The 230,686-nt window shown below is 48.2% G+C and carries 184 protein-coding genes and 1 pseudogene (1 of these 185 cut by a window edge); 122 read left to right on the top strand and 63 right to left on the bottom strand.

Annotated features, from left to right (window positions below; translation table 11 throughout):
- A partial coding sequence (locus ACFTRD_RS22260) for a tail fiber protein (protein WP_379383825.1) occupies positions 1–1,838 on the bottom strand: 1,838 nt, incomplete at its 3' end.
- Positions 1,839–2,375: 537 nt separating this feature from the next.
- Between ACFTRD_RS22260 and trhO the strand changes: the two genes are divergently transcribed.
- The 11 genes from trhO to ACFTRD_RS22315 all read left to right on the top strand — a co-directional run bounded on the left by trhO (position 2,376) and on the right by ACFTRD_RS22315 (position 12,075).
- Positions 2,376–3,263, top strand: coding sequence for an oxygen-dependent tRNA uridine(34) hydroxylase TrhO (gene trhO, locus ACFTRD_RS22265; RefSeq protein WP_379383827.1), 888 nt, complete (start codon positions 2,376–2,378; stop codon positions 3,261–3,263).
- A gap of 21 nt (positions 3,264–3,284) precedes the next feature.
- Positions 3,285–3,923 (top strand): helix-turn-helix transcriptional regulator, encoded by a 639-nt coding sequence (locus tag ACFTRD_RS22270; RefSeq protein ID WP_379383829.1) that lies wholly within the window; start codon positions 3,285–3,287, stop codon positions 3,921–3,923.
- A 77-nt stretch (positions 3,924–4,000) separates the two neighbouring features.
- Positions 4,001–4,252: a PD-(D/E)XK nuclease family transposase gene (locus ACFTRD_RS22275; protein ID WP_379383831.1), complete on the top strand. Its 252-nt coding sequence runs from the start codon at positions 4,001–4,003 to the stop codon at positions 4,250–4,252.
- A 122-nt stretch (positions 4,253–4,374) separates the two neighbouring features.
- The gene (locus tag ACFTRD_RS22280; protein WP_379383833.1) at positions 4,375–4,500 is read left to right on the top strand and encodes a hypothetical protein; all 126 of its coding nucleotides are present in this window, start codon (positions 4,375–4,377) and stop codon (positions 4,498–4,500) included.
- A gap of 188 nt (positions 4,501–4,688) precedes the next feature.
- On the top strand, positions 4,689–5,261 hold the full coding sequence (locus ACFTRD_RS22285; protein ID WP_379383835.1) for a TetR/AcrR family transcriptional regulator: 573 nt from the start codon (positions 4,689–4,691) through the stop codon (positions 5,259–5,261).
- Positions 5,262–5,283: 22 nt separating this feature from the next.
- Positions 5,284–6,138 carry a phosphotransferase family protein gene (locus tag ACFTRD_RS22290; protein ID WP_379383837.1) on the top strand — a complete coding sequence of 285 codons (855 nt, stop codon included), beginning with the start codon at positions 5,284–5,286 and terminating at the stop codon, positions 6,136–6,138.
- Positions 6,139–6,478: 340 nt separating this feature from the next.
- On the top strand, positions 6,479–7,528 hold the full coding sequence (locus tag ACFTRD_RS22295; protein WP_379383839.1) for an ABC transporter substrate-binding protein: 1,050 nt from the start codon (positions 6,479–6,481) through the stop codon (positions 7,526–7,528).
- Between the two features lie 90 nt (positions 7,529–7,618).
- Entirely contained in the window at positions 7,619–8,539 is a 921-nt protein-coding gene (locus ACFTRD_RS22300; RefSeq protein WP_192271609.1) for an ABC transporter permease, read from the top strand.
- Between the two features lie 2 nt (positions 8,540–8,541).
- Entirely contained in the window at positions 8,542–9,336 is a 795-nt protein-coding gene (locus ACFTRD_RS22305) for an ABC transporter ATP-binding protein (protein WP_379383841.1), read from the top strand.
- 143 nt (positions 9,337–9,479) lie between these two features.
- Positions 9,480–10,658, top strand: a complete 1,179-nt coding sequence (locus ACFTRD_RS22310; RefSeq protein ID WP_379383843.1) for a winged helix-turn-helix domain-containing protein — start codon at positions 9,480–9,482, stop codon at positions 10,656–10,658.
- 70 nt (positions 10,659–10,728) lie between these two features.
- Positions 10,729–12,075, top strand: coding sequence for an MFS transporter (locus ACFTRD_RS22315; RefSeq protein WP_379383845.1), 1,347 nt, complete (start codon positions 10,729–10,731; stop codon positions 12,073–12,075).
- 174 nt (positions 12,076–12,249) lie between these two features.
- Here the strand turns inward: ACFTRD_RS22315 and ACFTRD_RS22320 are convergent, their stop codons facing one another.
- The 4 genes from ACFTRD_RS22320 to ACFTRD_RS22335 are packed head-to-tail and all read right to left on the bottom strand — an operon-like array spanning position 12,250 to position 16,640.
- Complete coding sequence (locus ACFTRD_RS22320; RefSeq protein ID WP_379383847.1) at positions 12,250–12,921, bottom strand: class I SAM-dependent methyltransferase; 672 nt, start codon at positions 12,919–12,921, stop codon at positions 12,250–12,252.
- Entirely contained in the window at positions 12,918–14,351 is a 1,434-nt protein-coding gene (locus ACFTRD_RS22325; protein WP_379383849.1) for a glycosyltransferase family 4 protein, read from the bottom strand. Before ACFTRD_RS22325 ends, ACFTRD_RS22320 begins: the two co-directional genes overlap by 4 nt.
- Before the next feature lies 1 nt (position 14,352).
- Positions 14,353–15,345, bottom strand: a complete 993-nt coding sequence (locus ACFTRD_RS22330; protein WP_379383851.1) for a glycosyltransferase — start codon at positions 15,343–15,345, stop codon at positions 14,353–14,355.
- A complete protein-coding gene (locus ACFTRD_RS22335; RefSeq protein ID WP_379383853.1) occupies positions 15,342–16,640 on the bottom strand; it encodes a hypothetical protein in 1,299 nt (432 codons plus the stop codon). The genes ACFTRD_RS22330 and ACFTRD_RS22335 overlap by 4 nt, the downstream gene beginning before the upstream one ends.
- Before the next feature lie 356 nt (positions 16,641–16,996).
- On the opposite strand from ACFTRD_RS22335, the gene ACFTRD_RS22340 reads away from it, so the two are divergent.
- Genes ACFTRD_RS22340 through cydC form a run of 4 tightly spaced genes read left to right on the top strand, consistent with a single transcriptional unit; the run spans position 16,997 to position 23,239 of the window.
- Complete coding sequence (locus ACFTRD_RS22340) at positions 16,997–18,412, top strand: cytochrome ubiquinol oxidase subunit I (protein ID WP_192271597.1); 1,416 nt, start codon at positions 16,997–16,999, stop codon at positions 18,410–18,412.
- Complete coding sequence (gene cydB / locus ACFTRD_RS22345; protein ID WP_379384439.1) at positions 18,396–19,412, top strand: cytochrome d ubiquinol oxidase subunit II; 1,017 nt, start codon at positions 18,396–18,398, stop codon at positions 19,410–19,412. Before ACFTRD_RS22340 ends, cydB begins: the two co-directional genes overlap by 17 nt.
- Position 19,413: 1 nt before the next feature.
- On the top strand, positions 19,414–21,288 hold the full coding sequence (gene cydD, locus ACFTRD_RS22350) for a thiol reductant ABC exporter subunit CydD (protein ID WP_379383856.1): 1,875 nt from the start codon (positions 19,414–19,416) through the stop codon (positions 21,286–21,288).
- Between the two features lies 1 nt (position 21,289).
- Complete coding sequence (gene cydC, locus ACFTRD_RS22355; protein WP_379383858.1) at positions 21,290–23,239, top strand: thiol reductant ABC exporter subunit CydC; 1,950 nt, start codon at positions 21,290–21,292, stop codon at positions 23,237–23,239.
- Between the two features lie 114 nt (positions 23,240–23,353).
- Here the strand turns inward: cydC and ACFTRD_RS22360 are convergent, their stop codons facing one another.
- Positions 23,354–24,385 carry a LacI family DNA-binding transcriptional regulator gene (locus ACFTRD_RS22360; protein ID WP_379383861.1) on the bottom strand — a complete coding sequence of 344 codons (1,032 nt, stop codon included), beginning with the start codon at positions 24,383–24,385 and terminating at the stop codon, positions 23,354–23,356.
- Positions 24,386–24,855: 470 nt separating this feature from the next.
- On the opposite strand from ACFTRD_RS22360, the gene ACFTRD_RS22365 reads away from it, so the two are divergent.
- The 3 genes from ACFTRD_RS22365 to ACFTRD_RS22375 all read left to right on the top strand — a co-directional run bounded on the left by ACFTRD_RS22365 (position 24,856) and on the right by ACFTRD_RS22375 (position 28,041).
- Complete coding sequence (locus ACFTRD_RS22365) at positions 24,856–26,199, top strand: ABC transporter substrate-binding protein (protein WP_379383863.1); 1,344 nt, start codon at positions 24,856–24,858, stop codon at positions 26,197–26,199.
- Between the two features lie 130 nt (positions 26,200–26,329).
- Positions 26,330–27,223: a carbohydrate ABC transporter permease gene (locus ACFTRD_RS22370; RefSeq protein ID WP_379383865.1), complete on the top strand. Its 894-nt coding sequence runs from the start codon at positions 26,330–26,332 to the stop codon at positions 27,221–27,223.
- A complete protein-coding gene (locus ACFTRD_RS22375) occupies positions 27,223–28,041 on the top strand; it encodes a carbohydrate ABC transporter permease (RefSeq protein WP_192271586.1) in 819 nt (272 codons plus the stop codon). Before ACFTRD_RS22370 ends, ACFTRD_RS22375 begins: the two co-directional genes overlap by 1 nt.
- Before the next feature lie 100 nt (positions 28,042–28,141).
- On the opposite strand, the gene ACFTRD_RS22380 is transcribed toward ACFTRD_RS22375, so the two are convergent.
- The 3 genes from ACFTRD_RS22380 to ACFTRD_RS22390 all read right to left on the bottom strand — a co-directional run bounded on the left by ACFTRD_RS22380 (position 28,142) and on the right by ACFTRD_RS22390 (position 30,455).
- The gene (locus ACFTRD_RS22380) at positions 28,142–29,101 is read right to left on the bottom strand and encodes an MraY family glycosyltransferase (RefSeq protein WP_379384441.1); all 960 of its coding nucleotides are present in this window, start codon (positions 29,099–29,101) and stop codon (positions 28,142–28,144) included.
- 123 nt (positions 29,102–29,224) lie between these two features.
- On the bottom strand, positions 29,225–30,040 hold the full coding sequence (locus ACFTRD_RS22385; protein ID WP_379383868.1) for a hypothetical protein: 816 nt from the start codon (positions 30,038–30,040) through the stop codon (positions 29,225–29,227).
- Positions 30,041–30,101: 61 nt separating this feature from the next.
- The gene (locus tag ACFTRD_RS22390; RefSeq protein ID WP_379383870.1) at positions 30,102–30,455 is read right to left on the bottom strand and encodes an ArsR/SmtB family transcription factor; all 354 of its coding nucleotides are present in this window, start codon (positions 30,453–30,455) and stop codon (positions 30,102–30,104) included.
- A gap of 133 nt (positions 30,456–30,588) precedes the next feature.
- Here ACFTRD_RS22390 and ACFTRD_RS22395 point away from each other — a divergent pair, with 133 nt between their 5' ends.
- The gene (locus tag ACFTRD_RS22395; protein WP_379383872.1) at positions 30,589–30,978 is read left to right on the top strand and encodes a nuclear transport factor 2 family protein; all 390 of its coding nucleotides are present in this window, start codon (positions 30,589–30,591) and stop codon (positions 30,976–30,978) included.
- A gap of 540 nt (positions 30,979–31,518) precedes the next feature.
- Here ACFTRD_RS22395 and gntK read toward each other — a convergent pair.
- From gntK to ACFTRD_RS22415, 4 genes are all read right to left on the bottom strand, one after another.
- The gene (gntK, locus tag ACFTRD_RS22400) at positions 31,519–33,069 is read right to left on the bottom strand and encodes a gluconokinase (protein ID WP_379383874.1); all 1,551 of its coding nucleotides are present in this window, start codon (positions 33,067–33,069) and stop codon (positions 31,519–31,521) included.
- A 176-nt stretch (positions 33,070–33,245) separates the two neighbouring features.
- Positions 33,246–34,073 (bottom strand): carbohydrate ABC transporter permease, encoded by an 828-nt coding sequence (locus ACFTRD_RS22405; RefSeq protein ID WP_062321352.1) that lies wholly within the window; start codon positions 34,071–34,073, stop codon positions 33,246–33,248.
- Positions 34,074–34,094: 21 nt separating this feature from the next.
- On the bottom strand, positions 34,095–34,961 hold the full coding sequence (locus ACFTRD_RS22410; protein ID WP_076287712.1) for a carbohydrate ABC transporter permease: 867 nt from the start codon (positions 34,959–34,961) through the stop codon (positions 34,095–34,097).
- A gap of 129 nt (positions 34,962–35,090) precedes the next feature.
- Positions 35,091–36,365, bottom strand: a complete 1,275-nt coding sequence (locus ACFTRD_RS22415; RefSeq protein ID WP_379383876.1) for an ABC transporter substrate-binding protein — start codon at positions 36,363–36,365, stop codon at positions 35,091–35,093.
- Between the two features lie 245 nt (positions 36,366–36,610).
- Between ACFTRD_RS22415 and ACFTRD_RS32580 the strand changes: the two genes are divergently transcribed.
- The 6 genes from ACFTRD_RS32580 (at position 36,611) to ACFTRD_RS22440 (ending at position 43,350) form a co-directional block, all read left to right on the top strand.
- Entirely contained in the window at positions 36,611–36,685 is a 75-nt protein-coding gene (locus ACFTRD_RS32580) for a zinc ribbon domain-containing protein (protein ID WP_483875047.1), read from the top strand.
- A gap of 423 nt (positions 36,686–37,108) precedes the next feature.
- Entirely contained in the window at positions 37,109–37,876 is a 768-nt protein-coding gene (locus ACFTRD_RS22420) for a GTP cyclohydrolase II (protein WP_379383878.1), read from the top strand.
- Between the two features lie 252 nt (positions 37,877–38,128).
- Positions 38,129–38,701 carry a glycerol-3-phosphate responsive antiterminator gene (locus ACFTRD_RS22425; protein WP_379383880.1) on the top strand — a complete coding sequence of 191 codons (573 nt, stop codon included), beginning with the start codon at positions 38,129–38,131 and terminating at the stop codon, positions 38,699–38,701.
- 30 nt (positions 38,702–38,731) lie between these two features.
- Complete coding sequence (gene glpK, locus ACFTRD_RS22430; protein ID WP_379383882.1) at positions 38,732–40,219, top strand: glycerol kinase GlpK; 1,488 nt, start codon at positions 38,732–38,734, stop codon at positions 40,217–40,219.
- A 392-nt stretch (positions 40,220–40,611) separates the two neighbouring features.
- On the top strand, positions 40,612–42,276 hold the full coding sequence (locus tag ACFTRD_RS22435) for a glycerol-3-phosphate dehydrogenase/oxidase (RefSeq protein ID WP_379383884.1): 1,665 nt from the start codon (positions 40,612–40,614) through the stop codon (positions 42,274–42,276).
- A gap of 69 nt (positions 42,277–42,345) precedes the next feature.
- Positions 42,346–43,350 carry a Gfo/Idh/MocA family protein gene (locus ACFTRD_RS22440; protein ID WP_379383886.1) on the top strand — a complete coding sequence of 335 codons (1,005 nt, stop codon included), beginning with the start codon at positions 42,346–42,348 and terminating at the stop codon, positions 43,348–43,350.
- Positions 43,351–43,466: 116 nt separating this feature from the next.
- Here ACFTRD_RS22440 and ACFTRD_RS22445 read toward each other — a convergent pair whose 3' ends face one another.
- Positions 43,467–43,766: a winged helix-turn-helix transcriptional regulator gene (locus ACFTRD_RS22445; RefSeq protein WP_192272957.1), complete on the bottom strand. Its 300-nt coding sequence runs from the start codon at positions 43,764–43,766 to the stop codon at positions 43,467–43,469.
- 404 nt (positions 43,767–44,170) lie between these two features.
- Between ACFTRD_RS22445 and ACFTRD_RS22450 the strand changes: the two genes are divergently transcribed.
- Positions 44,171–44,557 carry a DoxX family protein gene (locus ACFTRD_RS22450; RefSeq protein WP_192271573.1) on the top strand — a complete coding sequence of 129 codons (387 nt, stop codon included), beginning with the start codon at positions 44,171–44,173 and terminating at the stop codon, positions 44,555–44,557.
- A gap of 179 nt (positions 44,558–44,736) precedes the next feature.
- Here ACFTRD_RS22450 and ACFTRD_RS22455 read toward each other — a convergent pair whose 3' ends face one another.
- The 3 genes from ACFTRD_RS22455 to ACFTRD_RS22465 form a co-directional block, all read right to left on the bottom strand.
- Positions 44,737–45,255, bottom strand: coding sequence for an AbrB/MazE/SpoVT family DNA-binding domain-containing protein (locus ACFTRD_RS22455; RefSeq protein ID WP_379383889.1), 519 nt, complete (start codon positions 45,253–45,255; stop codon positions 44,737–44,739).
- 105 nt (positions 45,256–45,360) lie between these two features.
- Positions 45,361–46,041, bottom strand: coding sequence for a CidB/LrgB family autolysis modulator (locus tag ACFTRD_RS22460; protein ID WP_192271567.1), 681 nt, complete (start codon positions 46,039–46,041; stop codon positions 45,361–45,363).
- Positions 46,038–46,409 carry a CidA/LrgA family protein gene (locus ACFTRD_RS22465; protein ID WP_379383893.1) on the bottom strand — a complete coding sequence of 124 codons (372 nt, stop codon included), beginning with the start codon at positions 46,407–46,409 and terminating at the stop codon, positions 46,038–46,040. Before ACFTRD_RS22465 ends, ACFTRD_RS22460 begins: the two co-directional genes overlap by 4 nt.
- A 165-nt stretch (positions 46,410–46,574) precedes the next feature.
- Between ACFTRD_RS22465 and cidR the strand changes: the two genes are divergently transcribed.
- Positions 46,575–47,459 (top strand): cidABC operon transcriptional activator CidR, encoded by an 885-nt coding sequence (gene cidR, locus ACFTRD_RS22470; protein ID WP_379383895.1) that lies wholly within the window; start codon positions 46,575–46,577, stop codon positions 47,457–47,459.
- 167 nt (positions 47,460–47,626) lie between these two features.
- Here cidR and gcvPB read toward each other — a convergent pair whose 3' ends face one another.
- From gcvPB to ACFTRD_RS22530, 12 genes are all read right to left on the bottom strand, one after another.
- Positions 47,627–49,204: an aminomethyl-transferring glycine dehydrogenase subunit GcvPB gene (gene gcvPB, locus ACFTRD_RS22475; RefSeq protein WP_379383897.1), complete on the bottom strand. Its 1,578-nt coding sequence runs from the start codon at positions 49,202–49,204 to the stop codon at positions 47,627–47,629.
- A gap of 26 nt (positions 49,205–49,230) precedes the next feature.
- Positions 49,231–50,631: an aminomethyl-transferring glycine dehydrogenase subunit GcvPA gene (gene gcvPA, locus ACFTRD_RS22480; RefSeq protein WP_379383899.1), complete on the bottom strand. Its 1,401-nt coding sequence runs from the start codon at positions 50,629–50,631 to the stop codon at positions 49,231–49,233.
- Between the two features lie 49 nt (positions 50,632–50,680).
- The gene (locus ACFTRD_RS22485; protein ID WP_379383901.1) at positions 50,681–51,463 is read right to left on the bottom strand and encodes an SDR family NAD(P)-dependent oxidoreductase; all 783 of its coding nucleotides are present in this window, start codon (positions 51,461–51,463) and stop codon (positions 50,681–50,683) included.
- The gene (gene ebgA / locus ACFTRD_RS22490; RefSeq protein WP_379383903.1) at positions 51,456–54,587 is read right to left on the bottom strand and encodes a beta-galactosidase subunit alpha; all 3,132 of its coding nucleotides are present in this window, start codon (positions 54,585–54,587) and stop codon (positions 51,456–51,458) included. The genes ACFTRD_RS22485 and ebgA overlap by 8 nt, the downstream gene beginning before the upstream one ends.
- 31 nt (positions 54,588–54,618) lie before the next feature.
- Positions 54,619–55,431 carry a carbohydrate ABC transporter permease gene (locus ACFTRD_RS22495; protein WP_379383905.1) on the bottom strand — a complete coding sequence of 271 codons (813 nt, stop codon included), beginning with the start codon at positions 55,429–55,431 and terminating at the stop codon, positions 54,619–54,621.
- Complete coding sequence (locus ACFTRD_RS22500) at positions 55,431–56,417, bottom strand: carbohydrate ABC transporter permease (RefSeq protein ID WP_379383907.1); 987 nt, start codon at positions 56,415–56,417, stop codon at positions 55,431–55,433. The genes ACFTRD_RS22495 and ACFTRD_RS22500 overlap by 1 nt, the downstream gene beginning before the upstream one ends.
- Positions 56,418–56,441: 24 nt before the next feature.
- Positions 56,442–57,704 carry an ABC transporter substrate-binding protein gene (locus tag ACFTRD_RS22505; protein ID WP_379383909.1) on the bottom strand — a complete coding sequence of 421 codons (1,263 nt, stop codon included), beginning with the start codon at positions 57,702–57,704 and terminating at the stop codon, positions 56,442–56,444.
- Between the two features lie 129 nt (positions 57,705–57,833).
- On the bottom strand, positions 57,834–59,018 hold the full coding sequence (locus tag ACFTRD_RS22510; protein ID WP_379383911.1) for a response regulator transcription factor: 1,185 nt from the start codon (positions 59,016–59,018) through the stop codon (positions 57,834–57,836).
- The gene (locus tag ACFTRD_RS22515; RefSeq protein ID WP_379383913.1) at positions 58,996–60,744 is read right to left on the bottom strand and encodes a sensor histidine kinase; all 1,749 of its coding nucleotides are present in this window, start codon (positions 60,742–60,744) and stop codon (positions 58,996–58,998) included. The genes ACFTRD_RS22510 and ACFTRD_RS22515 overlap by 23 nt, the downstream gene beginning before the upstream one ends.
- A gap of 193 nt (positions 60,745–60,937) precedes the next feature.
- Entirely contained in the window at positions 60,938–62,644 is a 1,707-nt protein-coding gene (locus ACFTRD_RS22520; protein ID WP_379383915.1) for an amylo-alpha-1,6-glucosidase, read from the bottom strand.
- Between the two features lie 277 nt (positions 62,645–62,921).
- Positions 62,922–64,769: an LTA synthase family protein gene (locus tag ACFTRD_RS22525; RefSeq protein WP_379384444.1), complete on the bottom strand. Its 1,848-nt coding sequence runs from the start codon at positions 64,767–64,769 to the stop codon at positions 62,922–62,924.
- Between the two features lie 310 nt (positions 64,770–65,079).
- Positions 65,080–65,577 carry an antibiotic biosynthesis monooxygenase family protein gene (locus tag ACFTRD_RS22530; protein WP_379383917.1) on the bottom strand — a complete coding sequence of 166 codons (498 nt, stop codon included), beginning with the start codon at positions 65,575–65,577 and terminating at the stop codon, positions 65,080–65,082.
- A gap of 139 nt (positions 65,578–65,716) precedes the next feature.
- Between ACFTRD_RS22530 and ACFTRD_RS22535 the strand changes: the two genes are divergently transcribed.
- Together ACFTRD_RS22535 and ACFTRD_RS22540 are read left to right on the top strand one after the other, a co-directional pair.
- Positions 65,717–68,038 carry a helicase C-terminal domain-containing protein gene (locus ACFTRD_RS22535; protein WP_379383919.1) on the top strand — a complete coding sequence of 774 codons (2,322 nt, stop codon included), beginning with the start codon at positions 65,717–65,719 and terminating at the stop codon, positions 68,036–68,038.
- 399 nt (positions 68,039–68,437) lie between these two features.
- Complete coding sequence (locus ACFTRD_RS22540; RefSeq protein WP_379383921.1) at positions 68,438–69,910, top strand: alpha-amylase; 1,473 nt, start codon at positions 68,438–68,440, stop codon at positions 69,908–69,910.
- A gap of 126 nt (positions 69,911–70,036) precedes the next feature.
- Here ACFTRD_RS22540 and ACFTRD_RS22545 read toward each other — a convergent pair whose 3' ends face one another.
- On the bottom strand, positions 70,037–70,783 hold the full coding sequence (locus ACFTRD_RS22545) for an MBL fold metallo-hydrolase (protein ID WP_379383923.1): 747 nt from the start codon (positions 70,781–70,783) through the stop codon (positions 70,037–70,039).
- Between the two features lie 205 nt (positions 70,784–70,988).
- Here ACFTRD_RS22545 and uxaC point away from each other — a divergent pair, with 205 nt between their 5' ends.
- Positions 70,989–72,431 (top strand): glucuronate isomerase, encoded by a 1,443-nt coding sequence (gene uxaC, locus ACFTRD_RS22550; RefSeq protein ID WP_379383925.1) that lies wholly within the window; start codon positions 70,989–70,991, stop codon positions 72,429–72,431.
- A 150-nt stretch (positions 72,432–72,581) separates the two neighbouring features.
- Here the strand turns inward: uxaC and ACFTRD_RS22555 are convergent, their stop codons facing one another.
- A complete protein-coding gene (locus ACFTRD_RS22555) occupies positions 72,582–73,154 on the bottom strand; it encodes an AfsR/SARP family transcriptional regulator (protein WP_379383927.1) in 573 nt (190 codons plus the stop codon).
- 20 nt (positions 73,155–73,174) lie between these two features.
- A complete protein-coding gene (locus ACFTRD_RS22560) occupies positions 73,175–73,699 on the bottom strand; it encodes a hypothetical protein (protein ID WP_379383929.1) in 525 nt (174 codons plus the stop codon).
- A 280-nt stretch (positions 73,700–73,979) separates the two neighbouring features.
- Between ACFTRD_RS22560 and ACFTRD_RS22565 the strand changes: the two genes are divergently transcribed.
- The 3 genes from ACFTRD_RS22565 to ACFTRD_RS22575 are packed head-to-tail and all read left to right on the top strand — an operon-like array spanning position 73,980 to position 78,123.
- Positions 73,980–74,522 carry a MarR family winged helix-turn-helix transcriptional regulator gene (locus ACFTRD_RS22565; protein WP_379383931.1) on the top strand — a complete coding sequence of 181 codons (543 nt, stop codon included), beginning with the start codon at positions 73,980–73,982 and terminating at the stop codon, positions 74,520–74,522.
- The gene (locus tag ACFTRD_RS22570) at positions 74,519–76,246 is read left to right on the top strand and encodes an ABC transporter ATP-binding protein (RefSeq protein ID WP_379383933.1); all 1,728 of its coding nucleotides are present in this window, start codon (positions 74,519–74,521) and stop codon (positions 76,244–76,246) included. Before ACFTRD_RS22565 ends, ACFTRD_RS22570 begins: the two co-directional genes overlap by 4 nt.
- On the top strand, positions 76,243–78,123 hold the full coding sequence (locus ACFTRD_RS22575) for an ABC transporter ATP-binding protein (RefSeq protein ID WP_192271523.1): 1,881 nt from the start codon (positions 76,243–76,245) through the stop codon (positions 78,121–78,123). Before ACFTRD_RS22570 ends, ACFTRD_RS22575 begins: the two co-directional genes overlap by 4 nt.
- Before the next feature lie 665 nt (positions 78,124–78,788).
- Here the strand turns inward: ACFTRD_RS22575 and ACFTRD_RS22580 are convergent.
- Positions 78,789–79,391, bottom strand: a complete 603-nt coding sequence (locus ACFTRD_RS22580) for a hypothetical protein (protein WP_379383936.1) — start codon at positions 79,389–79,391, stop codon at positions 78,789–78,791.
- A gap of 288 nt (positions 79,392–79,679) precedes the next feature.
- On the opposite strand from ACFTRD_RS22580, the gene ACFTRD_RS22585 reads away from it, so the two are divergent.
- Positions 79,680–80,891 carry a serpin family protein gene (locus tag ACFTRD_RS22585; protein ID WP_379383938.1) on the top strand — a complete coding sequence of 404 codons (1,212 nt, stop codon included), beginning with the start codon at positions 79,680–79,682 and terminating at the stop codon, positions 80,889–80,891.
- A gap of 154 nt (positions 80,892–81,045) precedes the next feature.
- Here ACFTRD_RS22585 and ACFTRD_RS22590 read toward each other — a convergent pair whose 3' ends face one another.
- Positions 81,046–81,636 carry a GNAT family N-acetyltransferase gene (locus ACFTRD_RS22590; protein ID WP_379383940.1) on the bottom strand — a complete coding sequence of 197 codons (591 nt, stop codon included), beginning with the start codon at positions 81,634–81,636 and terminating at the stop codon, positions 81,046–81,048.
- A 111-nt stretch (positions 81,637–81,747) separates the two neighbouring features.
- Between ACFTRD_RS22590 and pdxR the strand changes: the two genes are divergently transcribed.
- Positions 81,748–83,229, top strand: coding sequence for a MocR-like pyridoxine biosynthesis transcription factor PdxR (pdxR, locus tag ACFTRD_RS22595; protein WP_379383942.1), 1,482 nt, complete (start codon positions 81,748–81,750; stop codon positions 83,227–83,229).
- Here pdxR and ACFTRD_RS22600 read toward each other — a convergent pair.
- Entirely contained in the window at positions 83,217–83,840 is a 624-nt protein-coding gene (locus ACFTRD_RS22600; protein WP_379383944.1) for a TetR/AcrR family transcriptional regulator, read from the bottom strand. The genes pdxR and ACFTRD_RS22600 overlap by 13 nt on opposite strands.
- Before the next feature lie 178 nt (positions 83,841–84,018).
- Here ACFTRD_RS22600 and ACFTRD_RS22605 point away from each other — a divergent pair, with 178 nt between their 5' ends.
- Positions 84,019–86,250 carry an MMPL family transporter gene (locus ACFTRD_RS22605; RefSeq protein WP_379383946.1) on the top strand — a complete coding sequence of 744 codons (2,232 nt, stop codon included), beginning with the start codon at positions 84,019–84,021 and terminating at the stop codon, positions 86,248–86,250.
- A gap of 274 nt (positions 86,251–86,524) precedes the next feature.
- Entirely contained in the window at positions 86,525–87,478 is a 954-nt protein-coding gene (locus ACFTRD_RS22610; RefSeq protein ID WP_192271511.1) for a nucleoside hydrolase, read from the top strand.
- 190 nt (positions 87,479–87,668) lie between these two features.
- Here ACFTRD_RS22610 and ACFTRD_RS22615 read toward each other — a convergent pair whose 3' ends face one another.
- The gene (locus ACFTRD_RS22615) at positions 87,669–88,436 is read right to left on the bottom strand and encodes a DUF3105 domain-containing protein (protein ID WP_379383948.1); all 768 of its coding nucleotides are present in this window, start codon (positions 88,434–88,436) and stop codon (positions 87,669–87,671) included.
- A 271-nt stretch (positions 88,437–88,707) separates the two neighbouring features.
- On the bottom strand, positions 88,708–89,622 hold the full coding sequence (locus ACFTRD_RS22620) for a hypothetical protein (protein ID WP_379383950.1): 915 nt from the start codon (positions 89,620–89,622) through the stop codon (positions 88,708–88,710).
- 303 nt (positions 89,623–89,925) lie between these two features.
- On the opposite strand from ACFTRD_RS22620, the gene efeO reads away from it, so the two are divergent.
- From efeO to ACFTRD_RS22635, 3 genes are read left to right on the top strand one after another with little or no spacing between them, the layout of a single operon-like run.
- Positions 89,926–90,822: an iron uptake system protein EfeO gene (efeO, locus tag ACFTRD_RS22625; RefSeq protein WP_379383952.1), complete on the top strand. Its 897-nt coding sequence runs from the start codon at positions 89,926–89,928 to the stop codon at positions 90,820–90,822.
- A gap of 4 nt (positions 90,823–90,826) precedes the next feature.
- The gene (efeB, locus tag ACFTRD_RS22630; protein WP_379383954.1) at positions 90,827–92,101 is read left to right on the top strand and encodes an iron uptake transporter deferrochelatase/peroxidase subunit; all 1,275 of its coding nucleotides are present in this window, start codon (positions 90,827–90,829) and stop codon (positions 92,099–92,101) included.
- A gap of 53 nt (positions 92,102–92,154) precedes the next feature.
- On the top strand, positions 92,155–94,047 hold the full coding sequence (locus ACFTRD_RS22635; protein ID WP_379383956.1) for an FTR1 family iron permease: 1,893 nt from the start codon (positions 92,155–92,157) through the stop codon (positions 94,045–94,047).
- Between the two features lie 86 nt (positions 94,048–94,133).
- Here ACFTRD_RS22635 and ACFTRD_RS22640 read toward each other — a convergent pair whose 3' ends face one another.
- Positions 94,134–95,195 carry a LacI family DNA-binding transcriptional regulator gene (locus tag ACFTRD_RS22640; protein ID WP_379383958.1) on the bottom strand — a complete coding sequence of 354 codons (1,062 nt, stop codon included), beginning with the start codon at positions 95,193–95,195 and terminating at the stop codon, positions 94,134–94,136.
- 422 nt (positions 95,196–95,617) lie between these two features.
- On the opposite strand from ACFTRD_RS22640, the gene ACFTRD_RS22645 reads away from it, so the two are divergent.
- The 15 genes from ACFTRD_RS22645 to ACFTRD_RS22715 all read left to right on the top strand — a co-directional run bounded on the left by ACFTRD_RS22645 (position 95,618) and on the right by ACFTRD_RS22715 (position 115,165).
- On the top strand, positions 95,618–96,601 hold the full coding sequence (locus ACFTRD_RS22645; RefSeq protein ID WP_379383960.1) for an ABC transporter permease: 984 nt from the start codon (positions 95,618–95,620) through the stop codon (positions 96,599–96,601).
- A gap of 17 nt (positions 96,602–96,618) precedes the next feature.
- Positions 96,619–97,500: a carbohydrate ABC transporter permease gene (locus ACFTRD_RS22650; protein ID WP_192271497.1), complete on the top strand. Its 882-nt coding sequence runs from the start codon at positions 96,619–96,621 to the stop codon at positions 97,498–97,500.
- 63 nt (positions 97,501–97,563) lie between these two features.
- Entirely contained in the window at positions 97,564–99,177 is a 1,614-nt protein-coding gene (locus ACFTRD_RS22655) for an ABC transporter substrate-binding protein (protein WP_379383962.1), read from the top strand.
- Between the two features lie 90 nt (positions 99,178–99,267).
- Positions 99,268–100,740, top strand: a complete 1,473-nt coding sequence (locus ACFTRD_RS22660) for a glycoside hydrolase family 32 protein (RefSeq protein ID WP_379383964.1) — start codon at positions 99,268–99,270, stop codon at positions 100,738–100,740.
- Positions 100,741–100,768: 28 nt separating this feature from the next.
- Positions 100,769–101,662 (top strand): ROK family protein, encoded by an 894-nt coding sequence (locus ACFTRD_RS22665; RefSeq protein ID WP_379383966.1) that lies wholly within the window; start codon positions 100,769–100,771, stop codon positions 101,660–101,662.
- Positions 101,663–101,824: 162 nt separating this feature from the next.
- Positions 101,825–105,664 (top strand): GH32 C-terminal domain-containing protein, encoded by a 3,840-nt coding sequence (locus ACFTRD_RS22670; protein WP_379383968.1) that lies wholly within the window; start codon positions 101,825–101,827, stop codon positions 105,662–105,664.
- Positions 105,665–105,867: 203 nt separating this feature from the next.
- Positions 105,868–106,212, top strand: coding sequence for a DUF2294 domain-containing protein (locus tag ACFTRD_RS22675; RefSeq protein ID WP_379383970.1), 345 nt, complete (start codon positions 105,868–105,870; stop codon positions 106,210–106,212).
- A gap of 439 nt (positions 106,213–106,651) precedes the next feature.
- Positions 106,652–107,722, top strand: coding sequence for an ABC transporter substrate-binding protein (locus tag ACFTRD_RS22680; protein ID WP_379384446.1), 1,071 nt, complete (start codon positions 106,652–106,654; stop codon positions 107,720–107,722).
- Between the two features lie 109 nt (positions 107,723–107,831).
- On the top strand, positions 107,832–108,770 hold the full coding sequence (locus tag ACFTRD_RS22685) for a nucleoside hydrolase (RefSeq protein WP_379383972.1): 939 nt from the start codon (positions 107,832–107,834) through the stop codon (positions 108,768–108,770).
- Between the two features lie 280 nt (positions 108,771–109,050).
- A complete protein-coding gene (locus tag ACFTRD_RS22690) occupies positions 109,051–109,872 on the top strand; it encodes an ABC transporter permease (RefSeq protein ID WP_379383974.1) in 822 nt (273 codons plus the stop codon).
- A gap of 4 nt (positions 109,873–109,876) precedes the next feature.
- On the top strand, positions 109,877–110,668 hold the full coding sequence (locus tag ACFTRD_RS22695; RefSeq protein ID WP_192271485.1) for an ABC transporter permease: 792 nt from the start codon (positions 109,877–109,879) through the stop codon (positions 110,666–110,668).
- A gap of 18 nt (positions 110,669–110,686) precedes the next feature.
- On the top strand, positions 110,687–111,745 hold the full coding sequence (locus ACFTRD_RS22700; RefSeq protein WP_379383977.1) for an ABC transporter ATP-binding protein: 1,059 nt from the start codon (positions 110,687–110,689) through the stop codon (positions 111,743–111,745).
- 189 nt (positions 111,746–111,934) lie between these two features.
- Complete coding sequence (locus tag ACFTRD_RS22705) at positions 111,935–113,701, top strand: adenine deaminase C-terminal domain-containing protein (protein WP_379383979.1); 1,767 nt, start codon at positions 111,935–111,937, stop codon at positions 113,699–113,701.
- Between the two features lie 513 nt (positions 113,702–114,214).
- The gene (locus ACFTRD_RS22710; RefSeq protein WP_379383981.1) at positions 114,215–114,955 is read left to right on the top strand and encodes a hypothetical protein; all 741 of its coding nucleotides are present in this window, start codon (positions 114,215–114,217) and stop codon (positions 114,953–114,955) included.
- 9 nt (positions 114,956–114,964) lie between these two features.
- Entirely contained in the window at positions 114,965–115,165 is a 201-nt protein-coding gene (locus ACFTRD_RS22715; RefSeq protein ID WP_379383983.1) for a hypothetical protein, read from the top strand.
- 158 nt (positions 115,166–115,323) lie between these two features.
- On the opposite strand, the gene ACFTRD_RS22720 is transcribed toward ACFTRD_RS22715, so the two are convergent.
- Positions 115,324–115,632 (bottom strand): hypothetical protein, encoded by a 309-nt coding sequence (locus tag ACFTRD_RS22720; protein WP_379383985.1) that lies wholly within the window; start codon positions 115,630–115,632, stop codon positions 115,324–115,326.
- 149 nt (positions 115,633–115,781) lie between these two features.
- Between ACFTRD_RS22720 and ACFTRD_RS22725 the strand changes: the two genes are divergently transcribed.
- The 4 genes from ACFTRD_RS22725 to ACFTRD_RS22740 all read left to right on the top strand — a co-directional run bounded on the left by ACFTRD_RS22725 (position 115,782) and on the right by ACFTRD_RS22740 (position 119,308).
- Entirely contained in the window at positions 115,782–116,519 is a 738-nt protein-coding gene (locus tag ACFTRD_RS22725; RefSeq protein WP_379383986.1) for an HAD family hydrolase, read from the top strand.
- Positions 116,520–116,879: 360 nt separating this feature from the next.
- On the top strand, positions 116,880–117,359 hold the full coding sequence (locus ACFTRD_RS22730; RefSeq protein WP_379383988.1) for a Dps family protein: 480 nt from the start codon (positions 116,880–116,882) through the stop codon (positions 117,357–117,359).
- Positions 117,360–117,486: 127 nt separating this feature from the next.
- On the top strand, positions 117,487–118,695 hold the full coding sequence (locus ACFTRD_RS22735; protein WP_379383990.1) for a nitric oxide synthase oxygenase: 1,209 nt from the start codon (positions 117,487–117,489) through the stop codon (positions 118,693–118,695).
- Between the two features lie 142 nt (positions 118,696–118,837).
- Positions 118,838–119,308, top strand: coding sequence for an NUDIX hydrolase (locus ACFTRD_RS22740; RefSeq protein ID WP_379383992.1), 471 nt, complete (start codon positions 118,838–118,840; stop codon positions 119,306–119,308).
- Positions 119,309–119,345: 37 nt separating this feature from the next.
- On the opposite strand, the gene ACFTRD_RS22745 is transcribed toward ACFTRD_RS22740, so the two are convergent.
- Complete coding sequence (locus ACFTRD_RS22745; RefSeq protein WP_379383994.1) at positions 119,346–120,623, bottom strand: MFS transporter; 1,278 nt, start codon at positions 120,621–120,623, stop codon at positions 119,346–119,348.
- Positions 120,624–120,882: 259 nt separating this feature from the next.
- Here ACFTRD_RS22745 and ACFTRD_RS22750 point away from each other — a divergent pair, with 259 nt between their 5' ends.
- The 4 genes from ACFTRD_RS22750 to ACFTRD_RS22765 are packed head-to-tail and all read left to right on the top strand — an operon-like array spanning position 120,883 to position 124,669.
- On the top strand, positions 120,883–121,992 hold the full coding sequence (locus tag ACFTRD_RS22750; RefSeq protein ID WP_379383996.1) for an ABC transporter ATP-binding protein: 1,110 nt from the start codon (positions 120,883–120,885) through the stop codon (positions 121,990–121,992).
- The gene (locus ACFTRD_RS22755; RefSeq protein ID WP_192271465.1) at positions 121,982–122,815 is read left to right on the top strand and encodes an ABC transporter permease; all 834 of its coding nucleotides are present in this window, start codon (positions 121,982–121,984) and stop codon (positions 122,813–122,815) included. The genes ACFTRD_RS22750 and ACFTRD_RS22755 overlap by 11 nt, the downstream gene beginning before the upstream one ends.
- Positions 122,790–123,599, top strand: a complete 810-nt coding sequence (locus tag ACFTRD_RS22760; protein WP_024632840.1) for an ABC transporter permease — start codon at positions 122,790–122,792, stop codon at positions 123,597–123,599. Before ACFTRD_RS22755 ends, ACFTRD_RS22760 begins: the two co-directional genes overlap by 26 nt.
- A complete protein-coding gene (locus tag ACFTRD_RS22765; RefSeq protein ID WP_379383999.1) occupies positions 123,596–124,669 on the top strand; it encodes an ABC transporter substrate-binding protein in 1,074 nt (357 codons plus the stop codon). The genes ACFTRD_RS22760 and ACFTRD_RS22765 overlap by 4 nt, the downstream gene beginning before the upstream one ends.
- 530 nt (positions 124,670–125,199) lie before the next feature.
- On the opposite strand, the gene ACFTRD_RS22770 is transcribed toward ACFTRD_RS22765, so the two are convergent.
- Positions 125,200–125,700: a hypothetical protein gene (locus ACFTRD_RS22770; RefSeq protein WP_379384001.1), complete on the bottom strand. Its 501-nt coding sequence runs from the start codon at positions 125,698–125,700 to the stop codon at positions 125,200–125,202.
- A 187-nt stretch (positions 125,701–125,887) separates the two neighbouring features.
- Positions 125,888–126,934, bottom strand: coding sequence for an AraC family transcriptional regulator (locus ACFTRD_RS22775; RefSeq protein WP_379384003.1), 1,047 nt, complete (start codon positions 126,932–126,934; stop codon positions 125,888–125,890).
- 134 nt (positions 126,935–127,068) lie between these two features.
- Between ACFTRD_RS22775 and ACFTRD_RS22780 the strand changes: the two genes are divergently transcribed.
- The gene (locus tag ACFTRD_RS22780) at positions 127,069–127,701 is read left to right on the top strand and encodes an NAD(P)H-dependent oxidoreductase (RefSeq protein WP_379384005.1); all 633 of its coding nucleotides are present in this window, start codon (positions 127,069–127,071) and stop codon (positions 127,699–127,701) included.
- 108 nt (positions 127,702–127,809) lie between these two features.
- On the opposite strand, the gene ACFTRD_RS22785 is transcribed toward ACFTRD_RS22780, so the two are convergent.
- From ACFTRD_RS22785 to ACFTRD_RS22795, 3 genes are all read right to left on the bottom strand, one after another.
- Positions 127,810–128,811, bottom strand: a complete 1,002-nt coding sequence (locus tag ACFTRD_RS22785) for a cation diffusion facilitator family transporter (RefSeq protein WP_379384007.1) — start codon at positions 128,809–128,811, stop codon at positions 127,810–127,812.
- Positions 128,812–129,010: 199 nt separating this feature from the next.
- The gene (locus ACFTRD_RS22790) at positions 129,011–129,781 is read right to left on the bottom strand and encodes a DODA-type extradiol aromatic ring-opening family dioxygenase (RefSeq protein WP_379384009.1); all 771 of its coding nucleotides are present in this window, start codon (positions 129,779–129,781) and stop codon (positions 129,011–129,013) included.
- Entirely contained in the window at positions 129,781–130,455 is a 675-nt protein-coding gene (locus tag ACFTRD_RS22795; RefSeq protein ID WP_379384011.1) for an alpha/beta hydrolase, read from the bottom strand. The genes ACFTRD_RS22790 and ACFTRD_RS22795 overlap by 1 nt, the downstream gene beginning before the upstream one ends.
- A gap of 225 nt (positions 130,456–130,680) precedes the next feature.
- On the opposite strand from ACFTRD_RS22795, the gene ACFTRD_RS22800 reads away from it, so the two are divergent.
- Entirely contained in the window at positions 130,681–131,046 is a 366-nt protein-coding gene (locus ACFTRD_RS22800) for a glyoxalase superfamily protein (RefSeq protein ID WP_379384013.1), read from the top strand.
- A 43-nt stretch (positions 131,047–131,089) separates the two neighbouring features.
- Positions 131,090–131,638, top strand: a complete 549-nt coding sequence (locus tag ACFTRD_RS22805) for a helix-turn-helix domain-containing protein (protein WP_379384015.1) — start codon at positions 131,090–131,092, stop codon at positions 131,636–131,638.
- A 161-nt stretch (positions 131,639–131,799) separates the two neighbouring features.
- Here ACFTRD_RS22805 and ACFTRD_RS22810 read toward each other — a convergent pair whose 3' ends face one another.
- From ACFTRD_RS22810 to ACFTRD_RS22830, 5 genes are all read right to left on the bottom strand, one after another.
- Entirely contained in the window at positions 131,800–132,519 is a 720-nt protein-coding gene (locus ACFTRD_RS22810) for a 3-ketoacyl-ACP reductase (RefSeq protein WP_379384017.1), read from the bottom strand.
- An 87-nt stretch (positions 132,520–132,606) separates the two neighbouring features.
- Positions 132,607–133,506 carry a DUF4097 family beta strand repeat-containing protein gene (locus tag ACFTRD_RS22815; RefSeq protein ID WP_379384019.1) on the bottom strand — a complete coding sequence of 300 codons (900 nt, stop codon included), beginning with the start codon at positions 133,504–133,506 and terminating at the stop codon, positions 132,607–132,609.
- A gap of 2 nt (positions 133,507–133,508) precedes the next feature.
- Complete coding sequence (locus ACFTRD_RS22820) at positions 133,509–134,096, bottom strand: HAAS signaling domain-containing protein (protein ID WP_379384021.1); 588 nt, start codon at positions 134,094–134,096, stop codon at positions 133,509–133,511.
- Positions 134,089–134,418 (bottom strand): PadR family transcriptional regulator, encoded by a 330-nt coding sequence (locus ACFTRD_RS22825; protein WP_379384023.1) that lies wholly within the window; start codon positions 134,416–134,418, stop codon positions 134,089–134,091. Before ACFTRD_RS22825 ends, ACFTRD_RS22820 begins: the two co-directional genes overlap by 8 nt.
- A 275-nt stretch (positions 134,419–134,693) precedes the next feature.
- On the bottom strand, positions 134,694–136,238 hold the full coding sequence (locus ACFTRD_RS22830) for an FAD-dependent oxidoreductase (RefSeq protein WP_379384025.1): 1,545 nt from the start codon (positions 136,236–136,238) through the stop codon (positions 134,694–134,696).
- Between the two features lie 372 nt (positions 136,239–136,610).
- On the opposite strand from ACFTRD_RS22830, the gene ACFTRD_RS22835 reads away from it, so the two are divergent.
- Positions 136,611–139,430: a glycoside hydrolase family 3 C-terminal domain-containing protein gene (locus tag ACFTRD_RS22835; RefSeq protein WP_379384027.1), complete on the top strand. Its 2,820-nt coding sequence runs from the start codon at positions 136,611–136,613 to the stop codon at positions 139,428–139,430.
- Positions 139,431–139,520: 90 nt separating this feature from the next.
- On the opposite strand, the gene nrdG is transcribed toward ACFTRD_RS22835, so the two are convergent.
- A complete protein-coding gene (gene nrdG, locus ACFTRD_RS22840; RefSeq protein ID WP_379384029.1) occupies positions 139,521–140,018 on the bottom strand; it encodes an anaerobic ribonucleoside-triphosphate reductase activating protein in 498 nt (165 codons plus the stop codon).
- Positions 140,015–141,976: an anaerobic ribonucleoside triphosphate reductase gene (locus ACFTRD_RS22845; protein ID WP_379384031.1), complete on the bottom strand. Its 1,962-nt coding sequence runs from the start codon at positions 141,974–141,976 to the stop codon at positions 140,015–140,017. The genes nrdG and ACFTRD_RS22845 overlap by 4 nt, the downstream gene beginning before the upstream one ends.
- A gap of 480 nt (positions 141,977–142,456) precedes the next feature.
- On the opposite strand from ACFTRD_RS22845, the gene ACFTRD_RS22850 reads away from it, so the two are divergent.
- Positions 142,457–144,094: a histidine kinase dimerization/phospho-acceptor domain-containing protein gene (locus ACFTRD_RS22850; protein WP_379384033.1), complete on the top strand. Its 1,638-nt coding sequence runs from the start codon at positions 142,457–142,459 to the stop codon at positions 144,092–144,094.
- 49 nt (positions 144,095–144,143) lie between these two features.
- Here ACFTRD_RS22850 and ACFTRD_RS22855 read toward each other — a convergent pair whose 3' ends face one another.
- The gene (locus ACFTRD_RS22855) at positions 144,144–145,157 is read right to left on the bottom strand and encodes a LacI family DNA-binding transcriptional regulator (protein WP_379384035.1); all 1,014 of its coding nucleotides are present in this window, start codon (positions 145,155–145,157) and stop codon (positions 144,144–144,146) included.
- 263 nt (positions 145,158–145,420) lie between these two features.
- Between ACFTRD_RS22855 and ACFTRD_RS22860 the strand changes: the two genes are divergently transcribed.
- Entirely contained in the window at positions 145,421–146,359 is a 939-nt protein-coding gene (locus ACFTRD_RS22860) for an aldo/keto reductase family protein (RefSeq protein ID WP_379384037.1), read from the top strand.
- 120 nt (positions 146,360–146,479) lie between these two features.
- Here the strand turns inward: ACFTRD_RS22860 and ACFTRD_RS22865 are convergent, their stop codons facing one another.
- Complete coding sequence (locus ACFTRD_RS22865; RefSeq protein WP_379384039.1) at positions 146,480–147,604, bottom strand: GGDEF domain-containing protein; 1,125 nt, start codon at positions 147,602–147,604, stop codon at positions 146,480–146,482.
- Between the two features lie 328 nt (positions 147,605–147,932).
- Between ACFTRD_RS22865 and ACFTRD_RS22870 the strand changes: the two genes are divergently transcribed.
- The 25 genes and pseudogenes from ACFTRD_RS22870 to ACFTRD_RS22990 all read left to right on the top strand — a co-directional run bounded on the left by ACFTRD_RS22870 (position 147,933) and on the right by ACFTRD_RS22990 (position 174,368).
- Positions 147,933–148,328, top strand: a complete 396-nt coding sequence (locus ACFTRD_RS22870; protein ID WP_379384041.1) for a Fur family transcriptional regulator — start codon at positions 147,933–147,935, stop codon at positions 148,326–148,328.
- Positions 148,304–149,110 carry a winged helix-turn-helix domain-containing protein gene (locus tag ACFTRD_RS22875; RefSeq protein WP_379384043.1) on the top strand — a complete coding sequence of 269 codons (807 nt, stop codon included), beginning with the start codon at positions 148,304–148,306 and terminating at the stop codon, positions 149,108–149,110. The genes ACFTRD_RS22870 and ACFTRD_RS22875 overlap by 25 nt, the downstream gene beginning before the upstream one ends.
- A gap of 249 nt (positions 149,111–149,359) precedes the next feature.
- Positions 149,360–150,823, top strand: coding sequence for a catalase (locus ACFTRD_RS22880; protein ID WP_379384045.1), 1,464 nt, complete (start codon positions 149,360–149,362; stop codon positions 150,821–150,823).
- A 245-nt stretch (positions 150,824–151,068) separates the two neighbouring features.
- Positions 151,069–151,485, top strand: coding sequence for a BlaI/MecI/CopY family transcriptional regulator (locus ACFTRD_RS22885; protein ID WP_379384047.1), 417 nt, complete (start codon positions 151,069–151,071; stop codon positions 151,483–151,485).
- A 1-nt stretch (position 151,486) separates the two neighbouring features.
- Positions 151,487–152,347 carry a M56 family metallopeptidase gene (locus tag ACFTRD_RS22890; RefSeq protein WP_379384049.1) on the top strand — a complete coding sequence of 287 codons (861 nt, stop codon included), beginning with the start codon at positions 151,487–151,489 and terminating at the stop codon, positions 152,345–152,347.
- A gap of 42 nt (positions 152,348–152,389) precedes the next feature.
- Positions 152,390–152,800 carry a DoxX family protein gene (locus ACFTRD_RS22895; protein ID WP_247899713.1) on the top strand — a complete coding sequence of 137 codons (411 nt, stop codon included), beginning with the start codon at positions 152,390–152,392 and terminating at the stop codon, positions 152,798–152,800.
- 279 nt (positions 152,801–153,079) lie between these two features.
- A complete protein-coding gene (locus ACFTRD_RS22900; RefSeq protein ID WP_379384051.1) occupies positions 153,080–153,781 on the top strand; it encodes a pirin family protein in 702 nt (233 codons plus the stop codon).
- A gap of 47 nt (positions 153,782–153,828) precedes the next feature.
- A complete protein-coding gene (locus tag ACFTRD_RS22905; RefSeq protein WP_379384053.1) occupies positions 153,829–154,164 on the top strand; it encodes a hypothetical protein in 336 nt (111 codons plus the stop codon).
- Positions 154,165–154,338: 174 nt separating this feature from the next.
- Positions 154,339–154,485: a huazacin family RiPP peptide gene (locus tag ACFTRD_RS22910; RefSeq protein WP_379384055.1), complete on the top strand. Its 147-nt coding sequence runs from the start codon at positions 154,339–154,341 to the stop codon at positions 154,483–154,485.
- Between the two features lie 67 nt (positions 154,486–154,552).
- Positions 154,553–155,029: a hypothetical protein gene (locus ACFTRD_RS22915; protein WP_379384057.1), complete on the top strand. Its 477-nt coding sequence runs from the start codon at positions 154,553–154,555 to the stop codon at positions 155,027–155,029.
- Between the two features lie 12 nt (positions 155,030–155,041).
- Positions 155,042–156,007 (top strand): annotated as a pseudogene (locus ACFTRD_RS22920) (radical SAM protein); the annotation flags it as partial.
- 19 nt (positions 156,008–156,026) lie between these two features.
- Positions 156,027–157,268 carry a radical SAM/SPASM domain-containing protein gene (locus ACFTRD_RS22925; RefSeq protein ID WP_379384059.1) on the top strand — a complete coding sequence of 414 codons (1,242 nt, stop codon included), beginning with the start codon at positions 156,027–156,029 and terminating at the stop codon, positions 157,266–157,268.
- Positions 157,269–157,278: 10 nt separating this feature from the next.
- Entirely contained in the window at positions 157,279–158,937 is a 1,659-nt protein-coding gene (locus ACFTRD_RS22930; RefSeq protein WP_379384061.1) for an ABC transporter ATP-binding protein, read from the top strand.
- A gap of 145 nt (positions 158,938–159,082) precedes the next feature.
- Positions 159,083–160,443, top strand: a protein-coding gene (locus tag ACFTRD_RS22935) for an IS1182 family transposase (RefSeq protein WP_379384063.1) whose coding sequence is annotated in 2 segments (ribosomal slippage) — positions 159,083–159,650 and positions 159,650–160,443 — 1,362 coding nt in all. Because the reading frame shifts where the segments join, the coding sequence is not laid out codon by codon here.
- 399 nt (positions 160,444–160,842) lie between these two features.
- Positions 160,843–162,303, top strand: coding sequence for a spore germination protein (locus ACFTRD_RS22940; RefSeq protein WP_379384448.1), 1,461 nt, complete (start codon positions 160,843–160,845; stop codon positions 162,301–162,303).
- Positions 162,304–162,307: 4 nt separating this feature from the next.
- On the top strand, positions 162,308–163,507 hold the full coding sequence (locus tag ACFTRD_RS22945) for a Ger(x)C family spore germination protein (protein WP_379384065.1): 1,200 nt from the start codon (positions 162,308–162,310) through the stop codon (positions 163,505–163,507).
- Positions 163,500–163,721 (top strand): hypothetical protein, encoded by a 222-nt coding sequence (locus tag ACFTRD_RS22950; protein ID WP_379384067.1) that lies wholly within the window; start codon positions 163,500–163,502, stop codon positions 163,719–163,721. Before ACFTRD_RS22945 ends, ACFTRD_RS22950 begins: the two co-directional genes overlap by 8 nt.
- A 54-nt stretch (positions 163,722–163,775) precedes the next feature.
- The gene (locus tag ACFTRD_RS22955; RefSeq protein ID WP_379384069.1) at positions 163,776–164,975 is read left to right on the top strand and encodes a GerAB/ArcD/ProY family transporter; all 1,200 of its coding nucleotides are present in this window, start codon (positions 163,776–163,778) and stop codon (positions 164,973–164,975) included.
- A 129-nt stretch (positions 164,976–165,104) separates the two neighbouring features.
- Positions 165,105–165,941 carry a uroporphyrinogen-III synthase gene (locus ACFTRD_RS22960; RefSeq protein WP_379384071.1) on the top strand — a complete coding sequence of 279 codons (837 nt, stop codon included), beginning with the start codon at positions 165,105–165,107 and terminating at the stop codon, positions 165,939–165,941.
- 348 nt (positions 165,942–166,289) lie between these two features.
- Complete coding sequence (locus ACFTRD_RS22965) at positions 166,290–167,009, top strand: SDR family oxidoreductase (protein WP_379384073.1); 720 nt, start codon at positions 166,290–166,292, stop codon at positions 167,007–167,009.
- Positions 167,010–167,044: 35 nt separating this feature from the next.
- The gene (locus ACFTRD_RS22970) at positions 167,045–167,683 is read left to right on the top strand and encodes a ThuA domain-containing protein (protein ID WP_192272946.1); all 639 of its coding nucleotides are present in this window, start codon (positions 167,045–167,047) and stop codon (positions 167,681–167,683) included.
- A 72-nt stretch (positions 167,684–167,755) separates the two neighbouring features.
- Positions 167,756–168,133 (top strand): phasin family protein, encoded by a 378-nt coding sequence (locus tag ACFTRD_RS22975; RefSeq protein ID WP_379384075.1) that lies wholly within the window; start codon positions 167,756–167,758, stop codon positions 168,131–168,133.
- Complete coding sequence (locus tag ACFTRD_RS22980; protein ID WP_379384077.1) at positions 168,134–169,804, top strand: ABC1 kinase family protein; 1,671 nt, start codon at positions 168,134–168,136, stop codon at positions 169,802–169,804.
- 617 nt (positions 169,805–170,421) lie between these two features.
- Positions 170,422–171,873, top strand: a complete 1,452-nt coding sequence (locus ACFTRD_RS22985) for a SulP family inorganic anion transporter (protein WP_379384079.1) — start codon at positions 170,422–170,424, stop codon at positions 171,871–171,873.
- Between the two features lie 926 nt (positions 171,874–172,799).
- Positions 172,800–174,368, top strand: a complete 1,569-nt coding sequence (locus ACFTRD_RS22990; RefSeq protein WP_379384081.1) for a DEAD/DEAH box helicase — start codon at positions 172,800–172,802, stop codon at positions 174,366–174,368.
- Positions 174,369–174,601: 233 nt separating this feature from the next.
- Here ACFTRD_RS22990 and ACFTRD_RS22995 read toward each other — a convergent pair whose 3' ends face one another.
- Positions 174,602–175,534 (bottom strand): hypothetical protein, encoded by a 933-nt coding sequence (locus tag ACFTRD_RS22995; RefSeq protein WP_379384083.1) that lies wholly within the window; start codon positions 175,532–175,534, stop codon positions 174,602–174,604.
- Positions 175,535–175,942: 408 nt separating this feature from the next.
- Between ACFTRD_RS22995 and ACFTRD_RS23000 the strand changes: the two genes are divergently transcribed.
- The 16 genes from ACFTRD_RS23000 to ACFTRD_RS23075 all read left to right on the top strand — a co-directional run bounded on the left by ACFTRD_RS23000 (position 175,943) and on the right by ACFTRD_RS23075 (position 203,598).
- Entirely contained in the window at positions 175,943–177,736 is a 1,794-nt protein-coding gene (locus ACFTRD_RS23000; protein WP_379384085.1) for a vWA domain-containing protein, read from the top strand.
- 18 nt (positions 177,737–177,754) lie between these two features.
- Positions 177,755–181,144: a tubulin-like doman-containing protein gene (locus ACFTRD_RS23005; protein ID WP_379384087.1), complete on the top strand. Its 3,390-nt coding sequence runs from the start codon at positions 177,755–177,757 to the stop codon at positions 181,142–181,144.
- Between the two features lies 1 nt (position 181,145).
- Positions 181,146–183,710 (top strand): transcription initiation factor TFIID, encoded by a 2,565-nt coding sequence (locus ACFTRD_RS23010; RefSeq protein WP_379384089.1) that lies wholly within the window; start codon positions 181,146–181,148, stop codon positions 183,708–183,710.
- Between the two features lie 229 nt (positions 183,711–183,939).
- Positions 183,940–185,223, top strand: coding sequence for a vWA domain-containing protein (locus ACFTRD_RS23015; protein WP_379384091.1), 1,284 nt, complete (start codon positions 183,940–183,942; stop codon positions 185,221–185,223).
- A gap of 21 nt (positions 185,224–185,244) precedes the next feature.
- Positions 185,245–185,892 carry a beta-mannanase gene (locus ACFTRD_RS23020; protein WP_379384093.1) on the top strand — a complete coding sequence of 216 codons (648 nt, stop codon included), beginning with the start codon at positions 185,245–185,247 and terminating at the stop codon, positions 185,890–185,892.
- A 116-nt stretch (positions 185,893–186,008) separates the two neighbouring features.
- Positions 186,009–187,268, top strand: a complete 1,260-nt coding sequence (locus ACFTRD_RS23025) for a TRAFAC clade GTPase domain-containing protein (protein WP_024632789.1) — start codon at positions 186,009–186,011, stop codon at positions 187,266–187,268.
- Positions 187,265–190,507: a GAP1-N2 domain-containing protein gene (locus ACFTRD_RS23030; RefSeq protein ID WP_379384096.1), complete on the top strand. Its 3,243-nt coding sequence runs from the start codon at positions 187,265–187,267 to the stop codon at positions 190,505–190,507. Before ACFTRD_RS23025 ends, ACFTRD_RS23030 begins: the two co-directional genes overlap by 4 nt.
- A gap of 437 nt (positions 190,508–190,944) precedes the next feature.
- Positions 190,945–191,826 carry an ABC transporter ATP-binding protein gene (locus ACFTRD_RS23035; protein WP_379384098.1) on the top strand — a complete coding sequence of 294 codons (882 nt, stop codon included), beginning with the start codon at positions 190,945–190,947 and terminating at the stop codon, positions 191,824–191,826.
- A gap of 96 nt (positions 191,827–191,922) precedes the next feature.
- The gene (locus ACFTRD_RS23040) at positions 191,923–192,738 is read left to right on the top strand and encodes a ferric iron reductase (RefSeq protein ID WP_379384100.1); all 816 of its coding nucleotides are present in this window, start codon (positions 191,923–191,925) and stop codon (positions 192,736–192,738) included.
- A 187-nt stretch (positions 192,739–192,925) separates the two neighbouring features.
- Positions 192,926–193,408 carry a glutathione peroxidase gene (locus ACFTRD_RS23045; RefSeq protein ID WP_379384102.1) on the top strand — a complete coding sequence of 161 codons (483 nt, stop codon included), beginning with the start codon at positions 192,926–192,928 and terminating at the stop codon, positions 193,406–193,408.
- Positions 193,409–193,779: 371 nt separating this feature from the next.
- Complete coding sequence (locus ACFTRD_RS23050; protein ID WP_379384104.1) at positions 193,780–195,141, top strand: FAD-dependent oxidoreductase; 1,362 nt, start codon at positions 193,780–193,782, stop codon at positions 195,139–195,141.
- A gap of 212 nt (positions 195,142–195,353) precedes the next feature.
- The gene (locus ACFTRD_RS23055) at positions 195,354–196,208 is read left to right on the top strand and encodes a formate/nitrite transporter family protein (RefSeq protein WP_379384106.1); all 855 of its coding nucleotides are present in this window, start codon (positions 195,354–195,356) and stop codon (positions 196,206–196,208) included.
- A 468-nt stretch (positions 196,209–196,676) separates the two neighbouring features.
- The gene (locus ACFTRD_RS23060; RefSeq protein WP_379384108.1) at positions 196,677–198,740 is read left to right on the top strand and encodes a molybdopterin-containing oxidoreductase family protein; all 2,064 of its coding nucleotides are present in this window, start codon (positions 196,677–196,679) and stop codon (positions 198,738–198,740) included.
- Positions 198,741–198,942: 202 nt separating this feature from the next.
- Positions 198,943–200,166, top strand: coding sequence for an MFS transporter (locus ACFTRD_RS23065; RefSeq protein WP_379384450.1), 1,224 nt, complete (start codon positions 198,943–198,945; stop codon positions 200,164–200,166).
- 260 nt (positions 200,167–200,426) lie between these two features.
- Entirely contained in the window at positions 200,427–202,484 is a 2,058-nt protein-coding gene (locus ACFTRD_RS23070) for a serine hydrolase domain-containing protein (RefSeq protein ID WP_379384110.1), read from the top strand.
- A 199-nt stretch (positions 202,485–202,683) separates the two neighbouring features.
- Positions 202,684–203,598: a class I SAM-dependent methyltransferase gene (locus tag ACFTRD_RS23075; protein WP_379384112.1), complete on the top strand. Its 915-nt coding sequence runs from the start codon at positions 202,684–202,686 to the stop codon at positions 203,596–203,598.
- 367 nt (positions 203,599–203,965) lie between these two features.
- On the opposite strand, the gene ACFTRD_RS23080 is transcribed toward ACFTRD_RS23075, so the two are convergent.
- The 3 genes from ACFTRD_RS23080 to ACFTRD_RS23090 form a co-directional block, all read right to left on the bottom strand.
- Complete coding sequence (locus ACFTRD_RS23080) at positions 203,966–205,678, bottom strand: ABC transporter ATP-binding protein (RefSeq protein ID WP_379384114.1); 1,713 nt, start codon at positions 205,676–205,678, stop codon at positions 203,966–203,968.
- A gap of 101 nt (positions 205,679–205,779) precedes the next feature.
- Positions 205,780–206,805, bottom strand: a complete 1,026-nt coding sequence (locus tag ACFTRD_RS23085) for an ABC transporter substrate-binding protein (protein WP_379384116.1) — start codon at positions 206,803–206,805, stop codon at positions 205,780–205,782.
- 95 nt (positions 206,806–206,900) lie between these two features.
- On the bottom strand, positions 206,901–208,550 hold the full coding sequence (locus ACFTRD_RS23090) for an ABC transporter substrate-binding protein (RefSeq protein WP_379384118.1): 1,650 nt from the start codon (positions 208,548–208,550) through the stop codon (positions 206,901–206,903).
- A gap of 458 nt (positions 208,551–209,008) precedes the next feature.
- Between ACFTRD_RS23090 and ACFTRD_RS23095 the strand changes: the two genes are divergently transcribed.
- The 4 genes from ACFTRD_RS23095 (at position 209,009) to ACFTRD_RS23110 (ending at position 215,983) form a co-directional block, all read left to right on the top strand.
- A complete protein-coding gene (locus ACFTRD_RS23095; RefSeq protein ID WP_379384120.1) occupies positions 209,009–210,016 on the top strand; it encodes a LacI family DNA-binding transcriptional regulator in 1,008 nt (335 codons plus the stop codon).
- A 199-nt stretch (positions 210,017–210,215) separates the two neighbouring features.
- Positions 210,216–213,617 (top strand): GH36-type glycosyl hydrolase domain-containing protein, encoded by a 3,402-nt coding sequence (locus ACFTRD_RS23100; RefSeq protein WP_379384122.1) that lies wholly within the window; start codon positions 210,216–210,218, stop codon positions 213,615–213,617.
- Positions 213,618–213,896: 279 nt separating this feature from the next.
- Complete coding sequence (locus ACFTRD_RS23105) at positions 213,897–215,270, top strand: AAA family ATPase (RefSeq protein WP_379384124.1); 1,374 nt, start codon at positions 213,897–213,899, stop codon at positions 215,268–215,270.
- Positions 215,270–215,983, top strand: a complete 714-nt coding sequence (locus ACFTRD_RS23110; protein ID WP_379384126.1) for an RloB family protein — start codon at positions 215,270–215,272, stop codon at positions 215,981–215,983. The genes ACFTRD_RS23105 and ACFTRD_RS23110 overlap by 1 nt, the downstream gene beginning before the upstream one ends.
- A gap of 99 nt (positions 215,984–216,082) precedes the next feature.
- On the opposite strand, the gene ACFTRD_RS23115 is transcribed toward ACFTRD_RS23110, so the two are convergent.
- The gene (locus ACFTRD_RS23115; protein ID WP_379384128.1) at positions 216,083–217,372 is read right to left on the bottom strand and encodes a methyltransferase domain-containing protein; all 1,290 of its coding nucleotides are present in this window, start codon (positions 217,370–217,372) and stop codon (positions 216,083–216,085) included.
- 258 nt (positions 217,373–217,630) lie between these two features.
- Here ACFTRD_RS23115 and ACFTRD_RS23120 point away from each other — a divergent pair, with 258 nt between their 5' ends.
- Both ACFTRD_RS23120 and ACFTRD_RS23125 read left to right on the top strand, forming a co-directional pair.
- Positions 217,631–218,134, top strand: a complete 504-nt coding sequence (locus ACFTRD_RS23120; protein ID WP_379384130.1) for a GNAT family N-acetyltransferase — start codon at positions 217,631–217,633, stop codon at positions 218,132–218,134.
- A 26-nt stretch (positions 218,135–218,160) separates the two neighbouring features.
- A complete protein-coding gene (locus tag ACFTRD_RS23125) occupies positions 218,161–218,949 on the top strand; it encodes an SDR family oxidoreductase (RefSeq protein WP_379384132.1) in 789 nt (262 codons plus the stop codon).
- Between the two features lie 219 nt (positions 218,950–219,168).
- On the opposite strand, the gene ACFTRD_RS23130 is transcribed toward ACFTRD_RS23125, so the two are convergent.
- Both ACFTRD_RS23130 and ACFTRD_RS23135 read right to left on the bottom strand, forming a co-directional pair.
- Positions 219,169–219,717 carry a GNAT family N-acetyltransferase gene (locus tag ACFTRD_RS23130; protein WP_062321589.1) on the bottom strand — a complete coding sequence of 183 codons (549 nt, stop codon included), beginning with the start codon at positions 219,715–219,717 and terminating at the stop codon, positions 219,169–219,171.
- A 31-nt stretch (positions 219,718–219,748) separates the two neighbouring features.
- Complete coding sequence (locus ACFTRD_RS23135; protein WP_379384135.1) at positions 219,749–220,006, bottom strand: DUF2164 domain-containing protein; 258 nt, start codon at positions 220,004–220,006, stop codon at positions 219,749–219,751.
- Between the two features lie 189 nt (positions 220,007–220,195).
- Between ACFTRD_RS23135 and ACFTRD_RS23140 the strand changes: the two genes are divergently transcribed.
- The gene (locus ACFTRD_RS23140) at positions 220,196–221,929 is read left to right on the top strand and encodes a glutamine--tRNA ligase/YqeY domain fusion protein (RefSeq protein WP_379384452.1); all 1,734 of its coding nucleotides are present in this window, start codon (positions 220,196–220,198) and stop codon (positions 221,927–221,929) included.
- 379 nt (positions 221,930–222,308) lie between these two features.
- Here ACFTRD_RS23140 and ACFTRD_RS23145 read toward each other — a convergent pair whose 3' ends face one another.
- A complete protein-coding gene (locus ACFTRD_RS23145; protein WP_379384454.1) occupies positions 222,309–223,535 on the bottom strand; it encodes an MFS transporter in 1,227 nt (408 codons plus the stop codon).
- Positions 223,536–223,631: 96 nt separating this feature from the next.
- On the opposite strand from ACFTRD_RS23145, the gene mobA reads away from it, so the two are divergent.
- Positions 223,632–224,246 carry a molybdenum cofactor guanylyltransferase gene (gene mobA / locus ACFTRD_RS23150; RefSeq protein ID WP_379384456.1) on the top strand — a complete coding sequence of 205 codons (615 nt, stop codon included), beginning with the start codon at positions 223,632–223,634 and terminating at the stop codon, positions 224,244–224,246.
- On the opposite strand, the gene ACFTRD_RS23155 is transcribed toward mobA, so the two are convergent.
- Entirely contained in the window at positions 224,243–225,166 is a 924-nt protein-coding gene (locus ACFTRD_RS23155) for an AraC family transcriptional regulator (protein WP_379384137.1), read from the bottom strand. The two genes, mobA and ACFTRD_RS23155, sit on opposite strands and share 4 nt — an antisense overlap.
- A gap of 249 nt (positions 225,167–225,415) precedes the next feature.
- Here ACFTRD_RS23155 and ACFTRD_RS23160 point away from each other — a divergent pair, with 249 nt between their 5' ends.
- The 4 genes from ACFTRD_RS23160 to ACFTRD_RS23175 form a co-directional block, all read left to right on the top strand.
- A complete protein-coding gene (locus ACFTRD_RS23160; protein ID WP_379384139.1) occupies positions 225,416–227,419 on the top strand; it encodes a beta-galactosidase in 2,004 nt (667 codons plus the stop codon).
- Positions 227,420–227,550: 131 nt separating this feature from the next.
- Positions 227,551–229,341 (top strand): sensor histidine kinase, encoded by a 1,791-nt coding sequence (locus ACFTRD_RS23165; protein ID WP_379384141.1) that lies wholly within the window; start codon positions 227,551–227,553, stop codon positions 229,339–229,341.
- Positions 229,338–230,438 carry a response regulator transcription factor gene (locus ACFTRD_RS23170; RefSeq protein WP_379384143.1) on the top strand — a complete coding sequence of 367 codons (1,101 nt, stop codon included), beginning with the start codon at positions 229,338–229,340 and terminating at the stop codon, positions 230,436–230,438. Before ACFTRD_RS23165 ends, ACFTRD_RS23170 begins: the two co-directional genes overlap by 4 nt.
- A 144-nt stretch (positions 230,439–230,582) precedes the next feature.
- Positions 230,583–230,686 carry the start of an ABC transporter substrate-binding protein gene (locus ACFTRD_RS23175; protein WP_379384145.1) on the top strand. The gene runs 1,177 nt beyond the window's last position, so the window shows 104 of its 1,281 coding nt (coding positions 1–104); its start codon is at positions 230,583–230,585; its stop codon lies beyond the right edge, outside the window.

Genomic DNA, 230,686 nt, shown 5'->3' on the forward strand with positions numbered 1-230,686 from the left:
CCTAAAGTGTGTCCTGCTTTGGTTGGAATGTCAGGTGCAGCCGCCAAGTCACCATGTTGAATAGATTGATCAGCAACGACTGAACCACCATTAGATGCGAAGTGAACCGTATAGGAGTTGACCGTCCATTTTGCATACAGAGTGATATCGTTGGTTACAGTTGTATTGTCGAAATCAAAAGCCTGACTCAGACCTGAATCGGTATACCATCCAGCAAAGGTGTATCCTGCTTTAGTTGGAACTGCTGGAACAATAACCTTGTCACCGTAAGACACCGTTTGTTCGTTTACTTCAGAACCGCCGTTACTGTTAAAGTTGATCGTTCGAGGCGTATAAAAGCTGAAATGCAGGGTTGTGGTATTGCCCGCACTATCGGTAACAATCAGTGCATATTCTCCTTCAGATTGAACCGTTTCTCCGCTGCTGAAGGGTGAACCGTTCAGAGTGGCTGTTCCTTCATTAAAAGTGATTGTTGGGCTTTCATTGTATTTTCCATTATCAGTGACACCAATTACAACAGGAGCTGCTGTATCAATGGAAAAATTCAACGTTGTACTGCCAATACTGTTGGTTACCACCAATGTATAAACCCCGTCAGCCGTAACTGTAGTGCCATTTGCGAATGCAGCACCATTCAGAAATGCGGTACCACTATTAAATGTAGGTGTTACCGTTTGATTATATATTCCACCGTCAGATATGCCGTTGACTATAGGAGGAGTGGTTTGCTCAATCGTTATGGTCACTGACACCGGAATACTTGTACCCCATGGATTGCTGGCACTATAGGTAAAGCTGTCACTTCCCACATAATTGGCGTTCGGAGTATAAGTAAATGCGCCGTTAGCATTCATTACCAATGTTCCGTTCATCGGCCCACTTTTCAAAATAGCGGTAGAACCGTCGCTATCATTGGAAAGCACGCCTGGTGCAGACTCAGCCAAAGTGGAGTTTTGGTTCGTGGTATAGGTGTCTTCGATTGCTTCCGGAAGCTGCCCACCGTCCAAGCTGGGGAACGCTCCTGCGTTAGCAACATAATAAACCAGGTCGGATTGGCTGCTGTTCAAATTAGGTACTTTAAATTCGGTCGAACCATTGCCGCCAAACTTGGTGCCCAATAGGCTGAATAAGGGTTGGTTATCGTTGGTGGGGAGTGTCGTACCATTAGCTAATATCCAATTGTTCGTCGAGAGATTAACGAGCATGGGAATGATTTCGCCTATATATTCGTTACCTGTACCATTCTCGGCATGGTTGGCTGGGTTCGTAAATATAGCGTAATGTACACCATTAATCTCTGGGAAGTTAGGCAACTTGAATTCATCAGGTGTGTCTGATCCGTAGGTTGTACCAATCATTTCATATAGATCCGAATATACGGAGGTATTAACGCTCTGCCCTTCAGCAGTTAACCAACCCGTGGGAGAGAAGACATATGGAAATAGGCGAACCTCGCCTAACACAGCATTTCGGGTGTATAAAACATCTGGGTCTCGGGAAGGGAATATACCCTTCATAGCTATGTAATAGCCCATCCCTTCTGGTGCAGCATTGGTAAGGTTAGGTAAGGCAAATGTTGATTTTCCGTCACCGCCATAGTTACTGCCTAGCAACGAGTAGAGGGCTGTATTTTGGGTTAAAGAGAGCGTCTGTCCTCTGGCGGGCATCCATCCTGTGGGCACCGCTCTGTAAGGGAATAATCTGATCTCACCGAGGTAGGGATCTGCGGCTGCGGCATGGGCTTGCTGTACAATGCTGATATTATTCCATAGACCACTTAGTCCGATCAGGAATACCAACCATATGATGCTTACTTTCCTGAATAGTGTTAAACTCACGATCTCATCCCCATTTTCCATTTAAATATGTTACGTTATGCTTATTCCTGATCCACCTTATCTTTCTAATTCACAGGGGGAAGCCATATAATGATGAGCATAGTTTAATGGATATGAAAGCAAAAATGAATACGATTTTAGTTCAGATTTAAAATATTTTTTTGAATTTTCCAAAGATACATCATTAATGGTTGAAATGTTCCATAACTTTCATCCCTTTCTATACATTTATATTGACTAAGCTGTTCCGCTTCCGATAAACTAGAATGCAGGAATAAAAGTCGAATGTTCAAAGCAGCAGTTCGAGACCATGTTTCGGGCGGCTGTTTATTTTCTTTTTTAGCATATTGCATAATTCGATTAATCGCTCCCGTGTACAAAATGTAGACGAATAGAATCATTTCGATCTATATCTTGCTGATTGGAAGTCGCTCATTGGATTTATGCAAATTGCCTTTTAATGAGCAAGGTTGCAATGCTGTAGTCTTGCCGGATGATCCGGCCAATAACAACATGGAATAGGAACAGGTGATACACATGTGTAACAGCGCGTACCGCGTGCTTTTATATTATAAGTTCGTGAAGATTGAAGACCCTGAGACGTTTACGCAAGAGCATCTGCAATACTGCAAGGACCTGGGTGTGAAAGGCCGTATTCTGATTGCATCAGAAGGCATTAACGGTACCGTATCCGGTACACCGGAGCAGACAGAGCAGTACATGAAGGATATGCACGCCAATCCGCTGTTCAGCGATATGGTATTCAAGATCGATGATGTGGAGGAGCATGCGTTCAAAAAAATATTTGTTCGTCACAAAGCCGAGCTGGTTACGTTCCGCGTGGACGACGATTTGGATCCTAACGTAGTTAGCGGTAAACGGTTGTCCCCGAAAGAATTTTACGAGCATCTTCAACAGGAGGATGTCATTGTGATTGACGGGCGTAATGACTACGAGTACGAGATTGGTCATTTCAGGGGAGCGATCCGTCCTGACGTGGAATCGTTCCGTGAATTCCCAGAGTGGATTCGGGAGAACCTGGGTGACATGAAGGACAAAAAGATCATTACCTACTGTACTGGCGGCATCCGTTGTGAGAAGTTGACCGGGTTCATGATTAACGAAGGTTTCCAGGACGTGGCACAACTTGAGGGCGGAATCGTGACCTACGGCAAGGATGATGAAGTACAAGGTCGTTTGTTTGATGGCAAATGTTATGTGTTTGACGAGCGTATTTCCGTGCCAATTAACCGGACGGATGAAGATATCGTAATTGCCAGCTGTTATCACTGTGGCACGACGCATGACCGTTATATTAACTGTCCAACCTGCAACCTGCAGCATGTATGCTGTGAGGATTGCGAAGAGACGCATAACCGCTTTTGCTCGGATGCCTGCCGGGAGGCAGCACCGGTACACGCATAAGCAGGAGAGCAGGTGCTGCATGTGAAGCGTGAAGATGAAATGACGACGCGTGAACGGATTTTGTTCATGCTAAAGCGGCAGGGCACAATGACCGCAAGGGAAGTGACAGCCGAGCTTGGTCTGACCGGCATGGCGATTCGTCGTCACCTGACGGCACTGGAGCAGGATGGATGGATTGAGGTTCGGGAAGCCAGAGCTACAGCTGGACGTCCGTCCTCCGTATACCATTTGACGGTACGTGGAGATAGCTTTTTCCCAAAATCATATTCGTCACTGACCCTGGAACTGCTGGAAGAACTATCGGATTCAGCGGGCAGCGGTGTTGTGGATGCTTTGTTTGAGAGTCGCCGGGACAAGCTGCTTCGCAGCGGACTGCCACAGATGGAAGGTCAGGATCTGGCCGGACGTGTCGAGGAACTTGCACGCATTCAGAATGCAAATGGATATATGGCCGATGCCTCCAAGGAAGTGGATGGTTCATATGTGCTTACTGAGCTGAACTGCCCCATTGTGCAAGTAGCGAGTGTTTACAAGCAAGCTTGCCGCTGTGAACTGGAGCTGTTCCGTTCATTACTGCAGGCCGATGTGGAGCGCACTGAGTGTTACGCCGACGGCGGCAAAAAATGCACGTACCAGATCCGTGAAGCGGCTGGGAACTAGTGAAGTTATGGAGATTGTTTCGATCACTCGAAACAGTCTCTTTTTTTGTCATAGAATGACGTAAAAGCGTCTGATAAATGAACTGCTTGATCCCAAAGAACGATTATGTGTTCAAACGAATCTTTGAAAGTGAAGAAAATACGGTTGTGCTGCTGGCCTTTCTTAATCACACATTCAAAAATGCAGGTGAATCCCTGCTGACAGATGATATAGAAATCCATTTTATGGAGATCCCTAAGTTAAAAGACAACAACATCCGAATGGATGATGGATTGGTGCGATGGCTGTTATTTTTGAAGGGGATTCCAAGTCTAACTGGGAGGCGTTAATGATGCACGAACCGGAACCGGCTTTGAAAAAGGCGATGAGTGTATTGGAGTTTCTAAGCCAGGATGAGTAGGCGCGACAACAATACGAGGCACGTCAGAAATCATTACGGGATGAAGCATCCATGATCGAAGGGGCAAGAGAAGAGGGACTAAAGAAAGGCCTTGAAGAAGGAATTAAGGAAGGAATTAAGGAAGGTGAAGCTGAGAGCAAACGGAGAATTGCCCTCAATATGCTCGCTTTGGGTTGAGCTTGAGATCATCGTCAAAGCTACCGGGTTAACATCATCTGGAACTAGAAGCATTGCAAAAGGAAAAGGAATAAAGTCTTACGTTATTTACGAGGGAATCTTATCGTATATGCAGACTTGACACATGTATCTTGTTACAATAACATACGTTATATAACATGTGTTATTTTTAAGGAAGGGAGAAAGAAATGCCACCAAGATCTGAGATTACGCAAGAAAAAGTGTTATCCGCCGCTTTCGAGCTTGTGCGGGAGCAAGGGTTTGAGGCGATCACTGCGCGAAACGTTGCTCAGACGCTCCATTGCTCCACCCAACCGATCTATAGCCTCTATAACAACATTGAAGAGTTGAAAGCAAGCGTGTATGACAAAGCTGCCGAATTTGCTCGCCATAGCATGATGGAGTATAAGGACAGCGCCAATTCCCCTGCCCTGAACCTGACCATCGGTTTCTTGTACTTTGCAAAAAACGAGAAACAGCTATTTAGAGCCTTGTATCTATCAGGTTACCGACAATACAACCCGCACACCGATCAGTTTCTGGGCGAAGAACTGACCACGTATTATATGCGATACAGCAAGCGATTGCAGGACGTTTCCTACGAGCAACTCAAGCGCATTTTCTTAAAACTAACGATCTATTTAATCGGTATTGGAACGTTACTGAACTCCCATACCCTTGAGTTGGACATGAACGAAGCGATTGAAATGATCCGGGAAATGTATGAGATGTTGTTGCATAAGGAAGGTCTCACTTATTGAATCCGAAGAGGGAGTGAGCATAATGGTCCATGGGCTCGGTAACAAAATTGGAGAAGGCGGATGTGCGGAAGTGTTTGAATGGGAGGATGGAAGCAAAATCATTAAGTTGGCTAAGCCTAACACCATCCCGGCTGCTATACAAGCTGAACTACACCATTGTCGAATTGCTTGGGCATGCGGGCTGCCAGTTCCAAGACCCTATGACCTGGTGAACGTTGAAGGCCGGTCAGGTGTTGTATTTGAACGGATTTATGGTGAGCCCATTATAAAGCGATTTGTAGACAGAGCAGTAGAGCAGTCCAGACTGCAGCAACCCATAGATATAATGGATGATTACGTTAACGCCGAGATTACAGCACAACTTTTTCATCAAATTCATTCCCATTCAGTGGCCAATATGCCGAGCCAGCGGGAAAATATCAGGAATGATATTCATAGAGCGCAATATTTGACGGAAGCGGAGAAGGCAGCCGTGATCGCCGAATTGGACCGATTACCTATTAAGCAGCAGTTATGTCACGGAGATCCAAATCCAGGTAATATTTTGCTCAGGGATGATGATGCGGTTATTATCGACTGGAACAATGCCTCGACCGGAAATCCGGAAGCTGACTTGGCTGAATATGTCATTATGATTCGATATGCGATCTTGCCCCCGCATCTGCCAAATGAAGCTAGTGTTGCCCTCGATGCTACGAGGGAGACCAGCATTCGCTTGTTTATGGAGAAGTACGAGAAATTGTCTGGCATCAGTTATGCAGATATTGAACCCTGGATTGCTCCTGTTGCAGCACGCAAACTGGTTGCCGACGGGATATCCGAAGAGGAAAAGATTTTGCTTATAAACGAGATTAGAAGAAGACTCCATATTCGTTAGCAAAATTCAATATATAAAAAATGTTTAAGGCGCCATCGGCACAATGTTGTGGATGGCTTTTTTTGTTTTATGTAAAGTTTTCTCTCACGTATCTGCAATGAATACAATTTGGAAGCGGTTCAACCATTGACGGGAAACAGGTCGCACTTTAATATTAGGGAAACAATAAAATACCAACACGGGTCATGGACTTCAGTCGCATGAGAAAAGTCTGTATTTGTCTACTTTTGTCGATCAAAGCAACAATGCGTTGAAGCGTTTGTTTTGTCCCGCCCTATCGTGTCAGTTGAATAGCGATAAGGGTACCAATATTTTATAAGATGGAGAGGGGTTCTCACACATGAAAAAGAAATTCGTAATGTCTCTGATGATGGTTGCATCCATGATCGTAGCGGCTGGTTGCGGTAATAACAGCGGTAGTAACACAACGTCCGAGGGATCAGGCAGCACAACAGGAGAAGGCACTGCAGAAAAATCGTATCGCATCGCCATCTCGCAGATCGTCGAACATCCGTCGCTGGATGCCACACGTGAAGGGTTTATTGCGGCTCTGAAAGATGCTGGTCTTGAGGAGAACAAGAACCTGACGATTGACTACAATAACGCGCAAGGTGATTCAACGAATAACTTGTCCATTGCCCAGAAGATTGCCGGGGATTCCAAAAATGATCTGGTCCTGGGGATTGCAACACCATCCGCACTGGCTTTGGCTCAACAAGTAAAGGACAAGCCTTTGCTGTTCGCAGCGGTGACGGACCCGCTCGGTGCCAAACTGGTGAGCGACATGGACAAGCCAGGTGGAAACGTAACAGGTGCGTCGGATACAAACCCGGAGGCGATTGTGCAATTGGCTGATTTTATCGCCAAATATTTGCCGGATGTGAAGACGGTAGGTCTTGTTATTAACGAGGGCGAACCGAATGCGGTTGTAATGGCAAACAATGCGGAGAAAGCGCTGGCCACACATAATATCAAGCTGGTCAAAGCACCTGTTACCAATACATCGGAAGTAAAACAGGCAACCGATTCTCTGGTTGGCAAAGTGGATGCCTTCTATATCACGCTGGATAACTCGGTCGTTAGTGCAGTGGATACAATCATCCAGACCGCGAATAAAAATAAAATTCCGTTCTTCTCCAGTGACCGGGACACCGTGGAAAAAGGTGCTTTTGCAACCGTAGGTTTCAAATATTACGATCACGGATACCAGGTTGGTGAGATGGCTGCGGACATTTTGAAAAATGGGACCAAACCGGGTGACATGAAAGTCACCGTGCCGGACAAGCTGGATCTGATTCTGAACCTGAAAGCTGCTGAAGCTCAAGGCATCACCGTTACCGATGAGATGAAGGCAGAAGTGAAGGATCAGGACAACAACATTATTCAATAACCTGACCGGAAGATCCTCCGGCAGTATGGATGCGAGGCGGACAAGCAACGGGTTCGCCTCATTCTTTTCGATAGACAGGGAGGAAGCAATGTGAATTTGACTTGGGGTTCAATTGAAGGGGCAATCGAGCTTGGATTGTTGTATGCACTGATGGCACTGGGTGTATATATCACATTCCGCATACTGGATTTCCCCGATCTCACCGTAGACGGAAGTTTTACAACAGGAGGCGCAATCGCGGCGGTCATGATATCCAACGACTTCTCTCCTTGGCTCGCTTGCTTGGCAGCAATGGCTGGAGGCATGTTGGCTGGAGCCTGTACAGGTCTGCTGCACACTAAAGGTAAAATTAACGGGCTGTTATCCGGTATTCTGATGATGATCGCTCTGTATTCGATTAATATGCGTATTCTCGGTGCACCGAACAAATCCATTATGGGCATGGACAATCCCTTCTCGGGTGAGCATGTCATGATCATCATTATCGTGGTCGTGCTGGTATTCAAAATCATGCTGGATCTGTTCATGAAAACAGATATCGGTCTGGCACTGCGTGCAACAGGGGACAACAAACGCATGATCCGCAGCTTCGGCGCTAATACGGATGTAACCACCATTGTTGGTGTCAGTCTGTCCAACGGACTTGTCGCCCTGTCTGGAGCATTTATCGCGCAGCAATCCGGCTTTGCAGATATCACGATGGGCATTGGGATGATCGTTATCGGACTTGCTTCCGTTATTATCGGGGAAGCCATTCTGGGTGCAAGAACCGTATTCTGGGCTACACTTGCGGCCGTTGTCGGTTCAATTATTTACCGGATTGTGGTCGCTTTGGCACTTCAGGTTGAATGGTTCGACACATCTGATCTGAAGCTGATCACTGCGGTGATTGTTATTATCGCACTGGTTTTCCCAACCATGCAGCGTTCCATGAAGCAGAAAAGTCTCGCTCGCAAACGGACCGAAGAGCTTATGCGTTCGTCGGGCCAACAGGCGAAGGGAGGCATGTGATCATGCTTGAGATTACACAAGTAACCAAACTGTTTAATCCGGGAACAACCGATGAGAAGACTGCTCTGGTCGGCGTAAACCTGACGATGAATCCGGGAGATTTTGTGACGGTGATTGGCAGTAACGGCGCGGGCAAATCAACGTTGATGAACATTATCTCAGGTGTTATGAAGCCCGATATGGGTGATGTGCTGATCAATGACCGTTCCATCAAAAACCTGCCTGAGCATAAGCGAAGCAGCTGGATTGGCCGCGTCTTTCAGGACCCGATGGCGGGTACGGCACCGCATATGTCCATTGAGGAGAATATGGCGATGGCGTACAAACGCGGCAAGGGCCGTGGACTGGGCTTTGGAGTTACCCGTGCAAGACGGGAGATTTTCAACGCCCAGTTGGAGAAGCTGGGCATTGGACTTGATAAGCGCCCCAATGCCAAAGTAGGCCTTCTGTCCGGTGGTGAGCGCCAGGCGCTCAGTCTACTGATGGCGACATTCACCCAGCCGCAAATTTTGCTGCTGGATGAGCATACGGCTGCACTTGATCCTTCTCGTGCTGAGCTGATCACGGAACTGACGGAGTCGCTTGTACGGGAGATGAGACTCACTACCCTGATGGTCACGCACAACATGGAGCAGGCCATTCGTCTGGGTAATCGTCTAATTATGATGGACAAGGGCCGGATTATTCTGGACGTCAGTGAAGAGCGCAAGCGCACGTTGACTGTATCCGAACTGCTTGGTGAATTTGAACGCATCAGTGGTAAAAAAATGGCCGATGATCGCGTGGTGCTGGGTTAAATCCGGGGGGTGCCTAGCGCTCAGCAAAAAAGACCAAGTCCCCCTTTCTCACAAAACCTTTTGCGTTCTCGCAAAGGGTTTTTGTGGTATGTTGGACAGGATAAGGACCACAAATTAGCAAGCATACAAAGGAGGGGCCAAGCATGTCGTTACAATTTGATGAAGGGACATACACCGTAACCCGGCGTGCAGATTGCATTCGCCTGCTGGCGAAGGAATTTGCTTTGCTGCATTTTCTGTATAAGAACAAGGAAAAAGCCTTCACTCGCAGCCAGCTGCTGGATCGGGTGTGGCTCCTGGAGTATCCGGTAGAACGGACTGTGGATGATCATATATACCGTTTGCGAAAGAAACTGAGACATTGGGAGGAAATTGTGCTGGATACCGTACGTGGTTATGGGTACCGGCTTACCATTAGCTCCAATATGGCGTTAATGCCCTCTAACCCTTCCGCTCAAGATCAGGAGATGCGAGATGCGATTCATGGATTGTTTCGCAAATATCATCTGTATGGGCAGGGGAAATCGATGCTCACACTGCTCGATCAGCAAGAAGCGCTGGGCATTGAGATTGATCCATTTTATCAGTTATATATCCACTTTATTCAGGGAGATCTGAAATGGCTGATTACAACGACGGAAATTCCTTTCGAGGAACGATTGTATTGGCTGCTGATTTTTACACATCCCCTGACTGAACCAGCGGAGAGCTTGCAGTTATACGAAAAGGCGTTGAATTCATCGGCGTTGTCTGCGGATCAGCATCGTGAACTTCGTATTCTGAATATTGTTGAAGTCTACGCAGAGGTGGGCCAGTATGAACGAGCCAAACTGCAGCTCTTGGAGACGTATGAAATCATGGAGTCGGATAAGCTGATCAATTTTAAAATTCCGGTAAAGCTCTCAGAGTTGTATGTGGAACTGTGGGGTGGCAGCGGCGAAGCGGTAGAGGACCAGATGGCTGTCCTGCGCTCCGGGTTGAGAGATGCGCCTTATCTGCGAGAAATCGGACGCTTTCAGGTGATGGAGGGACTATGGCTGCTCAGACAGGGCCGAACACGTGAGGCAGAGCCGAGGATGGACGATGGTCTGGATGTATTGAAAATGACACTGAACGCCCCGCTATATTTGAATTCTGCATACCAGATATTGCTGTTCATGGCACACCATCGGATAGAAGGGCGCCTGCAAAGGAAATACCGCCAATTGTATGCGGAAATCTCCAAAAATTACGGTGTGCCTGCTTATGGACAGCGAATCGTGAGTGAAATCCGCACATTTTTATCTCCTTTTACCCCGTCCTCTGATCTTCCTCTGATATAACGCCCTTATGATTACAGCCAAGGAATATATATAAGCCAACAAGGCTGTAATCTGGGGAGGAACCGCAAAAATGAACACCGTCTCTAATGAATCCACGCTCTATTCGAATTCGTCCAATGGTTCATCCAAAAGCCTGTGGACCAACAACCGCTTCATGCGGATGTTTATTGCATATGCACTTGCGACCTTTGGAGATTGGTTTGATGCGCTTGCCATCCAGGTGATGGTCGCTTATCGTTGGGGGGCTGATCCGCTGATCATTGCCCTTATTCCGGTATGTATGGCTGTTCCGGGTATCGTACTTGGCTCGGTAGCAGGTGCATTGGCGGATCGTTTGCATAAGGTCAAAATTATGATGATATGTGATGTGGTCACCGTTTTGTTAACGATTGCCGTTCTGTTCGCGCCGAGTGCGGCATGGCTGCTTCCGCTGCTTGCTTTACGAGCCATGATGGGGGTATTCCACGTACCGGCACAACAAGCGCTGACACGTCAGGTGGTACCAGAGGAGCACCTGTTTCAGGCATCGTCACTGAACGGTTTTGTGAGCCAATGCTCCAAAGTTGCGGGACCGCTGCTAGGTGCAGTCACTCTGGCCGTATTTTCTCCGCAAGTCTGCATTCTCATTAACGCTTGCACACGCCTGTTATCCGGAGCCGTGTTGTGGCCTTTACGGCGTTTGACAGAGAAGAAGGAACCTTCTGAATCCTTTACCCTGGAGGGGAGTCCTTTGGGAGCGGAGTCCAAGGAACCCCTATTCACCCAGTGGCAGAAAGGCTGGCGCTTTATTCTAAGCAGCCGTACTCTACTGAGTACGATCTTGTTCGGCTGCGTTGGTTTAATGGCTATTCTCATGATTGATTACCAGTTTACGACGTTGTTTCGGGAGATTAAGCCGGGTAATGAGGCCCTGATCGGCTGGATGGGATCATCGGCAGGAGCTGGTGCAGTTGTAATTATTCTTCTATTAAATCGGCTGCCGCGAATCGGGTATGGCTGGGGGCTGGGCGGAGGGTATCTGCTGATCGGTGTGGGAATTGCTGCACTGGGCTGGATCGGTCCTCAAACGTCCGAGATTTGGGTTATAATCTGGGGCTTGTGTATTGGACTTGGCAATGGCCTGTTTATGGTGACGTTGAATTATCTGCTGCAAAAAGAAACCCCTCCTGCCTATGTAGGCCGTGTATTCGGTATTCAAAATTCGCTTTCCAGTGTCGTGCTGGTCGTTGCTCCACTTGCAGGCGGAGCGTTGATTCGGGCGACAGGAGCCAGTCTTACTTTTCAATATATCGGCATGGCAACACTGACTATTGGTTTGGCAGGCATCATACTGCAGCGAATCTTATGGGAGGGAAAACAACCCCGGCGGCTAGAGCCGACAGGAGAACTTGGGCAGGAATCGGTCAGACAACCATGATTAGCATGGTTATGGTCTAAACAGAATAGAAGCAAGCAACAGCCGCTTTCGGTCATGATTCGAAAGCGGCTGTTTTTATGCGAAATGATTGTGGAAGTACGCTTCCCACCAGGTAAAGTAGGCAGTGGAGGCCATAGAGTTGATCTTGATCTATGATCCGTTCATCCATCCCAATTACTGTTTACAGATAACCGCACGAAAACAGCGAATTGGCGGGCCGTACATGTCAGACCAGATGGCATCCTCCGGTTCTTTCACGATCAGCTTACCCTCGATCGTCAGTCCGGTAACAGCCATAATCGTCTCCAGCAGGTCAGGACGCATCTCGGGCACATCGAACGTGGCAATCAACCGTCCGTCGGGTTTGAGCACTCTGGCGAATTCGCGAAAGGCCCGCAGCATCGTGCCTGTATCCAGATGTTCCAACACAGAGATGCAGAATACGCTGTCAAACATCTCGGATTCATACGGAAGCTGAGCCAGATTGGCCTGCGCAAGATGCAGTCGATCCAGGCTCGATTCCGGCAGGTCAAGGGCTGCCTGATCACCAAAATCAGACGCGATATCCAGCCGAATCGCTTCTCTGGACAAAATGCGCTCATCCCAATCACAGGCATGAACTTCCCGGCAGTGCTCCGCCAGCCAGAACTTGAAGGGATGGGATATACCGCAGGCCGCATCAAGTACGACGTCTTCCTGGCGTGCAAACTGGCGTGCCCATTCGTATTCGTACGGGCGGCTCCACCACGCAGGATGCAGTGGGAAGACCAACGTATCCGTTCTGGGATCACTTTCCCGAATGTATCTCGATTCCATGAATTCCGTTGCATTAGGCGTATCCATCATCCCCGAATTCCCTCCTTTAGTCCTGCTTCTGCCAGAAAAGATTCCAATACCTTGCTCCATCTGTGCCGCCAATGGGATATATCGTAGGACAGTGCCGTCTCGCGGGCATAGATACCCAGCCGCTCCCGTTCGGCCCTGTCCTGAACGAGACGTACCAGCGCGGCGGTCAGCGCTTCTTCGCCTGGAGGTACCAGCAGCCCGTTAAAGCCATCCTGAATCAGATCGTTCAGGCCGCCAACATTGGAAGCTACAACCGGAAGTCCGCAGCTCATCGCTTCCAGACAAGCGTAGGAAGTTCCTTCCGAGAAGACGGTTGGAATCACAGCGATATCTGCCTGATGGTAGGCCTCGCGAATATCCTGAAAATCATACGTGTGCTGCTTGATTCGATCCGCATGGGGATGCGTGCGATGCCAATAACGAAAGGATCGGCCCACCGTGCTGCCTTCGACCAGTTCTCCGGCGAATTCGATCTCCAGATCAGGAAAGGCACCAAGCAGTCGATCGGCAGCCAGCATCATCGGGATAATGCCCCGTTCCATGCTAATGCGGCGCGGATATACAATGCACAGGGGACGCGAAGGGTTCACATGGATCGCAGCTGTTTTGTGATCACCCTGCTCCTTCAATTGATCAACCGTCAGCCCATTTGCCTGCCGATCATCTGGACCCTGTCTGATATCTGCCGAGTCCAGTTCCTCAGCCATTACGGTCACCTCGGATCTGTCCATCCGGAACACCCCGTCTCCATCGATTCTTTCCTTCACGAATGACGCAGCATTTAACCCTGATATGACGGCTTCGGCAGGCTCCTCCTGGCTTGCAAGATCCTTCTTCCATGCAGCGAGCCATTCTTCTTCCTGTTCATGCTCGAATGTTCTTCTGGGTGGAGCAGGCGTAAAGAAAGACGTATCCACTGCATTGGGAATTAGTATGACCTGGCCGGGATCGGTAAACGTGCATGCAGCGCGGCAAAAGGTCTGAAAATGGGAATCCACGGATACGATGCGTACAAGTCCATCCAGTGCCTGCTGAATATGTTCGGCGACTTGCTGCTTGGTCTCCAGCGGCAGCCCGGGACGATCCCAGTTAATGCCGTGGCAGATGCCAAGACTGCCCGGTTTGTAGGCAATGGGCTGCCAGAGGCAGCTGGCATAGATTACGGGTCCACGCGCCGCCGCAGCCATTCGGGCAAAGGCTTCGGGGACATCATTCATATCGTAGACATAGCCAAATACATCAATCTGTTCCGTCCGTGCCTGAAACGCTTCGAAATAGGACAGTTGATGAACCTCCGGAATATGTCCCAAGCTGCGGATCACACTGCACAAGTCAAGGATATAACGCTCCAAACCTCCGCCGAACACCCGGCTGAAATCCCGGTTATAGCCACCGGTGAAGCTGTGTGTCAAAATGCTGACTACGCCCATCTCACCGGTCCTCCTTCCAGGGAATCAGCCGGGGCTCCGGATCAAGAATCGATTCATAGTGCTCTAGGCTGCCCCACTCGCCATGTGGATCAATTCGTTTATAACGCAAATATTTCCGAACCCGATCCTCCAGACTTCCAGCCCAGCCAAGATGCTGAACCTTCAATTCCGTACTGATTCCGGGCAAGACGGTACAGGGCAAGGGGAGACGAGGCACATGATGATTTTGCTGCGGATAAAAATAGGGATAACCCGGCATATAACGGACAAGCGAAGCGGTATGCCGTCTGTGTAGCCCCCAAAGGTTATCTTCCCGATAGTGGGTTCGACCACCCCACATATCGTAGAAGCGAAAAGCGATCCAGTCTGAATGCTCCTGATTAATCAGTGCACGTATGGCGTTCTTGGCCTCTGTGCTGTACAACTCATCGGCATCTACGGAGAGCAGCCAATCCGGATCGGTACCCACGGCTGCTTGCCACAGGGCGTTGCGTAATCGCCATTCCTCAGCAAATAAAGGCTTTTCCAGTACTTCCAGACGAACGACCTTTGGATAGGCTCTGCATATGTCGGGTGTTCCATCTGTGCTGGCGTCGTCCACAATGACGATCTCATCCACGAAATCACTCAGATCGTCCAGTACTTCCTCCAGATATCGCCCGCGCTCGTTACGAACCTGCAGCATCGCGGTCAATTTATTACCCTGACTTTTACGAACACGACGAATGGAGAACGGCTCTCTGCATAGGCCTGTTTTCTGATGATCTGCAGCACCCTGATCTCCTTGCCCGTCTGTTACATATTCTTGATGCGTCTGACTTCGGATGTCCAACGTCCTCTGCTCATGTTCCAGACGGTTATCGGCTGTTTCCGCGTGTTCGGCGTGCAGCGATTCCGACGTTTCAGTTGGCTTATGTGTTGTTTCGGCTCGGATATCCCTATGCATCATCGGTCCATTCACATGTAGTCTGCGTTTCTTCGGATCCAGCATCATGGCATCTCCCCCAGCAGTTGCTGGACAGCATGATCCAGCAGCTCCATCTCGACAATTCGGGCAAGGGCATCTTCATCCTCCAGCGCCGTCTCAAGGAATTGCCTCACTGCACCATGGCGTTCTCCGCGCAGTGCCATCGCCAGACCTGACAATTGCTGATAATCCTTGCGGCTGCCTTTATCCTCTATATCCACTGCGTTTACCAAAGCCAATGCGTCTTCCACACGCCCTGTCTCCTGATAGATGCGGAATTTCCAATGGCGAGCTGTTTCGCCTCCGAGTTCATCCAGGATATGCAATGCATTTCCATAATCATCATTCAGACGCAGCAGTTCTGCCCGGACAAGCTGATCCTCACCGGCCTCCAGCCAGCGGCAGAGCTGTTCATAATGGTGCCGCTCCTGCTCGTTACCTGCACTGATTCCGTAGACTTGCAAAGCGTTCTCAATTTCGCCGGTTCTTGCATGAATTGCAGAGAGGAACCGATAGTGGGAACTCACAGAATCCACTCTCCCGTTCATTACCGCATGGGTGAAAGCTTCCTTCAGCGAAAGGGCTGCTCTTGAATCTTGAAGCAAATATTCATAGGCCGCCAATAAAAAGGAAATCGTCTCATGCGCTCCTGCTTTGGACCGAAGCTGACGATAAAAGTCGGCACGCATACTGCATTGCAGCCGGGTAACCGTATCCTGAACACCCGAGACAGTCTGTCGCAGCGCATGCAGGAATAGCAATTCATAGTCCCGGAGAGGGACTTCAAGGTCTTCCTTTTGCATGAAACCAGCAGGGGTAGCGTCCTCCCCATTCATCCAGATGACACGTACGCCCTGGAACATCAGCTTCATATAGCGAGTTTCCGATGAGGTGCCCACCAGATCGGCGATGCCGACCAGTCTTGAAATACAGCCCTCCCATAAGGGGGACTCTGCTTCTTCGCCAACTGGCTCTGGTAACAGTACAATACAGCGTTCGGGATGAAGCGAAGCGGTTGCGGTCATCCAGTAGGGATGAGCGATCACGGCTACCGTATGGGGCTCCTGCAGCAATTGTTCTGCTTCGGGAAGCGTGATAACGGTGATATTCGCAGGCATTTCCTCGGAGCGCTCCAGACTGCTGACATAGTAGACATGCCCTTCCGCGACCATCAGAGCAGCGATGTCTGGATAGGGAAAAGCAGACCATCCTCCTTTTCGGGGGAAAAGAACGTAACGAAAGGGAGGAGGGGCCTTACTTGACTGTTCTGCATCTATCTCCTGATGAGGCTCCGAATCCGGGATTGGAGACAGCTCTTCCATCGATGATTCACCTCACTTGATTTGCATTTTTGGAGACATCCAATATGTAATGACCTTTCTGTACCTTGCATTTTATGCCTGACACTAACATATGGGCATTCCGTCCCAAACATGAGTATCTTCCGTGAATAGACGAAGCTGACAAGCCGAAAGATTAGACTGAATTTTATCTATTGTGTGACCGTCGTCACTTTTTTTTGCTGTCATGACAGGCTTTGTGATAATTGTCACATGTATAAAATGGTCAATCTGGCACAATACGTTCATCAATACGTGTTTGGCTGACAGAAACTGAAGAAGGGGCTTCAATGCCAAATACGAAAACTGCGATATGAACAGAAAGAAGGGGTGACGGTATGGATCCGATTATGTTATCGCGTATCCAATATGCGCTCACAACGATTTTCCATTTCTTTTTTGTGCCGCTGTCCATCGGTCTTGTGCTGCTGGTAGCCATTATGGAGACGTTGTACGTAGTGAAGGGTAAGGAAGTTTACAAAACGATGGCCAAATTCTGGGGTAAGTTGTTCCTGATTAACTTTGCTGTCGGTGTGGTCACAGGCATTCTGCAAGAATTCCAGTTTGGCATGAACTGGTCGGAGTACTCCCGTTTTGTCGGGGACGTATTTGGTGCGCCACTGGCTGTGGAAGCCTTACTGGCGTTCTTTATGGAGTCTACCTTTATTGGGCTATGGATCTTCGGATGGGATCGCTTGTCCAAAAAAGTGCACTTGGCCTGTATCTGGCTGGTATTTGTCGGCACATTCCTGTCCGCGCTGTGGATTCTGGCAGCCAATTCATTCATGCAGCATCCGGTTGGCTTCGAGATTAATAATGGCCGTGCCGAGATGAATGATTTCTTTGCACTGATTACGAATGGTCAACTGCTGGTGGAGTTCCCCCACACGATCTTTGGTGCCCTGATGACAGGCGCATTTGTAGTGACCGGGATCAGCGCTTTCAAATTGATGAAGAAACAGGATGTGGAGATTTTCCGCAAATCGTTCAACATTGCCATCCTTATTGGTCTGGTTTCCTCGTTGGGGGTTGCCTTCTCGGGTCACTTCCAGGCGCAATATCTGGTGGAGACGCAGCCAATGAAAATGGCAGCCAGTGAAGGAACATGGACGACGACGGAAGACCCTGCGCCATGGACGGTGGTGGCCGCTATCGATCCGGACAAACAGGAGAATTCCGGTGAGATCAAAATCCCCGGATTGCTCAGTTACCTGTCCTACAGCAAATTCTCCGGCAGTGTCAAAGGCATGAAAGAGCTGCAAGCCGAGTATGAGCAAACGTATGGACCAGGGGACTATATTCCACCGGTACGGACGACGTTCTGGAGCTTCCGCATCATGATTGCTGCGGGCGGATTGATGATTTTGCTAGCTCTATACGGTACATTCCTGGCGATGCGCCGGAAGCTGGAGGGAGCAGGCAAATGGTTTATGCGACTGATGGTGTTCGCCATTTCCCTGCCGTTTATCGCCAATACGTCTGGGTGGATTATGACTGAGGTGGGAAGGCAGCCGTGGACGGTATTTGGTTATATGACGACCGCAGCCGGGGTATCCCCGAACGTAAGCGCAGGACAGATTTTGTTCTCCACCATTGCTTTTACAGCAGCTTATACGGTACTCGGAATTGTGATGGTCTATCTGTTCGTTCGTGAAATCAAGGCAGGGCCATATGCAGTCGAAAAGCCGGAGGAGCATGATGAATCGGCCGATCCGTTCGGCGTGGATGGGGGTTATTCTGTTGTCACTAAGTGAGTTGTGGTTTTTGCTGATTGCCGTCTTGTTTGTTGGTTTTTTCTTTCTGGAAGGTTTTGATTTTGGTGTGGGCATGTCCACTGCCATTATTGGCAAAACGGATCGTGAACGTCGTACCCTGATCAACTCGATCGGTCCATTCTGGGATGGCAATGAGGTCTGGCTGATTACGGCGGGGGGTGCCATGTTTGCAGCCTTCCCGCACTGGTATGCCACGCTGTTCAGCGGTTTTTATCTGCCGCTGGTCGTGGTGCTGCTGGCCTTGATCGGTCGCGGAGTTGCCTTTGAGTTCCGCAGCAAGATGAGACAGGGACGCTGGCGCAAAACATGGGATATCATCATCGTAGTATCCAGTGCGTTACTGCCATTCCTGTTCGGGGTTGTTTTCGCTACCTTGATGAAGGGGTTACCTATCGATGCACAGATGCAGCTTCGTCCCGGCTTCCTGGACATCGTCAATCCGTATACGGTGGTAGGTGGGTTGAGCGTTACAATGTTGTGTCTGGTGCATGGTTTGCTGTTTGCTTCATTGCGGACCGTCGGAGATCTTAGAGAACGTGCCCTGAATACGGCCCAAAAACTGATGCTGCCGCTGGCCGCGATCCTCGTGATCTACGCTGTGATGACATACTTCATGACGGATGTGTTCGCCGTACGTGGCTGGGCCCTCTGGATTATGGTTGTCCTGGGCGCTGCTTCATTGGGTTTGGCAGCTTACTTCGTGCGTCAGAAACGTGAAGCCTGGGCTTTCGGCATGACGGGAGCTGTGATTGCAATCGCGTTTGCCTCCGTATTCATCGGCTTGTTCCCAAGGGTCATGGTAAGTTCAATGGGTTCGGCGTTTGACCTGACGGTCTACAATGCTTCATCCGGTGCCTATTCGCTGAAAGTGATGACGATTGTGGCATGTACGCTGCTTCCGTTTGTACTCGGCTATCAGATCTGGAGTTATTATATTTTCCGCAAACGTCTGAACGATCAGCATCACCTGGAGTACTGACATGGGACGGGGGCTGCTGAAGCTGCCGGGCATCCGGCCTGTACTGGCGCTGGCTTCAGCGCTGGTACTGCTGCAGGCGATGACCATTATCATGCATGCCAAATGGCTGGCACAGGCGATTACGGCACTGTTTGAAGGTTCGCCCGTAACGAAGCAGTACCCGGTACTGCTGTTGTTCCTGGCCGCTTTTGCCGCCCGCTATGCCCTATCCTTCTGGTTGCAGCTCATCGCTTCGCGGTACGCGGAGAAGACAGGAAACGATCTGCGCAGACAGATGGTGCAGCAGTGGTTCCGGCTGGGGCCGCGTTTTGCCAAAACTGAAGGAACAGGGCACCTGGTAACCTTGGCACGCGAAGGAACAGCCCAGTATAAGACGTATCTGGAACTGTTTATTCCCCGAATGCTGGGGATGGGGTTCACGCCAATCGTTATTCTGTTCTATGTCTTCAAGCTGGATATGATGTCCGGGGTTATTTTGACGCTGACGCTGCCGATTCTGATCGTGTTTATGATTCTGGTGGGATTGGCTGCACAGCGGAAGATCGATGGACAGTTCAAGTCGTACAAAGCGCTGGCGAACCATTTTGTGGATACGCTGCGGGGACTGGAAACACTCAAAACACTGGGACAGAGCGGCAAACATGCGGAAACGATTATCCGGGTGAGTCAGCGCTATCGAAAGGCTACGATGTCTACCCTTCGCATGGCTTTTCTGTCCTCCTTCGCACTCGATTTCTTCACCATGCTGTCGGTGGCTTCGGTGGCGGTTGGCTTGGGGCTGCGTCTGACGGAAGGGCATATGCTGCTTGGACCAGCGCTAACCGTACTGATTCTCGCGCCGGAATACTTCCTGCCTGTACGAATGGTGGGTGCAGATTACCATGCGACACTGGACGGTAAGGAGGCCGGGGAAGCGATCAGTCAGATGATTGAACGAGGGAAAGCAGCCGAGCTTAAGCAAAAGGAAGCGTATGCGAGTGCTGTTCTACATGGTGTGTCAGAAAAGAACGGGGAATCCTCTTCGACTAAACCTTCTTCTGGCCAAAGTGATGTGTCTCCATCCACGATACGGGTGATATTGGGTGAGCAAAATGCCGGGAGTGGCGTTGTCGTTCCTTCATCGACGTTCTCATGGGAGGCGACGAGCAGATTGGCACTTACCAACGTACAGGTGCGGCATGAGGAAGACGGACCATGCTCGCTGAATGATGTGACGTTTCAGGTTTCGGGACTTGGAAAGGTAGGAATCATCGGAGCTAGCGGAGCAGGGAAATCAACCCTGATTGACGTACTTGCAGGTTTTCAGCCGCTTACTTCAGGTCAGATTTTATATAACGGCCAGCCCTTATCTCCAGAGATGATGGAAAATTGGAGAAAACAAACGGCGGCGATCCCGCAGCATCCATACATCTTCAGTGGAAGTCTGGCGGATAATGTTCGATTCTATATGCCTGAAGCTTCGGATGCGGAGGTGGATGAAGCCATTCACGCAGCCGGTTTGCATAAGCTTGCTTCCTCCTTGCCCAATGGGATGCAGGAGTTTATTGGAGCTGGGGGAAGGCAGCTCAGCGGCGGACAGGAGCAGCGAGTGGCTCTGGCGAGGGCTTTGCTTAGTGCACGGCCAATCCTGCTGCTGGATGAGCCGACTGCGCATCTGGATGTGGAGACGGAGTATGAACTGAAACAGACGATGCTGCCGCTGTTTGAGGGCAAGCTGGTTTTTCTGGCAACACATCGACTGCACTGGATGCCGCATATGGACCGGATTATCGTGATGGATGGCGGCACGGTTGCAGAGACAGGAACACATGAGGAATTGTTGGCCCGACAAGGCATGTACTACCACATGATTCAGGCCCAGATGGAGGCGGTGTAAGATGAAATCCGGATATGAGCAGACAGAAACAGCCCGGAGCGGGAGCAAAAAGAATAGCTGGATCACTCCGTACGTGGCACAGTACCGCTGGAGACTCGTAGCAGTCATTGCGCTGGGGGTTTGCGCTGCGTTATGTGCTGTCCTGCTGCTCTTCACCTCCGGATTTCTGATATCCAAGTCGGCGCTCCGTCCTGAAAATATTTTGATGGTATATGTACCTATCGTGGGTGTTCGTGCATTCGGGATTTTCCGTGCCGTATTCCGGTATGTCGAACGATTGGCCGGACATGATGCAGTGCTGCGTATACTCGCGGATCAGCGCGTGAAGCTGTATCGGATTTTGGAGCCGCAGGCACTGTTCCTGCGCTCCCGCCTGCAGACGGGAGATGTACTCGGTGCGCTCGCAGAGGATGTAGAACGACTGCAGGATATTTACCTGCGCACGGTATTTCCAGCGGTTACGGCACTCGTGATGTATGGTGGAGCAGTTGTGGCCTTTGGCAGCGTTGATACGGGATTTGCACTGTGGATGGGTTTGTATATGCTGTTTCTGGTCGCTGTGCTGCCTGCCATCTCCCTCCGGGTGACGTGGAAGTTGCGGGTACGGCAGAAGCGGGAGAATGCCAGGTTGTACACTCGTCTGACAGATGGTGTGCTTGGTCTTGGGGATTGGATAGCGAGTGGACGAGCTGAAGAATTTGTAAGTCGGCAGGAAGAGGCTGAAGGGCAGGCAGATATGATTCGGCTGTGCTTGCGGCAATGGACCCGCTGGCGTGATCTGGCTGCCCAGTGCGTGATTGGGCTGATGGTGGTATCCATGACCTTGTGGGCGGGAAGTGCGGCTTCTGCCGGGCAGCTGCCTGCGGTCATGATTGCTGCATTTGTGCTGGTGCTGTTTCCACTCACGGAAGCACTGCTGCCCGTAGGAGATGCCGTGGAGCATATCCCGCAGTATCGTGAATCGATGGAACGATTGCAGCACTTGGAAGGTGAAGAGCACAAGCCAGGCCCGTCTGGAACCGAAGAAGCGGATGCAGCAGCCAGAGCCAAAGAGGATAAGACCTCAGGCGTATCAGGCAGCAATCTAGTAGTTGGAGAGCAACTGGGTTCCCCGGAGCGTGCGGAAAGAGCTTTAGCCCAACGTATCCGCTTGCGCATTCCGCCCAGGCTGCGAGCCGACATTCAGATTGATCAGGTGAGTTATCGTTATATGTCAGATGCTCCATTTGCTGTGCAGGAGGTGTCTCTTCATCTTCCTCAGGGCAAACGTTTGGCTATTCTCGGTCGCAGTGGTGGTGGGAAATCAACCCTTCTGAAGCTCATTCAGGGTGCGTTGCTCCCATCCGCCGGGAACGTAATCATCAATGATCTTCCAGTGCAAACGATGGGCGAAAATATAACGGATGTCATTGCGGTGCTGAACCAAAGTCCGCATCTATTTGATACAACAGTAGCCAACAATCTGCGGATCGGCCGTCCGCATGCAACAGACGAAGAAATCCAGCGAGTCGCTGCGCAAGTAGGCTTATCCGATCTCATTGAATCTTTGCCGCAGGGTTATCATACCCCGATGCTGGAGACAGGACTTCGTTTCTCTGGTGGAGAAAGACAGCGGATTGCATTGGCCCGGGTACTTCTTCGTGAAACGCCTGTCGTTATTTTCGATGAACCGACGGTAGGTCTTGATCCTGTAACGGAGCGAGCGCTCATGCGGACGATTCTGGACAGCATGCAGGGCAAAACAATGATCTGGGTCACCCATCACCTGATGGGAGCGGAACGAATGGACGAACTTGTTTTTATGGAAAATGGACAGATTACGATGCAAGGTTCTCACGAACAATTGCTGGCTCGGGAAGAGCGTTACCGCCGTCTCGTTGAACTTGATCGACCGGGGTGGTCTGATTTGCTGACAGCGGAGTTGAAGCTGCCTCCTGTCGCTTCCAGATAGCAGGACTCCCGGTATAACAACATTCTAGAGGGAATGCCGGTTCTTTCTAAACGCCAAACGAGCCATGGAAGTCATTCCAAGGCTCGTTTTTGTCATGCCACACAACTACATCGTTCAAATCTCTTGTCCCAGCAGCATCGCTGTGCCGCAGGATTGACGCAGAACCAGTTCCGGCTCTACTTTAATGCAGCGGTTATCCATCTGTTTGTTCATCAGATCGAACAGAATCATGGCAGCAAGGCGTCCAATTTTGTCGGTATCCTGCTTGACGGTGGTTAGCGGCGGATCGGTATAACGGCAGGCCTCGATATCGTCGCAACCGGCAACGGCAATATCCTCCGGAATGCGCAGCCCGGCTTCCTTAAAGGCGCGGATAGCTCCGAATGCGAGCAGATCCGTGGCTGCAAATACAGCGCGTGGCAGGACTTCGCAGGTGAGCATTTTTTTTGCGGCTTCGTATCCGTCCACCGCGGCATAATCTTTGCTGTATACCACCCATTCGGGGTTCTCCTCAAGACTAAACTGCTTTAGGGAACGTTTGAAAGCCTCCTCCCTCTGTTGCATCACTAGAGAGGCCCGCTCTAGTCCGATAAAACCAATTTGCCGGTATCCGTTCATATAAAATTGCTCTACAACCTTGGTTGAGATCTTCTCGTTATCCGACATGATGTAACAGGAGCTCTGTCCTGTAAGCTCGATGTCAATTCCGATACAAGGAATGGGGCTTGCATCAAGGTCGAATACACTGCTCTCCACTTCATCCCCTGCAATAATAATGCAGCCATCTACTTGAAAATACTTCGATCGCGCCAAGTAGTCCTCGCCCTGATCCAGAAATTTCTCATTGGAGAAGAAGAGCAGATCATATCCAAGCAAGCCAATCTGTTTTTTAAAAGCATTGATGACTTCTACAAAGAAAGGGTGGCTGAAATCGACGTTCAGTTTCCCTGCAAATACAACGCCAACAAGGTTGGATTTTTTGGTCGCGAGCGTTTTGGCTGAAGAAGAAGGACGATAGCCGGTCTCTTCCATAATCTTGAGCACTCGTTGGCGAGTCTCCTCGCCGATATCTGGATAGTTGTTGATGATCTTGGATACCGTTGCTACAGACACGCCGGCTAAACGGGCTATCGTTTTGATATTCATTTACATCCCTCGGATTCTAAACTAGTTTCGCAAACTGCAGCTGTGTCATTTTTGTTTTCTTGCAAGTATTTTATGCTACAACGACCCGAGAGTCAACAGAACAGGGGTGTTTCCAAGCTGAAATAATATGCATCAATAGAATTTAGTTGTTCAGAAATAAATATTGCGAAAATTCTATCACATTTTAGCTGAGTCACCTTACCATTTTAGAAATTTCATGCCATTTTTAAAAGGGGAATTAGTATATATTTTGCATCAAAACGTATTGTGTGCATCCGGGTTTCGTAAAAGTGAGTGCGGTTATAAATGAAAAAAAGATGCAAAAACCCTTGTCCAGGGCGATTTCTATCTAATAAATTGAAAAAAAGTAAATAAACTATTTACAAATTTATCAGGTAGAGTCATAATGAGGTTGTAAATTAACGAAACTGATTTCGTAAATCGATCTTAAATGGTTGGGGGAAAGCGATATGAAGAAAAAGATTTTATCCATTTCACTTGTAACCGCTTTACTGTTCGTACTTGCCGCTTGTGGCAGCAGCTCTACTGAGTCGGAAGGTAGCCAGACTGCAGATGGCAGCAAAAAAGTGACTTTGAAGATCATTCATTGGCAGCAAGAGAATATTAACAACTACATCAAAGAGTTCAATAAGAAATTTGAAGAAAAATATCCGGATGTAAAGGTGGAATATACAACAGTTCCGGCAGACGCAACTTACGATCAGTTGATGCAAACACGGATGAATGCTGGTAATAACGGAGACGTGGATATCATTCCGCTCAAATCAAGCTTTGTAGGCGCTCCGCAGGAATGGTCCAAAGGTGCTGCTGATCCGATGTGGAAGCAGTGGATTGATGCAGGGCTGGTCAGTGATCTGTCTGATCAATCATTTATCAAAAACTACAATGAAGCTGACATAAAGAACGCAATGACGTACAACGACAAAGTGTACGGTGTAAACATGGGCAAGGTGGCTTTCACGGGACTGTTCTACAACAAGGATCTCTTCGCAAAATACAATCTGGACATACCTGAAACCTGGGATGAATTGCAAAATGCAATCAAAGTGTTTAAAGACAATGGCGTCGAAGCACTTGGTCTGGCGGGTAAGGATGTATGGCCAATAGGCCTTGCGGTACAAGGGCTTCAGGCTTCTATTCATGATGATCAGCTTGGTTATATCCAAGGTCTGTGGACTGGAGATACCAAACTGACTGATCCGGTCCAAATTGAAGTCTTGCAAAAATCTCAGGTTTTGATGAACAGCGCAATGCCTGGCTTCATGGGTGTTGACTATGGAACATTGCCAAGTTTGTTTGCCACAGGCAAGGTTGCCATGATTGCTGACGGCACTTGGGATGCAACGACGATTCAAACGGCAAACCCTGATCTGAAGTTCGGGTATTTCCCAATTCCGGGTAGCAACGATGCTGCCAAAAACAAAAATCTGGCTGGTAAATACGATATGACCTGGATGGTGGTGGATAAATCACCGAACAAGGATTACGCAATGAAATGGCTCGAAATGTTAGCAGAGAAAGAGAACTACACGGACTTTGTGAATGCAGCCGGTTTCCTGCCGACACAGCCTGATGTGGAAATGACGAGTGAGTTTATCAAAGGGATTCAGCCCTATTTGGAAGACTTCAAGCTTTCCTGGGATCAGTTGTTCATTAACCGTCAGAATGTAGGACAGTACATTGCTGAGGCCAGCGTTCACGCGGAGATGCTCAAGCCTGCCGGACCGATTGCAACACCGGAAGAGCTTGCCGGCAAGTCACAAGCGGACTGGGACGCTGCTGCTCCAAAGTAAATTAACGTTCATGGCACAAGATGTGCCGCATGCGCCGGAATAGCGCTCGGGTCAGAGCCTTCAGGCCCGACCAGGCTGTTATTCCGGTTTTCCTTTGTCTTAGTTTTACCCCATGAAAGGTGTGAGGACGATGTATCCGTTTGGAAAAGGTAAGGCACGGCTGATTCCTTATCTGTATTTGAGCATTCCATTGCTGCTTTATGTCGTGTTTGGCTTCGGTCCATCACTTGTGACGGTACTGTTTTCGTTTACGGATGCTACTGGCGTTCGGGGCCAGGAATGGAGCTTTATCGGCTTTGAAAATTATAAAACATTTTTTGGTGCATCCAATGCGGGAGACCGAATGGATGCTATTGGGCGATCCCTATATTTTGCGTTTGCTGTCGTGATCATACAAAATGCAGTGGGCTTGTTCATGGCGATCTTGATCAATAAGAAGCTTAAAGGCGATAAATTGTATCGTGCGGTATTCTTTTTACCGGTGGTGCTGGGTGTAACGGTATCCGGACTCATTTGGCAACTTGTTGCGAATCCGCTGGGTGGACCCGCCCAGTCGCTTCTGAATTTCTTTGGCACCAGTTCCAACTTTTTTGGTGATTATAATATTGCCTTTGAATTGATTATTTTTGTTCAGATCTGGATGTATATGGGCTACTCCATGACGATTTTTCTGGCCGGTCTGCAATCCATTCCAAGCGATCTGTATGAGGCGGGTTACATGGATGGTGCTTCAGGGTGGAAAGCATTCACAAACATTACATTCCCGATGATCGCTCCTTCATTCACGGTCAACATGTTGTTATCCATCATCGGAGCTTTGCAAACCTTTGATATTATTTATGTACTCACGGGTGGTAAGTTCAATACAACGACGCTTGCATTTGATGTATATGCTACGGCGTTTGGCACCGGAACGGCAGATTACGGATTGGCTTCGGCCGTCGCGATGATTCAGTTCCTCTTTGTATTTACGATATCGATGGTCGCACTATTTTATCTTCGCAGAAGAGAGGTGGAAGCGTAATGAAGCAGAGCCAAACGTCGAGAGTTGTCAGCTACGTCATCGTCCTGCTTATGCTTGCGTTGTACGTTTTCCCTCTGTTCTATCTGTTCAATGTATCCATGAAGACACAGACAGAGTATTTGCTTGATCCTGTAGCCCTTACCGAAGGAATCCGGCTTGAGAACTTTTCCGAAGCTTGGAATAAAGGAAACTTCTCTCAGTATATGTGGAACAGTGTGCTCTATACAGGGATGTCCACCCTGCTGACGTTGATTTTGTCTGTATTTGCTGCATTCCCGCTCGCACGCAGATACGTGAAGTTCAGCACATTCATTTATATTTTCTTTCTGATCTCCATGTATCTTCCCAACCCGCTCATTCCGCAGTTTTCCCTGATCAATAATCTGGGTCTCTACAACACCCAAATTGGGTACATCTTACTGAAGACGACGGGTACGGGCATTGCGTTTCTCATGTTTGTGGGTTATATCAAATCAATATCGCGTGAACTGGATGAGGCGGCCGCCATGGACGGGTGCGGATATACAAGGTATCTGTTCACCATCCTTGTTCCATTAATGAAGCCTATACTGGCAACAGGCATTATTCTTACGGCGATTGGCGTATGGAATGATATTATTGGACCTACCATTTATTTGTCTGATCCGAATTATCAGCCTGTAACCAAAGGACTCTTCACATTCTATGGACAATACATGAACAACTGGCCGCTGCTCGCCTGTGGCATTCTGATCGTTACATTGCCGTTGGCTATCCTGTACGTTTCTTTGCAACGCTTCATTGTTGGAGGCGCTATGGCCGGGGCTGTTAAATCTTAATTTTGGTGCACGAGCTATTGATTAATGAGCATGGATTCATCGCAAACAAGGAAGCAACCCTCATGGTAGTGAAGGTTGCTTCCTTGTTTGTTTATACTATTTACAGCTCCACCAGCATCAGAATGATGGAGGACAGACAGAGGCAGGTACTGACGAGGTATAGCACACCAACCACCTGATTTTGCTTCAGACCAGCACGCAATAGTCGATAATGAGCCTGACTTGCATCGGCTTGGTAGATCGCTTTGCCTTGGATAAAACGTTTGATGACCACAAAAATGTTGTCGAAGATTGGCACACCGAGCGCCAGAATCGGGATGAAGATAGATAGCATGGTCGCTTGTTTGAAAGCACCATCCAGGGCGATGACCGCCAGGATGAAGCCGAGAAACGTAGCCCCTGCGTCGCCCATGAACACTTTGGCTGGAGCTTTGTTATATTTCAGATAACCAAGGGTTACACCGACCAGCGTAATGGCCATGAGGGCAGAATCGGTTTGGCCTTTGGTCATTGCCACGATAAACAGTGTAATGGCTGAGATGGCAGACAAACCGCCTGCCAGTCCGTCCATGCCGTCCGTGAAGTTAATGACTGTTGTCACACCGAAGATCCACAGGATCGTCAGAATAAATTGCAGCCAGATCGGAAGCATAATGTATTCCGCGTTGAAGGGATTCACGAACCCGGTGAACGCAATACCGGAAGCAAATACGAGCACTGCGGCAGAGATCTGTACGAGCATCTTGGGCAAGGCAGGAAAATCTTTGCCTTTGGTTTTGTACCAGTCATCGACTGTACCAATTGTTAATAGAAGCATTCCACCAGCGACCAAAGCCGCCGTTTCCCATGAAATTTCTTTCGTAAGAACAATGTATGTCAGGAAGAATCCAGTAAATATCGCGTAACTCGCCGTCAGTGGAATGGGCTGTCTGTGCAGCTTGCGCTCCACATCTTCTCGGGGCTTGTCCACAAAATCGAGCCGATGTGCCAGTCGACCAAGCGGCGGAATAAGCAGAACCACGACAGCAAAAGACAGCATAAAAGCCAGTATGTATACCATAAATTCGCTTGATTCACTCCTATCTACCCATTTCCCCCTATTATACGAGCTAAACAGGAAATCTGTCGATGTCATTATTGTAACCAAAGCCGGATTCAAACTTGTACGTGAGCCAAATTTAGCTTAGAGTTTCTGGGGCAAATAGGAGCCGAAGATGGAAATCGCCGCATCTGCGCTATAACCGTCATCGCCTTGCCAGGTTGCGGCAAAGTGGAAGTCGCTGTACCCGCCTCTGCCTTTTCGTGGCGTATCCTGCGGAACAAGCAGACCGGATGCACCCCAGATTTCGAGAATTGCGTCGCGTTCCTGCTTACTGGATGGAAATAAGCCCTTCCACCGTTTCTCCAGCCCGCGTGCGCTATCATGGGGTTCACAGGTTTGTGCGGCTTCAAGCATGCTTACAAGTATAGCGATGTCTGCGTCAGTCACTTCGTAGATGGATTCCTTGCTAGCCAGCAGCAGTTCCAGATCCATGAGGCAGTATAACAGGTTATTGTGCCGGACCCCGCCCCATTTCACCCGTTCAAAGTTCAAAACGTTCAGATCGACGTCCGTGTACGTCTTGTCCGATTGCAGGCGAAGGAAGTTGCAATCCCCGCAAGAACTGGTGTTGGCATGCAGGGCGCGGCGTTCCTCGTAGGTATGCAAAGGCAGTTGCGATGTCAAAGCCCAGCTGGAAAGCGCGCTGCGCAGATATACTTTTTTGGTAGATAAACTGTGTAAAAATGCCGATACCACCCGTCGCTTAATGGAGTTGTCCTGATGAATCTCATGTAAACGGGTGACGATCTCATCATGGGTAATGGTCAGTGGATCGAACATCAGACCTCTGCTTTTGGCATATTCAAAGTCTTCTCCTGAGAAGGGAAGAGATACCGTTTTCCAGCCGCCGCTTCCCCAGAAGGTGCCGAGCAAAATTTTTGCCGCTTTTTTATCCAAAAAATCATCCCCCTATACAATTCATAAGATGATGTATCGCATGATTCAAGCTTCGTTTTCCTTAATGTACATATTCCTCGTTTGTATTCAGAATCAGTTCAACAAGGCCGGGAAAACGGGTGTTTAAATCGTCATTCCGCAGAGAATAAAAGTGTTGTTTGCCTTCAATGCGAGGCCGGATAAGGCCTGCTTCACGCAAAATTTTGATGTGATGGGACAACGTTGATTTGGAAATATGGTCTACTTCGAAGGCAGAACAGTTTTTCTCGCCAGAGCTGGCCAGACAGTGTGCAATTTTCATCCGTATCGGATCACCGAGTGCGTTGCAGACCGTGGTCAGATTCAATTCCGAAGCCATAGGGATCGTTGGAGTTTTCATATCTATGACGGTAGCATATTCGACAATCCCTTTCAATGTTTGATTTTTTTCGAACTGATGGTTGTTCCGGGGATGGAAAGTGTGGTACATTTCATCTCAGTTATTTAGTTTGAATTTTTTCGAACTATAAAATGAAAAACCGGATTGTATACGTTTAGGAGGAATATGAATGAGCACAACCAGCACTACAACAATGTTAAACAACTATTTCCGTTTATTTGACGCTTCCCGTACAGACGAACGCGCGATGCAAGATTTGTTGTCCCTGTTTACACCGGATGCCGAGATTGTGCTGAATGGCAACAGCAGAACAGGATTCGATAGTTTTATGAAGGCTTTCTATGAATACAATAGCGATGTGAAACACATGTGGGACGAGTGGAGGCTTCAGCCGGACGGCAGTTACCAAACGAACTGGGCAGTATGCGGACAAGCTGCGGACGGAAAGGTGTATGCCAAAACAGGCATCGATATCGCTCGTGTGAATGAGGCGGGGCAGATTGTATATTTGGAAAATGTGCAGGCGGATCAGGATGCATTCAGCAAATATAAGCAGTAATTTTCAGGTGTCTGTAGACAACCTATAACTCCACAGCAGCTTTATGCTGTGGAGTTTTGTTATGCCCGTATGTGAAGGGTGCGGAGGCGTAACGTGGATCATTCTTATTCTATTTTGTGAAAAAAAGCCTGCATGAAAAAGACCGTCCCCCATTGCACTCGGGGACGGCCCTGCCTCAGACTGGTCATCAGGATGTCATATGTTATTACGAACCGGGCGCAGCCCCCAGCGGCCATCCATAGCATGTATAGGATGAAAGGCTACTTCCAACGAACCTCACACACGCTATTGGAGGATATTCGGCAGAATCAAGTTTTTAACGAATCTCAGGCAAGCTATTGCCCTGTATTTTAAATTTATAGGCAGATATATGCTGCAATCAGCCGATATAAGGTGGCTGAAGTTCGTTAGAATACTAAACCAAGCTTTAAACCTCTAATAAGGTGCGTACGGTTCGTTAGCGTACGGCGTTTGGCAGAAGGAAGACGCGGCCTGTGATGAACTCGCCCACTTGCCTACTCACTCACCCACCCAATCCACTCACTTCTGCATCGTTTTATTCTGAAAAGCGGCAATATCGGCATATTCCTCTTCAAACTTGCGGGAGATGCGGATGAAGATTGGCAGCAATTCGCGATAGATGCGAACGCTATCCGGGTCTGGCTGATGCCGATGGGTCGATCCAATCATGCCGGAGACGGCACTGAGGGAATCGATACGGCCAAGGGCATACAGCCCCAGTACGGCTGCCCCGAGGCAGGAGCTCTCGATACTTTCGGGAATGATGACATCCTGGTCGAAAATATCAGCCATCATTTGGCGCCATAGCTCAGAGCGGGCGAATCCGCCTGTGGCCTGAATCTTTTTGGGACGCCCAATCTTCTCTTCAATCGCCAGCATGACGGTGTACAGGTTAAACAAGACACCCTCGAGAGCAGCGCGAATCATATGCTCCTTCTTATGATGCAGCGTCAGGCCGAAGAATGAACCGCGTGCATTCGGGTTCCAGAGTGGAGCCCGCTCACCTGTCATGTACGGATGGAACAGCAGGCCTTCCGAGCCTGGCGGTACATTTTCGGCGACACGGGTCAATACTTCATACGGATCAATCCCCAGCCGTTTCGCTGTTTCTACCTCGGACGCTGCAAATTCATCCCGTATCCAGCGGAAAATGACTCCGCCATTATTGACTGGGCCACCAATCACCCACGCATCCTCCGTGAGCGCATAACAGAAGAAACGTCCTTTTGGATCGGTGACCGGCTTGTCCACGACGGTGCGAATCGCTCCGCTGGTCCCGATGGTAACCGCCACGACTCCAGGATCAATGGCGTTTACGCCCAGATTGGAGAGCACGCCGTCACTTGCCCCGATGACAAATGGCGTCGTATCCGCAATGCCCATCTCCTTGGCATACTCCGGATTCAATCCTTTCTTGAGAAGATGCGTCGTTGGCACAAGACGGGACAGATGATCCGGAGTGATGCCTGCGACATGGAGAGCTTCCTCGTCCCAGTCGAGTTTTTCGAGATTCATCATTCCCGTGGCAGAGGCCATGGAGTGGTCAATCACATACTCGGAAAACAATTTATAAAATACGTATTCTTTCATTGAAATAAATTTATGCGTCTGTTTGAACAGTTCCGGTTGATCTCGCGTTAGCCACATGATTTTGGTCAGGGGTGACATCGGATGAATCGGCGTACCTGTTCTCAAATAAATTTCGTGACCGTTCATTTCGGTCTTGAGTGCTTCCGTCCACTCGGCACTACGATTGTCTGCCCATGTCATCGCCCGCATCAGCGGTTTGCCGTGTTCGTCAACAGGCAGAATGCTGTGCATGGCTGAACTGAACGAGACAAACAGAATTTCATCCGGTTTGATACCCGCCTTGGAGGTCGCTAGTTTAACCGATTCCACGACGGCTTTAAAAATATTTTCCGCATCCTGCTCTGCAATTGCAGGGGTAGGGGTATACAGCGGGTAATCGGCACCGCCCTGAGCCACGATGGTTCCGTTCTCTTCAAACAGGACGGCTTTGGTGGAGGTGGTGCCGATGTCTACGCCGATCATATAGGGTGAAGAAGCCATTTTGTCATCCCTCTTTCTTGAATATATAAGTTAAATGAATGCTGTTACACGTTTACACTCCAGGTACAAAAAGCCCTCCGTCCACGTGGCGCTATTCATCCAGCTTATATGGCATCTGGTATTTATCTATAGATAAGAATATCAGACTTGAGGGATGGATCAAAATGCGGCTATCCTTAATCCTTCACAGCTCCTGCGGCAATATCGGAGATAAACTGGCGGCTGATGAACAGGAACATGACGATCAACGGAATAACAGCCAGCAGTGTACCCGCGATAACCATCGCATAATCTGTATTGTACAGCCCGTTTAACTGGGACAATGCAATCTGCAGCGTATACTTTCGTGCATCTGTCAGGACGATCAGGGGCCAGAGGTAATCATTCCATACGCCAATAAACGTGAACGCGCCGAGGAAGGCAAACGCAGGCCGCAGAATTGGCAACGCCACGTTCCAGTACAGCCTGAAGAAATTACACCCGTCGATGCGTCCGGCATCAAGTAAATCATTTGGAATGGACTCCGTGGCATACTGGCGAATCCAGAAGATGCCGAAGGCATTCACCATGCCCGGAATAATGAGGGCTTTGAAGGAACCGACCCAACCGAACGTCGCCATAAGCACGAAGGAAGGGACCAGCGACAGCTGGGAAGGCACCATCATGGTGGCAAGCAGCAGGACGAAGAGCCACTTTTTACCCGGAAATTCAAACTTCGCAAACGCAAACCCTGCCAGTGAATCAAAAAACAGCACTAGTACCGTCACCAAGCCCGACACAAATAACGTATTCATGAATGCGCCCCAGAAATCAATCTGCTGAAGCACCCGACTGATATTGTTCCACAGTTCGCCCCCGAACCAGAGCTGAGGCGGGAACTTATAAATGTCGGACGTCGTCCGGGTAGACATTACAATCAGCCAATAGAACGGGAACATGGAAATGAGCATGCCCCCGATAAGACCGGTATACAACACCAGCGATTTGAGAGATTTGGACGTCATGAGCGCTCCCCCCTTGTCACATCAGGATGACTTGCCTTGAACGAGCTTCCAGTTCACAATCGAGAACAGAGCAATAATGAGGAACATGCCCCAGCCAACCGCAGCACCATAGCCGAAGTAGTTGTTAATGAACGATTCACGGTAAAGGTACAGTACAATGGTCATCCCGGCAGCACCTGCACCGCCATCGTTACCCACGAGAATTTGTGGCTCGGTGAACAGCTGCATGCCGCCGATCGTTGATGTAATAACGGTGAACAGAATGACAGGACGCAGCATCGGAATCGTAATTCGGAAAAAGGACTGTATCCCGGATGCGCCGTCAATCTTGGCAGCCTCGTACAAGGTCTGCGGGATGCTCTGAAGTCCGGCCAGATAGATGACCGCATTGTATCCCGTCCAGCGCCAGACCACCATGGAGGAGATCGCCACTTTGATGCCCCATGGTGCGTTCAGCCACTCCACCACTGGTAGCCCGACGGACTGGAGCAGATAGTTGAGAAACCCGTAGTTGTTGGCAAACAGGGCACCGAAGATAATGGCGACGGCCACGATGGACGTCACGTTTGGCAGGAAATACCCCACGCGAAACAGCGTACGGAACTTCACAAAAGGTGCATGCAGCAGAAACGCAATTATTAGGGCAAAGAACAACATGGGGATGGTGGAATAAATCCAGATCATGAACGTGTTGCCCACCGCTTGCCAGAATTCAGCATCAGTCAGCATATATTTAAAGTTGTTTAGTCCGTTATAGGTCATCACACCAATGCCATCCCATTTGTGGAAGGCCAGATATAAGGAAAAACCGATCGGAAACAGTCCAAACACGGCAAACAGAATGTAAAACGGGGAGATCGCCACATAGAGTGCACGATGTTCCCACATCCGGGACAAGAGTGATTTCTGCCGATCCAAATCCGGGCTTACCTTCCCCGGATCTGGAGTGAGGCGAGGTTCGGTTACAGCCATATGAATTCCTCCTTTGCGGATTTCCATCTCATTAGAGTGTCTGAATTAACGCTGTAACTCCCGCTCAACACGGTGAACCGTATCAGGCCAGACCTGCTCCGGGTTGGCATTTTGCTTCGCAATATCATTCAGCCGTCGAGTAATGATGTTGTTCACCGAAGGGTATCGTTCGCCAAAGAAAGCCTCTGGCACATGCTTTGCCGATTCGGCAAATACAGGCCCTGTTGCCTGTCCGCCGAAGAAGGGTTCTTCTTCTTTCATCGCCGGTGTATCGAACACACTCGGTGCCGAAGGAAACAGGTTCAACGTCTTATATTGTTCAAGCTGGTTATCCGGGCTTTGCAGCCACTGGATGACTTCGAACGCTTCTTTAGGGTGTTTGCTTGACTTCAAAATGGACAGGAACGATCCACCGTTATTGCCATCTCCACCAGGAGCGCGAGTGACCCGCCATTTGCCAGATGTATCCGGTGCGGCTTCCTGCAAGACCTGCTTCATCCAAACCGCTCCCACAAAGGAAGCAATCTCACCATTATTCATCGCTGCGTTCCAGCCGGGGGTCCAGCCGTCTGCATTGGCGAGCAGCCCTTTTTGCTTGAAGGATACGGCGGTATCCCAGCTCTGCTTGACGAGTGGTGAATCCATGCCGATAAACGAGCCGTCAGGACGGAAATACCGTTCGGTTCCTTGCGACAACACCTGATTGTAAACGGTTCCAATGTTGTCGGTCAGAAACACCTTGCCTCCGAACTTCTCCTTGATCTGTTCTCCGGCAGCAGAATAGGCATCCCAGTTGTTGATCTGACGAGCCACTTCTTCAGGCTCGGAAGGCAATCCGGCCTCCTTAAACAGATCTGCACGGTAAAAGAGGGCTGTTGGTCCCGTATCCATGGGGAACCCGATCATCTGCCCGTCCGGTGTAACGCCTTGCTTCCATTTCCAATCCAGATATTGGTCTTCGACGTCACCTGCGCCAAGATCATACAGATTATAGAAACGGTCCTCGCTGGGAAAGAGCTCCATGATCCAATCGTTCAATGCGACAATGTCCGGCTCACCTGAGCGCGCAGCGAGTGTCGTTTTGAGTTTTGCCTTGAAATCACCACCAATTTTCTGGGCAGTCAGTTCAATATTGGGGAACTTTTCCTTGGCTTTGGCAATCAGCTTATCATCGATGGAACGATTCCAGTACCATAATGTAAGCGCTACCTTTTTGTTGCTCGATGAATCGTTCTGTCCCGGCCAGATGGAGCATCCGCTCACCAGCATGACACAGACTAGCAGAATGGCTGTCCAGCATGTTCTTTTTCGGCGGATCATGTGATAACCCCCTCATCGTTAAGTTCGAGGCATGAAGTGCGATGGACTACAACATAAGTGTATGAGCAGTTTATAAACTCATACCCAATATTCCTGAAATGAAACACAAATTTGTGTCGGTTACGTATCATGAATTTATTATATGAAGGAGAGAAGACCCTTTCCTCAAAGGCTTCAGCTTTAGGCGGGGATAAATTGCTATCTTTTTGTATTCGGAACCGAACGTATGTGCTATAATTACTGCAATGTGCCCATCCTGTCAGACCCTCCATGATCGGGATGTAAATGCAGCCCGAAACATTAAGGATGTTGCCATATAGATCGTAATAACTTCGAGAACTGTGGGAACCACAGGAATAGCTTGGTCCACTTCGAACCAAGAGGTTCGATTACCCAAGAATCCCCCACTTCAAGTGAAGGCTAAGTGGCGGGAGTGTTCAATAGTTACTTTAAAAACAAAAGTTACTTGACACAACAAAATTTTTATTTTAAACTTGCTTACATAAAGTAACTAATGACGATGACAATGATATAGAAAAAAATTTGCATAATTTGATTTCCAACGCTAACGGGTACAAGATATAGAAGAATAGGATCGCTTTGATCTAATCTTGCTGATTGGAAGTCGTTTTAAGGATTTATGCAAAATGCTCCGATATGTATAATATGCCGTTCAGTGATCCGTTTTTCGTCGGGGTACGAATCAATCAACATATAAGATGGCTTAACAGGAGGAACTACTAATGATTAATTCACATATTATTCAACTGCTTGCCCCCAAAATTCAGACTTTTCCGAGTGGAAAAGAATTCATATACCTCGTTGGGCCGATTAAACTTCCGGTGAACCTGGATGGAGAGACACATACCTTCCAATGGTATAGCTGGATGAAATCGGAGAAAGTGATGGAAAGCGGCGAGCTGATTGAATCCCTGGCAACTGCCGAACTGGCAGAACGCCAGCAATCCAGCGTATTGGTTTACGGCGACTTTGCCGAAGCCCAGGAAGCGCTGATTCGGATGCACAGCATCTGTCATACAGGCGACATCTTTGGCAGCAAACGTTGTGACTGCGGCTTCCAACTGGAGCAATCGATGAAGATGATTGCTGCCCATGGAGCAGGCGCACTGTTCTACCTGGCGAACCATGAGGGCCGCGGCATCGGCCTGTTCAGCAAAGCGATGGCGTACCTGCTGCAAGAGGAAGGTCTGGATACCGTAGATGCCAATCTGCAACTTGGATTCACAGACGATGCGCGTAATTACGATGATGCGATTGCCGTATTGCGCGCATTGCGTTCAGCACCCGTTACATTGATCACCAACAATCCACGCAAGCTCGCTGCTTTGCAGGAAGCGGGACTGAATGTCGGTGGACGTGTTCCGCTGTGGGGCGATCGTTCGGCCTTCAATGAAAAATATTTGCAGACCAAAGTGAGCCGTTCCGGTCACTTGGCAGAAAATGATGGCTGGGCTGGAGGAGAACCCTTGCTTCCGCAAGCCCAAGCTTAAAAGGTTGATCCTGAGAGATCACTCAGCATGATTTTGCCAAAAGTCTGTCTGTCATGCTGTTCAACAGACGGGTTAAGCTGTTCGCGTATGCTCCTTCCGGAGGGTATGCGAACAGCTTTTTTTGATTTCGGAGAACGGGGCGGAACGGAACGGTCTACGCCAAGAATTAATCTTGCTATCCTGACTTCGCTTGCCGTTCACACCATACGGACTATACAATATAGGCATCTGATTTATGCGGGAGGAACGAAGGTGCCATTTGAGGGACAGTATGTGTTACCGGCTGCCAAGAGCATGAAGCAGTTCGAAGCAATGATTGAAGGCCCTTACACCTATGGGGTTTTGCTGGATACGCACATTGCCCAGCTTCACAGTGTGCTGGAGGAAGCGCGGCGGCGTGACAAGAAAATATTACTGCATGCCGATCTGGTGCAGGGGCTGAAGAACGATGAATATGCCGCAGAGTATTTATGTCAGCATATTCGCCCGGCAGGACTGATCTCGACGCGAGCCAGCGTAATTCAGAAGGCGAAACAGAAAGGGATCACAGCCATTCAGCGCGTTTTTCTGCTGGATACGAATGCACTGGAGAAAAGTTATCTTTTGCTGTCCAAGACCCAGCCGGATTATATTGAAGTACTGCCTGGTGTTATCCCGCATATTATTGCAGAAGTATCCATACGGACAGGTATACCCATTATTGCAGGTGGGCTGATCCGCTCACCGGAAGAGGTTGAACTGGCGCTGAAGGCTGGAGCTACCGCAGTAACCACTTCCAACGTGGACCTGATTCGACACTACAAGAAATCGCATACAGAAATATAAGCAGTAATCCCACAACAGGAGGTTGTCTGTATGGAAAAATATATGTTGGCTCTTGATCAGGGGACGACGAGTTCCCGGGCTATTCTGTTTAACCGGAGCGGGGAGATTGTGCATATTGCACAGCAGGAATTTCCGCAGTACTTTCCCAAGCCGGGCTGGGTGGAGCAGAACGCCAATGAAATCTGGAGCTCTATTCTGGCGGTAATGGCTTCGTGCCTTGCGGAAAGTGGAATCAAGCCGGTCCAGATTGCCGGCATCGGCATTACGAATCAGCGGGAAACGGTTGTGGTATGGGACAAGGAAACGGGCCGGCCCATCTACAATGCAGTTGTCTGGCAGTCCAGACAAACGGCTGGAATTTGTGATGAGTTGAAGACGAAGGGACTGGGTGACCTTTTTCATCGCAAAACAGGCCTGCTCATTGACCCCTACTTCTCGGGAACCAAGGTAAAGTGGATTCTGGATCATGTGCCTGATGCCCGGGAGCGTGCAGAAAAAGGTGAACTTCTGTTTGGCACAATCGATAGTTGGCTGATCTGGAAGCTGAGCGGTGGGACTCATGTCACCGATGTATCTAATGCTTCTCGCACCTTAATGTACAACATCTATGATCTGCAATGGGATGATGAATTGTTGCAGATTCTGGACATTCCCAAAGCGATGCTGCCAGAGGTGCGCGGTTCTTCCGAGGTGTATGCACATACAGTTGACTATCACTTCTTCGGTCATCGGATTCCGATTGCCGGAGCAGCAGGAGATCAGCAGTCGGCATTATTCGGTCAGGGCTGTTATACGAAGGGCAGCATGAAAAATACGTATGGCACCGGATGTTTTATGCTCATGAATACCGGAGAAAAGCCGGTGCAGTCCGAGCAAGGGCTGATTACAACCATTGCCTGGGGCATGAATGGCAAGATCGAGTATGCGCTGGAAGGCAGCATTTTTGTCGCAGGTTCGGCGGTACAGTGGCTGCGTGACGGTTTAAGAATGCTTCGATCCTCAAAGGACAGCGAGGATTACGCGGCACGTGTACCCTCTACAGAGGGCGTATATATGGTGCCTGCATTCGTTGGCCTGGGAAGCCCTTACTGGGACAGTGAGGTTAAGGGAGCGGTCTTTGGTTTAACGCGAGGAACGACCAAAGAGCACTTTATTCGTGCAACCCTGGAGGCGCTGGCGTATCAGACCCGGGATGTGCTGGAGGCCATGGAATCTGATTCAGGTATTCCGGTGAATGCCTTGCGTGTGGATGGGGGAGCGGCGGCCAATGATTTTCTGATGCAGTTCCAGAGTGACATTCTGAATATCCCTGTGGAGCGTCCCAATGTGAACGAAACGACTGCATTGGGTGCGGCTTATCTGGCAGGACTTGCAGTAGGCTATTGGAATAGTGCAGATGAATTGGCGAATCACGAGAATACGGAACGTGTCTTCCATCCGGTTATGACTGAGGAAGAGCGTACAGAACTGTATTCAGGGTGGCAACGTGCGGTAAAGGCAGCAATGGTCTTCAAATGAATGAATAATACTTGAAATGGGCATTTGTACTTTTTCGTTAAACATATACAATAAATGATATTTATTGGTGGAAAATGATGCATAACTTACAGGGTTTATTTTCCTAGAGGAGTGAAAACATATATCCACTTTAAGGAAAAATAAATGATTAGTGGATCAGTTTGAAATTCCATCCGCAGGCAGAACAACTTTTTGAAATTTTTTTGAATAATGTGTCATTTCAGGCCTTCACGCCGCCGGAAATGTGTGATAGGATTAAGTCACAAGTTAAAAAATGATGTCTGGAGATCGGGAGAGACCACGTGCCGCTCAGCAATTGCTGAAGCGAATGACGTGGTCTTTTTTTTGTGCTCTTAGGGGCAATACAAAGGTAATGAATGGGAGGAATCGGGATGACAGCATCGTTCTCGGCGGCAAACCGTACGGAATATCTGGATCGGATGGCGAATGCACACTTTGACATATTGATTATTGGTGGGGGAATCACGGGTGCCGGGATTGCGCTGGATGCAACATCCCGCGGATTGAAGACAGCACTGGTCGAAATGCAGGATTTTGCAGCGGGAACATCCAGTCGTTCTACCAAATTGGTGCATGGGGGCTTACGGTATCTGAAGCAGTTTGAAGTGAAAATGGTAGCTGAGGTGGGACGGGAGCGAGCGGTGGTGTACGAGAATGGGCCGCATGTAACGACACCCGAACCGATGCTGCTCCCCATCTATACGGCAGGTACCTTTGGCCGATTCAGCACGTCCATTGGCCTGATGGTGTATGACCGGCTTGCAGGTGTGAAGCGCAGTGAGCGGCGCCATATGTTAAATGCCGGAGCCGTCTTAGACAGTGAGCCCTTGCTGCGCAAGAACGGGTTGCTGGGTGGTGGACGCTATGTGGAATACCGAACGGACGATGCCAGGCTTACGATTGAGGTGTTGAAGGAAGCGGTACAGCGCGGTGCACAGGCCGTGAACTATGTAAAAGCAGCAGGATTCCTGAAGGAGAAGGGGAACGGGGGTATTACAGGTATCCAGGCTGTGGATCAGATTAGCGGCCAATCTTATAAGCTGCGGGCAACCAAGGTGATTAATGCGTCCGGTCCATGGGTGGATGAGCTGCGGAAGATCGATGGTTCACGCCATGGGAAAACGTTGCAGATGACCAAGGGCGTTCATCTCGTATTTGATGGTACACGTTTCCCGTTAAGGCAGGCTGTATATTTTGATACACCGGATGGACGAATGGTCTTTGCTGTCCCACGTGATGGTAAAACTTATGTAGGAACCACGGATACCGTCTTCGAAGATGATCCTGCACACCCGTTAATCTCCGAGGCGGATCGGGATTATGTCATCGATGCTGTCAACGGGATGTTCCCGGACGTACGAATTCGTGCCGAGGATGTGGAGTCCGGTTGGGCGGGCGTTCGTCCGCTCATTCACGAGGAAGGCAAAGGGCCTTCTGAAATTTCACGTAAGGATGAAGTATGGGTAGCCCCTTCGGGATTGATCACGATTGCCGGGGGCAAATTAACCGGATACCGTAAAATGGCCGAGATGGTAGTTGATCTGGCTGCACGCCAATTGGAGCAGGAAACGGGTAAAACCGTTGGTCCCTGCATAACAAAAGAGATGCCGATCTCCGGGGGAGATGTCGGCGGTTCCGTTAATTTTGGCGCATATACTGAACGCAAGATCAAGGATGGGGTCGCACTGGGACTCGACCGATCTGCTGCAGAGCGATTGTCCCGCAGATATGGTTCCAATGTGGATGCGGTGTACGAGCGAATGCCTGATCCGCGGGCCAAAGCTGAACTGTACGGCATGCCACAGGAACTGTTATTAATGCTGCGTTATGCCATAGACGAGGAGATGGCCGTAACACCTTCAGACTTTTTTGTGAGACGAACCGGTGACTTGTTTTTTCGCATTGACGAAGTACGTCAACATAAGGTGGCAGTTATTCAGTACATGGCTGAACGCCTGACTTGGTCTGGGGAGCAGGCGAAACGGTTTGCGAACGAACTGGATCAGTTGCTTATGGAAGCATCGGGCCGAATCTAATTGCAGGATTTCGCAAATGGGGGTCGAATGGAACATGTAAGCGTGTAACAAGGAGAGGGGATTACATCTATGACGTTACAGATCGGAATCATTGGAACAGGTTGGTTCAGCAAGGTACATGCAGATATTCTGGCACGAATGGAGGGCGTTCGTGTAGCAGCTGTCTGTGGAACAACGCTGGAGAAGGCGGAGGCTATGGCTTCCGTCTATGATGCTGTTGGCTACGGTGAACTTGAACATATGCTGGATAGTGAAAAGCTGGATGCGGTCTATATCTGTGTGCCTCCGATGTCTCACGGATCGATTGAAGCAGAGTTGATTCGCCGGGGTATCCCGTTCCTGGTGGAAAAACCGCTGAGTACAGGCATGGATATTCCTCGTCAGGTGCTGGATCAGGTACAGAAGTCCGGATTATTGACATCGGTAGGGTACCATTTCCGTTATCAAGAGGCTGCACAGGTTCTGCGACAAGCGATGAAGGAACAGACCGTGGGCATGGCGCTTGGACGCTGGATGGGCGGAATGCCGGGAGTTGACTGGTGGCGTCGCCAGGAAGGCTCCGGGGGACAATTTGTGGAACAGACGACCCATATCGTGGATTTGCTGCGGTATTGTGCAGGTGAAGTGACAGAGGTATACGCTGTAGCGGCTCAGCGCAGCATGCATGAGAAGCATGAACATGTCACGGTAGCTGATGTGGCGAATGTAACACTTAAGCTGGAGAGTGGTGCTATCGCGAGCATTGCCAACACCTGCCTGCTGCCAGATGGTGAAGGCGGCGCAGGGCTCCAGTTCTACACGGATGCTGGAGTCTGGGACTGGACACCTGAACGTCTTCTTCTGCCAAGTACTGCCCCTCATGCGATGGCAGGTCTGGAGATACCAGCAGGGCATAACCCGTATGAGCGGGAAAATGAAGCGTTCATTCATGCGCTTCGTACCGGGGACCGCTCACGGATCTTGTCTGATTATGCGGATGCGTGCCGCACACAGGAGATTACAACGGCTGCCTTGGTTTCGGCAGATTCCGGACTGCCGGTACAGCTTCAGCCATCCAAACATCTCTCGCATTAATCCTTTTTTATACGTACCGAAGAATGTGAACCTGTAAAAAACAAAGACGCCTGAATCCTAAAACTGATCCACAGATCAGTTCGATTCAGGCGTCTTGGTGTTGAACATGAATCTGGCTACTTAGACTCTTGCTGCTTCAACCAGTCTGAGGACCAATTGTAGATCTGGTTAATGACGGGTTCAATGGCTCTGCCTTTTGGAGTCAATTCATACTCTACGCGAGGCGGAATTTCAGGATACATATGCCGGGTTACGATACCTTCCATTTCCATTTCCTTCAGACGCTCGGATAGCAACCGACCGCTAATCGCCATTTCTGCTTCCAACTCTGTGAATCGTTTGGGTCCGGATAAGAGTTGGTACATGATGAGCAGTACCCACTTCTTACCGATGATATCCATGGCCTGAGTAATCATGCAGGGACTAGGCGATTTTACTTTTCTCAGCTTCAACGTGTTCACCTCGATTCTAGTATTGGTGGATTTGATTTGTTTCGTATATATAAAAGTGCTTGGCTTTCTGCCGCTCTGACCAAAGTAAGGGACAACGAGTCAACATGTTCATACGAATAATGCCCTAACAACCTTTTTAATGTATTATACACTATTCGTCAAAAAATTACTTGAATAAATAATGTTATTATTATATACTCACTTCATAAAAGTAAGTTAATGATTATTAATAGGTATGATATAAACACATACTAATTTCGCAGGTGCAAATGGCTAATTTTAAAATAGAGTTACGTTGTAACTTTTACATAGATTGCTTTTTATACAACAGATGGATATAAAGATTTATTTACAGGAGGATTATACATATGAACAACGGCTTACGAATTTTGGGATATATCGCACTGATTGTGCTTGCAGGTGTATTTGTAATGTCAGGGTTTAACAAGGTCAGTGGATCAGAGATGATGGTGCAGACTTTCAAAGGGTTCTCCTATCCAACCTGGACGATGTATCTGATCGGAGCAGTGGAGCTGCTCAGCGCTGTAGGTTTGCTGATTCCGCGTACGCGTATTCTGGCTTCGGGAGTGCTGACGTTCATTATGATTGGGGCTGTGGGAAGTCATCTGATCTATGGACAATATGCGGCTATTCCTTTCCCGGCAGTGTTGTTGGTTGCCAACATTATCGTTCTGATTATGGGCATGCGTAAACTGGAAGCAGAAGAAATGAATATGGACGCTGTGCAGGTCTAAGGGCCAAACTCTGGAGTACAGATATGAAAAAGGTGACCACTGTGATTGAGCGGTAGTCTTCTTTTTTTAATGATTTATCTCAAAAAAAAGAAGAACCCACGGAGTTCAACGGGTTCTCTTGCAACGGGACTTCTTTAAACGGAAGGTCTCCTGAATATAAATAAGCGACTAAATTCCTATTATAGTAGTTTTTTAAGTTGGGAGACGCGTCCTTGGCTAATGCCAAGCTTTTCCGCAATCTGCTGTTGAGCCAAGCCAGGGTTCTGTTCAACAATTTCCTTCATCTGTTGCAGCATACGTGCCGTCTTGGGTCGCAAGTCCGGGTACTCATGATTGGCAGCTGTAGTCCCTTCTTCTGTTGATGGAGATGAGACTGTGGCGGATTCGGTAGCAGGACGCTCCACGGGTGCAGGAGCCTGTTTGTTCTGAGGAACGAAAAATTCGGGAGTGTCATCCGGGTGTTTTAATTGAATTGCACAAGTCCGGCAGATGAATTGCTCTTTGAAATACATTTCCGTATCCACATCACCGCAAAAAATACACAACGTTGATTTGTACTTTCTCAAAATCAACTCTTTCCCTTCAATGAAAAACTCAAGCGGATCGCCGATATGGATTTCCATCGTATCCCGCATTTCTTTGGGAAGGACAATTCGTCCAAGGCGGTCCAGAGATCTCTTCATTCCGGTTCTTTTCATCGCATCTCCCCCGCAATATTCACAATTAAAACCTGTCCTTATTGTAAGGAAGAAAGGGCTTTAATACAACAATAATATTTCAAAAAATAGGGTTAATTCTATCTTTTATGGGAAAATAAGTTTGGATAGCACGGGTGCAACCGCCAATGTGAACAATGCGGCCAGTACCATGGAGATACTGGAGATGGTGCCTGTCAGTGAACTGAGCTCGAATGCCTTGGATGTTCCTGTTCCGTGGGCACCGGTTCCAAGCAGCGTCCCACGTGCAATCTCGCCATCGATGCGCAGCATTTTCACAATGGATGGACCCATAATCGCCCCGAGCAGACCGGTCATAATGACAAAGACTGCCGTAACGGCCGGAATGCCGCCAATGGTAGCCGATACGTTCATGGCAATTGGAGTCGTAATGGATCTCGGGATCAGACTATGAATGAGTCCTGAATCCAGACGCAGCCATTTGGCGAGCAGGGCAGAAGAGAGGACTGCCACCACGGAGCCTGTCATGACACTGAAGACGATCTCGGAGATATGCTTTTTGAGTACATGGAAAAACGTATAGAGCGGTACGGCAAAGGCCACCGTTGCAGGTTGAAGCAGCAGACTTAACCATTTACCGCCGTTACTGTAGGCAGCATAATCCGTACCTGTTGCGAGCAGCACGCCGACGACAAGAAGTGGCGTAATCAGCAGCGGAGACAGATAAACCTTGGGCAGATTGCGATACATGCGTTTGGCTACCCAGTAAATACCGACGGTTAACAACAGGCAGAGGAATCCAATCATCCGGTGTGACGCTCCTTTCGTTTGGCAATCCGGGTGGCAACCAGGCCTGTGCAGGCCATGACCAGAAATGTGCTGAGCAGAACAATAAATAAAATTTGCAGTCCGTCATGCTCGAGCATCGGCATGTAGTTCATAATGCCGACGGCTGACGGGATGAAAAAAAGCAATAGCTCACCGAGCAGCCAGGCAGCGCCAATTTCGATCCAGCGCAGCTTCACGACCCGGGTCTGAAGCAAAATGAACAGCACAACCATGCCAAGTATGGAACCTGGTACAGGCAGATGGAGAGCACGGGCCAACTGGTCCATGAGCAGTGAAAAGGCCATCAAGAGCGCAACTTGCAAAATGCCAAGGCCCCATTTCTTCACTTCAATCCCTCCTTGTATAATGAACGTGATGATTTTGATTTATTTATGAAAATGAATGGAAACGTTGTTTGATATCACAAATTTTACATCGCATTCTTTCATGAGTAAAATGCATATTAAGAATGTTTATCATTCCATTTATCTATGAGAGTTGGGGATCAGACAGTGGATATCCGCCATTTGCAATATTTTCTGGAAGTCGCTCGGCAGCAAAGCTTCACCAAAGCAGCCGAAGTGCTGTTCATTACACAACCGACGATTAGCAAAACGGTTAAAAGTCTGGAAGACGAACTGGGTGTAACCCTATTGGATCGTTATGGGAAGAAGGTGGCGTTAACGGATGCTGGGCATGTCTTTTTCCGGCAAGCGCTGGAGATTGAAAAGTCATTTCGCAGCCTGTCGTCCGAGCTGGACGATCTGATGAATCTGAAGAAAGGGCATCTGCGGATCGGTTTGCCTCCGATGGTGGGGTCCAGCTTTTTCCCGATGATTATTGGTGAGTTTCACAAAGCCTATCCACAGGTGACTATTCAGTTGTTCGAGGATGGTGCCAAAAAAGTGGAGGCCGATGTTATCAGTGGTGCACTGGATATTGGGGTTGCCGTATTGCCAACGGTGGATGAACTGGTAGATCATTTTGTTTTTGTGAAAGAGAAGCTGAATCTGCTTGTCCACCCTTCGCACCCGCTTGCGGGTAAAGACTCTGTCGCGCTGCGTGAACTGGAGCATGATGCTTTTGTGCTGTTTCGGGAGGATTTTGCGCTGCACGACCGAATTATCGTCGCCTGTCAGCATGTGGGATTCCAGCCTCGGGTAGTGTATGAGAGCTCCCAATGGGACCTGCTTAGTGCGATGGTAGCGGCCAATCTGGGGGTGGCATTGCTGCCAGAGACGATATGCCGTGAGGTCGATCATATGCGTGTGCGCATTATACCCGTGGTGGAGCCCGTGATTCCCTGGCAGCTTGGCATGATCTGGCGGAAGGATCGCTATCTGTCTTTTGCGACCAGAGAATGGATCGGCTTCACACAGTCCATGCTGAGCGAATAAGAAATCCGGTGTAGACTCCAACTGAAAGCTATAGCGTTATATGAAAGCTATAGAGTGTATATTAAAATGACCCTCAACACGTGTTGAGGGTCATCTTTGTTTATTTATAGAACGAGTAATATTAATGTTCCTCTATATAAACAATAGGAGTATATGCTGCGTACAAGCTAATGTTGTTCCTGAAGTTCTGGCTGTGTTTTCTTCAGATACGCACGCCAGGTAATACACCACTGCTTCGGATCGTCCAAAGATGATTCGTCGTTGCGGTGCACCGTGCTGCTGTGCGGAGCCGATTTGACGATATCTGGCTGTGTATAGGCTTCGTTCGAGATATGCTCCAGCGCATGGATATATTCGTCGAGGTCTTCCTTGGAATAGGATTCAGTTGGCTCCAATGTGAACGGCTGTGGAACAATATATGGGTGATGAGAGGTCCAGTAATGCAGACCGAAGTCACACATTCTCCGCGTAATATCCTCCGTCGTTACTCCAGTCTCATCGGTGAGCTGCTTCCAGCTGTAGCGGACCTGTTCTAAACGACGTCCTTGGACATACGGGGCACTCGCTCCCCGTATTTGAACAATTTTATGATATAAATAGTTGTTATTCAGCACTGCCACCTGGGCGACATCCTTCAGACCGTCCGGTCCGAGACTCATAATCCAGGCGTAGGAGCGGAGTACGGTTTGGGCTACGCCGTGAAAGCTGCGCACTTTACCTATGCTGACTTCAGTTTGATCTTTCAAGATATACCGTCCGCCCGCTTCCTTCTCCACTAATGGCCCAGGCATGAAACTCTTCAGGGCGTCTGTCACCCCGAGAGCTCCCGTTGCAGGACCGCCGCACATATGGGGCGCAGCAAAGGTTTTGTGAAGATTGAAAAAGCACATATCAAAACCCGCTTCCTTCGCTCGTGTAATCCCGAGCAGACCATTGGCATTAGCCTGATCATAATAGCAGACACCACCAGCTTCGTGTACCACATCCGTAAATTCGCGGATACGATGGTTATAGATGCCTGTATCCTCCGGATTAGCTACAACAAATCCGGCTGTCCGCTCGGAGACAACGTTCTTCAGCTTCTCAAGGTCCGGGAACCCATCTTCGTCTGGATGCAATGTAATAATCTTATATCCCTTAACGGCAGCTGTAGCGGCCTGGGAAGGGTGAGAGAAGATCGTTGTAATGATCTCATCACGCTGCTCACCTTCACCGCGTGAATCATGATAGGCGCGGACGATGGAGGCCATAGCCAGAAGTGCCTGGGTTCCGCTGCTCGGTTGAAAGGAGAACGCATCCATACCGGAAATCTCACGCATTGCCAGATCGAGATTATGGAATATTTCGAGCATGCCCTGAACAGAATCCACATCCTGTAGCGGATGAAGCTCGGTCATACTTGGATTGCGGATAAGCATTTCGTTAATCCGGGGAATATATTTCATCGTGCAGGTTCCCTGGCCAATTTCCACATTCATATCCGATCCCAACGTTTCCTGGGATAGTCTCAGATAATGCCGTAGCACCTTGGCTTGCCCGATTTCTGGCAAAGCCGGCGCATTGCGCCGCCACATGGACACCGGTATGCTGTCTTCCGCGCAACCTACTTCAGCAGAAACAGCCGCTTCCGTTCCCGGCGGGATAACGCCCCGCTCTCCGGGTCGATGAAGTTCAAAGATAACGGGCTCATCCCATTTCGCTTGGTGAAACTTACGAACCTTATGGTCTCTGCGAATCCGTTTCATGGCGTTAGTCCTCCTCTATATGATCATTATGATGTGCTGACAATGGAACGAAGAGCATCGACAAGTCGGTCCAAATCCGCCTGAGCATGCGTTTCCGTGACGCAGTAGAGCGCGCATTGACCCCACGCTGGATAAGATAAAGATAAATCCTTACCTCCGAAAATCCCTGTCTCCATTAATCTGTGGTTGATCTCCTCAACGGTTAGCCCCGTGTCATTAAAGTCAACAACAAACTCCTTGAAAAAGGTGCCACTTTCGAAGCGAAGAGACACACCTGGAATTCGTGATATCTGCCTCGCAGCGTAATGCGATTTCTGGATAATCGTGCTACCAACCTCCTGCATTCCGACAGGACCGAGGAGGGCCAGATATACTCCTGCCGTAATGCCCCATAAAGCCGTCTGAGTCCCTACCGATTCCTTGCCTTTCTCCCGAAGAGCGAATGATGTACGTTCGTAGGCAACATCCCCGAAGCCATATTCGCCTTCCACCTCTGTTGGCACGATGCCAAATAGTCGAGAAGGGTATTCCATGACATACTTTTCCTCATCACGTGTTGCGATGAAGCCAGCCTGCCCACCGCCAAAGTTCATATGCATACCTAGCGGCTGTAAATCTCCGCAAATGATATCCGCCCCGTAACGGCCCGGAGGCTCCAGAACTCCAAGTGATATGGGGTCAACACCTACAATAGAAACAGCATTTACCTTATGAGCCAGCTCAGATATCTCAGCTCCCTGATCCTCAATGATTCCAAGGTAACCGGGATTTTCAAAGTATATCGCCGCCGTATCGTCACTTAATTTGTTACGCAGATCATTTAGATCCATTCGTCCTGTCACCTGATCGATGTCAACATACTGGAGATCCATGACCGGGGTGCAGTAATTACGAATAATTGCCGCCTTATCTGGATCTACAGAACGAGGGAGCAGTACGATTTTGCGCCCTGTAATACGTCCCGCCATGCGGATCGCGGTGGAAGCCGCCTGAGCCCAGTCAAAGGTTGGAACATTCACGACATCCATATCCACCAGTTCGGCAAGCAGGCTCTGATACTCGAACAGGGCCTGGAACCGACCATGGTCTTCATAAGGCTCTCCAGCATAGGCTGTCACGAATTCAGAACGTTGATTGATCTCGTCGCATACGGCCGGGATGAAATGCTGCCAGCATCCTGCACCCAGAAAATTAAGATAATCAGCACTGTGCTTGTTCTTCGCCAGCAGTCCATCAATATGTCGGCGCAGTTCATACTCGTTCATGGTTGGCGGTAGGTCCATCTCCCGCTGCAGCTTCAGGCTGTCAGGAATTGCATCATGGAGTTGCTCCATAGATGTTAAACCAATTTCTTTCAGCATCGCGTCCCGGACCTCCGGAACGGTATTTGGAATATAGGGATGGGCATATGTTCTGTTGTCAGCCACAATTAACGCCTCCGTTCATATGTTGGGAAAATAATCTTTCTTATCCGCCCTAAGCTATTCCGCCTCCGTCTACGACCAGCACACTGCCCGTTACCCATGAGGACAAGTCACTCGCCAGGAACAATACAGCATTCGCGATATCATGCGGTGTACCTAGACGCTCCAACGGTCTGCCTCCTGCAGAGGCAATCAGAAATGCTGACTCATCTTGTTGTAGCTGCTTCGCTTCGTCACGCAAGAGCGGTGTATCCGTATCCCCTGGTGAAACACAGTTGACTCGAATGTTCGCTGCGCCATGGTCGATAGCCATGGCACGTGTCAGGTTGACAACGCCAGCCTTGGCTGCGCAATAAGCTGCTGCGCGGTCTCCGCCTTTCAGTCCCCAACCTGAACCTGTGTTAATGATGCTGCCGCCGCCGCTTTGCTCCATAATGGGAATTACATATTTAGAGAGGAGGAAGACGCCTTTGAGTGAGACATCCAGTACAAGATCCCAGTCTCTTTCATCCAACTCGGTAACCGTTTTGCGGCGGATGACCCCGGCGTTATTGAACAGGACATGAATTCCTCCAAGAGCTGATTCAATCTCTGAGGCTGTGCGTTCGCAGTCTGCGGCAGAGGTCACGTTGCAGCAGTAAAAGCTGGCCTGACCGCCCTGTTCACGGATACTGGCGACGGCCTCGTTACCCGCAGCTTCATTGATATCAATCAAGGCAACATGTGCCCCGAAGCTCGCCAGAAGCTCAGCGGTGGCCAGCCCAATGCCTGATGCTCCGCCAGTAACGACGGCTACCTTGCCAGATAAATTCAAAACGTCCTGTGTATTAAGCATGTTGATCTTCCTCCATTTCATATTGCTTCGCTTCTGTACGCATGCGTCGGCTCAGCCGTTCAGGAGAGCTATCCTCTGCCATATACGCCTGAAGCAAGATGCGGAACCGGAACGCTTCTGGCTTAACTGTATTTTCAGGGGACTGTGCTGGGCCACAGCTGTTGCTTCCCAGTCCATTCTGTCGGTAATCCAGATTCAGTGTGATGAAATCTCGAGGTGCCAAATCACTCATATGCTGGGCCTTCTCCAGATCACCATCTGTGTAACGTCTAGCGCTGAAATCTAGCGTTGGGGTTCCTGCTGCCAGCAAACCGATTCCTGCTCCATCAGCTATTGACATCCACCTTACATCTGTCCGATTTCCGTTCTCTTGCGGATAAATATACGAAGTGAACAATCCATCTACACTGCGTTGATATACGCCAAAGCGTCCGGCCTCCCGGCTATCCGAATAGCTCTCACCCGGCCCGCGCCCATACCATTTCACATGGTCCATATCAACGGGCACTTCCATCTGAAGACCGATTTTCGGGAGCATAGCGGGTGGTGTTCCCTCTGGCATTCCCTTCACATCCATCATGATTAGTCCACTTGCAGTTACCGTATAGGACGTTTCACACCGGAAGCCCCAATCGTGGACGGGTGGTGCTATGCGAGAAGTCCAGAAAACACGTACTGTCGTTTCGTCCAGCTGCTCCCAACGAAAATTGTCTATTCGCTCTGTTAGTCGATCAAGGTAAGCTTTGCGCCAATCCGGAAGCACATACATATCGTTATCAATCGGTGCGCGCCAGAAATTGAGTCGGGGTCCATGTTGAATGAGCTCCTTTCCGTTCAGGCGAAGGGACGTAAACCCTGCACGTAGACGGTCAAATGAAATACGGAAACTGTCATTCGCAATGACTAGCTCGCGTCCTTCTTCGGTAACTGACAATTTCTGCTCTACAGACATCTGCGATATGGAAGATGTGGCTGAGCTTGAATGACTCGGCAGTGCAAACTGTGCCCAAGCTACCTCATGCCCTTGCTCCGCCCAAGCGCAGTCTGCTGCCAGCGTAAATCCGACATTCAGCCACATCTCTGTACCCGGCTCAAAATGAATCGACTGTTGATCTGTCAAATCCAAATTTGGAATCAATACGTCCGCGCTATCACCCGGACTAATCTGCGGAAGTACGAGTACACCACTGTTAACGGTTCGTCCATCAGCCGTGACACTGTAGTGGACCTGTAGATGATCCAGTGTCACGAAATCATAACGGTTTGTTACGCGAATCTTTCCTGCATCTATCATTGTGACCCTGACGGGTTCGATGATTTTCTTATATTCAATGAGTCCCGGAGAGGGGGTGCGGTCTGGACGAACCAGCCCGTCAATAACAAAATTACTGTTATTCGGTACATCACCGTAATCGCCGCCGTAAGCATAGTCAACCTTGCCATCGATTAATTTTTTGCTTAGTCCATGATCGATCCATTCCCAGACAAAGCCGCCTTGAAGGCGCCGATAAGTATCAAATGTGTCAAAATACGCCCGTAACCCTCCGGGTCCATTGCCCATTGCATGAGCAAATTCGCATAGAATATGTGGCTTCGGATGATCCGTTAGCTGGCCGAAACCTTCCATCTTCTCCACGGAAGAATACATCGTGCTCACCACATCACATACTTCCGCTTCACGGTCCTCTTCATAATGAATAAGTCGTGTGGAATCATTGGCTTTGCACCACTCAGACATCGCGCGGAAATTGCAGCCGAAGCCCGATTCATTGCCAAGCGACCAGAAAATTACGGAAGGGTGATTCTTGTCGCGTTCCACCATACGGTGGATACGGTCAACATAGGCATCCTTCCAAGCCGGGTCGTCGCTAAGACGTGAAATATTGCCCAGCGGCTCAAAGCCGTGCGTTTCCAGGTCCGTCTCTTCCATAACGTATAATCCATACTCATCACATAGATCATAGAATCGCGGGTCGTTTGGATAATGTGCCGTCCGCACGGCATTGATGTTGTGCTGCTTCATCATTAGGATATCTTCGCGCATGGTGGATACCGTAACAGTTCGTCCCGTATCTGGATGATGGTCATGTCGGTTCACGCCTTTGAGAAGAATCGCTGCGCCATTAACCAAGAACTGTCCATCCCTGACCTCCACACGGCGGAACCCGACTCGTTGGGCAATCGTTTCTATAACTTGATTCTTCGAATCTACCACCGAAATGATCAGATGATATAAATAAGGAGATTCGGCATTCCATAAGGAAGGCTTCGCCACAGGCAGATTGAACTCAACACTTGAAGGATGGTTTACATTTTTCTCAGCAGACAGGATCTGCGCTCCAATTTTATTCAGCAGTTGCAACTGTATTTTGCCCTGAACTTCTTCTCCATTAAGGTCTAAGCGGACCGACAGTACCGCATTCGTAAACTCTGTATCTAGCTCTGTTACGATTCGGTAATCTGTAATGCGTAACGCTGAAGGCTCGGAAACCAGATAGACATCCCGGAAAATGCCACTCATCCACCACATATCCTGATCCTCCAAATAACTACCGTCAGACCACTGGTAAACCCGGACTGCCAATCGGTTAACTCCCACCTGCAGGTAAGGGGTCAGATCAAATTCCGATGTCAGGCGACTGCCTTGACTGTACCCGACAAACGAACCATTCAGCCATACATGAAATGCGCTATCTACACCGTCAAACTTAAGTGAAACAACTCTTCCGTCCCAATGGTCTGGCAGCGTGAATTCCCTTACGTAGCTACCCGTTGGATTATCATTAGGTACATGAGGAGGGTCGACAGGGAATGGGTAGTATAGGTCCGTGTAATGCGGATTTCCGTAGCCTTGCAACTGCCAATGGCCAGGGACAGGGATATCATCCCAACCCGAGGTGTCGTATTCATTTTGATGAAAATCCGGGGGGGCCAGCTCAGGCCCCTCAGCGAATTGGAATTTCCAAATGCCGTTCAACGATTTGAACCACGGAGAGCTTCCTCTGTCATAGCTCAGAGCATCTTCTTTATTGGAGTGAGGAATAAAATAGGAGCGACTCTTCGCGCGGTTTCTCTCCAGCACGCTGAGGTTATCCCAGTCGCGCCCAATGTTCATAACAGTCATGATCGTCATTCCCTTCCTCTATCTGTGTGTCCTATCCTTTAATACCTGTCGTTGCAATTCCGCCGACAATGTAACGCTGGGCGAAGAAGAAAATCGCAAGCGGCGGAATTGAAATTAAGCAGGTGATGGCCATGATGGACTGCATATCAACACCGTACATGCCCTTAAATTGAGATAGGCCAAGCGTCAACGTATATTTTGTCTGATCATTCAGGAAAATGAGCGGTCCCAGATAATCATTCCAACAACTCATGAACTGGAATACGGAAACCAGGATCAGCGAAGGTCCCATTAGCGGCACAATGATTCGGAGCAGAACCGTCATTTTACTAGCGCCGTCAATCGTCGCTGCTTCATCCAGCTCACGGGGCAGGGTCATAATGAACTGCCGTAACAAAAAGATATAATAGGCAGAGCCAAACCACGACGGAATAATCAGCGGTTTAAGAGTGTTGATCCATCCCAAATAGTTGAATTCCATATACTGCGGAATCATGGTTACTTCCCACGGGATCATCATGGTCGCCAGAACGACAAGAAATAGGAAATCACGCCCTTTAAACTGAAATCTGGCGAAGCCGTAAGCGACGAGCGTACAGGATATCAGCTGACCTATGGTGGATAAAACCGTAACGAGCAGTGTGTTTTTTAAAAATAAATTAAAGGGCTGGATGTTCCATGCCTCTGCGAAGTTACTGAATTTCCAGTCGGCCGGAATCCATTTGGGAGGAAACAGATAAAGCTCCTGCGGTGATTTCAGTGCCGTGGTCACCGCCCAGAAGAGTGGGGCGATGAACAGCAGTGAGAATACAATCAGCAACACGTAAGCAAATACTTTTTTCATCAGGCCCGCCCCCTTTTACTGGTTTTAAGCTTCTTCTGCGGATTCTTTTTCATTTCACCTTCATAGAACACCCAGGCTTCCGAAGATTTGAATACCAGAAACGTCAAGGTAAGCACGATCAGAAACATAAACCAGGCGTTGGCGGCAGAGTAACCCATTTTAAAATATTTGAAAGCGTTCTCATACATATACATCGCATAGAAATAGGTTGATTTCATTGGCCCGCCTCCCGTGAGTAGCAGGGCAAGAGTTAACTGCTGGAATGCTGCAATAATCGATGTGATGAGGTTGAACAGAATTGTTGGTGTAATCATCGGAATGGTTACACTCAAGAACTTTCGGATTCTACCTGCTCCGTCGATTGAAGCGGATTCGTACAGGTCCTTGGGAATGCCTTTAAGTCCAGCCAGGAAAATAAGCATCATGGATCCTTGTCCCCAGAGGCTGGCAACGACCATCGCAACAAGCGACCAGTTCGTATCATTCAGCCAATCGGGCCCCTGGATGCCAAGGACAGACAAGAAATAGTTCAGAATTCCATAGTCTCCGCTGTATACCCAGGACCAGATCATAGCAAGCGCCACACCTGAGATGACAGAGGGGAGATAAAATGCCGTACGGAAAATGGCGCTTCCTCTAACCCTTTGGTTTAGCAGCATCGCAAGTCCGAGTGCGACTATAATATTGAGGGGAACGAAGAGGGCTGCAAATTTCAGTGTTACAAATAGAGATTTCCAAAAAAGTGGATCATTCGAAAACATCTCTACGTAGTTGTCTAGCCCGATAAAAGTTACCTTACCGACGATTGGCCAATCAAAAAATGAAATGACCAGTGAGAACAGCAGGGGGCCTAAAGTGAAAACAACAAATCCAAATATCCATGGGAAGATAAAGAGGTAGGGCGCAAGCCCACCCCATTTGCGTTTTTTCAAGGCCTTAAGGGTAGCTGTCGGTTCCGATGTATTCTGCAGGTAGGTCTGAGCCATCTCCTAACCTTCTTTCTACAAGTGTTATTTCAAATATCGCTCGCTGTCCTTAACCGCCTGATTCAGTGCTTCTTGGGCATTGCTGCCGTGCATGACTGCTTCCACCGCAGCCGACAGCTGTCGGTTCACTTCATTCCACTTCGGATTGAGTAGAAACGCAGGTGTATTGTCTGAACGCTCAAGCATGGTGTAATAAGGCTTATAGAGTGGGTCCTGATCCTTCTTGAGTTCGTTTACAACACTTTGTCGTACTGGCAGGTCAGCAACACGCATTTTGATCGATTCATTAGAGACATAAAATTTAACGAATTCCCATGCCAGGTCTTTGTGCTTGGAGTCTTTAGCAATAGACAGGGCGGATTCTGCCAGTACACCTTTAACCGGTTTGCCTGGAAAAGCAGGAATTTCGACCGTACCTACATCAACTCCCGCTTGTTTGAATGATTCGAGCGGCCAGATTCCGCTTTCCCACATGGCGATCTTACCGCCTTTAAAAATATCATCACCGCTTTGCTGGCCTTTACCACCTGTAAGCACGGCGGTACCGTTCTTCACCATATCCCCAAACATTTGGATAGCTTCAGCGGTTTCTTTACTGTTCATGTAGCCTTCGATGGTTTTACCATCCGGGGAAATAAAGGAGCCGCCATTACTCCAGACAAAGCCCTGTAAGTCATACGTATCATTCTCGGCACGGGCACCAAAGCCGTACTGCTTCTTGGAATTGTCCGTCAACTTCTTAGCGATATCCTGGAATTCGCTCCATTCCCATCCGTCTTTAGGATAGGGTACACCGGCAGCATCAAAGAGCTTCTTGTTATAATAGACGACACGAGTCGTGAAGCCTGCCGGAATGCCGTATAGCTTATCGTCGATTTTTCCATAGTTGAACAATCCTTTGTAAAAATCATCTATTTTCAGGTCTTTATCCTTTTCTGCGTAGCTATCCAGTGGTTCAAGAGATTGATGGTAGGTAGGGAAGTCCCACATGTACATGACGTCTGGCGGGTTACCCGCTCCAAAACCTGCGGCAAGCTTCTGGTCAAATCCGTCCGCATAGGCCTCAACCTGCACCTTTGTACCGGGATGTTCTGCTTCAAACTTTTTGGCGATATCCTGCTCAATTTTGAGCGCGTCCCCCGTGTCCCAGGTTGCAAAACGAAGCGTCTTCGTCTGATCCGAACCGCCGTTCTCCGGATTGGCTGTTCCAGCGTTACCGCTGCATGCAGACAGTATAGATACCATCAGCGTCGTTGCAAGCACAATGAGTGAAGTTCTCTTTTTCATATTGTCAGCTCCCTGTCAGTGAGGTTTATAATAATTGAACCGCTTTCATCGTAACTCGAATGAAAGCGGTTCAAAACGTGTATCTATTCGAATGTTGTTGTGATTTTGTTCGAATTATTGAAGCAGGTGTCAATCTGTTCGGGACCTGTCGTCTTTTTGTTGGGCACGGTAATGGCTCGGTGTCTGACCCGTACATCGTTTGAACCATTTGCTAAAATATTTGCTATCGCCAAGTCCTGTCCGCTCCGCAATTTCCTGCATGGTTAGATGTGTATCCTGCAGTAAGCCATAAGCAAGACGCAGTTTCCGTTTATATTGGAAGGCAATGAAACTATCGCCGACAGCCTTCTTAAAGAGAATGGAGAAATGACTGCGGCTGAGCCCAACCTCTTCCGCCAGTTCGCTGGCTGACCAGTCAGCTGCGGGATTAGCATATAGTAAATTCACGGCTTTCCAGATCGAATCTGGCCATTGATTTACGGATATCCCATACAGTTTCTCTAGCTCAGCTTCTTTATGAAGGTTTTGGAACGCCTGCTTCAGATCATCGCTGTGGAACAAGGATTCTTTGCGAGTCCACTTCAGCTGACTGAATTTGCTCTTGCTCTCTACCAAAAGGCTGTCTGCAGACCCTCGCAGCGAATCAGGAACGATCCAATAGCAGTATTCTTCTCCATAAGGAATGATCGTACCCTCGCGCATGCTGCGTTCATTCTTCCCAGCATCTTGTAGTAGCTCGGTCCACATTGCTCCGCATTCTGCCGTTCGAATCAGATATATCAACAGCGGCTGACCATTAAAATGCCATTGACCGCTATGCAGCTTCTCCAGCTCCTCTGGAAATTTACAGCTATGCCCGTTCAGCCATGCAAAGAGCAATGTTTCCATTCGTTCTTCGTCTTTTGGAGAGGCTGGGGCGAAGACAGACAGTTCCTGCTGGAACTTCTTTAACATTTCTTCAAGTTCTTCGTCCTCAAAAGCGGTTTTCAAAAGATATCCGGATGCCCCAAGTTGAATTCCCTGCTGTGCGTATTCAAAATCTCGGTGGCAACTGAGCAGAATTATTTTTGTCTTCGCCGCCATCTCTTTTATCTTCCGAGACAGCTCAATGCCATCCATCTCTGGCATTACAATATCTGTAATTACAATTTCAGGCCTATGCTCCAGAAAAGCTTCCCAGGCTTTTTGTCCATTGGGCGCGTCAGCTACAACTTCCATTCCAAATTTCTCCCAAGGTACGGTCGAACGTAGACCTTTCCGTACAATACTTTCATCATCTGCAATCAGTACCTTAATTCTCTTTGCTGTATCCATCCGGGCGCTCCTCCTCTTTGGGCCAATGAATGACAATCGCTGTACCTTCACCCTTAGTCGAATGTACCGTAAGCCCGTACTGTGAGCCGAAGTGCAGTTTGAATTTCTGGTCTGCATTCTGTACGCCTAATCCTCCGCGCCCACGACGTTTCGGATCTGGAAGAAGCAGACGCTCCCGTTTCTCTTCCGTCATACCCGCTCCATTATCCCTGAGAATCAGCAGAAGCTCATTCCTTTCTACTACGGTGACATCCAGCTTAATTACACCTATCCCATCCGTGAAGCCGTGGAAAAATATATTTTCAAACAGCGGCTGCAGAGTCATACGCGGAATCAGATACTGCTTCAGCGAGTCTTCACAATTCAGCTCATAGCTGAACACATTTCCGTACCTGATTTCCTGAATTTTTAGAAAATGCTCTATCATGCGTAGCTCTCTGCCCAACGTAATCAGTTCCTGCGATATATCCAGGTTTCCTTCTAACACCATCGTTAAGTGATATAACATCTGACGGATATCATCAGCCCCTTCCAGACGGGCCTTCCACTGAATGGAATTCAACGTATTGAACAGAAGGTGGGGGTTAATCTGATAATGGAAAGCCTTCAGTTCCGCTTCCTTCTTGAGTCGTTCGCTCTGTTCCACTTCTTGTACGAGCGATTGGACACCGCTTACCATCCGGTTAAAACTCATATCAAGGCTACCTAGCTCATCTTTACCTTCGATCGGCATCCGTGTATCCAGCTTACCGAAGCTGACCTTCTTCATAGAATCCTTTAGCGTGCGAATACGCGCTGTAAACCTTGATGAAAACAGATAGGCGAGTCCAAAAGCAAGCAGACATGAAATAACGGCCACGACAATGGTATTCGACCGAATAATGCCCGAGGATAGGTAGAAGGCTTTGGCAGGCAATCTTGCTTCTATGGTCCACTGGTTCACGGCAAGGGTCCGAATCCATGTAATATCACTATCCTTCTTCGTAAAAGTGGAGGCGCTCTCATACACAATCCTTCCATCCGAAGCTTTAATGGTCAGATGCGACTTCGTATCTGTTTCAAATAGTTTGAACATATGGATCAGTTCCTGCGCATTCTCCTCTATGAGTATGGTACTTCCGTTTTGCGTCCCGTTGGAGTTATGAATCGGAACAGCGAGCCCAAGGACGGGAAGATTCGAATCACCTGAGCTGCTCATTGCGTGATTTTGCATATAAAAGCCGAGCCAGTATATTCCTTTATAAGAAGCGGGTTTTGTCTTCCATTCTGGAATATTTTTCAGCTTATCAACATTCAAATTGTTCTCTCCATAATAATAACCAGAGGGAGTAATGATATAGATTCCTGCGGTTAGATCTGTCCGCAGCGATTTGAGTAGGGCTTCAAAGTCATTCTTCTCAATGATTTCACTATAGCTTACAGGTGCCTGATTTCTTAGATCTGCATGGGCGGGGTCAAGCAAATACGAGTAAATCGTCTCACTCATTTGTTTCATTCGGCTTAAAGATGAACTTGTTTGTTGCTCCAACTGCGCTACAGCATTTTCACCATATTTGCCAAACTGGGAATTGATAATTTTGGCGGACTGGTAGTATGACAACGCACCAAGCGAGAGCAGAGGAATCAGAGTGACGATGAGAAAACAGAAAAGCAGCTTGGTCCGTATACTGCGATAGGAACCAGAGAAAATGCGTTTATTAAGCTGCCTGATCCATTGGACGTTCATAAACGATTTCCCCTCTCGCTATAACTACATCTACCTGCATTCTAGCATGGACAGATAGCCTATAGAAGAATCCAATCATTTCATGGTAACGCTTTCAAATTGTTGTGTGCAAATAAAATTTCTCGGGGAAACGGGAAAAGCACCTCTCCGTAAGCCGTTTAAAACAGCTTTACGGGGAGGTGCATTATTCGTTTTAGGTTGTGTACTCATGCCCCAGAACCAGGAACACACTCGATGTCCATGTGAACGCCCTGTCACGTAGGCCTTCACCAGTCAGCGCGTCGAAATTCTCTGCCATACCACTCCGGCTAAGCATATTGCAGAAGCGGCGTGATACTTCCCGAGCCAGTTCCAGGTCACCAGCTGCGGCTGCGCCTTCCACGAGAAGCATGGTCGATGGTGCCCAGATCGGTCCGCGCCAATACCCGTCTGGTATATAGTAAGGGCTGCTTATGCTCTCGGTCGCCCAACCGTTTTCCGTAAGGAATCGATTCTCCTCCCGCAGCCCTTCCAGAAGAACATCTCTGATTGATTCAGGCAGGCGTTTACCAAGTAGAATCGGAACGAATAACAGCAGACTGTCTCCCGCTGAGGGCTCATGTGTACCTGAGCGTAAGGAGATAAATTTTCCATCTTTCCAGAAGTGGCTGATCATCTTCTCCAATGTATCATCCGCCAGTTTTCTCCATTCAGAAGATTCCTCGGTAAGCCCAAGCAACCCTGCAATTTCAGCAAGAAGCTCTGTCTGGATAATCAGAAAGGCAGCTAAATCTGGGCTTTCTACAGGTATTCCATTATTAAATGCAGTGCTGTTATCCCAGCCGGAATCATTACCGTGGTTATACTGAGGGATCCCATCACCATCATCATCACGATACCGGAACCACCATTTCGTCCACTTGGACAATGGACCGTACACTTCACGAAGCTGCGACTCGCGGATAGCATCCGTACGTTGCATCATCCAAGCTAGTGTCCATCCATGAATAGGAGGTTTGTTGCAGTTCCACAGTTCATATTTATCGTTCACAAAGTCAGGAATCAAGCCACTTTCATCTTGTCGATCAAAAAAGATCATGAACTGGTCCCATGCAAGTTTTGGATCATGACGAACAAGCGCCATCGCATTGAAACAGTGGTCCCAGCTCCATATATTTGTCATCCAGTTCTTCGACATGTACATGGCAGGACGCGTCAGACATCCCTCCGCCGGAACCAGGCAGGACCAAGTAATGTAAGCCGCCAGTTCCCGCGCATCCTGCCAGCGATCAGGGATCGCAAGACTACTGTCAAGCCACCGGTTAAACTCAGTCCGAACCGCTTCTGCGTCATTATCAAAGGACGCCCATTTTGGCCGAGGCTCCCATACGGTGCGGAACTCCTCAACGGCAAACTCAGCTGTATTCGTGTCCATATCCATACTGAACTCCGCGATTACGCGTGAGCTCTTGATTTTATCCCACGGCACTTCCAGCTTCATGTCGCCTACAAGTCCAGTCAGCATGAATCGGCATTCATGGGTGAAGCTGTTCACTTCCCAGCTGTCCTTATTTACCTCATATGCATAATCATAAGTTGAGGGAATAAAGGTCAACCGGATCCCACCCCCTTTTGAACGGAATCGGACCGTGCGGCTATCCGATATACAGATTTCGGCAAAGATTGCCGACCCTGGTGAATTCAGCCTGACGATTTCTGGAGAAGCTTCTGCCGTGAATGGAATCGTCTGATTCTGCTGATCCAGCAGTTCAATACGGAACGCTTCGCCAAATTTATCATCTCCACCCCGTACAGTTCGAAGGTAGAGGCCCTGCTGTCTATTCTTGCTTTCAGGCAGAAGAGAGACTGCAAGGAACGACTCTCTGCGGCTGAAGGGTACAATGTTCAGGTCAAATTTCATGATCGTCCTCCTTCAACAAGGAATAATACGCTCTCATTGTAAACCGCTGCTCAAGGAACAGGAACGTCCAGGTGTCTTCGCTAAAGAGGGGAATTTGTTGGCAATGGATGAATCGGGTGGTTATAGGTGTCTTTTTGTTAGAGAATTGGGGAGAAAGTGTTAGATATAGAGGGAATAGAAAGAGCCCATGAATCAGGTCGTTATCGGACCTTTCACGGGCTCTTGTCTTTTTTATCATGAATTAAAAGTGAAAGATAGGTTCATTGTGCATGTTGGATCATTTTACTGCATTTCGATTAGGCAACTGAGTTAGATAACTATTGGATAAATGAAGAAGATCCAATGCCCGTCCGTACTGTTCCTTCGTAATATAGCCAGAAGAAGTTGATTGCTCTGCCGAAATTACATCCTGTCTTCCTGCATTCGCAAGAGAGTAATGGGTTCCATCTCCATATCCCGTCGCAGGAACGAACAGTGAAGCATCGTTCAATACGGAACCGGAGGGCAGGTAATAGCGCTCTGGCAGCAGATTATTTCCCTCACGCAGCAAATCCTGCCCAAAATGCAGTTGGTTCTGGAGAGAGGCACCGGTCAACCCGGCGATCGTTGGCAGAATATCCACCTGTCCTCCGATCTGTTCCAGCTTAGCTGCCGGGGTGATGCCAGGAGCGGTGACGATGAGTGGAATATTGATCATGTCCGCGGACGTGTATTCCCGACCGTAGATTTCCTGCATCAACTTCTCGTCAGTCCGATCCAGCGAGTAGATAGGCAGACCCAGATGGTCCCCGTAAACGACCAGCAGGCTATTTTCCCATAGTCCGCGTTCCTTAAGTCCCTCGATAAACTGCCCCACGGCCTGATCGGCATAATGCTGGGATACAAGATAATCCCCTGGCAACGTATTAACATACCGCTCCGGCAACGTCAGACTCTTCTTATCTTCTGGTAAATGGTAAGGATGGTGCGCAGACATGGAAATAATTTGTGCGTAGAAGGGTGATCCTGAATCCTGCATGGCCTCCAGTTTATCCAGTGTCTTGCTGTACAACACTTCATCCGATGCCGAGAAGGCGATGGAATCTTCAGTTCCAAAATAATTAATGTCATAATAATGGTCGAATCCAAGCGCCCTGTACAACTGATCTCGATTCCAGAAGTGCACATCATTCGTATGGAAAGTGGCTGTCTGGTAGCCGTTCGCGGACATCAATCTGGGCAGACTTGGGAGCTCCTTATTGGCATAGACGGTAGCTGCGGCCCCGTTGGGCGGCGTGTAGAACGATGTATTCACCACAAACTCGGCGTCCGACGTATTGCCCTGTCCCACTTGCTGATAAAAGTTGGGGAAGTACAGGCTCTGTGCAGCCAATTGATTCAGATGGGGTGTAACCTCCTGTCCATCCACCTGCAATCCGATCAGGAAGTTCTGGAATGATTCGAGCTGGAGGACAATGACGTTACGTCCTTTGGCTGCGCCCTGCTCTACAACAGCAGGCAATGCTGTCGTTTGTTTAATCTCGTCGATATGGTCCTGATCGATCTTATCGATGGGTACGGGCTTATCAGGGCGGTCAGCCAGAATGGTATACGCTTCATAACCGAGAATTCCCATCTGCTCCGCTTGTGTAATCTCGCTCATGCTCGCCCGGTTAGGGTATATGTTGAGCATGCAGAGCACCATGGACAGCATCAGGATGACCGAGGCAATCCGTCTTCTGGCGCGTCGTTCAAGCGGTATTCTGCCTGAACGTTCGGTCACGCCGAGCTTGACCCGGCGAAGAATGAGTATCCCTGCAATAACCAGAATATCCGCAAAAATAAACAAATAATACGGATCGAGCAAAGAGAACATGCTGCTCTTGACCGAGGTTACCTGATTCACTTGTGCGAGGGCGTGATAATTGACAATGACACCATAATATTTGTAGTACATAATGGCTGCGAAGAAGATACCCGACAGAATCAGATCTAGCCCGAGGTAAAGCCACATCCGGCGTTTCGCTGCGAACCATTCAATCAGACAGAAGCAAATCCAGATCAGCGGCAACTCTGTCAGAAGCGGTTTCCAGACGGGGATGTCATCGAAGATTACAATCCAGGCCAGAGAGCTTTTGATCATCATAATAACGGTGAACACTATAAACGGTCCGCTTAGAAACCGGGTGAGTGAATTGCGTGACAAGTTACCGCCTTCCTTCCTTTCCGAAGTTTCATTTAACAAGTATTATGCTATCTCATGGCATGTTGTGTCAAAAAGTACCCAACTTCATAACCGGCTCGCCATTCATAAGCTCGAATATGCAAACAACCCCTTCCAATGGAAGAAGAGGCGGAAGAGGCTGTTAATTGAAAGTTTAATGATGCTTGCCCAACGTGCAGCATGATATCTGTAAAAATATATATCCAATTAAAAGCCAAAGTTTCCCTTTGGATTATTCAATAGTGAATGTGGTGATGAAAGACGGTCTTGGGAACATGGTAGGCTTCTGTGCTGTCAGCCCTTCACTCGTGCTGCGGTTGCGGTGAGCATGATTGTAGGCTTGTGACTGCTGCCAGTTTTTGAAATGATCTTCGGACTGCCAAAGGGTAAGTACGACATACGTATCGTCCTTTAGCGGACGAAGCACACGAATGCCGACAAAGCCGGGTTCGTCTTCCACTTTGCGTGCACGGTTCTTGAAACGTTCCTCGAAGTCGTTCCGTCCATCTTCTGTTACGGGTATATTGTTCAGAACAGCGTAACCGCCACCTGTCCAGGAGCCTGCGGCATCAAAGGCTTCATACGCCTCTACGTTGTCATCGGACTCGATGTTCATCAGACGTTCTGTCGATTCAATGGCCAAACGAACCTGTTCCTCGCTGCGCAAAGTCAGATGCGGATATGCAGCAATTGCATCCGGAATCGGTGAAGGTACCAAATAGATATACATGGAAGCTGCCTCCTTATTTACGTACATTCTCCCCCCAACATAACATACGGGAAAGGGCGAGTCCAATCCGCTGATTGGCTGGTTTGAGCACTACTTTTCGTGATAAAGTATAAAGACTACAATCAGAACGGGTGATCGCATGACAACCGCAATTCGAATATCAGTCAGGCCTTTGGTGGAATATGTGTACCGCAGCGGCAGCATACGTCCAGGGTTTCGTACGAATGCATCGATGCAGGAGGGAACCCGAATACACCAGCGGGTGCAGAAGGATTACACAGAAGAGGATCTAAAAGAAGTGGTTCTCGAAGTGGAGCTGCAACATGGCGACTTAACCTACGTGGTGGAGGGCCGATGCGACGGGTTGATTCGTCTGGATGGACAGCTGACGGTGGATGAGATCAAATCAACTGCGGGAAACCTGGACGATCTGGGCGATGGGGCCCCTGTACACTGGGCGCAGGCTATGATGTATGCCTATATGTATGCTGTTCAGCATGATGAACCCCGTATGCAGGTACAGCTTACATACGTGCACACCGTGAGTAATGAAGAAAGACGGTTTCGTCGGATGCTGGAACGGCAGGAGCTTGAACAGTTTGCGGCAGAGCTGGTGGCTGGCTACGCGCCATATGCAGAGATGATCGTAGCCTATGAAGAGAAGCGCGATAGAAGCGTTCGAGAGCTGCCCTTTCCTTTTCGCAAATATAGAGAGGGACAGCGCAAGCTGGCAGGAGCGGTATACAAGACGATTCGTGAGGGGCAGGGACTGATGGCGAAGGCGCCAACGGGTATTGGCAAAACGATGTCCGTACTGTTTCCCACGGTCAAGGCCATTGGTGAAGGGGAAGCCAAGCGATTGTTCTATCTGACCGCAAGAACGACGACGCGTGTTGCGGCAGAAGAGGCTTTTGCCCGGATGCAGGCGGAAGGATTGAAGATGCATGTGATCAGTCTGACCGCGAAGGACAAGATCTGTTTTAAGGAAGAAGAAGCCTGTGATACGGGACAATGTGGCATGTGTGAAGGGTATTATGACCGTATTAATGGGGCCGTGCTGGATATGCTGGAACATGAGACGTTAATGACACGCCCGGTTATTGAACAGTACGCACGCAAGCATCGGGTATGTCCATTTGAATTTTCACTGGATGCTGCGTATGCAGCGGATGCAGTGATCTGCGATTATAACTATATTTTCGACCCGCGTATCTCTCTCAAACGCATGCTGGAGGAGCAGAAACGCAAGACGGTTTTACTGGTCGATGAGGCACATAATCTGGTTGATCGGGGCCGAATGATGTTTTCGGCTGAGCTGGAAAAGGCGGTTTTTCTGGATGTCAAAAGGGAGTTCCAAACGCTGGGCAACAGTGTGCCCGCCGCCAAAGCCATCGCTGATCGTACGGGTGCCATCGACAAATACCTGATCACGCTTCGCAAGAACGGTGGAGATGAAGGCAAAATATTGCAGCAGGAAGCACCCGAGGAACTGATTGAACTGCTGGAGCCTTTTGTCATGGTTGCAGAGCAATGCCTTGTAGAAGGGGGTTCGGGTAATGCCGAGACGGATGAATTGCTGCTGGAAGCTTATTTCACCGCACAGAATTTCTTGCGCATTGCCAAGCTGTACGATGAACGCTTCATTACCTATGCAGAATGTGTGCGAAGTGAAGTACGAGTGAAGCTGTTCTGCCTTGATCCATCCGTGCTGCTGCGCCAGACGGCCAAAGGATTCCGTTCCACGATTCATTTCTCTGCGACATTGTCACCACTTGGCTATTACCGGGATATGCTAGGTGCGGAGGAAGAGGATTATACCTTACGTATCCCTTCGCCGTTCCAGCGGGAACAGCTTGATGTGAGATTGCTGCCATTATCGATTCGCTATCGGGATCGTGAAGCTTCGAGGCAGCCTATTGCCAATATGCTGCGCCAGTTGGTTGCCGAGTGGCCCCATAGCAACCTGCTCGTCTTTTTCCCTTCTTATCCGTATATGCGCGAAGTACACGGGACGTATATGGAACAGCCTGGCGAGGCAGAAGTCGTGATGCAGGAGCAGGGCATGAGTGAAGAGGAACGGGAGGCGTTTCTGAACGCGTTCCAGCCACATCCGGAACGAACACGATTGGTATTTGCCGTTATGGGCGGTGTATTTTCGGAAGGTGTGGATCTGCCGGGTGATCGTCTGAACGGCGTTGTGGTGGTCGGGGCGGGACTTCCCCAGATTGGTCTGGAGAACAACGTACTCCGTGATTATTATAGTCGGACAGGGCGCAATGGATTTAATTATGCTTATGTATTCCCCGGCATGAACAAGGTATTGCAGGCAGGTGGCAGGCTGATACGTACGGAAGAGGACAAAGGTGTTCTGGTGCTGGTTGACGATCGATTCACCCAGGAACCGTATCGTTCATTGCTGCCCGAAGAATGGCAGGACTACACACGGATTTCACCCCAATAATTAATGATATTTATATGAATTGAACTAAACACTTACACGGGAACGGAGAGGGCAGAAATAACCTGAAGAAGCGAAGCTACAAGCTTTCTGTAAGAAAGCTACTTCGGAAGCAAAGGCTTCGCCTTTATCCCCGGATTTTCCCGTTTGAAAAAGGGAATCCAAAAAATCTGGGGATAACAGCGATCGGAAGGTTGTTCTGTCATCGGAGTGGCAATTGTAAATATTCTTTAGTTCAATTTATAGCTAAAGAACGATCGTAGACTTTTTCAGCTTTCTTTTCTATGCATGATTGAAGGGTAGGCCGAAAAGGGTATTACTTGGATAGCATACGAACGAACAAGGACGATACACATCCGTACCGTGGTCCGCTTCGAAAGCAATCAAGGAGGTCGGTTGGGAATGAAGAGAAATCATACGATGATGCAGTTTTTTGAATGGCACCTGGCCGCAGACGGAAACCACTGGAAGCGATTGGCCGAAATGGCGCCAGAGCTGAAAGCCAAAGGTATCGACTCCGTGTGGGTGCCTCCGGTGACGAAAGCCATATCTGCGGAGGATACCGGTTACGGCGTATATGACCTGTACGATCTGGGCGAATTTGACCAGAAGGGCAGTGTACGCACCAAATATGGCACCAAACAGGAACTGGTCGAGGCAATTGCCGAGTGCCAGAAGAATGGCGTTGCCGTCTATGTGGATCTGGTAATGAATCATAAGGCAGGTGCGGATGAGACCGAAGTCTTCAAGGTGATTGAGGTCGATCCCAATGATCGGTTGAAGGAAATCTCCAAACCGTTCGAGATTGAGGGCTGGACCAAATTCACATTTCCGGGTCGCGGGGATCAATACTCCTCTTTCAAATGGAACGCCGAACATTTCAACGGCACCGACTTTGATGCCAAAGAAGAACGAAGCGGTGTGTTCCGCATTGCAGGAGAGAACAAGAACTGGAATCAGAATGTCGACGATGAGTTTGGCAACTATGATTACCTGATGTTCGCCAATATTGATTACAATCACCCGGATGTCCGGAAGGAAATGCTGCAATGGGGAAAATGGCTCATCGATACGCTGCAATGCAGCGGTTTCCGACTGGATGCGATCAAGCATATCAACCACGAATTCATCAAGGAATTCGCAGCTGAGATGATCCGCAAACGCGGTCAGGATTTCTACATCGTAGGTGAGTTCTGGAACTCCAACCTGGATGCGTGTCGTGAATTTTTGGACACCGTAGACTATCAGATTGATCTGTTTGATGTGTCCTTGCATTACAAGCTGCATGAGGCCTCGCTGGCGGGCAGAAATTTTGACCTTTCGAAAATTTTCGAGGATACGCTGGTACAGACCCATCCTACCCATGCCGTAACATTCGTCGACAACCATGACTCCCAGCCGCATGAAGCACTGGAATCCTGGGTTGCGGACTGGTTCAAGCCCAGTGCGTATGCACTGACGCTGCTGCGCCGTGACGGATATCCTGTTGTCTTTTATGGAGATTATTACGGTATAGGTGGACCCGAGCCTGTAGATGGCAAAAAGGAGATTCTGGACATTCTGTTGTCAACTCGCTGTCATAAGGCATACGGGGAGCAGGAGGATTACTTCGATCATCCGAATACCATTGGCTGGGTGCGCCGCGGCGTGGAGGAAATCGAAGGCTCTGGCTGTGCGGTTGTGATCTCGAACGGAGAAGATGGCGAGAAACGAATGTTTGTTGGCAAGCACCGTGCTGGCGAAGTCTGGACCGATCTGACGCATAGCTGTGAGGATAGCATTACCATTGGGAAAGACGGCTGGGCCACCTTCCATGTATGTGGCGGGGGCGTCTCCGTATGGGCTCTCCCGGATCAGGGTGAGCAGGGAGAATAATTTAGATATAACAGTAAGCAAAGAGGGTGTCTCGTTGCCATGGAATCGGGCTTCGAAGATACCCTCTTTGGGTTAACTTAGTTTTTAGGAACGGTTCCCCATATTTCGTTCAATTAACTGACTACCTTACACATCCAGTTCAAACGATTCCAGCGTGCCCACCATTTGCAGATCATGCTTTTGGTTGAACTGTGTCCGTTTGTCGGCATCAGCGTATTCATCGTGATAGTGCATCAGCACGGTTTTCTGTCTCACTTCGGCAGGCAGCTGTTGCAGATCTTTCAATGAAGTATGGGATTTGATCACCAGATCATGCATATGACATTCATGGAAAATGAGCTGCACGTCTGCGGCATTCTGTTCCACCCGTTCCTGATCCAGTGTGCTGTCCGCACTATAGTAGAAGTAGGGTTTTGCAAGAAGGCCATTGCTGACCATGCCCGGCACATGCTGTGTTCGAAAAGTTTCAAACGTCACGCCCCCCAGTTCAAATGTGCCTCCATCCGGTAAAGGTACGATATCGTAATAGTCGCTCATCATGCGCTCCCCATCTGTGGTATAGCGCATCCCTGGGGATAAAATATTCCATAACGGATCAATCAACTCTTCGTGGATAAAGAGACGTGGCTTACGATTGCCCACAATCTGTGAATAATATCCGAGCATCTGTACTCCGTTAATATGATCTTCATGCAGATGGGTAATAAACACATTGTGGATTTCCGTCATAGGAAAGCCATATTCCTTTAATGCTTTTGCATTGGATTCAGGAAAATCAATAACCAGATGTGTGTCGCCGAATTCGGCCAGCATACTGTTGTGGTGTTGCTCCACGCTGAACATGTCTCCTGTGCCAAGAAATGTTATTTTCATCCATTCCATCTCCTTCTATCAATCTTCAGATCAGTATCAGTGCGATTAAAATCAGTATACCTTGTTCCAGGAAATATGCCTAAAGCAACCTTTTTTGATAACGCTATCATTTTATATTGAACTTTGTGGGCAAACAGTGTAGCGTAAAGATTGGGAAGTGAACCCATATGAACGTAAACTCACCTAAAGGGAGCGTGTGAGGCGAATGAAGTCTTTTCTGGATGAACAATTTCTGTTGCACAATGAAACGGCGATCAAGTTATATGAGGACTATGCAAAGGACATGCCGATTATGGACTATCACTGCCACCTCAGTCCACAGGAGATCTACGAGAATAAAGCCTTTAGCAATATTACGGAGGCCTGGTTATACGGAGATCACTACAAGTGGCGGCTCATGCGCGCAAACGGAATTGAGGAGCGGTATATTACGGGTGGAGAAGGCGTAACGGATTACGATCGTTTCCTCGCTTATGCCAAAACCGTGCCGATGATGATTGGTAATCCGCTGTATGCATGGTCTCATTTGGAATTGCAGCGTTATTTCGGTGTCTATGAAGTATTGAATGAGACGAGTGCCCCGGCCATCTGGGAAAAGGTAAATGCCAAACTGAACAGTGAAGGTTTCGGTGCACGTGATCTGATTACCAAATCCAATGTCACCGTGGTATGCACAACCGATGATCCATGTGATTCCCTGGAATATCACATGAAGATTCAGGAGATTGAAGGATTCAATACCGCTGTGCTGCCTTCATTCCGTCCGGATAAAGGGCTGGAATTGAACCGCGATACTTTCTCGGAATGGGTAGGCAAGCTGTCCCAGGCAGCCGGAACGGCGATTTCCGATTATGACTCATTCCTTGCTGCCCTAGAATCCCGGGTGGAGTTCTTCCATTCCGTAGGTGGCAGAGTATCGGATCATGCACTGGATTATGTACCTTTCGGTGTGGCTACACCGGAGGAAGCAGGAGCTATATTTGCCAAGGCTCTCGCAGGGCAGAAGGTTAGCCGTGAGGAAGAGGACAAGTACAAGACGGTAACGTTGACTTTCCTCGGCAAACTGTACGCAGATCGCGGCTGGGTGATGCAGTTCCATATTAATGCTGCCCGCAACAATAACAGCCGGATGTTCGCACAGCTTGGTCCGGATACCGGTTATGATTCCGTAAATGATACGCCGCTTTCTTCTGCGGTGATTGGACTGCTGGACGCATTGGAGCAGGAGCAGGCGTTGCCCAAAACGATACTGTATTCCCTGAATCCTCGGGATAATGAAGTGCTCGCTGCGATTATCGGCAGCTTCCAGGGTGGCGGTATTCCAGGCAAAATCCAGTTGGGTGCAGCCTGGTGGTTCAACGATACGAAGGACGGCATGCTCGCTCAAATGAAGGCGCTGGCGAATGTCGGTCTGATCAGCCGTTTTGTCGGCATGCTGACCGATTCCCGCAGTTTCCTCTCGTACACAAGACATGAGTATTTCCGCCGCTTGGTCTGCAATCTCATCGGTGAATGGGCCGAACAGGGCGAGGTACCGCATGATATGGAACTGCTTGGACAGATCGTGCAGGGCATTGCTTACAACAATGCGAAGGCGTATTTCCCTTTTGCATCCACACTGAAAACGGTCTCTTCTTCGCAATCCTGATCCGGTATAATTTAAACGTCTCCTCGATTCAGATCACCTGTCTCTTTTCGAGTAAACCAAATGCTCCCTTCAAGTCGTCAGGCTTAAAGATCAACCTGATGACTTGAAGGGAGCTTCTTCATGTTATAGTTCGTACCGATGGTCCCATATCTACTCAAGTTCAGACAGCAGCCTTGCGTATAGAGCGGATGCTTCGGGAGAAGGGCCTGTACCGATTTCCCGAAGCAACTGACTCGTAAAATGTGCGTACTGCTCGATCAGCGCCTCTTTGTTCTTCTGTATAGTTAACGCCTGCAAGAGCAGCATTAATGATTCCTCGTCTAGTTCGTTACGAGACAGCAGCTTCTTGAGCAAAAGGGTGGCTGAGCTGATGTCGCGTACTCTCAGCAGGGCCAGACATAATCGACGGGTTAACGAGGTATACACGATTGATAAACGCTCGATTTCGCTCCAGGCCCAGGTATAGACATTATCCCCGAATAAATCACCCACATATAATTGCTCCAGTGTCCGCGCCAGCTCAATGTCTTCCTCGGATTGAATAACAGAAAGCATCTTGCAACCCTCTTCAAAACGAAGAAAATCTACCGTGATATCCGTCAAATTCAGGGCGTAATGGTTGTTGTCTGTGTGAAGTACTTGTTTTAATCCGTACGCATCCAGCAGTTTACGCAGTTGATAGACCGTCGTATTGAGATAGACTTCCGCATTTTTCTGTGGCATGCCCCCAAAAATATTTTCAATTAGACGTGCTCTGGACACAAGCCGGCCTTTATGAATGAAGTATCGCTTTTCAAAAAGATTTCGGTCTGACCATCCACAAGATCATCTTGACCGTCATATACGCTAAGTGTAACACTTACGTATCCAGGATGAGAGGCATCCATCTTCGGCGCTTCGGTGAAATCTACACGATGAGCGGACATGGAAGGTTTTGTGTTCGCAATGGCGTCGATATTCAGCTTAATATCTGGATAACTTGAGTCATAGGAATATTCCGGCACCCATGCGATGTCGTTGCTTTCAATATATCCACCGACCGTTAATTTACTAATGTCGAGTGGAACGGTAACGGTGGTATCCGTTTCTGGATTTGGAACGTCAGCTACAGTTCCATCCGCATAACGGATATAAAGCTGTTCGTCTGCATTTGGCTTATCATTCTTAAAAACAACCTTTGCGGAAGAGTAGTTTCCCACGCAACCGCTCAGCAAAGCTGCAAACAAAGCCAGCAGCACCCCTGTTTTTCCTATTGTAAACCTGTTCATTTCGAACCTTCATCTCCTTCAAATTGTGACTAATTGCTTTTAAAACAAGTATATCTACTGCCAATGACGGGAAAATGACAAACCCAACACCCCAAGCCTAAGTAGCCTCTTGGGGTGTTAAATTTACATATAAATTTGTTGTTTGACTTTCAACTTTCACAAGAATATACTTAGTACACCTAATTAATTGAATGGCTATTTAATTGAGATGCTATTTAATAGATATCCTATGGTGTTGGATCTCTATGGAATAATAACGAAAATAAGAGGGGGGACAATAATGACTGGTATAGACCCGGTCGCCCAGAAGCTTTTGTATTCCATTATGCAGTTTAATAAAGGCAAATGGAGGCAGCATAAACCTCATGGGCGCAATCATAATGAAATTATGGTATTGGGCAGTTTACTCCACGGAATGCATCCGGGAGAACGGTTGAACTGGAAGGACAATCCGCCTGATTTCAATGACACAATCCAATCGAATCATCCAGGACTGAAAGTATCGGAAATCAGTACTTTGTTGCGCGTGAAATCACCGACGATTACTCCTGTCATTCGAGGTCTTGAGGATGAGGGACTGGTCAAGCGAACTATGGACCCCGAGGATCGACGGGCAGTTCGCATCACCATTACCGACGCAGGCCGAGAGATTATTCGAGCTGCACATGAGGAGCGAATGCAAACATTCAACCAGCTCGTCGAGCATTTGGGAGAGGAAGACAGTCTTCAATTAGCGGAGTTGTTGACCAAGGTGTACACCTTTTTTGATACATTGGTTTCCCAACAGACGGATACGTCCACACAAGGAGATGATAAGCCATGATGAAATTGTTTCGCATGCTGAAGCCGTACCGAATCCCCATTTTCTTTATTTTGGGTCTGGTGCTGCTGCAGTCGTTGGCTGAGCTGTACTTGCCAACCCTGATGGCGGATATCGTCAATGACGGTATCGTAAAAGGGGATGTTCCTTACATCTGGCAGATTGGCGGCTGGATGCTGGTAATCGCCATTGGAGGCACAGCCTGTTCCGTAACAGCCAGTTATCTGTCCTCCCGTACAGCGGGTGGATTTGCAAAAAAGCTGCGCAGCAGAGTGTTCCGCCATGTGGAGAACTTTTCGTTACAGGAATTCGATAAATTGGGTACAGCTTCGCTGATTACCCGTACGACCAATGATATTACGCAGGTTCAGAACGTATTAACGATGATGCTGCGCATGATGGTTATGGCGCCGATGATGTGTATCGGTGGTATCTTTATGGCCGTATCCCAGGATGCCAAATTATCGACCATCTTCCTGGTGGTCCTGCCTGTGCTGGCGGGAGCCATTGCACTGATTGGTGCGAAGGGTCTGCCATTGTTCAAGCAAATTCAGAAAAAACTCGACCGACTCAATTTGGTATTGCGTGAGCAACTAACAGGGATTCGTGTAGTTCGTTCCTTTAATCGCGGGGAACATGAGCGTGTTCGTTTTAATGGAGCCAATACGGATCTGAGAGACGTTTCCATTAAAGTGAATGTACTCATGGCAACATTAATGCCTGTTATGATGCTGGTTATGAACTTTTCTATGATTGCGATCCTTTATTTTGGTGGACAGCGGATTGACAGCGGCAATATGGATATTGGTTCATTGATTGCCTTTATTCAGTATGCGATGCAAATCATGTTCTCTCTCATTATGGTCTCCATTATCTTTGTCATGATTCCAAGAGCTTCGGCTTCGGCAGAGCGGATCAACGAAGTATTGGATATGCATCCGGATCTCAGCAACCCAGAGCAGCCTCGAAATATGAAATCGCTGCAAGGCACCATTGAATTCGACAACGTGACATTCCGTTATCCGGGTGCAGAGAATGCTGCTTTGTCAGGCATTTCATTTACGGCACGCCCGGGTGAGACTACAGCCATTATTGGCGGTACGGGCTCAGGGAAATCCACATTACTTAGTCTTATTCCACGTTTTTATGATGTAACCGAGGGTACTGTACGGGTGAATGGTACGGATGTGCGTGAGCTTCGGCAGGAAGATTTGCGGGCCAAAATTGGATTTGTACCGCAGAAGGCGGTTCTTTTCACCGGAACAATTGCGGAGAATATCCGGCACGGGAAGGATGACGCCACGATGGAGGAAATTGTGCGAGCCGCTCAAACGGCCCAGGCAGAGAACTTCATTACGGAGATGAAAGACGGTTACGACAGCGTCATTGCGCAGGGAGGTAACAACGTGTCCGGTGGACAGAAGCAGCGTTTGTCCATTGCACGCGCACTTATTCGCCGTCCGGAAGTATATATTTTTGACGACAGCTTCTCGGCTCTCGATTTCAAAACCGATGCCAAACTTCGTGCTGCCCTGAAGACTGAAACGACTGAAGCAGCAGTGCTTATTGTGGCTCAGCGTGTAAGTACGGTGATGGATGCGGATCGTATTCTGGTGATGGATGAGGGACGGATTGTCGGTTCAGGAACACATAAAGAGCTGCTGGAGCACAATGAAGTGTATCGCGAGATTGTATCCTCCCAGCTGACAGAGGAGGAGATCGCATGAGTGAACGTACAGAACGCAAGTCACCTCGTCCCCCTGGCGGGCCGGGTCATCCCGGAGGCGGAATGGGCATGCGGCCTCCCGTGGAGAAAGCAAAGGATTTCAAGGGTACACTGCGGCGCTTGATGCGTTATCTTCAGCCTCATAGCTATCGTTTGCTGGGTGTGCTGGTTGCTGCAATTCTAAGTACCGTGTTCAGCATCATCAGTCCGAAGGTTATGGCGGAAGGGACCGATATTCTCAGTCAAGGCGCTATTGCCATCCTTCAGGGAGTGCAAGGTGCCGGGATTGATTTTCCTGCCTTGATGAAAGTATTGTATCTGCTTGTGGGACTCTATCTGTTTAGTGCAGCTTTCATGTACATTCAGCAATATCTGATGGCTGGTGTCGCTCAGCGAGTTGTGTATGACATGCGTGAGCAGATCAGTGCCAAGGTTGGACGTCTGCCACTGAAATATTTTGACTCCCGTACCCATGGGGAAACCTTAAGCCGCGCGACAAATGATGTGGACAACATCAGTAATACGCTCCAACAAAGTTTGGCACAGTTCATTACGTCTGTAGTCACCATTGTCGGAGTGATCATCATGATGCTGACCATTAGTCCATGGATGACCCTCATTACCATTTTGACACTGCCATTAAGCGTAGTTGTTGTCATGCTGGTGGCATCCCGTTCGCAAAAGCACTTTGCAGGCCAGCAAAAATCACTTGGTGAATTGAACGGGCATGTCGAGGAAATGTACACCGGACACAAGGTGGTCAAAGCATTTGGACGGGAAGAGCATTCGGTAGAACAGTTCGAAAAAGTGAACGAAGAGCTGTATGAATCCGGTTGGAAAGCCCAGTTTATCTCGGGTATTATCATGCCGCTGATGACGTTTGTAGGTAACCTGGGTTATGTGCTGATCTGTGTGGTCGGTGGGATCTTTGTTACGCGTGGTGCCATCTCCATCGGGGATATCCTAGCATTCACACAGTACTCCCGTCAGTTCACGCAGCCGATTAACCAGATTGCCAACATCTCGAATATCATTCAGTCCACCATCGCTTCGGCGGAGCGGGTATTTGAATTGCTGGATGAAGAGGAAGAAGTTCCAGAGTCTTCAAAACCGGTACAATTGCAGCAGCCACAGGGTGCCGTTGCATTTCATGGTGTGAATTTTGGATATAAAGCGGATGAGTTACTCATTCATAATATGAATATTGATGTAAAACCGGGACAGACGGTAGCCATTGTCGGGCCGACTGGAGCGGGGAAAACGACCTTGATCAACCTCCTGATGCGTTTCTACGAAATTCAGGACGGCCAAATTACGATTGACGGCGTGAATATCGTGGACATGGAACGTGGTAAGCTGCGCAGCCTGTTTGGGATGGTGCTTCAGGACACATGGCTGTTCAACGGAACGATCCGTGACAACATTGCCTATGGCCGGGAAGGTGCAACAGAAGAGGAAGTCATCAGAGCGGCCGATGCGGCCCATGCCGATCACTTCATTCGTACCTTGCCTGATGGATATGACACGGTGCTGAATGAAGAAGCATCGAACATTTCCCAAGGACAGAAGCAATTGCTGACCATTGCGAGAGCGATTCTGGCGAATCCGGCCATTCTGATTCTGGATGAAGCGACGAGCAGTGTCGATACGCGGACCGAAGTGTTCATCCAGAAAGCGATGAATGATCTGATGAAGGATCGCACCAGCTTTGTCATTGCCCATAGATTGTCCACCATTCGTGGAGCCGACCTGATTCTTGTCATGGATCATGGTAACGTCATTGAGCAGGGCAATCATGAGGAGTTAATGGCCAAACAGGGCTTCTATGCCGATCTGTACAACAGTCAGTTCACGGAGCAACAGCCGCAGGCGATCTGATAGCTGACAGCGTTAAAAATAGCCGGGCACCCTCTGGGTGATCCCGGCTATTTATCGCGGATGGTGTGATGCAGGGCAAGAAGCAGTGTATCATGCGATGCAGTGTACGATGTCTCATCTCCCAACGCTAACGAATCGAGGGCACCTTATATCGGGGATTAGCGTGGAATGCCAAAGCTAACGAACTGGAGACACGCTAATCCCACGAAATTAGTAAAAAGCGGCGAAAGGGAGCACAGAATGAGGAAATAAAGCGTCTGAGGTTCGTTACACCGCGGAAATGGTGTTATTTGACCCCATAGCGTGTGCTCGGTTCGTTAAACGTTCGTCCACAGATCATCATCATACTGACACCCAGTTTCTTGGTGAAAAGAAGTACAACTTACCATTCGCGAGAGAATGGTGAGCTGTACACGCTTTGGCTATAGATCACGATAAACTCAAGAAGATTATGGTTGCAACAACAGAGCAAAAGATACGATGCAGTCTAAAAGATAGTAACAACGAAAAGGGACGAAGCCATGTGAACCACTGCTGCGTCCCTTTTTGTTGTCTAGGTTCTTCATCTTGTTCTCCATCTTATCCACATACGATGTTCCAAGAGTCTTATAAGATAATCCGATTTGTCATATCGGCACTGTATAACCGAAATTATCACGATTCATTTATTTGCTTTCTTGCTGATCGTCAGGCTCCTTCGCAGGTGCATCTGCGGTGTCGCTGGATGATGTCTTCACTTCCACCTTCGCGTCACCGGTAGCTTCCTCAAGCGCAGAAGGTGCCGGTTCACCCGGTAGTAATTCACGCTGCTCGATCATGCGTTTCACGACCTCATAACAGTCCTCGACATGTTTGTTGCCGACATACCGCATGGCCGTGAAGCTGAGCGCGGCAGCCAGTCCCTGACCTGCAAAAGGGACAAATTTGGCGACCGATTTGGTAGCTACGCGTACCCCGACTTTTTTCAGCACCTGTACCACCAGTTCTTTGGTTACCATACGTCCGATGATTTTACTTCCGATGGACATGACGAACCCGTAGATCATGGATTTGGTCTCAGGGTCCATACCATCGAGCTGCTTTTGCGATAATCCGAATTTATTATTAATGGCAGGCAATAGCTGCATGAGCATCCCCACATCGGCCAGTACGTCTGTGCCGGGAAGAGGAACGAGTGTTGAACCGGCGGAAGCGGTGGCTCTCTTTTTGACCATGGTACGGCATTCCTTGCGAACTTGCTCCAATTGTTCCAACGTTGACGGAATCATAGGGAATCCCTCCATTCGTATATGGTATAGATATAACCGTTTTGACTCGTTTTGAATGGTGTTTTCTACAGTAGAAATTGGTGACCCTGGTATAGAAGTGTAAGTAACCTTTTTTCTCAACCATACGTCTAGTAAAAAAAGGAAATCAGTGAATAGCTTTAACGAGTATCTGAGTATTACGGATGAGGAGGGATTACGATGCATACACGGTTAGGGATACTGCTGTTATTATGCTGTATAAGTGGGCTGATCATTACAAGCTGTTCATCAGAGGAGGACCCGAACAAGATGAAATCCAATTCGAATCAGGAGCTATCCCAGACAGAACGAAATGCTGCTCTCAAAGAAATCGAACCCGAAAGAGTCCAAGCCATGAACGCCATGGGGCTGCGCATCCTTCAACAGATGAGCGCAAAAGAGAAGGCTGGCGGGGATAATCTTCTGATCTCTCCTTACAGCATTGCGGCGGCGATTGGCATGGCATATAACGGTAGCGTAGGTGAGACCAGGCGAGAGATGGCAGAGGTCATGGGCTGGTCGGGGATGGAAATGGACCGAGTGAATGCTTCTCAAGCGGCTTTGCAGCAGTTGTTGACCCATCCGGGAAAAGGCATACAGATCGGTGTAGCGAACTCCATGTGGACGAAGAAAGGAATTCCGGTAGAGGAAGCATACCAAACAACCATACAGCACGCTTATGATGCCGAGATCAGCACGTTGAATGAACAACCGGCACAAGCAAAGGAAGAGATCAACCAATGGGTGAAGCAGCATACCGGAGGGATGATCCCAAATTTGATGCAGGAGCCTCCTGGAGAGGAAGCTCTGATGATTCTGGTGAATGCTATTGCATTTGATGGAAACTGGATGGATGAGTTTAACCCGGAGTACACGACTGACGACGAGTTCAAGCCGGCAAGTGGAAAAGCCCTGTCTGTGCGGATGATGCATCAGTCGAGGCAGTTCCACTACACGGAGAATGAGGATTGGCAGGCGGTTAGACTGCCCTACGGAGAAGGACAGATGTATCTACTCGTCGTTTTGCCGCGAGAGGGGCATACGCTGGAAGAGGCCCATCAGCAGTTGCTGGATGACCCGAAAAGAATCGATACCGGTTCTGAATACAGGCTGGTTGAGCTGTCCTTGCCACGTTTTCGTGCGGAGTATGGCTTGAACCTGAAAGAGGCGTTGCAACGGCTGGGTATGGAAATGGCCTTTGACCCTTATGCCGCCAATTTCACGGGAATGATTTCTCCCGGGCCGAACTTGCAAGCATATATTGGTCAGATACTTCATCATGCAGTGATGGAGGTTAACGAGCAAGGTACTGTAGCTGCTGCTTCAACAATGGTGGGAATGGAGGCCGGAAGTGCTCCGCCAACTGATCCGGTGAAGATGGATGTGAATCGTCCATTTATGGTCGCTGTAGTAGATGAGGCAACAGGTGCATGGGTATTTGCCGGGGACGTAAACCAACTGGAAGAGATTCCTTCCCGGTAGCACGTAGTTTACGTTATCCAAGTCTGCGGACAAGGATGGCGAATTGTAAATGATGAAAACATCCGCTCAGCTGTCAAGCTGGCGGATCATCCGACTTTTCTGACCGCGGACGGTTATTGATCCGCGGTTTTTTCTTTTTAAATGGGCAAATAGACTAATCGTTACCTGTCTGACCGGGGGTATGGCGTTCCCGGAATTCATCCTCCAGTATGCTCATCTGAATGGCATCGTGATATTGATGATTGTAATACAAAGCATCCCGCTTCACGCCTTCGCGCTGAAACCCGAGCTTCTCATATGTATGAATAGCACGTGGATTAAAGGCATATACTTCAAGTTCGATTCGGTGCAGATTGCAGATGCCGAAACCATAATCCAGCATGAGAAGCATAGCCTCGCTTCCATACCCCTTTCCTTGGTGCTCAATGTTATCAATGGCGATCCGAATGTGCGCACTGCGATTCTTGGCGTGCATGTCCATTAGGGCAATATCCCCGATGACCTGGTCATTTTCCTGTAAGGCAATCAGAAGCAGCAAGCGCGAGTCATCCTGTGCAGCGTTTTCAATGTAGCGTTCTACTTGGGTGCGAGTGAAGCTGTTTTGTGTTCCGGTGAGTCTGCGCATCTCGGCGTCAAACAATCCGGGAAAATAGGTATCAATGTCAGTTGGTTCAAACGGACGGAGATAGATGCGCTTCGTTTCCAATAGACGGGGGATTCGTTGGGATGATGTTGGTTGGGACATGGTTTATTCCTCCTGTGGATTCAAGTCGTCATGCCATGAGTATAGCTGAATACTGTATACTTCTAAATATACAGTTTGAACAAGTTTAACAGGACAGATGAGGTGCAAGTCATGATTCAATTGCCGAAACTGATGGGAAACGACAGCATCCCAATCTACGTACAGATCTCGGATCACATCAAAAGGGAAATCATTCAGAGGGAACTGGTGGAACATAGCAAATTGCCTTCTGTACGAAAGTTGGCCGAGATGCTCGGCATAAGTACAACTCCCGTAGAATGGGCATACCAACAATTAATCGCTGAAGGTTATGTATACAGTCAGCCGCGAAGAGGATATCGTGTACGTCCCATAACGGATCGTTATAGTGAAATTCAAATTCCGGTGAGAACCGAGCAAGAGGATATGCAGATTCATGAACACCACCATCATGAACGGAAAATAGAGCGAAATGCGATTCGTCCAACGAAAGTGATCGAATTTGATTTTCATATGTCACGCAATGACTTCAGCCTGTTCCCGTTTGGCAAGTGGCACCAGTATGCGAATCGCATCTGGCGCGAAGAGGCAGAGAAATTATTGTTCTACGGTGATCCCCAGGGCGAGTGGGGTCTAAGATGTGAAATTGCTAATTATCTTGGACAGTTCAGGGGCGTAAACTGTTCTCCAGAGCAGATTGTTATGGGTGCAGAACAGCACTTGTTAATGTGTTTGCTTGTGCAGACGTTAATTCACGCGAATGGAATACAATCTATTGGGGTAGAAAATCCTGGCTACCGGCTGCTGCCGGGCACATTCCGAAATTATGGTTATCAGGTTGTTCCAATCTCCCTAGATGATGAAGGAATAGATATATCAGAACTGGATCGTTTGGGATTGAAAATAATAAGTGTCTCACCTTCGCACCAATTCCCTCTGGGCATGACCATGCCCATTGCCAGAAGATTGGCTTTGCTGGACTGGGCGGAGCGAACGGGGGCTTACATCATTGAAGATGATTATGACGGCGAATTTCGGTATCATGGACGACCTATTCCTTCCATGCAGGGTTTGCGGGAGAGCAGCAGGGTGATTTATATGGGCGGATTTTCCCAAGTTCTCGCGCCTGCTCTGTGTGTTCATTATATGGTACTTCCCAAGGAGCTAATGATATCCTTTCGGGAGATGTACAAGACGATTCTGTTTGAACAGTCCGCCTCCCGTCTTCACCAGCGTACGTTGGAAATGTTTATGCATGAGGGAGAGTTAGGTAAACACATACGTAAAGTGCGTAATGTTTATAAACGTAAACATGACTTGATCGTTCAGGCAATTCGGCAGTATTTTGGGGGAAAGGTTGAGATAAGTGGTCAAAATGCCGGATTTCATCTGGTGCTCAGAACGGGTTCAACACAAACAGCCGCGGAGCTGGTGGCTGCGGCGTTAAGCGCGGGTATACAGATTAGTTCAACAGAATACTTGTGGACGGATGGGAGTGAACCAGCAGATGGCAAAAGGGAGTTCATTATAGGTTTTGCTGGCATTGAAGCGGAACGCATTGGACCGGGTATCGCCGCATTAGCCAATGCCTGGAGAGATCTTTACACCTTCTGAACGGCTCCGTTCAAAAATAAAGCTACCAGCTCGCGTGCCAGATCGGCAATCGTTGCATGCATATCGCGCACGCCTTCACGGTTTGCCAACATCAGCAAAGACGTGAACGCATGGGCAAGCAGCATCGGATTGGCAGATCGCAAATAACCGTTGTCCATCTCCCGCTTGAAGTGGGTGGCAAGGACTTCATAGATGCGGACCTCGGCTTCACGGATTTGGGCCAGCTGATCTGCGTCCAAATAGGTATTGGCTTCACGCATCATGGTCTCGGTATCGACGTGAGATTGTTGCATCCGTCTTTCTGCGACTTTCTCCAGCCGCTCTTGCAATGTCCCTGGTGCATCCATACGGAGTGCGGTCTGCTGCATGCCCATCGCCATCATGCGAGTGATGGCAACGGTGAACAGCTCGGCTTTGCTGGAAAAATGATAATAGATCGACGCTTTGGTCACTCCGCATAGCGAGGCAATTTGCTGGAGGGAGACGGGCTCGTACCCATATTCCATAAAGAGCTGTGAGGCGGTCATCAGTATTTTGGACTGGGCTGATGTCTGTTCGGCACCAGCTTTGGGTCTGCCAGGGGAACGGGGCGGGTTTGTTTGTTTGCTCATGGTTGCATACCTCTTTACTTGTTATGTTGGCTGTGCAAAAGTGTTCACAAAATTAGGGATTGCATAATTAACCTTCTGGTATATATAATTAAAATTATTATAATATGACCCGTGGTTCATTTCTACACTATCATATAAATACGGCTTCATAGAACCAGAATAGGGAGATGAAGAGACAATGCAAGAAGGTTCGGGCTACGGCCGCTGGGTTGCCGGCAAACGAAGCAAATGGATTACACTGTTGGTATGGATCATCATCGCGGTTGTTCTTGGTGTGGTGTGGCCTGCTGTAGGTGACCGTGAAACGAATAACGCGCAGGATCTGAGTGATTCCAAGCCATCGGTGCAGGCGGCAGCAGTTGCTCAAAAAGAATTTCCCGGCGGCGAAGGACTCCCCGCTCTCATCGTATGGCGTCAAGCCGGTGGGCTGACGGATGAACAGATTGAGAAGATTCAGGCATTAACCGAGCGGCTGGATCAGGATCCGGTGGAGCAGCAGCAATCTGTAGTGCCGCTCTATCAGTTGCCGCCACAGGCTCTGAAAGGTCAACTTTCGGAAGATGGAAGCACGTTGGTGATGCCGCTCTTTTTCAATCAGGAAGCGGATTCGTCACAGCTGAAGGAAGGCATTGAAGCGCTGGAGCAGAAAACGAAAGACATCTTTGGCTCAGACCCATTTGACGTGGCCATTGATGATGCCAGCGCACTAAGTGCGCGGGTCACAGGTCCGGTCGGGATATCGATTGATGCGAGCGGATTGTTCTCATCCGCGGATGTATCCTTGCTGATTGCAACCGTTGTGCTCGTTTTGGTGCTGTTACTCCTGATCTACCGTTCGCCTGTACTGGCGATTATCCCGATTATTGCGGTTGGGTTCGCCTATATGGTCACCAGTCCGATTCTCGGATTTATGGCGGATCAGAGCTGGATAACAGTTGACGCGCAGTCCATTTCTATTATGACGGTATTGTTGTTCGGTGCAGGAACGGACTACTGCCTCTTCATGATCTCCAGATTCCGTCAGATCCTCTATCATGAGCCGGATAAAAAGAAGGCACTCTTCCAGGCGATTACTGGATCATCCGGTGCAATTGCCATGAGTGGATTTACAGTTGTTGCAGCACTACTTGTACTGCTGTTCGCGGAATACGGTGCATATCACCGTTTTGCCGTACCATTCAGTTTATCCATCTTCATCATGTTTATTGCGAGCCTGACGCTGGTTCCGGCATTGCTGGCAATCTTTGGTCGGGGTTCATTCTACCCGTTTGTACCGCGTACGCACGATATGGAAGTGGAACGTGCGAAGAAAAAAGGCAAATCAGCGCCTGCTCCGCGCAAAATCAAGGAAAGCTGGATTGGCCGTATAGTGGTAACCAAGCCTTGGACGGTTCTGGCAATTACGCTGGTGCTGTTGGGTGGGCTGGCTGCTTTCTCAAGCCAAATTAAATTTACGTATGATCTGTTATCTTCTTTCCCGGAGGATGTGCCTTCCCGTGAAGGTTTCAAGGTCATTGGAGAACAGTTCTCGGAAGGCGAACTGGCTCCGGCGAAAGTGATTATCGATACAGAAGGCAGCGAGACAGACCTGAAACAGCGTCTGGAATCGCTGGATTACGTAAGCAAAGTGGGCGATGCCCAGCAGGGTGCCGAGAATGCGAACATTACTGCCTACGACGTGGAATTCAATCTGAATCCATATTCGATGGAGGCGATGCAACATATTCCAGATTTGCGGGCAACGGCAGAACAGGCGCTTACAGACGCCGGAGTTACAGGTGTGGATAGTCATGTCTGGATCGACGGTCAGACGGCTGAACAGTATGACATCGAAGTCACCGGAGAACGGGATGCCAGCATCATTATTCCGGTGGTGATCGGGATGATCACATTGCTGCTGCTGTTATACCTGCGTTCCGTGGTTGCGACCGCGTATCTGATCGCGACAGTAGTTCTGTCCTATTTCTCGGCACTGGGCCTGGGCTGGCTCATTATTCACTATGGACTGGGGGCAGACGCCATTCAGGGAGCGATTCCGCTGTATTCCTTCGTATTCCTTGTGGCGCTGGGTGAGGACTATAACATCTTCATGATCTCAAGCATCTGGCAAAAACGCAAAACGATGCCCCTTCGCCAAGCGATCAAGGAAGGTGTAGGTGAAACCGGATCTGTCATTACTTCCGCAGGTCTGATTCTCGCAGGTACGTTTGCCGTACTGGCAACACTGCCGATTCAGGTGCTGGTGCAGTTCGGGATCATCACGGCTGCGGGCGTCTTGCTCGATACGTTCCTTGTTCGTCCGTTCATGGTGCCAGCCATAACAGCTCTGCTGGGCAAATGGGCATTCTGGCCAGGCAAGTACATGCCTGTTGCAGAGAAATCCAAAGAGAAACAAAATCAATCCATGTAATCAATGGATGGATTCAGACAAGGACAGTGGGGCCTCATGCCTGGCTGTCCTTGTCTTTGTACCCTTTTCATTATTAAGCTGGACCGAACAAGGTCTGAGATGGAATGGTTTAACTGTAAAAAGTCCACAGAATGAGGGATGTTTCCTGCTTTGTTTGGAGGTGGAAGGTTTACGTAGCCCGGGGTTATGGGACATAATAGAGAGAACGTCGGCCTTGGGCAGACGGATGGGATGAACATCAATAGGACAACCAGGGGGAAGGATGAAAGCAAGCATGACGAACCAACTTAATGTGTATTTTAACCATGACGGCGGCGTGGATGACCTCGTATCGCTGTTCATGCTTCTGCAAATGGACAATGTACATGTAACCGGCGTATCGGTTATTCCGGCAGACGGATATCTGGAGCCAGCTACAGATGCCAGCCGTAAAATTATCGATCGCTTCGGCACATATTCCGTAGAGGTAGCGAAATCCAACTCCAGAGGGAAAAATCCGTTTCCTGCGGCGTGGAGACTGCATTCCTTCTATGTAGATGCACTTCCGGTACTGAACGAATCAGGCAAAATGGAAGCTCCTCTGTCTGCCGTTCCGGCTCATCAGCATCTGATTGAGAAAGTGCGCAGCACCGAAGGCAAAACGCTGCTCTTGTTCACAGGACCGCTGACTGACCTCGCGCGTGCGCTGGATGAAGCACCAGATATTGAAGAGAAAATCGACAAGCTCGTATGGATGGGCGGTACGTTTGAAAGAGGGAACGTTGAGGAGCCTGAGCATGATGGTACAGCGGAATGGAACGTATTCTGGGACCCGGAAGCGGCTTACCGTGTATGGCAGAGCGGCATCCAGATTGATCTGGTCGCCCTGGAAAGCACGAACAAAGTACCTCTGACCCCTGCTGTACGTAACCGTTGGGCTGCAGAGCGTCGCTTTGAAGGCGTTGATTTCCTGGGTAACTGTTACGCAGGATGTCCGCCACTGGTGTACAGTGAAACGAATTCCACATACTATCTGTGGGATGTGTTGACTACGGCTTCCGTTGGACGTGAGGACATCGTGAAGAAGAAGACGGTGAACTGCATTGTCATCCCGGATGGTCCAAGCCAGGGCCGTACGGTGGAACAAGCAGACGGACGTCCTGTGCAACTCGTGTATGATACCGATCCGGAAGCGTTCTTTACGTACATGACGGATTTGGGCAAAAAAGCTGCTCCGCAGCGCTATTAATTTAGGCAACCTGAAGGGTTGTCCTTCATCACAATCACAACAAAAAACCAAAGCCGCAGGCAGAGAGGCCGGGGATGTCCCCGGTTTCTGTTATGCGGCTTTTATGTTTTCGATGGGCTAATGACCTAGCCCGAGATGTGTTCCATGTCCTATGGAAGGAACCAATCTTGGCTGTTGCTGCAAAGGGGCATTACATCGTTCCGCCACCCTGGCGGATGGAGGCAGGAATCTTTTCAGGTCCTTGATTAATATATGTATTAATAAAGGTGCCTACTTTGGCATCATCGAACGGGTCCAGTTTCATTGTTTTCGTCCACGCCGTCACGACGACCTCACTGCCCTCGGGAATGTCTTTGTTCGGTACAGCGAGAATACCTGCCCCAGCTTTGCGGAACTTGGCAAGGTATTTCAAATGCTCCTTCAGCTCATCACTTGCGTTCTCACGATAATAAATGATGATATCCCCGTGTTCCAGATTATGTACCAGATACGGATAGCCGGGGAAATCGGTGTAAAATCCAAACTTGATATCATGCGGGTTATGAGGTCCCGACGTTGGGATGGTCATCTCATATTGAATCGGTTCTTCTGTATGATCTGCCCCGTAGTATTTATCGTCCGTCACGTCAATTGTTGCATTGGTGCCGAGGTCGGCCACATCGTACTTGGTGAACGCATCCTGCATGAAGAAAAGAGCAATGATGATGATCGACACACCTAGCAGTGAATGTGCAGCCAGGCGGATGGATCGGGTTTTCTTTTTGATGGCTGCCCGTTCATTCTTCTTCATATGTGCCAGTACAGACCTATGGGTGCGTGAAGACCAGATATAAGCTGCGATGGAGAGTAACAGAACGACTGCACCAACGATAAGCCACAGGTAGGTTGCCCCTGCCTCGTGCTCCATTTGCATATGATTCATATTCATATTCATGTTCATGTTCATGTTCATATTCATATCAATTTCCTCTACCCTTCTTAATAAAATGAATTGATCACAACAATACACTACATAATGTAGTGGTAATGACAATGGTACAGGTCCCATATAAACATGGAGGGTTTCTCACCTCATATCCTTACGTAAAAAAGGACATACCTTTTACACTACACATTATAGTGTATGGAACACAACGAGTGCAATCTGCTGACGGTAAATCCCGTGAAAACAGATGAAGACCCTCCTCTATAAACGGGGAGAGCCTTCGTGATTGCTTTGGATATGGATGCTAGAGACGCCCGTATGGAGAAAACATCAGGCCAATCAATCCAATAATCGTAGCGCCCAGCAAGCGATACAGCATATAAAACAATACAACGTTAGCAATCAGCACGCTGTACATGCTGTCAATAACAGCCTTGGTTCGATTCAGCGGATATTGGAACAGCACTGCGTTAAGAGATACAAAGGTAACTACGTATGAGACAACAAGGAAGAAGATGGCGATGGAATACGAGATAACAATAAACAGATTCGCCAGAACAAGCGATGCTACAGCAGGCACGAGTAATGTACCGAACTGGGCAACCAGCGTTTTGGGACGGAACGTTATTTTTTCAATCTTCAGTATGGCATAGATCAATGCGATCGAAACGATCAAGGAGATGGCGGTGAACAACAGCGGTCTGATGAACCCGGCGATGAACAGTCCGTCCACATCCATCCGGCTAAATGTAATCAAAAAGTATGTAGAGGTTAGAATTGCAATCAGAGCCATCGTAATCCAGCCGTTAATTGAATGCTGTTCACCGACGGTCTTCATGGTTTGATAAGGACGGGTGAGTACGCTAAGGAAATAGGATAGATACTGTTTGCTTACTTCTTTGGCTTGCTGAACTTTCTCATTTTGTACAATATTGTTCCATTGATTGGCGGTATTGTCTCCCGAAGAAGAATGGCCAGCTGTGCTGGAAGAGTCTGATCCTTGTTGTACGGGTCTGGAAGCAGAAGGTGTATTGGATGAGCCGGGAACATGAGAAGGTGTCGCCTGGGTGCTGGACCAACGGGTATATTCAGGCTCGTCAGCAGCAGATTGTTGACCCTGAACAGCATCTGAAGTAGGGGAAGAAGGGGTCAGATTAGAGCCGCACCTCTCGCAAAAGCTGGCATTTCCATTTTCATGATTACATACTGGGCATTTCATGACATGAGCCTCCAATGACAAAAATTATAATAATATAGACATTTTGTCTCATTTTAACGGTTGATGGCGAAGTTTGTCTATGATTTCAAGGGAACTAAAGCCCGGTTTCTCCTACCGAGTTAGGGATTGGGCGGTCCTCTTATTTTCATATTGACATAAGTATGTGTCGGAATTATGATGTCATTACCGAAATTGATAATCATTATCATTAAATGGACGTTAATCCAAGGGTTGTACTCATCCGACATGTTCATGTGCAAGGAGTACAAACAAATCAGTTTAACCAATAGGGAGTGTATCGTGTTGAAAAAAATATTGGCATTGCCGGCTGTTGTGCTGGCAACTTCGGTTTTACTCGCCGCTTGCGGCAATAATGATGCGGCTTCGGACAAGCAGGCAGAGACGCCTGTTGCACAAAGCGAAAATCAAACATCCACAGAAACCACGGATGCAGCAGATCAGCAAGCGGCCGGGAGTGATTATACAACCGCAGTGGATGGCTATCGCGCATTTGCAATCGAGCAGATTGATGAATTCGTGAAGCAAACGGAGAAGTTCACGGATGCCGTGAAAGCTGGTGATTTGGAGACTGCCAAATCATTATATGCACCAGCTCGTATGTATTATGAACGAATTGAACCGGTAGCCGAGGCACTTGGTGATCTAGACCCGAATATCGATGCGCGTGACGGAGATGTGGAGGCTGCCGACTGGCGCGGATTCCACCGGATTGAGAAAGCACTCTGGGAAGACAAGACGACCGAAGGCATGACTGAATTTGCGGATACATTGCTAAGTGATGCGAAGCTGCTGCGTGCCAAAGTCGAGACGATGGACATTGATGCGAGCCTGATGGTAACGGGTGCGGTAGAACTGCTGAATGAGGTTTCCTCCAGCAAGGTAACGGGCGAAGAGGAACGTTACTCCCATACGGATCTGTATGATTTTGCGGCGAATGTGGAAGGGGCACGAGAGATCTATAACCTGCTCAAGGATGATCTGGCTGTCAAAGACAAGGATCTGAATCAGCAGATTGCGGACCGTTTCGATGCCCTTGAGAAAGAGCTTGCTCCATTCAAGGATGGTGACGGGTATGTTTCCTATGAGAAGCTGAAGGATGAGGACGTGCGCAAGCTGAGCCAGAACCTGGATGCATTGGCCGAGCCGCTGTCGAACATGGGACAGGTACTGGGGGTATAGAACCGTGACCGAGCAGAAAAAGGATTCGCTGAAAAAGCCGTTGTCACGGCGTGAAATGCTGAAGCTGACCGGTGTGGCCGGTCTGGGTCTGCTGTTAGGCGGAGGCGGTGCCAGCGGTCTGATGGCGCTGGGCCGCAAAAGCAGTCTGGCGGCGATGTCCGAGACTACGCCGGACAAGGCACTGCCCTTCTATGGCAAGCACCAGGCGGGCATTATTACCCCGGCTCAGGATTTCATCTGCTTTGCCGCCTTTGATGTGACGGCAGGAAGTGCGGATGATCTTCGCCGTCTGTTCAAGAACTGGACGGCAGCTTCCGCTGCCATGGCCGCCGGAGAGATGATCGGCGAACATAATACAACGCTGAACACGCCGCCCACCGATACGGGCGAAGCGGCAGGCCTGACACCGTCACGAACGACATTGACGTTTGGTGTGGGGCCCTCTTTGTTTGACGGGCGCTTCGGGCTGCAGGGCCGGAAGCCCAAGGGCCTGCGTGATCTGCCGGCATTCGCCGGAGATGCGCTGGACCCGCAGTGGTGTGGTGGCGACCTGTGCGTGCAAGTCTGCGCAGACGATATGCAGGTCGCCTTCCATGCCATCCGCAATCTCGCGCGCATCGCACGCGGGCATGCGGTATTGCGCTGGACGCAGGAAGGTTTCCAGCGCACAGGCCGAGCTGACCCTGCGGGTGGAACACCGCGCAACTTGCTCGGCTTCAAGGATGGCACCGGCAATCCGGATACAACGGATGCGGTGCTGATGGACCAGACCGTCTGGGCGCAGCCTGCTGACGGTCCGGGGTGGATGGCCGGCGGGAGCTATATGGCCGTCCGCCGGGTTCGCATGCGTGTGGAGGTGTGGGACCGCTCCACACTGAAAGACCAGGAGGCGACTTTTGGACGCCACCGGGACAGCGGAGCGCCGCTCGGCAGCAGCGGCGAGTTTGATCCGGTAGATCTGAAGGCGAAGTCTTCCGACGGACAGCCAATCATTCCTGCAACGTCACATCTTCGTCTAGCGAAGGGGGATGGCAGTCAGCAAATTTTACGCCGTTCCTACTCGTATTCGAGTGGACTCGATGCCAAGACCGGACAGCTGGATGCAGGATTACTGTTCATTAGCTATCAACGGGACTTGGAGAAGCAGTTTATTCCGATCCAGAAACGGCTGGCGAAGAACGACAAGCTGAATGAATACACCGTGCATACGGGCAGTGCTGTGTTTGCCTGTTTCCCTGGGACAACGAACGGCGGATATATCGGGGACACGTTGATCTAATAGAAGGTTAGATGGTACTGAACGGTTTTAGAGGAATGAGGAGGATGACAAAGATGGGCAGGATCGCGGATCGGAAGGCGCAGAAGTGGCGGTACAAAGGAAGGTTGATGCGTCCCGTGCTGATGCTGCTGGTGTTCCTGATGGTGGGGGCCGGGGGAGTTCGTTTACTGGGCATTCAACATGCTTCTGCTGAGGGGTTCCCAAACAGGGAGCAGTCTGTGCAAAAACAATTGGATGGCCTATTGCCGCCTGTGGGCAGCGCCTTGGTTGAAGCGGGACAGGGCAAGCTGGCAGAAGCAACAGAGGACGTCGCCGAATTCCGGCAACTGTGGGATGACGCCAATACGCTGGTGCCCGAGCAGAATGCAGATCAGGTTGCGTTGGCCGCCAGCGTTGTAAGTGATGCCATGACCAAAGCAGAACAGGCACTGTCTGGCAATGATCCTGATGCAGCCAAGAAAGCACTGGCCGATCTGGCCCGTGCGACCAATCAGTATATTGAGGCGTTTCAGGGTGCGGAAGAGAGCAGCGACGCAGGCCGTAAAGCGGCTGAACGGTTGTTGCCGGACGCACGTAAAAGTTTGAGTGCAATGGAACAGGGCGATTGGACCCGGGCAGAGCTTGCCTATAAACGGATCGTTACGGCCTGGAAAGGCACCGAAGCTCCAATTCGTCAGGATCATTTTGGCGTATACAGCCAGTTGGAGAAAGACATTAGCCTGGTTCGCATTTCAATGCAGGCTGAGCCCCGCAAGGAAGAACAGGCAACCGAGCGTATGCAGAACCTGGTCACGCTGCTCGCAGACTACAGTGCAGGGACGCTTAAGGAAGGGGAAATTGAGGACACAGCAGCACCCTCCGACGTTTCTTCATTGTCCGACCTGCTGAAATTACTGGAGCAAATAGAGCAGCAGATTCAGGCGGGGGATACCACTTCTGCCGCAGCGGGATTGGAGCAGTTTATCGTGGCCTGGCCTTTGGTTGAAGGTCAGGTACAGATATCATCTCCGGCTTCGTATACGGCTATTGAGAATGAAATGGCGGAAGCATCCGGTTATGTCGTCTCCAACCCGCCAAATACGGCGAAGGCTACCGAGGTTGTTTCCCGAATGATCAATCGGCTGGAGCCGTTAACGACTACCACCTCATACAATGCATGGGATGCAGCATTGATTCTACTTCGCGAAGGATTGGAAGCCATTCTGGTACTGGCTGCATTGCTCGCTTATGCCAAGAAGAGTGGCGAGACTGCGGCCCGGCGCTGGATCTGGGCTGGTGCCGGTAGTGGTCTGCTGCTTAGTGCGGCGCTGGCCGTTGTACTTTCGCTGACTCTTGCTGTGGCGTCATCGGGCAGCACACGGGAGATGATTGAAGGGTATACAGGGCTTGCTGCCGTTGTACTGATGTTGACGGTTGGACATTGGATGCATAGCAAATCGAATACCCGCTCCTGGAATAGCTATGTACAGCGACAGGTAGGTGGTGCGCTGGCCCGGGGAAGTCTGTGGTCACTCTTCGCTGTGGCGGGTCTCGCCATATTGCGTGAAGGAGCGGAGACCGCAATCTTTTACATCGGCATGGCGCCTGCGATTGCGACCTCGCAACTATTGATCGGTATGGGGGCAGCGTTGCTTATCCTGATGGTATTGGCTGTGGCGATTATTCAGTTCAGTGTACGCCTGCCTGTACGATGGTTTTTCCTGACCGCTACGCTGCTGATATATTATCTGGTATTTCGATTTCTTGGAGAGAGCATTCACTCCCTTCAAGTTTCTTCAGCGCTGGGGGCTCATGTTGCACCGAGTCTACCGACGATTGGCTGGCTTGGCATGTATCCGACATGGGAGACCTTTATTCCACAAATGGTTGTGCTGGTCTTCATGATCATTAATCTGATTCGTACAGAGGTACGTTCAGTCAAAGGAGCATCCAAGGCATCTCTGTAATTCAAGAAAACCGTATCCTTTACGACGAGTGGCTCGTGAAGGATACGGTTATTTGTTTTGCAGAGAAAATACATCTTGATCTTGGGTTAGATGGTCTGTGGATTGGCCCTCATAATCGTAGGCGTGGACTCCCGTATGATCGGTTTGGTCACAATGTGCGCGACCTGATAAGGCTGTGACGGGTTATCAATCCGGGATAACAGCATCTCCGCAGCCTTGATGCCCATCTCATTGCTATGGATATGAACTGTCGTTAATTGTGGTTCGATAATTCGCGATTCGGGTGCATTATCGAATCCGCATACAACAATATCCTTCGGAACCGTAACATTTCTAGCTCTCAACGCCCGGATCAGATCCACCGCGATGAAGTCATTGGCGCATACATAAGCGGAAGGTAACGACGCCAGCTCTGCAACCCGCTGTTTTATCCATCCCGGCTTGGAGAAGAACAGGCGATCATTATCCAAGATGCATTGGGATAGATCGACCTGCAACCCCGATTCAAGCACCGCCCGGTTATATCCAACCCATCGTTCATTAAAGCTCTTGCAGTGATTGTAATCCCCTGCAAATCCGATACTTTTGTAGCCGCTCTCAATTAACTTTTTGGTTAACTGGTATGTGCTGTGTTCATTCTCCATCAGCAGCAGATCCGCATGAAAATCCGGATAACATACGTTGGAGGCGCAATCAATAAAGATCGTGGGAATCCCCAGATCGGTGATAAGACGGGTATATTCCAGATCAAATAGTTCAATGCAAATGATCCCGTCCACGTTGGATATATCAAAATTGTTGGGAAGTGTAAGTGAATCCTGATCCACATCACGCACGATATGAATGGAGAGATTGTATCCCTCCGCACTGATTCTTTTCTCCAACCCGCTAATCAACAACGAGCCGAAGTGAGATGTATTGGGCAGGTTTTCGGTTAACAGGGCGATATTGCTTGGAGCCTTGGTTAGAACATGCTCACTGTCCATATAGGCGAATTGTTTATATTTAAGTTCAATTGCTTTTTTGATTACACGAGTTCGTGTCTCTTCCGGGATATTTCCGCTGTCATTCAATGCTTTGGAAGCCGTATTCCTAGAGATGCCCAAAGCATCCGCGATGTCCTGTATCGTGACTTTTTCTTTTGCCATCTAGCATTTCACCTCTAATGATCAAATGGTCGTCCATATTAGTATCTAAGTCAAATGTATAATAGATCGAGGCAAATAGCAATTTAATTTTACATATGCACAATTTTGTTTACATTTTAAATTTGATAATATCGCTTTTTGTATGTATTTAGGAGTCCTGTTACAAATGATGTTGTAATCAATTTTTCCTATTTTCTTACTGCTATTAAGGGTAGGGACAATTTCAGGGAATTTGATAAACGTTATATATGAAATTTTATGGACATTCAGTACAAAAACATACGAATATATCATCAAATGCACAATTATTTTTTTACAAAATGTATTGACGAACGCCTGCATTTCCTGTTAAATTGTAAATTATCAAATGAGCAATTGTAAATATTGAAAGCCCTTACTACAAACAATTGTCAACTTAAGTAATGAACGGAGGTAACACGTTGGATAACGCAGTGGACAACAAAAAGGGTACGGGAAGGGTGCTGAAAGAGAGGACATCAACCAGCTACAAGTTGCAGCAGCTCAAGAAGAATTACTTTTTATATTTGTTGCTTGCACCAGCTCTGATCCTGACTCTTGTCTTCAAATACATCCCGATGTATGGAGCCATTATCGCATTTAAGGATTTCAGTCCAATCAAGGGTATTATGGGCAGTGATTGGGTAGGATTGAAGAATTTCGAGAAGTTTTTGGCTTCGCCCAATTTCGATGTCATCTTTATGAATACGCTTAAACTCAGCTTCTTTGGTTTGATTTTCAGCTTTCCGGTACCCATTCTGCTTGCACTAATGCTGAATCAGGTACGCAAGGCCGGGGTGAAGAAGAGGATTCAATTGTTTCTCTACGCCCCCAATTTTATTTCGGTCGTCGTTGTTGTGGGGATGCTATTTATCTTCCTCTCCCCAACCGGGCCTTTGAATCAGCTTGCAACCTGGATTACTGGACAGCCGATCATGTTCATGTCTGAACCTGAATATTTCCGCTGGATCTACATTTTATCCGATATCTGGACCGGGGCAGGCTGGGCTTCGATTATCTACGTTGCCGCACTGGCCAATGTCGATCCGGAACTTCACAATGCAGCCAATCTGGATGGGGCCAATCTCCTCCAACGCATTCGGCATATTGACCTGCCGACGATCCGTCCGATTATGGCCATCGTGTTTATCCTTGCTGCGGGCGGAATTATGTCTATTGGCTTCGAGAAGGCATATCTAATGCAAACCTCGATGAACCTACCTTCCTCGGAGATCATTGCGACCTACGTTTATAAGGTGGGACTGCAATCAGGGGATTATGCTTACTCTGCGGCAGTGGGATTGTTTAACTCGGTAATTAACGTGATCCTGCTAGTGACGGTGAACCTGATTGTTAAGAAATTGAATGAAGGCGAAGGCCTCTATTAAAGAAAGGAGTTATACCCATGGTTGTTAAGCATACGGGAATGGATCGCCTGATTCTTACGTTGAATGCCATATTTCTCACATGTGCAGTACTCGTGGTTGTCGTTCCCCTGATTTATATCGTTATTGCCTCATTCATGGACCCGACTGTGCTACTGAACCGCGGACTGTCCTTCAATGTATCCGACTGGAGCCTGGACGGTTATCAGATGATTCTATCCAATCCGGCCATGATCCGAGGTTTTGGAAATGCCGTGCTTTACTCCGTGTCCTTTGCCTTGTTGACGGTTACCGTTTCGATATTTGCAGGTTATGCCCTGTCGGATGACAGGTTGGCCGGACGAGGATTTTTCATGATTATCTTTATCATTACGATGTTCTTCGGCGGCGGATTGATCCCGACCTATCTGCTCGTGCGCAGTCTCGGCATGCTGGATACGGTGTGGGCCATTATCATTCCGGGAGCGGTTAACGTCTGGAACATCATTCTCTCCAGAACCTTCTTCAAAGGGGTCCCTCGAGAGTTGAAAGAGGCCGCCAATGTGGATGGCGCATCCGAGATGAAGATTTTCTTCCAGATCGTCATTCCGTTGTCCAAACCGATCATATTTGTCCTTGCCTTGTACGCGTTCGTTGGTCAGTGGAACTCCTACTTTGATGCCATGATCTATCTGGATAATCCGAATCTCCATCCGCTGCAGCTTGTTCTGCGTTCCATTCTGATTCAGAACCAGGCCGCGCCTGGCATGATCAGTGATCAGCTTGCGATGGCGGAATTGAAACGGCTCTCGGAGATGATCAAATATTCAGCCATCGTTATTTCGAGTCTGCCGCTTATCATCATGTATCCGTTCTTTCAGAAATATTTCGAAAAAGGTGTCATGGTAGGTTCACTCAAATAGTGAACGGCCTGCGATAACAAGAAGGAAGAAGAATGATCCAATACATTCTATGGAGGTCATCACATGAAAAAAAAGAACAAGTCCAGAAAAGCCGTTACAACTGCGTCCATTTCCATGCTGTCTGCAATGCTCCTGCTCTCGGCCTGTGGCGGGGGAGGAGGCGGAGGCGGTGCAGCGAGTGAAGCCCAGTCGCCCGATGGCAAAGTGACATTGAATTTTATAACACAGAGCTCTCCGCTGGCCCCGGCTGATCCGAACGACAAGCTGATTAATAAAAGACTCGAAGAGAAGACCAATGTGCATATCAACTGGAAAAACTATACGAGTGATGTATTTGTGGAGAAAAGAAATCTGGCGGTAGCCAGCGGTGATTTGCCGGATGCCATTTTTGACGCAGGTTATGGGGATTATGATCTCCTGAAACTGGCCAAAGATGGGGCCATCATTCCACTTGAAGACCTGATTACACAATACATGCCGAATCTGCAAAAGGTACTGGAGGAAGCTCCCGAATACAAGAGTATGATTACTGCACCGGACGGCCATATTTATTCATTTCCATGGATTGAGGAGCTCGGAAGTGGCAAGCAGCGGATTCAGGCAGTGGACAACCTGCCCTGGATCAATGTGGAATGGCTGAATAAGCTCGGGCTGAAGATGCCGACCACAACCGAAGAACTGAAAGAAGTATTGATTGCGTTCAAAACCCAGGACCCGAATGGCAATGGCAAGGCAGACGAAATTCCGCTTTCTTTCATTAACAAACCCGGTGGTGAAGACCTGACATTCCTCTTTGCCGCATTCGGACTCGGGGAGAATTGGGATCATACGGTGGTTACCAATGACGGGAAAGTGGTATTCACGGCTGCTGATGAAGGCTATAAGGAAGCCGTCAAATACATTCACGAGCTGGTTCAGGAAGGTCTCGTTGATGTGGAGGCTTATCAACAAGATTGGAACACCTATCTGGCCAAAGGAAAAGATCAAAAATACGGCATGTACTTCACCTGGGATAAGGCTAACATTACGGGCATGAACGATACCTACGATGTAATGCCTCCGGTAGCAGGGCCAACAGGGGAAGTCAATGTAACAAGAACCAATGGCATCGGACTTGACCGGGGACGCATGGTCATTACCAGCAGTAATAAAAATCTCGAATCCACTGCAAAGTGGGTAGATCAGTTATATGATCCACTCCAATCCGTCCAGGACAACTGGGGGACATATGGGGATGAAACTCAACAGAATATCTTTGAATTCGATGAAGCCAAAGGCATGCTGAAACATCTGCCGCTGAAAGGTGCCGCACCTGTTGAAATCAGACAAAAAACGAGTATTTCAGGCCCGTTGGCGATTCTCGACAGCTACTATGGCAAATACACAACCAAGCCGGAAGATGCCGCATGGCGCATGGATCTCCTGGATAAATACATGGTTCCACATATGAAAGCGGAAAACGTGTATCCAAGCGTGTTCTTCTCCATCGATGAATTAGATCGTTTGTCTACGATTGAAACAGATCTTTTTGCTTACGTGCTGCGGATGCGTACTGAGTGGTATCAGAATGGGAAGATCGATCAGGAGTGGGACGCTTATCTGAAAGAGTTGGATCGTCTTGGCTTGCAAGAGTGGCTTCAGATTAAACAAGCCGGGTATGACCGAAACAACAAATAAAACAACGGGCGGAAAACAGGGGCTGTGCTAGCTTGATTTTAAGCCAATGCATTGTCCCCTCATCCAAGCTTATATGGAGGAGAAACCATAATGTCTACGGTTTTTAAACAAGATTACAGAAGTACCTACCATTTCTCGCCGAAGGAGAACTGGATGAACGACCCGAATGGCATGGTATTTTTCAAGGGAGAGTATCACTTGTTCTATCAGTATCATCCTTATGGTACAACGTGGGGGCCCATGCATTGGGGCCACGCGGTTAGCAAGGATCTCGTTTCTTGGGAAGAGCTGCCTGTGGCTCTTGCTCCCGATGAGAATGGCACGATATTCTCGGGTAGTGCCGTGGTGGATTGGGAGAATACTACCGGATTCTTCGAGGATGGGCCGGGGTTGGTAGCCATTTTCACCCATCACCTCGAAGTGGAGAATCAAAATCCGATTCAGCGACAAAGCCTAGCGTATAGTAAGGATAATGGGAGAACATGGATTAAGTACGAGGGTAATCCGGTATTGAAGCATGACTCGTTCGTTGATTTCCGTGACCCCAAAGTATTCTGGCATGAGCAGAACGAAGAGTGGGTGATGATTATCGCTAGCGGTCAGACGGTTTGCCTGTACCGTTCCCCCAATCTGAAAGATTGGGAATTCTCGAGCGAATTCGGCGAGGGTATTGGTTCGCATGACGGCGTATGGGAGTGTCCCGATCTGTTCCTGCTGAATGTGGATGGAGAGCCAAGTTTGCGGAAATGGGTGATGCTGGTCAGCATCGGTGCGGACCCTGCCTTCACAGAAGGTTCCAGAACCCAGTACTTTACTGGCGAGTTCGATGGAAAGACATTTGTACCAGACGAGGCTTCACATACTGTTCGGTGGATTGACCATGGTCGTGATAATTATGCTGGAGTGAGTTGGTCTGATATTCCTGCAGAGGATGGCAGACGCCTCTTTATCGGCTGGATGAGCAACTGGATGTATGCCAACCTCACACCAACCGAAGAATATCGAGGTGCCATGACTATTGCTCGGGAACTGGCGCTGGAGACCAGAGGGGGAGAAATTGTATTGATCCAGCGTCCGGCACACGAATTGGAGCAAGCCAGAACTCCGGTCTTGTCCTTGCAGGACGTTTCGATAGGTCATGTGCAGGAACAACTGAAAGACCTGAAGCTGGTCAGTTATGAGATTCATATGGAGTGGGCACCGAATCAGTCAATCCATTTTGCATTGAGAAGCGGGGCAGGTAACGAAACGGTTGTGGGTATTGATTGTGAACGAAATGAGGTTTATGTGGATCGCAACCAATCGGGAGTTTCTGATTTTCATGAACATTTTTGTGGTCGTCATGCAGCTCATTTGTACACCACAGAGGGGAACTTGAACCTGCGTATCTATGTCGATGAATCATCTGTAGAGGTTTTCGCTAATGGCGGGGAAGCGGTAATCACGGATTTGATCTATCCGGACGAGAGTTCCAAGGGGATTTCAATGGAGGCGAAAGTCAGGGATATCGTTATCTCATCACTGAATATTTATGAGTTGTCTCCGGTGAAGAGAGAAGGATAGGCGGATGAGAGCAAGGAGGAACGTAGTCATGCGCATAGGGGCGATTGAAGCGGGCGGAACAAAGTTCGTCTGTGGTATTGGCGATGAACACGGAGTTATACAGGACAGGATCAGTTTCCCAACGGAACATCCGGATACGACACTTTTGAAGGCTGTTGACTATTTTAGGGATAAAGGGGTAACAGCGATCGGGATTGGTTCCTTCGGTCCGATTGATCTTCGGAAAGACAGCCCGACCTATGGTTATATCACAACGACACCCAAGTCGGGTTGGGAAAATTGTAATGTTGTAGGGACTCTTCGACGCGAGTTCCCCATTCCGATTGGTTGGGATACCGATGTGAATGCGGCTGCCCTTGGTGAACTCAAATGGGGAGCAGCCCAAGGATTGCACAGCTGTGTATACTACACGATTGGCACAGGGGTTGGGATTGGTCTGATTGCGGAAGGGAAACGGGTACACGGATTGATGCACCCGGAGGGTGGTCACATCATGACGAGAAGGCACCCGGATGACACTTATCATGGATTATGCCCCTATCATGGTGATTGCCTGGAGGGAATGTCAGCAGGCCCCGCAATTGAAGCCCGCTGGGGGCGAAATGGCAGTGAATTGGCTGTGGATCACCCCGCGTGGGCGATGGAATCCTTTTATCTGGCTGAGGCCATTACGTCTTCCATTCTCCTTCACTCTCCGCAGAAGGTGATATTGGGCGGTGGTGTGATGCAGCAAGCTCATCTGTTCCCCATGATTAGGGAGCGGGTTGTGCGAAATCTGAATGGTTATGTGAATGCAGCTCAGATCACGGAACATATCGACCAATACATTGTACCGCCGGGACTTGGACAACAGGCTGGACTGTGTGGGGCCGTTGCACTGGGGTTGGAAGCATTGCAACATTCGGCGGCGTCTGTTTCATAGTTTGTAATATCAAGCTACACCTCAGGAGGGGCGCGCGGGTACAGGTTTACTTATTTTGCATAAGGAACTGTATGGTGCCCCTTTTTGAATTTTTTTGTATCTGTGATATAGAGGTGTGATATATGGATGTGCATGATCAATTAAAAGAAAAGAGGGTATGCCATGAAATTTATTTCGGGATTCATCGGGTGTTTCTTGCTGTTAAGTGTTCTCGGATCTCCTTCTGTAGGTGCGTATTCCATCCATTCTGATGAGAGTAGGGAGATGCCAATGGGTGCAAAGGGAACATCCGAAACTAATGAAATGACCGTAGAACAACCAGAGGAGGGGGCTGACATATTGTCGGACGTGTCCAAGGCAGTAACGAATTTGTCGGGTTGGAGAATGGAGGGCAAAGGCAGTCTGGAAGATACGGATGAAGGAATCCTTTTGACTTCTGATGTCGGGGAGAATGTGATGGCCATATCAGCCACACGAGCCGATAATTTTATCTACGAAGCTGACTTGATGATTCAGGATATGAAAGCGGATACAAGTCTTATTTTTCGCTCCAATGATACAGGCTGGGCTTCATATATGCTGCAAGTCATTCCCCAGGCTGGTGTGATACGTCTAAAAGATGCAAGTGGACAGCCGGGAACGTTAAATGTAGAACATAAAGTAAGCCTGGAGTCTGGAGGTATCTATCATCTGAAAGTGAAAGCGAACGGGGAGAGCCTTCAGGTATATTGGGATAATCGGTATGACCCGGTGATTGATGTGAAGGACGGTGCCTACTCGTCAGGGAATCTGGGGCTCCATGTATGGGATGGGTCGGCGTTGTTCCAGAATGTGCAGGTCAGTACCATGAATGGCAACATGGGCAAACCGATTAGCAGCATAGGCGAATGGCAGCCGGATTTGAAAGGCTATAAAGGGAATGGAAACGCTCAGGGCAAAGGAAGAGTCATTTACGAGAAGGCGGCGTCTGATTTTGTATATGAGGGGAATATATCTCTAGCAAATACGAGTACCTCAGCAGCGCTGTTATTCAGGGCGAGTCCAGACGGAGCGAGGGGATATGAAGCAGCCCTGATCAGGGAAGGGGAAGAGGTTCGGGTGCAACTGCGAAAAGCTGATGGTACCGTGCTCGCCAGCTCGGATCGAACATACCCAAGCCAACCGGGTGCGAAGCATCACGTTGAAGTTATTGCCTCGGTCGACCTTATTCAGGTGTATATGGATGGTTATTCTCCAGCGGCTGTCGAGGTCACGGACACAAGTTATGCAAGTGGTCATGCAGGGTTTGTTGTTCAACAAGGTACGGCCTATTTTCAGGATACATACATCAGCGAGGAGTCGGCGTACTATAAGGAAAACTATCGTCCCCAGTACCATTATTCTCCGATTCGGGGATCGGCAAGCGACCCGAACGGGTTGATCTATTACGAAGGAGAGTATCATCTGTTTCATCAGGATGGAGGTACTTGGGCTCATGCAGTCAGTTCTGATCTTATAAATTGGAAGCGTTTACCTATTGCCTTGCCATGGAATGATCAGGGCCATGTATGGTCGGGAGCGGCTATTGCCGATCTTAATAATGCATCCGGTCTATTCTCGGATTCGGGTGGTGAGGGTCTGATTGCATACTACACGTCTCATCATCCGGATAAACCGGGTGGCAATCAGCGCATCGGTCTTGCCTACAGCACCGATCAAGGCCGGAATTGGAAATACGCTGAAGATCGCCCGATTGTCATTGATAACCCTGGCAAGAAAGGTGATGATCCGGGAAGTTGGGATTTTCGTGATCCGAAGGTCGTTCGGGATGAAGACAACAACCGCTGGATTATGGTTGTATCCGGTGGCGATCACATCCGGTTCTTTACTTCAACGAATCTGCTCGATTGGACATTAACCGATAACTTCGGATACGGGGACTACGTTCGTGGTGGTGTATGGGAGTGTCCTGATCTGATTCAGCTGCCTGTAGATGGAACAGGTCAGCGTAAGTGGGTGCTTATGATCAGTACAGGGGCCAATCCGAAGACTCAGGGTTCTGATGCGGAATATTTTGTAGGCCAGCTGACAGCTGATGGGAAATTCCTGAACGATTATCCAGCAGGGCAGGTGTTGAGAACGGACTTTGGGAAGGAGTTCTACGCATCGATGTCCTTTGCAAATATGCCAGACCAGCGGAAAGTCATGCTTGCATGGATGACGAATTGGGATTACCCGTTTGAATTCCCTACCTCCTCCTGGAAAGGACAACTGACCATTCCGAGAGAAGTATCTCTCCGATCCACGGATGAGGGAGTGCGCTTGGTACAAACACCAATCACTGAGCTCCAGACACTACGGCAAAATCTGTATCGTGCACAACAGTTGTCGGTAGGACCAAATACCAGAAATCCGCTTGATGGTCTAACGGCAGGGGCATATGAGATTGAAGCTGAAGTGGAAATTACAGCTCACAGTTCTGTAACCGAGTTTGGTTTTCAACTGCGTCAAAGAGAAGGACAGAAAACTACAGTGGGGTACAGAGTGGATAAGCAGAGCATGTTCGTGGATCGCACCACCTCGGGTGACGTGAGCTTCTCCGACTTATTCACCAAGGTCCATGAAGCCCCGTTACAACCGGAAAATCAAAAGGTGAAGCTACGCATATTTGTAGATGAATCCTCTGTTGAAGTCTTCGGCAATGATGGCAAGGTTGTTTTCTCGGATGTCATTTTTCCAGATCCGGCAGGCAGAGCAATGTCGTTCTATAGCCTTGGTGGGGAAGTGAAGGTCAGCTCCATGAAGGTGCACGCCTTGGACAACATCTGGAGAAAGAGCACGTCCTCTAGGACGCAGGTTATTGCAGATGTGCAAAGAAGGATGGCGAATATAGGGCAGACTCAAACCCTGTACGCCACAGTTGAGGGCGGACCAGGTAAAGGTGTTCAACCGTTGAAATGGAAAGTGAGCGATCCTAAAGTGGTGCAGATCGTTCATTCTGGCAAAACGCAAGCGACGGTTAGGGCCGTGAGTGGAGGTGAAGCAGTAGTAACGGTATCGACAGCTAACGGCAAAGCTTCTGCCAAAATACCGATTACAGTATCCAGCGGCACATTCCACACCAACTTGTCTGGCTGGAAGTCGGATAAATCATCTGCCCAATGGCTTGTTTCCAAACAAGGCATACAGGGCAGCCATAATGGAGATTCACAGTATATCGCAAAGGAAACGGCAGGCGATTTTCAATATGATGCTGACCTGACGCTGGGCGCTCAAGGGGGAGCGGGGTCTATTGTATTCCGTGCCAGCGAAGATGGACGAAGCGGCTATTATCTGAATATTGACCCTAATCTGAAGGCCATCCGACTTTTTTATAAAGTGAACGGGAAAATCGAAAATCGGCAGGTGCTTGCCCAAATCCCAAGATTCATTCGTAAGGATCAAACGTATCACATCCAGATTCAAACGGACGGTCCCCGTATCCAGGTTGATGTAAACGGTGAGCGAATAATGGATCTTCAGGATGGAACGTTCGCCGAAGGGCGTTTCGGTGTTCATGTATTTGGTGGAAGTGCTTCCTTCCAGAATGTGAATGCAACCCATATGAAGAAAGCAGATTTGGGGACGGTGGTCATGGGTAACGCAGGACGTCCCGTTGCGTTGCAGGCTGTTCCATCTGAAGCAGGAGAAGTGATAAAGGTTGCTGACGAGGCAGAGAGTGCAAGTGAAGCCTTTAAATGGGTACTTGTACCGACAGGAGATGATTCCGGCTCTTACTCCATTCGAACATTGAGCGGAATGTCTCTTGATTGGGATGTAGGACAGAATCGTATTCAGCTCTATTCGTATCTTGGTTATGCGAATCAACGCTGGATCATTTCAAAGAATGAGGATGGGACGATGCGCATTACAAGTTCTCATAACGGGAAAGCACTTGGCATATCCGAGGATGGGGCGGAGCTGGTAATGGGTGAGCTTCGTCAAGAGAACAAGTATCAAAAATGGGTTTTTAAGCAACAATAATAGCGAAAAGGGATGCAAGTATCGCCAAGCGCGCTCACGGTGAATATTTACGAATTGTTTTCGCTAGTTTATACCTATCGTTCGCTTTTATGTGTTATTTTCATGTTAACTATATCTTTTGGGTTGCCTAAAATCATAGATATATGTATAATCAATCGTGTTAACACGTCGAACGTACGGTAGTAAATGATGTGGGTGAGTTCATGGAACTGCTGGACAGCAATGAGAGCAAGAAGAAGATGTGCCAGTATTATAACGAAATTTCGAAGGAACTGTTCGGCTTTGGGACCACTCTCCTGAGAGTGACCATTGATCAGAACATCGTGACCTTCTACGCGAAGCACCGACGTTCACCGCGCTCTGACGCCCTGGAAGGGGAGGCCCCCGGCTTGAAGCTGGAAGTGGACTTCCGCATGTCTGTCTTGTATAAGAAGAAATTCAGGGAGAAGTTGGAGCAACACATGGGTTTGCCAATCGAAGCTGTATTACGGGATTATGATGCGTCCACGCAATGGGCCATTACGAATGTGATATTGGAACAGCCATAGGATGGATCGACAGGTTCGATGCATGCGTTGCACATAATTCTAATTCATCATTCGGATTCCGAACAATTTCATATGATGGCGTCTGATCTTCGGATTGATTCTGAAGCAGAAACCGATGATGTACCGGCAGCGGGTGTCGCTTTCCTTTGTTTACGAAGAAAAGTGTTCTTGTTTATACAAGAATGCTTTTCTTTTTGTTTTTTTAAGTTGAACTAGCCCTAAATAACGCATGTACCCTTCGAAAATCAGAAGACCTTCCGATCGCTGTTATCCCAAGATTTCTTTTATTCCCTTTATTAAGGTAGAAATTTTGTGATAAAGGCGAACACTCCGTTTCTCCAGGTTCTTTCTGTTTTCTACGTGAAATGCGTTATCAAGCTAGTTCAACTTAATGGTTTGGGTTGTTAAATCACACATTTCAGGAGGAATCAGGATCATGATGAAGAAGTGGATTAGCGGTTTGGCGGCAGTGGCAATGACATCGGTTTTACTTGCAGGATGCGGCAGCAGTACAGAGGATGCAACAGGTGGATCAGGCAGTGGGGGGACGGCGCCAACCAAGCTGGTTATCTCCACATGGGGGTTCTCGGAAGATTTCTTCAACGAAGAAGTATTTGGTCCATTTGAGAAAGAACATAATGTAGACATCGTACTTGAAGTGGGTAACAACGCGGAGCGTTTGAACAAAATCCGCCAAGGTACCTCCAATGTCGATGTGATCTATCTGTCCGATTACTATGCACAGCAAGGCATCGATGAAGGTTTGTTTGAGAAAATCGACCGTTCCAAAATTCCGAATGTGAACGATATTTATGATATTGCCAAAGCACCGCTTGGCGAAGATTACGGCCCGGCCTACACGGTTGGACAGCTCGGAATCGCCTATAACCCGGACCTCGTTTCCAAAGAAGTGACTTCATGGTCTGATCTGTGGGACCCGGCATTTGCCAATAACCTGACCATTCCGAACATTACAGCAACAGCAGGCCCAATGGTATTGGATGCAGCTTCCCGTGTAGCCGGAAACGAAACCTTTAATGAAGATGCAGCATTTGCGGAACTGAAAAAATTAAGCGGCAACGTTGTTAAATTCTACACTCAAACTTCCGAATTCGTGAACATGTTCTCCCAGGAAGAGATCGCTGGCGGACCGATTATGGAAATGTACTTCAAGGACCTGAAAGCGGCTGTGCCAAATGCGAAGTTTGTTACACCTAGCGAGGGTGCGTATGCAGTCATGAATACGATCAACGTCGTTAAAGGCAGCAAGAACAAAGAACTCGCTGAAGAATTCATCAACTGGCAGCTGAGCCAGGATGTACAAGCCAAATCGGCCAAAGCCAAAGTGGATTCCCCGGTAAATACGAAGGTTGAATTGACTGCCGAAGAAGCTGAAGGCGTAACGTATGGAGCAGATGTGGTTGGCAAGCTGAACAAGCTGGATATGGAATTTGTGAATCAACAGGCCAAAGCATGGACTGATCGTTGGAACCGTGAAATTGCCCAATAAGCTTAATCAGTTTAGAACGAAGAGGTTGAATGGCAGTAGAGATATGGATTCTGCTCGACAAACCAAATTTGCAGCAAGCAACCATTTAACAGCGAGGAGTTGGGAATGTATGAGTGAAACGGGGAATCACATCATTCTGGATGTGGATACCGGTATTGATGACGCGCTGGCGATTCTGCTGGCTGTCAAGAGTCGGAAGCTGGACATTCTCGGCATTACCACGGTCTGTGGGAACGTATCACTCCAGCAGGCGACGGATAACACATGTAAAATTCTAGAACTGGCCGGAGCGACCTCCATTCCAGTCATTGCCGGAGCGGCTGGCCCACTCACGCGCAAGTCTCACTATGAACACCGGGTACATGGACAAGACGGATTGGGTGGTGCGCTGCCTGATCCGGCGGTGTCCAAGCGGGCGGATGAAGGCTTCGCCCCAGACTTTATCGTTGAACAAGCGAAGTTGTATGCAGGCGAGCTGACACTGATTATGACCGCGCCATTAACCAATCTGGCGCTGGCGTTAATGAAATGTCCTGAGCTACCTACATTATTGAAGGAAGTCATCTTCATGGGTGGCGTCGTACGCGGACATGGCAACATTACACCGACAGCCGAATACAACACGTATGCTGACCCTGAAGCCGCACGTATTGTACTGCATGCAGGCTTTGAGAAGCTCACGCAAGTAGGTCTGGATGTAACCCGTCAAACGCTGCTGAATGAAGAAGCCATTGAACGGTTAACTGATCCGGTATTACGTGATTATGTGGCACAGAGCACGGAGATTTACATCAAGCGGTATGAAGAAATGAATGGGATACGCGCCTGTGCCCTGCATGATCCACTGGCAGTTGGCGTCGCACTAGCCCCGGAACTCGTTGGACGCAAGTCATATTACGTGGATGTTGAAACCGCCAGCCGATTGTGCGATGGCCAGATGGTATGTGACTTTCAAAACCGGTTGGGCCAGCAGTCCAACACACTCGTCTGTGAAACGGTAGATGCCGAAGCGTTCCTTGAACTTTTTATCAACGCGTTAAATGCGTAGTTATGATCTTCACGGCATTGGGGTTAAATTTAAAAATCAATCCTTACGTATTTCGCTGCTAGTGGAGGGGACGAAATCGATTCTGAAGAAGCGAAGCGTTCGCCTTTATCCTTGGATTTTTCCTTCTATATAAGAAAAGATCAAGAAAATCCAAGGATAACAGTGATCGTAAGAACGATTCGTAACCGGAACGGCTGGTGCGATGAACATGGCGTTTATTTTGAAATGTGCGCCAGTGAAACGTGTGAATAAAACCATTTTACAAGTCAGGAGTACCGCGATGAAGAAATCAGTAATCTACTGGCTATTGCTGCCGGGGTTTGTGTTTTTGGCGGCATTTATGATCATTCCGATTGTCCTGACGATCGGATCGACTTTTTTTCAGGAAAACTCCTTCACGTTTGAAGGATACATGCATTTTTTCAGAGACCCTTACTTTTTGAAAATATTGCTTACGACGCTGCAGGTCAGCGTGGTCACCACCATCGTCTGCGTGGTGCTCGGATTCCCGACAGCTTATTATATTTCACGGAAAGCGCCGCGCCGCAAAGGCATTCTGCTGGCGCTGGCAATCTTCCCGCTGCTAACGAGCCCTGTCGTGCGCTCGTTTAGCTGGATGATTATTCTCGGACGCAAAGGGCTGATCAACAATGCCCTCGTTGGACTCGGTATCGTGGACAAGCCGCTGGATATTCTGTATACGCCGGCAGCCATGATGATAGGTTTGACCCATCTGTTTCTGCCACTCATGATCATCTCTCTGGTCGGTGTGCTTGAGAACATCGATGGTGATCTGCTCAAGGCAGCACAGAGTCTGGGTGCATCACGCTTCACGGCATTCCGCCGGGTGGTTTTCCCGCTGGCCGTGCCAGGGCTTGTGATCGGAGCTGTACTTGTGTTTGTCGGAAGCCTGACGGCTTATACGACGCCTGCGCTTTTGGGAGGCAAACAGCGCGTCATTGCGACGTTCCTCTATCAGAACGCGATGACCCTGAACGACTGGTATCTGGCCTCGGTCGTTGCCGCGATTATGATTGTGATTACATTTGTCGTGGTCGGTGTCATGAACAAAATGGCCAAAACTTTAAATCCGAAGGGGTAGACATATGCGGGAGAAACATATCGGGCTGGGCCTGTTCAGTCTGCTGGTCTTTATCTTTCTGCTGGGCCCGCTTCTGATCATCTCGGTGACTTCGTTTGAACCGGGGACGGTACTCAAATTTCCGCCGGAGGGTTTCTCCCTCCGCTGGTACGAGAATATTTTCAACACAGGCGGTTTCCTCCGCACATTCCAGACATCCATTATTATTTCCCTGCTGGGGAACTTGCTGGCGCTGTTACTCGGGGTTCCGGCTGCGTATGCACTTAGTCGTTACGATTTCAAAGGCAAGTCCGTGCTGAATGCATTGTTCCTGTCTCCGGTACTCATTCCGGGAATCGTGCTTGGTTTTACATTAATGAAATACCTGATCGTTATCTACCATCTGCCGATGTATCTGGGTCTGCTGATTGGTCACACGATTATTATGCTTCCATTTATTATTCGCGTCATCGCATCGAGTCTGTCGAGCTTTGACTTTGCGGTGGAAGAAGCAGCCCTGAGTCTTGGCGCGGGACGGGTAAGAACATTCTTCCAGATTGTGCTGCCAAACATTCGTTCAGGAATTATCGCAGCGGTCCTGATAGCCTTTCTGGAGTCCTTCAACAACGTGGACATTTCCGTGTTTATGACCGGACCGGGGGTAAGCACATTGCCAATTCAGATGCTGACCTATGTGGAAAATTATTTTGACCCAACCATTGCAGCCATTTCCGTGCTCTTGATGGTATTAACTGGACTTTTAATGTTCGTGATCGAACGGATCATGGGCGGATTCTCATATTTTACTAAACGTTAATTGGAGGCGCAGAACGCTATGGCATTGCTGACATTAGACCACGTATCCGTGGCATACGATAAGCAGACAATCCTGAAAGATTTTCAGTTGGAGCTGGAAAAAGGCAAGCTGCTCTCCCTGCTCGGACCGAGCGGTTGCGGCAAAACAACTACGCTGCGCCTCATCGCCGGGTTTCTGGAAGCATCTCAGGGCAAGTTTATGTTCGGCGGCAGGGACTACACGAAGGTTCCGGCGAATAAGCGGAACTTCGGATTTGTATTTCAGAGTTATGCGTTGTTCCCGCATCTGTCTGTCTATGACAACGTGGCCTTCGGCTTGCGGATGCGCAAGGTGAAAGACAAGGATATCGCGTCACGGGTAATGCGTATTCTTGAAGTGGTGAACCTGAACGGCTTCGAGAAACGATTCCCGCAGGAACTGTCCGGTGGACAGCGTCAGCGTGTGGCGATTGCCCGTGCACTGGTCATTGAACCGGATTTGCTGTTGTTCGATGAACCGCTCAGTAACCTGGATGCCAACCTGCGGCTGAACATGCGGGTCGAGATTCGCCGGATTCAGCAGGAGCTGGGTATTACAACGCTCTACGTCTCTCATGATCAGGAAGAGTGCTTCTCGATCTCAGACCAGGTTGCGATTATGAACAAAGGCGTGGTCGAGCAGCTCGACCGCCCGGAAACCATTTTCAAATACCCGGCGACGGAATTTGTAGCCCGGTTTATCGGGTTCCATAATTTTATTGAATTCGCAGAGCGCAGTGATGCAGGAGAAGTGATCACGCTGAAAGCGGGAGGTCGTTTGTTCACCGCAACGGCTCATCCTGGAACGGCACGTCCCGGTGCACGCAAAGGTGCGATTCGCCCGGATGATCTGATCGTTAGTGGAGATACCTCTGCAGAAGTGTTGAACGCTTTGCCAGGTATTATCAAAGTAAGCACATACCTTGGACGCAGCTATCAGTACGTCATTGAGACAGAACTTGGCGACTTCACAGCCAATCAGGAGATGGAGACGCCTTATCTCAGCGGACAGCGGGTTAATCTGATTTTCCCGCAGGACAAGCTTGTCCTTGTGGAATAGCAGCAGGAAGCAGAAGCAGCAAAAGAGGCATTTTATCAGTTGAATCCAGGTGTTCCGTTACAGTGTATGGAATGGGAATACGTGATATTGGTGCGGCATATCCAAAATGGCTGTCTCCATTCCATATGGCTAATGGTAAACGGCTGCTCTGGTTCTGGAAAATGCCCATGAAGAAGGAGATTATGCCCCATGCGTGCAGATCAACTAATTGTGAATGTACATGTGTATAACAGTTATTATAAACGTTTCGAAACGAACAACGTGGCTGTACTGGACGGCAGATTTATGTATGTTGGTTCAGGCGGGCCGGAGATGATTGAAGCGGATGAAGTGATTGATGCACGCGGACGTTACATGATCCCGGGCCTTATTGATATTCATCTGCACATTGAGAGTACAATGGTGACACCAGCAACCTTTTCCCATGGCCTGATCCGCTGCGGGGTAACGTCCATTGTAGCGGAACCGCATGAGATGGCGAATGTGTTTGGGCTGGAAGGTGTGCAGGAGATGATGTCGGCCAGTCGCGAGACAACGGTGGACATGTTCTACGCTATCCCAAGCTCCGTTCCGGCGACGCCAATGGAAACAACGGGTGGTTCCATCGAAATCGAAGACATGGATGTTCTTTTGGCTACTGGAGAGATTATCTGTCTGGGTGAGATCATGAACTATGTGGATGTCATCCGTGATCCGGAATGCAAGACTAACCAGATTCTTCAGCATATTCGCAAAAACTATCCAGATCTTGTGATCGAAGGTCATACCCCGAAATTACTTGGAATGGATCTGCACCGACTGATCTATGCGGGCATCGATTCTGATCATACCCATCAGAGCATTGAGGGATTGCAGGCGCGAATTGCGGCAGGCATGTTCATTGAAATTCAGGAAAAATCGATGACGCCAGAAGTCATGGAATATCTGATTCAGCATGATGTCGCTCAGCATTTCTGCTTCGTAACGGACGATGTTATGCCGGATTCGCTGGTGGAACGGGGGCATTTGGATCATATCGTACGTAAGGCCATTCGGATGGGTATGCGCCCCGAAGATGCGATTTACGCTGCAACCTCAACCCCAGCATCCCGGATGAAAATGACTGATCGCGGTAGCATTGCCCCGGGCAAAGTGGCGGACTATGTGCTGCTGTCCAACTTAGATACACTTGCAGTAGAGCAGGTATACAAAAATGGCCGTAAAGCTTATGACGACTACGAACCGTACAAGCAGGACCGGATTAGTGGACAGTTCCCACCTCACTTTTACAAGAGCGTGCAATTGGATCTGCTGGGAGCCGAGGATTTTGCAATCCGTTTGTCTGATCCGAAGGTGAATGGGCAACGTGAAGGATCAGACTCGGATGCACAGTTATCTGAAAATGGTTTAAACAACTGCCGGGTTATGATGGTGAAGGATGGTTCAACCTTTGTGGAAGAGCATATTGCACAGGTCCAGGCTGCGAATGGTGAACTGCTCTGGGAAGAGAGCGAGTATGGACAGATTGCGACCTTTGAACGTTATGGTGTGAACGGCAATCGGGCACACGGTTTGATTGGTGGAGACACGATCAAGCGAGGTGCCATTGCGACAACATATTCACATGATAACCACAACCTATTGGTCGTAGGACGCAATCGTGAAGATATGATCCTGGCAGCTAACACGGTGATTTCGAGCCATGGCGGGTTCTGTGTGGTGGAAGATGGCAAAGTATTGTCTCATCTCGAACTTCCAGTGGGTGGCATTTTGACGGAAGAGCCGCTGGCGGTAGTGTCACACCAAGTGAAAGAGCTGCGTGCAGCGATGTTGTCTCTTGGTTATGTGCACTATAACCCGATCATGTCCATCAGTACCCATTCCCTTGCGGTAAGTCCGGCTCTAAAAATTACCGATCACGGCCTAATTGATGTGAATGCAGGCAAGGTTGTACCGTTAATCGTGGAATCGTGTTAATTATAAAAAAATGGCGACACCCCATTTCACAACCATCATGTTGTGAGACGGGGTGTTTTTTTTATGTATACCTTTAGAGACGGATTTTCTTACTTAGTATGTGGAATTTGTTTCTACGGTGTGTCGTCCATATAGGTAGTTATTCTAACTTTTTATACTATTTTACAAAATAATGGATAAAAAAAGTAACTATTTTCCTTTTTGGGTGTCTATATATGTGAGGGAAATCCTCAACACTGGTTATAAGGAGCGTGAATGTTATTAAAATTTAATAAGACTTGGTTAATTGGGGTACGTTTGCTCTAAGCTTCAGCTTAATGGGCAACTTGTCAGGAGAGCAACTCAGGGCAGGAAAAGAAATTCAAATTCAGGCCTAGTAGCATTCAGTTCTATAATAAACTCCCAGGTACACCGGACAACGAGAAGAAAAAGCCCTCATTGACATGCAGATGCTATCGAACTGGTATCTAAGCAATTGCATACAGATGGTATCAATCTTGAAGAGGAAATGTTATGACGAAATATTATAAAATAGGAGGTTTTTTTATTATGTTAAAGGCGAAAAAGGTTTTTTTGCCAGTATTAATGATTTTGTCTATTTTCTGTTTAAGTTTATCTCCAAATTTGAGTGTTACAGCACAAGCGGATAACAGCCAAGATTTTGCTGTAGTTATAGGTAATGAAGCCAAGGAATTGATCGATGCAACGCTACATGGAGTAGAAGCAGGTGAAATTGAGAATATCGCCCCTGTGTCTGCTTTTGATTTGGAAAAATCGAGTGTGTACACGGTTGGCGGTGGAGTTACGGTTGTTACAGTTCCTTTGCATGGGGATTATAGCCTTCCTAGTAACGTAACAGTATTCTTCGATGAGGATAATACCGTATTGCAGACAAATGAACTGTTGGTGACCAAGAATGAGGCAGGAAACTTCCGAGTTGAGACGTATTTGAATGGATCAGTTGTTAAATCCGTGGACACTGACAGACCTTATATCACAGATGAAGAAATACTTGCAGAAGAGCCAGTTAACTCTGGAATTCAACCGCAGAGCGTAGGCGCAGTGGCAGGTTGTCTTGGAGCAGTGCTTGGCATTGGTGGTACGGCGGCTTATATTATTGCGGTTGCGTGCGGTGGTTCGTGTGCAGTACCGACACCCGTGACTGCTCCGATATGTGCTGCATGTATTGGTGCATATGCAGTTCTTGGTGCTGGTGGTATCGCTGGAGCAGTAGCTTGTTTCAATTACCTGTGAGGTGATTCGATGAACAAGATTTTAGCGTTCTCGATTTTGGGAATGGGTTTAACTGGTGCCGTTTTAATCATCTCAATTGCTCTGTTGTTTAACCCCCCAATAGGAAGTGTGTTGAAGATGGTTACTGCTGCTTCAACATTATCTTTTATTATATTTGCTGTCTCGGCTTTGGTATTTCGACGGCGATTAGATGATGAAACAAGAGAGTAATATATTTATACTTCCTCAATTTAGGACGAATGATTCCCAGTAGCAATCCTAACAATGTTTCTACTCAAGAAAAAAAGCATTCTTCTTCAGGAGATGCTTTTTTTTCTGCTTATCTTCAGAAAATAATGAAAGATATCTCCTCCAACATGCATTCTCCCCTACAAGCACCCATGCCAGAAAATAGAATCCTCTGTTTTAAAATATATAGAGTTTGTTTCTATTGAGCTGTGTCCGGCTCTAACCTCAAATATCTTACTAATGCCCCTGATCATCTTGTAAACCTGATCAATTTTTATTTTTTTAAGATTTGCCGATTCATTTTCTTCCAGCTCCCTGGCTTTACACCATAACTGATTAAAGAGCATCAGATCCGCACAGTGGCTTTCAATACCTTGGTTTTCCATAACAGTCCAATATAGTTCTACATCTGCCGCATCCTCTTGCCAATAGAGTTCTATAATGGGCATAAACCGTTCTGCAAGTCCGTTGTAGTATAGGATTAAAAACTAACGGAAGAGATCCTACAAGTAATTCATTTCTTGGACGGGGCAAATGGAAACATATATATTAAGTAGAGAGAATGTTTAGAGCAACGGCAGGAGGATAAGCAACGATTATGGAAATAACAAATGCTACTAAAGCCATCTTTTTCGATGTAGACGATACCTTGTATGACCACTTGCAGCCGCTGCGTGGCGCATTACAGCAAGTTCTTGGTCTACCAGATGATTTCCCGTATGGGGAGGCATACCATCGCTTCCGTTATTATAGCGACTGGCTGTCTGCCCAAGAAGATTTGTCTGCTGTACCCGAACCGGGAGCGGTAGAAAGGATGCGTCATCGCAGATTTGAGCTGACCATGGCGGAATTTGGACAACCCTTACAACCGGGCCAGGCTGAATCACTGCAAGCACAGTATTTGAGTAGACAGTTTCAGATCCAGCCCTTTGAGGGAGCGTATGAACTTATTCGAAGACTTCTTGCAGAAGGGCATACGGTAGGGTTAATTACCAACGGAGAAGGAAAACATCAGCAGCGGAAGCTTGAAGCGCTGGATGTATTCAGCCTGATTCCCGAGGAACGGATTTTCATTTCGGGTACCTTAGGTTACGCCAAGCCGGATCGCCAATTGTTTGAGCACGTAAACAGACAGACAGGAACGGATTTCAGTTCCAGCTATTATATCGGCGATTCCTGGCGCAATGATGTTGTTGGTGCCGTCGATGCCGGATGGAAAGTGATCTGGTTCAACCATCGCGGGGCTCTACCAGAATCAGAACATCAGCCTCATCATGTTGCGTGTAGTTATGAAGAGGTAAGCTGCATCCTCACATCAGAGTTGGTTCAACAATAAGCTTGCTATGCGTTGGCGCGGTCCTGATCCCTCATTGAGGGTCAGGGCTGTTTTTGTTGTTGTATACGATGTGAGAATCGTCATTGTATATCAGTGTAATTCGAGGTATAGATACTATGTCTACACGTAATGAATCGCTCTTTCAACATTGACCAAAGATGAAGGAGGACTTCATGTAATCTTCATTTGAAAGAGTAGGCTAAAGCCTTCACAACGGAGATGGGCAGTGTTATAATTAAAACAAGATTTAGATTAAGTCTAAATTAAATAAGCGAAATTAAGCTTAAACCAAACGTATGCAGCTTACAAACGAATAACAATTTAAAAATTCAATGTGTAATTCGAGAGGGGATAAATTCCATGAGCACAATCCAAACTACAAACAATACTTTTACAAACCATGCCACTGAACTTCAAGAGGTCCTGAACCGCCAGATCGCAGGTTGGTCTGTACTGTACACCAAATTGCACCACTTCCACTGGTATGTGAAAGGTCCTCATTTCTTCACACTGCATGCCAAATTCGAAGAGTTGTATAACTTGGCTACAGCGAATATGGATGAAGCCGCAGAGCGTTTATTGGCAATTGGTGGACGCCCGGTCGCAACGATGGCTGAACAACTGCAATTGTCACCTGTTAAGGAAGCACAGGGTCAATTATCTGCTGAACGTATGGTTGAAACGGTAGTTGCTGATTTGCAAGCCATGGTGGAAGTCATCAATGAAGGTATTCATGTTGCGGGTGAAGCTGATGACAATGCGACAGAAGACATGCTGATCGGTTTCACTGCTGGATTGGATAAAGAGGTCTGGATGTTAAACGCATTTTTGGGTAAATAAGCTAAGTTACCCTGCATCCTGACAACGATATGTAGAGTCCGTGAACAAAGTGCCCGTTCGCTTACAAATCCGGTGTGCTTGCCGTATAATGATGGCATTCAAGATGTATAGATTGGTGGAGTGAATAATGCGGACAGACCTGGATGAACTGCGGGATGAAGCTGAACGGTTTATATATAGATGTTATGAAGAGCTGGGCCATACGCGTGAAGACGCGCAGGCCCGGCTTGTTGCTGTTTTGGACGAAATTGAGCATACAGGCACATATGTGCACACTGCGGATGAACTGGAACATGGCTGTAAAATGGCATGGCGGAACAGCAACCGCTGTATCGGGCGGCTATTCTGGGATAAACTGCGAATCGTTGATGCGCGTCACGCGGATACCGCTGAATCAGCAGCGGATGCTGTGCTGCACCACATAATAGCGGCCTCCAACAGAGGCAAGATTATTCCAATGATTACGATCCTTCCACCTGATGGACCGAACGGAGCACCCGTGCGGATTTGGAATCACCAACTCATCCGTTATGCCGGATATGAGACGACGGAAGGCATTATGGGTGATCCTGCATCTGTTGAGTTGACGAAGGTGGCAATGTCGCTTGGATGGCAAGGAGAGGGCACGCCATATGATGTGCTTCCACTCATTATTCAGGTGAAGGGACAAGCTCCGGAGTGGTATTCTGTGCCCGAGGAAGACATCGTGGAAGTGAGGATCGAACATCCGGAGCATCCCGAGATTGCTGAACTGGACATGCGCTGGTACGGTGTGCCGATGATTGCCGATATGCGGCTGGAGATTGGCGGCATATCCTACCCAGCAGCACCATTCAATGGCTGGTATATGGGGACTGAGATTGGTGCACGCAATCTGGCGGATACGTTTCGGTATAATAAACTACCAGCGGTGGCGGCAGCCCTTGGCCTGAATACGTCGAGTGAAACGACACTTTGGAAGGACCGAGCTTTGGTAGAGCTGAATGTAGCTGTGCTGCATTCGTTCAAGAAGGCTGGCGTCAGCATTGTGGATCACCACACGGCGGCGGCTCAATTTGCCTTGTTTGAACAGCGGGAAGAGAAGGCCGGGCGCGAGCTGACAGGTGATTGGGTTTGGCTGATTCCGCCGGTGTCGCCGGCAACGACGCATATTTTCCACAGTTCCTATCGCAATGATATTGTGAAGCCCAACTTTTTTCGTCAGGATCAGGCTTTTACCCTGGATGGAGGATTATCTGGAGCAACAATGGAGAACAGTATAAAACAGAATACAGAGCAAGTGAATCGCCAGCTACAGGACGAAGATTCACCGATGAAATGCCCGTTTGCGCATTAATGTGCAAGCGGGTTATTTTTTGCTGTGTTTCCATCAAGCGCAAGCTCTAAAATAGGAAATAAAGCTGAAGATTCTTTCTCTATATGGAAATGAATTGCACTTCTATAATAAGGATCGAGACTTAATATAGGAGGCCTACCCCATGGGTTACATTGAATCGCTTCGAGAAATGGTTGGCAATGCACCCGTTATTCTGGTGAGACCGAGTATTTTGATATTGAATAAATCAGGTGAAATTTTGTTGGTTCGACATGTCGACAATACCTGGGGAGTACCGGGTGGTTTTATGGAGTTGGGCGAATCGGTGGAAGAGTCGGCGAGGAGAGAGGTCAAAGAAGAGATTGGAATACAGATCAAGAAACTTGTGCTATACGGCGTCTTTTCGGGGAAAGAGTTATATACGAAATTAAGGAATGGGCATGAATATTATAATGTGGTCATTGGTTATATTTGTACGGAGTTCGAAGGCGAGTTGAAGCCCGACGGGGTGGAAGTTCTTGAAGCGAAGTTTTACAAGCCGACGGAATTGCCTGAGAACACAGACCCTTATTTGAAAAGTAAAATCGAAGAAAATGCACTACATATAGCAACTTTATTAGGAGTAAATAAATGAATGGAGGCTGCCCACTGATGTGGGCAGTCTTGTGCGTCTACACCCGTTTCGATCTGTAACGGCTGCGCATCACAGCCTGAACGGCAATGGCAGCAGCAATCAGAAGCAGATTGAACACAAACACGGTATACAGCGATCCACGCTCTACAAGCAGGGCAGCAACCAAAGGAGATACAATCGAGCCGATCTCGGCGGCAGAGACGATTTTACCTATGACGGAACTTCTGCCCTGGTCCGGGATATGATCCCCAATATGAGCAAAGAACGAATCCATGTAACACGCACCACCAACCCCGCCGATCAGCATACCCACGTACACCCACACATAAGAAGATGTACTCAGGAAAACGACCACCTCGATGCCAATCATCAGCATGCCGAACATGCAGAGCAGCAGGCGATCCCCCATCCGATCAGACAAGTAACCTGCTATAGGGGCAGCCGCAAGTGTAGAGATTCCGGCTACGGTAAAGGCAAGGCTGGTCGCAAACGGGTCCCAGTGCATGATATGAGTCGCATACAGCGCAAAATAAGTCAGAAACACGGCATAGGCGCTCATCTCCAGGAAATGAACCGTGCCGTAGCCGATCAGTTGTTGCCGCCGGGTAAGTCCGGTGGGTGGTTCTGAAATGGTTGGGCTTGGTGTATCGTTTACTGGAGAAAGGGTGTAATTCATATTCATATTCGTTTTCGTTTGTTTTACAGCAGTTGAAATCACGTCTGAGGCCTGACTGCTCACCTCACTTTCGGATGCAAGACCTGCTTTTGTTGCGGACTTTATCCCCATTGCCGCACCCACAGCCATCAAACAGCACAGCGTAACAAGCAAAAAGGGTACCGACAACGGCCAGTGCAGCGCAAGCCAGCCGCTAATGACCGGACCCAGTACCATACCTCCGCCCTCACTGCTGCTGATATAACCATTGTACAGGCCGCGGTTATCGACATTGCCCCCGTCCCCGATAATGGAGCGCACGACGACCGTTAGTCCGGTCGAAGCGATCCCTTGCAGCAGCCGCAGCAGGCCGAATAGAAGCGGCACAGAAGATACAGCGAAACCGCCCATACAGACAGCAAGAAGCAGCAGCATGGCAATAAGTGCCCGTTTGCCCCCGATTTTCCGATAGAGCGCCGCAGCAGGCACCCCACCAATTACCTTTCCCACATAAAAGAGTGCAAAAATAACCCCCATCATCCAACCGGACAGGCCGAATTCCTCAATAAACAAAGGAAAGAGGGGGAGGATCATGAAACCGCCCATCTGACTCAGAAAACAAATGATCATCAGTAAAGGCAGGTTACGGCGAATATCCACCAACAAGACTCCTTTCGCACAGAAACTGAACTCCGAATCTTCCTTCAATCGCTCTACAAGGATGCGTAGATATCGACATATACCCGTAATGTATGCTGCATTTGTGTAAATAAGAAGAAATAACACAGAGCGTTTACACCAAAAGCATTGCGGATATAGCTGAATCATATATAATAGATGGGATTTGTAATGAAGCATGCATCAAAAGAAGTGTACAGGCTCAAGGTATACCTCAAGTTTAAAGGGGGCGAAATGAAGCATGTCAGAACAACAACCGATTATCCGGTTCGACCGGGTGACCCAGCAATACGATCAGGATGAAGCCGTATTGAAGGAAGTCAGCTTTGAGATTGAGCGGGGTAAATTTTATACGCTACTCGGCCCGTCAGGCTGCGGGAAAACAACAATATTGCGCCTGATTGCCGGCTTTGCGGAGCCGACACAGGGCAGTATTTATTTTAACGGTGCACTGATTAACCGTGTGCCTGCCCACCACCGGCAGGTGAATACCGTATTTCAGGATTACGCATTATTTCCTCATTTGAATGTCTTTGAGAACGTGGCTTTTGGTTTGCGGATCAAAAAGATGAAAACGGCTGAGATTCGCAGCAAAGTGTTGGAAGCACTCAAGTTCGTCAATCTGTCCGGTTATGAGAACCGTGAAATTGGCGAGATGTCCGGCGGACAACGGCAGCGTGTCGCGATTGCGCGTGCGATTGTGAATGAACCCGAGATTTTGCTTCTGGATGAGCCGCTCTCGGCACTCGATCTGAAGCTGCGGACCGAGATGCAATACGAGTTGCGCGAGTTACAGCAGCGACTGGGCATTACGTTTATTTTTGTCACGCATGACCAGGAGGAAGCCTTGGCGATGTCGGATGAGATCTTTGTCCTAAATGGTGGCGTCATTCAACAGAGTGGCACGCCCAATGATATCTATGATGAGCCGATTAACCGGTTTGTGGCGGACTTTATCGGTGAATCGAACATTGTATCCGGCAAAATGAAGCAGGACTTTGTGGTGGAATTCGCTGGCGCAGAATACGAGTGTGTCGATCAGGGTTTGCAGCGGGACGAGCCTGTGGAGATTGTGATTCGTCCAGAGGATATGGAGATTACAACCGAGGAACAGGGCAAGATGCAGGTCAACGTGGACTCCCAGCTGTTCCGTGGGGTGCACTACGAGATATCGACCTACGATGACGCGGGTAATGAGTGGTTGGTGCATTCCACGAAGAAAGCCGTGGTAGGCGCTCGTATTGGACTGTATTTTGATCCGGAAGCCATCCACGTCATGCGCTTTAACGAGACGGAAGAAGAGTTCGACAAACGGCTGGAAGCCTACCAAGAGGCCGTTCATGCAGACTAAGGCGAGTACACGCAATGCGTATCTGATTCCATATGTGTTATGGATGGTGTTGTTTGTAGTTGCTCCGGTTCTATTGGTGGTGTATTACTCGTTCTTCGATGTGGAGGGCAACTTCACGCTGGGCAACTATGCCCGCTTCTTTACACCTGTGTACATGCAGATGACCCTGAGTTCGTTTTGGTATGCATTTCTGATTACAGTGTTCTCGCTGTTGGTCTCGTATCCGACGGCATATTTACTGACCCGTACGAAGCATAAGCAGCTATGGCTTCTGCTTATTATTTTGCCAAGCTGGATCAATCTGTTGTTAAAAGCGTACGCCTTTATCGGCCTGTTCGGCACGTATGGCCTGACCAATTCCCTGCTTGAAGTGGTGGGCATTGGCACAAAGCAGATTCTGTTCACCGATTTCAGCTTTATCTTTGTCTCGGTGTACATCTTCATTCCGTTCATGATCCTGCCCATCTTCAACGCACTGGAAGAGATGAACCCATCGCTGATCTATGCGGCACGGGATCTCGGGGCTTCGTCCTGGCTGACGTTCCGCCGGGTCATCTTTCCGCTGACAATCAGCGGAGTGAAATCCGGCTGTCAGGCCGTATTTATTCCGGCGTTATCGTTGTTCATGATAACCCGCCTTATTGCGGGGAACCGGGTAATTACGCTGGGAACAGCGATTGAGCAGCATTTTCTCGTCACCCAGGACTGGGGAATGGGTTCGACGATTGCCGTCTTTTTGATTATTGCGATGGCGATCATTATGTTCCTGACTGGATCAGGCAAGAAGGAGGTGCGTAATGGGAAGAAACGGAAAGCTGTCTAACGTCTATCTGGCCGTTGTATTCGCCATACTGTACGCACCGATCGCGTATCTGATCTTTTATTCCTTCAACAGTGGCGGGCACATGCGCGGCTTCGAAGGATTTACATTGGAATGGTACAGGGAAGTATTTGCCGATACCCGGCTGCTGATCATTGTACTTAATACGTTTATTATTGCGCTCCTGTCCTCGGCGATTTCGACGATGCTCGGTGTGGCAGGGGCACTGGCGATCTACCATGTGCGGCGCAAACGGACCAAGAATACGTTGCTGTCACTCAATAATGTGCTGATCGTTAGTCCGGATGTCATCATTGGTGCCTCCTTTCTGATTCTGTTCACCATGATTGGTATCAAGCTTGGATTTACTTCCGTATTGTTGTCTCATATTGCGTTTAGCGTGCCGATTGTCGTGATTATGGTACTGCCAAAGCTTCAGGAGATGAGCCCGACATTGATGGATGCGGCGCGCGACCTGGGTGCCGGATCATGGCAGATCCTGACTCGTGTAGTGCTACCCTATGTTAAACCGGGGATTTTTGCCGGGTTCTTCATGGCCCTGACCTACTCGCTGGATGACTTTGCGGTAACGTTCTTCGTTACAGGGAACGGGTACTCTACGCTCTCTGTAGAGATTTATTCCAGAGCAAGGCAGGGCGTGTCATTGTCCATCAATGCGCTGTCCACGCTGCTGTTCCTGCTCACAGTGCTGCTGGTGGTTGGCTACTACTTCATTAATCGCCGTGCAACACGGATACCACCCGGAGGGAAGGGGCTGCGTCCATGAAGCAACTGGTACGGACATTTGTCATTGTATTTGTGGCTGCCTTTGCCCTGATGATTCTGGCTTCCTATCTGAACAAAAGTCAGGGGTATTCCGGTGGCAACACGCTGACCATCTATAACTGGGGCGATTATATCGATCCCGATCTACTGGCTGAATTTGAAGAAGAGACAGGCATTAAGGTCATCTATCAAACATTTGACTCGAATGAAGCGATGCTGACCAAAATTGAGCAGGGTGGAACGACGTTTGATGTGGCGATTCCATCCGAATATGCGATTAGCAAAATGAAAGCAGAGAACCTGCTCGTTCCACTCGATCATAGAAAACTGCCTAATCTAAGCAACATCGACCCACGGTTCATGGACCTGTCCTTTGATGAGGGCAACAAGTACTCCATCCCTTACTTCTGGGGAACGGTGGGCATTGTGTACAACCCTGAACTGGTCGATGGGTTAACGTTTGAGAGCTGGAATGACCTGTGGGACCCGCGTTTGAAAAACCAAATTCTGCTGCTCGATGGTGCTCGAGAAGTCATTGGTATGGGGCTGAACAGCCTCGGTTATTCACTGAACGATACGAACGAGGACCATCTGCAGGCAGCTCTGAAGAAATTGTCCACCTTGACGCCTAACGTCAGAGCCATTGTCGGAGACGAGATCAAAATGCTGCTGGCCAATGAGGAAGCGGCGGTTGGACTTGTATGGTCCGGGGATGCGTCGGAGATAATGGATGAGAACGACAAGCTGGATTACGTGGTTCCCGAGGAAGGCTCCAACCTTTGGTTCGATAACATGGTCATTCCGAAGACCGCGAGTAATATTGAAGGCGCACATCAGTTTATCAACTTCATGTTGGACCCGGATCATGCGGCCCGTAACGCCGAATATGTCGGGTACTCCACACCAAACGCCGAGGCATTGAAGCTGCTGCCAGAGGATATTTCGGAGGATGAACGATTCTATCCAGATGAGACGCTGACAGGAAAGCTTGAGGTGTACGATAATCTGGGCAAAAAAATGCTGTCGCATTATAATGATTTGTTCCTCGAATTTAAAATGCATAGCAAATAGGTAATATTTAAGTGAGATATATCGGATGAACATGAGTTCCATGTAACGTCCAACCCGCTAACGAATCTTCCGCACCTTAATGGGCTAATTTGTGTGGGTTACGAATGTTAACGAACTTCAGCGAAGCTATTTTCCGTAAAACAGTTACCAAACGGCAAATAAGCCGCTTCTTACGAAGAATAGCATCTCTCTGATTCGTTAAAACTCCAATGGGAGTAAATGATCACCAATAGCGCGTGTACAGTTCGTTAGACTTGGAAAAGGAATAAATAGGGGTGCTGCTCGTCATTTCAATTGAATGACGAGCAGCACCCCTATATTTTTACCCTACCTCAGAGCAAATAGCTCAGGTGGTTGTCTTATCTTTGTTTACACAATAACGGAGGGGACAGAACAAACGAAGGAAGCGAAGCGATCGCCTTTATCACCGGATTTTCCCATGCTAGATGGGATTCAAAAAAATCTGGGGATAACAGCGATCCGAAGTTGTTCTGTCACCGCAGTGACCAAGTGGAACGATTAAAAAATAACTACATGCGCTTTTTGCGTCCCACAATGATCCATGCCCCGCCCATAATCAGCACAATCGCCACGAACGGCTGGATGAAGGACAGGCTGCTAAGCATCGTGCCAATCGACATGACGGCGAAGAACAAAAGTGATATAACCGTCAGTATGTTGATTGGGATCAGCAGCCATTTGTTACGGCCGCCGAACCAATACAGTTCAAACAGGCCTACCGCTACCGCAAGAATGAAGCCGGGCCACATCGTGCTCCAGTTATCAAAGAGCATGGCGATCTGGCTGACAACGCCTGCCGTGAGCAGGATACCCCCTGGAACCAGCAATCCAACACCTCTGCCAATCATGGAGAAGTACAGCCAATGGAAGAACAGCCCCAGTGGAATGACAAATAGGGTGGGCCAAAAATTGGCAAAGATTGTGCCTGGACCCAGTGAACCTCCCTGGTTCAAGATCAGATACACGCCGAGCAAAATAAGCACAGGCGCAAGGATGGTGCGTTTAGCCATGATATCTCTCCTTTTCAATACAAGATCAATTCCCGAACGGTTGTATGTAGAGCAACTACTTTCGTTATTCACAGCATACCATGAACCGCAAAAGGGTATCCTCGGTCTTTGGAGTTAAACTAAACCTAGACCAAAGTCTAGGTAAAACATCCAATCAATATTCCCCTTAGCAGGATTGAAGTCAGAATTATTCAGCCACGGGCTGAATCGGCTGTTTGAGACTCGAACGGTATTGTCCAGGCGTCTGTCCGGTCCACTTTTTGAAGGCATTCTGAAACGCGCTTTGCTCCGAAAAATGTAAGGCATAGGCAATATCCCCTACCGAATAGGTTCCCTTCTGCAAATATCGCAATGCCATTTCCTTGCGTACCTGTACGGATATCTCATGATATGTTGTATCTTCTTCACGCAATCGGCTCTGAAGTGTGCGAATACTCACGCCCAGATGCTCTGCGGTGTGTTGTAATGTGGGAAAGAAGGTTGGAAGACACTTCATCATCCACCGACTTACTTTGCTGGAGAAGGATTGTGACGAATGAAGCTCATCTTTGCTTTCCTGAGCCATGGTTTCAAAGACCTTCAGCATTCTTGCATCCGAATATAATACGGGCTGATCCAGAATGTCTTTGTGCATTCGCAGGAGTGTATGAGTGTCCCCGAATCGCGGCTCTATTCCGAACATGCCAACATAAGGAGATAGATCGCCTGAAGCATCGGGGGCTTGATGACTGAACCGAACCTCTTTCAGCTTCACCCGGCGATTCGCCAGTTTGCTGATCAAATACACCATCGAGACAGCCATATCTTCCACACAATGACGAGACATTTGCTTCTCCGAATGTTGCAAAGACAATTGAAGGATCAAATCCTCACCGCTTACTTCCCAACTCAGATTGAATCCGCTATACAGAATGATGTTATATCGTTGATAAGCAGCGAGTGCATCTCCAATCGTCTTGGAATGCATCATGACGTAACCGGGAAGTCCCAGGTCCGCGAAGTCCAGCAGTTGTCCCTGGTTCAATCCAAAATACAGATCATCGGAGTATCGGGCAGCACACTGCATAATACGTTCCAATTCTTCAACTGGAATACGGGCTTCCGGGTTCTGCATCATAGCAGGATCTAAGCCAGCGTACTCGAAAAATGCTTCAGATTCGTACCCTTTGTTCACCAGCGTCTTCATGATCGGATACAACATGGAAATCGAAACTCCGTGGTTGTGGTTGCTCATATTATCCCCTTTTGCGCGAATCAGCAACATTTCCGCGCCGTTGATCATTTGTTTATGTATGCGTTCATTCTATGCTTGTGATATGCCTGCTTCTTCGGCCTTTATGAATATGATTATACAGGAGGAACAGATGTATGAAATCAAATATTCTGGTGATTAATGGCCATCCTGATCCGCAAAGTTACTGCAAAGCACTATCGGAAGCCTATGTACAAGGAGCACGGAAATCAGGCAGTTCTGTGGAACTGATCGACCTGAGCCACATTGAGTTCAATCCTAATCTTCAGTATGGGTACCGACAGCGAACGGAGCTGGAACCTGATTTGGTGAGAGCACAGGAATTGATCCGATGGGCGGATCATCTGGTATTTGTATATCCAACGTGGTGGGGTGTGATGCCCGCTATTTTGAAAGGGTTTATTGATCGGGTATTTTTGCCCGGCTTCGCGATGAAAGATCGGGAGAACTCGCCTCTGTGGGACAAATTGCTGAAAGGAAGGTCTGCCCATATCATTGTGACCATGGACACACCACGCTTGTACAATCTACTTATTTACAGACATGCAGGGCACCGGGTCATGAAATCCAATATTCTCAAATTCTGCGGGATCTCCCCAGTACGTGTAACTGAGGTTAGTCCAATTAAAGGCTCCACTGAGGCGTTCCGTCTGAAATGGCTGAATAAATTGATGGAGATGGGCATGAAGCAGGGTGGCAGAAGTATAGCCCGTGATAGTCAGTCAGTGAATTCCAACCAACAAGTTTAGCGCAACCTTTAGCAGCCATGTAGTTAGCTATGTTACGTTGTTTGCTATGTAAAGAAGCCCACTCCGCGAAGAGTGGGCCTTTTTATATTATAAGAACAGGGCAATCCCTTATTTCACCACATCCGAATGCTTCTTGCCCCAGCTGTTCACGCCATCATCTTCGATAATCGAGATGGCTGCATCGGCGATGTCCGGATCTGTCATTAACTTTTCCTGGATACGGAACTTGATATCATCTGCATCGGCAAGACTCAGTCCTTTGGTCAGTTCAATCAGACCCTCGACGTGGTAATAACGACCTTCCTGAATAATGCGCATCATCTGGATATCTGCAACATGAGTGTCCGCCAGAATGGTCTGGGATACTTTATCCTCAACATCCTGTGGTGCTGCTACACCAATCAATCCGATCATATTGTCATAACCGACGCGGAAAGCGACAGCAATCATCAGACATCCAATGATCGTCGTCACGATTCCATCGAGCAATGCAAAATTGGTCAAGGCAATGACTACAACAGAGATCAGTGCGAGTGTCGCACCGAGTACCGCTACAATATCTTCGTAAAATACAAGGCGTGTTGGCGGTGCGGCGCGTCCTACATTTTTGATAGCAGCAGGGAACAGGGCCAGGCCTGACGCTTTGGGCGCGCGTGCTTCGTGTAGAATTTCTTTCATCGCTTTAATCAAAATGGCTCCATCGATCACAATGTTAAGCACCAGCACGCCGATGTTAATCCAGATACCGCCGGAATGAGCAGCCGGATGCAGTAACAGATGAATCCCTTCATGGATCGTTTCATACGCCATAATGGTCACAACGATAACGGCAATCATACAGAAAATGTTGATGACCCGCCCGAATCCGGTCGGAAAGCGGCGTGTAGGTTTTTTCTCGGACAACACACTCCCGACAAAGACAAACCCTTGGTTGATGGCATCGGCCAAAGAGTGCATCGCCGAGGCGAACATGGCGCCACTGCCACTGAATAGAAAGGCTCCTCCTTTGCACAGTGCAAGCACAGCGTTTCCTGCCATAGCTACAGCCGAGGATGTGTTTCCCTTTTTGACGAGAGACATTAAGCTCTCAGACTTTGGTTGATCAGCCACTTCGAATGTTCCTCCCAGAAAGATGTGATAGGTGTAGAAAGAGTATTCCTTAATTACAGCTTGGTCATTTCCACTAAATGTTATTATAGCTTGCTTTACAACTCCCAGCATTATGCAAAAAAGGTCATATCAATAAAAACACCCGTGCGAGTTCGCACGAGTGTCTAGTTATTTGTATATAAGGTGTTATATCAGTCGATCAATCAAATTTCCAGCAAGACAGGCTCAGGTTGCCATACTGATAGGCTTTGAACAGGAGGGATGCCTGCTTGTTCTGATCTCCCGCACCCATGGCGAGCAGCAATGGTACAAAATGCTCTGGCGTAGGCACGGCTGCTTGGGCTGATGGTGCCAGCTTGTCATAGGCGAAGAGGGACGCGGTGTCCCAGTTCACCAGTTTGTCATGCAGCCAGTTGTCAAACGCCATAGCCCACGGATCCACGCCGCTACTTTCCCAATTCAATCGACGCAGGTTGTGTACAGTTCCGCCACTACCAATTACGAGAATGTCTTGCTCACGCAAGGTAGCGAGCGCCTGCCCAACCTGATATTGCTGTTCACCCGTCAGATAGCGATTAACAGACAAAGCAATCACGGGGATATCCGCATCTGGGTAGAGCAGGCGCAGAACGACCCAGGCACCATGGTCCAGACCACGTACGGAGTCGCTTTCTACTGGAATACCAGCTTCTGTGAACAGTCGCTGAATCTCCGCTGTTGTCTCTGCATGTCCTTGAGCAGGATATTTAATCTGATACAGCTCGGGCTGGAAGCCGCCGAAATCATAGATGGTCTCATAATTGGCTACCGAAGAAACCAATTGAGTTGTAGATTCCCAGTGAGCAGAGAACAATAAGATCGCTTTGGGTTTCGGCAGTTCCTGTCCAAGTTTTTGCAGAAATTCAGTGTATGCATTTTCCTCCAGTGCGAGTGATGGTGCACCGTGAGCGATAAACAGGGATGGCATCATTATGAATTCAGTCCTTTCGGGTCTTCGGCAGCCAGCTTGGCATCCGTCCGAAGCCATTGTTGAAATTGTTGATATAAGTCGGGGGTGACTTGGTGTCCACCGTGATATGGAACATACGTAACGTTATGGGTCTGTTCACGGAAAAAGCTGGCGTTATCTTCACCGAGTTGCAGCGGGAAGAGATGATCCTGATCGCCATGCGATATAAATACAGATAACTCCGAGTCAGGCTGTAGCTTGTATTCGTCTTTCACAAATTGCGGAATGTAGCCACTCATGGCTACGATCCCCTTGATGGCATCTCCCATCACCAGCGAAAGGGTCATCGCCATAATGGCTCCCTGACTGAAACCGGCGATGTAACGCCGTGCGGGATCAATTGCATATTTGGCGGACAGATCAACAATTAGCTGTTGCAGTCCCTGAACAGAGGCGTCGAACAATTCCCGGACGGGATTGCCAATGCTTTTAATTTGAAAATAAGCGTAGCCGCTACCCTGAACAATAGGCCCCCGTACGGCGATGATAATAAAATCCGACTGAAGAGGCTCCATCAAACGAAGCATATCCTGTTCATCCGAACCCATGCCATGCAGAGCAAAGACCACGGGATATGGTTGTGCTGTATTGTAATCGGAAGGAAGCCGAACCTCGTAAGTCAATGAATAATTCAATGCAACCACCACCTGAGAAGAAATGAGTAATTAAAAATAAAGTTCACTAATATGAAATTAATATTTGTATTGATGAACAAAATTTATCATGATTCCATTGTAGGGTCAATATTTTTTTTGTATTATGAAAATATGTTCCGTATAAGAAATATGTAATGCTCTATAACGATTTATCAGGCGGATCGCCAAAGTAATCCACATATTACTCCCAAGGACGTGATACTAATGGTTAACGGAATCGTACCTATTCTGAGAATATTTGATGAAGACAAGGCGAAAGAGTTCTACCTGGAATATCTGGGTTTTCGAATGGATTGGGAACATCGGTTTGAGGCAGATTTGCCGCTATATATGCAGGTATCTCTGGATTCCATTCAATTGCATCTATCCGGACATCATGGCGATTGTACGCCTGGAGCGGCTTTGCGAATAGAAACGGATGCGCTCGATGCATTATGTGAGGCGCTCAATCGGAAAAAGTACAAGCATTCCAGACCTGGCATTACCGACACACCGTGGAATCTAAGGGAGATGACGGTAATAGATCCGTTTGGCAACCGGATTGTTTTTTATGAACCTAACGCGGAATAAGATTGAGTATTGAATATACAGATCAAAAGGGGAGGATTGCAACATGGATATTGGTCTAGCCATTCGTACGATCCGCAAACAAAAACAGATCACCATCATGCAAATGTGCGAGGGTACGGGGCTATCCAAGGGGTTTATCAGCAACGTGGAAAATAATAAAACATCACCGTCCATCGCGACGCTCGAAAGTATCGCGGATTATCTGAAAGTGCCACTGCCATACTTGCTGCTGTCACCGGAACAGCGGATGAACGTGGTGCGCAAGGATGAGCGCAAGGAGACGACTGCCGGAAGTGGGCAGATCAAGGTACAGCATCTAACGGCCAAGGGCGCCATGCGCATGTCCATTGTGGAGCTGCCAGCAGGTGCATCGACTGGAGTGAATAAGCACGCCGGAGAAGAGAGTCATCTGGTTCTACATGGCCGAATTCGCGCAGAGCAGTGTGAGGATGTAGAGATTTTGGAGGCGGGGGATTCATTCAGTTGGAATGCCGTCGTTCCCCATGAAGTGACCAATATTGGGGAGGAGCCCGCGGTAGTACTGATCGCCGTGTCCAAGGAGTTGGATTTGGACCATTTGTGGAACGCATAAACAGAGCATAGTGGAATGGAGACATGATTTTGGCTGCTGAATATGTAAAAGGCCGCCCATGAGGTTTCTCGGGCGGCCGGATGGCGACGGAGTGCATCATTAGAGATGGTTGCTTCCGTCATTCATTGTTCTTTATAAATAAATGGTATGACTACTCCCACTTATTGTGGATTAGTTGTCCAGATGCCTGCGGCTTTAACAAATACACGATCTGACAGCTTGAGCGTCGCCAAAGCCAGTTCAGCTACGTCTTCCGCTTGCATCATGCGGTCTTCGTCTCCAACTTTTAGTCCGGCATTGGTTGCCAGTTCCGTGTTCACTGTACTTGGTGTTAGCGCAGTAACCCGGATATTGGATTTGCGTACTTCCTGCATCAGGGATTCGGTCATGCCGAGCAGTGCAAATTTGGAAGCACAATAAGCTGAGCCGGTAGCGAATCCACGCTCGCCTGCGGTGGAAGCGATATTGATAATGCTGCCGCAGCTTTCCTTAATCATGCTTGGCAGTACAGCACGAGTTACATAGTATGTACCCATGACATTGACATGCAGGATGCGCTCCCACTCTTCCGGGTCCATGTCCAGCAGTGTGCCGAAGCTTGCAATGCCCGCATTGTTGATCAGAATGTCTACTGCACCAAGCTCCATCTCAATGGCAGCAACGGCTGCTTCAGCCTGAGTGCGATCCGAAATATCCGCAATGGCGCTGGTCACTTTTACACCATATTCCTGGCTGAGAGATTGCTGGAGAGCCTCCAGATCGGAGGCCGTCCGAGCGATAAGTCCGAGATGTACGCCTTCCTTGGCAAGTGCTTCAGCAATAGCACGGCCGATACCTTTACCGGCGCCAGTGATGACAGCCGTTTTATTTTTAAGTTCCATGTGGGTAACTCCTCCTTAGAATTGGACTAGCATTTAATTATACTATATTACCCACAGTTCGAATATTTACTTCATGATGAATTAACATTATTGTTTGATTTTGATGCTGCCTGAGGTGGTACGAGCTTTGATGACTTCACGGCTCACCATCGGGGATTCAGGTACATTCACATCACCGGAAGTGGTCCGTGCGTCAAATATTCCGTCAAAATCGGGCGCCGCCTGTATGGAAATATCTCCTGACTGTCCCGATACGTCAATTGGACCGGAGACTTCTTGTTCGATCTTCACACTGCCGGAAGTGAACTCCACATTTGCTGCACCGTTTAGTTGCATGATTCTTGTGTCTCCTGACTGTATACGGCTGCTCACATCTCCGTTAAGCCCATCCAGTGTAAAACTTCCGGAGGTTTGTTTGACTTCCATATTTCCTGCAATGGCCGCGGCTTTAATGTCTCCTGAAGTTAGATCGAGTTGAATGGTTGGTACGGTAATGTCCTGAAGGTGAATGCTTCCAGACGTGTTGTTAAGGTCCAAGGTATTGGCATGCAGGCCTTTCAGATCCAGATCACCGGAAGATGAGCTGATGTTGACTTCATTAAGCTGATGTCCTTCTGGTAAAGCGACTGTGATAGTTTGCTGCAGATTATTCCAATAAAGGGTGAAAAATTGCAAACGAGGGCGCTGTTTTTGGGATAATGTAAAGGTCCCATCCGATAACGTAGCCTGCTCAAAACTTTCGATTGTTGCGGGGTCCCATTTGCCGTCTACTTCAATGTAGCTGTTCTCATCCGGGCTGGCTACAAATTCAATATTTGCGCTAAAGTTAGCATTCATCTTAATATTTTGCAGCTCATCGTTTTTGAAATCCCATCTTTTGGAGTAGGCTTCTCTCTGGTCTCCGAATTGAACTCCGTATATAGAAGTTCCAAGCAAGCCGATACCGATACATATAACGGCCAAAGCCAGCCATTTTTTGGTGTTCATGATTAGGCATCTCCTTTCATTGTCTTTTGATTCCATCTCAAGTACTGGAGAGTGACCAGCTTGAAAGATTTGAATACCCTCTTTGCTGCAATGGCGAATAGAATACCTACACCAAATGCAGCAATCGAAACGAACAGTTCAGCATAATCGAAATGATTAAGGAACAAGAAGTCCACTGCAGCAGCAACGGGGGCCAATACCAGCAAGGAGAGGCTGGCAATTACAAGCCATAGCGACCACAGGGTTAGACCGAGAGGGATCGCGAGGATCAAATTCAGGAAAATCAGGCCGATGCCGGTGAAAAAGTTGCGAGCTGCTCTGTTGTTATTCTTCGGCGGGCGCAATTCTCCATACGTTGGCGCGTAGAACGGGTCAGAGCCTGGCGTTTGTGCATCATACCGATCCCCGAGCGCTTCTTTTGCAATCTCTAAAGGATGGCCCAGTTCACGAGCAATCTCATCTTCCCGTTTTCCTTCTCTCAATCCCATCTCAAAATGCTGATCATAATCAGCGAGCAGTTCTGCCCGTTCCTGCGGGTCCATCGGTCTTAGATGAACCTCCATTGCCTGCATGAATTGTTGTCTATTCATTGTGGGTACCTTCCTCTATAAGATTTGCGACATTGCGCACAAAACTATTCCATTCACTCGTGAGGGTCTTCATATAGTCACGACCGGTATCGGACAGTTTGTAATATTTACGCGGCGGACCTTCACTGGATTCCTGCAGATAAGTCGTACAATAGCCATCATTGACTAATCTTCGCAAAAGGGGATATAGAGCGCCTTCCGCCACTTCGATATGCTGTGATACAGCCTGAGCCAATTCGTAGCCGTACCGGTCCTGGCGGTTGATCAGCACGAGGACGCATAGTTCCAGCACCCCTTTTTTAAATTGAATATTAACATTCACTTGGGTTCCTCCTTGTTGCTCTATCCAATCACTAGTGTGTATTGTTCAGTAGTCGTAAATTAAGCATAGCATCCGGTACTGTATAATGCAAGGTAGTGATTTAAAAATGGTTCCGTGTCACGATGTATTGCTGACAAGGGTTTTCTTCGTTTACTCTCTAATTTACCTATAGATCAGCATACGCAAAACCCGAATCGGTTACTTCCGTCTGAGGACGGATTCCGATCCGGGTCTATGGGATGAAGATGTATAACGATTGGCATTTGCAGCTTTTGTTATTCCTGTGCTTCCAACACCTTGAGGTCTTCAACGGCAGGGCCTTCAATGACTTTGCCAACGTAGTCGAAGCGTGAGCCATGGCATGGACAATCCCAGGAGCGTTCCCCTTCATTCCATTCCACCTCGCAGCCCAAGTGGGTGCAGGTGGTGTCAACCAGAAAGAGTTTGCCGCTCGGGTCCTTGTAGGCGCCAGCACGTTTGCCGTCATGGCGAACAACAGACCCTTCATCGTTACCGAGTTCTCCGACGTTTTTGTGAATAATGCCCACTTTGCCGGAAATCAGTTCCTTGGCTACATTGGCATTCTCTACAATGAAGTTCTTCACTCCAGGATCTGCCTTGAACCTTGCAGGATCGAATACAGCCGCGTAAGAGTTGTCCCGTCCGGTAATTCGATCCGAAAGAATATGTCCAGCCATCGTTCCTGTGGTCATGCCCCATTTGGCAAAACCCGTAGCTACATAAACACGTTCATGACGTCCGGTAATCGGTCCGATGTAAGGGACCTTGTCGAGTGAAATCAGGTCCTGGGCCGACCAGCGAAACGGAATGTTGTGAATGCCAAATGTTTCGGCCGCATAGCTCTCCAGACGTTCATAATGACCAAACGTGCAGATGCCTTGTCCCGTTTTGTGATTTTCTCCTCCGAACAGGATGTGTTCCTTGCCTTCATAGATCACGGTTCGAAGTGAACGATAAGGTTCATCATCCGAGAGGTACATCCCACCAGTAAGCGGCTTCTGAGGCTCAACAAGAACTGCATAGGAACGCTCGGCATGCAGCCGTGAAAAATAGAATCCGGGGTCATAAACCGGGAAATGGGAGGCAACAACGACATGATCAGCTGTTACGGATGGACCATTGCCATATGTCCGCAAATGCAGAGAAGCGTCTTCTTCCACATCGGTCACCGTTGTATGTTCATAGATGCGTACACCTTGCTGGACCGCCGAATCGAGCAGATAATGCAGATAAGCCAGCGGATCAAAACGAGCCTGGCCCGGCATTCTGATGCCTGCTCTGGACGGGACCGGGATGGGGAGTGGATCGACCCATTGACCAGGAATATTGAGCTTGCCATAGGCGGTCAGTTCAATCTCCAGCTTCTTGAGATTCTCCTCCGATTGAATGTAGACGTAGGCATCTTCCTCCGCCCACTGGCAATCGATCTGTTTCTCTTTCACCAGATCGCGCATCCACTTGGCGGCTGTGGCATTACCTTCATAATACATGCGGGCCTGTTCTTGTCCGAAGTGGTGCATTAATTCATCGAATATCACACCATGCTGTGCGGATACTTTGGCGGTTGTATGCCCGGTTGTGCCATCCAGTACTTTTCCGGCTTCAAGAATCACCACACGCATGCCTGCCTGGGCCAGTAAATAAGCGGTGGTAATACCTGCTATTCCTGCACCAATAATGGCTACATCGGCCGAGATGTCTTCCTCCAGTTTAGGAAATGCATTAAATTCATGAGTATCCCGCCACAGGGATACAGGAACGGGGGGCAGACCTGACGTGAACTGATGATTATCGCTCATTCGTTCTCCTCCTTGATCATCTTTTCTTCTATTAATTCGTTTGTTATTCAGCGCACCTGATTGTACTCTTATCCATGATTACCACACTGTGCCAGAAAAAAACGATGTCTGTAGACATTCCTGTGGAAAGTTCACATTTTTCTGTGAAGCACCCCTGTATTTTTGGTCATACATGCTATATGATGGATTTACCGAAATCGTTTTAGGAAATGAAACGAACAGTTATTACTAATGATAAAGTCCTTGTCGCAAAAGGTTATATCTTCGAATTATGAGGATGGATACATCAAGATTACTTTATCATTTTTTATTGATTATGTATCCGCTATCATAACGAATAAACCAAGAGAACCCAAAGGAGATCCCCATATCATGACCAACCAAACGAAATATCCCTTCCAGGATACAACGCTCGAACTGGATACACGTGTAAAGGACCTTGTGTCCCGTCTTTCGGAAGATGAGAAAATCGAATCGATGCTGCAATACCAACCAGCAGTAGAACGTCTGGGCATCGCGGCATATAAACACGGCACAGAAGCAGCCCATGGCTTGGCCTGGCTTGGTGAAGCCACTTCTTTCCCGCAGCCGGTAGGGCTGGCGTGCACATGGGATGCGGACCTGATGAAAGAGATTGGCTCCGTGATCGGAGACGAGGCACGTGTATTTTACAAGCGCAATCCGGCTGTGAATGGTCTCACCCTGTGGGCACCTACAGTGGATATGGAGCGTGATCCTCGTTGGGGGCGGAACGAAGAAGCTTATGGTGAAGACCCGGAATTGACAGCTGAGCTGACTACAGCGCTGGTTAAGGGAATCCAGGGCGACCATCCGAAGTATTATAAGGCCGTTGCCACGTTGAAACATTTCCTTGCGAACAATAATGAAGTGGATCGCGGCAGTGGTTCATCCAGCATTGATCCGCGCAACATGCGTGAATATTATCTGAAAGCATTTGAGAAACCGTTCAAAGAGGGCGGCGCGCAGTCCATGATGACCGCATACAACTCGATCAACGGTACGCCAGCATTGCTTCATCCGTTTGTAAACGAGATTGTGAAGGGCGAATGGGGCATGGATGGCTTCATCGTGAGTGACGCAGGGGATGTCATGGGGATCAAGAACGATCATAAATACTATGATTCCCACACCCAAGGTACAGTAGAGTCTGTCAAAGCTGGTATTGACAGTATTACCGATGATGCGGATCTGTCGAAGCAGGCGCTGCGTGAAGGGCTGGAGCAAGGCACACTCACAATTGAAGACATTGATCGGGCATTGTTCAATACGTTCCGTGTGCGTTTCCGTCTGGGTGAATTCGATCCGGCTGAGGGCAATCCATATGCTGCAATTGGCGAAGAAGCGATGATGACGGAGAAAGCAAAGGCCCTGTCATTGAGAGCAGCGAGAGAACAAGTAGTATTGCTCAAAAATGATCATGAAACGCTTCCGCTGGATAAAACGAAATCCGGCAAAGTGGCTGTTATTGGTCAGCTTGGCGGAACAGTCTACCGTGACTGGTATGCAGGTACCATGCCGTATAGTGTATCCCCGCTTGAAGCGATCAGCAGCAAAGTAGGCGGCGACAAGGTTGCATTCAAAGATGGCAATGACCGTATTACATTGACTTCCGTCGCAAGCGGAAAGGTTGTCGGTTTGGGTGAAGGGGAGAAATCACCGGTCATTGCTTCAGGAGATGCCGAGACGTTTACGTTGACGGACTGGGGTTTCGGGAGTTACACGCTCAAGGCAGACAGTAACGGTAAATATCTGACGACGGATGAAGAGACGGTTACGGCATCAGCGGATGAAGTATACGGCTGGTTTGTAAAGGAAGTATTTCATCTGTTGCCACAAGAGGACGGAAACGTAGGGCTGACCACTTGGAACGGTAAAACAGTAACGGCTCCCAATGGCGGAAATGATGCTTTCGCAGTATTCGAAGAGTTGAAATCATTCGGTGCTACGGAGATGTTCAAAAAGGATATTGTGGTGAATGGATTGGAGGAAGCTGTAGCGGCTGCGAAGGAAGCGGAGACGGCGATTGTATTTGTCGGCAACAATCCACTTGTAAATGGTAAAGAAGAGATCGACCGTCCAAGTCTGGATCTGGCTGAATCCCAGCAGCGTCTGGTCGAAGCGATCTATGCAGCGAATCCGAATACGGTTGTAGTTATCGTGGGAAGTTACCCTTTCACGTCCAACTGGGTGCAGGAGAACATTCCGGCTGTATTGTATACATCCCATGCTGGACAAGAATTGGGGAATGCTGTTGCTGATGTATTGTATGGCGATTATGCGCCGGCAGGCCGTTTGAATATGACGTGGGTGCAATCCGCAGATCAGCTGACTGATATCAGAGACTACGATATCATTCAATCCGGACGTACGTATCAGTATTTTGAAGGTGAAGTACTGTATCCATTCGGACATGGATTAACGTATGCATCGTTCAAATACAGCAATTTGGAGCTGAATCCGGCCCAAGCTGGCGTGGATGAGACAATCGCTGTGCATGTGGACGTGACCAATACAGGAGCGATCGCCAGTGATGAGGTTGTGCAATTGTATGTGCGTGCTGGACAGTCCCGTGTAAAACGCCCGCTCAAAACGTTAAAAGGTTTCCGTCGACTTCATATTGAAGCTGGAGCTACGGTGAAAGTCAGCTTTAAGCTGCCCGTTCAAGAACTGGCAATCTGGGATGTGACCCGTGATCGTTATGTCGTCGAAAACGGCACTTATTCGGTTATGGTGGGCAAATCTTCCTCCGATATCCAGCTTGTTGCAGACCTGACGGTACAAGGGGAGACGATTCCTGCCCGTAATCTGAGTGTAGCCACGCGTGCCGAGAACTATGACGCATACCTCGGTGTGGATCTGGATGAGAGCAAAGAAGGCGGAACATCTGTCCGTGTGATTGGTGAACAAGGATGGATTGCTTTCAAAGATGCTGATTTTGGCAGGGGTGTAGCTTCACTTGAAGCCCGTGTGTCGGCAGAACAGGCAGGTGCAGTATTGGAAGTTCGGTTGGGCGCATCCGACGGTACGCTGGCAGGGCGCGTGGAATTGGTTCAGGGCGAAGCCCAACAGTGGTCCACGGTTCGGACAGACCTTAAAGGGGTATCAGGTCAGCAGGATGTATACCTTGTGTTATCCGCAGGAGTGCGTGTCAGCCATTTTGAGATTCGTTAAGTTAGATAGGAGATTAGTAAGGAATAACGAATTGGAATAAGCGAATGAAATAATGAATGACGAAAAAGCCTCCGAGTGTACTCGGAGGCTTTACTGCCTTGTAACGATTGTCTGGCCAGCCAGCGTTGCCTCGACATCTATAATCCGTTGATTGCGGCTGCCGCGAAAGGGTAAAGACACATCACGCTCAGCTGCGACATAAGGTCCATCAATAATGACGTCACATAGCCGGGATAGCTCCGCTCGTGCCGGGTCTGTAATCAGTTCCTCATATACAAATCCCGTATAGGCCCATACGGTCAGATCAGGCCGGGCATCCCGAAGCTGCCGAACCCAGGAGGTACACTCCGCAGCAGAGAAAAAAGGGTCACCTCCGCATAACGTAATCCCTTCCAGCAAGGGATGAGTGATCACTTCATGCAATATCTGCTGCTGTCGCTCCTCCGTAAATGGCTCACCAGCCCGAAAGCTCCACGAATCAGGGCTGAAGCAGCCCGGACAGGCGTGGCGGCATCCACTGATGAACAACACGGCACGCAGGCCAGTACCTTCATTCACTGATTCCGGGATATAACCATAGAGATTCACTGATGTTTCACCCGGTCTCGCACTTCGGCCTGCTTCGCTGCATTGAAGCGTACTTTATAGTCACCGGTCAGATATCCTGTCACCCGGCGCAGTCGCTGGAAATGCACGTGGTTTTCATGAGCCTCACATCCAGGACATACATCTCCAATTACGCCCTCATAGCCACAGGAAGGACAGCGATCAATCGGATGATTGATAGAGAAATACCCGATATCCTGGGCCAGCGCGTATTGCACGATTCGTTGAAAAGCTGTGGTGTTAGCCCTCACATTCCCATCGAGTTCGACATAGGAGATCGCCCCGGCATTACATAATGTGTGAAAAGGAGCCTCCAGCTCAATCTTGCGATAAGCAGGAAGGGTATGATAGACCGGGATGTGAAAGGAATTGGTGTAGTATTCCCGGTCATTGACTCCGGCAATGCTGCCGTATCGCTCACGATCAATTTTGGTAAACTTTCCGGATAGGCCCTCGGCGGGCGTAGCAAATAAGGTGATATTCAGGTTATGCTGCTCACTCATACGGTCACAGAACTCTCTCATCGTACGGATCACATTCAGCGCTTCACGATGTACATGGAGATCTTGTCCATGGTGACGGCCGTATAAAGCGGTCATACACTCAGCCAGCCCGATAAAACCGATGGATAACGTACCATGTTTCAACAGGTCGGCAACCGGTTCATTTGGAGCCAATCGTTTGCCGCCTTCCCATACGCCTTCCCGCATCATGAAATCCGATGCTTTGGCAGGCTGTTGCATCTGGATATGATAACGGTGCAGCAGTCCGGCAGCTGCATTGTGCATGACGGATTCCAATGCAGTATAGAAGCCAGCCCGATCAGCGACGGCTCTTGCTCCCTGACAGATCCCATAGCGAATGCCGAGCTTGACCAGATTGATGGTATTAAAGGACAGGTTGCCCTTGCCGCTCTGGCGATTGCGTCCGAAGCGATCAGCCAGTGTGCGTGTACGGCATCCCATCGTGGCAATGATTGTATCAGGATCATCCGGTTGGTAATAGGGCAGGTTGAAGGATGCATCCACATTGACAAAATTCGGATACATGCGACGTGAAGAACAGGTCACAGCGAGCCGGAACAAGTCGTAATTGGGCTCACCCTCGCCCTGATTGATTCCTTGCTTGCACTGAAAAATATGTTGTGGAAACACAGGAGTTTCCCCGTTGCCGAGTCCCCGAATCGTGGCTTCCAGCAGCGACCGGGACACCAGCCGGCCTTCTGCCGAAGTACACAGACCGTAGTTCAGCGAAGTGAACGGAATCTGTCCGCCTGCACGGCTGCTCATGGTATTCAGGTTATGGATCAGGGATTCTGCAGCCTGTTCCGTCTCCAGTTCCGTTTCTTCCTTGGCAAAGGCAAAGGCCTGTGGACACCTCTCCTTCGCTTCAAGGCTATCCAGATGCAGCTGCTCATCCTCAATTAAGGCATTCTCCCCAAACAGTCGCTGTCCCTTGCGGTAATGCTTGCGGAACGAGCGTTTCACATAAGGGGCCAGATCCCAGTCGATTTTATTGGCGGATACGCCGCCGTACTGACTGTTCTGCTGAGACTGAAAAATAATGGCGACCAGTGCCATCGCAGACATGATGGTTTGTGGCGTGCGAACCGAACCGTTGCCCGTATTAAAGCCGGAGGCCAGCAGACGGTCAAATGGGATAAAGATACAATTGGTCGTACCAAGGGCATACTGGTCCAGATCATGTACATACAGATCTCCGTTCTCCACAGCTAGAGCGAGTTCCTCTGGCAGCACATGACGCAGGGCATGCCACTTGGCGGTCTCCGAACCTAGCCTGCTCATCTTGCCGCTAAACGAGTCTCCGTTCAGATTGGCATTCTCTCTCAGGGTATCGGCATCTTCAGCGCCGATAATTCGTCTTCCCAGATCGGATAGCAGGTCGGATGCCGGGGGAGAGGTGGTCTCAAGCACGTTCATATCAGGTTCCTCCTAATAATGGGTTTGTATATTAAAAAGACTCGTTGATTACTATATGTTGATTGGTACTATCCATTTATAAACCATATATAGTTTTTTGGGTGTGATAATCATCACATGTTGTAGGCTCATGACACGCAAGGTCGGTGGTCTTGAAGGATAAAGGTTTCCAAAGGGGAAGGGTAAGCGTATAATTTCTATTTATCATGCGAATGCCATAGACAAAGCGTGGAAATGGATCGAAAACGTGCAGGGAAGCAACTGGTCTAGCTTTCCGTATTTAACCATGCCGTTCATACCACATTTCCTGTGAGAGGAATAAACGTGGTATCCATTCGTGATTCTTTTTGATTTCTGCGGTGTTAATTATATATGAATAGGTTGTGACAGCTGATTCAGAGCGTTAGGACCCTCGTTACTCGAATGGATCATTCTGTGCAAGACGGAATAGAAGTGCAGCTAAGACAAGAGGGGTGAACCATGGGAACGGTAGGCATTACAAGGGGCTTCTATGAAAATATACAGGAAGCCGCGTCACATATAGTCGACGTATTAAGCGGCATCATGAAGGTGAATACCATTTTCGTCGCGACGAATGATGGAGTGACCAATGTCATTATGGAGGCTTTTAACCGCAAGGAAGAGTGGATTGCCAAGGGTAGCGAACTTCCTTTTGCAGCTTCATATTGCAGCCTGGTATTGAGAGATAAGGGCAATAGCCTGACCATCACGGACACATGTGAACATCCGCTGACGAAGTCAATGGATGTAACAAGCGGACTGGGTAATCGTTTCTTCGTGGGTATCCCGATTATGCGGAGATCCGGGGAAACGTTCGGTACCATCTGTCTGATGGATGATCCCGATTATGTTATCAGTGAAACGGATATGAAAACGTTGGAAGCGATGGCTGTATTTCTCGGTTACGTCGTGGACCTGGAAGATACGCTGCATGTTCAGAAGCAAAAGCTGAATGATTCGGAGCAATTGCAAGAACAGTTGCAGGCAGAGAAGGAACGCGCCGAGTCTGAAGCAATGACCAAGTCGCAGATGCTGTCGCTGATGAGCCACGAGATTCGTAACCCGCTGAACGGCATTCTGGGATTGACGGATCTGATGCGTACACCGGATATGTCGGACGAGCAGGCCGAGTATGTGAACATGATCGAAACCAGCGGAAACATTCTGCTCTCCCTGTTGAACAATATGATGAATTTTAACATTAATGATGCAGGTGAAACGGTCGTACATGATGATCCATTTGATCTGGTAGCGACGATTGAGAATACGGTCTATCTCTATGCGGGGCTTGCGACGAACAAAAACATTGAGCTGGGATTGAACCTTGGACTGAATGTTTCTCAGGTTTTTGTAGGGGATGAAATCAAGATTGGACAATTGCTGGCACACGTCATTCAGTATGCCATAGACTCGACACGCACAGGTTCGGTATTGGTTACGGCAACCGTGGATGGTGGGGATGCAGAGGAAACAGGCATGCTTCAACTGAATGTGAAGTACACCGGACGAATGGTATCATCGGACCAAAAGCTCAGATCATTTAACAATCTGGACGGACATATAAGTACACAAAAGCTCGTGGGAACCAATCTCGGCTTGGCAGTCAGCCAGAACCTTGCCCTCCTTATGAATGGCCGTATTCAGGTGTATGGCATAGGAGACAAGGAAACCGAATTCGAGATCAGCCTGCCACTTCGCAGACATTGGGAATTACCCCAGCTTGCCAACATTCAGCACCGATTGAAGGGTAAAAGGGTATTGCTTGCAAAGGACCCCGACATTCTCCAAGGGGTCTCTTCCCTGATGCGCAGATGGGAGATGGATGTGCATATGACCTCGGTGACAACCGAGGCGTATGGCTGGATTCAAGATGGTTTCAAGCCAGATGTGGCCGTTGTGGATATGGGGCTGCTAGAGGGTGGTGCTGTGGATTTCGTGCATGATCTGAAACGTTTGATTACAGACTCGCCAGTTATTGTTTTGATTCCATATGGCATGCACATCGATCCGCATGAAGCGGATGTGTTTGATGCGGTCCTGACCAAGCCGGTGAAGCAGGCGGATTTATTGAATGCATTAAGCATTATTTTGCATTAAGAGAATGAGGAGACATGACTATCTCGGGCGCACCTGTTAAGGGTGCGTTTTATTTTGTTGTTTTGAAGGAAGAAGAAGCTCGAATAAGCAGCTCCGAGTCGACTTTGAATACACGTTTGTCCTGAAATTCATTGGTATTCATCATGTCAATCATCTTCTCCATCAGAATGGCCCCCATTGTATACTTGGGCTGGTTAACCGAACTTAGCGTGGGGTGAATATATTTGCTGATCCGGTTGTTGTCTACACCTACAATAGCCAGTTGCTCGGGAATACGGATGCCATATTCCGCACATGCCTTGTATACACCAAGAGCCATTTCATCATTAGCCGCATATACAGCGGTGAAGGTCAGCCCTTTGTCAAACAGTCTTTTGATGGCTTCGTACCCACCTTCTTCATTGAAATTCCCATTCTCTATCAGTTCAGGGCGGAATGGAATCTGATGATTGCGCAAGGCTTTCAGATAGCCTTCCAGCCGCTCATAGCTGTCGATCGCTTCGGGGTAACCATTTAAGAAAACGATATTGCTATGTCCGGCCTCTACCAGATGCTGAACAACTTCCTGGGAAAACTTCACGTTGTCCGTATAAATACAAGGGATCTGAGTATGTTCAACATATTTTCCGACGATGCCAATACGATATCCTTTATCCGCAAGCTGGAATAATTCTTCATCCGCCAGCAAGGGCGTGATAATGATGACTCCGTCAATGGTCCGATCCAGCAGCAAATTGAGATATTCGACTTCCCGCTCTTTCAGGTTATGGGCATCACATATAATGACCTTGTAATGGCGGGCATATGCAATGTTCTCAATGCCTTTGATAATTTCGGCATAATAAGCATTATTGATATCCGGAACAATGACGCCAATGGTCATCGATCTCTGCGAACGAAGATTTTTAGCCGCTGCGTTGGGGTGATAACCTAACTGTTCAATGGCACGCATCACCTTGTTTTTGGTTTTTGTGCTAACCTTGCTATGCTGATTAATGACCCGCGATACGGTTGCCGGGGATACGCCTGCAATGGCAGCTACATCAATAATTTTGACATCCATATTCTTCACAGCTCCAAATAAGTAATTGACAATTAATTCAAATTCATTATAAATCCAAATGAAAACGATTTCAAGATGTGGTCTGTCCGCTATTCCTGGTCAATAGGGCGCACCGGGAACGATTCAAAATTTTCAGGAATTCAGATGGATTGCTATCTATCTTTCAAATTCTGCCCCAAAGCCCTTTTAATCCGAGCTGATTACGTTACAATAGAAAGGGAACTTCATCATTAATCAGTTTATTAGAGGAGGATGTGCATTCAATGGAATATCGCAGATTGGGTCGAAGCGGACTGAAAGTAAGCGAGATCAGCCTGGGCAGCTGGCTGACATACGGAGGGTATGTGGAACGTGAAAATGCGGTGAAATCAATTGAAGCCGCATTCGATGAAGGTATCAACTTTTTTGATACAGCCAATGTGTACGAACGGGGTGCAGCAGAAGAACTGCTAGGGCAGACTTTGAAAGCGTATTCCCGTGATTCATATGTTCTTGCAACCAAGGTATTTGGCAAAATGGGCGACGGTCCAAATGACCAGGGGTTGTCCCGTAAACATATCAAGGAACAATGCGAAGCCAGTTTGCAACGGCTGGGTGTTGACTATGTAGACATATATTATTGCCATCGCTATCACACCGAAACACCGATTGAAGAGACACTGCGCGCACTGGATGATCTGGTGCGTCAGGGCAAGGTGCTCTACGTTGGTGTTAGCCAATGGACAGCGGCACAGATGGAAGCTGCACTGGGTACCGCTGATCGTCTGTTGCTGGACCATATCGTAGTGAACCAGCCGGTGTACAATATGTTTGACCGTTATATCGAAAGTGAGATCATTCCGCTGGGTGAACGCAAAGGTATTGGACAAGTCGTATATTCCCCGCTGGCACAAGGGCTGCTGACGGGTAAATATACTTCGGTGTCCGATATCCCCGAGAACAGCCGGGCAGCGAAGCTGGGCTGGGATGAGGGCAAAATCAACGCTGACCGGATCGGCAAGGTTCGCCAGTTGATTGAAGTCGCGGACAAGCTGGACCTGAAGGTCGGTCAATTGGCTCTGGCATGGATATTGCGTCAGAACAATGTATCCAGTGCACTTGTAGGGGCAAGCCGACCAGAACAGGTGAAAGAGAATGCAGCCGCTTCCGGTGTGAAGCTGGATGCTGCCATCGTCGAAGAAATCGAACAAATATTGGCCTGATATTGGCTTGACACAAGATCCAATCACATGGGTTGTTCTGGTGAATCAACACGAATGAGAAAGGGATGTTCCGGTTAGCCTGTAGTGGCTTGCTGGGACATCCCTTTTGGCGTACTCGGATCAAAATGGACTTTGGGAAGAGAGTGGCGTGGAGCGCAGCGGAATGGCACACACCCGGTTGCGGCCTGTATTCTTGGCTTCATATAACGCACGGTCTGCCTGTTCAAAGAAATCATTGTCATCCCGATCATCGCAATGATCAGGGAAAACAGCCACGCCGATCGAGATGGTTAGCCGGATCGTATTGCCATCAGGCAAGGCGAAATGGTATTTCTCCACAGACTGCCTGATGGATTCCGCAATAGCCATGGCTTGATGATGACCACAATCAAGCAGCAATATGGCGAATTCCTCGCCTCCGTTTCGAGAGACGATGTCAGCCGAGCGGGCATGTTCAATGAGCAATTGTCCAAGCTGTTTGAGGACTGCATCACCTGACGTATGGCCGAAGGTGTCATTTACTTTTTTGAACCGGTCAATGTCGATGACCAGCAATGAGAGCTTTTGCTTATATTCCCGCGCCCGTTCCAGCTCCAGTTCGAGTGACTTCTCAAATTGTCTGCGATTACTGAGGTTGGTGAGGTGATCGGTAGAAGCTCTTCGTTCGAGCAGGAACAACATCTCATTGGATTTATTGATGAATTCTGCGATGAAATAAATAAAGATTCCACCGACAAAGGAAATGGTCATCTGAACCGGATATATTTTCATTAAAGAATTCATGCTGGAGGTATTTAGCATCAGGATGACAAAAATCAGGGCCATACCCAGCAGATTCATGGTAATGATCTTGGTTAATCTTGACCAGGGAGCATAGGCGAAATATACACCCGACAGTCCAATGATGGTCATGACGAATGCTGCATCAATGGCAGCGGAGGATACTCCAAACATCACAACACGCAGAATAGAGATGACGAGTCCCGTGATGACTGAAGCCAGTCCTCCCAAATACACAGCGGCTGTTACGATGGCCAGATGTCTCAAATCCACGATAGTGCTTTCGTTCAAAGGAAAGGAATAATTCATTAGTACAGTCCCATAGATCCCGAACAGTACACCACCAATCATCTGAACACGCAGTGAGGGAAAGGGCAAACGGATACGATTAAATTTGGCAATGATTCCGGACACATACATGAACGTGATCATAACACAGAGATTGACGAAAAACGTGCTTAACAACCAGCATCCCTCCTTTAGCGCACATTCCTATATTTTAGCTGAAATGAAGTGGAGTAGCGAACCATATTATCCCAAATATAAGAGGCGATTGCTGGGAAAAGCCTTGGTAAAGCCTATCATGAACAAAATAGAGCGGATATTGACATCAATATACAATGAGATTTATACTTAATCTAAGTCAAAATTGATTTTGATTTTTCAGGGAATCATAGCAATCAGCAGATTGCTGTGTCATCTTATATATTTGAGCATTTTGCATACATCCGAAGATTTAAATCGAATGATGCAAAATGCTGACTTTTGAATGGGTAAATAAAGGAGAATGCTGGTGAGAACTCTAAACCTGACAATACAGCGCCAAGCTGTTTACGATGTAGTCCGTCATTCCGAAGACCATCCTACCGCTGCGGAAGTAATGAACCGTCTTGTGGAGCAAGGATATAATTTGGCTTATGGTACGGTATATAATTCGCTCCGTTACTTGACTGACAAAGAACTGATCCGGGAGCTTAAGCTGGGCGAGACAGCCAGTCGCTATGATGCCCGCATGGATGAGCATCAGCATATTATGTGCGAAGTATGCGGTAAGGTTGACGAAGTTATGACAGAAGTTCCTCCGCAGTGGATGAAACAAGTCGCGGAGGAAACCGGATATGCGATTGATCACGCTCATGTGGTCTTTGGAGGTGTCTGCGAGGAATGCAGAAGCAAACGGGTCAAGTAAAAATAAACCTGTCCGGTCGCCGTTTGCCACTTCGGGTCAAGCCTGCCCTGTCCGAATCAACGCCACTTGTGGATAATTGTCCGGTCACGAGGCGCATCATTCTGATCAGTCCGATGCCCGGTCAAGTACATGAGCTTGTCAAGGCACTTACGGATAGCTGCTTCGATGTGCTGGTGTTTCACCGCTGGGAGCCCGATTTGCATGAACGGCTTGTATTTGATCTGTTGATCTATGATCTGTCTGTTGCTGGAACTATTGATGCATTTGCCGGAATCAGCAGCCGTCTGAATCGGGAAGCAGAATATGCAACCCCATGCCTGTATTTGGTGGGGGAGAAGATGATTGGCAGTGCCAGCGGTCCGATGCTGCAAGAGGAATTATTGGTTTGGCCAGCCCGTCCGCAGGAAGCACTGTATCGGGTACAGCGCATGATCGGCAATAGCCCGGCGGCACCCAAACGCGGCTTCCTGCCTCAGGAAGGACAACGTATCGGTTTCAAGGATCTGTGGCTGGACCGTGAGCGAATGAGTGTACACCGGGATCATGACCGCATTCATCTGACCAAGACTGAGTATGATCTGCTGCTGAAGCTGATCGACGCCAAAGGCGCGGTGATTTCCCGTGAGGAGATGCTCAGCGATATATGGGAGACTGATTTTACAGGTGGAAGCAACGTGGTGGATGTTCATATCAAAAGCTTGCGCAAAAAACTTGGCGATAACGCAGCTTCGCCGCAATATATCGTAACAGTAAGAGGAGTGGGCTACCGCCTTGCGGATTAGTCCGCTTTTTTTTGTGAGTACAGGGCGATACAACTTCTAAGCATCTCGAACATATTCATGATTCGTTCATGGAACGTTTCAGAAAACTCATCTTAATCTCATGCGAACCTCATGCAAGGAGCGAGTGGGACATGTTAGAATCAATTTAACAGTTAGATCAAGTCTAAATGTATATTTAATCTGACGACGAATATGATTTGAATAGAGTATATACAGCAGGCATGAGACCAACATGAGGAGGATAACGATATGACAGAACGTATGACAACCAATCAGGGCGCACCCGTAGGCGACAACCAGAACTCCCGCACAGCAGGAAGAAGAGGTCCCACATTACTTGAGGATTATCATCTGCTTGAGAAGATCGCCCACTTTGACCGTGAACGGATTCCAGAACGGGTCGTACATGCGAGAGGTGCCGGTGCACATGGCGTGTTTACGCTGGAGAAGAGCATGAAGGCTTATACAACAGCCGATTTCTTGCAAGACCCGGGCACAGAGACGGATGTACTGGTTCGGTTCTCCACGGTCATTCACGGTACGGGTTCACCCGAGACAGCGCGAGATCCACGTGGTTTTGCTGTAAAGTTCTATACTCGGGAAGGCAACTACGATATTGTGGGTAACCACTTGCCTGTCTTTTTCATCCGTGATGCCATGAAGTTCCCGGATATGGTTCATTCCCTGAAGCCTGCTCCGGATACGAATATCCAGGACCCTGCACGGTACTGGGACTTCATGACACTGTCACCGGAGTCAACACATATGATGACCTGGTTGTTCTCCGATCTGGGTACGCCGGCAAGTTATCGTGAGATGGATGGATTCGGCGTACACGCCTTCAAATGGATTAATGCTCACGGGCAAGTCCATTATGTGAAATATAAGTGGGAATCGGCTCAAGGCGTACGAGGCTTCTCTCGTCAAGAGGCGGCTGAGGTACAAGGACAGGATTTCAATCATGCCACCCGGGATTTACACGAGCATATCAAAAAAGGACAATACCCGCAGTGGAAACTGCAGGTGCAATTGCTGAAACCGGAGCAGATGGATGATTTTGCATTTGATCCACTTGACCCAACCAAAACATGGCCGGAAGATGTACTGCCGTTCCAGACCATCGGAACCATGACATTGAATCGTAATCCACAAAATTTCTTTGCAGAAGTAGAGCAAGCCGCTTTCTCACCAAGTGCTTTGGTGCCAGGAATCGAGCCTTCCGAAGATAAATTGCTGCAAGGCCGTCTGTTCTCTTATCCGGATACACAGCGTCACCGCCTCGGACCGAACTATTTGCAGATTCCGGTGAACTGCCCTTATGCTCCGGTTCGCAATCATCAACGCGATGGACTCATGAATGTGAATCAGGACCCATCCCCGGTAAACTATGAACCGAACAGTTCCGGCAGCAGTCCGCTGGAAGCACCGGAATACCGTGACAGTCAAGCACCGATCCATGGGCATGTTACGCGCGAGAAAATTGAAAAGACAGATAACTATACGCAGGCAGGGGAATTATTCCGTTCATTTACGGCGGTGGAGCAGCAACACTTGCTCGATAACCTGATCAATGACCTGAAGGCTACACCGGAACAGACCCAGCTGCGTGCACTATGTCATTTCTTCCAGGCAGATGGACAGCTAGGTGGTCGTTTGGCTCATGGACTTGGTGTGGATGTATCCGCATTTATGCCGTCACAAGATCGTAAGTAAGGCACTTATTTCATCTTTTTTCTGAAAAGAATAATCAATTTTTTTGTATTAGGCTGGGCAGGACTGCAGAAGTGCAGATCTGCCTGGCCTTTAAGCTTTTTTCATCAATACAGAGGCCCTGTTATATGCAAACAATGTTCAGAAATGGAAAACATATTTACAAATCATTTACAATAAATAGCTGACATAGAGGTTGACTTCTCGATTGTTGGCACTACAATGAGTAGTGTGAGGGGTGTCTGAACATGAGAATACACAATTTCAAAGTAGGAGAGCGTGGACTGAACCGCTTTTTCGGTCCGCTGGAGGCGAAGATCATGGACATTTTATGGGCACGTCCAGGCAGCAGCATCCGTGAAGTGCAAACTGCACTTGAACAAGAAAAAGACGTTAATTTCAATACCGTCATGACGGTGATGAATCGTCTCGTGGACAAGGAGTTGCTCCGCAAGTCGCAGAAGGGCCGAACATCAATGTACCATCCGGTGCAGAGCAGGGAGGAATTTATGAACGACCAATCGAAGGAACTGTCACATGAGTTGGTGGATGAGTTCGGAGCATTGGCCTTGAATCACATGCTGGATGCACTGGATGAAGCAGACGCAGGCTTGATTGAACGTCTGGAGCAAAAGATCAAACAATGGAAAAAGGATACCGATTGACATGTGGAAGGCCCGCTCGAAACTGTTGTTTACCGTCGGGTTAGGCATTCCCTTACTCGTGTTCATCCAAATGTTTATGTACGCCATGTACAAAATATTTGGATGGGATATCCCTTTTAATCTGCTCTGGCTTTGCAATCACTGGATGAGCAGGCTGGGTTGGCTGTCTGTAGGGCATGTTCTTATGGCGCTGGTGATCCTGACGTTTGGTGGTACAGGCTGGCTGCTGCTCACTCGGATGATTCAGACCCGTGCAGCGGTACGAAAACTACGGTCAATGGAGGATGGCACCAAGTCTCGTGAATTTGAGGTGCGGTACCATCATCTGAAACAACCTGGATTCATTGTGGTGGACAAGCCGTCACCGGTTGCGTTCACGATCGGTCTCTGGAAACCCGTTATTGTTCTTTCCACGGGGCTGCTCACTATGCTGGATGCTGAAGAAGAAAGAGCGGTTGTGTATCATGAGGTCCATCATCTGTGGCATCGTGACCCACTCAAGACGACATTGCTGTCGGTATTTGCCTTCATGATGCCGTATATTCCGGTGTTGAAGTATACTTCAAAACATTACAATATCGTCAGAGAAATATTGGCCGATAATGAAGCGATCGAACGTACCGGGAATGCCGCAGGGATTGGCAGCGCCTTGCTCAAACTGATCCGTGCCTGCCCCGAACCCTGGCAACTCAGGGTGGCATCTATTCAATCGTCGTTTGCCGATACTTCAGTCAATGTACGAATTTCCCGTCTATTGGACCCGGAACAGGATGTTACGCTTACGCTTCCACGTTATGCGGTATTCATCTCTGCGACCGTGATTCTAATGCTGTCTGTCTTGTTTGTCTGGTCTATTGGATGACATTGAAACGTTGAATTCAAATTCGAAGGAGGATGATAAACGATGAATAGAAGTGTAGAGATTGGATTGTTTTTCTCCAGGATCATGATTGGACTTATTTTTGTACTACACGGCTGGAGCAAATTCGAAGGCGGAATTAGTGGTACAGTGGGTTTCTTTGAAAGTATCGGCGTTCCCGGATTTCTGGCATCGGTTGTAGCCATCATTGAGCTGGCGGGTGGCACAGCAATGATTCTGGGATTGGGAACACGTGTATTTGCAGCACTGTTTATCGCAGTGATGGCTGGTGCCCTGCTCACTGCAAAAGCGGGAGCGCCTTTCCTCAATGGTACAGAGCTGGATTACATGCTCCTTGCAGGTTCATTGACGTTGTTGTTTACAGGCAGCCGTTTTCTGGCGGTGGATCATTTGTTCTCCAGACAAGGGAACGCTCGCCAGAATGTGAGTGCTTGATACAATTATCTTAAGCATAGGTCGATAGCGATAAGAAGCAAAAGAATAGAGGTGCAGGTTTAACCTGCAACGGGCCCTTTTCAGGCCAGTCCGGCACGGGAATTACACTCGCGAACCGAACTGACCGGGAAAGGGCTTTTTCATTTGGACGACTCGCTATGCTTTTGGTACAATGAGAATAAGTACGCTACTGAGAAAAAATAAGAGCATTCACTAAGAGCGCTCAATAAGAGTAATCAACAGGACCAATCAATTAGAAACTGAGGAGGATGCACTTTTATGATTAATGTCATTCCATCCGATGCCCGCTCCAGCTTCGATCGGGGCTGGCTGCGCGGCAGTCACAGCTTTTCCTTTGGAGAGTATCAAGACCCGGAGAATACCGCTTTTGGACCAATGCGTGTAGCGAACGATGATGTGATTGCCCCTGGTCGCGGTTTCGGGGCACACCCGCATAGTGACATGGAAATTGTGTCCATCGTGCTGAACGGCAAGCTGCGTCATGAAGATAATCTGGGCAATGTGGCTGTTACATCGTTTGGTGGAATCCAGCGCATGTCAGCAGGCAGTGGCATGATTCATACCGAGCACAATGCTTCGGATACCGAAGAAGTACGCATACTTCAACTCTGGTTCATGCCACATACGAGAGGGCTGGAGCCGTCTTACGAGACGACCTCGTTTGATCCAGACACACTCGCGGGAGCGCTTGTACCCGTGGTATCCCCTGAAGGTGGGCCGCGTATTGCATCCATCCATCAGGATATGACGATCTATCTTGGTCGCTTGGCTAAAGGTGAAGCTTTAACATATGAGCAGGCCAATGATCGCCGCATGTACATTTTTACCATTGAAGGCAAGCTTGGCTTGAACGGTGAGCATCCATTGAATGAAGGTGACACGGCTCGTGTGGAACAAACCACATCCATGAAGCTGGAAGCGAGCGAGAATGCGTTCTATATGTTGATCGACTTACCTTAAGTACCCGAAATCGAGAGAAACTCCAAGAACAAAGGAGGATGTACGCTATGACGCAGCAGGAATGGTTTATGATAAAGCATGCGGTGACTGGACGAGGGTTGGCGAACAGCAAATCCGATTCGCTGTCTTATCGCTATCAGAAAGAGGGCACAGGCTTTATGTTTATCGTTACAGGTCTGGATCAGGAAGCGATAGACCATATTATGGCGCTTAGACACGAACTGAACGTGTTCCGCTTTGTACAACGAAAGGATCAGCCCCTTGTGAAGCACTGGTACTATGTTCAGGGAGACCAGGTGCAGTATGACGGCCCAAGCCACACATTAACCATCTATGCGAATTCGGAGATTCGCTATGTCCCTGAAGATTATTTTGCCGATTAACTAAAATAATGAACGAAAAAATGGCTCTTAAATCCACTAGGGCCATTTTTTTGTATTCTATTGATCATAATTGATAAAATGTAAAAAAATATCATAGTTCAAGTGAATGGTTGGCTGTAAAATTATAACCAGAAATTGCAATTTATTTGATTAAATTTACTTATATTCAATAAAATGAGAGGATTGTTAAGTGTGGCTGTATTATTTTGTCAAGTGAAGTGTGTAGGTACCTGTGCAGCAGCTTGTGCTGCTGACCTAGTATCGCCGGTTGCAGATGTGTTTGGCTTTGCTGCAGGGGAAGCAAGATTTTTTAGCATGTAATATGGAGGTGTAGGAACGTTGTGGGCCCGGCGTTCCTTTTCATGATTGTCTTAAAGGAGGAGCATAGATGATTACATTTCTATCTAAACCGCTACTTTTTAAAACAGAGAGTGCTCATTATTGTTTTGATAACAGCACGAGAATTGTAATACCTTTACAACAAAAAGAACAAGATTTTTTGCAAAGAATGGATTGTGGATCTCAAGTGGAGAATTCGTACTTTCTTCATAATAACCTCAAAAGCCTGCTGGCTAAAATTAAGAAGTACAATCTATTTCAAACGGATTTTCACATGCCTTACATAGACAAAGCATACATTGAAAACAAACTGGAGACAGAGGGAATTGCCCATTTATGTCTTATAGTTACAGATTCCTGTAATTTAAGATGTAAGTATTGTATCTACTCTGACCATTACCTTTTTACAAAAGGCTATTCAAATAAGTTTATGGACTCTTCTACTGCCTTCAAAGCAGTGGATTATTTTATGCATGTAAATCTAAAGAGTATTCAAAATAACCCCAATCTAAGTATTTCTCTCTGATTCTATGGAGGAGAACCACTGTTAAATTGGGAATTAATGAAAGGAACTGTTGAATATGTGCGAAATAAATATACGGAATTTTTTAAGAATATTAGCTTCTCGTTAACAACAAACGCTTCCTTGCTAACTGAGTCCAAGATACGTTATATGTTGGAGAATAATTTTTCAATATCAGTTAGTTTAGATGGTGATCGTGAAAATCATGATAGGAATAGAGTTACGCTTAACAATAAGGGAACCTTTGATTTGGTCTTCAAAAAATTGAATTTATTAGAGAAAATGTATAGAGAATACTTAGACAAAGGAGATACACCACTTCCTTATGGAATTCTAGTTACTTTTGACAATTTGACTCATTTTAAACAATTGGATGATTTTTTTGAAGAAAACAAAGAAATGGATATCCGCATTCAGAGAGTTAATAGGGTAAGTGATTTAAATACTGAGTACTATAATGGAGTATCCCAGTCAGACCAGAGTCATCTGAAAGAAAGAGAGCGATTCATTAGAGATTTGATTGAAGCTAGTAAGTGTGAAAGGTTTGAATCTGAGGCAACAAATTTTTCAAAAACTATATTGAAAAGTATTATATTTGAACCGATGATGAATCTCGCCTACAACGATAATCTCATGCGAGGAGGTTGTATACCAGGTATTCATAAACTTGCTGTAGACTCTGATGGGAAGTTTCACATGTGTGAAAAGATTAATCCGCATTATCCTGTTGGAGATGTCAATACAGGATTGGACTTCTCAATGCAAGCTAAATATATGAACCAGTTTTTTGAAAGCCTCAGTGGATGTAATAATTGCAACCTGAAGAACATATGTAATCTGTGCTATGTTACAACGGAAACAGATGGTAATGGCTTTAAACTTAAAGAAAATTTTTGCAGGAAATTTAGGGAGGGTATTCTAAATTCTTTGTCTACTTATTATTCAATCATGGAGACTAATCCAAATCTGTCATGGAAATAAGAGAGTAGGTGGTGAGTCGATGTACTTTAAATTGAATCCGGAAATTATAATAGTAAAGGAACTGGATCAATACACTTTAACGGATCTCATATCAGGAAAGAAAGCATATCTTAGAGGGAACGACATGATGGCATTCGAAGAATTATTAAGTGATAGAGCAATCGATCTGGATTTACCTGAAGACCATATACTTCATAACTTACTAGAACAGAATTTGGGATCAATATTTGAAGGGAAAGTATTTGTGGAAGAAATAAAGACAACCCGAGTAACAACATTGAAATACGATAAATTGGTACCGTTCCATTTGAATCGAATTGTTATTGAATTAACGGGGGAGTGCAACCTTAACTGTAAATTCTGTACCGAAAGTACTATTGTGTATAGATCTTGTGGCTGTAAAAAATGGCCGAATGAACAGAAAATGAGTTTTGATAAGTGGAGGGATGTACTGAAACAGGCTATTAAACTAGGGATTAAGGAGTGTTTCATTTCAGGAGGAGAACCTCTTGTTGAGAAAGAACTTTTACAAAAAGTAATCTCATTTCTGACTATGCACAGCATTAATATAACTTTGTTTACAAACGCTACAATGCTTGAACAGGATATGATTCACTTTATCAAACGGAATAACGTTTCACTCGCACTTCAGTTGTTTGGAGATGATGCGGAAGTATACACAAGAGTTACCGGAGATGAAGAAGCCTATGGGAAGGTTAAGCGGGCTATGGAGATTATCGTAAAAGAACAGATTCCTTATACTACTTCTGTAATTGTATGCTCATTAAATGAGGAGTCTGTAAATAGAATTAATAATAATAGTAATGAAAACTTGCAAAAAATATATATATATCCATCTAATGATTTTTATTCACAGAAATATCTACAGGAAATGTACAGTCCCTTGAGTAGAGAATTTCCAATCAACATTCAGTCAGTACCGTACTTAAAAAAATATAATAACTGTCTATATGGACAAATATTTGTTTCCTCCGAAGGACAGGTCTATCCATGTATGATGATGAGACAATTCAAGTTGGGGGACTTACGCTCTGAGTTATTATGGGAAATATTTTTTCGCAAATCCCATAAACCATTCTGGGAAATGTCTAAAACACAAATTGAAGGTTGTTCAGATTGTCCAAAAAACTTATCATGTTTTGATTGTAGAGCTTTAGATAGCTTTAAATCCGAAAAATTAAACGGCATGTACTATTGTGAGCGTTTGAATACAGGGGTTAAAACTTGTGAACTGAAGTGAGGTATCTGGGATGGGCGATTATATGAAAGTTCTCTTTGTCTATATGAAGCAATTTAAAGGTAAGCTGATGATAGCTGTTTCATTGCTCATTGTTCTTTCGGCATTGTCTGTTATACCAGCTTTGCTTATAAAAAATATATTTGACAAGGGGATTTCACAGAGTGATTTTGGTTATGTCGTCCGCTTGGGGTTAATTCTAGCCGTCATTTATATTGTTAAAAGCACTTTGAACTATTTATCTAATGTGGTATTTACTAATGTTAGCCAAAATATTCTTCTGAATCTTCGTACAGACATATCTTCGAAACTGCTTAATTCACCAATGGACTTTTTTGGGTTATATTCAAGTGGGTATTTGACATCCAGACTGAATGAAGTTAATGCTATTGGTGGCCTCATTTCAGCAAACACATTTAAAGTCATACTAAGTTTTTTTGAATTGATTGCAACGTTCATTATCCTTATTAACATCAACATAAAATTAACATTAATTCTGTGTCTGCTGATGCCGGTATATTACTTCATATCTAACCGATACCTGTTATCCATACACCGTATTTCTTTAGACGCTGCAGAGAAGAGTTCAATCCTTAATGAAAAGATTCAGCAGTCAGTCCAGGGAATCGAAGAGGTTAAGCATCTTTCAGTAGAAGACAAGGAAACGAAAAAAATCAATACGGCTACTAAGGATTTGGTGAATACAAGTATTAAGCAATCTATTCTTTACTCCGTTGGTATTGAACTAATTGTCCTGTTAGGAACACTATCTTCTGTACTCTTAATTATCCTTGGGGGAAGAGATGTAATTACAAGTGGGATGACACTCGGGGGATATATGGTGTTTATGAATTACTTACCTAAAATGTATGCACCTGTTCAAAGTATATCAACAACTGCTCTGACGATACAGCCAGCATTAGCCAGCCTGAAAAGATTGCATATTTTCTTGGACCAGGTCGGTGAGTATGATGATGATAAGAACAAAGTAGACTCTATTCACAAAGTTGAATTTCGAAATGTGTCATTCCGGTATAATGAGGAACAAGAACATGTTATTAATAACGTTAAATTCAGTCTTAGTTCCGGGGATAAACTTCTCATTAAAGGGGAGAATGGCTCAGGGAAAACAACTGTTTTCAGGCTAGTTACGGGGCTTTATCAGCTCAAAGAGAACAACGGCGATATTCTGATCAATGGTGTGTCTATCAGTACACTTGATAGACGTTCTCTTCGTAAAAAAGTGGCTGTAGTTTCTCAAAAAATATATTTGTTCAATAATACAATCGAGAACAATATAAAATATGGAGCAGAACATATTGAAATAATGGAGTATGAAAAGGTGCTTCGAATTACGGGGCTGGACAGGATTATGGAGTCGTTCCCGGAGAAGAATAACAAAATGATTGAAGAAAATGGAAAGAATTTATCGGGAGGGCAAATTCAAAGAATTGCTATTGCGAGAGCCTTATTGAAAGGGGCAAGTGTCTTGCTTTTTGACGAAGCAGTCTCTCACATGGATCATGAAGGGAAAAACAGCATCAAGGAATTGATCCAAAATCAGTTGTCAGATCACATCTGTCTGATTATAGACCATGGCAAGGAATTTGATGATGTATGTAACAAGGAACTGATGCTGGAGAAACCGACGGTAATTCATTCAGAAGTTTAAAACTGGAAAGATAAAGAGCCCTATTTAAGGGCTCTCAGGCTGTCGAGAAAGTCTCGACAGCTATTTTTTATACATTTAGTTCAACACGACACCGCGTTAATATTGTATAATATTAGTAAATAAACGTTCGGAAGGGTGTTAAAATATGTTGCGTTCGAATCGAGAAAAACAGCAGGCTTACGAATTTGTTTCAATTGAAGAATTGGTTCCTCAAGACCATTTGCTCCGCAAAGTGGACAAGTATATCGATTTCTCTTTTATCGACGAAAAGGTTCGGCCACTATATTCTACTGATAACGGGCGGCCTGCGATCGACCCCATCGTGTTATTTAAGATGATTTTCCTCGGTTATTTTTATGGCATCCGTTCCGAACGCCAACTCGAACGGGAAATTCAGACCAACCTCGCTTACCGCTGGTTTTTGGGGTTAGGTCTAACCGACAAAGTGCCGGACCATTCTACGATTAGCTGGAATCGTCGTACTCGCTTTAAAGACACTGAAATTTTTCAGGAGATCTTTGATGGAGTTGTGCTTCAAGCTGTTCAGCACCGTATGGTAGGCGGACGTGTCTTAGTTACCGATTCAACCCACGTTAAAGCGAATGCGAATAAGCATAAGTACACCAAGGAACAGATTTTACAAAACACCCGTGATTATGTGAATGAACTTAATACTGCCGTAGAGGCCGACCGGAATGCACATGGAAAAAAGCGCTAAAGCCTAGAGAGGACGTGATAGAGGAAAAGGAAGTCAAAGTGAGCACAACAGATCCCGACAGCGGTTATATGATCCGTGATGGGAAACCGGAAGGATTTTTCTACTTAGACCACCGTACTGTGGATCTGAAATACAATATGATTACGGATGTACATGTCACTGCTGGAAATGTCCATGATTCTATACCGTATTTGTCCCGTTTGGATCGTCAACAACAACGATTTGGTTTTAAAGTAGAAGCCGTTGCTCTGGACTCCGGGTACTTGACTTCACCCATCTGCAAAGGGCTGCAAAGCCGAAACATTTTTGCCGTTATTGCTCACCGAAGATTTCACCCGACCCAAGGTTTATTCCCAAAATGGAAGTTTACATATGATGTACAGCGCAATATTTATGTCTGTCCGGCAAAGCACGAATTACCGTATAAGACGACCAACCGCGAGGGATATCGGCAGTACGCTTCTGATCCACAGCATTGCAAGAACTGCCCGTTATTAAACGAATGCACACGATCTCGCAACCACCGGAAAGTGGTGACCCGTCATGTCTGGGAGGACAGCAAAGAGTGGGTTCGAGGCAACCGGTTGAGTCGATCCGGGAAATATCTCTACCGAAAACGAAAAGAAACGATTGAGCGAAGCTTCGCGGATGCCAAAGAGCTCCATGGGTTTCGCTATTGCCGTTTGCGCGGACTGCAAAACGTCAGGGAACAGGCCCTGATGACGGCAGCTGTGCAGAACATGAAGAAGATGGCGATCCACCTGGATCGCCTGGAAAAGCGGGGGTGATCTCCCCTATTTCCGTTTTGAACCGACCACTTGAAATATGAGAAACCCTGTACTTTGAAAAAAGCACAGGGTTTCTCGACAATCTGAGAGCCCTATTTAAGGGCTCTTTTTGCATACTAGGTCAGCCATAATAGTATTGCTCACTGCTTACTGTACTTTAATAATTCACTTTCCGAGGAGAAACGTGTTCAACAAGATTCGAAAAAAAAGACCACATAATTATGCGTGATCTGGCACAAGCTACCTTGTATAAAAGCAAGAGCGGAGGGACGGTACATGGCCGATAGGACATCGGGGGAAAAAGCTTCCCGGAATTCAGAAGAAAAAAAGCACATACCCTTGGGGCTGCCGTCCCCGCCTATTTTGAGGCAGCCTATCGGAACGTCACACGAAAGTCATATGGCCGCGTTGAAAGACGTCTTTTCCGACTGTTCGGACGTCGTCTTTCGCAATGTCATGATCACACCGGAACAAAAGGGGCTTCTGGTTTACATTGAAGGGATTGTGAATTCCAGTGACATCCAGGAGCATATGCTGCGTCCGCTTATTCGTGGTCTGGTCGAGCAACGTACGGATGAACCGGAAGTGCCTCTGGATGATACCAGAATTGCCCTGACCCAGGTAAAAAAAGTGGACTCCTGGGCTGCCGCAGCGGAGGGGGTTCTGGAATCAGCTGCTCTGCTGTTGATTAACGGAAGCAAGGAAGCCTGGCTGTTTAACGTAAAAGGTGGCATACGGCGTGGTGTGGAGGAGCCCCAGACCGAGTCGGTTATCCGGGGACCCCGTGAAGGGTTCACCGAGACATTGCGTGTGAATACGGCACTTCTGCGGTTCAAGCTGAAAACACCCGCGCTTAAGATGTTAAGCATGACGATTGGAACCGAAACCAAAACCAGTGTTGTGTTGTCCTACATCGACGATATTGCTGATCCCAAGCTGATTAAAGATGTCAAAAAACGTCTCAACAAAATCAAGATCGATGGCATTCTAGAAACGGGATATATTGAAGAACTCATTGAGGATCATCCGTATTCCCCTTTTCCACAGATGCATTATACCGAACGTCCGGACACCGTGGCGGGCAACTTGCTGGAAGGACGATTTGCCATTTTTGTGGATGGCAGCCCGTTTGCCCTCATTGGTCCAGTGACCATGTGGCAGATGCTTCAAGCCAGTGAGGATTATTATGAACGGTTCTTTATCAGTAATCTGGTGCGATGGATCCGTTTTTTGTTCGTAGCAATAGCTCTTTTCCTGCCTGCCCTTTATATCGCAATCACGACCTTCCATCAGGATATGTTACCGACGACGCTGATTCTGAGCATTGCCGGGGCGAGGGAGGCCATTCCTTTTCCCGCCCTGGTAGAAGCCCTTATTATGGAATTATCATTCGAGGCTTTGCGGGAAGCAGGGGTCAGGTTGCCCAAAACAGTAGGTCAGGCCGTCAGCATTTTGGGGGCACTTGTTATTGGCCAGGCAGCAGTTCAGGCGGGTATTGTATCAGCACCCATGGTTATTATCGTATCGATGACAGGGATCGCGTCCTTCACAATTCCGCGATTTAACTTTGCTATTACGGTTCGTTTGCTGCGGTTTCCCATCATGTTACTGGCTGGAATGCTTGGGCTATACGGCATCGTTATCGGATTGGTCCTGATCTCGGTACATCTGACGCAGATGACCTCCTTCGGAGTGCCATATTTGTCGGGTCTCAGCCCCTACAGCAAGACGGATACCAAGGATATTGTCATTCGTGCACCATGGTGGAAAATGATCAATCGTCCTTCTACGGTTCACCGTGATCAGCAGCGGATGAACGACAAGATCAACGGTTCGCCTGAAGCAGAGGAGGGGTGGTGAGTGCATGCCGTTCATACAAAAGTACCGGGCTGTGGTGATATTGCTCTTGTGTAGCCTTTTGATATCAGGATGCTGGGATCGAAAGGAAATTAATGATCTCGCCTTTGTGATTGGCATCGCTCTAGACAAGGAAGATGGCAATTATCGGTCAAGTCTGCAAATCGCTCTCCCCGGTCAATCCGGTGCTGCTGGTAGTACAGGTGGTGGTGGGGGGACCAGTGGTGACAAATCCTGGTTCATGTTATCCAATACAGCCAAAACCTTGCATGGTACGACACTCGAAGGTCAAAAAGAGTTGTCCCGTGTAATTTATTACGCCCACCGCCGCACGCTGCTGATTGGTGAGGAACTCGCCAGAGAGGGGGTTGCTCCCATGCTTGATTTATTGACCCGTTATCCGCTAAATCGTTTATCGGCACTGCCAGTTGTGACCAGGGGACCCGCACATGAAGTGTTGGATACAGATGCACCCATTGAGAAGTTCCCTTCTGAAATGGTGCGTGAATTGTGCTTCCTGAATATGCGCACCCCACGCTCACTCAAAACATTTACCGATGCGATTCTTTCCGAAGGTGTAGACCCGTTTCTTCCTATCGCCACAATGGTGAACAATGTGCCGAAGGGCTGGAAGGACGCCAAGACCAATATCAAGCTTGATGGGCTGGCTATTTTCAAGAAAGACAAATTGATAGGGATGATTGAGAAGGCTCCAGCCGATGCGCTGATTCTGGCGATGGGTGAAGCCAATGCACCGGAAATTATGGTGAAGGCTCCACGTGGAGAAGGTGAGTTGTTCATCAAGCTGAATGAGAACAATTCATCCTACCAACCCCACATTAAGAATGGAGAGGTAACCGTTAAGATTCGAATGTATGCCAAGGGTGTCATGGTTGATAACGAATCGAATTATGGTGACCTTCGGGAGACAGAGATCACCAGCATCAATGAATCCGTCCGTCAAAAAATTAAAGAGGATATTGAGGAAGGCGTAAGGCTGGTCCAGAAAAAATATAAAGCCGACATTCTCGGTTTGGGTCGTTCCATTCATCAGCATCTGCCGAAAGAGTGGGACAAGATCAAGGATCGCTGGAATGAGATTTATCCAAACGTAGAGGTCACAGTTGAACCACATGTCATTCTCGAAAATGTGGGTATTATCAATAAACCGATCGGATTGTCCGAGGAGGAGATTGTCCGTGATTAAGCCGCTGATGTTTACATATCTGGCCATGGTCATCGTTGTCATCGTCATGGATTTCAAACACCTGAGGCAGGCAGCTGCTATTAATCGATGGCTATCGTATGGGTTGATTGCATGTAGCACAGGGATTTGGTTCCATGTTACATATTTGAGCAAAACTTTTTTTGTGTCCGTGTGGCTGACTCACATGATTCAACGATTATTGCCGTTGCCTTGAGTATGTTCCAATGAATCTCGATTCCCGGTTGAACAGACAGAAAGGAGGTGTTTTATGAATCAGGGGGTGACCAGTCGACAGCTGGTGCTGTTCGTGATGCTGCTCAGTATTACAGGCACTTTGATTCAGCCTCATGCACAGGCCATCTACCATGCTGAGCAGCACGCCTATTTATCCTATATCCCTTTGTTTCTGGTGATGGTGTGTTCAATGTGGATGTTAAGTCGTGTTCAGCGGCGATTCTCCAATCAGGACTTGTTTGAGTCTCTCGTTGAGCGTCATCCTTTTATGGGACGTGTAATAGCGCTGCTTTACATCTTGTTTTTTCTCTTTGTATTTGCCCGCGACGTCCGGTTAATAGGTGACTACGTAAGTATTACATTGCTGGAAACTACCCCGATTTCGATCATTGTGTTGTCCCTTTTGTTCATGGCTGTTTTTATTGTAAGGGGAGGTCTTGGATCCTTAATTGGAATGTCCGAGTTGTATGTAACTTTGTTCATTCTGATTTCCTTAATTGTGCCGTTTATGCTTATTAAGCAAGTTGATCTTGCTAATCTGATGCCGTATTTTCACATCGATGTGGCAGGTGTTGGCAAGGGAGGCTGGTACATATTCTCCTTTTTTGGAGAGGTGGTTGCATTGCCCTTTGTAGTTAAGGGCAGTGATTTTAAATTCAAATCCGTCCTGTGGGGGATCACCATTTCAGCGCTGCTGATGATGCTGATTTTAGTTGAGACGATTACATCGATTGGTGTGCCCATTGCATCCAGACTGGTATACCCTTCATATGAACTGGCAAGACAGCTGCAGATCAGTGATTTTCTCGACCGGTTTGATCTGGCACTGGCAGCAGCGACTCTACCTGCGATGATTACCAAGATTGCCTTTGATCTGTATTTTGTCTGCTGGGGACTGAAGCGAATGATTCCAAAAGTCTCGGGTAAAATCATGACAGGGCCGGTCGCTTTGGTAGGTTTTGTCTGTGCATTTTGGTTTTTCAAAAACGCGATTCAGCTCTTTCGCTTTACACGGGAATGGACATGGATTGCGATCGTGTTCGAAGTGCTGTTTCCCATTATACTGTTCGTGTTCCTTCGTCCCCGCAAAAAGGATGTTAGACATGCAACGGACAATCAGAAACAAAAGCAGCCTCCACAGGAGGTTAAACAAGATAAAGTACCAAAGGATGAAGAGGAATCGGGCGGGGGCAAGCATGAAGGACTTCAGGGTGGAGAACTGCAGCCTTCCTGATACATGTCATCAAAAATCGTTATAGATGAACCCGCGAAAAGAGGGGAAACACGGTTTCCCTCCATAGAAGTACCCTGTATACTGTAGTCAGACTGATGACATTCGGCTGAATGAACGGGGGGAACATGGATGGTTCAACATTTGGCAGGTATACGTGTAGCACTTACAGGACCGCGAAAATCCAAAGAGATGTCCTTACTGGTTGAGAAAATGGGTGGGATTCCACTTGTCAGACCTGCACAAGGAACTGTATTTCTGGATGATCGCAATATTCGGGATGGCCTGGTATCCTGGATTTCGGATCCGCCGGACTGGACGGTATGGACCACGGGCATGGGATTGGACGCTATTTTTGATATGGCTGAGGATATGGATATCGCTGTTCAATTGCTGGATGTGTTGTCGGACTCTTCAATTGCGGCAAGAGGGTACAAGACCGTCAATGCGCTTCGAAAGCGTGGACTTACTCCACTGGTCCGGGATGATGACGGCAGTACGGATGGCCTGATTCGTGAATTCGCTTCACATGATCTGGCGGGGCAAAAAATGATGCTGCAATTGCATGGGGAGACAGCGCCCAAATTGGTCAGATGGCTGGAGGAGCAGGGTGCTCATGTACGTCAGGTGCTTCCTTATCGTCACGTCCCGCCTGAAGAGGGGGAACTCGAACAGCTGCTGAATGAGATTTTGTTGCATGAAGTGGATGCTGTCGCGTTTACGAGTGGACCGCAGGTGAGGTTTTTGGTCGAATATGCTGCGTCAAAGGGAAAGCTTGAACCCATGCAGGAGGCTTTCCGACAAGGAGTCGTACCGGCTTCGGTGGGCAGGGTTACAGCAAACGCGATGCGTGAAGAAGGTATAGAGGCACTTGTGGTCCCAGAGGATGAGAAGATGGGAGCCCTTATCGTTGAGTTGGGGCGTTATTTCACTGGCAAACGTGTGGACAAGGCAGATCTTATGCAATAAGTGTAGCTGTATCTGCCGCATGGTGGCCCATGATGAATGGGATCCACATCCAAGATTCAAAGCATTCCCGTTCTGATCCGATTTCTGGATCAGAATTTTTTGTATTTTGTCTGATGATTTCTGCTCTCAACAAGTCCAAAAAAGTCATAAGATAGAGCTATGCTACCAGTAATGTCGCAGCAGAATATGCCCTGACTCATCGGTATAAGCTTAACGACTCTGATCACATGAAAGTCATCTGAGACTTTGGTCGTGAAGTTCAGCGTGTTCACCCATAATTAAAGGTTTTTAGGTTATCATGTGGAATGAATTAAAGACAGATTAGGCTTGTGAGGGAGGGACAGCATAATGAAAAACGTATGTGTAACGGGGGCGGCCCGGGGATTGGGACTGGCTCTGACGGCACAAATGCTGAAAAGAGGTTATACCGTCTATGCGGCAGGGCTCGACATGGAAGAGTCTGATGGGATTCGTCTTCTTGCGGATGCCTATCCGAAGCATTTACGCGTCATTGAACTGGACATTGCCGATGACCTGTCAGTTGCTTTGTTCACGGAGACACTGAAGCTGGATACAGAGCATTTGGATATGCTTATCAATAATGCGGCTATACTAGGAAGTATTACCGATCATATCCGTGGGCCGTTAAATATGGCGGAGATGGCAGAAGTATTTAACGTAAATACCTTAGGCTCATTACGTGTAACTCATGCCCTGCTGCCCCTCCTTCTTCAAGGGACAAACAAGCTGATTGTCAATATTTCTTCGGAGGCAGGCAGTATTGAGCAATGCAGCCGGGATGGATGGTTTGCCTATTGCATGTCCAAATCTGCGTTAAACATGCAGGCCCGCCTTGTGCATAATGGTCTGAAGAATGAGGGTGGGCAAGTGATGCTGATTCATCCTGGCTGGGTACAGAGTTATATGAGCGGGGAGTTGAATACCGCTGCAGACCTCACGCCTGATCAATCGGCACAATATATCACAGCACTCATCGATCGCCATAAGCAGTTCATGGGAGATCAGCCCGCTTATGTCGATTACAAGGGGGACGCACTCCCTTGGTAATGCTGTTACTGGTCATTTGAAAGGAGTTTTTAATGATGGATCATCGTAAAAAAGCGTTGTTACTTGGTGATTATACTCATCCGGATTGGCATCCGCTGCAAGGAGTGGATGCGGAGATCAGCCGGATTTTCCACGATACTATGACTGTGCAGTGCAGTGAGAATCGCAACATGCTGCTGCAAGAAAATATAACCGGATTTGATGTATGTATCTGTTACATGGACGATTGGAAGGGGAAAGTCTCTCCACAGCAGACAGCAGGCTTATTGTCCTATGTTAGCAATGGGGGTGGACTGGTCATTATACATAACGGAATTTCGCTCCAGAATCGTTATGAGCTGAAGCAGATGATCGGTGCCAAGTTCCTGCATCATCCGCCTTATGCACCACTTGAATTCACCGTAACGGAAGAAAGCCATCCGGTGACGGAAGGCATTTCCGGATTTACAATGGAAGAAGAGCCGTATCTGTTCGAATTCGGTTCATTTGCCGAAACAAAGATTCTGCTCGAATATCAATCCGAAGAAGGGCCGAAGCCTGCAGCTTGGGCGCATAGATATGGTGTTGGACGTATTGTTTACCTTATGCCAGGACATCATGTCCCTTCATTTGCACATGAAACCTATCGCCAGTTAATTTTGCAGGCTGGCAAATGGGCTGCGCGTTACGTATAGTTGGGGCGTTTCTTTGTGTGCGTGATATTTAGGGGTATAATATAGAGATGAACGAAGAGGAGGATGACAAGAATGAGCGATTTGTTCAAAAAGGCAATCTCGTTAGGTCTCGGCCTTACCGTCGTAAGCAAGGAAAAAATCGAAAAAACCGTGGATGATTTGGTCAAGCGCGGTGAACTTGCCCCCGGTGAATCCAAAGCATTGGTCGAGCGGCTGATGGAACGGGGCGATGAGGAGCAGGGCCAGTTCAAAAGAATGATCCAGGAACAAGTCAAGCGCGTACTTCAGGAAATAGGCGTGCCATCTGAAAGTGATGTAACCAGTCTGGAACAACGTGTTGCCGTCCTTGAGAAAAAGCTCGCCGAACTGGGAGGCACACCACAGCTACAACCTGAAGCATCCCCAGCTCCGCTTGAAGTTCCTCCTCTCAAAGGAAACGAGATCGAGTAGATGGCTGTGCGAATTAAACATGTCGGCAGATACCGGGAAATTGCCATGGCGCTGGTGCGTCATGGCTTCGGTTATATGGTCGAGGAATTGGGATTATTCCAGTTACTGGCTATACCACGCCGATGGATGTCGCGTGAGGCTCACACCACTTTAACCCTGAGTGAGCGCATTAGGCTTGTACTTCAGGAGCTGGGGCCAGCTTTCGTTAAGCTGGGGCAACTGGCAAGTACAAGGGCAGATCTGTTGCCGGAGTCTGTCATCCGCGAACTGGTGAAGCTGCAGGATCAGGTCCCACCGTTTTCTTCGGAGACGGCACGGGGTATTTTGGAACAGGAATTGGATACACCACTGGAGGACATCTTTTCCCGGTTCGAGGATACCCCTGTAGCTGCAGCCAGTATTGGACAGGTGCATCTGGGTAAACTTCAAAGCGGTGAAGCTGTAGCTATCAAAATTCAGCGGCCCGGCATTTCGCGTATTATCCAGCGAGATCTGGATATTCTGCGCGAGCTGACAGCCATGGCGGAGAAACGCTGGGATTGGGTGAAGCAGTATCAGATTCCGCAAATGGTGGAAGAGTACGCCCAGGCACTGATGGCCGAGCTTGATTATACGGTGGAAGGCCGCAATACGGAGAAGATTGCACAGCAATATCAGCAGGATAACAAAGTGAAAATCCCCGTAATCTACTGGGACCAGACTTCTTCTCGTGTGCTCACCATGGAATATATTGAAGGCATCAAGCTGAATGACCGTGACGAGTTGATTAAACGGGGGCATGATCTGAATAACATTGCGCAGCGACTGGTGGATTCGTTGTTGAATCAGATCTTCATTCATGGATTCTTTCACGCCGATCCCCATCCGGGCAATCTGATGGTATTGAAGGATGGAAGGCTGGCCTTTATCGACTTCGGCATGGTGGGCAGTCTGAGTGATGAGATGAAGCAGCAATTGGCTTCGCTCATTATCGGATTGATGCGCAAGGATACGGACAGCATGATAAGGGCGATTGAGAAGCTGGGCATGATGCCGGATGATATGGATCTGCGAGGGCTTCATAGCGATCTGGACAAGCTGCGCAGCAAATATTATGACATCCCCTTTTCCAAAATCAGCGTGGGTCAAGCATTGAATGACCTGTTCGGCGTAGCCCAAAGGCACCGGGTCGTGATGCCTGCCGACATCCTGCTGCTCGGGAAATCGCTGCTCACTATGGAAGGTGTCATCGAGCATCTCGATCCTTCCCTGAGCATTGTGGATATGGCAGAGCCATTTGGACGAAAGCTGATCAAGGAACGTTTCAGTGCCGGTAGAATCAAGAATCGATTATTCCGCAGTGCAGCGGATATGGCCGAGAGTGTCATTGGTCTGCCGGGGCAGTTAAGACAATTGTCTTCCGTTATTAGCAAAGGTAAGCTGCGGCTGGAGATCAGTGTCCCTGAACTGGATGCGCTCATGCGCAGAATGGACCAGATCAGTAACCGGTTGTCTTTCAGCATTGTACTGCTCGCATTTTGTATCATTATGGTCGGTTTGATCATCGGTTCCTCGATCAGTCACCAGTCCACCATGTTATGGGATATCCCCGTAATTGAGATTGGTTTTCTGGTGGCGATTCTGATGGTGGCCTTTTTGCTCTATTCCATATTTAAATCGGGAAGATTTTAGAATAACAAAAAGACCCGCAAAGAGACTTTTTTAAAGGATCTTTGCGGGTCTTTTTTTAATTGTTCAGCTACAGGAATTTTGGCCATATTTTATCTGGTTATATAACTTAATAAGAAAAACCGTCGGGCTAAAGGATAAGAGTTGCCACCGATTTTTAAGAAAAGGTTTGTTTAAGAAGTGAGTATTTAGAAGTGAAATAACGAAAGATCGAGATAATACGAGATATGAACCGGTTTTTCCAGTCTGGTTGCGTTAGTGCATATCCCTTCCTATGTCTATAATAGTAGGTCAGTACATTAACGGACCCGGTTTTTCTGAGAGGGGAGAACCAGGAGGCATCTGGATTGATCAACGTTGCTTCCAAGGCAAGACACCTGAAAGTTTGGGGAATCAAAGTGATACACACTGGAACGGATAAGGCATGGGCAGACATGGTGTTGGATATTCTGTTCGGATCATGATAATCATGCAATTCAACACGTATTGACGCTTGGCGGGAGGGGTTTCCGCTGTTTTGTGCTGTCTGTCGTCGTTGGTCAGTGGTGTATCGTTCTGTTACCTTTTGGGTGATAAGACAAATTTGAGGAATTCCACGTGGGAGGAACGGCAAGAGACATATGAATACGTTAAAACAACAATGGTTTGGCAACATTCGCGGAGATGTGCTGGCAGGCATTACGGTAGCGTTGGCGCTTATTCCAGAAGCCATTGCCTTCTCTATCATTGCAGGTGTCAATCCGATGGTCGGATTGTACGCTTCAATTACGATTGCCATCGTCATCTCGATTGCGGGTGGAAGACCGGGCATGATCTCGGCAGCCACAGGAGCCATGGCAGTACTTATGGTTGGGCTCGTCAAGGATTATGGCGTGGAATATCTGTTTGCCGCAACCATTTTGACCGGTATCATTCAATTCATTCTGGGGATTTTTAAGGTTGGTCGATTTATTACGTTTGTACCTCATTCGGTACTGACCGGATTTGTGAATGCACTGGCGATTCTGATCTTTATGGCGCAATTGACCCATTTCACGGGCGCAAACTGGATTATGTATGCGATGGTAGCGGGTACGCTGGCGATCATTTATATTTTGCCGCGGTTTTTTAAAAGTGTTCCGGCTCCACTGATTGCCATTGTGATCATGACAATCATTACGGCACTGCTGCATCTGGATGTCAAAACCGTAGGGGATATGGGCAATCTCACAAGTACTCTGCCTATATTCCATCTGCCGAATATTGAGTGGTCGTTGAACACACTATTGATTCTGCTGCCTTATTCATTCACCATGGCACTGGTTGGTTTGCTGGAATCCCTGCTAACCGCAACCATCGTGGATGAGATGACCGAGACCAAGAGCAGCAAAAACCGTGAAGTCCGCGGACAGGGGATCGCAAATTTCGTGAACGGCCTGTTTGGCGGCATGGGCGGTTGTGCAATGATTGGGCAGTCAGTTATTAATGTGAAGTCTGGTGGACGCGGAAGGTTATCCACGTTTACCGCGGGTGCGTTCCTTGCGATCCTGTTGCTGCTGCTCAGTGGTGTGGTGAAACAGGTACCGATGGGTGCACTCGTAGGTGTAATGTTTATGGTGTGTATCGGAACATTCGACTGGAGTTCCATCAAAAACATTGCGCGTGTACCGCGGGCGGAAGCTTTTGTCATGATCGTCACGGTTACCATTGTGGTGTACACCCACGATCTGTCGATTGGGGTTATGGTCGGGGTAGTGCTCAGTGTACTGCACTTTGGCTGGAAACAGACCAAGATCCGCGTACAGGCCAATCAAGAGCAAGGGCAGAAAGTGTATCGGGTCTACGGACCGTTCTTCTTCGGTTCATCATCCCGCTTCGTGGATGAGTTCAATGCAGAAGCTGATCCGCAAGAAGTCACAATTGATTTTGGGGGATCGCATATTTGGGATAATACGGCGGTTGTTGCCATTGGTAAAGTGAAGTTCAAATATGCGAAGCTGGGCAAAACCGTGCATCTGCGTGGATTGAATGAGGAAAGTTCTCGTTTGCTTGAGCGGAGTGGTTTTGCCATTGCAGGAAGGCATGGTTCATAACATGGTTGGGCGAAGGTACAATGCCAGAGCGTAGTTACGCGGACAAGGTGAAAACTCAAGGTTTGGGTAGAACTGAAATCCAGCATCTAATGAAGTAATGAAGTAACAAGTAACAAGTAACAAAGTAATAAGTAATAAGTAATGAAGTATGAAGAGTGCTGTCCTAAAGTAGTGGTGATCGGACATGCCACAACCCTATTATGCAGACAATATAAATAGATGATTCCTAATCAGCGGTGTCTTTTTTCTCGATTTAAACCGGGGAGAGGATGCCGCTTTTTTTTATTAGAGCTTGTGGTGTGTACGGCTTAGTTGTTGTTTTGGAGTTTGTGTCCTTAACTGTGTGTAGCTTTAACGAACTTGGCACGTCTTATATGGGGTTATTTCATGTTTTCGTTATTATAACGAATCTCAGACTTGTTATTATGCGAATATCTTCCATACTAACGCCATTTCGCGGTTTTTTTCGGTAATAAGATAGTTGGAGTTCGTTAGAATTCCCACACTACTTTAATCGCTGGAATAAGGTGGCCTGGGTTCGTTAGAAATTAGTGGTACGTGGTAGTCTCATCCTGAGAGCTATCTTCATAATATTGTTTGTACAGAACTATTTGTATTTTAGACACTTTCGCAACATCGCCTGGAGTTAATCCCAGAACTATCCATCGAGGATCAAGTTATAGCTACACACTACACGGATCTCGAATTTTGTGCCACAAGTTAGGGGTGTAACGCTGTATCCCCTTTTGTTTTGCTTGACTAACGTGTAAACTACAGGGTATGGAGAAGAAGAGCAACGGACCGATTGCTTTTTAAAAAATTCATTTCATAATCATGATTGATATAAGGAAAACTAGTCTTGATTGAAGAAACTGTTGTTAATTATGAAATGGACTCATCTAAATGAATATACAGAGGTGTAACGATTGGCAAACTTTGAACAACTGGGCATTCGTCCGGAATGGTGCGAGATCCTGAAACATCAGGGCATCGCCGTGCCGACTCCGGTACAGGAGCGTTCGATTCCGGTACTGCTGGGTGGGCGCGATATTATTGCTGAGGCACAGACAGGTACAGGGAAAACATTGGCTTTCTTGCTGCCGATTATTCAGAAAATTAATGTATCCGACCGCTCGCCGCAAGCACTGATTATTGCTCCTACGCGGGAACTGGCGCTGCAAATTACGGAAGAAGCAAAGAAGCTGACTGCAAACGACGATAAACTGCATGTTCTCGCAGTATACGGCGGACAGGATGTGGACAAACAGCTGCGCAAACTGCAGAATGGCACACAGATCGTGATTGGTACACCGGGACGTCTCCTGGACCACCTGCGTCGTGGCACGTTGAAGCTGGACAATGTTAAAAAACTGGTGTTGGACGAAGCCGACCAAATGCTGCACATGGGCTTCCTGGAAGACGTCGAGACCATTCTTCGTGAGTTGCCTCACAAACGGCAAACGATGCTGTTCTCGGCGACCATGCCGAAAGGCATTCGTAACCTGGCGAAGAACTATATGAAAGACCCGGAAGACGTGAAGGTATCTTCCCAATCCGTTATTCCGATCAAGCAGATTCGCCAGCAGGTACTGGAGTGCACGGATCGTGGCAAACTGGAGGCCCTGCGCGGCATGATTGATACGTATCGCCCGTACCTGGCGATTGTTTTCTGCCGGACCAAGCGTCGTGCATCCAAGCTGAATGAAGATCTGCGCGAAGCAGGTTATGCCAGCGATGAGCTTCACGGGGATCTGTCTCAATCCAAGCGTGAGAACGTAATGAAAGCATTCCGCGACGCGAAACTGCAAATCCTCGTTGCTACGGATGTTGCGGCACGCGGACTGGATGTTGAAGGCGTAACACACGTATTCAACTACGATATGCCGCATGATGCGGAAAGCTATATCCACCGGATCGGCCGTACGGGTCGTGCTGGCGGCACGGGACTTGCCGTGACGTTTGCAACACAGCACGACAGACCGGAGCTTGCTCGTATTGAGGAAGGCACTAATCAGAAGCTGTCCCGCATCCAGTGGACAAGTGAAGGTCCGGTGGCATCAACTGGAGCAAACCGACGTTCTATCAACAGCCAGGGTGATGAAGAACGTTCTGGCGGACGTTCCGCCGGGACAGGCAGTGCCCGTCGCGGCGCAGGTCGTACCGGCCGCAGCGAAGGCGGACGTGGCGGTCGGGGTTCCCGCAGCGGTGAAGGTGGACGCAGCGGTGGTCGTAGTGGCGGCCGCAGTGGCGACGAGCGCAGCGCAGGCCGTGGTTCCGCGCGCAGCGGCGCAGCGGGTCAAGGCGGGCGCGGTGCAGGTCGCAGCGGCGATGAGCGCAGCAGCGGCTGGGCTGGCCGTAGCGCCGACAAGCGCAGCTCCGGGCGCGGCAGTGAAGGCGGCCCAAGCAAGCAGGGCCGCGAGGGCTCTCGCCGACCGGAATCCGCAGGACGCGGACCGGCCAAGAGCGACCGTCGCGATTCTCGTCGCGGACGGTAAAAGATAAAAATCATGGCCCAGTAGTCTGGAAGAACGCCATACATTTTCCAACATCAAAACACCTCATCCTAGACCTAAGGATGGGGTGTTTTTTCGTCAAAGCTTATATGATAAAAATGATACATTATCACGCGTAATTCCAGTACGCATGCAGGGGTAAACGAATTTTGGTTCGTCTATATATAGGGATTGAGTTTGCACTAATTTACGTTTCCAGTCGATATACAACAGCTCTACACACGAACATCTGCGTACGAATCCCGATATTTCTCGTTATACACCCGACCAACCGATTCCGCCAGGCCCCCACGGGCCTTACCCGGATACAACTCAAGGGTACGATAAAGCCGCATGAACCGATCTTTGGGCATAAAGCGGGCGTAGCGGGTAATAAGACTAGGGAACAACTCAATATATTTACTTTTGCGTACAGCAGCTGCGGCTACTGCCGTCAGAATCTGAATCCCGTTGTGCAGCTGCAAAATATTCACTTCGTGCGTGGCGACATACCGAATCGCATCTTCACGAATCAATTCCGGCTTTAACCGTGCGATTTCACCGATATATTCTGCCAGCAGGCGCTCGAAGCTGTGCAGCAGCAGAGGTTTGAGTTGCAGGTCCATATCGCTGCGCAGGACGAAGGATTGCAGCAACGCAACCTGCTGCAGACGAATCCGGTCATTATAGACGAGTGAACCGATCTCCCGGAGCATTTCGTAGGCGAGCGCTTCATCCTGCTTGCGCGCTTCTGCGACAAGTGCCCAATTCCGATTGATGCCTTGGCGAATCGCTTCCTCATTCTGACGCAGCATACGTTTGAGCTCACGCTGCTGTTCGACCTGGAAGGATCGCTTTTGCATGAAGATCAATCCAGCTAGAAGCAGCAGGGAGACGCTGGCTGCCGCCATCGTTTGGTCTATGGTTTCACCAAAATAAGTAGCAACCGCACCAAGCATTAGCGTGATAAACAGGTCGCGTGCAATACGGCGTTTCACGCGGGAAGAGGCGCGTTCTTCCACAGTGGCAAGGGTCCCGCGTCCACAGGCAGTACAGTGATCTTCCCACAGGCAAGTATACTGGCCGCACCGCTTGCAGACACGCAACTTTTGAAACGCATGCGTCGTTCTTACAAAAGGTCTGATGGATACAACTTGTTTAGTGCTCATGCTCAATCACGCTCGCCATTCAGAATAGTGTAGAGGGTCCGATCCGCGTCTTCCCGGGAAACCGGTTTGCGCCGATGAAGCTGGAACGAAATCCCTTTTATCATGACAAAAAGAAACAATATGGCGAGGCATCCGTATGTAACCATAATCCGTTCCTTTCTATGGCTTGGTAAACAAGCGCTGTTATATTGCAGTTTGCTGACAATAACTATATCATATTTCCATAGTTGGAACTTTCGTTCCAGTTCATGGCGTGAATTCGTCGATTTTTGTCAGTCATTACAAAACTGTAACTGAAGATAGGGGTGCTTTTCAGAATTTATTAGTAGACTGTTAAGATTTCCTTAAGGCTTGACGCCTATAATAAACTATTCCCATTTTAATCTCAAACGTGAAGGAGTACACCCAATGCTGCGGACAAGCAAAATACGCTGGCTCAGCGGAACTCTGGTTCTGCTGGCATTTCTAACGCTGCTGCTACCTCAGGCGTTGCTGCCACATGCTGCAGCGGCTCAGGCACAGACAAGCGGAATCGACGCGGTACTTGTAGCTGATGTAAGTAATTCAATGAATACAAGTGACCGTGACAAGATCAGTAATGAAGCCATGAAAATGTTTATTGATATGCTGCCGGTCCAGGGGGACAAGGTAGGGATTGTCGCTTATACCGATCAGGTGGAGCGGGAAAAGGCATTGCTGGAGATTCAGTCCGATGCGGACAAGAGCAGCCTGAAAGATTTTATTGATCAGCTCGGCCGAGGGCCATATACCGATATCTCTGTCGGGGTGGCTGAAGCAGTGAATGTGCTGAACCATGGGGCAGACGCATCTCACTCGCCAATGATCGTGCTGCTGGCTGACGGCAACAATGATTTTAACAAAACCAAAGGCCGCACCCAGGCACAATCCGATGCGGATCTGTCTAAGGCCGTCAAGGAAGCGCAGAATCAGGGGATTCCCGTCTATACGATTGGACTAAACGCAGACGGCAAACTGAACAAGGACGCACTTGCAGATCTGGCTCAGCAGACCGGAGGCAAGTCCTTTATCACAGATACACCGGATGATCTGCCGCAGATTCTGAGTGAGATTTTTGCCGATCATGCCAAACTGAATGTCGTGAAGCTGCCTTCCATTACAGGAAACGGCAGTTATCAAGAAGTTACCGTGAACGTACCGAACGACAGTGTACTTGAAGCCAACATCTCGATCATGTCTTCAAAACAAGTCCAGATTGAATTAACCGATCCTTCAGGCAAGGCCGTAGATCTGAACTCTGACGCAGCCAAGCTCTCGACTTCGAAGAGCTATTCCTTGGTGAAGCTGCTCAAGCCTCAGGAAGGCGACTGGAAACTTCGGGTAAAAGGGGCTCCGAAAGACAGCATCGATATCAACCTGTTATTCAACTATGATCTCCAGCTCGTCGTGGACCCAATTAAGACCAAGTCCTATACGAAGGGTGACAAAGTCGATCTGACAGCCAAGCTGGAGAATGGGGGACAGCCGCTGCAAGATAACGATCTGTATGCCGATATGAAGGCGACATTGGTCGTAAACGATCAGGATACAGGCAAAAGCACGGAACAGCCGCTCGAAAACACGGGTACCGGGTTCACCGGAACGTTTGAAGTACCGGACAACCATAACTACGAGCTTGTTATTCGTGCCGAAGAGGACAGCTTCTACCGGGAGAGTGCTCCAATTATGATCAATGCAGGCGGAGCAGCGGGTAGCGGGACTCAGCCGACGACTCCTGCGGGCGAGCAGGACAAGCCGTTTCCTTGGCTGCCTGTTATTTTGGGCATAATCGCCCTGATCGTGGTAGCTGTAGGTGTCTGGTTCCTGCTAGGCTGGCTGAAACGCAAAAACCGTGGATTTGTCGGACAGATGATTATCGAAATTCGCGATGAAAATACCGGAGACAAGTCGTACCCGCAATATAAAAAGCTCGCATCCTTCCGGGGCAGATTCCATCTGCACCAGCTGTTACAGCTGGACCCTGAATTGAAGGAAACCGAGAAATATGTATTTACACCCAGCAATGGGGATCGAATTATAATCCGCAACACCGCTGGCGGAACGTTGGAGAAATCTGGCCGTGCCGTTAATGCAAGCTCGGGCGTTGAACTGAAGAACGGTGACCGACTGAGCATCCCGCTGCAACAGGCGGACAAGACTATTTTAATTGAGTACTTGGTTTAACTAAAGGGAGGACATGGAATGAAACCGATTGTTAGAGAACATATTCAGCAACTGGATGTATCGCTTGGCGGAGGGATTGTCAGTGAGAAAATCAGAGTCGATACGATTGATAACCCGATTCTGATTATCGGTCTTGGAGGAACAGGTATTGATGCGCTGCTGCGTCTTAAATACCAGATTAACCGCCGTTTCAAGCTGCCACAGGACCCGGTGTCCAAGAAAAAAATGGACAAACCGTCCAATGTGGAGTTTCTTGCTTTTGAAACGAACGAACAGGATCGCGCCAAAAAGTATAAAGGCATCGGACTCGATCCAATTAATGAATTCGTACTGCTGTCCAATGCCGAAATTGGTGGACTGCTTCAGAACCGCAGCGTATTGGAGCCGTATATTACGGACTGGCTGTCTCCGGAGCTGAGCATTACCGATGGCATGAACGGCGCAGCAGGGGTGCGTCAGGCTGGACGCTTGCTGCTGTTCACCAAGATTAACCAGGTCGTGCAGGCGATCGACAAAAAGATCAAAACCTTATCTGTAGGTACCAACAAAAAACTGATGGTGTTCCTGCTGACCGGTCTTTCCGGCGGTACAGGCAGTGGTTGCTTCCTCGATATCTCTTATATCGTGCGCGGGATTATCGAACGCGATCATGGCTCTGCCGGGATTGACCGCGTGAACACATTAGGTTATCTGTTCACTCCAGACGTGAACCTGTCCAATAAAAGCTTGAGTGAGCATACTCGTGAGTACATCCGCAAGAATGGATACGCTGCGCTCAAGGAACTGGATTACTGGATGAACGTGGACAGCCGGGGAGAGCGTTTCTCTCAGAAATACGGCAATATTCTGACCGTAAATTCACCGCTGCCACCATTCAACCTGTGTCATCTGATTTCCGCAACCAACACGGAAGGCAAGCTGCTGGAGAACGCTTATGATTACTGCATGAACGTCACCGCCGAGAACATCACCAACTTCATGGCGAGCGAGGAAAAGCAGTCGGGCGAAGAGTTTGCTATCCACGACTATATTAGCAACATTCGTACAAACATTGCACAAATGAACAAGGCCTACCCGGCCAACTATGATTACAACATTATCGGTGCATCTTCAGCGGTGCTGCCGATTGAAGAAATGACGACCTATCTGGCTTACCGCATGTTCGACAAAATGAGCACCATGTTCTCCAAAGCGCCGAACCAGGAGGATACCGAGAAGTTTGCCCGCAAGCTGGGCATTGATCTCGAAAGTGTGGTCAAGTCCTTTGAAGCTCGTGTACCGGAGCCGCTGCCAGGTTACCAGAACAGCGAGCGTCTGTCCTATGGCAATGTGGTGAAATCGCAGGTCGTGAACATGGACACCGAACTGGAGCAGAACTTCCTGGCTCGTGCCCGTGAAGAATATATCAAGGCGAAGAAGCAGCTGCCGGGTGAGATTGCGGGTCAGTTCACCGAACAGATCCGTCGCATGTTTTTGCATCCCGAACAGGGTCCGTTCTATGTCTCACGTCTGATTTACACGGAAAAAGGCTTCTGTGTACTGAAGATGATCCAGTCCTATATTGAAACCCTGCGTGAGAATGCCTTCCGCATTCCGCGTGATATAGAGGCGGCTCAGGAGCAGTCCGAAGAGAAGCTGGGCGATGCGAAGAGTGCGTTCGTCTCCAAAGAGAAGAAGAAGAATGCTTATATTGAAGCAAAAATTCATGAGTACTGGCTGCATGCCGATGTGGAACGCAATGATCAGATGATCGAGTTCTATGAGGACCTGTACGAATTGCTGAACCAGGAGAACAGTCGCATTTATAACGTATTTACCGAAACGCTGAACGCGCTCAGCTCGATTTTCTCCAAAAACGGGGATATTCTGACACGCGGTGAAGAACAGTCCGATCACAAAGGCAACAAGACGTACTATTGGAACGTTGTAAGTGTACCGGATATCGTCAGTGTGGTGGATGGACTGCTGGACAAGCGCGATACGGATGACCTGATCCGGGACTTCTCCCGTGAATTGCTGGAAAACTCCAGCCAGTGGGTGAAGGAAAACGAGATTGATATCGTCAGCTCCATTTCTGACTTCCTGACGGAGAAGTTCGGGGATCTGATTACCCGCTCAATGGAGGACTTCCTGGTTATCAAATATGGGCAGGATGAGTCTGTCGAGAAATTCGTGGAACGTTTCATTGCAGGCAAACTGGATGATGAAGCGGTTCCGGTGTTTAATCTGAGCAACAGCACGGGCAGTCTGCATTTCCCATCCTGGGGGTTCGTATCGGTGCCTGCACAGGCGCCGGGCATTCTGAGAGGGATTCGCAACTATCAGAACAATGCGGTGGGCAAATCCCATTTTACCGTCAAGGAAAGTGAAGTGCGCAACCGGATTTTCTGGCTGAATACGCGCAACGGGGTACCCCTGTTTGTGTACACACCGCTCAAAGTATATGAGGAAAGTTATGAACGTACCATTTTGGACAAAGAAGGCATCGGCCGTCATCTGGTGCAAACCGAGAAGAATAACTGGACCTATCTGCCATCGCCAATTCCGGAGAAATCATGGGGAGATGTGTACGAGAACGCTCGGGTGAAGCAATACAATGCCCGCGTGCGTGCCGAATTCGAGCAGGCGCTCGGATACAACATTGTGACAGTCAAATCCATCGATGAGAATACAAGCAACCGTTATGCGATTGTGACAACAGAACCGTTCGACCTGTCTGCGAAGCTCGGTGCCTACGACATGCGCCTGACATCTACTACCCCGAACCTGGGTGAAGTGAAGCGGGCAGTCATGGAGCTGAAGCGCCTGCAATCCGAAGGATTGCCACGGGTGTCGGTGAAGGACATTTTCGGAAGTATTAATGAAGATATGGCCAAAGAAAACCTGGTTCGTTCCCCGCAGCTGATCGCCAGGGTACGTGAAGAACTGGCGAAGATGAACGCCATCTCGGCCAAAGTCGCTGAGCTGGAAGGCATTCTCGCCCAGCATCAGGACGAGGAGCAGTGGTATGATCGCTTCATCGAAGCACTCTACACCGATACCATCGTGAAGAAAGGTGCGCTGTACGTCTACGACCGTGATCCGGAAGAAGACGCATGGGAACCGTTTGCGAACCTGATGAAGAGCCGTAACTTTGCCGAGTATGAAGTGTTTGGCAACTTCCGTGGACTCGCAGAGAAGGATCGCAGCACCTTGCTGCGCAAAGCGTCTCGCCGTGATAATGACATGACCGCTTCCGAAGATATTGCGCCGCTGCTTGCGAAGCTGGATGATCTGGCTGCATTGTTCATGGAATCCCGTGACCGCCTGGAATACGAGCGAGTGGAACTGGCGAACGGAGAAGACATCTACCAGTTCTACAGAACGATGTCATCGAAACTGAATGACATTCGCAGAAGGCTGAAGTAAGATGGCGGCCGGGATGGAGTTCAGCTCGAACAATGCCCTGAAGCGTAATCTGGAGAAGTATGCAGCACAATATGCAGCAGAGCAGGAGCGTCAAGGCAGCCTGGGTGATGGTCGCAGCAGCATCCATTACCCGGCGTTGTTCCTGTTTGTGGGTGATCAGGTCGCCCCGGCAGTGTCTGCTGTCCGGGAGATCAACCGGCTGAAATGGGATAATGGAGAAGGCGTAGTCTATGTACAGATTGGGACCGAAGATCAGGATGATAACCGTCATCGTGACCATGACAGCAGCGGACGAATGAAGCATGACAACGATAACCGTAGTCAGCTTGACCGCGGTGAACATAGCGAGGACCGTCAACCATCATATCCAGGTGTGCATCGTCCGGCTGAAGCTATGAATCGTAGTTCGTTCGATGACGGTCAGGTAACCCGTCACGTGCTTCCCTTGTCTAACATACAGAAGGATCGACCTTCCAAAACGCTTCGCAAGGACGTGCATCGCAGCTTCCACGATTCAGATCAGGCACTCTTTGGTCTGAATCGCACCCTGCGGCGGGTGAGTAATCGTATTGCGGAATACGGACGTCTATATTCGTCTTTTGATCGAATCTACGTGACGGTTGTGACCCGGGCAGACGATCCATTGAATGTGTTGTTGCCGGAGCTTACCAAGCTGACCGAAACGATACTGGCTCAATCCTTCAAGTCGGTACAGACCGATTTGCATGTGCTGGTCAGCGAGATGGAGCAGGTCGATTCCTTTGGTTATGCAAGTGCGGCAGGACTCGCTTTTTTGCGGGAACTGGATTATATGCAGGGGCTGGACTATACGTTCAGCGGCAATCTGTTGGTTACGGAGGACGGGATCTCTATTCCGGTTGTGCATCCTGCATCGCCATTGTTCGATCTCGTATATATTTTGTCGGACAAAAACGAGCGGGGAACCGGCGTACCCGGCGGATGGATCGAAAATGCCGAGATCATCTGCCGAATCTGTCTGCTCAAGAACCGGAAACAGGATGCAGATAGCTCCGGTTCCGGTTCAAGCACAGGAGCCAACACGTATAACAATACATCGTTCAAAAACAACATCCGCACCACTTCAGATCAGCATGGTTATGCCAGTGCAGGTTTTGCCGAGATTAGACGGCCGAACAAACCGATTGCTCTCGCGGTGCTGTATCATCTGTATCGTTATCTACTCGAACGAATGCAGCAGGAACCTGAATGGAGCATCAAGGACAAGCTCACCTTCTTCGGACTAGACAGTGCTTCGATAGAGCACAAAGTGGAGGGAGTACTTCCCGATGAGGACCTGGTGAGCGGCATGAGTGGCATTATGACGCATAACGTCAGCTTTGCTGATCTGAAGCCGCTCTCGCTGCGTGAAGCGGAGAGAGCGCTGTTTGGGCATGGGGCAGAGGCGTACTTCCGTGATAATGTGGTTCGTCTTGCCGAGGAAAGAATGCGTCAACGCAGCACAGAAGGTTCTCTGCGTCGCCAAGCGGAGCGATCACGTGCTGAGTATCCCGAGATTGGCTATTTTCAGTGGGCCGCCTGGAGTGACAGCGGGTTTGGCAGTGTACGTGAGGCGTTGCTTGGACTGATTCGTGATAAATCGGTGCAGCTTGAATCGGCACGTGCCTTGCTTGAGCAGCGTCAGCAGGAGCGGGTAGAGGATCAGTCGTTCAAACGGGCGCTGTTCCGTGACAAACAGAATGTGCGCAACCTGATCGATTGCTTGTTGGAGCGCGTGTATGTGCCCAAAGTTGAATTGCTTCGTCTGGAAAATGAATTGCAGCTGCTGCGTGCCTACGACTCGGAAATGGAACAACTGCATACGTTTAGCCGGAGTGTAACGGAAACGCTGACAGTGCTGGAACGTATCTTGCGTGAGACCGCCGTAGAGAGCATCGCCGCTGCAGATGAATATATCGGTCAGAACGTAATGGAATACTACGGCAAAGTGACGGAAGCGCTGATCGCAGATTTGGAGGCAAAACGCGGACGGGATGTCTGGTTCGAAGACCGCTATATGGGGGATATGAACCAGCTTGCGACGGAAGGAAACGAGCGACTCCTGCAACGTCTGATGGAAGTATGTCATGCAATGCTGCTTACAGCAGAGCCGCTCCGGGTACCTTTCGAAGAAGAATTGCTGCTACGGGCGAATGTTACCATTACTTATGGCGACAAAAACGTATTGACCCGTGATGATCTGTTCCGCCGATTGTACCGCACACTGGAAGAGCAGGCAGTCGTTCGGGTAAGAGTATTCGACTATACACAGGAACATCGGTATGAAGAAAAGTATTTCTTTGGCGACCATCACAGTGCCTTCATGGACTATGCGGCGCATGCCGAAGAAACGTCTCGAATCTATAAGCTGGGCGTGGTATACGAAGAACGAAGCAGTGGTGTGGAGAAGCTGAATCTGATGGGTGGTTTTCATCTGGAGGATCTGATGGTTTACCGTAACGGTAGAGTCTATTACGACTCGTATACGGAAAATGGGTATGAGCTTCACCCGGCAGGTATGGCTGACAAGCTCTCGCCGATGCGATAGAATCTCAGGCTGTGTCTTATGGACGGAAGGGAGGTGCAGATTGGACATATCCTTGGAACGGGTAAAGTGCAGTGTGATCGTTGTATACATGCTCTGTGTCAGTGTCTCTAATGGATTACGTTCATCTGTTCTCCATCCAGGCATGATGAAATTAGAACATGTTTTGTCACCCGATATCTCGTAATAATTCAGTCGATTGAAGGCTGGTTTGGAAAGGATGCATGCACACATGCAGCGAAAAATTAATCTTCTCCTGGTCCTGTTCAGCCTGATCGGCGGGGCCGTGGGCTTTGCGGCAGGAGAAATCATGCTGCGTCAGTGGCTTGGGGAAATGCCCCGTTTATTGCTGATGGGATTATACTTTGGCGTTCTGGCGCTGAGCGTAGGGTTGTTCTGCTTACTCGCAGAAATGATCTCGCCCAAGCTGAACGGTTCTTCCTGGAAGCTGCGATATCTGGGACTGTCTTGGAAACTGCTTGTTCCAGCAACGCTGGCACTACTTTTTGTCGTTGGACTTGCCCTGCAATTGCTTTATCAGATTAACCCAGGCGGTGCGAAGCAAGTCAAAGATATTATACTGATGATTGATAACTCGGGCAGCATGAGTGATACAGACCCGGATAACGGTCGATTTGAAGCAGCGAAAACGCTGATCAGCCAAATGGAGAGCGACAAACAGGTCGCAGTTATTACCTTTGATGATCAGCCACAGTTGTTGCAGCCGTTCATCCAGTTGGACAGTGAATCTGCCAAAAATGAGGTATACAGCAAAATTGACGGCATCGTGACAACCTCGGGCGGAACCAATTTCGATGCCGTGCTGCGGGAAGCGATGGAGCAGATTAAAGGCAAACAGGACCCGAAACGCGGAACGGTAGCAATCTTGCTGTCCGATGGATTCAGCGATGTAGACACATCTGGCATTTTGTCGGAGTATGCGAATGAACAGATTGCTGTCAATACGGTGGGTCTGAGTTTGGTAGACCCTTCCGGAACCGACTTGCTGCGTCATATCGCACAGCAGACGGGCGGTATGTATTATGATGTACCGGATTCCGGGGGGCTTAATCTGGCATTCCAGCAAATTTACGATACGATAGATGAACGTACACTGGTGACCGAACGGACAGGCATGATGGAGCACAGTACGTACTTGGCTATCTTCCGAGTGGCTGCCATATTGTTGATTGGTGTCGCCCTGGGAGTATCGCTCGGACTGGTATTCGATAACCGCCATCTGGCACTCAGCTTTGGAGTGGGTGGTGCCGTGTCTGGATTATTGGCAGGACTACTGCTCGAATGGGGTCTGGATGGATCAACGGTTGGTGATACATTTGTAAGATTCGGGGCGATGCTCATCTTGTCTGCCGTATTGACCCTATTCAGCTGGATTATCCCAATCAAGGAGAATACCCCGCGGAAGAGCCGTGGTCGCCGTGAGGCTGGGGGAGGAACCTCTTCGGTGGAAGGATTTGGACAACGGGCAAGAGATACGCGCAGCAAAGGATTTTAACGTCTGGAGGTTAGGCGATACATGAGGTTTACGGATGGAGATCCTTCAGCGCCCCTGATTCGCAAACTGACGCTTGCAGTGGACGAGAGCCAGTGTACACTTCGCTGGCTCTGGCCAGAAAGCTTGGAAGCTGTATATGTTGAACGGCTGGAGCTCGATCTGATGGGCGATGATCGCACTGGGGAACAGACTGCACAGGGCAAGCTGAAGCTATACACAAAAGAAGAATATAAGGCGAGCAATGGATATACGGACCGGATCACGGGTTTCGGTGCCATCCGGTACACGGTGTATGCGTGTCAGATGGAGGAAGACGGGCCGGTTCTGCTCCGCCAGCGGGATGGGGACAACACGGTGATTGCCAGTGCAGGCAAGGCGGATATTCGCTTCTCCATCCGGTACAAGAGCGGTTTTTTTCAGAAACGGAAAAGTGTACTGATGACCGTCACCGCCGAAGCACCTGTTCCGAAGGAAGCGCTCTGTTATGTCCGCAAGCAAGGCGGAGTTCCGTTGAACAAGGAAGATGGCACGGTGTACCCTTTTGTGAGTGATTTTGCTCCCGGAAGAAATGAGATGCCACCCGTAGAAGTAGCCAAAGACGATTATGTTAGGCTGTTCTTCACGGACGGACCGAAATATGGAGCTGCCTATCGGCTAATATCAGACTAGGTGGGCTGGAAGCAGGTTCAAGTTAGCGTGTATTGAACTGGAATGATATTGATGATATTGATTTCAGTTTAAATGAGAAATTCAACGCTTACACTGATTAGGGGAGGGGAGTGGCTATGAGTTTCTTTAGTCGATTTTTGAAAAGACAGCAGCCGGAGGAACGTCCGCTGTTTTACGATATTGTATGTCCGTATTGCTTCAGCAAGTTTTCACCGGAGGAGGTTGTATTCCGGGCTGCGCATCATCGCGACGACGATGAGGACTACGCACTTGGGGAAGATGCGAAGCTGAATCGATATCGCGAGCGGTTTGGGCTGGATACGGTGTTTGATATGGAGGCCGTGCTGGCCCCGCATGATGTACCTGAGGAACATCGCATCTATTCGGATAACATTGTGATGGGACTGAACGATCGCTATGGTGTCGTTACACGGCGTCGGTTGTGTCCACAGTGCCATAACGAGCTGCCTGTCACGGCAGGCAAGGCTCCCAGCAATATCATTTCCATTATCGGAGCATCCCAGGTGGGTAAATCCGTCTATATGACTTCATTAATTCATACATTGCAGCATTACACAGCCGATCACTTTGATGCGGCCTGCATGCCGCTGAATGCGGAGATTAGTCGTCGGTTCCGTGCCGATTATGAAGAACCATTATTCGAGCGGGGCGATCTGTTGGATTCAACGCAGAAAGAGAAGCTGCAAGAGCCTTTTATTTTTCAATTTGTATTCAAGGATGAAGATAAAGCTCCGCTGACACTGGTGTTTTTTGACGTCGCTGGTGAAGGTATGGTGGAGCAGGACTATCTGGGACTTCACGGGCAGCATATCAAGAACTCGGCAGGCATTCTGTTCATGGTGGACCCGCTCCAGATTCGTTCCATCCGGGACAAAATCCGCATTAACCTCGGCAATGAGCCAGGCGAGTGGACGCCAAGATACGATGAGCCGCGTGATGTGGTTCTGACGATGTTCGGTGACTTTATCGCGTACCAGGACAAAGCCAAGACGAATATTCCAACAGCCGTCGTGCTCACCAAAAGTGACATGCTGCATTCCCTCAAGGATGAAGAGGGCGATTACATCAAATCCAACAGCAATGTGTTCCGCAACATGGTACACCGCGACTGGTTCGACCTGACCGAATTCGAGAATATCGACGGGGAGATCCGGCGTTTTATCGAGAAGGTGGACCGTCCGTTCAAAGGCACGATGGATGTGTACTTTAAGGATACGGCTTACTTTGCAGTATCTGCGCTGGGCAGCAATCCGGTAGATATGAAGCTGCAAGGCGTGGTCAGTCCAATCCGTGTCGATGAGCCATTCCTCTGGCTGCTGTACAAGCTGAAGTACATTGAGGGGAGAGTGGGATGATGCGTTCTTCCATAACCCCGCCAATTGAACAACAGATGTACACCAGAGAGCGGCGCGGGGTGTTTCGCACAACGGAGGGGTTCGATACGGTTGCCGCATCGCCGGGACTGGACCCTTCTTTTATCAAAAAAGTGCTTCATCCCTACTGCGTCTATGACGCACCAGCAGAGCTGACAGGCCGGAGTGAGAAGGATGAGACGAAGTTCCCGCCGTCCATTCATTTGCTGCATCTGGAAAGCGGAGAGACGATTCTTGGGCAAAATGTGTACCAGTCCGCTGATTTCACCGGGCTGCGCAGCGCTTTTTTCGCTCATAACTATGTCTTGTCTCCCGAACGCTCGGAAGAGCAGATGAAGCAAGGTGGCTGGCTGGATGCTGTGTTCGCCACGTCATATGACATCGAACAAGGCACAGTGCTGCCTGCGCTTACGGAATTGCCACATGCGGCTGGTGTTGGACAAGGATCGGCCAGAGGTACAAGCACGGGAATCGGAATGGGGGCAAGCCCAGGTGGGTTCAGTTCAGATTCTCCACCAAGTCAGATCCTCGGTGCTCTGAAAATGGACGAAGTGGTGTTCAAGCGTCTGCTCTACGCTGTTATGCAAGCTGTAGCGACACGTCGGAAGGTATATATTGCACTGGATGTGCCCGCTGAGGAAGTTACAGCCGGAGCCAAGGGACTGCTGCGTTTGCTATTTACGGCGCTGCCTTACGCATTCCGGCGGCAGCTGGGCTTTATGACGTTTGCCAAGGAGCCGCAGGCCAAGAAGGGCATTCACGTCCAGTTTGTGGAGCGTGGCACACTGCGTCCAAAAGACAGGAACACGGAGAAGGATTTCACCTTTGATCTGGTATCCGGCAGAGTTACCCATGCAGATGCATCTGTGGCGAAGCTTCCCTACACGGAATTCGCCTGGTCACTGCTGCACGAGCCGACAGCTGCTGGTCCATTTTATGATTTTGCCGATGAGATGCTGTCTGGCATGGAACCTGGACGGGAGCTCTCCATTGAAGCATACGGAGAACTCTCCATGTTCTATCGTTTGGAGCAGGGCAGGGAAGATCTGTATGTGGATAACAAAAACGATGTCCTGAGTGGCTTGCTCACCTACTTGAAACCGGAAGGCGGGGCACAGCAACGTTCACGTTTGAACGAACTGTTTCTGACGCTGCTCAGTCGTGAGCTGGACAGCGTCAAAAGGGAGAATGTGCCTGAAGAATCGGTTGCTGCACGCATCGGGGAGTATTTCCGGGTCGCTGCGCCAGTCGTACAGTCCCGGATCGTGGATTATTTCATGTATGGCGTTAATAACGCCCGTTCACAGAAACGTATGCGTGCTGTGCAGGAACTGTATGGTTTGCTGGATCGGGACAGCCTGTTAAGTCACGCTTTCTTCGACAAAGTGCTGGCGAACGAATCACTGACCAAGCTGTTGTTCGAGCCTTATCTGGATAATCAGCTGAAACGCACGGAGTCGGCTGCCGACGTCGTGGAAGTGATTCAGAGTTGGGTCACCTCCCATCCGTCTGCCATCCACAACAGCTTCCTGCTGGAACGAACGTCAACCGAGCTGCGGGAACGATTATGTTCTGCTCCTAACCCGGTTCATTCTGCCAATGAAGCACTTAAACGGGTTAGTGTACTGGACCGTGTATCAGCCACAGGTTCCTTCGATCCAGGCATTACTGCCCGGATCGGACAGTCTGGAGCTGTAACTCGGGCTAACCGGAAAGGTGGGTCTGAGTCTGCCTTCCAGCAACCTGCATATCAGGAGGAGTTAACCCGGCTTGCAGATAAGCTGGCTTACGTCATCAACTTGTTTATGATCCAGGATCTCGATCTGGAGCGGGTTAATCGTGAACAGCTGTTAAGCATAGATATTTTGCTGCATGGTAACGAGGTGAGGGATTGGGCTGCACGTCAGGGAGCGGATGTGTCTGCCCGTACAAACCTGATGCTGGCGGCGAGAGCATGGCTCAGTGGCGAGGGGCGTGAAGAAGAGGAGCTGGAAGGACTCTCGCTGTCCGAGCGTAATGAGCTCCAGCGCTGGACGCGTCGCTGGCTTGCCGAAGAGCTGCGTGAGCTTCCGGGTACGCCTGCCTTTGAAGCGCTGCCGCTGGCTTTTTATCGGGGTGGGAGTGGAAGCAACAGGCTCGATTATCCAGGCCTTATTGAATTTATCTACACTAATTCAGGACGAACAGAAGTGTTGTATCAATTTATGGAGTGGTCGGAAAATCAGCGATTGTTTATTCGCGGCTCCAACGCACATAAGGGTTACGCTGATGCAATCGTTACCTATTTCAAGGCCCATGATCGCGAAGCCTTTAAGTCAAAGTCAGCATTCAAGCCCTATTATGCCAGAGCAAGCAAGACAATGAAGCCGGTCTATGACCGCGCCAGAACCGAGTTGTCTTCTCCGCTGATTCGCATGCTGACAGGTAAAAGGAAAAACCTTTTTCTAGGATCGATCATTGTCATCCTGATCCTTGGTATTGCTGGAGGCACGTATGCTTTGATGGGAGGGAAAGCGGAGACGCCAGCGGCATCACCTCCACCGACACAGGAGCCCGTTGTTCCCGCTGAACCTGAGGCACAGCTCGCTGAACAGATCGCCTATCTCGTTCCGGTTTCCGAAGCGGATGACGGTACACAGATTCCTGCCCAGTTGGTGATCCGTTACAGAAATGAAGCGGACAGCAACGCCTTGCAAATGGACACTCTCCAATGGAACTTGAAGGATGGTACTAGACAGGAACTCCATGCAGAGGGTGAATGGGAGAGTTTTAACCGAAATGCGGAGCCGGATGGGGAAGGTGCAGCTGGAAACAACTCAGAGGGCACGCCTGAAGGAAGCTCCGCTGGTTCTTCTACTGATGGTGCAGAAGATACTCAGCAGAGTGGAGAAGCTAAGCAGGGGGGAGATTCAGCCACGAAGGAGGACAACGCTTCAGACCCGACAGAAGGCAGCACTGGGATGGATGCAGGGACTGGCACAGCTTCTGACTCTACGGATGAAGACTCAGCACAGGGAGCAGCAGACAGGACGCCTTCTGATTCCTCTCCGTCTTCGGGGGCAGATTCATCTTCAGCGAAAGATCTGACTGTTGCCGAAGCAGACCGTTTATATCCCTATGGGCACCAAGTGGAGCTTCCGGACGATATCGATCTGGAGAACATCGCGAGTGTTCAGAGTGGAACGGCCGTGATCAACCTAGTCCCGGAACCGAAGCTTTAAGCGGGATTACCTGGATATGTTATTAATACAAAATACAGCCCCCTCGAAGAATTTCGTAGGGGCTGTATTTTTGTTTTTATTCAAGCGAAGGAGAATGTCATATACAAAATGAATCAAACAGGTCTATTTTTCACAATATGGACACATTATTAAAATGTTGGGTAAGGAGGGCCATGCAAAAAGCGATGAAATGCATGTAAACGATGAGAAAAGCTCTCACATAAAAGATGGGTAATCTAGCCGAAATGTAGTAAAATACTTCAAAAAAAGCTCTAAACCAGCAAAGGATTTCGTATTTGGTGTTGACAAATGATAATGATTATCAGTATCTTTAGAGTATAGAAACTTGTTGAGCCGGAAATACGTTGAACTACAATTTCGTTTTCGTTATCATAGCCGGAATACATAACCGGGATAAATGAGAGAGGGATGATCGCATGTTTCGTCTGGAGACGTCCAAGCTGGATATCGCTTATGAGGAAAGACTGATTGTTGATAATCTGAATATTCAAATTCCCCAAGGAAAAATTACAGCACTTGTTGGAGCCAATGGTTCAGGAAAGTCTACCATTCTGAAAACCATGGCACGGATCATGAATCCAAAAGCAGGTAGTGTTTTGCTCGACGGGAAATCCATTCATAAGCAGTCCACGCGTGAAGTTGCCAAGCAGCTTGCGATTTTGCCACAGAATCCAACAGCTCCCGAAGGACTTACCGTAACTGAGCTGGTATCCTACGGACGGTTCCCTTATCAAAAAGGCTTTGGTTCGATGCGTGCTGAAGACAAACGCATGATTGAATGGGCTATCGAAGTGACAGGCATGACGGAGTTCCATGATCGTCCAATCGATCAGCTGTCCGGTGGACAACGTCAACGTGCCTGGATTGCCATGGCACTTGCACAGGAGACAGATATTCTGTTCCTGGACGAGCCGACAACGTTCCTCGATATGGCTCACCAGCTTGAAGTACTGCAATTGCTGGAGCAGCTGAATGCCACAGCAAACCGTACGATCGTTATGGTTGTGCATGACTTGAACCATGCTTCCCGTTATGCGCATCACATGATTGGGATCAAGAAAGGTAAAGCCATCGCTACAGGTTCACCCGTAGAGGTTATGAACTCCGATGTGCTTCGCGAAGTATTCAACATTGAGGCGGATATCGTGATTGATCCGCGTTCCGGTGTACCGCTCTGTTTGCCTTACGCCCTTGCGGGTCAACGCCAACAGTCTTCATCTCCAGAACAAATGGTCATGAACGGTGCAATGGTTCATGCTGGCGGACGGACAGAGCAGCGTGTTCTTCACGCGACCTGAGCTAATGATACGGGCCATATGTGGTCCTAAACTATAGAATGAAGCCGCTGTGCATAATGCAAGCGGCTCATTCGCATTCACAGGAGGTCTACAGGAATGGGAGAAATCAACTACACCTGGTTACAGCAGTACGGACGAATTACAACAACCGCACCGATAGACGAACCAGTCTTTGGCATACCTTTGACAGCATTAAGACATCCCGAGAAGGCAAAGCTTATGCTGGAGGCCTATAATGAGCATCTTCGGGCCGATTCTCTTCGCTCGGCTGCTGTTTATTTCATGCATTCGGTTCGTGGCCTGATGATTGGGGTTCACTACATGACGGCTCTTTGTGACACATGGCTCGATCTCTCGCTAGATAATGTTATTTTGCAGGTGGAGGTAGAGGATGGCCGTCCGGCGATTGGTTTTCAACTGAACAATGTAACCGAGCAATCACATCCGAATCTGGTGGCAGGACCTGATGCCGTTCCATCCTCCTGGCGTAATGATGTATTGACAGCATATTACGGTGAGCAGCTTCGCCCGCTGATTGAAGGGGTGGCTGTTGCTGGAGGAGCGAATACGGGTCAAATGTGGGCACAACTTGCATCCATGCTGAGATGGTTCAAAACGACAGCGTTACAGATGAATCTGAAAGAGACGGAACGTGAAGCGGTTGTACAAGGGTATGAGCATGTAATTACCATGTCTCCCGAGATCTTGGGTCTGAAAAAGAACCTGCTAGCCTTCAAACCGGTAGAGATTGATAATCCGCATCAACCTGGAGAAACGATGCTGATGAAGCCTGTCTGCTGTTTACACCATCAGGTGTATGGCGGTCAGAACTATTGCTACAGCTGCCCCAAACTGACCAAGGCAGAGCGGCAAGAGCGATATGATGCTATTTTGGCTGCGAAGTCAGGCTGAAGGGAATGTCCATGTTGATGGACGAAGTGTACTTTTACGTATGAACTTGTGCAGGGTTTTAATCGCAGGTTTGGTGATTGCCCTGCACCAAGTCTATAATATGGAGACAGGCTGTGTGCCGCATTGTCATTCGTTAGAGTAACATACAGCGGCCTAACCTACATCTTACTCATGGGAGGAATCAGTCATGTCCGTATATTCATATCAGGCGGTAACGACAGCTAATCAGGAAGTTCCATTGGATCTGTACCAAGGCAAAGTATTGGTGATCGCCAATACAGCCAGCAAGTGTGGACTGACTCCGCAATACGGTGAATTGCAGAAGCTCTATGATCGCTATCGTGATCAAGGTTTGGTTGTACTGGGTTTTCCTTGTAACCAGTTTGGTGGCCAGGAGCCGGGGTCCAGTGAGGAAGCTGAATCATTTTGCCAAATCAACTATGGCGTTAATTTCCCCGTATTTGCCAAGGTCGACGTAAATGGTGAAGATGCTCATCCTTTGTTCAAGTATTTGCGTGAGCAGCAACCTGGTGTTGGTGAAGACAACAGCATCCAATGGAATTTCACCAAGTTCCTTGTGAATCGCGAAGGTGAAGTTGTAGGACGAGTTGAACCAAAAGAATCCCCTGAAGCCATGACTGCAGAGATTGAAAAGCTGCTTGGCGTATAAAATGAAACGCAGAAGCCTGCCTCCTGATTGGAGGACAGGCTTTTTTTGATGCAATTGGTTAGTTCAAATATTCTTTAAGTAGAGGTGTCTGCTCGGTAGTTACTACGCTTATTTTGAGCATAAACCAGCCATAAGCAGGGAAAACTGAAGTCAAAGAAGATGAGTCGACGATTCACTTGATCGTAAAGAAAAACACATCCGACAAATTTATTTTGATTAACCTATTGCAATGTGAAAAGTATCACATTATAATAAGTGTACAAAGTGAAATAAATCACATAAGCGGTATCCACTTAGAAGTGAAATATTTCACAACTACAATGACGTTATATTCAATTTTTTATTTATATACTCCAAGGGGGAACCTTATCATGAAAATCGCAGTTATTGGATGTACACATGCAGGAACCGCAGCCATCGTTAACACCGCCAAATTGTACCCGGATGCTACGATCACGGTGTATGAGCGCAATGACAATATCTCCTTTTTATCATGCGGCATTGCGCTTTATGTGGGTGGTGTGGTGAAAGACCCGGACGGACTATTCTACTCTTCCCCAGATCAACTAGCTGAGCTCGGTGTCGTTACCAAAATGCTGCATGAAGTAACGGCAGTCGATACCGAGGGCCATACACTTCAGGCTAAAAACCTGAAAACCGGGGAAGAATTTGAAGATACCTTCGACAAGCTGATCGTGACTACAGGTTCATGGCCTGTCGTTCCGAAGCTGGAAGGCATTGAGCTGGACAACATTTTACTTTGCAAAAACTACAATCATTCCAACACGATCATTGAGAAAGCGAAGGATGCCAAACGCATTACAGTGGTCGGAGCAGGATACATTGGAATCGAACTGGTCGAGGCTTTCCAAATGAACGGCAAGGAAGTTACTTTAATCGACAGCGTGGACCGGATTCTGAACAAATATCTGGACCCCGAGTTCACCGATGCGATTGAAGACACTCTGACTGGACGCGGCATCAAGCTGGCTCTGGGCCAAACCGTACAGAAATTTACCGGAGAGAATGGTAAAGTGAATAAGGTAATTACATCCAAAGGGGAGTTTGAAACCGACCTCGTTATTCTGTGCATTGGTTTCCGTCCAAATACCGAACTGCTCAAAGGCCAAGTGGATATGCTGCCGAACGGCGCAATCATCGTGGATAAATATATGCAAACCAGCCAAAAAGACGTCTTCGCTGCGGGAGACAGCTGTGCAATCCATTACAATCCAACCGGCAAGGCAGCGTACATTCCACTGGCAACCAACGCAGTGCGGATGGGTACACTCGTAGCGCGAAACCTGGTTCGTCCGACGACACCGTACATGGGTACACAAGGCACATCAGGGATTAAAATTTATGAGCAAAATATTGCAGGTACAGGCCTGACGGAAACCTCTGCTGCGGACGAGGGTCTGGTGGTTGAAGCTGTAACGCTTGAAGATGCTTACCGTCCGGAGTTCATGCCAACGGCAGAGAAGCTGCTGCTCAAAGTGATCTACGAACAGGCTACACGCCGCATTGTAGGTGCACAGGTCATGTCGCAGGCTGATCTGACACAGTCGATCAATACGATCTCTGTCTGCATCCAGAACAACATGACGGTAGATGAGCTGGCCTTCATCGACTTCTTCTTCCAGCCACATTACAACAAACCGTGGAACTTCCTGAACTCGGCTGGTCTTCAGGCGTTGCCTCCAGTAGAAGTGAAAACACCAGCGATGGTGTAACCGAAACTTTTGAGAACTGCCGCATTCTTCAGCGGTAGTTCTTTTTTTGTTTATTTCTGCACATCAAGCAAGGCACAACGGGAATATTAAAATGTAGTTTTCAGACTTTGTGATAAAAGTAACAAACCTCGTGAAACCTTCGCGATACAATGAACATATCAACCTAACAAGTTGAATTATGATGTTCATGAACTGTGAAGGAGAGGATCGTTATGGCAGCAAAAACACCTCTTGAGGTTGCACAATATACGGCGCATACGGGGATGAAGAAAGCCCAAAATCCGGTATCCTCCGTATTAATACTCAGTTTTCTGGCAGGTGCTTTTATCGCGCTCGGATTTCTGTTGGATATTCGGGTTATTGCCTCTGCTCCGGCAGAGTGGGGCAGTTTGGTTAATCTAATTGGTGCAGCCGTGTTCCCGGTTGGTTTAATGTTGGTGCTGATTGGCGGCGGGGAACTGCTGACAGGCAATATGATGGCCGTTCCACTCGCGACGATTGCACGCAAACTGTCCGCAGGCAGCATGTTGAAGAATCTCACCTTAGTAACAATAGGTAATTTCCTTGGGGCGATCTTTGTGGCCTATGCGTTTGGGCATGTGCTCGGTCTGACGGCAGAGGGTGCCTATTTGACGAAAGTGGTTGATATGGCTGGACACAAGCTGGACGACAGTTTCCTTCAGGCGTTTATATCCGGGATCGGGTGTAACTGGCTGGTGGCGCTCGCGGTATGGCTGTCCTATGCATCAGATACGATGAGTGGCAAGGTACTGGGGATATGGTTCCCGACAATGGCCTTTGTGGCTATTGGATTCCAGCACGTTGTCGCCAACATGTTCCTTATTCCTGCGGCGATCTTCGAAGGGCATTATTCGTGGGGACAATATGTCATGAATTTCATTCCGGTATGGCTTGGCAATCTGACGGGAGGTGCGCTATTTGTGGCAGCTGCTTACTGGATGGTGTACCTGCGCAAACTTGAGCCGGAAGTGAAGCCTGAGATGACAATGGCGGCGGCCCAGTCTGTGGAGACGGAAGCCAGACCGATGTGGAGCAAGCAGGCGTAACAGTAATTTTCCGAGTACCCGTGTTAGAGTTATAGCCAAGGTTACGGGTGCAAAGACGTGCGAAGGCGAGTTTAAAGAAACAGGAGAGGCGATTTTGATCTCGTTCATCTCATAGCGATCTGCTATGCCTTGATGGACGGGAAAGAAATCGCCTTTTTAGTGTAAAAATGTCCACGCAAAATAAATTCGCCATGACAAGGTTCGGGGGAACGAAACCTGTTCATGGCGAATTTCGGGAGTGGTCCATGATATGGCATGAGGAGGAAGTGGGGAAACACTAGCCTAATGCCTTGTTGTTAATTTACCCCTGAATTTGGAGATTGAATCAAGTCGGAAAAACATTTTTTTGAAATATTTTAAAAACGGCTGTGGCAGCGAATATAGGGTGAATACAGACTGTTCTCTTTACGCGATTACCATGAAGAAGATATGATAGAAGGATAGCTTTGAAGGGGGAGGAACTGGTATATGATCGATCAGGAGAATGGCGTATTCCCGGCGGTTTGCCCGCTCGATTGCCCGGATACTTGCGGCCTGCTGCTTCATAAGGAGAACGGTAAGATTGTGAAGGTGGCGGGCAATCCCGAGCATCCGATTACAAAAGGTGCCATCTGTAACAAGGTCCGAAATATGACGGAGCGGGTGTATCACCCCGAGCGGTTGCAATATCCGATGAGACGCATCGGAGCCAAGGGTGAAGGCCAGTTTGAACGAATCAGCTGGGACGAAGCCATCGGCGAGATTACGGCGAAATTCAGTTCACTGTCGGATACTTACGGACCAGAGAGCATCTTGCCATACAGCTTTTATGGAAACATGGGCATTCTTGGTGTGGACGGCATGGATCGTCGATTTTTCAATGCGCTTGGGGCGAGCAAACTGGAACAGACGATCTGTAATGCAGCTGGAAATACCGGCTGGAAATATACGATGGGTGCGAACCGGGGAACCTCGCCCGAAGATACGGAGCATGCCGATGTCATACTGGTGTGGGGCGGCAACATCGTAAGTACCAATATGCATCAGGTTGTGCTGGCCGAGAAAGCTCGCAAAAAGGGCGCTCAAATTGTTGTCATCGATGTTCATCGCAATCGAACCGCCCAATGGGGAGACTGGTTTATTCCACTCTACCCGGGTACAGACAGCGCACTGGCCCTCGGATTAATGCATGTACTGTTCGAGCAGGGACTGACAGATGAGGCTTTTATGCAAAAGTATACCGTTGGCCATGAGGCACTGCGTGATCATGTCCGCAGCTACACCCCTGAGCGCGTTGCACGTATTACGGGTGTGCCGGAAGCGGATATCGTGAAGCTGGCTGAGCTGTATGGCAATGCACAGGCAGCTCATATTCATATCGGCAATGGCCTCCAGCACCATGACAATGGTGGCATGAACGTACGCAGCGTAACCTGTCTGCCTGCCATCACAGGCCAATGGCTGAAGCGCGGCGGTGGTGCCATTCGTACCAACAGCTACGCGAGCACCAATAGCGATGCGCTCGAGCGTCCAGAGCTGCGGCAGAACCCGGAGCCGCGCGTGGTGAACATGAATCGGATTGGCGAAGCACTGCTGGAAGCGGAGCAGCCGATCCGGGCATTGATGGTCTACTGCAGCAATCCACTGGTAGTGGCACCGGATACCGAGCGGGTAGAGCGAGGTTTTGCACGGGAAGACCTGTTCACGGTTGTCCATGACCTGTTCATGACAGATACGGCCAAATACGCGGATATTGTACTGCCTGCGACGTCTTCATTTGAAACGACCGATCTGTATACATCGTACTGGCATCAGTATGTTCATTTGCAAGAGCCAGTCATTGCGCCTTTGGGTGAGAGCAAGAGCAATGTTGAATTATTCTCTTTGCTTGGACAGGCGATGGGGTATGACCCGGAGATTTTCGGTGAGACACCGGAACAGATGATCGAGGAAGCACTTCAGGGTACGGGCAATCCTTATATGAACGGAGTAACATTGGACGGGTTGAAGCAGCATCATTTCGTCAAGCTGGACATGTCTCCGCATATGTCCTATCTGGATCAGCTGCCTACGCCTTCAGGGAAAATCGAGCTGTATTCGGAAACGATGGCACAGAAGGGATTGCCGCCGTTGCCTACGTATAGTGCCCTCGTTGAGGGGTATGACGGGGAAAACCCGGCTGGACCTGCGGATGTCTATCCGCTGATGTTTCTGTCGCCACCGAACCATAACTTCCTGAATTCCACCTTTGCCAATTCGGCCAAACATCAACGTTTGGAGAAGATGCCATTACTGCAAATGCACCCGGAAGACGCCGCTCGTAGACAGGTGGAGGATGGGGATGCCGTAGTCGTATGGAACGACCGTGGCCGGATCGAACTGACCGCCAAGGTGAGTGAATCCATGCTGCCAGGAACGGTGATCAGTCAAGGCTTATGGTGGGATGGTAATGGCAAAAAACAGCGGGCGAACTCGCTCACGTCCAATCGTCTGTCCGACATGGGAAACGGGGCTACGTTCTTTTCGGCCACTGTTGAAGTGAAGCGTCAATGAATGTACTTGCAGATCGGAGCTTTTCAGGTAAGATGAACATTGGATAGTTCGTAAGCAGAATGATAAAGAGCAAGATTTGAAATTCAAATTTCTAAATTCTAAATTCAAGTGGCCTTCGCTCTGGCTGATCATGCCGTCAGGGCAAGGGTCTTTTTTTATGGCAATATGCTTGTTGAGGTATTAAGGAGAATAAACGAAGATGATGAGATGGCTGGATACGTATCCAAAAGAAGTGAAAATATTTTTGCTGGCAAGTCTGGTCAATGCGACAGGCAGTGCCTTGATGTGGCCGCTGACCACGATGTATGTTTTTGATGAGCTTGGGCGCACGATGGCGAACGCCGGATTTGTCATTCTGATCCAGTCACTGGGCGGTATCTTTGGTCAATTGCTCGGCGGTGCATTGTACCACCGGGTGGGGGTCAAGAAGCTGATCATCGGATCCCTGGCGTTAAATGCAGTAGGACTGTTTGCTCTGCCGTGGATCAGTGCATATTGGGTTGTGTTCATATGTGCTATGGGCTGGATTGGCCTGTTCAGTTCATTGTCGCTGCCAGCGATTCAAGCCTTTATCGGCTTTCGGTTTGCGGAGCGACGCGGGGAATTGTTCAATGTGATCTATGTCGCCAACAATATCGGTGTGGCGATTGGTACGGCGCTCAGTGGTTTTCTGGCCGACTTTTCCTATCACCTCAGCTTTGTACTGAATGGGGTGACTTCCGCCGGGTTTGCGATTTTCTTCTGGTATTATCTGTCACGGGCAGAACCGGATCAGGGCGAAGTGCATCTGACCAAACACAAAACGGTTCAAGATGGTCCAGGCGTCTGGGCGTTGCTGGCAAACACCAGATTATATCTGTTCATGAGCCTGGGCGTACTGTTCCTGCTGTTCGGTAATTCCATCTGGAATACGGGTGTGTCTCCGTATATTATTTCCGAGGGTATGGAGAAAAGAATGTACGGTCTGCTCTGGACCCTGAACGGGGTACTGATCTTTGTGGGACAACCTTTCACCAGCTGGATGAAGCGGACGATGGCTCGTACATCGACCGCTCAGATGACTGCAAGTGCGGTGTTCTATGGCATGGCCTACATCGTCATGATCACCATGTATAGCTATCCGGGTATGGTGCTTGCGATGGTACTGGCTACCTTTGGGGAAATGCTGATCTCACCTGCTACCCCGGCGTTCATATCGGAGCACGCAGGAAGAGCCGCGCCATTTTATATCGGAGTATCCGGTGGGATTGGATCGGTCGGGCGCGTCATCGGTCCCTATGCGATGGGTGTCATGTATGATAAGCAAGGGTTAATTTCTGTGGCCTGGTTGGCGACAGCGATGGCGGGTGTGGCGCTGCTCGGTTTTGTGCTGCATGCGGTACTGAACCGCCGCCGTGAGGTCAAGGAGTATGGATTGGACGCCTAATGTTTTTTTGCCGCAATAATGAATTGAAAAGGCACCTTCCGGTTGAGCGGAGAAGCTCAATAGGGGAAGTGTCTTTTATTTTAGGGGAGCATTTGAATTCGGATAAACCCGACCAAAGGAGGGGAGATACCTCTACTTTGGTACAGGTGTCATCCTGGTTCTGGGTAATAAAGGATACCGGGCTGAGGAAGGTTGTTGTTAGTGGACGTGAAAATATAAAATTATAGAAGGGAAAATAAATCATATTAAAAGGAGAACATATGAAAAAAAATAAACGGCCCCTAACCAAGCGAGTATTTCTTGCTACTGTAATGCTGACGACATTAACGGCTACGGCTCCAGGTTTGGGAGTCCATGCGGAAAAGGATTCAACGCCAGTCTCCGAAAAAAAACAAATGATATTCGATAACAAGGGGGAGTCATCCCAAGGTTCAAACCATGCAATTACAACGCAGTCTGTAGAGGCGTTCGCAGATGAATATTTTTCTCAACCTGACGTACAAAAGCAGCTGAATGGAGCGGTGTTTGTTGTTGTTAAGGATGGCAAAGTGATAATGAGCAAAGGCTATGGTTATGAGGACATGGTTTCCAAAAAGCCCGTTGATCCCGAAACTACAGTATTTCACATGGCGTCGATAAGCAAATTATTTACAACGACAGCTGTAATGCAATTGGCCGAGCGGGGTAAAATTGATTTGGATCAGGACATTTCCAAGTATATGGAAGGCGTGACGATCGAAAACGAAACAGGTACACCGATTACCATGAAAAATCTGATGACTCATACAACCGGATATAACTTTCCAGATGTTTTTGGGACAACAGAAGGCGTATCGTTGGACAGCTTTGTTAAAGAATATGTCCCAACTGTGGTAAGCAAGCCCGGAAGTGCCTATCGTTATGACAATCTCGCATTCCAGCATCAGGGTTACATTGTGGAGAAAGTGTCCAAGCAGCCATTCGAAACATATGTGGACGACAACATATTTAAGCCGCTTGGGATGACAAGCACAGGCTTTGTAATGAATTCCGAGATAAGCTCAAGGCTTGCGACAGGTCATCATTTTACAGGTGATGCACTTCCTGAATATATCAGCTATCCGGAAGTTGATCCCACCAAGGGCATGTACTCCACCGGCAGCGATATGGCCAATTATATGATTGCGATGCTGAACGGAGGCAAGATTGGGGATACAAATTTTTTAAAGGAAGAAACTGTTCGAGATATGGAGGCCCCCCAGTACAGCATTAACCCTGATATGCCGGTAATGTCATACGGATTCGAGTCCGTATATACACAACTGCATAATGGCCAGACAGTGATTGGAAAAGGTGGCGATATTCCAGGCTATCACTCTTGGATGTGGCTGTTGCCAGAACAGAACGTTGGGGCAATAGTTATTGTTAACGGTGAAGCCATTGATCCCCGTATGGAACTGTTCAGTGGATTTATGCAGAAGTTTTTCCCGGATGAGCGACCTGCCGGCACACCTATGAGGCTCACTAGGGAACAACTTAGCAAGTTCGAAGGTACATACGGAGGTTTGCGGTTATCCATGCTAAACTCGAAAGTTACAGCTGGTATGGATGGTACTTTGAACCTAGCTGATCAGGCAGGTGTTCATAAGTTAACTCAGTTGGAGCCATTGTTGTTTCAGGATGAGCAAGGGACGTTGGTAGGATTCAAGGAAGGCGACAATGGTCAGATCAGTCATTATTATTACAGTTTGCAAGACACCTTCATGCAGAAATTATCCGAACCGCAGCAGTATAGCGATGTGTCGGCTGGAAGCCCTTATTCCTCTGCAATTCATCTGTTGAAACAACTGGAGGTCATTAGTACCGACAGTTCGAACACCTTCAGACCCGAAGAAGCAATGACTCGTGCCGAATATGTGCAAATGTTACTTAAGGGTTCCGGAATAAAGCCCCTTAATCATCCTGTAACCTTCAAAGATACCGCAGGGCATCCGTTAGCCAAGGAAATCCAGACAGTTGCGGAGATTTTGGGAGTGCAGGGGGTAGGTGACGGACGTTTTGAACCGGATCGAGAGATTACAAGACAAGAAGCCGCTTCGATTTTGTGGAAATATGTACAATTGTCCATGCCGACTCCTGCGGCGGAGGTGAAAATAGCAGGTACACAACCGGCTTCCTGGGCGAAGGATGCAGTGAGCTTTGTCATTGCTGTGAACTTGTTTGGTCCGGAGGTGAAGGTCACGGCAGACGGAACCATCAATTATGAACCGAACCGTCCAATGCTTCGTCAAGAAGCCGCAAATTTGTTTGCTAAAATGTTTCAACCAGCACAAATATAATAACCCTTCGTAATAATGAATTGAAAAGGTACTTTGAGCTAAAGGTGGAAAGCATCACTTCAAGGTGCCTTTAATTCCGTAAATTTAAATTGACAAAAAAATATTTTTATGCTATAATTTACATATAAAAATATTCCGTATATACTAAGGTTCTCCTGGCCAGGGGAATCTTATTTTTGTTTGTACGGGAGGGTGAAATATGAAGCAAAATGAGTCCAGCATTACATCCTTGATTTCGGCTTTTGGCCGAGCCTACCATTGCCAATACGATACACCACTTATTTTCAATGATTATATAGCCAAAGCGCTTATCACTCCTCAAGAGTTTGCGGATATCCGTGAGAACATGATTCAAGGCATCCATTTTTTCAACCCGAACATGGCTCATCAGCTCAAGGACGACCCGGATAAGATCCTAAAATGGATTACCCAGGTACAGTTATCTCCAATAACACTGGCTCGGGCCGCCTATTGTGAGCATGTGCTGTTGCATGAAGTCGCGTTGGGATTGAAGCAGATTGTCATTCTTGGCGCGGGGATGGATACATTTGCTTTGAGGCATCCGGAACTGGAAGACACTCTGGAGATATTTGAAGTGGATTATCCGGCTACACAGCAATTCAAGCAGGAGCGTCTGAACCAGGCCAAGCTGATCATTCCAGACAATCTTCATTGGGTGCCAATGGATTTTACCCGTGAGCCCTCGTATGAACGTTTGACTGAAGAAGGCTTGAAGAAGCGAAAGACGATGGTCAGTCTGCTGGGTGTTTCGTATTATTTGACCAAAACAGATCTGTCTAACGTGCTCCGGCATATATTTTCGGATTTTCCAACGGGAAGCTCCATTGTGCTGGATTATGCAGATGAGCATCTCTTTGATGAAAAAGGAAAGTTTAACCGGGTTGAAAATATGGTTAAAATGGCTGCGATGGGGGGCGAGCCGATGCAATCCTGTTTCTCTTATAAGGAAATGGAGCGGTTGTTGGCTGATGCGGGACTTCTCATCTATGAGCATCTATCGCCGGAAGACATACAGGCTCGTTATTTCAGTAATCGTACAGATGACTTGTCCGCCTTCGAAACAAACCATTTTATCCATGCGGTAAAAAAATAAAATCCTATTCCTGATGTGATTATCACAGAATAGGATCTGAATACGAGAGGGATGTCCCATAGTCATGAACATGACGTGGCATCCCTTTTAGCGTTTGTACTGTCTGTCTAACGAATCAAGCACATGCTATTCATGCCAATTACCACAGGTCAGCAGTTTAATGAATCCAAGAGAAGTTATTTCCGAGAATTGCCCGCAATCTTGCATTACAATCCTCAATAATCTTCCTTATAGGGCGCGGTCGATTCGTTAGTACCTTGACCCCCGAGAGCGAGAGATCACTTTCGGCACATCTCTTCCAATCATTCTATTCGCCAAGTAATCACGAAGTTTAGGATAGTATGTTATTGATTCATTACTTCTCAACCTATCCAAACTGGGCTTGATGCAATCGGCTATATGAGCCCTGACGCGCCAAAAGTTCATCATGGCTGCCTTGTTCTGCTACGCCGCCATTCTCCACAACCACAATGCGATCCGCGTGTCTGATTGTTGCGAGTCGATGGGCGATAATCAGCGTTGTACGTCCTTGTGCAAGCTCGGATAAAGCCAGCTGAATGGCGGCTTCCGTTTCGGTATCGAGTGCAGAAGTCGCTTCATCCAGAATGAGGATCTGCGGATTTTTTAGTATCATGCGAGCAATAGATAGACGTTGCTTCTGTCCGCCAGACAATTTAACGCCTCGTTCACCGATTAGGGTATCGAGTCCTTCCGGTTGGGATTGGACGAGCTCCTCCAATTGGGCCCGGCGGATGGCTTGCCAGATTTCTTCATCCGGTGCATCCAGTTTCCCATAGGCAATATTCTCGCGGATCGATCCGTCAAACAGGAAAATATCCTGCTGCACAATCCCGATATGAGAGCGCAGTGACTCCAGCGTCATATCTTTTACCGGAATCCCGTCAATGGAGATATGCCCCGCATCCACATCGTAAAAGCGTGGAATGAGACTGCATAGTGTGGATTTGCCTGCACCCGAAGGTCCTACCAGCGCAACCGTTTGTCCTGCCTGAATCTCCAGACTGACCTGATTCAAGGTAGGTTTGTGTTCTCCGTAAGCAAATGTGACGTTATGGAAGGCGATGTCGCCTTTCACATGCGGGATGGGTTTGGCCTGAGGCGTATCATCTACATCGGGCTCGGCTTCCAGCAGTTCCAGGTAACGTCTGAATCCGGCGATGCCCTTGGGATAGGTTTCGATGACGGAATTGATCTGCTGAATCGGTCCAAGAAACACATTCGATAACATGACGAAGGCGATAAATTCCCCGTAGGTCATGCTGCCCTGGATGACAAACCACGTACCGCACACCAATACAAATAGCGAGACAAATTTCATGAGAATGAAGCTGAGCGAGGAATTCCACGCCATAATCCGGTAGGTGATCAGTTTGGTCAGGCGGAAGCGTTCATTATTTTCCACAAAACGTTTCACTTCATGCTTTTCATTGGCAAAGGCCTGTACTACACGAATTCCGCTGACATTGTTCTCTACGCGTGCGTTATAATCTGCAATATCCGCAAACATGCGCTTGAACGCTTTGGACATTTTGCGGCTGAAATAGAGGGACAGGAAGATCATCAGCGGCACGATAATAAAAGTCATTACAGCCAGTTGCCAGTTGATACCCAGCATAATGCCGAAGGCTCCAGCTAACGTCATCAGGGCAATGAACAGGTCCTCGGGTCCATGATGCGCAATCTCGCCAATATCCATCAAATCGTTGGTCATGCGAGAGACGAGGTGCCCCGTCTTGTTGTTATCAAAAAAGCGGAAGGATTGCTTCTGCACGCGCTGGAACAGCTCCCGCCGCATATCGGATTCGATGTTAATGCCCAGCTTATGTCCCCAGTAGGTGACTGCATAATGGAAAAAGGAACTGAGCAGGTAAATGCCCAGTAATCCGGCACAGGCTGCTAATATCATGGACCAGTTGCCTGCGGGAAGCAGCTGGTCGACAACTTTGTTTACAGCCAAAGGGAACGCAAGCTCCAGCAGCGCAGCCAGAATCGCACAGGAGAAATCCAATATAAAGAGTCCCCGATAAGGACGATAATAAGCCATGAAACGGCGAAGCATATGTAAATCCTCCTTTCTTATAACGCAAAAGCCCAGACAGGCTGATCGGCCTGTCCGGGCGTCACGTTCGATCTTAAGAAATGAATATCGAATCTATCCTCTTATTTACGATTTTGCTGTGCGCGTTCTACGATCATATCGGCAAATTCTTCAGCCTGACCTTGAATTGCAATCGGGTCGAAGTACCAGTAACGGTCTTCCAGTAATTCGTATACCTGATTGTTTTTTACTGCCGGGAGCGATTGCCAGATGGAGTCGCCTTGGTAATTTTTATTGTTCCCCCCTACGGTCAGGAAAATATGGTCTCCAGCATAATCACCAACGACTTCACGTGAAATCTCTTTCCACTGGGTATCACCCATCAGTTCTTTCTTGGTGATTTCGAGTGGTGCAAGTTCCAAAGCACGATAAACGGCCTGTCCACCGCGACCAAAGTTGTCTCCATAACCATAGTAGCTCTTGTCTGATACTTCGAGGATCGAGAAGGTCTCCTCGGGCTTGATGACCGCTTTGACTTTAGCACGAGCAGCTTCAATATGTTCGTCATATGTTTTTAGCCAGGCTTCAGCTTCTTCGGATTTGTTCATGAGTTCTCCAAACCCCCGAATTTCATCCTCTACATTGGTAAATGTACCGTAGGGAATGACCACAGTAGGTGCGATTTTTTGATAGCTCTCAATTTCTTCGGCTTGGTCAGAGTAGGTAATAATCAGATCCGGGTCCAACGCAATCACCTTCTCCAGGGATACAGCACCCCGATCACCAATACTTTCTATGCCCTCCACCTGATCTGCATAGAACGGGTTTTCCAAATAATATTGAATAGCACCAACGGGTTTCACACCTAGTGCAAGCAGATCACTTACGTACATATCCGTAACAATTCGTTTCGGTTCAGCCGGGATTTCAACATCTCCGCTTAATGACTTGTAGATCCGCGTAGCCTTCGAATTGCCTGAACCGGACGAAGAGTCGGTGTCTGTTTCGGTCGAACCTGTTGTGGCTTCTGAACCTGTCGCAGTCTGTTCCGTTGTGCCCGAACCCGTGCCACTGTTACAAGCAGCCAGGATCATGATGATGGCGAGCATAAGCAGCAAGCCGGAAAAGCGTTTTTTTGCAGCAAACATATGATTGTTCCCCCTATGTATAATCAATAATGATTATTATTCTCATTAATAACATAGAGGAAGACGTGATATTTGTACATGGACATCTATGATGACTAGTGTATGGACAGATGTGATGTCAGTTTGTGCATGAGGTGATGTAATTGCTCCATAACCGAGATGGGATCGAATCCATAAAACATATTCGCTTCAATTTCGTACAGTCGCCCTTCCCGGACAGCACTCAAGGCGTTCCAGGACTCCTGAGCGAACAGCTTGTCCACAGCATGCTGCTCCGACGATTCCCTGGCATAGTCAATAAAAATATGATCTGCCGCATACAGATGAATCTCTTCTAACGGAACATGAATGTAACCTGTGAGCAGCTGGCCATCCTTCTCCATGCGTGCAGGAGGGGTGAAGCCCAGCGAGTGATACAAAATATGAGAAGCTCTGCCCCATCCGTGACCGTAGATGTACGCCCCACTCTCACCAATCATGAATATGCATACGGCTGAACCACGTTCACCCATCATCTGATCCAGTGTACGATTGGCCTCCTGCTGAAGCGTATCATAACGGTCTAATAGCGCACGAGCTTTCTTTTCCAATCCCGTGATACGTCCCAAATGAATGAATTGTTCCTGCCAGTCGAGTTCTTCGAAGGGCATCAAAATGGTTGGTGCAATCTGCCGTAATTTGTCCATTCCCGAATGAGGTGCATAACCAAGGATGACATCAGGACGGGAGTCCGCGATCAGATCCACACGACTAATCAGTTCATGTTCAGAATACTGTTTGAATGGGTCGGGTCCGTATTCAACCATTTTTTCTTTCATCCATCCTGCGACAGCACCCAAATGAGGGATATGACCCAATGCAAGCAAGGAGGCGGTATAGTTGTAAGTGAGACTTGCGATTTTTTTTGGCATTTTCCGATATAATGTCGGTGCATAGCCTACCATCTGTTTGAATTTTCGACTTAGATAAAAGGTGTCCCTGTACCCCGTCAACTGCGCAAGTTCATGCAATGTGGGATTGACCAAAAGCAGGTGTTCCTGGGCAATTCGAATTCTTAGCCGGGTAACATACTCCACAAACGTAAGTCCGGTATGCTTTTTGAATTCTCGTGAAAAATGCTCTGGACTCACATTCACCTCTCTCGCTAATTGCTCCCGGGTAAGGGGATAGGCAACCATCTCATGAATGTGTGCAATCACAAGATCGAGCCATGAATGGTCTTCATGAGCCAAATGCACAGCATGATCACGTAAAGTATCCAGCAACTGATAGAACAACGCATGGGGTTTGAACGGACCGGACTCCTTGCTTTGCGAACAGGCCAGAACGAGGTCGGAGACCAGTTCGATAATGACGCGACTCGAAATGGCAGCAGGAGGTCCAAATGGCCAGAGAGTTTGTTCGTTATCAGCAGGATCAAAGGCAATGGCAATGCCCTGAACCGGCGATAGTGAACCGCGTTTGCTTTCATGTTGAAGTAAAGTACCCGCTTGACGCATGACAGCCGAGCCGCTATTAACCATCAAATGTCCATGATCACTAATCAGCCTTGCCTGACCCGAGGTAATGACATAGAGAACATGCTTATTGCTCCAGAGTTCATCTATACGAGAGTAAGATTCGTGATCATGGAGCCGAGCCAGGTGACACAGTCTAAACATCGCCGGAGGAACAGTGCTGATTTCCTGCAAGCGCCCAGCTTGGAGCTGGGACGATTTATGAAAGTTTGGAACCAGATTGTTCATAACTTAACGGACTCCTTATAGTGAATTGGACTAATATGCAGTATAATACCACAAAGGCATGTTGCAGGTACCCAAATCATTCCTTTCACATATTTCCGTGGAAAATGGATAAAGAGGTTGAAATCGCTATCAACTCCGACTATAATGAAAATGTCGAAACGTTTCAATCTATGGTTTACAGGTGTCTTCATTGTGATTTATAATGAATTCTTCCTCTAGTCCAATATTGAAATATGGTCTCTCGACCAAGTTATATCTACAATTAAAGGGTATAAGATTCAGCAGTGATGCTTAAAAGACGTGAAGTGAGATTTTTTTTTGGAAATACCTCGAAACGTTTCGATGAATCGGAAGTGGATGTAACTTCCGTTGGACAATGAATAGGGATGAGTGGTTGTTGCAACCATGTACAGTATAAAATGATAGGTAACAAGAAAGTTAGAAGGAGCGAACGTGGAATGGCAACGATTAAGGATGTGGCAAAGCTGGCAGGCGTGGCGCTCTCGACCGCTTCCTATGCACTCAATGGGGACAGCAAGGTAAGTGCCAAGACCAAGGCAAAAGTGCTGGAGGCAGCACGGGAACTGAATTATCGCAAAAACGGCTTTGCCATGGACCTGAAGCGGAGCCGAACGAACACGATTGCGTTGATTCTTACAGATCTGTCGGGTCCGTATTACTCCGAATTGATTCGGAGCGTACAGGACGTAGCGCTGGCTAACGGATATGATCTAATTGCTTGCAGCTCTATGGGAGGTCGCGACTCCACAGCGGTTCGTTTCTTGCAAGAAAAAAGAGTGGATGGCGCTATTATCCTGGCTCATAACATCCATGATGATACCCTGGTGGAATCTGCCGGGGGGCGTTTCCCAATCATTGTGATGGATCGGCAGTTGTCGAGTGATCATCTGGTCAACGTGCTGGTGGATGGGGAACAAGGTGGTTACCTGGCTACACGGCACCTCATTCAGAAGGGGCATAAGACCATCGCCTATATCAGTGGGCCATCCAATTCTTATGATAATGCTCTCCGTTATCAAGGATATTTGCGAGCCATGCAGGAGGCTGGCCTTGAAGAGAAATCCAAATGGCGTCTAAGCGGTAACTTTGTACGTGAGGGCGGATATAGTGCAACCAAGATGATGGTTATGCAGGGCGAGCTACCATCTGCCGTATTTTACGGGAATGATGAAATGGCGATTGGTGGACTGAAGGCATTTGAAGAGAGCGGAATATCCGTACCGAATGACATTTCGGTTATCGGATTTGATGATATTCAACTGTCCGAATATGTTCATCCTCCGCTTACAACGGTGCGGCAGCCCAAGCACGAAGCGGGTTCATTGGCAGGGCATTTGCTCTTCCAGATGCTGAATGGAGAAGCAGTGAATCCATCGTACACATTAACCATTGATCTGGTAGAGCGTGAATCTGTGCGATCGCTGCAGGTAGAGTCAGGAATTTAGCCGGCCTAAAATGTGATTTGTCGGTGGGGAATGTGGCTTGAGTAACTGTTTTTGATGGGCTAGAAGTTTTGAATGGAGAGTTAAATGATGGGGATCACCGTCCGAATGGGCCAGTCAAGGTCACTTCGCAGAGGCCCCCTATTCTTTTTCCGATGTATCGAAACGTTTCGATTTTATACTAATTGAAGGAGTGAATAGTATGGCAACGATGATTAATGAACCAATCCGGCTGACTGCCGGGGATTTATCCTTTACCTTTTTGAACAGTGGGGACTTGTATCAGGCCAAGTCCGGTACGACCATGTTGAATCAGTTGCTCAGCAACCAGATTGATGGATCTTTGAATAACCTGTACCTGCGTGTACATGAGGGAGAGAACATCAGCTCGTTCCCACTGCTGGGTGTGCGTTCGAACAGCAAAGTGATTACAAGCAAAGCGCAATCCGGCAATCAACTGATCTGGGAAGGTACAGTACAGCTTGAAGGCAAAGAGCAAGGCATTGGCTATCAGGTTGTGTTTACAGCTACAACACAAGGTGTCTGGTTCTGGGATGTGAAGCTCACAGGACAACAACATAACGTTGACGTGGTATATGGACAAGATGTAGGTCTTGCTGATCCAGGTGCCGTACGCAGCAATGAAGCCTATCTGTCGCAGTATATTGACCATACGGTGTTCGAGGATGAAGCTAAGGGATATGTGGTATGTTCCCGTCAAAACCAGCCTCAGGGCGGTGCTTTCCCTTACATGCAGCAAGGTTCCCTGACCAAGGCAGTGGGTTACTCTACAGACGGATTCCAATTCTTTGGTCTGTCTTACAAGGAAACGAACCAGCCTGAGAGTCTTAGCCATAATACACTGGCCAATGAGACGTACCAGTATGAATTTGCCTATACAGCATTGCAATCGGAGCGTGTAAACTTGGACGGGGAAGCCCAAGTGGTCTTCTACGGACTGGCCAAAGCAGATCATCCTGCCGGAATCTCCGCACTGGAATTCGGGGATGAAGTGACTGCGGCATGGAACGAAGTACAAGCATGGACTGTTGAGCGCGGTGAGACGTTGGAACAGGTGAAGCTGTCATCCTTCTTGGGTGAACCGCTTGCTGCACTTGATTTGACACAAGAAGAGATTAATGATCTGTTCCCTGATCGTCATCAGGAAGAGCATAACGATGATTCGTTGTTGTCCTTCTTTACGGGCAGCTATGAACATATCGTCCTGAAAGCGAAAGAAATGCTCGTAGAGCGTCCGCACGGCCATATTCTGATGAGTGGCGGCAACGTACAGCTTGGTGCGCCAGTGATTACGACAACGTCGTATATGTACGGTATTTTCAACTCACAGCTCGTTATTGGTAATACCAATTTTAATAAAATGATCAGTAATGCCCGCAACGCATTGAACGTGTCGAAGACGGCTGGACAACGCATTTATGTGGAAATGGACGGACAATATCGTCTGCTGACCATGCCTTCTCTGTTCGAAATCGGCTTCAACTATGTACGCTGGATCTATAAAACCGAGTCCGATACCATTATCGTGACCAACTACACCGGGGCACACACGACCGAAGTAAGCATGAACGTACGCTCGACAAGTGGCAAAGCATATCGCTATCTGGTAACCAACCAAATTACGATGAATGTCAATGAATACGAGTATCCACTGCATATGACGCAGGATGGCAATACGCTGATCTTCAAGGCTGATTCGCAAGCGATTAGTGCCGGAACGTATCCAGACTTGCAATACCGCATGTCGGTGGATGGCGCAGCCGTAAATGTTGGAGACGAAACGCTGCTGGCGAGCGGTATCCGCAGTGGGTCTGCATCGTTGGTTACCCTTAGTCTGGAAGAGAGTGCAGAATGGACGCTGAAAGTACAAGGGGTATTGGAAGGTCAAGCAAACGAGGCAGATGGTTCTGTCGCAGCAGGCTCCAGTCTTACTTTTGAAGAGGAAGTGCAGAAGTACCGCGAGTTCTTCGCAGGCGTAATGAACGGTTTCCGTTTGTCTCGTGGTGAGGGTCAAAGTGCAGAGGATCTGTTCAAAGTGAACGCGCTGGCTTGGTGGTACACACACAACATGTTGGTTCACTACTCCGTGCCTCACGGATTGGAGCAGTATGGCGGCGCGGCATGGGGTACTCGGGATGTATGCCAAGGTCCGGTTGAATACTTCATGGCAACGCAAAAATACGAGCAGGTTCGCGATATCATCAAAATGGTCTATACCCACCAATATGAAGATGATGGCAACTGGCCGCAATGGTTCATGTTCGACAAGTATTTTGCGATTCAGCAGGAAGAGAGCCACGGTGATATCATCGTATGGCCGCTGAAAGTGCTGGCGGACTACCTGACAGCGACTCGCGACTATGCGATTCTGGACGAGAAAGTGCCTTATACCGTTAAGCACAGCTTTGGGTTCACGGAAGAAACAGCGACGGTATTGGATCACGCGAAAAAAGAGATTGAATACATCCGCTCCCACTTCCTGCATGACACATTCCTGTCTTCCTACGGTGATGGGGACTGGGATGATACGCTCCAGCCAGCCAATGCACAGCTCAAACAATACATGGTGAGCAGCTGGACCGTTGCTTTGACTTATCAGTCTGTAAATGTGCTCGCACAGGCGCTGCAACATAAGGACGCAGCATTTGCGAATGAACTGGACGTTCTGGCTCAAGGCATCCGTGAAGACTTTAATCGTTACATGCTGGGTACAGATGTGATTCCAGGTTTCGTATACATGGAAGAAGCGGATCAGGCGAAGCTTATGCTTCACCCAACAGATACGGAGACAGGCATTCAATATCGCCTTCTGCCGATGACACGCAGCATGATCGGTGAATTGCTGAATGCAGAACAGGCTGAGTCACATTATGCGCTGATTCGTGAGCAGTTCCTGTGCCCGGATGGGGTACGTCTGATGAATCGCCCAGCTCAATATGCAGGCGGTGTGAGCAGTCACTTCAAGCGGGCAGAGCAAGCGTCCAACTTCGGACGTGAGATCGGTTTGCAGTATGTACACGCTCATATCCGTTACGTTGAAGCGATGGCGAAGCTCGGCAAGACGGATCAGGTGTGGAATGGGCTCGCCATGATTAACCCTGTCGGCATCGGCGAAGTTGTACCTAATGCGGAGATTCGTCAGGCGAACGCGTATTTCAGCAGTTCCGACGGCAAGTTCAACACACGGTACGAGGCGCAGGAGCATTTTGATCAACTACGCAAAGGAACGGTACAGGTAAAAGGTGGATGGAGAATCTACTCCAGCGGCCCTGGAATCTACATGAACCAACTGATCTCGAACGCACTTGGCATTCGTCAGGAAGGCGGAGATCTGGTGATTGACCCGGTATTGCCAGCTGAGCTGGATGGCATGCAATTCGAATTCGAATATGCAGGGGAGCCGGTAACGTTTATCTATCACTTGAATGAAGGTGCTGTGAGCCGTGTAGCGGTGAACGGCCAGGACATCCGCACCGAGCAAACGGCGAACCGTTACCGTCAGGGTGGAGCTCGTATCTCGCTGGATGAGTTCAAACAAGCGCGTAATGCTTCGGAACGCACGATTGTTGAAATTTATATGTAAACTCAAAAATTAAAATAGTGAATTACATCTCCATTTTCATTCAAAAAAACCTTTATCTAATCCACCTATAAAGTAGATTAGATAAAGGTTTTTACTGATTTCTTTAACTCGTTTGATGGATATAACATTAAAATATGGTGTATCAAAAGCAGGTAACATATAATCTTTTTTTGAATATTAAAGAGAAAAAATCTCTTTAAGTTTATTTCCTCCTCTTGAATGGATATAATAAGTAGAGGGAGTTTTAAGTTTAGATCCCCTGAAAAAGGAGTGAGAATAATGATCGTGCGATTCAGTGTGGAAAATTTCAAATCTTTTTGTGACAAACAAGAATTAACGATGATTCCTGCCAAAAAAATTAAAAAAAATAAAGAACATGTTGTTTCATTTGATAAAGTTTCGTTACTGAGAACTGCCACAATCTATGGGGCAAATGCATCCGGAAAAAGTAATTTAATTGAAGCGATGAAGTTTGCAAAGTATGTCATTACAAATCGAGTACCATTACAGGCAAATAAGATGTACTGCAGAGTAGTATCAGATGGTCTTAACAGAGATTCAACATTTGAATTCGAAATATTTAAAAACAATAAATTTTATGCATATGGCTTTAGCATGAATCTATTCGACCGTATAATTAAATCCGAATGGCTATATGAATTGGTTCCTGGTAAGGATTTGCAGCATATGCTTTTTGAAAGAGAAACTGAAATTAAACGCATAGAACTTGGTGACAGGATAAAGTTAGATGAGATGGATCGGATGAAGTTTAAAACCTATACTTTGGATTTTGAAGATAATAACTCAGGATTGTTCCTTAAAGAAATGAATAGGAACAAAAAGATTAAAAATGGATCAAGTTTGGAGTTTTTTAAAGATGTTTTTGAGTGGTTTGAGGAAGATCTTGTGACTATCTTTCCAGATCAGCCGATCACTGATTTTGAGTATTTTTATGGAGATGACGGTAATCAGAAAATCAATCAGATTATTGATTTATTTGATACAGGCATATCAAAAGTGAAGATTGAGGAGATCTCACTTTCTGATCTCAAGAGCAAGCTCCCTAGTAAACTGCTAGAGGAAGTACTCACTAGTTTCAAAAACAAGCTTGAAAACTCTGATCATAACAAGAATGCAATGATGTCGCTTCGAACAAGGAATGCATTTTATAATATCAAAGGCGTTCCGGGAGAGGAACCTATTATTACTACGATTATGTTGGAGCATGGCGCGCAGTCATTTAGTGACTTTGAGTTTGATGAAGAGTCGGATGGGACTCGGCGTCTATTTGATTTGCTAGACATACTGATCAGTAATAAGAAAAACAAAGTATACGTAATTGATGAATTGGAGCGGAGCCTTCATCCCAAATTAACCTATAAATTTATTGAATTGTTTTTTGAAATTTTAAAGAACAATCATACTCAGCTTATTTTCACTACGCATGAATCTACCATCATGGACCAGAATCTGCTGCGAAGGGACGAAATCTGGTTTGTTGAACGAAATAAAGATAATATCTCGCACTTGTACTCCCTGGATCGATTTAAAGAACGGTATGATAAAAAGTTAAGCAAAAATTATCTCGATGGACGCTATGGTGGGATCCCTATATTGAAAATTTTTCCATTTTCGGAAGACGGTGAAGTCTAATGAGTCCGCTAAGAGAATTACGATCATGGACAACACGATATGAAGATGAGATCAGCATAGATCCCTTGCAGAGATATTATTTAATATTTGAAGGAGCCAATACCGAGAAGCAATACTTTAAAGGGGTAGACACTCATCGAAAAGAATTGGGAATAAACAATCTGATTGAGATGGTTATTTTGAGTAAAGAAGGTGAAATCCGAGACTATAGTCATCCTTCAAAACTATTGGCGTTAATCCAACAGAAAAAAGGAGAACTCATTAAGTCCGGATCGTATGATAAATTGATCGATCAGTTCGTCATTGTGTTTGACCGTGACAGTTTTGAAACTAAAGAGATGTACTTGGAATTTTTACAGTTAGCTGGCGAAGAAAATATTCTGACCATTACAAGTCCATGTTTTGAAACCTGGTTGATATTACACTATGAAGATGCAATTACTCTTTATATAGATCCCGAAAGGGACAAGATACAAAAAAATGAAAAAGTGAGTAAAGCACATTCTTTTACGAGCAAGCTTTTTTCTGAACTTTCGGGGATGAATCCCAAAACAGCTTTGAAATTTGATGTATTGAAGGAAAACGTGGATCGAGCTATTCAAGCAGAGAAACAACTAGAACAGGACGTTCATCGACTGGGAGAGGCAATAGGCTCAAACGTTGGACAACTGATTGAACAGATGAGGAAAGACCCAAGAGAGCCTCTGCTATAATTCATTGTATTCATCTTTTTATCAAAATCCAGACGGAGAGATTCTCCGTCTTTTTTGGTTACTATTCTTGTAGGTCGACGATACTCATTAAAATAATTTTCACCGCAAAGGAACGGCCAGCAACGTGTGCAACAATGCATTATGGCGGATATGCTTTGTAACATAGCCTTCGCCCTCCAGCCAGCTGCACAGCTCGTCCAGCAGTGGGAAATGACGTTCCCTTATCGTGTGCAGTTGGTCCTCATGACCTGCTGCCTCAGCCTGTTGGATATACGTCTGGCGGTGAGTTGCATCCACAAACATCAGGTCTGTCAGGCAGATCCGTCCACGTGCAGTTAACACTCGCTGCATCTCCTGTAACGCCAACTGCTGCTGGTCTGAGCTTAGATGATGGAAGGCAAAGCTGGATACGACAAAATCGAAGGACTGGTCGGCAAAAGGCAACGCCAGAAAGTTGCCAAGCTTCACATGCATCTCTGGATATTTGGTGCGGCATGTACGCAGCATCTCCCGGGATTGATCGATGGCGGTCATCGCTGCGCCGCGCTCTAACAGTTTGCCCGCCAGATTGCCCGTGCCTGTCCCAATGTCCAGCCCCTTCTCACCGGAAACAGGGGAGATCCAGCCTGCAGTCTGTTCCAAGGCCTCGTTATAGTTGTCATATATATTGAACGGCCTTGCACCTACTCCTGAACCTAACCCTGAATCTAACCCTAATCCTAATCCTGTATCTTCTGAATACATTGTAACGCTGTTTAGCTTGTGTACTATCCAGCTATTCTTATCAATGCGAACTTCATCACCGTTATGATCTGGCTCGCCTTCTTGATCCGGCTCATCTGTTGGTCGCATGGCTCCAGGTCTCGATTCATTTATGACCTTCGATGCAGTTTGTCCGGGCATACGACCATTCTCCGCCTGTACTCGTTGATCATGGATTGCCGCCTGGGTGTCGTAGTTCCAGCGGTCGTGCCAGTTCTGCCGGGCTTCCCTGAGGCGGCGCGCACTGTCTGCAAGATCATGCAGATGGGTAACGTCCAGCGGCCCGTCCTGGCGGTTGAGATCAATCATGCGCTGGGTCGTATCCAGCATGCGTTTTAACTCGACCCACTGGGCATACATGACGGCTTGCTGGAGCTCCAGATATTCTTCCAGCCGCTGCTGATTGCCTTGATCAATCTCGCCGAGTGCTTGGGTGATATCCTGAAGCGACATCCCGATCTCACGCAGGGCTGCAATGGTTTGCAGCCGCCAGATGTCATTCTCGGTGTATGTGCGATACCCGTTAGTTGTCTGTTTGGCGGGGGAAATCAGTCCTTTTTCCTCATAAAAGCGAATGGTTCTCGCTGATATGCCGAGTCTGTCAGCGGCTTCCTTAATGTTCATCATGTGCACCTCCTTATCGAATCAGTATATTATCGATTTAGTATAAAGGATGACGTTACGGAAAGGTTAAGCATTAAATTGCAATCCATTGCGTGAAATTTTAGTCAAGCCTGAGGCTATGCTACAATATAAGGCAAAGGAACATTTGCATCATATTTCATGTACAGCTGCAAAACGCCCATATAAACGAATAAGCCATGTTATTACAGAACGCTGCACCGAGCAAGCGTTATTGACTATTGCACGAAAGGTTGAATTTTTATGCTTACCAGCCATACATTTACCATTCGTCCATCCGAGATCAAGGATGCAGCCCAACTGATGGAGCTGGACGCCATGGTATGGGATAAACATACCTCCCCGGCGCCATTGCAGTGGCGATCCAGACAGCAATATTTGCAGCACTGTCCTCCCGGTAGTCAGTTGATTGCCGTTCAGGGAGAGCGGGTATGTGGTTATGTGGGCTTTCATCCGGCGACAGGGATGCCTGTCAACCGTCATGTATACGAGATTAATATCGCGGTGCATCCCCATGACCGTCGCTGTGGTATGGCTACGGCCTTGATGGATGCCATGAAGCAGCATGCTCATGAACACGGGATCAGCAAACTTAGGTTGCGGGTGTTATCCAGCAATCCGGGAGCAATTGCGTTTTATACAAGGTGCGGATTCGTGACGGAGGGCAGATTGGTGTCGGAATTTTATATTGCAGGCCAATATGTGGACGATATTCTGATGAGTTATTTTATACAGAGAAAAGGATAGGGTCAACTGTTGAAGGAGGAATAGCAATGGACATGGGACTTCGGGGTAAAAAGGCGCTGGTGCTTGCATCCAGTCGAGGACTGGGCAAAGCGGTGGCTGCCCAATTGGTGGCAGAAGGTGCTGACGTTATGCTCGCCAGCCGGAGCGAAGAGAAGCTTGCAGCGGTGAAGCAGGAGCTGCTGGCGCTTGGTGGTGGCGGACGTGTCGAATATTGTGCAACGGATGTGACGCGTAAAGAAGATATTGATGCTCTGATCCGCAAGACAGGCGAACTATATGGGCAGATTGATATTCTGGTGAACAATTCAGGCGGCCCGCCTTCAGGAACATTCGAGTCATTGACCGATGAAGATTGGGAACGTGCATTTGAATTAAATGTACTTAGCTACGTCAGACTGATTCGCGGTGCACTTCCTTACATGAAGGAGAATGGCGGACATATCGTGAACATTGCTTCAACTTCCGTAAAACAGCCGATTCCCGGTCTGATCTTGTCCAATACGTTCCGTACGGGTGTCTTCGGATTTGCGAAGACGTTATCACAGGAACTTGCGCCATATGGCATTTTGATCAACACGGTAGCGCCTGGTCGGATCGGAACCGATCGGATACGGGAATTGGACGCAGCGCGTGCAGAGCAGAACGGAATAAGTGAGGAAGAGGTTTCCGAACAATTCCGTAAGGATATTCCACTGGGACGTTATGGTCAACCCGAGGAGTTTGCCAAAGCGGTCGTATTCCTCTTATCAGGAGCAAATACGTACATTACCGGTACATCTCTTGTGGTGGACGGTGGCATGGTGCGTGCACTCTAGGAAGAAGCCTGATCTAAAGGTTCCAAGTTATACGGATGCATCAATATGAAAATAGGATAAAGATAAAGCCCCTCCTATCCACGTACTGTGGAGAAGGAGGGGCTTTGAGTTGATTCATGCATTGGGAGGAAAAAGCCTCTCACCTATGTCTGGAAATCTCACAGGTATGGGGCATATCACTGTTCTCCGTATGATGTAATTCAAATTATGTAAGTCTGATTAGCGTAAAAGTTCCCATTCATGCTGCAGCATGCCATACACCGCATGGTTAACATAGCCCTTGGGAAGCTTCTCAGCCTGGCGAATAACACCTTCAAGGACAAATCCAAGGCGTTCAGGGATAGCCCGGCTCCGCTTATTGTTGGTTGCTGAACGAATCTCAACGCGGTTCAGATCCAGTGTAACCAGAGCGTAATCCACCAGAACGCGACATGCACTGGTCATCAAGCCTTGGCCTTCAAAACCTTTGCCAAGCCAGTATCCAATGCTGACAGAGCGGTTGGTCCAGTTAATTTCGTGGAAGCCAATGACGCCTGCAAGATCGCCTTTCAGCCATACACCTGCGGTGAAGCCGCCGTTCTCAGCTCCCTGTTTCAACGCATTTGTAATGAAGTTTGAAGTGTGCTCAATCTCGGTCACATGGTCCACCCACGGTAACCAATGTCTCAACTGATCCCGCGAGCGGTCTGTGAGTTCGAACAACGGTTTGGTGTGTTCCATGGCAAGTGGGCGGAGTTCGGTATATTCATCCAATGAATAGGTAAACATGAGTGCAACCTTCTTTCTTTGAAATAATGGATTATCGGGATTTTTTCGGTAGCTTGCGCTCCAATGCAAACAGGTCTTCTTCCATCGAGGCCATGCGTTGATTCACCGTAGAACGTGCGTCACTCAGTGCCTGATTATATATGTAGGGAGCCAATTGGGTCATGAATAGATCCAGCATACCCCATGCTGCCAGATCGCCAAGTTCTTCGCCGCGTTCCTCTTCGAAATACGACTGGATGGTGCGTATGGCTTCATCCTGTTGTTCTTTGCTCAGTTTTAGCGCGTTCAATGGGAAACCCTCCCTTAAATTCTGTTTTTCTATCATGCTACATGATTCGCGCGAACCCGTCAAAATGGTTTTGGGCCTATCTTGTGTATAACTGATCCTGACTTTGGGGCGTTATTTATTGAACTCCTCCCTCGTTAAAGGTATATTTATATGAAACGCGTTGCAATTACTGAAAGTTCCAATCAATTCATGAAAGGTTTGATACCTGTGGACAATCGTACAACCCCACCTAACTTTATCAAAAATATTATTACCGAAGATCTCCGGTCAGGGAAAGTCCAGGAAGTCATTACCCGTTTTCCTCCGGAACCGAACGGTTATCTGCATATCGGCCATGCCAAAGCGATCTGGATTAACTTTGCACTGGGTGGCGAATTTGGCGGCAAAACGAATCTTCGCTTCGACGATACGAACCCGGTCAAGGAAGATGTGGAGTATGTACAATCGATCCAGGAGGACGTAAAATGGCTCGGATACGAGTGGAGCGAGAAACGTTTTGCCTCTGATTATTTTGATGAAATGTACAATCGTGCTGTCCTGCTGATCCAAAAAGGCAAAGCATACGTCGACGACCAAAGCGCCGACGAAATTCGCGCTATGCGTGGAACGCTCACAGAGCCGGGCAAGAACAGCCCGTACCGTGACCGGACTGTAGAAGAGAATCTCGACCTGTTCACACGGATGCGTGCAGGCGAGTTCCAGAACGGCGAGAAAGTGCTGCGCGCCAAGATTGATATGGCTTCACCGAACATCAATCTGCGTGATCCGGTCATTTATCGAATTGCTCATGCACATCATCATAATACGGGTGACAAATGGTGCATCTATCCGATGTACGCATTCGCACATCCGCTCGAAGATGCCATTGAAGGGGTAACCCATTCCCTTTGCTCCCTGGAGTTTGAGGACCAACGTCCATTCTATGATTGGGTTGTTGCCGAATGTGAGATGGAGAACCAACCGCATCAATATGAGTTTGGTCGCCTGAACCTGTCTCAAATGGTGACCAGCAAACGGAAACTGAAACTGCTCGTGGACGAAGGTCATGTGGATGGATGGGATGATCCGCGCATGCCAACGATTTCGGGTCTGCGCCGCCGGGGATATACACCGGAAGCCATTCGTGATTTCGTGTTCGAAACGGGCATTTCCAAAAGTCAGGGTGTCATCGATCTGCAAACACTGGAGCACTTTGTCCGTGAAGATCTGAAACTGAAAGCTCCGCGCACGATGGCTGTTCTGCACCCGCTCAAAGTAGTCATCACCAACTATCCTGAAGGAGAAGTTGAATGGCTGGAAGCGGAGAATAATGTGGAGAATCCGGAGATGGGCAGTCGCCAAATTCCGTTCTCTCGTGAGATTTATATTGAACAAGACGACTTCATGGAGAACCCGCCGAACAAATACTTCCGTTTGTTCCCTGGCAACGAGGTTCGTTTGAAACATGCGTACTTCATTAAATGTAACGATGTGATTAAAGATGCAGAAGGCAATGTGACCGAAATCCATTGTACCTATGATGTGGAGACGAAAAGTGGCAGTGGATTCACAGGTCGTAAAGTCAAAGGAACGATCCACTGGGTAGAAGCAACTCAAGCGGTACCGGCTGAATTCCGCCTGTATGAGCCATTAATCTTGGCAGAGGCGCCGGAAGCAGATGTGGAAGTGGAAATAGCAGGGGCAGAAGCTGAGGTTTTGGAAGAACAACCGGAGAAAACGTTCCTGGATCAGCTGAATCCGAACTCGCTTGAAGTGGTTCAAGGGTTTGTGGAGCAAGAGATGAAGGAAGCGAAAGCTCAGGATAAATTCCAATTCTTTCGTCACGGCTACTTCAGTGTTGATCCGAAACACTCCGAGCCAGGCCGTCCGGTATTTAACCGGGTCGTATCCCTGAAGAGCTCGTTCCAACTGCCAAAGGCATAAGGTGAGCATAGCGGTAGGCAAAGGTAAATTTAAAATCTTTAAGCTCAAGTTTACAAATTTAGGGTTATAAACTTAACTTGTAAACTTAAATCTATAAACGTAAAAGGCGTCTCCAGGGCAACAAGCCAATGGAGACGCCTTTCTCTTTACTACTACAATTCTTAATCTTTTGTTTGAATGTTTGAACTTTCTATTTACACGATAACGGAGAGGACAGAATAAAGCTGGAGAAGCGGAGCGGTCGCCTTTATCACCGTGATTTTACCCTTTGATAAAGGGAATCAAAAAAATCCGGGGATAACAGCGATCGAAAGATTGTTCTGTCCTCGTAGTGCTCCAGTGTAAATCCTGAAAGGCTCAACCTTTTTGCAACAAAAGATTACCTCTCACCCATTTCTGTCAGCACAGTTGGCTGATAGCCATTACGGCGGTTCGAGAACCACATGACACCAAAACCAACGGCACCAATCAGGGAGAAGAATACCCCGATGTTATACATCACTTCAGCACCGAAGCTCTGGAATAACCAGCCGCCGAACAGGCCGGCAATGACACCGGATATCCCGCCCCAGGCCATCGTATACACGGCCTGACCCGAGGAGCGATAAGGTCTTGGAATGAACAGCATCGTCAGCTGGGTCCCGACATAGAAATACCCGCCAAACGTAATGGAGTGCATAAGCTGAATGAACACAATCTCTAACGGATTGTTCGCCAGGGCCATGAGCTGCCAGCGAATGGCGAACAGCAAACTGATCCATATCAGTGATGCGAGAAGCATGCTCATTTTACGTTTGAGAAAACGGTCCAACAGCAGGAACACGCCGACTTCGAGTATGGATGATGTGAAGATGGCCCAGCCGACCATCTGTTTATCCCCACCCATCTCCACGATGTACAATGACATGAATGTACTGTTCATGGCGTTGGGTACGGAAACCAGCACCCCAAGCCCGATAAAGACCATAAAGTACGGATTGAACATGACTCTGCCGAAACGTCGAAAACTGACTACAGGTGTATCCGAAGCGATCGGCTGTCGGGGTAAAAACAAGGCAAAGATAAAGGCAATGACAATCATAAACGCAAAGACAATCGATACACTGCCTGCACCCAAACGGTCAATGAGAGGCCCGGCGGCTGCAGCGGTCAGTGCCCAGCCCAGCGATCCCCAAAGCCGAAATGTGCCAAATTTCTGAGTGGTTCCATCAATATAACCGAGAATCAGGCTGTTGGTTTGGGCAAACAAAGGACTTTGAAAAAAATAAAAAAAGATCATGGCTGCATAGATCCAGGCATAGGTAGGCGCATAGAATACGGCCTGGGCAAGCACAAAGGTACCACCCATCATCATCATCAAAATAATACGGATATTACGCGATTTGTCGCTCCAGAAGCCCCAGAACGGATTAGCGAACAGGGATACAAACGGACCAATCGCCATCAGACTGCCAATCTCCAATTTGGTCATACCGATTTCCTGCAAATATAACTGAAGAAAACCGGCGAAGATGGAAATGGCTCCATAAATGAAAAAGTTATATAGTTTCAGCGAAACCAAAGAGGGATTGCCTCTTCCGGGTGCATATCTGTCCAATACAGCCATTCCTTTCAGAATCATATTCTTCAATGTATCATTTGTTGAAAGGGTATTCAATGTATAGAATAAGTTTATTGAATGAGGAGGGTAACCGTGAGCACAATGGAATGGACTGGCATTATATTGGCAGGAGGCTTATCCAGCCGTATGGGTTCCAATAAAGCATTGTTGGAATGGAATGGTTCCAGTGTGTTGGAACAGGTCATCCAAGCGATGGAACCGGCAGTACAACGTGTTATCGTTTCCGCAGGGACCAGCACGGCTGCATACCCCGCGCTGGCCTACGACTGCGTTCATGTCCAGGATGACTATCCGGGGAAAGGGCCGCTTGCAGGGTTGCATGCCGCCCTGAAAGTCTCAAAGACGGACTGGAACCTCGTCTGCGCCTGTGACATGCCGCTGCTAAAGCCATCCTTTTTCGAAGGCATCAAGAGGCTCATCGAATCAGGTCAAGAGCATCATGCAGTCGTTCCGCGATTGGCAGGACGGGTTCATCCGCTTGCAGGTGCATACCATAGACGTGTTTTACCCGAACTTGAACAGCGCTTAATAGATCATCGACTGAAGGTAACCCAATGGCTTGAAGAGATCGGTTGCCGATATGTCGACGTGGATGAACTGGAAAGCGCTGGTGTCCACGATGTAGCAATTCAGCTTAGTAATATGAATACTCCGGAAGAGTATGAGCATATCCGTAACCGCCATCGGGGTCCCTAACCCTGAACGGAATTACGATATTGAAGCGGGCTTTGGCCAGTCCATCGTTTGAATTGCCGACTAAAGTGCGACAGGTGGGTATAACCCAACTTCCAAGCAATGTCCCCCAAAGAGAGCTCCGGCTGTTCGATCAGCACTTTGGCTTCCTGCAGCTTCAGGCTGGACAGATAGGCCCGTGGAGATTGTCCGTATACTTTACGAAAAATCTGTAAGCCATATCCCGGGCTAATGCCAAAGGAGGATATGATCTGTTCCACCTTGACCTGAGAAACCTCGCCATCTTTGATTCGGAGCTGTGTATTGAACGCCTGCTTGATAGCTTCTGCGATGGCGCTTGCGTAATGCATGGCTGCTGGGGCTGGAGCATGTGGTTCTGTCCTGGACAGGTTGGACAATGGTTCGCGGTCAGCTGCCTGGGACAGCAGGGCAAACAATTCAAACATGCGTGCCTGCATTACAAATTTGTCTGTGGAAGTGTAGGCCTCTGATGTTCTGATCATGCTCATCCAGTTCTCCAGGACGGGGCGTATTTGCATGTTGTCAGCGGTACCCGCCGCATAGATTTGGCTGTGCCGTGACATCAGCTTCAAGGTAAATACAGGATCGTCCACATTGAAATGAGCGCTGAAATACGTCATGCCCTCTGGTGATACACATTGATTTGTATGTTTGAATCCCGGTGGAATCAGCAGAATGGAACCTTCCTCAACCGTATAGGTATACCCGTGAATCACACTCTCCTGGGTACCTTGTATAATCAGCATAATTTCAAAGCCCGGATGGGATTCCTCCGGCATTGCCCAACCATATGGAACTTGTTGGCTGTGCGCTCCATAGAATTTAATGTTACAGTCGATAATAGGCAGCCAGTGAGCCAGCGTATGATGTGGCATCTCTCGGAGCTGTGAACGAATATCCATGAACATTCACCTCGGAAAAGGGTAAAAACAACTCGCCTTGTACAATCGGCACCCATAGTATACTTCATTATAATCAGTTTAAACGCCAACGATGGAAATCGTAGGACAGGAGAGCGTTTGGACAGATGGCTAAGCGTCTAATGTACTTCAATAGATATTAATGTAAACGTTATCATTTTTCAAATGAATTATTTCATTTTGTATAAATGCCAAGCGCTCCATACTTCCAGATGAAAAGAGGATTATAACATGGACAAGTTATTATACGGGGTAGCCTATTATGATGAATATATGCCTTACGAGCGATTGGACAAGGATATTCAGATGATGAAGGATGCGGGCATCAATGTGGTACGAATTGCGGAATCCACCTGGAGTACACATGAACCGCAGAATGGCGTCTTTGACTTCTCCTCTGTCGATCGTGTACTGGATGCCATGCACGCAGCGGGCATTCAGGTCATCGTGGGTACACCTACGTATGCTGTTCCGACGTGGATGGTCAAGGAACACCCGGATGTTCTGGCAACGACCGTGCAGGGACCAGGGAAATATGGTGCGCGGCAGATCATGGATATCACACATCCGACGTATCTTTTCTATGCCGAACGCATCATTCGCAAGCTGATTTCCCGTGTCAGCAAGCACCCTGCCGTGATTGGTTACCAGACAGACAACGAAACGAAGCATTACAATACCGCAGGAGACAATGTGCAATTGCAATTCGTCAAATATATGCGCAACAAGTTCAGCTCGCTGGATGATCTGAACAAGGAGTTTGGGCTGGATTATTGGAGCAACCGCATTAATAGCTGGGAGGACTTCCCGTCTGTTGTTGGTACAATCAACGGCAGTTTAGGCGCTGAATTTGCCAAATTCCAGCGCCAGCTGGTGACCAACTTTCTGGCGTGGCAGGTCGGAATTGTAAATGAGTATAAACAGGAAGGCCAGTTTGTCACCCAGAACTTTGACTTCGACTGGCGTGGATATTCGTACGGCATTCAAGGGGATGTGGACCATTTTGCCGCATCCAAACCTTTTGACATTACCAGTGTGGACATCTATCACCCGTCGCAGGATGATCTGACCGGCATTGAGATTTCATTCGGCGGTGACGTGGCGCGTTCCACCAAACAATCGAACTACCTCGTACTGGAGACGGAAGCACAGGCTTTCTGGCATTGGGTTCCCTACCCGGGACAGCTTCGACTGCAGGCTTTCAGCCATCTTGCCTCCGGAGCAAACATGGTCGCTTACTGGCACTGGCATTCCTTGCACAATTCGTTCGAGACCTATTGGAAAGGGTTGCTGAGCCACGATTTTGAGCCGAATCCGGTGTACAACGAGGCGAAAACGATCGGTCGGGATTTTGCCAGACTCAGCCCGCAATTGGTGAATTTAAAGAAAACGAATCGGGTAGCCGTGCTGTTCAGCAACGAGGCATTGACGTCGATCAAGTGGTTCGGGTTTAATTTTACCAGTGACAAAAAATACAATGATGTTGTCCGCTGGATGTACGACGAATTATACAAAATGAATATAGGCTGTGATCTGATTGATCCGTCTGTTGAGAGTTATGAGGGCTACGATGTGATCGTTGTACCTGCTTTGTACGCAGCTTCCGATATCTTGCTTGAGAGGCTGAACCAATTTGTACAAGATGGTGGGCATGTCGTCTATTCCTTCAAGAGCGGGTTCGCCAATGAACATATTAAGGTCCGCTCTTCCCGCCAGCCTGGACTGATCAGTGAGGCTTGTGGCATCAGTTACAACCTGTTTGTTGAGCCGAAAAATGTGTCGCTTCGGGATGATCCGTTCGAGGCTGGAGAGGGACAGAACCAGATTCACACCTGGATGGAACTCATTACACCAACAACCGCTGAAGTACTGGCCTGGTATGATCATCCTCACTGGGGAGAATATGCGGCCATTACCCAGAATGCCTACGGCAAGGGCAAAGCGACGTACGTTGGATGTTATACCAGCTCCGCAGTGATCCGCAAAGTGTTGGAGCGTGTCATGAAGGATGCCGGACTGTGGGGAACCGATCAGGAATTGGCTTTTCCAGTCATCGTGAAGAGCGGAGTGAATGATCAAGGGAATACGATTCGGTATTTCTTTAACTACTCCAATCAGGCGGCTTCGTTCGTGAATGTCTACGGAGATGGAACCGAACTTCTGGCGGGAAGATCGGTGTCCAGAGGGCAGAACATGGAGCTGGAACCTTGGGGGTTCTGCATTATTGAGCAATAATGGGAAATCATAAATGAATTGACAAGTCAATGTTCAATGACTATAAAAAGAATACAAGACAAAGCGCCCTCGGCTTCCACGCCGGGGCGTTTGTTCTTATTTTAGCTCATAAGGTCAGGAGTGGATGCATCGTGTTTACCGAATTATACCGGAAGCTTACTGATCCGTTCAAACGAAGCATTCGCAACAAATTAATTCTCACCATGACGTTTCTGACGATTCTGCCGGTCATCGCCATGACCGCTGTAGCGGCAGAGAATACCCGCTCATCCATGGAAGAAGAGATCATGGAGACCAACCGTGCGAATATGAATTGGGCCTCCATCTATCTGGGTGAACAATTCGCGCGGATGAACAATCTCATCTATTCCATTCAGATCAGTGATGAGCTGCACCAGTATTTGGCATTGAACCAGGATGCTCCAGCTGCCAGCCGATTCGATGAACAGAAGGCAGTGTTCAACATGCTGAACAGTGTATATTATTCGGCTGGTAACTATGTATTTGGCGTGGAATTATACCTGAAAGAACTGGACACGCTGTTCACCTTCAACTCGATGGAAAGCCGCATCCGATCGGTCTCGGCCATTCCCTCGGCATACGATGAACTTTTTGAGCAGCATAAGGACTTTACCATTATTAGTGATCCGAATGATCCAGAGAAGTTTCATATGACCCGCAGCATGAACCGATTCGAGGATCAGGCGCAGATCGGCGCGATTAGTCTGGAAGTCAAGTGGGCCGAATTCAATCAGACGCTGGAATTGCTGGACAGCCGGGGAGATTATGCAGTGTACATTGCCGATAGTACGGGAAGTCCCGTCTATCAGCCAAACAAAGAGATCCAGCCTTCAGCAGAAGCGCTGGAAAGACTCGCAGCTACGAAGGAAAGTTCAGGTTTCATTCGAACAGCCAAGGAATACGTATTCTATCATGCCATTGATCCGTCGGGAATGCGCCTGATCAAGATTGTCCCTTCCCATGTTATCAATGAGAGTGCTATGGAAACGATGAAGTATGGGCTTATTGTCGGGGGGCTGGCTACTGTGGTTTCGGTGTTGCTGGCAGCACTGGTGGCTTGGCGAACCTCCAAACCGATTGTTAGACTTGCGAATTCCATGAAGGGAATCCAGCTGATCAAGGACAAGGAAGTGGTGCGGAGCGGCAGAGTGGATGAGATTGGCCTATTGGAGAAAAATCTGCATGGGATGGCAAGTCGCATCCGGGAACATATTCGGGATAACTATCTCATGAACCTGGAGAAACAGACTGCCGAACTCAAAGCGCTCCAGTCCCAGATTCACCCGCATTTTCTGCAAAATACGTTGCAGATGATCGGAGGTATGGTGTATTCACAGAAACCGGCGGACAGCTACAAAGTGATTCGTGCATTAAGTGAGATGTTCCGTTATATTGTCAGAGCACCGGATGGTCTCGTGCCCTTACAGTCCGAGCTGGACCAGCTGGAGCATTATATGCTCATTCAGAAGCAGCGTTTTGCCAGCAGACTTGAATATACACTGGAGATTGAAGGTGGGCTGGGCGACTGCTACATTCCCAAGTTGTCCCTGCAACCGATTGTGGAGAATGCATTTGTCCATGGTCTGGAGAAAAAGCAGGGAGAGTGGAAATTGAACATTAACGTTGTCCGTGAGCACGATAAGGTAACTATCCGCATTTCCGATAACGGGGTTGGCATGAATCAAGAGAGATTGGCCGAGATGCAATCCAGGCTGTCCAAATTGTCCCAGCAGGGAGACAGGGTGTGGAGTTCGGGGACAAGCATTGGGCTGGTTAATGCCGCATCACGGATCGTGATGCACTTTGGTCCTGCATACGGCATGAACATGGAGAGCAGGGAAGGACAGGGAACGATTGTAACTGTTCGAATTCCTTGCCATACAGGAGGCGAATTCTTGTGAACAAGGATCATTATCGAGTGGTATTGGTGGACGACGAGCCATGGAACAGAGATATTTTGCGCAATTTGGGCGCGTGGGATGAACTTGGCATGATCGTTGCAGGTGAGGCAGAGGATGGGGAAGAGGCCATTCGGATGGTAGAGCAGCATCAGCCCCATATAATGATTACAGACATGCGTATGCCGGGGACAGACGGTGTGGAATTGCTCCAGACGCTGAGCGGACAATATCCGCATATTAAAGTGATTGTGGTTAGCGGATATGATGATTTCAATTATGCGAAACATGCGATTCGTCACCGTGCAGCTGATTATCTGCTCAAGCCTGTGAATCCTGATGAATTGAATGCCGTGCTGGCTAAATGCAAAAGGGAATTGGAAAAGACCGAATCCGGGCCAGAGTCCTGGGAACCTTATCCTTCCGCTTTTTCTGGCGAGTTCTCGCTGTTCCAGCAGCAGGCACGCCTGCGTTTTAACGACTTGAACATTCAGGGATTGCGGGAGCTGTTCCAGCAGTTGGAGCAGCGGCTCGATACCAGTGATATCCGAAGACCCCAGCAGCTTGGACGGATTGCATATGAATTGCAGACCCTGCTGGGTGAGCTCTGTGTTTCCAATGGCTTATGCGAGCAACCTGTAGCAGCTGTGCTCCCGCCGCCGACAGCTCTGGCGTCCATCGGATCAGCTGTGGAGTGGGTGTCCGCGCCTTACTATACATCGTTGGAGCAGCTGATTGCGCAGCGCAAATTCAAGAACAAGCTCAACCTGGATGAGGTAAAGCAATATATCGAGCAGCACTGTATGGAGCTGATTACGCTGGAGCAGCTGGCCCAGATCTTTTTTGTCAGCAAAGAATATCTCAGCAAGGTGTTCAAAAAAGAGTATAGCGTGAATGTGACCGACTATATTGTCCAGTTACGCATGGCAAGAGCCAAGGAATGGGTGCTGGATGAGCAGATTCCATTCAAACATATTGCCGAGATGACAGGTTATGAGGATGTATCGTACTTTTATCGGGTGTTCAAGAAACACTTCGGAGTCTCGCCTGGAGAGATGCGGAAGGGACAACCTCGTATGTCTGACAACAGCTCCAAATAATTCATTCCGAGAGAGTTTGCTGCTGGATTAAGGTTTAAAATAATCCAATAAACGAGTCTAATTTTGTCCAATGAAGCGCTTTCATTTTGTGATATATAATGATCCTATGAAAGACAAACCAGTTACACCGGGAGGTCATAAGAGATGAAAGTATGGAAAAGCGTAGCAAGTGCGGTGCTTGTGAGTGTTCTGCTCGCAGGCTGCGGTTCCAATGCGGGTACGGATGGTAAGGCAGAGGGGTCTGCATC

The organism is Paenibacillus sp. NPDC056933 (genome assembly GCF_042674385.1).
GTDB lineage: Bacteria > Bacillota > Bacilli > Paenibacillales > Paenibacillaceae > Paenibacillus.

Bases quoted from the DNA above. Each gene is read 5' to 3' on its own strand.
- ACFTRD_RS22915 (WP_379384057.1), top strand. From the start codon at position 154,553: ATGATTACATTTCTATCTAAACCGCTACTTTTTAAAACAGAGAGTGCT.
- ACFTRD_RS22895 (WP_247899713.1), top strand. From the start codon at position 152,390: ATGAATAGAAGTGTAGAGATTGGATTGTTTTTCTCCAGGATCATGATT.
- ACFTRD_RS22995 (WP_379384083.1), bottom strand. From the start codon at position 175,534: ATGAGCACTAAACAAGTTGTATCCATCAGACCTTTTGTAAGAACGACG.
- ACFTRD_RS22335 (WP_379383853.1), bottom strand. From the start codon at position 16,640: ATGGAAGAGCTGTCTCCAATCCCGGATTCGGAGCCTCATCAGGAGATA.
- ACFTRD_RS22545 (WP_379383923.1), bottom strand. From the start codon at position 70,783: ATGAAAATAACATTTCTTGGCACAGGAGACATGTTCAGCGTGGAGCAA.
- ACFTRD_RS22455 (WP_379383889.1), bottom strand. From the start codon at position 45,255: ATGAAAAGAACCGGAATGAAGAGATCTCTGGACCGCCTTGGACGAATT.
- ACFTRD_RS22790 (WP_379384009.1), bottom strand. From the start codon at position 129,781: ATGATGCCATCCCTGTTTATCGCTCACGGTGCACCATCACTCGCACTG.
- ACFTRD_RS23015 (WP_379384091.1), top strand. From the start codon at position 183,940: ATGCAGCGAAAAATTAATCTTCTCCTGGTCCTGTTCAGCCTGATCGGC.
- ACFTRD_RS22560 (WP_379383929.1), bottom strand. From the start codon at position 73,699: ATGAACAGGTTTACAATAGGAAAAACAGGGGTGCTGCTGGCTTTGTTT.
- ACFTRD_RS22320 (WP_379383847.1), bottom strand. From the start codon at position 12,921: ATGATGGATACGCCTAATGCAACGGAATTCATGGAATCGAGATACATT.
- ACFTRD_RS22640 (WP_379383958.1), bottom strand. From the start codon at position 95,195: ATGGCAAAAGAAAAAGTCACGATACAGGACATCGCGGATGCTTTGGGC.
- ACFTRD_RS22680 (WP_379384446.1), top strand. From the start codon at position 106,652: ATGAAGAAGTGGATTAGCGGTTTGGCGGCAGTGGCAATGACATCGGTT.
- ACFTRD_RS23090 (WP_379384118.1), bottom strand. From the start codon at position 208,550: ATGAACAATCTGGTTCCAAACTTTCATAAATCGTCCCAGCTCCAAGCT.
- ACFTRD_RS22275 (WP_379383831.1), top strand. From the start codon at position 4,001: ATGAACTGCTTGATCCCAAAGAACGATTATGTGTTCAAACGAATCTTT.
- ACFTRD_RS22770 (WP_379384001.1), bottom strand. From the start codon at position 125,700: ATGGCTAAACGCACCATCCTTGCGCCTGTGCTTATTTTGCTCGGCGTG.
- ACFTRD_RS23010 (WP_379384089.1), top strand. From the start codon at position 181,146: ATGGCGGCCGGGATGGAGTTCAGCTCGAACAATGCCCTGAAGCGTAAT.
- ACFTRD_RS22985 (WP_379384079.1), top strand. From the start codon at position 170,422: ATGAATACGTTAAAACAACAATGGTTTGGCAACATTCGCGGAGATGTG.
- cydD (WP_379383856.1), top strand. From the start codon at position 19,414: ATGGGACGGGGGCTGCTGAAGCTGCCGGGCATCCGGCCTGTACTGGCG.
- ACFTRD_RS22305 (WP_379383841.1), top strand. From the start codon at position 8,542: ATGCTTGAGATTACACAAGTAACCAAACTGTTTAATCCGGGAACAACC.
- ACFTRD_RS23005 (WP_379384087.1), top strand. From the start codon at position 177,755: ATGAAACCGATTGTTAGAGAACATATTCAGCAACTGGATGTATCGCTT.
- ACFTRD_RS22880 (WP_379384045.1), top strand. From the start codon at position 149,360: ATGACAGAACGTATGACAACCAATCAGGGCGCACCCGTAGGCGACAAC.
- ACFTRD_RS23025 (WP_024632789.1), top strand. From the start codon at position 186,009: ATGAGTTTCTTTAGTCGATTTTTGAAAAGACAGCAGCCGGAGGAACGT.
- ACFTRD_RS23080 (WP_379384114.1), bottom strand. From the start codon at position 205,678: ATGCTTCGCCGTTTCATGGCTTATTATCGTCCTTATCGGGGACTCTTT.
- ACFTRD_RS22405 (WP_062321352.1), bottom strand. From the start codon at position 34,073: ATGACGTCCAAATCTCTCAAATCGCTGGTGTTGTATACCGGTCTTATC.
- ACFTRD_RS22940 (WP_379384448.1), top strand. From the start codon at position 160,843: ATGGCCGCGTTGAAAGACGTCTTTTCCGACTGTTCGGACGTCGTCTTT.
- ACFTRD_RS22620 (WP_379383950.1), bottom strand. From the start codon at position 89,622: ATGAAATGCCCAGTATGTAATCATGAAAATGGAAATGCCAGCTTTTGC.
- ACFTRD_RS23035 (WP_379384098.1), top strand. From the start codon at position 190,945: ATGTTTCGTCTGGAGACGTCCAAGCTGGATATCGCTTATGAGGAAAGA.
- ACFTRD_RS22575 (WP_192271523.1), top strand. From the start codon at position 76,243: ATGAGTGAACGTACAGAACGCAAGTCACCTCGTCCCCCTGGCGGGCCG.
- ACFTRD_RS22285 (WP_379383835.1), top strand. From the start codon at position 4,689: ATGCCACCAAGATCTGAGATTACGCAAGAAAAAGTGTTATCCGCCGCT.
- ACFTRD_RS22380 (WP_379384441.1), bottom strand. From the start codon at position 29,101: ATGGTATACATACTGGCTTTTATGCTGTCTTTTGCTGTCGTGGTTCTG.
- ACFTRD_RS22330 (WP_379383851.1), bottom strand. From the start codon at position 15,345: ATGATGCTGGATCCGAAGAAACGCAGACTACATGTGAATGGACCGATG.
- uxaC (WP_379383925.1), top strand. From the start codon at position 70,989: ATGAAGTCTTTTCTGGATGAACAATTTCTGTTGCACAATGAAACGGCG.
- ACFTRD_RS23145 (WP_379384454.1), bottom strand. From the start codon at position 223,535: ATGGCTGTATTGGACAGATATGCACCCGGAAGAGGCAATCCCTCTTTG.
- ACFTRD_RS23000 (WP_379384085.1), top strand. From the start codon at position 175,943: ATGCTGCGGACAAGCAAAATACGCTGGCTCAGCGGAACTCTGGTTCTG.
- ACFTRD_RS22875 (WP_379384043.1), top strand. From the start codon at position 148,304: ATGCAGAAGCAAACGGGTCAAGTAAAAATAAACCTGTCCGGTCGCCGT.
- ACFTRD_RS22340 (WP_192271597.1), top strand. From the start codon at position 16,997: ATGGATCCGATTATGTTATCGCGTATCCAATATGCGCTCACAACGATT.
- ACFTRD_RS22510 (WP_379383911.1), bottom strand. From the start codon at position 59,018: ATGGATACAGCAAAGAGAATTAAGGTACTGATTGCAGATGATGAAAGT.
- ACFTRD_RS23030 (WP_379384096.1), top strand. From the start codon at position 187,265: ATGATGCGTTCTTCCATAACCCCGCCAATTGAACAACAGATGTACACC.
- ACFTRD_RS22715 (WP_379383983.1), top strand. From the start codon at position 114,965: ATGAACAAGATTTTAGCGTTCTCGATTTTGGGAATGGGTTTAACTGGT.
- ACFTRD_RS22900 (WP_379384051.1), top strand. From the start codon at position 153,080: ATGATTAATGTCATTCCATCCGATGCCCGCTCCAGCTTCGATCGGGGC.
- ACFTRD_RS22675 (WP_379383970.1), top strand. From the start codon at position 105,868: ATGGAACTGCTGGACAGCAATGAGAGCAAGAAGAAGATGTGCCAGTAT.
- ACFTRD_RS22820 (WP_379384021.1), bottom strand. From the start codon at position 134,096: ATGAATAGACAACAATTCATGCAGGCAATGGAGGTTCATCTAAGACCG.
- gcvPB (WP_379383897.1), bottom strand. From the start codon at position 49,204: ATGAAACGGATTCGCAGAGACCATAAGGTTCGTAAGTTTCACCAAGCG.
- ACFTRD_RS22520 (WP_379383915.1), bottom strand. From the start codon at position 62,644: ATGAAATTTGACCTGAACATTGTACCCTTCAGCCGCAGAGAGTCGTTC.
- ACFTRD_RS23070 (WP_379384110.1), top strand. From the start codon at position 200,427: ATGAAAAAAAATAAACGGCCCCTAACCAAGCGAGTATTTCTTGCTACT.
- ACFTRD_RS22650 (WP_192271497.1), top strand. From the start codon at position 96,619: ATGGTTGTTAAGCATACGGGAATGGATCGCCTGATTCTTACGTTGAAT.
- ACFTRD_RS23020 (WP_379384093.1), top strand. From the start codon at position 185,245: ATGAGGTTTACGGATGGAGATCCTTCAGCGCCCCTGATTCGCAAACTG.
- ACFTRD_RS22725 (WP_379383986.1), top strand. From the start codon at position 115,782: ATGGAAATAACAAATGCTACTAAAGCCATCTTTTTCGATGTAGACGAT.
- ACFTRD_RS22660 (WP_379383964.1), top strand. From the start codon at position 99,268: ATGTCTACGGTTTTTAAACAAGATTACAGAAGTACCTACCATTTCTCG.
- ACFTRD_RS22445 (WP_192272957.1), bottom strand. From the start codon at position 43,766: ATGATTACTCAGGCCATGGATATCATCGGTAAGAAGTGGGTACTGCTC.
- gntK (WP_379383874.1), bottom strand. From the start codon at position 33,069: ATGGCTTCTTCACCCTATATGATCGGCGTAGACATCGGCACCACCTCC.
- ACFTRD_RS22440 (WP_379383886.1), top strand. From the start codon at position 42,346: ATGACGTTACAGATCGGAATCATTGGAACAGGTTGGTTCAGCAAGGTA.
- ACFTRD_RS22755 (WP_192271465.1), top strand. From the start codon at position 121,982: ATGCAGACTAAGGCGAGTACACGCAATGCGTATCTGATTCCATATGTG.
- ACFTRD_RS22540 (WP_379383921.1), top strand. From the start codon at position 68,438: ATGAAGAGAAATCATACGATGATGCAGTTTTTTGAATGGCACCTGGCC.
- ACFTRD_RS22775 (WP_379384003.1), bottom strand. From the start codon at position 126,934: ATGAGCAACCACAACCACGGAGTTTCGATTTCCATGTTGTATCCGATC.
- ACFTRD_RS22805 (WP_379384015.1), top strand. From the start codon at position 131,090: ATGGATATTGGTCTAGCCATTCGTACGATCCGCAAACAAAAACAGATC.
- ACFTRD_RS23115 (WP_379384128.1), bottom strand. From the start codon at position 217,372: ATGATGAACATTAAGGAAGCCGCTGACAGACTCGGCATATCAGCGAGA.
- ACFTRD_RS22415 (WP_379383876.1), bottom strand. From the start codon at position 36,365: ATGATCCGCCGAAAAAGAACATGCTGGACAGCCATTCTGCTAGTCTGT.
- ACFTRD_RS22800 (WP_379384013.1), top strand. From the start codon at position 130,681: ATGGTTAACGGAATCGTACCTATTCTGAGAATATTTGATGAAGACAAG.
- ACFTRD_RS22645 (WP_379383960.1), top strand. From the start codon at position 95,618: ATGAACGGAGGTAACACGTTGGATAACGCAGTGGACAACAAAAAGGGT.
- ACFTRD_RS22855 (WP_379384035.1), bottom strand. From the start codon at position 145,157: ATGGATGTCAAAATTATTGATGTAGCTGCCATTGCAGGCGTATCCCCG.
- ACFTRD_RS23140 (WP_379384452.1), top strand. From the start codon at position 220,196: ATGAAAGGTTTGATACCTGTGGACAATCGTACAACCCCACCTAACTTT.
- ACFTRD_RS22850 (WP_379384033.1), top strand. From the start codon at position 142,457: ATGGGAACGGTAGGCATTACAAGGGGCTTCTATGAAAATATACAGGAA.
- ACFTRD_RS22720 (WP_379383985.1), bottom strand. From the start codon at position 115,632: ATGCCCATTATAGAACTCTATTGGCAAGAGGATGCGGCAGATGTAGAA.
- ACFTRD_RS22495 (WP_379383905.1), bottom strand. From the start codon at position 55,431: ATGAAAAAAGTATTTGCTTACGTGTTGCTGATTGTATTCTCACTGCTG.
- ACFTRD_RS22665 (WP_379383966.1), top strand. From the start codon at position 100,769: ATGCGCATAGGGGCGATTGAAGCGGGCGGAACAAAGTTCGTCTGTGGT.
- ACFTRD_RS22835 (WP_379384027.1), top strand. From the start codon at position 136,611: ATGACCAACCAAACGAAATATCCCTTCCAGGATACAACGCTCGAACTG.
- ACFTRD_RS22585 (WP_379383938.1), top strand. From the start codon at position 79,680: ATGAAATCCAATTCGAATCAGGAGCTATCCCAGACAGAACGAAATGCT.
- ACFTRD_RS22890 (WP_379384049.1), top strand. From the start codon at position 151,487: ATGTGGAAGGCCCGCTCGAAACTGTTGTTTACCGTCGGGTTAGGCATT.
- ACFTRD_RS23155 (WP_379384137.1), bottom strand. From the start codon at position 225,166: ATGGATATTCGTTCACAGCTCCGAGAGATGCCACATCATACGCTGGCT.
- ACFTRD_RS22505 (WP_379383909.1), bottom strand. From the start codon at position 57,704: ATGAAAAAGAGAACTTCACTCATTGTGCTTGCAACGACGCTGATGGTA.
- ACFTRD_RS23105 (WP_379384124.1), top strand. From the start codon at position 213,897: ATGATCGTGCGATTCAGTGTGGAAAATTTCAAATCTTTTTGTGACAAA.
- ACFTRD_RS22420 (WP_379383878.1), top strand. From the start codon at position 37,109: ATGATTAATTCACATATTATTCAACTGCTTGCCCCCAAAATTCAGACT.
- ACFTRD_RS22365 (WP_379383863.1), top strand. From the start codon at position 24,856: ATGAAGAAAAAGATTTTATCCATTTCACTTGTAACCGCTTTACTGTTC.
- cydC (WP_379383858.1), top strand. From the start codon at position 21,290: ATGAAATCCGGATATGAGCAGACAGAAACAGCCCGGAGCGGGAGCAAA.
- ACFTRD_RS22600 (WP_379383944.1), bottom strand. From the start codon at position 83,840: ATGAGCAAACAAACAAACCCGCCCCGTTCCCCTGGCAGACCCAAAGCT.
- ACFTRD_RS22670 (WP_379383968.1), top strand. From the start codon at position 101,825: ATGAAATTTATTTCGGGATTCATCGGGTGTTTCTTGCTGTTAAGTGTT.
- ACFTRD_RS22535 (WP_379383919.1), top strand. From the start codon at position 65,717: ATGACAACCGCAATTCGAATATCAGTCAGGCCTTTGGTGGAATATGTG.
- ACFTRD_RS22375 (WP_192271586.1), top strand. From the start codon at position 27,223: ATGAAGCAGAGCCAAACGTCGAGAGTTGTCAGCTACGTCATCGTCCTG.
- ACFTRD_RS22700 (WP_379383977.1), top strand. From the start codon at position 110,687: ATGGCATTGCTGACATTAGACCACGTATCCGTGGCATACGATAAGCAG.
- ACFTRD_RS23050 (WP_379384104.1), top strand. From the start codon at position 193,780: ATGAAAATCGCAGTTATTGGATGTACACATGCAGGAACCGCAGCCATC.
- ACFTRD_RS22635 (WP_379383956.1), top strand. From the start codon at position 92,155: ATGGGCAGGATCGCGGATCGGAAGGCGCAGAAGTGGCGGTACAAAGGA.
- ACFTRD_RS22500 (WP_379383907.1), bottom strand. From the start codon at position 56,417: ATGGCTCAGACCTACCTGCAGAATACATCGGAACCGACAGCTACCCTT.
- ACFTRD_RS22395 (WP_379383872.1), top strand. From the start codon at position 30,589: ATGAGCACAACCAGCACTACAACAATGTTAAACAACTATTTCCGTTTA.
- ACFTRD_RS22515 (WP_379383913.1), bottom strand. From the start codon at position 60,744: ATGAACGTCCAATGGATCAGGCAGCTTAATAAACGCATTTTCTCTGGT.
- pdxR (WP_379383942.1), top strand. From the start codon at position 81,748: ATGATTCAATTGCCGAAACTGATGGGAAACGACAGCATCCCAATCTAC.
- ACFTRD_RS22310 (WP_379383843.1), top strand. From the start codon at position 9,480: ATGTCGTTACAATTTGATGAAGGGACATACACCGTAACCCGGCGTGCA.
- ACFTRD_RS23125 (WP_379384132.1), top strand. From the start codon at position 218,161: ATGGACATGGGACTTCGGGGTAAAAAGGCGCTGGTGCTTGCATCCAGT.
- ACFTRD_RS22830 (WP_379384025.1), bottom strand. From the start codon at position 136,238: ATGAGCGATAATCATCAGTTCACGTCAGGTCTGCCCCCCGTTCCTGTA.
- ACFTRD_RS22460 (WP_192271567.1), bottom strand. From the start codon at position 46,041: ATGATTGGATTCCTCTGCCTGTTGTTAACCGTCGGTATTTACTGGGTA.
- ACFTRD_RS22295 (WP_379383839.1), top strand. From the start codon at position 6,479: ATGAAAAAGAAATTCGTAATGTCTCTGATGATGGTTGCATCCATGATC.
- ACFTRD_RS22765 (WP_379383999.1), top strand. From the start codon at position 123,596: ATGAAGCAACTGGTACGGACATTTGTCATTGTATTTGTGGCTGCCTTT.
- ACFTRD_RS22885 (WP_379384047.1), top strand. From the start codon at position 151,069: ATGAGAATACACAATTTCAAAGTAGGAGAGCGTGGACTGAACCGCTTT.
- ACFTRD_RS22695 (WP_192271485.1), top strand. From the start codon at position 109,877: ATGCGGGAGAAACATATCGGGCTGGGCCTGTTCAGTCTGCTGGTCTTT.
- ACFTRD_RS23040 (WP_379384100.1), top strand. From the start codon at position 191,923: ATGGGAGAAATCAACTACACCTGGTTACAGCAGTACGGACGAATTACA.
- ACFTRD_RS22905 (WP_379384053.1), top strand. From the start codon at position 153,829: ATGACGCAGCAGGAATGGTTTATGATAAAGCATGCGGTGACTGGACGA.
- ACFTRD_RS22360 (WP_379383861.1), bottom strand. From the start codon at position 24,385: ATGAATATCAAAACGATAGCCCGTTTAGCCGGCGTGTCTGTAGCAACG.
- ACFTRD_RS22910 (WP_379384055.1), top strand. From the start codon at position 154,339: ATGAGAGGATTGTTAAGTGTGGCTGTATTATTTTGTCAAGTGAAGTGT.
- glpK (WP_379383882.1), top strand. From the start codon at position 38,732: ATGGAAAAATATATGTTGGCTCTTGATCAGGGGACGACGAGTTCCCGG.
- ACFTRD_RS23060 (WP_379384108.1), top strand. From the start codon at position 196,677: ATGATCGATCAGGAGAATGGCGTATTCCCGGCGGTTTGCCCGCTCGAT.
- ACFTRD_RS22710 (WP_379383981.1), top strand. From the start codon at position 114,215: ATGACGAAATATTATAAAATAGGAGGTTTTTTTATTATGTTAAAGGCG.
- ACFTRD_RS22615 (WP_379383948.1), bottom strand. From the start codon at position 88,436: ATGAATATGAACATGAACATGAACATGAATATGAATATGAATCATATG.
- ACFTRD_RS22780 (WP_379384005.1), top strand. From the start codon at position 127,069: ATGAAATCAAATATTCTGGTGATTAATGGCCATCCTGATCCGCAAAGT.
- ACFTRD_RS22965 (WP_379384073.1), top strand. From the start codon at position 166,290: ATGAAAAACGTATGTGTAACGGGGGCGGCCCGGGGATTGGGACTGGCT.
- ACFTRD_RS22370 (WP_379383865.1), top strand. From the start codon at position 26,330: ATGTATCCGTTTGGAAAAGGTAAGGCACGGCTGATTCCTTATCTGTAT.
- ACFTRD_RS22860 (WP_379384037.1), top strand. From the start codon at position 145,421: ATGGAATATCGCAGATTGGGTCGAAGCGGACTGAAAGTAAGCGAGATC.
- ACFTRD_RS22685 (WP_379383972.1), top strand. From the start codon at position 107,832: ATGAGTGAAACGGGGAATCACATCATTCTGGATGTGGATACCGGTATT.
- ACFTRD_RS22555 (WP_379383927.1), bottom strand. From the start codon at position 73,154: ATGCCACAGAAAAATGCGGAAGTCTATCTCAATACGACGGTCTATCAA.
- ACFTRD_RS23095 (WP_379384120.1), top strand. From the start codon at position 209,009: ATGGCAACGATTAAGGATGTGGCAAAGCTGGCAGGCGTGGCGCTCTCG.
- ACFTRD_RS22970 (WP_192272946.1), top strand. From the start codon at position 167,045: ATGGATCATCGTAAAAAAGCGTTGTTACTTGGTGATTATACTCATCCG.
- ACFTRD_RS22810 (WP_379384017.1), bottom strand. From the start codon at position 132,519: ATGGAACTTAAAAATAAAACGGCTGTCATCACTGGCGCCGGTAAAGGT.
- ACFTRD_RS22325 (WP_379383849.1), bottom strand. From the start codon at position 14,351: ATGGGCGTAGTCAGCATTTTGACACACAGCTTCACCGGTGGCTATAAC.
- ACFTRD_RS22435 (WP_379383884.1), top strand. From the start codon at position 40,612: ATGACAGCATCGTTCTCGGCGGCAAACCGTACGGAATATCTGGATCGG.
- trhO (WP_379383827.1), top strand. From the start codon at position 2,376: ATGTGTAACAGCGCGTACCGCGTGCTTTTATATTATAAGTTCGTGAAG.
- ACFTRD_RS22580 (WP_379383936.1), bottom strand. From the start codon at position 79,391: ATGATTCCGTCAACGTTGGAACAATTGGAGCAAGTTCGCAAGGAATGC.
- ACFTRD_RS23055 (WP_379384106.1), top strand. From the start codon at position 195,354: ATGGCAGCAAAAACACCTCTTGAGGTTGCACAATATACGGCGCATACG.
- ACFTRD_RS23160 (WP_379384139.1), top strand. From the start codon at position 225,416: ATGGACAAGTTATTATACGGGGTAGCCTATTATGATGAATATATGCCT.
- ACFTRD_RS22730 (WP_379383988.1), top strand. From the start codon at position 116,880: ATGAGCACAATCCAAACTACAAACAATACTTTTACAAACCATGCCACT.
- ACFTRD_RS22530 (WP_379383917.1), bottom strand. From the start codon at position 65,577: ATGTATATCTATTTGGTACCTTCACCGATTCCGGATGCAATTGCTGCA.
- ACFTRD_RS22740 (WP_379383992.1), top strand. From the start codon at position 118,838: ATGGGTTACATTGAATCGCTTCGAGAAATGGTTGGCAATGCACCCGTT.
- ACFTRD_RS23110 (WP_379384126.1), top strand. From the start codon at position 215,270: ATGAGTCCGCTAAGAGAATTACGATCATGGACAACACGATATGAAGAT.
- ACFTRD_RS23130 (WP_062321589.1), bottom strand. From the start codon at position 219,717: ATGTTTACCTATTCATTGGATGAATATACCGAACTCCGCCCACTTGCC.
- ACFTRD_RS22925 (WP_379384059.1), top strand. From the start codon at position 156,027: ATGTACTTTAAATTGAATCCGGAAATTATAATAGTAAAGGAACTGGAT.
- ACFTRD_RS22590 (WP_379383940.1), bottom strand. From the start codon at position 81,636: ATGTCCCAACCAACATCATCCCAACGAATCCCCCGTCTATTGGAAACG.
- ACFTRD_RS22280 (WP_379383833.1), top strand. From the start codon at position 4,375: ATGATCGAAGGGGCAAGAGAAGAGGGACTAAAGAAAGGCCTTGAAGAA.
- ACFTRD_RS23065 (WP_379384450.1), top strand. From the start codon at position 198,943: ATGAGATGGCTGGATACGTATCCAAAAGAAGTGAAAATATTTTTGCTG.
- ACFTRD_RS22410 (WP_076287712.1), bottom strand. From the start codon at position 34,961: ATGTGGGAACATCGTGCACTCTATGTGGCGATCTCCCCGTTTTACATT.
- ACFTRD_RS23075 (WP_379384112.1), top strand. From the start codon at position 202,684: ATGAAGCAAAATGAGTCCAGCATTACATCCTTGATTTCGGCTTTTGGC.
- ACFTRD_RS22960 (WP_379384071.1), top strand. From the start codon at position 165,105: ATGGTTCAACATTTGGCAGGTATACGTGTAGCACTTACAGGACCGCGA.
- ACFTRD_RS22570 (WP_379383933.1), top strand. From the start codon at position 74,519: ATGATGAAATTGTTTCGCATGCTGAAGCCGTACCGAATCCCCATTTTC.
- ACFTRD_RS22980 (WP_379384077.1), top strand. From the start codon at position 168,134: ATGGCTGTGCGAATTAAACATGTCGGCAGATACCGGGAAATTGCCATG.
- ACFTRD_RS22760 (WP_024632840.1), top strand. From the start codon at position 122,790: ATGGGAAGAAACGGAAAGCTGTCTAACGTCTATCTGGCCGTTGTATTC.
- ACFTRD_RS22930 (WP_379384061.1), top strand. From the start codon at position 157,279: ATGGGCGATTATATGAAAGTTCTCTTTGTCTATATGAAGCAATTTAAA.
- ACFTRD_RS22315 (WP_379383845.1), top strand. From the start codon at position 10,729: ATGAACACCGTCTCTAATGAATCCACGCTCTATTCGAATTCGTCCAAT.
- ACFTRD_RS22655 (WP_379383962.1), top strand. From the start codon at position 97,564: ATGAAAAAAAAGAACAAGTCCAGAAAAGCCGTTACAACTGCGTCCATT.
- ACFTRD_RS22705 (WP_379383979.1), top strand. From the start codon at position 111,935: ATGCGTGCAGATCAACTAATTGTGAATGTACATGTGTATAACAGTTAT.
- ACFTRD_RS22610 (WP_192271511.1), top strand. From the start codon at position 86,525: ATGACGAACCAACTTAATGTGTATTTTAACCATGACGGCGGCGTGGAT.
- ACFTRD_RS22565 (WP_379383931.1), top strand. From the start codon at position 73,980: ATGACTGGTATAGACCCGGTCGCCCAGAAGCTTTTGTATTCCATTATG.
- mobA (WP_379384456.1), top strand. From the start codon at position 223,632: ATGGAATGGACTGGCATTATATTGGCAGGAGGCTTATCCAGCCGTATG.
- ACFTRD_RS23120 (WP_379384130.1), top strand. From the start codon at position 217,631: ATGCTTACCAGCCATACATTTACCATTCGTCCATCCGAGATCAAGGAT.
- ACFTRD_RS22945 (WP_379384065.1), top strand. From the start codon at position 162,308: ATGCCGTTCATACAAAAGTACCGGGCTGTGGTGATATTGCTCTTGTGT.
- ACFTRD_RS22955 (WP_379384069.1), top strand. From the start codon at position 163,776: ATGAATCAGGGGGTGACCAGTCGACAGCTGGTGCTGTTCGTGATGCTG.
- ACFTRD_RS22750 (WP_379383996.1), top strand. From the start codon at position 120,883: ATGTCAGAACAACAACCGATTATCCGGTTCGACCGGGTGACCCAGCAA.
- ACFTRD_RS23100 (WP_379384122.1), top strand. From the start codon at position 210,216: ATGGCAACGATGATTAATGAACCAATCCGGCTGACTGCCGGGGATTTA.
- ACFTRD_RS22605 (WP_379383946.1), top strand. From the start codon at position 84,019: ATGCAAGAAGGTTCGGGCTACGGCCGCTGGGTTGCCGGCAAACGAAGC.
- ACFTRD_RS22815 (WP_379384019.1), bottom strand. From the start codon at position 133,506: ATGAACACCAAAAAATGGCTGGCTTTGGCCGTTATATGTATCGGTATC.
- ACFTRD_RS23085 (WP_379384116.1), bottom strand. From the start codon at position 206,805: ATGTTTGCTGCAAAAAAACGCTTTTCCGGCTTGCTGCTTATGCTCGCC.
- ACFTRD_RS22735 (WP_379383990.1), top strand. From the start codon at position 117,487: ATGCGGACAGACCTGGATGAACTGCGGGATGAAGCTGAACGGTTTATA.
- ACFTRD_RS22525 (WP_379384444.1), bottom strand. From the start codon at position 64,769: ATGATGATCAAAAGCTCTCTGGCCTGGATTGTAATCTTCGATGACATC.
- ACFTRD_RS22845 (WP_379384031.1), bottom strand. From the start codon at position 141,976: ATGAACGTGCTTGAGACCACCTCTCCCCCGGCATCCGACCTGCTATCC.
- ACFTRD_RS22485 (WP_379383901.1), bottom strand. From the start codon at position 51,463: ATGCTTAATACACAGGACGTTTTGAATTTATCTGGCAAGGTAGCCGTC.
- ACFTRD_RS22690 (WP_379383974.1), top strand. From the start codon at position 109,051: ATGAAGAAATCAGTAATCTACTGGCTATTGCTGCCGGGGTTTGTGTTT.
- ACFTRD_RS22290 (WP_379383837.1), top strand. From the start codon at position 5,284: ATGGTCCATGGGCTCGGTAACAAAATTGGAGAAGGCGGATGTGCGGAA.
- ACFTRD_RS23045 (WP_379384102.1), top strand. From the start codon at position 192,926: ATGTCCGTATATTCATATCAGGCGGTAACGACAGCTAATCAGGAAGTT.
- ACFTRD_RS22975 (WP_379384075.1), top strand. From the start codon at position 167,756: ATGAGCGATTTGTTCAAAAAGGCAATCTCGTTAGGTCTCGGCCTTACC.
- ACFTRD_RS22450 (WP_192271573.1), top strand. From the start codon at position 44,171: ATGAACAACGGCTTACGAATTTTGGGATATATCGCACTGATTGTGCTT.
- ebgA (WP_379383903.1), bottom strand. From the start codon at position 54,587: ATGACTGTTATGAACATTGGGCGCGACTGGGATAACCTCAGCGTGCTG.